This window comes from Enterobacter cloacae complex sp. HYC074_NIDB (genome assembly GCF_056673345.1).
On sequence record NZ_CP114214.1, the window covers coordinates 3,377,536 to 3,608,221 of the forward strand.

At 55.4% G+C, this 230,686-nt stretch carries 210 protein-coding genes, 8 tRNA genes, 3 rRNA genes, 1 other RNA gene and 1 other annotated feature (1 of these 223 cut by a window edge); of the genes, 96 read left to right on the forward strand and 126 right to left on the reverse strand.

Annotation, left to right across the window (positions count from 1 at the left end):
- The 7 genes from O1724_RS16365 to O1724_RS16395 form a co-directional block, all read left to right on the forward strand.
- Positions 1-111: the final stretch of a hypothetical protein gene (locus O1724_RS16365; protein ID WP_022648915.1), read on the forward strand. The gene continues 210 nt to the left of window position 1, outside the view; 111 of the gene's 321 nt are visible here — the last part of the coding sequence; its start codon lies beyond the left edge, outside the window; the stop codon is at positions 109-111.
- A gap of 102 nt (positions 112-213) precedes the next feature.
- A complete protein-coding gene (locus O1724_RS16370) occupies positions 214-573 on the forward strand; it encodes a hypothetical protein (RefSeq protein ID WP_251842243.1) in 360 nt (119 codons plus the stop codon).
- A complete protein-coding gene (locus O1724_RS16375) occupies positions 573-1,400 on the forward strand; it encodes a chromosome partitioning protein ParB (RefSeq protein ID WP_479983897.1) in 828 nt (275 codons plus the stop codon). Before O1724_RS16370 ends, O1724_RS16375 begins: the two co-directional genes overlap by 1 nt.
- Positions 1,401-1,509: 109 nt before the next feature.
- Complete coding sequence (locus O1724_RS16380) at positions 1,510-2,073, forward strand: ead/Ea22-like family protein (RefSeq protein WP_251842242.1); 564 nt, start codon at positions 1,510-1,512, stop codon at positions 2,071-2,073.
- A 1-nt stretch (position 2,074) separates the two neighbouring features.
- On the forward strand, positions 2,075-2,317 hold the full coding sequence (locus O1724_RS16385) for a hypothetical protein (RefSeq protein ID WP_251842241.1): 243 nt from the start codon (positions 2,075-2,077) through the stop codon (positions 2,315-2,317).
- The gene (locus O1724_RS16390; RefSeq protein WP_251842240.1) at positions 2,314-2,724 is read left to right on the forward strand and encodes a hypothetical protein; all 411 of its coding nucleotides are present in this window, start codon (positions 2,314-2,316) and stop codon (positions 2,722-2,724) included. Before O1724_RS16385 ends, O1724_RS16390 begins: the two co-directional genes overlap by 4 nt.
- Before the next feature lie 81 nt (positions 2,725-2,805).
- Positions 2,806-2,991: a DNA-binding protein gene (locus O1724_RS16395; protein ID WP_165298120.1), complete on the forward strand. Its 186-nt coding sequence runs from the start codon at positions 2,806-2,808 to the stop codon at positions 2,989-2,991.
- On the opposite strand, the gene O1724_RS16400 is transcribed toward O1724_RS16395, so the two are convergent.
- Positions 2,975-4,144, reverse strand: a complete 1,170-nt coding sequence (locus O1724_RS16400; protein WP_032634979.1) for a tyrosine-type recombinase/integrase — start codon at positions 4,142-4,144, stop codon at positions 2,975-2,977. The two genes, O1724_RS16395 and O1724_RS16400, sit on opposite strands and share 17 nt — an antisense overlap.
- A gap of 195 nt (positions 4,145-4,339) precedes the next feature.
- Here O1724_RS16400 and O1724_RS16405 point away from each other — a divergent pair.
- Positions 4,340-4,411: transfer RNA gene (locus O1724_RS16405), tRNA-Arg, on the forward strand.
- 13 nt (positions 4,412-4,424) lie between these two features.
- Here O1724_RS16405 and O1724_RS16410 read toward each other — a convergent pair.
- Entirely contained in the window at positions 4,425-5,804 is a 1,380-nt protein-coding gene (locus O1724_RS16410; RefSeq protein ID WP_003861362.1) for a diguanylate cyclase, read from the reverse strand.
- 268 nt (positions 5,805-6,072) lie between these two features.
- On the opposite strand from O1724_RS16410, the gene lpxP reads away from it, so the two are divergent.
- Both lpxP and ypdK read left to right on the forward strand, forming a co-directional pair.
- Positions 6,073-6,993, forward strand: a complete 921-nt coding sequence (gene lpxP / locus O1724_RS16415; RefSeq protein WP_086527955.1) for a kdo(2)-lipid IV(A) palmitoleoyltransferase — start codon at positions 6,073-6,075, stop codon at positions 6,991-6,993.
- 359 nt (positions 6,994-7,352) lie between these two features.
- Positions 7,353-7,424: a membrane protein YpdK gene (ypdK, locus tag O1724_RS16420; RefSeq protein WP_099458937.1), complete on the forward strand. Its 72-nt coding sequence runs from the start codon at positions 7,353-7,355 to the stop codon at positions 7,422-7,424.
- A gap of 58 nt (positions 7,425-7,482) precedes the next feature.
- On the opposite strand, the gene alaC is transcribed toward ypdK, so the two are convergent.
- The gene (gene alaC / locus O1724_RS16425) at positions 7,483-8,718 is read right to left on the reverse strand and encodes an alanine transaminase (protein ID WP_017383460.1); all 1,236 of its coding nucleotides are present in this window, start codon (positions 8,716-8,718) and stop codon (positions 7,483-7,485) included.
- Positions 8,719-9,104: 386 nt separating this feature from the next.
- Here alaC and O1724_RS16430 point away from each other — a divergent pair, with 386 nt between their 5' ends.
- Positions 9,105-10,802, forward strand: coding sequence for a sensor histidine kinase (locus O1724_RS16430; RefSeq protein ID WP_003861356.1), 1,698 nt, complete (start codon positions 9,105-9,107; stop codon positions 10,800-10,802).
- A 13-nt stretch (positions 10,803-10,815) separates the two neighbouring features.
- Entirely contained in the window at positions 10,816-11,547 is a 732-nt protein-coding gene (locus tag O1724_RS16435; protein WP_023325009.1) for a LytR/AlgR family response regulator transcription factor, read from the forward strand.
- 35 nt (positions 11,548-11,582) lie between these two features.
- Here O1724_RS16435 and glk read toward each other — a convergent pair whose 3' ends face one another.
- On the reverse strand, positions 11,583-12,548 hold the full coding sequence (gene glk, locus O1724_RS16440) for a glucokinase (protein ID WP_003861352.1): 966 nt from the start codon (positions 12,546-12,548) through the stop codon (positions 11,583-11,585).
- 205 nt (positions 12,549-12,753) lie between these two features.
- Here glk and O1724_RS16445 point away from each other — a divergent pair, with 205 nt between their 5' ends.
- Positions 12,754-13,989: an ion channel protein gene (locus O1724_RS16445; protein ID WP_003861350.1), complete on the forward strand. Its 1,236-nt coding sequence runs from the start codon at positions 12,754-12,756 to the stop codon at positions 13,987-13,989.
- Here the strand turns inward: O1724_RS16445 and ipdC are convergent, their stop codons facing one another.
- The gene (gene ipdC / locus O1724_RS16450; RefSeq protein WP_022651551.1) at positions 13,990-15,648 is read right to left on the reverse strand and encodes an indolepyruvate decarboxylase; all 1,659 of its coding nucleotides are present in this window, start codon (positions 15,646-15,648) and stop codon (positions 13,990-13,992) included.
- Between the two features lie 186 nt (positions 15,649-15,834).
- On the opposite strand from ipdC, the gene mgrA reads away from it, so the two are divergent.
- Positions 15,835-16,833, forward strand: coding sequence for an L-glyceraldehyde 3-phosphate reductase (gene mgrA, locus O1724_RS16455; RefSeq protein WP_126296744.1), 999 nt, complete (start codon positions 15,835-15,837; stop codon positions 16,831-16,833).
- Between the two features lie 126 nt (positions 16,834-16,959).
- On the forward strand, positions 16,960-17,307 hold the full coding sequence (gene ypeC, locus O1724_RS16460) for a DUF2502 domain-containing protein YpeC (RefSeq protein WP_003861345.1): 348 nt from the start codon (positions 16,960-16,962) through the stop codon (positions 17,305-17,307).
- Between the two features lie 33 nt (positions 17,308-17,340).
- Here the strand turns inward: ypeC and O1724_RS16465 are convergent, their stop codons facing one another.
- Positions 17,341-18,579, reverse strand: a complete 1,239-nt coding sequence (locus O1724_RS16465) for an Nramp family divalent metal transporter (protein ID WP_126296745.1) — start codon at positions 18,577-18,579, stop codon at positions 17,341-17,343.
- A 345-nt stretch (positions 18,580-18,924) separates the two neighbouring features.
- Here O1724_RS16465 and nupC point away from each other — a divergent pair, with 345 nt between their 5' ends.
- On the forward strand, positions 18,925-20,112 hold the full coding sequence (gene nupC / locus O1724_RS16470) for a nucleoside permease NupC (protein ID WP_003861341.1): 1,188 nt from the start codon (positions 18,925-18,927) through the stop codon (positions 20,110-20,112).
- Between the two features lie 45 nt (positions 20,113-20,157).
- Here the strand turns inward: nupC and O1724_RS16475 are convergent, their stop codons facing one another.
- The 3 genes from O1724_RS16475 to O1724_RS16485 form a co-directional block, all read right to left on the reverse strand.
- A complete protein-coding gene (locus O1724_RS16475) occupies positions 20,158-22,347 on the reverse strand; it encodes an EAL domain-containing protein (RefSeq protein ID WP_126296746.1) in 2,190 nt (729 codons plus the stop codon).
- A gap of 211 nt (positions 22,348-22,558) precedes the next feature.
- Positions 22,559-22,634: transfer RNA gene (locus tag O1724_RS16480), tRNA-Ala, on the reverse strand.
- A 41-nt stretch (positions 22,635-22,675) separates the two neighbouring features.
- Positions 22,676-22,751, reverse strand: a tRNA-Ala gene (locus O1724_RS16485).
- Between the two features lie 217 nt (positions 22,752-22,968).
- Between O1724_RS16485 and O1724_RS16490 the strand changes: the two genes are divergently transcribed.
- Both O1724_RS16490 and O1724_RS16495 read left to right on the forward strand, forming a co-directional pair.
- Positions 22,969-23,328: a YfeC-like transcriptional regulator gene (locus O1724_RS16490; protein ID WP_003861339.1), complete on the forward strand. Its 360-nt coding sequence runs from the start codon at positions 22,969-22,971 to the stop codon at positions 23,326-23,328.
- Position 23,329: 1 nt separating this feature from the next.
- Positions 23,330-23,716 carry a YfeC-like transcriptional regulator gene (locus O1724_RS16495; RefSeq protein WP_017383469.1) on the forward strand — a complete coding sequence of 129 codons (387 nt, stop codon included), beginning with the start codon at positions 23,330-23,332 and terminating at the stop codon, positions 23,714-23,716.
- A 52-nt stretch (positions 23,717-23,768) separates the two neighbouring features.
- Here O1724_RS16495 and gltX read toward each other — a convergent pair whose 3' ends face one another.
- Positions 23,769-25,184, reverse strand: a complete 1,416-nt coding sequence (gene gltX / locus O1724_RS16500) for a glutamate--tRNA ligase (RefSeq protein WP_126296747.1) — start codon at positions 25,182-25,184, stop codon at positions 23,769-23,771.
- Between the two features lie 258 nt (positions 25,185-25,442).
- Between gltX and O1724_RS16505 the strand changes: the two genes are divergently transcribed.
- From O1724_RS16505 to O1724_RS16525, 5 genes are all read left to right on the forward strand, one after another.
- Positions 25,443-25,518, forward strand: a tRNA-Val gene (locus tag O1724_RS16505).
- A 41-nt stretch (positions 25,519-25,559) separates the two neighbouring features.
- Positions 25,560-25,635: transfer RNA gene (locus O1724_RS16510), tRNA-Val, on the forward strand.
- Between the two features lie 29 nt (positions 25,636-25,664).
- Positions 25,665-25,740: transfer RNA gene (locus O1724_RS16515), tRNA-Val, on the forward strand.
- Positions 25,741-25,744: 4 nt separating this feature from the next.
- Positions 25,745-25,820: transfer RNA gene (locus O1724_RS16520), tRNA-Lys, on the forward strand.
- Between the two features lie 137 nt (positions 25,821-25,957).
- A complete protein-coding gene (locus O1724_RS16525; protein WP_003861333.1) occupies positions 25,958-26,299 on the forward strand; it encodes a FlxA-like family protein in 342 nt (113 codons plus the stop codon).
- Here O1724_RS16525 and O1724_RS16530 read toward each other — a convergent pair.
- The gene (locus O1724_RS16530) at positions 26,290-27,231 is read right to left on the reverse strand and encodes a LysR family transcriptional regulator (protein WP_003861331.1); all 942 of its coding nucleotides are present in this window, start codon (positions 27,229-27,231) and stop codon (positions 26,290-26,292) included. The two genes, O1724_RS16525 and O1724_RS16530, sit on opposite strands and share 10 nt — an antisense overlap.
- An 89-nt stretch (positions 27,232-27,320) precedes the next feature.
- Between O1724_RS16530 and O1724_RS16535 the strand changes: the two genes are divergently transcribed.
- Complete coding sequence (locus O1724_RS16535; RefSeq protein ID WP_003861330.1) at positions 27,321-28,316, forward strand: bile acid:sodium symporter family protein; 996 nt, start codon at positions 27,321-27,323, stop codon at positions 28,314-28,316.
- On the opposite strand, the gene O1724_RS16540 is transcribed toward O1724_RS16535, so the two are convergent.
- The 3 genes from O1724_RS16540 to zipA all read right to left on the reverse strand — a co-directional run bounded on the left by O1724_RS16540 (position 28,313) and on the right by zipA (position 31,644).
- A complete protein-coding gene (locus O1724_RS16540) occupies positions 28,313-28,528 on the reverse strand; it encodes a DUF3820 family protein (RefSeq protein ID WP_003861328.1) in 216 nt (71 codons plus the stop codon). The two genes, O1724_RS16535 and O1724_RS16540, sit on opposite strands and share 4 nt — an antisense overlap.
- Position 28,529: 1 nt before the next feature.
- Positions 28,530-30,545, reverse strand: a complete 2,016-nt coding sequence (gene ligA / locus O1724_RS16545) for an NAD-dependent DNA ligase LigA (RefSeq protein ID WP_126296748.1) — start codon at positions 30,543-30,545, stop codon at positions 28,530-28,532.
- A gap of 67 nt (positions 30,546-30,612) precedes the next feature.
- Positions 30,613-31,644 (reverse strand): cell division protein ZipA, encoded by a 1,032-nt coding sequence (zipA, locus tag O1724_RS16550; RefSeq protein WP_032609784.1) that lies wholly within the window; start codon positions 31,642-31,644, stop codon positions 30,613-30,615.
- Between the two features lie 229 nt (positions 31,645-31,873).
- Here zipA and cysZ point away from each other — a divergent pair, with 229 nt between their 5' ends.
- The 5 genes from cysZ (at position 31,874) to crr (ending at position 36,668) form a co-directional block, all read left to right on the forward strand.
- Complete coding sequence (gene cysZ, locus O1724_RS16555) at positions 31,874-32,635, forward strand: sulfate transporter CysZ (RefSeq protein ID WP_126296749.1); 762 nt, start codon at positions 31,874-31,876, stop codon at positions 32,633-32,635.
- Between the two features lie 163 nt (positions 32,636-32,798).
- The gene (cysK, locus tag O1724_RS16560; protein ID WP_006811453.1) at positions 32,799-33,770 is read left to right on the forward strand and encodes a cysteine synthase A; all 972 of its coding nucleotides are present in this window, start codon (positions 32,799-32,801) and stop codon (positions 33,768-33,770) included.
- A 317-nt stretch (positions 33,771-34,087) separates the two neighbouring features.
- The gene (gene ptsH, locus O1724_RS16565) at positions 34,088-34,345 is read left to right on the forward strand and encodes a phosphocarrier protein Hpr (RefSeq protein WP_000487600.1); all 258 of its coding nucleotides are present in this window, start codon (positions 34,088-34,090) and stop codon (positions 34,343-34,345) included.
- A 45-nt stretch (positions 34,346-34,390) separates the two neighbouring features.
- Complete coding sequence (gene ptsI / locus O1724_RS16570) at positions 34,391-36,118, forward strand: phosphoenolpyruvate-protein phosphotransferase PtsI (protein WP_023314613.1); 1,728 nt, start codon at positions 34,391-34,393, stop codon at positions 36,116-36,118.
- A 40-nt stretch (positions 36,119-36,158) separates the two neighbouring features.
- Positions 36,159-36,668, forward strand: coding sequence for a PTS glucose transporter subunit IIA (gene crr / locus O1724_RS16575; RefSeq protein WP_003861316.1), 510 nt, complete (start codon positions 36,159-36,161; stop codon positions 36,666-36,668).
- 44 nt (positions 36,669-36,712) lie between these two features.
- Here the strand turns inward: crr and pdxK are convergent, their stop codons facing one another.
- The 10 genes from pdxK to O1724_RS16625 form a co-directional block, all read right to left on the reverse strand.
- A complete protein-coding gene (gene pdxK / locus O1724_RS16580; protein WP_003861313.1) occupies positions 36,713-37,549 on the reverse strand; it encodes a pyridoxine/pyridoxal/pyridoxamine kinase in 837 nt (278 codons plus the stop codon).
- 5 nt (positions 37,550-37,554) lie between these two features.
- A complete protein-coding gene (gene cysM / locus O1724_RS16585) occupies positions 37,555-38,466 on the reverse strand; it encodes a cysteine synthase CysM (protein ID WP_003861311.1) in 912 nt (303 codons plus the stop codon).
- A 67-nt stretch (positions 38,467-38,533) separates the two neighbouring features.
- Positions 38,534-39,628 (reverse strand): sulfate/thiosulfate ABC transporter ATP-binding protein CysA, encoded by a 1,095-nt coding sequence (gene cysA / locus O1724_RS16590; protein ID WP_072139488.1) that lies wholly within the window; start codon positions 39,626-39,628, stop codon positions 38,534-38,536.
- A complete protein-coding gene (cysW, locus tag O1724_RS16595) occupies positions 39,618-40,493 on the reverse strand; it encodes a sulfate/thiosulfate ABC transporter permease CysW (RefSeq protein ID WP_003861305.1) in 876 nt (291 codons plus the stop codon). Before cysW ends, cysA begins: the two co-directional genes overlap by 11 nt.
- Positions 40,493-41,326 carry a sulfate/thiosulfate ABC transporter permease CysT gene (gene cysT, locus O1724_RS16600; protein WP_003861303.1) on the reverse strand — a complete coding sequence of 278 codons (834 nt, stop codon included), beginning with the start codon at positions 41,324-41,326 and terminating at the stop codon, positions 40,493-40,495. Before cysT ends, cysW begins: the two co-directional genes overlap by 1 nt.
- Entirely contained in the window at positions 41,326-42,339 is a 1,014-nt protein-coding gene (locus O1724_RS16605; protein ID WP_032609792.1) for a sulfate ABC transporter substrate-binding protein, read from the reverse strand. Before O1724_RS16605 ends, cysT begins: the two co-directional genes overlap by 1 nt.
- Before the next feature lie 175 nt (positions 42,340-42,514).
- Positions 42,515-43,414, reverse strand: coding sequence for a Dyp-type peroxidase (locus tag O1724_RS16610; RefSeq protein ID WP_126296750.1), 900 nt, complete (start codon positions 43,412-43,414; stop codon positions 42,515-42,517).
- A gap of 92 nt (positions 43,415-43,506) precedes the next feature.
- Positions 43,507-44,082, reverse strand: coding sequence for an RpoE-regulated lipoprotein (locus O1724_RS16615; RefSeq protein ID WP_003861296.1), 576 nt, complete (start codon positions 44,080-44,082; stop codon positions 43,507-43,509).
- 63 nt (positions 44,083-44,145) lie between these two features.
- Positions 44,146-44,595 (reverse strand): DUF2919 domain-containing protein, encoded by a 450-nt coding sequence (locus tag O1724_RS16620; RefSeq protein WP_003861294.1) that lies wholly within the window; start codon positions 44,593-44,595, stop codon positions 44,146-44,148.
- A complete protein-coding gene (locus tag O1724_RS16625; protein WP_003861292.1) occupies positions 44,582-45,007 on the reverse strand; it encodes a GNAT family acetyltransferase in 426 nt (141 codons plus the stop codon). The genes O1724_RS16620 and O1724_RS16625 overlap by 14 nt, the downstream gene beginning before the upstream one ends.
- 212 nt (positions 45,008-45,219) lie before the next feature.
- Here O1724_RS16625 and amiA point away from each other — a divergent pair, with 212 nt between their 5' ends.
- Complete coding sequence (gene amiA, locus O1724_RS16630) at positions 45,220-46,095, forward strand: N-acetylmuramoyl-L-alanine amidase AmiA (RefSeq protein WP_003861291.1); 876 nt, start codon at positions 45,220-45,222, stop codon at positions 46,093-46,095.
- Positions 46,095-46,994: an oxygen-dependent coproporphyrinogen oxidase gene (gene hemF / locus O1724_RS16635; RefSeq protein ID WP_023325023.1), complete on the forward strand. Its 900-nt coding sequence runs from the start codon at positions 46,095-46,097 to the stop codon at positions 46,992-46,994. The genes amiA and hemF overlap by 1 nt, the downstream gene beginning before the upstream one ends.
- A 110-nt stretch (positions 46,995-47,104) precedes the next feature.
- Here hemF and maeB read toward each other — a convergent pair whose 3' ends face one another.
- A complete protein-coding gene (gene maeB / locus O1724_RS16640; RefSeq protein WP_003863546.1) occupies positions 47,105-49,384 on the reverse strand; it encodes an NADP-dependent oxaloacetate-decarboxylating malate dehydrogenase in 2,280 nt (759 codons plus the stop codon).
- Between the two features lie 286 nt (positions 49,385-49,670).
- Here maeB and tal point away from each other — a divergent pair, with 286 nt between their 5' ends.
- Together tal and tkt are read left to right on the forward strand one after the other, a co-directional pair.
- Positions 49,671-50,621 carry a transaldolase gene (gene tal, locus O1724_RS16645; protein WP_048244609.1) on the forward strand — a complete coding sequence of 317 codons (951 nt, stop codon included), beginning with the start codon at positions 49,671-49,673 and terminating at the stop codon, positions 50,619-50,621.
- Positions 50,622-50,640: 19 nt separating this feature from the next.
- The gene (gene tkt, locus O1724_RS16650; protein ID WP_022651557.1) at positions 50,641-52,629 is read left to right on the forward strand and encodes a transketolase; all 1,989 of its coding nucleotides are present in this window, start codon (positions 50,641-50,643) and stop codon (positions 52,627-52,629) included.
- 59 nt (positions 52,630-52,688) lie between these two features.
- On the opposite strand, the gene O1724_RS16655 is transcribed toward tkt, so the two are convergent.
- The 3 genes from O1724_RS16655 to aegA form a co-directional block, all read right to left on the reverse strand.
- The gene (locus tag O1724_RS16655) at positions 52,689-53,732 is read right to left on the reverse strand and encodes a DUF1176 domain-containing protein (RefSeq protein WP_126296751.1); all 1,044 of its coding nucleotides are present in this window, start codon (positions 53,730-53,732) and stop codon (positions 52,689-52,691) included.
- A 106-nt stretch (positions 53,733-53,838) separates the two neighbouring features.
- A complete protein-coding gene (gene nudK, locus O1724_RS16660) occupies positions 53,839-54,432 on the reverse strand; it encodes a GDP-mannose pyrophosphatase NudK (RefSeq protein ID WP_045328422.1) in 594 nt (197 codons plus the stop codon).
- Positions 54,433-54,499: 67 nt separating this feature from the next.
- Complete coding sequence (gene aegA, locus O1724_RS16665) at positions 54,500-56,476, reverse strand: formate-dependent uric acid utilization protein AegA (RefSeq protein ID WP_126296752.1); 1,977 nt, start codon at positions 56,474-56,476, stop codon at positions 54,500-54,502.
- 152 nt (positions 56,477-56,628) lie between these two features.
- Between aegA and narQ the strand changes: the two genes are divergently transcribed.
- Both narQ and acrD read left to right on the forward strand, forming a co-directional pair.
- A complete protein-coding gene (narQ, locus tag O1724_RS16670; RefSeq protein WP_126296753.1) occupies positions 56,629-58,323 on the forward strand; it encodes a nitrate/nitrite two-component system sensor histidine kinase NarQ in 1,695 nt (564 codons plus the stop codon).
- Between the two features lie 141 nt (positions 58,324-58,464).
- Complete coding sequence (gene acrD / locus O1724_RS16675; protein WP_003863561.1) at positions 58,465-61,578, forward strand: multidrug efflux RND transporter permease AcrD; 3,114 nt, start codon at positions 58,465-58,467, stop codon at positions 61,576-61,578.
- Between the two features lie 109 nt (positions 61,579-61,687).
- Here acrD and ypfM read toward each other — a convergent pair whose 3' ends face one another.
- Positions 61,688-61,747: a protein YpfM gene (gene ypfM, locus O1724_RS16680; RefSeq protein WP_015572204.1), complete on the reverse strand. Its 60-nt coding sequence runs from the start codon at positions 61,745-61,747 to the stop codon at positions 61,688-61,690.
- Between the two features lie 387 nt (positions 61,748-62,134).
- Here ypfM and O1724_RS16685 point away from each other — a divergent pair, with 387 nt between their 5' ends.
- Genes O1724_RS16685 through O1724_RS16695 form a run of 3 tightly spaced genes read left to right on the forward strand, consistent with a single transcriptional unit; the run spans position 62,135 to position 63,844 of the window.
- The gene (locus O1724_RS16685) at positions 62,135-62,491 is read left to right on the forward strand and encodes an ArsC family reductase (protein ID WP_015572203.1); all 357 of its coding nucleotides are present in this window, start codon (positions 62,135-62,137) and stop codon (positions 62,489-62,491) included.
- 3 nt (positions 62,492-62,494) lie between these two features.
- Positions 62,495-63,622 carry a succinyl-diaminopimelate desuccinylase gene (dapE, locus tag O1724_RS16690; RefSeq protein ID WP_003863566.1) on the forward strand — a complete coding sequence of 376 codons (1,128 nt, stop codon included), beginning with the start codon at positions 62,495-62,497 and terminating at the stop codon, positions 63,620-63,622.
- A gap of 24 nt (positions 63,623-63,646) precedes the next feature.
- Positions 63,647-63,844 carry a YpfN family protein gene (locus O1724_RS16695; RefSeq protein ID WP_000383991.1) on the forward strand — a complete coding sequence of 66 codons (198 nt, stop codon included), beginning with the start codon at positions 63,647-63,649 and terminating at the stop codon, positions 63,842-63,844.
- A 98-nt stretch (positions 63,845-63,942) separates the two neighbouring features.
- Here O1724_RS16695 and ypfH read toward each other — a convergent pair whose 3' ends face one another.
- The 6 genes from ypfH to dapA all read right to left on the reverse strand — a co-directional run bounded on the left by ypfH (position 63,943) and on the right by dapA (position 70,400).
- Entirely contained in the window at positions 63,943-64,638 is a 696-nt protein-coding gene (gene ypfH, locus O1724_RS16700; protein WP_023314628.1) for an esterase, read from the reverse strand.
- 73 nt (positions 64,639-64,711) lie between these two features.
- Complete coding sequence (locus O1724_RS16705; RefSeq protein ID WP_126296754.1) at positions 64,712-66,658, reverse strand: tRNA(Met) cytidine acetyltransferase TmcA; 1,947 nt, start codon at positions 66,656-66,658, stop codon at positions 64,712-64,714.
- Positions 66,658-67,527, reverse strand: coding sequence for a KPN_02809 family neutral zinc metallopeptidase (ypfJ, locus tag O1724_RS16710; RefSeq protein WP_126296755.1), 870 nt, complete (start codon positions 67,525-67,527; stop codon positions 66,658-66,660). The genes O1724_RS16705 and ypfJ overlap by 1 nt, the downstream gene beginning before the upstream one ends.
- A 120-nt stretch (positions 67,528-67,647) precedes the next feature.
- A complete protein-coding gene (gene purC, locus O1724_RS16715; protein ID WP_001171626.1) occupies positions 67,648-68,361 on the reverse strand; it encodes a phosphoribosylaminoimidazolesuccinocarboxamide synthase in 714 nt (237 codons plus the stop codon).
- Positions 68,362-68,470: 109 nt separating this feature from the next.
- Positions 68,471-69,505: an outer membrane protein assembly factor BamC gene (bamC, locus tag O1724_RS16720; protein WP_003860539.1), complete on the reverse strand. Its 1,035-nt coding sequence runs from the start codon at positions 69,503-69,505 to the stop codon at positions 68,471-68,473.
- Between the two features lie 16 nt (positions 69,506-69,521).
- A complete protein-coding gene (gene dapA, locus O1724_RS16725) occupies positions 69,522-70,400 on the reverse strand; it encodes a 4-hydroxy-tetrahydrodipicolinate synthase (RefSeq protein ID WP_003860542.1) in 879 nt (292 codons plus the stop codon).
- A gap of 145 nt (positions 70,401-70,545) precedes the next feature.
- Here dapA and O1724_RS16730 point away from each other — a divergent pair, with 145 nt between their 5' ends.
- A complete protein-coding gene (locus tag O1724_RS16730) occupies positions 70,546-71,115 on the forward strand; it encodes a glycine cleavage system transcriptional repressor (protein WP_000213743.1) in 570 nt (189 codons plus the stop codon).
- Positions 71,115-71,585 (forward strand): thioredoxin-dependent thiol peroxidase, encoded by a 471-nt coding sequence (gene bcp, locus O1724_RS16735; RefSeq protein WP_023314630.1) that lies wholly within the window; start codon positions 71,115-71,117, stop codon positions 71,583-71,585. Before O1724_RS16730 ends, bcp begins: the two co-directional genes overlap by 1 nt.
- Positions 71,586-71,725: 140 nt before the next feature.
- Here bcp and O1724_RS16740 read toward each other — a convergent pair whose 3' ends face one another.
- On the reverse strand, positions 71,726-72,790 hold the full coding sequence (locus tag O1724_RS16740) for an AI-2E family transporter (RefSeq protein ID WP_023314631.1): 1,065 nt from the start codon (positions 72,788-72,790) through the stop codon (positions 71,726-71,728).
- Positions 72,791-73,010: 220 nt separating this feature from the next.
- Here O1724_RS16740 and bepA point away from each other — a divergent pair, with 220 nt between their 5' ends.
- Complete coding sequence (bepA, locus tag O1724_RS16745; RefSeq protein WP_126296756.1) at positions 73,011-74,474, forward strand: beta-barrel assembly-enhancing protease; 1,464 nt, start codon at positions 73,011-73,013, stop codon at positions 74,472-74,474.
- 13 nt (positions 74,475-74,487) lie between these two features.
- Positions 74,488-74,844, forward strand: a complete 357-nt coding sequence (gene arsC, locus O1724_RS16750) for an arsenate reductase (glutaredoxin) (RefSeq protein WP_003860549.1) — start codon at positions 74,488-74,490, stop codon at positions 74,842-74,844.
- On the opposite strand, the gene O1724_RS16755 is transcribed toward arsC, so the two are convergent.
- Positions 74,841-75,665 (reverse strand): hypothetical protein, encoded by an 825-nt coding sequence (locus O1724_RS16755; RefSeq protein WP_003860550.1) that lies wholly within the window; start codon positions 75,663-75,665, stop codon positions 74,841-74,843. The genes arsC and O1724_RS16755 overlap by 4 nt on opposite strands.
- Positions 75,666-75,812: 147 nt before the next feature.
- Between O1724_RS16755 and celB the strand changes: the two genes are divergently transcribed.
- The 3 genes from celB to O1724_RS16770 are packed head-to-tail and all read left to right on the forward strand — an operon-like array spanning position 75,813 to position 79,510.
- Positions 75,813-77,132, forward strand: coding sequence for a PTS cellobiose transporter subunit IIC (gene celB / locus O1724_RS16760; protein ID WP_063944234.1), 1,320 nt, complete (start codon positions 75,813-75,815; stop codon positions 77,130-77,132).
- Positions 77,133-77,135: 3 nt separating this feature from the next.
- The gene (locus tag O1724_RS16765; RefSeq protein ID WP_032609807.1) at positions 77,136-78,092 is read left to right on the forward strand and encodes a glycosylasparaginase; all 957 of its coding nucleotides are present in this window, start codon (positions 77,136-77,138) and stop codon (positions 78,090-78,092) included.
- Entirely contained in the window at positions 78,092-79,510 is a 1,419-nt protein-coding gene (locus O1724_RS16770; protein ID WP_126296779.1) for a leucyl aminopeptidase family protein, read from the forward strand. The genes O1724_RS16765 and O1724_RS16770 overlap by 1 nt, the downstream gene beginning before the upstream one ends.
- Before the next feature lie 86 nt (positions 79,511-79,596).
- Here the strand turns inward: O1724_RS16770 and O1724_RS16775 are convergent, their stop codons facing one another.
- The 4 genes from O1724_RS16775 to O1724_RS16790 all read right to left on the reverse strand — a co-directional run bounded on the left by O1724_RS16775 (position 79,597) and on the right by O1724_RS16790 (position 84,039).
- Positions 79,597-80,298, reverse strand: a complete 702-nt coding sequence (locus O1724_RS16775; protein WP_211482948.1) for a DnaA inactivator Hda — start codon at positions 80,296-80,298, stop codon at positions 79,597-79,599.
- A gap of 96 nt (positions 80,299-80,394) precedes the next feature.
- Complete coding sequence (uraA, locus tag O1724_RS16780) at positions 80,395-81,684, reverse strand: uracil permease (protein WP_003860558.1); 1,290 nt, start codon at positions 81,682-81,684, stop codon at positions 80,395-80,397.
- Between the two features lie 82 nt (positions 81,685-81,766).
- Complete coding sequence (upp, locus tag O1724_RS16785; RefSeq protein WP_003860560.1) at positions 81,767-82,393, reverse strand: uracil phosphoribosyltransferase; 627 nt, start codon at positions 82,391-82,393, stop codon at positions 81,767-81,769.
- 215 nt (positions 82,394-82,608) lie between these two features.
- The gene (locus tag O1724_RS16790; RefSeq protein ID WP_126296757.1) at positions 82,609-84,039 is read right to left on the reverse strand and encodes a 6-phospho-beta-glucosidase; all 1,431 of its coding nucleotides are present in this window, start codon (positions 84,037-84,039) and stop codon (positions 82,609-82,611) included.
- A gap of 266 nt (positions 84,040-84,305) precedes the next feature.
- Here O1724_RS16790 and purM point away from each other — a divergent pair, with 266 nt between their 5' ends.
- The 4 genes from purM (at position 84,306) to ppx (ending at position 89,812) form a co-directional block, all read left to right on the forward strand.
- Positions 84,306-85,343 carry a phosphoribosylformylglycinamidine cyclo-ligase gene (gene purM, locus O1724_RS16795; protein WP_003860563.1) on the forward strand — a complete coding sequence of 346 codons (1,038 nt, stop codon included), beginning with the start codon at positions 84,306-84,308 and terminating at the stop codon, positions 85,341-85,343.
- Positions 85,340-85,981: a phosphoribosylglycinamide formyltransferase gene (gene purN, locus O1724_RS16800; RefSeq protein WP_006811493.1), complete on the forward strand. Its 642-nt coding sequence runs from the start codon at positions 85,340-85,342 to the stop codon at positions 85,979-85,981. Before purM ends, purN begins: the two co-directional genes overlap by 4 nt.
- Positions 85,982-86,209: 228 nt before the next feature.
- Positions 86,210-88,270 (forward strand): polyphosphate kinase 1, encoded by a 2,061-nt coding sequence (gene ppk1 / locus O1724_RS16805; RefSeq protein WP_003860568.1) that lies wholly within the window; start codon positions 86,210-86,212, stop codon positions 88,268-88,270.
- A 3-nt stretch (positions 88,271-88,273) separates the two neighbouring features.
- Entirely contained in the window at positions 88,274-89,812 is a 1,539-nt protein-coding gene (ppx, locus tag O1724_RS16810; protein WP_032609813.1) for an exopolyphosphatase, read from the forward strand.
- 4 nt (positions 89,813-89,816) lie between these two features.
- On the opposite strand, the gene O1724_RS16815 is transcribed toward ppx, so the two are convergent.
- Positions 89,817-92,057: an EAL domain-containing protein gene (locus tag O1724_RS16815; protein WP_126296758.1), complete on the reverse strand. Its 2,241-nt coding sequence runs from the start codon at positions 92,055-92,057 to the stop codon at positions 89,817-89,819.
- Positions 92,058-92,425: 368 nt separating this feature from the next.
- Between O1724_RS16815 and O1724_RS16820 the strand changes: the two genes are divergently transcribed.
- Entirely contained in the window at positions 92,426-92,596 is a 171-nt protein-coding gene (locus O1724_RS16820) for a YfgG family protein (RefSeq protein ID WP_017383512.1), read from the forward strand.
- Here the strand turns inward: O1724_RS16820 and O1724_RS16825 are convergent.
- Positions 92,593-93,483 carry a LysR family transcriptional regulator gene (locus tag O1724_RS16825; RefSeq protein ID WP_032609815.1) on the reverse strand — a complete coding sequence of 297 codons (891 nt, stop codon included), beginning with the start codon at positions 93,481-93,483 and terminating at the stop codon, positions 92,593-92,595. The two genes, O1724_RS16820 and O1724_RS16825, sit on opposite strands and share 4 nt — an antisense overlap.
- Before the next feature lie 97 nt (positions 93,484-93,580).
- Between O1724_RS16825 and O1724_RS16830 the strand changes: the two genes are divergently transcribed.
- The 3 genes from O1724_RS16830 to O1724_RS16840 are packed head-to-tail and all read left to right on the forward strand — an operon-like array spanning position 93,581 to position 96,086.
- Positions 93,581-94,810 (forward strand): MFS transporter, encoded by a 1,230-nt coding sequence (locus tag O1724_RS16830; RefSeq protein ID WP_045330471.1) that lies wholly within the window; start codon positions 93,581-93,583, stop codon positions 94,808-94,810.
- Between the two features lie 51 nt (positions 94,811-94,861).
- The gene (locus O1724_RS16835; protein ID WP_003860582.1) at positions 94,862-95,329 is read left to right on the forward strand and encodes a DUF6130 family protein; all 468 of its coding nucleotides are present in this window, start codon (positions 94,862-94,864) and stop codon (positions 95,327-95,329) included.
- 10 nt (positions 95,330-95,339) lie between these two features.
- Positions 95,340-96,086, forward strand: coding sequence for an alpha/beta fold hydrolase (locus O1724_RS16840; RefSeq protein WP_058659067.1), 747 nt, complete (start codon positions 95,340-95,342; stop codon positions 96,084-96,086).
- 129 nt (positions 96,087-96,215) lie between these two features.
- Here the strand turns inward: O1724_RS16840 and O1724_RS16845 are convergent, their stop codons facing one another.
- Positions 96,216-97,052 (reverse strand): MipA/OmpV family protein, encoded by an 837-nt coding sequence (locus O1724_RS16845; RefSeq protein ID WP_126296759.1) that lies wholly within the window; start codon positions 97,050-97,052, stop codon positions 96,216-96,218.
- 203 nt (positions 97,053-97,255) lie between these two features.
- On the opposite strand from O1724_RS16845, the gene O1724_RS16850 reads away from it, so the two are divergent.
- The 3 genes from O1724_RS16850 to oqxR all read left to right on the forward strand — a co-directional run bounded on the left by O1724_RS16850 (position 97,256) and on the right by oqxR (position 99,968).
- Positions 97,256-97,933: a response regulator gene (locus tag O1724_RS16850; protein WP_022651566.1), complete on the forward strand. Its 678-nt coding sequence runs from the start codon at positions 97,256-97,258 to the stop codon at positions 97,931-97,933.
- On the forward strand, positions 97,933-99,321 hold the full coding sequence (locus O1724_RS16855) for a sensor histidine kinase (RefSeq protein ID WP_032609820.1): 1,389 nt from the start codon (positions 97,933-97,935) through the stop codon (positions 99,319-99,321). The genes O1724_RS16850 and O1724_RS16855 overlap by 1 nt, the downstream gene beginning before the upstream one ends.
- Positions 99,322-99,488: 167 nt before the next feature.
- Positions 99,489-99,968, forward strand: a complete 480-nt coding sequence (gene oqxR, locus O1724_RS16860) for an efflux pump transcriptional repressor OqxR (RefSeq protein ID WP_003860591.1) — start codon at positions 99,489-99,491, stop codon at positions 99,966-99,968.
- A 66-nt stretch (positions 99,969-100,034) separates the two neighbouring features.
- Here the strand turns inward: oqxR and oqxB are convergent, their stop codons facing one another.
- Positions 100,035-103,187: a multidrug efflux RND transporter permease subunit OqxB gene (gene oqxB / locus O1724_RS16865; RefSeq protein WP_126296760.1), complete on the reverse strand. Its 3,153-nt coding sequence runs from the start codon at positions 103,185-103,187 to the stop codon at positions 100,035-100,037.
- Positions 103,188-103,210: 23 nt separating this feature from the next.
- A complete protein-coding gene (gene oqxA / locus O1724_RS16870) occupies positions 103,211-104,386 on the reverse strand; it encodes a multidrug efflux RND transporter periplasmic adaptor subunit OqxA (RefSeq protein ID WP_003860596.1) in 1,176 nt (391 codons plus the stop codon).
- 338 nt (positions 104,387-104,724) lie between these two features.
- On the opposite strand from oqxA, the gene O1724_RS16875 reads away from it, so the two are divergent.
- The gene (locus tag O1724_RS16875; protein WP_003860597.1) at positions 104,725-105,078 is read left to right on the forward strand and encodes a helix-turn-helix domain-containing protein; all 354 of its coding nucleotides are present in this window, start codon (positions 104,725-104,727) and stop codon (positions 105,076-105,078) included.
- Positions 105,079-105,180: 102 nt separating this feature from the next.
- Here the strand turns inward: O1724_RS16875 and guaA are convergent, their stop codons facing one another.
- Both guaA and guaB read right to left on the reverse strand, forming a co-directional pair.
- Positions 105,181-106,758 (reverse strand): glutamine-hydrolyzing GMP synthase, encoded by a 1,578-nt coding sequence (guaA, locus tag O1724_RS16880; RefSeq protein WP_003860599.1) that lies wholly within the window; start codon positions 106,756-106,758, stop codon positions 105,181-105,183.
- Between the two features lie 67 nt (positions 106,759-106,825).
- Positions 106,826-108,292 carry an IMP dehydrogenase gene (gene guaB, locus O1724_RS16885; RefSeq protein ID WP_479983898.1) on the reverse strand — a complete coding sequence of 489 codons (1,467 nt, stop codon included), beginning with the start codon at positions 108,290-108,292 and terminating at the stop codon, positions 106,826-106,828.
- 159 nt (positions 108,293-108,451) lie between these two features.
- On the opposite strand from guaB, the gene xseA reads away from it, so the two are divergent.
- From xseA to O1724_RS16900, 3 genes are read left to right on the forward strand one after another with little or no spacing between them, the layout of a single operon-like run.
- Entirely contained in the window at positions 108,452-109,825 is a 1,374-nt protein-coding gene (xseA, locus tag O1724_RS16890; RefSeq protein ID WP_023314642.1) for an exodeoxyribonuclease VII large subunit, read from the forward strand.
- 58 nt (positions 109,826-109,883) lie between these two features.
- Positions 109,884-110,903, forward strand: a complete 1,020-nt coding sequence (locus tag O1724_RS16895; protein ID WP_032609828.1) for a M4 family metallopeptidase — start codon at positions 109,884-109,886, stop codon at positions 110,901-110,903.
- Positions 110,903-111,253 carry a protealysin inhibitor emfourin gene (locus O1724_RS16900; RefSeq protein ID WP_003860606.1) on the forward strand — a complete coding sequence of 117 codons (351 nt, stop codon included), beginning with the start codon at positions 110,903-110,905 and terminating at the stop codon, positions 111,251-111,253. Before O1724_RS16895 ends, O1724_RS16900 begins: the two co-directional genes overlap by 1 nt.
- Here O1724_RS16900 and O1724_RS16905 read toward each other — a convergent pair.
- The 16 genes from O1724_RS16905 to O1724_RS16980 form a co-directional block, all read right to left on the reverse strand.
- Positions 111,250-111,471, reverse strand: coding sequence for a zinc ribbon domain-containing protein (locus tag O1724_RS16905; protein WP_032609830.1), 222 nt, complete (start codon positions 111,469-111,471; stop codon positions 111,250-111,252). The two genes, O1724_RS16900 and O1724_RS16905, sit on opposite strands and share 4 nt — an antisense overlap.
- Before the next feature lie 58 nt (positions 111,472-111,529).
- On the reverse strand, positions 111,530-113,071 hold the full coding sequence (locus O1724_RS16910) for a peptide MFS transporter (RefSeq protein ID WP_126296761.1): 1,542 nt from the start codon (positions 113,069-113,071) through the stop codon (positions 111,530-111,532).
- Positions 113,072-113,371: 300 nt separating this feature from the next.
- Entirely contained in the window at positions 113,372-114,844 is a 1,473-nt protein-coding gene (gene der / locus O1724_RS16915) for a ribosome biogenesis GTPase Der (protein WP_126296762.1), read from the reverse strand.
- Between the two features lie 112 nt (positions 114,845-114,956).
- Positions 114,957-116,135, reverse strand: coding sequence for an outer membrane protein assembly factor BamB (gene bamB / locus O1724_RS16920; RefSeq protein WP_003860612.1), 1,179 nt, complete (start codon positions 116,133-116,135; stop codon positions 114,957-114,959).
- Positions 116,136-116,145: 10 nt separating this feature from the next.
- Positions 116,146-116,766 (reverse strand): YfgM family protein, encoded by a 621-nt coding sequence (locus tag O1724_RS16925; protein ID WP_003860614.1) that lies wholly within the window; start codon positions 116,764-116,766, stop codon positions 116,146-116,148.
- A 13-nt stretch (positions 116,767-116,779) separates the two neighbouring features.
- Positions 116,780-118,054, reverse strand: a complete 1,275-nt coding sequence (gene hisS / locus O1724_RS16930) for a histidine--tRNA ligase (RefSeq protein ID WP_022649001.1) — start codon at positions 118,052-118,054, stop codon at positions 116,780-116,782.
- A gap of 81 nt (positions 118,055-118,135) precedes the next feature.
- Positions 118,136-119,254 (reverse strand): flavodoxin-dependent (E)-4-hydroxy-3-methylbut-2-enyl-diphosphate synthase, encoded by a 1,119-nt coding sequence (ispG, locus tag O1724_RS16935; RefSeq protein ID WP_003860619.1) that lies wholly within the window; start codon positions 119,252-119,254, stop codon positions 118,136-118,138.
- Positions 119,255-119,280: 26 nt separating this feature from the next.
- Entirely contained in the window at positions 119,281-120,288 is a 1,008-nt protein-coding gene (gene rodZ / locus O1724_RS16940) for a cytoskeleton protein RodZ (RefSeq protein WP_126296763.1), read from the reverse strand.
- 291 nt (positions 120,289-120,579) lie between these two features.
- The gene (rlmN, locus tag O1724_RS16945) at positions 120,580-121,746 is read right to left on the reverse strand and encodes a dual-specificity RNA methyltransferase RlmN (RefSeq protein WP_003860623.1); all 1,167 of its coding nucleotides are present in this window, start codon (positions 121,744-121,746) and stop codon (positions 120,580-120,582) included.
- Positions 121,747-121,893: 147 nt separating this feature from the next.
- A complete protein-coding gene (gene ndk, locus O1724_RS16950; protein ID WP_003860625.1) occupies positions 121,894-122,325 on the reverse strand; it encodes a nucleoside-diphosphate kinase in 432 nt (143 codons plus the stop codon).
- A 124-nt stretch (positions 122,326-122,449) separates the two neighbouring features.
- Positions 122,450-123,325 carry a 4Fe-4S binding protein gene (locus O1724_RS16955; protein ID WP_045336897.1) on the reverse strand — a complete coding sequence of 292 codons (876 nt, stop codon included), beginning with the start codon at positions 123,323-123,325 and terminating at the stop codon, positions 122,450-122,452.
- Complete coding sequence (locus O1724_RS16960) at positions 123,325-124,104, reverse strand: dimethyl sulfoxide reductase anchor subunit family protein (RefSeq protein WP_045336899.1); 780 nt, start codon at positions 124,102-124,104, stop codon at positions 123,325-123,327. Before O1724_RS16960 ends, O1724_RS16955 begins: the two co-directional genes overlap by 1 nt.
- Positions 124,097-124,726, reverse strand: coding sequence for a DMSO/selenate family reductase complex B subunit (locus tag O1724_RS16965; protein ID WP_126296764.1), 630 nt, complete (start codon positions 124,724-124,726; stop codon positions 124,097-124,099). The genes O1724_RS16960 and O1724_RS16965 overlap by 8 nt, the downstream gene beginning before the upstream one ends.
- Complete coding sequence (locus O1724_RS16970; RefSeq protein WP_332999646.1) at positions 124,723-127,101, reverse strand: DMSO/selenate family reductase complex A subunit; 2,379 nt, start codon at positions 127,099-127,101, stop codon at positions 124,723-124,725. Before O1724_RS16970 ends, O1724_RS16965 begins: the two co-directional genes overlap by 4 nt.
- An 88-nt stretch (positions 127,102-127,189) precedes the next feature.
- The gene (pbpC, locus tag O1724_RS16975) at positions 127,190-129,517 is read right to left on the reverse strand and encodes a peptidoglycan glycosyltransferase PbpC (protein WP_126296766.1); all 2,328 of its coding nucleotides are present in this window, start codon (positions 129,515-129,517) and stop codon (positions 127,190-127,192) included.
- A gap of 1 nt (position 129,518) precedes the next feature.
- On the reverse strand, positions 129,519-134,471 hold the full coding sequence (locus O1724_RS16980; protein ID WP_126296767.1) for an alpha-2-macroglobulin family protein: 4,953 nt from the start codon (positions 134,469-134,471) through the stop codon (positions 129,519-129,521).
- 286 nt (positions 134,472-134,757) lie between these two features.
- On the opposite strand from O1724_RS16980, the gene O1724_RS16985 reads away from it, so the two are divergent.
- From O1724_RS16985 to O1724_RS17000, 4 genes are all read left to right on the forward strand, one after another.
- Positions 134,758-136,302, forward strand: coding sequence for a PTS transporter subunit EIIC (locus O1724_RS16985; RefSeq protein WP_003860637.1), 1,545 nt, complete (start codon positions 134,758-134,760; stop codon positions 136,300-136,302).
- Between the two features lie 12 nt (positions 136,303-136,314).
- Positions 136,315-137,682 carry a 6-phospho-alpha-glucosidase gene (locus O1724_RS16990; RefSeq protein WP_045343138.1) on the forward strand — a complete coding sequence of 456 codons (1,368 nt, stop codon included), beginning with the start codon at positions 136,315-136,317 and terminating at the stop codon, positions 137,680-137,682.
- Between the two features lie 89 nt (positions 137,683-137,771).
- Positions 137,772-138,617 (forward strand): 3-mercaptopyruvate sulfurtransferase, encoded by an 846-nt coding sequence (gene sseA / locus O1724_RS16995; protein WP_017383536.1) that lies wholly within the window; start codon positions 137,772-137,774, stop codon positions 138,615-138,617.
- Positions 138,617-139,387: a MurR/RpiR family transcriptional regulator gene (locus tag O1724_RS17000; protein WP_015572161.1), complete on the forward strand. Its 771-nt coding sequence runs from the start codon at positions 138,617-138,619 to the stop codon at positions 139,385-139,387. Before sseA ends, O1724_RS17000 begins: the two co-directional genes overlap by 1 nt.
- Positions 139,388-139,404: 17 nt before the next feature.
- On the opposite strand, the gene sseB is transcribed toward O1724_RS17000, so the two are convergent.
- The 11 genes from sseB to trmJ form a co-directional block, all read right to left on the reverse strand.
- On the reverse strand, positions 139,405-140,181 hold the full coding sequence (sseB, locus tag O1724_RS17005; RefSeq protein WP_023325069.1) for an enhanced serine sensitivity protein SseB: 777 nt from the start codon (positions 140,179-140,181) through the stop codon (positions 139,405-139,407).
- 78 nt (positions 140,182-140,259) lie between these two features.
- The gene (gene pepB, locus O1724_RS17010) at positions 140,260-141,546 is read right to left on the reverse strand and encodes an aminopeptidase PepB (protein WP_214595457.1); all 1,287 of its coding nucleotides are present in this window, start codon (positions 141,544-141,546) and stop codon (positions 140,260-140,262) included.
- A 60-nt stretch (positions 141,547-141,606) separates the two neighbouring features.
- Positions 141,607-141,807, reverse strand: a complete 201-nt coding sequence (gene iscX, locus O1724_RS17015; RefSeq protein ID WP_414540280.1) for a Fe-S cluster assembly protein IscX — start codon at positions 141,805-141,807, stop codon at positions 141,607-141,609.
- Position 141,808: 1 nt separating this feature from the next.
- Positions 141,809-142,144, reverse strand: coding sequence for an ISC system 2Fe-2S type ferredoxin (gene fdx, locus O1724_RS17020; RefSeq protein WP_003860652.1), 336 nt, complete (start codon positions 142,142-142,144; stop codon positions 141,809-141,811).
- Position 142,145: 1 nt separating this feature from the next.
- Entirely contained in the window at positions 142,146-143,996 is a 1,851-nt protein-coding gene (hscA, locus tag O1724_RS17025) for a Fe-S protein assembly chaperone HscA (protein WP_058663084.1), read from the reverse strand.
- A gap of 14 nt (positions 143,997-144,010) precedes the next feature.
- Positions 144,011-144,526 (reverse strand): co-chaperone HscB, encoded by a 516-nt coding sequence (gene hscB, locus O1724_RS17030; protein WP_003860657.1) that lies wholly within the window; start codon positions 144,524-144,526, stop codon positions 144,011-144,013.
- A gap of 76 nt (positions 144,527-144,602) precedes the next feature.
- Positions 144,603-144,926 (reverse strand): iron-sulfur cluster assembly protein IscA, encoded by a 324-nt coding sequence (iscA, locus tag O1724_RS17035; RefSeq protein WP_003860659.1) that lies wholly within the window; start codon positions 144,924-144,926, stop codon positions 144,603-144,605.
- A 13-nt stretch (positions 144,927-144,939) separates the two neighbouring features.
- The gene (iscU, locus tag O1724_RS17040; RefSeq protein WP_003860661.1) at positions 144,940-145,326 is read right to left on the reverse strand and encodes a Fe-S cluster assembly scaffold IscU; all 387 of its coding nucleotides are present in this window, start codon (positions 145,324-145,326) and stop codon (positions 144,940-144,942) included.
- Between the two features lie 24 nt (positions 145,327-145,350).
- Positions 145,351-146,565, reverse strand: coding sequence for a cysteine desulfurase (gene iscS, locus O1724_RS17045; RefSeq protein WP_003860663.1), 1,215 nt, complete (start codon positions 146,563-146,565; stop codon positions 145,351-145,353).
- Positions 146,566-146,682: 117 nt separating this feature from the next.
- Positions 146,683-147,174 carry a Fe-S cluster assembly transcriptional regulator IscR gene (gene iscR, locus O1724_RS17050; RefSeq protein ID WP_003860665.1) on the reverse strand — a complete coding sequence of 164 codons (492 nt, stop codon included), beginning with the start codon at positions 147,172-147,174 and terminating at the stop codon, positions 146,683-146,685.
- Between the two features lie 216 nt (positions 147,175-147,390).
- On the reverse strand, positions 147,391-148,116 hold the full coding sequence (gene trmJ / locus O1724_RS17055; protein WP_003860666.1) for a tRNA (cytosine(32)/uridine(32)-2'-O)-methyltransferase TrmJ: 726 nt from the start codon (positions 148,114-148,116) through the stop codon (positions 147,391-147,393).
- A 132-nt stretch (positions 148,117-148,248) separates the two neighbouring features.
- Here trmJ and suhB point away from each other — a divergent pair, with 132 nt between their 5' ends.
- Positions 148,249-149,052: an inositol-1-monophosphatase gene (gene suhB / locus O1724_RS17060; RefSeq protein ID WP_003860668.1), complete on the forward strand. Its 804-nt coding sequence runs from the start codon at positions 148,249-148,251 to the stop codon at positions 149,050-149,052.
- Positions 149,053-149,113: 61 nt separating this feature from the next.
- Here the strand turns inward: suhB and O1724_RS17065 are convergent, their stop codons facing one another.
- Both O1724_RS17065 and O1724_RS17070 read right to left on the reverse strand, forming a co-directional pair.
- Positions 149,114-150,094 (reverse strand): nickel/cobalt transporter, encoded by a 981-nt coding sequence (locus tag O1724_RS17065; protein WP_126296769.1) that lies wholly within the window; start codon positions 150,092-150,094, stop codon positions 149,114-149,116.
- Positions 150,085-150,723, reverse strand: a complete 639-nt coding sequence (locus O1724_RS17070) for a DUF1007 family protein (protein WP_003860670.1) — start codon at positions 150,721-150,723, stop codon at positions 150,085-150,087. The genes O1724_RS17065 and O1724_RS17070 overlap by 10 nt, the downstream gene beginning before the upstream one ends.
- Positions 150,724-150,848: 125 nt before the next feature.
- Here O1724_RS17070 and csiE point away from each other — a divergent pair, with 125 nt between their 5' ends.
- Entirely contained in the window at positions 150,849-152,126 is a 1,278-nt protein-coding gene (gene csiE / locus O1724_RS17075) for a stationary phase inducible protein CsiE (RefSeq protein WP_045336921.1), read from the forward strand.
- Here csiE and O1724_RS17080 read toward each other — a convergent pair whose 3' ends face one another.
- Complete coding sequence (locus O1724_RS17080; RefSeq protein ID WP_126296770.1) at positions 152,127-153,266, reverse strand: 3-phenylpropionate MFS transporter; 1,140 nt, start codon at positions 153,264-153,266, stop codon at positions 152,127-152,129.
- A 172-nt stretch (positions 153,267-153,438) separates the two neighbouring features.
- Between O1724_RS17080 and O1724_RS17085 the strand changes: the two genes are divergently transcribed.
- Positions 153,439-153,861, forward strand: coding sequence for a DoxX family protein (locus O1724_RS17085; protein WP_126296771.1), 423 nt, complete (start codon positions 153,439-153,441; stop codon positions 153,859-153,861).
- A 53-nt stretch (positions 153,862-153,914) separates the two neighbouring features.
- Here O1724_RS17085 and glyA read toward each other — a convergent pair whose 3' ends face one another.
- Positions 153,915-155,168 carry a serine hydroxymethyltransferase gene (gene glyA, locus O1724_RS17090; RefSeq protein WP_003860678.1) on the reverse strand — a complete coding sequence of 418 codons (1,254 nt, stop codon included), beginning with the start codon at positions 155,166-155,168 and terminating at the stop codon, positions 153,915-153,917.
- 304 nt (positions 155,169-155,472) lie between these two features.
- Here glyA and hmpA point away from each other — a divergent pair, with 304 nt between their 5' ends.
- Entirely contained in the window at positions 155,473-156,663 is a 1,191-nt protein-coding gene (gene hmpA, locus O1724_RS17095) for an NO-inducible flavohemoprotein (protein ID WP_023325074.1), read from the forward strand.
- 76 nt (positions 156,664-156,739) lie between these two features.
- On the opposite strand, the gene glnB is transcribed toward hmpA, so the two are convergent.
- The 5 genes from glnB to purL form a co-directional block, all read right to left on the reverse strand.
- Positions 156,740-157,078: a nitrogen regulatory protein P-II gene (gene glnB / locus O1724_RS17100; RefSeq protein ID WP_003860685.1), complete on the reverse strand. Its 339-nt coding sequence runs from the start codon at positions 157,076-157,078 to the stop codon at positions 156,740-156,742.
- Between the two features lie 80 nt (positions 157,079-157,158).
- Entirely contained in the window at positions 157,159-158,496 is a 1,338-nt protein-coding gene (gene glrR, locus O1724_RS17105; protein WP_003860687.1) for a two-component system response regulator GlrR, read from the reverse strand.
- On the reverse strand, positions 158,493-159,245 hold the full coding sequence (qseG, locus tag O1724_RS17110; protein WP_045894651.1) for a two-component system QseEF-associated lipoprotein QseG: 753 nt from the start codon (positions 159,243-159,245) through the stop codon (positions 158,493-158,495). The genes glrR and qseG overlap by 4 nt, the downstream gene beginning before the upstream one ends.
- Positions 159,242-160,675: a two component system sensor histidine kinase QseE/GlrK gene (gene qseE / locus O1724_RS17115; protein WP_003860691.1), complete on the reverse strand. Its 1,434-nt coding sequence runs from the start codon at positions 160,673-160,675 to the stop codon at positions 159,242-159,244. Before qseE ends, qseG begins: the two co-directional genes overlap by 4 nt.
- A 532-nt stretch (positions 160,676-161,207) precedes the next feature.
- Positions 161,208-165,095, reverse strand: a complete 3,888-nt coding sequence (purL, locus tag O1724_RS17120) for a phosphoribosylformylglycinamidine synthase (protein ID WP_479983899.1) — start codon at positions 165,093-165,095, stop codon at positions 161,208-161,210.
- Between the two features lie 267 nt (positions 165,096-165,362).
- Here purL and mltF point away from each other — a divergent pair, with 267 nt between their 5' ends.
- Positions 165,363-166,913 (forward strand): membrane-bound lytic murein transglycosylase MltF, encoded by a 1,551-nt coding sequence (gene mltF / locus O1724_RS17125; RefSeq protein WP_126296773.1) that lies wholly within the window; start codon positions 165,363-165,365, stop codon positions 166,911-166,913.
- Here the strand turns inward: mltF and tadA are convergent.
- The 4 genes from tadA to murQ are packed head-to-tail and all read right to left on the reverse strand — an operon-like array spanning position 166,801 to position 170,274.
- Positions 166,801-167,340 carry a tRNA adenosine(34) deaminase TadA gene (gene tadA / locus O1724_RS17130; protein WP_022651606.1) on the reverse strand — a complete coding sequence of 180 codons (540 nt, stop codon included), beginning with the start codon at positions 167,338-167,340 and terminating at the stop codon, positions 166,801-166,803. The genes mltF and tadA overlap by 113 nt on opposite strands.
- A 24-nt stretch (positions 167,341-167,364) precedes the next feature.
- Entirely contained in the window at positions 167,365-168,000 is a 636-nt protein-coding gene (gene yfhb / locus O1724_RS17135; RefSeq protein WP_003860696.1) for a phosphatidylglycerophosphatase C, read from the reverse strand.
- 3 nt (positions 168,001-168,003) lie between these two features.
- Positions 168,004-169,368, reverse strand: coding sequence for a PTS transporter subunit EIIC (locus tag O1724_RS17140; protein WP_023314660.1), 1,365 nt, complete (start codon positions 169,366-169,368; stop codon positions 168,004-168,006).
- A gap of 9 nt (positions 169,369-169,377) precedes the next feature.
- Entirely contained in the window at positions 169,378-170,274 is an 897-nt protein-coding gene (murQ, locus tag O1724_RS17145) for an N-acetylmuramic acid 6-phosphate etherase (RefSeq protein ID WP_126296774.1), read from the reverse strand.
- A gap of 118 nt (positions 170,275-170,392) precedes the next feature.
- Between murQ and O1724_RS17150 the strand changes: the two genes are divergently transcribed.
- Positions 170,393-171,241 (forward strand): MurR/RpiR family transcriptional regulator, encoded by an 849-nt coding sequence (locus tag O1724_RS17150; protein WP_126296775.1) that lies wholly within the window; start codon positions 170,393-170,395, stop codon positions 171,239-171,241.
- A 56-nt stretch (positions 171,242-171,297) separates the two neighbouring features.
- The gene (locus O1724_RS17155) at positions 171,298-171,558 is read left to right on the forward strand and encodes a YfhL family 4Fe-4S dicluster ferredoxin (RefSeq protein WP_003860704.1); all 261 of its coding nucleotides are present in this window, start codon (positions 171,298-171,300) and stop codon (positions 171,556-171,558) included.
- On the opposite strand, the gene acpS is transcribed toward O1724_RS17155, so the two are convergent.
- The 11 genes from acpS to rpoE all read right to left on the reverse strand — a co-directional run bounded on the left by acpS (position 171,555) and on the right by rpoE (position 180,937).
- Positions 171,555-171,935 carry a holo-ACP synthase gene (gene acpS, locus O1724_RS17160; protein ID WP_003860706.1) on the reverse strand — a complete coding sequence of 127 codons (381 nt, stop codon included), beginning with the start codon at positions 171,933-171,935 and terminating at the stop codon, positions 171,555-171,557. The two genes, O1724_RS17155 and acpS, sit on opposite strands and share 4 nt — an antisense overlap.
- Positions 171,935-172,666: a pyridoxine 5'-phosphate synthase gene (pdxJ, locus tag O1724_RS17165; RefSeq protein WP_003860707.1), complete on the reverse strand. Its 732-nt coding sequence runs from the start codon at positions 172,664-172,666 to the stop codon at positions 171,935-171,937. Before pdxJ ends, acpS begins: the two co-directional genes overlap by 1 nt.
- 75 nt (positions 172,667-172,741) lie before the next feature.
- Positions 172,742-173,449 carry a DNA repair protein RecO gene (gene recO / locus O1724_RS17170; protein WP_003860708.1) on the reverse strand — a complete coding sequence of 236 codons (708 nt, stop codon included), beginning with the start codon at positions 173,447-173,449 and terminating at the stop codon, positions 172,742-172,744.
- A gap of 17 nt (positions 173,450-173,466) precedes the next feature.
- Complete coding sequence (gene era, locus O1724_RS17175; protein WP_003860709.1) at positions 173,467-174,372, reverse strand: GTPase Era; 906 nt, start codon at positions 174,370-174,372, stop codon at positions 173,467-173,469.
- Complete coding sequence (gene rnc / locus O1724_RS17180) at positions 174,369-175,049, reverse strand: ribonuclease III (RefSeq protein WP_003860711.1); 681 nt, start codon at positions 175,047-175,049, stop codon at positions 174,369-174,371. The genes era and rnc overlap by 4 nt, the downstream gene beginning before the upstream one ends.
- Before the next feature lie 223 nt (positions 175,050-175,272).
- Entirely contained in the window at positions 175,273-176,247 is a 975-nt protein-coding gene (gene lepB / locus O1724_RS17185) for a signal peptidase I (RefSeq protein ID WP_126296776.1), read from the reverse strand.
- Positions 176,248-176,262: 15 nt separating this feature from the next.
- Entirely contained in the window at positions 176,263-178,068 is a 1,806-nt protein-coding gene (gene lepA, locus O1724_RS17190) for a translation elongation factor 4 (protein ID WP_003860714.1), read from the reverse strand.
- 185 nt (positions 178,069-178,253) lie between these two features.
- Complete coding sequence (gene rseC, locus O1724_RS17195) at positions 178,254-178,730, reverse strand: SoxR-reducing system protein RseC (RefSeq protein WP_006811609.1); 477 nt, start codon at positions 178,728-178,730, stop codon at positions 178,254-178,256.
- Positions 178,727-179,680 carry a sigma-E factor regulatory protein RseB gene (gene rseB / locus O1724_RS17200; protein WP_126296777.1) on the reverse strand — a complete coding sequence of 318 codons (954 nt, stop codon included), beginning with the start codon at positions 179,678-179,680 and terminating at the stop codon, positions 178,727-178,729. The genes rseC and rseB overlap by 4 nt, the downstream gene beginning before the upstream one ends.
- Positions 179,680-180,330 (reverse strand): anti-sigma-E factor RseA, encoded by a 651-nt coding sequence (rseA, locus tag O1724_RS17205; RefSeq protein WP_003860719.1) that lies wholly within the window; start codon positions 180,328-180,330, stop codon positions 179,680-179,682. The genes rseB and rseA overlap by 1 nt, the downstream gene beginning before the upstream one ends.
- A 31-nt stretch (positions 180,331-180,361) precedes the next feature.
- Positions 180,362-180,937: an RNA polymerase sigma factor RpoE gene (rpoE, locus tag O1724_RS17210; protein WP_006176728.1), complete on the reverse strand. Its 576-nt coding sequence runs from the start codon at positions 180,935-180,937 to the stop codon at positions 180,362-180,364.
- A 425-nt stretch (positions 180,938-181,362) separates the two neighbouring features.
- Between rpoE and nadB the strand changes: the two genes are divergently transcribed.
- Positions 181,363-182,982, forward strand: a complete 1,620-nt coding sequence (gene nadB / locus O1724_RS17215) for an L-aspartate oxidase (RefSeq protein WP_022651669.1) — start codon at positions 181,363-181,365, stop codon at positions 182,980-182,982.
- On the opposite strand, the gene trmN is transcribed toward nadB, so the two are convergent.
- Positions 182,967-183,704: a tRNA(1)(Val) (adenine(37)-N(6))-methyltransferase TrmN gene (trmN, locus tag O1724_RS17220; RefSeq protein WP_003860724.1), complete on the reverse strand. Its 738-nt coding sequence runs from the start codon at positions 183,702-183,704 to the stop codon at positions 182,967-182,969. The genes nadB and trmN overlap by 16 nt on opposite strands.
- A gap of 132 nt (positions 183,705-183,836) precedes the next feature.
- On the opposite strand from trmN, the gene srmB reads away from it, so the two are divergent.
- Complete coding sequence (gene srmB / locus O1724_RS17225; protein ID WP_003860725.1) at positions 183,837-185,165, forward strand: ATP-dependent RNA helicase SrmB; 1,329 nt, start codon at positions 183,837-183,839, stop codon at positions 185,163-185,165.
- A gap of 52 nt (positions 185,166-185,217) precedes the next feature.
- On the opposite strand, the gene grcA is transcribed toward srmB, so the two are convergent.
- On the reverse strand, positions 185,218-185,601 hold the full coding sequence (grcA, locus tag O1724_RS17230) for an autonomous glycyl radical cofactor GrcA (protein WP_003860727.1): 384 nt from the start codon (positions 185,599-185,601) through the stop codon (positions 185,218-185,220).
- Between the two features lie 314 nt (positions 185,602-185,915).
- Between grcA and ung the strand changes: the two genes are divergently transcribed.
- Complete coding sequence (gene ung, locus O1724_RS17235; RefSeq protein ID WP_003860729.1) at positions 185,916-186,605, forward strand: uracil-DNA glycosylase; 690 nt, start codon at positions 185,916-185,918, stop codon at positions 186,603-186,605.
- A gap of 39 nt (positions 186,606-186,644) precedes the next feature.
- On the opposite strand, the gene O1724_RS17240 is transcribed toward ung, so the two are convergent.
- Complete coding sequence (locus O1724_RS17240; protein WP_022651671.1) at positions 186,645-187,730, reverse strand: tRNA/rRNA methyltransferase; 1,086 nt, start codon at positions 187,728-187,730, stop codon at positions 186,645-186,647.
- Positions 187,731-187,934: 204 nt separating this feature from the next.
- Between O1724_RS17240 and trxC the strand changes: the two genes are divergently transcribed.
- From trxC to O1724_RS17265, 5 genes are all read left to right on the forward strand, one after another.
- Positions 187,935-188,354, forward strand: a complete 420-nt coding sequence (trxC, locus tag O1724_RS17245; protein WP_003860733.1) for a thioredoxin TrxC — start codon at positions 187,935-187,937, stop codon at positions 188,352-188,354.
- Between the two features lie 70 nt (positions 188,355-188,424).
- The gene (tapT, locus tag O1724_RS17250; RefSeq protein WP_109949122.1) at positions 188,425-189,123 is read left to right on the forward strand and encodes a tRNA-uridine aminocarboxypropyltransferase; all 699 of its coding nucleotides are present in this window, start codon (positions 188,425-188,427) and stop codon (positions 189,121-189,123) included.
- 35 nt (positions 189,124-189,158) lie between these two features.
- The gene (locus tag O1724_RS17255; protein WP_022651672.1) at positions 189,159-191,822 is read left to right on the forward strand and encodes a bifunctional acetate--CoA ligase family protein/GNAT family N-acetyltransferase; all 2,664 of its coding nucleotides are present in this window, start codon (positions 189,159-189,161) and stop codon (positions 191,820-191,822) included.
- 109 nt (positions 191,823-191,931) lie between these two features.
- On the forward strand, positions 191,932-193,287 hold the full coding sequence (pssA, locus tag O1724_RS17260; protein ID WP_063944214.1) for a CDP-diacylglycerol--serine O-phosphatidyltransferase: 1,356 nt from the start codon (positions 191,932-191,934) through the stop codon (positions 193,285-193,287).
- Positions 193,288-193,333: 46 nt separating this feature from the next.
- Positions 193,334-193,657 (forward strand): YfiM family lipoprotein, encoded by a 324-nt coding sequence (locus O1724_RS17265; protein WP_003860739.1) that lies wholly within the window; start codon positions 193,334-193,336, stop codon positions 193,655-193,657.
- Here O1724_RS17265 and O1724_RS17270 read toward each other — a convergent pair.
- The 9 genes from O1724_RS17270 to rluD form a co-directional block, all read right to left on the reverse strand.
- On the reverse strand, positions 193,654-194,961 hold the full coding sequence (locus O1724_RS17270) for an MFS family transporter (RefSeq protein ID WP_126296778.1): 1,308 nt from the start codon (positions 194,959-194,961) through the stop codon (positions 193,654-193,656). The two genes, O1724_RS17265 and O1724_RS17270, sit on opposite strands and share 4 nt — an antisense overlap.
- 151 nt (positions 194,962-195,112) lie before the next feature.
- The gene (locus tag O1724_RS17275; protein WP_006811623.1) at positions 195,113-195,565 is read right to left on the reverse strand and encodes a DUF4385 domain-containing protein; all 453 of its coding nucleotides are present in this window, start codon (positions 195,563-195,565) and stop codon (positions 195,113-195,115) included.
- Positions 195,566-195,693: 128 nt separating this feature from the next.
- Positions 195,694-195,809: ribosomal RNA gene (rrf, locus tag O1724_RS17280) — 5S ribosomal RNA — on the reverse strand.
- 188 nt (positions 195,810-195,997) lie between these two features.
- Positions 195,998-198,902 (reverse strand): 23S ribosomal RNA (locus O1724_RS17285).
- A gap of 182 nt (positions 198,903-199,084) precedes the next feature.
- A tRNA-Glu gene (locus O1724_RS17290) sits at positions 199,085-199,160 on the reverse strand.
- An 84-nt stretch (positions 199,161-199,244) separates the two neighbouring features.
- Positions 199,245-200,786: ribosomal RNA gene (locus tag O1724_RS17295) — 16S ribosomal RNA — on the reverse strand.
- The 16S, 23S and 5S rRNA genes sit together here with 1 tRNA gene alongside, the layout of an rRNA operon.
- A 429-nt stretch (positions 200,787-201,215) precedes the next feature.
- A complete protein-coding gene (gene clpB / locus O1724_RS17300; RefSeq protein ID WP_126296898.1) occupies positions 201,216-203,789 on the reverse strand; it encodes an ATP-dependent chaperone ClpB in 2,574 nt (857 codons plus the stop codon).
- Between the two features lie 129 nt (positions 203,790-203,918).
- On the reverse strand, positions 203,919-204,650 hold the full coding sequence (yfiH, locus tag O1724_RS17305) for a purine nucleoside phosphorylase YfiH (protein ID WP_003863167.1): 732 nt from the start codon (positions 204,648-204,650) through the stop codon (positions 203,919-203,921).
- A complete protein-coding gene (gene rluD / locus O1724_RS17310; protein WP_414538993.1) occupies positions 204,647-205,627 on the reverse strand; it encodes a 23S rRNA pseudouridine(1911/1915/1917) synthase RluD in 981 nt (326 codons plus the stop codon). Before rluD ends, yfiH begins: the two co-directional genes overlap by 4 nt.
- Positions 205,628-205,758: 131 nt before the next feature.
- On the opposite strand from rluD, the gene bamD reads away from it, so the two are divergent.
- The 4 genes from bamD to pheA all read left to right on the forward strand — a co-directional run bounded on the left by bamD (position 205,759) and on the right by pheA (position 208,526).
- Entirely contained in the window at positions 205,759-206,496 is a 738-nt protein-coding gene (gene bamD / locus O1724_RS17315) for an outer membrane protein assembly factor BamD (RefSeq protein WP_003863164.1), read from the forward strand.
- Between the two features lie 267 nt (positions 206,497-206,763).
- Entirely contained in the window at positions 206,764-207,105 is a 342-nt protein-coding gene (gene raiA / locus O1724_RS17320) for a ribosome-associated translation inhibitor RaiA (protein WP_003863162.1), read from the forward strand.
- A 104-nt stretch (positions 207,106-207,209) separates the two neighbouring features.
- Positions 207,210-207,335, forward strand: a sequence feature (Phe leader region).
- Positions 207,211-207,258 (forward strand): pheA operon leader peptide PheL, encoded by a 48-nt coding sequence (gene pheL / locus O1724_RS17325; protein WP_100229775.1) that lies wholly within the window; start codon positions 207,211-207,213, stop codon positions 207,256-207,258. (Overlaps the previous feature by 48 nt.)
- A 30-nt stretch (positions 207,336-207,365) precedes the next feature.
- Positions 207,366-208,526, forward strand: coding sequence for a bifunctional chorismate mutase/prephenate dehydratase (gene pheA, locus O1724_RS17330; RefSeq protein ID WP_023314685.1), 1,161 nt, complete (start codon positions 207,366-207,368; stop codon positions 208,524-208,526).
- Here pheA and O1724_RS17335 read toward each other — a convergent pair.
- The 3 genes from O1724_RS17335 to aroF are packed head-to-tail and all read right to left on the reverse strand — an operon-like array spanning position 208,523 to position 211,658.
- Complete coding sequence (locus O1724_RS17335) at positions 208,523-209,395, reverse strand: SMP-30/gluconolactonase/LRE family protein (protein ID WP_032609874.1); 873 nt, start codon at positions 209,393-209,395, stop codon at positions 208,523-208,525. The genes pheA and O1724_RS17335 overlap by 4 nt on opposite strands.
- 60 nt (positions 209,396-209,455) lie before the next feature.
- Positions 209,456-210,577, reverse strand: a complete 1,122-nt coding sequence (tyrA, locus tag O1724_RS17340; RefSeq protein WP_022649060.1) for a bifunctional chorismate mutase/prephenate dehydrogenase — start codon at positions 210,575-210,577, stop codon at positions 209,456-209,458.
- Between the two features lie 10 nt (positions 210,578-210,587).
- Positions 210,588-211,658 carry a 3-deoxy-7-phosphoheptulonate synthase AroF gene (gene aroF / locus O1724_RS17345; RefSeq protein ID WP_006811632.1) on the reverse strand — a complete coding sequence of 357 codons (1,071 nt, stop codon included), beginning with the start codon at positions 211,656-211,658 and terminating at the stop codon, positions 210,588-210,590.
- A 212-nt stretch (positions 211,659-211,870) separates the two neighbouring features.
- On the opposite strand from aroF, the gene O1724_RS17350 reads away from it, so the two are divergent.
- From O1724_RS17350 to O1724_RS17365, 4 genes are all read left to right on the forward strand, one after another.
- On the forward strand, positions 211,871-212,245 hold the full coding sequence (locus O1724_RS17350) for a DUF2799 domain-containing protein (RefSeq protein ID WP_126296899.1): 375 nt from the start codon (positions 211,871-211,873) through the stop codon (positions 212,243-212,245).
- 153 nt (positions 212,246-212,398) lie between these two features.
- Entirely contained in the window at positions 212,399-212,935 is a 537-nt protein-coding gene (gene yfiR, locus O1724_RS17355; protein WP_003863149.1) for a regulatory sequestration protein YfiR, read from the forward strand.
- Positions 212,928-214,148, forward strand: a complete 1,221-nt coding sequence (gene dgcN, locus O1724_RS17360) for a diguanylate cyclase DgcN/YfiN (protein WP_023323614.1) — start codon at positions 212,928-212,930, stop codon at positions 214,146-214,148. The genes yfiR and dgcN overlap by 8 nt, the downstream gene beginning before the upstream one ends.
- A gap of 12 nt (positions 214,149-214,160) precedes the next feature.
- Positions 214,161-214,646: an OmpA family protein gene (locus tag O1724_RS17365; protein ID WP_003863144.1), complete on the forward strand. Its 486-nt coding sequence runs from the start codon at positions 214,161-214,163 to the stop codon at positions 214,644-214,646.
- Between the two features lie 2 nt (positions 214,647-214,648).
- Here O1724_RS17365 and O1724_RS17370 read toward each other — a convergent pair whose 3' ends face one another.
- From O1724_RS17370 to ffh, 7 genes are all read right to left on the reverse strand, one after another.
- Positions 214,649-216,019 (reverse strand): PepSY-associated TM helix domain-containing protein, encoded by a 1,371-nt coding sequence (locus tag O1724_RS17370; protein WP_023314689.1) that lies wholly within the window; start codon positions 216,017-216,019, stop codon positions 214,649-214,651.
- Positions 216,020-216,057: 38 nt separating this feature from the next.
- The gene (locus O1724_RS17375) at positions 216,058-216,462 is read right to left on the reverse strand and encodes a DUF2946 domain-containing protein (RefSeq protein WP_003863141.1); all 405 of its coding nucleotides are present in this window, start codon (positions 216,460-216,462) and stop codon (positions 216,058-216,060) included.
- A 132-nt stretch (positions 216,463-216,594) separates the two neighbouring features.
- Entirely contained in the window at positions 216,595-216,942 is a 348-nt protein-coding gene (rplS, locus tag O1724_RS17380) for a 50S ribosomal protein L19 (protein WP_002914145.1), read from the reverse strand.
- Positions 216,943-216,985: 43 nt separating this feature from the next.
- Positions 216,986-217,753, reverse strand: coding sequence for a tRNA (guanosine(37)-N1)-methyltransferase TrmD (gene trmD / locus O1724_RS17385; RefSeq protein ID WP_003863138.1), 768 nt, complete (start codon positions 217,751-217,753; stop codon positions 216,986-216,988).
- Positions 217,754-217,784: 31 nt separating this feature from the next.
- The gene (gene rimM, locus O1724_RS17390; protein WP_003863136.1) at positions 217,785-218,324 is read right to left on the reverse strand and encodes a ribosome maturation factor RimM; all 540 of its coding nucleotides are present in this window, start codon (positions 218,322-218,324) and stop codon (positions 217,785-217,787) included.
- A 15-nt stretch (positions 218,325-218,339) separates the two neighbouring features.
- Positions 218,340-218,588, reverse strand: a complete 249-nt coding sequence (rpsP, locus tag O1724_RS17395; protein ID WP_003863133.1) for a 30S ribosomal protein S16 — start codon at positions 218,586-218,588, stop codon at positions 218,340-218,342.
- Between the two features lie 116 nt (positions 218,589-218,704).
- Entirely contained in the window at positions 218,705-220,066 is a 1,362-nt protein-coding gene (gene ffh / locus O1724_RS17400; protein ID WP_003863132.1) for a signal recognition particle protein, read from the reverse strand.
- Between the two features lie 166 nt (positions 220,067-220,232).
- Here ffh and O1724_RS17405 point away from each other — a divergent pair, with 166 nt between their 5' ends.
- On the forward strand, positions 220,233-221,024 hold the full coding sequence (locus O1724_RS17405; protein ID WP_003863130.1) for a cytochrome C assembly family protein: 792 nt from the start codon (positions 220,233-220,235) through the stop codon (positions 221,022-221,024).
- 19 nt (positions 221,025-221,043) lie between these two features.
- On the forward strand, positions 221,044-222,330 hold the full coding sequence (locus O1724_RS17410) for an HlyC/CorC family transporter (RefSeq protein WP_026094274.1): 1,287 nt from the start codon (positions 221,044-221,046) through the stop codon (positions 222,328-222,330).
- Between the two features lie 52 nt (positions 222,331-222,382).
- Here O1724_RS17410 and grpE read toward each other — a convergent pair whose 3' ends face one another.
- Positions 222,383-222,976 carry a nucleotide exchange factor GrpE gene (gene grpE / locus O1724_RS17415; protein WP_003863126.1) on the reverse strand — a complete coding sequence of 198 codons (594 nt, stop codon included), beginning with the start codon at positions 222,974-222,976 and terminating at the stop codon, positions 222,383-222,385.
- A 122-nt stretch (positions 222,977-223,098) separates the two neighbouring features.
- Between grpE and nadK the strand changes: the two genes are divergently transcribed.
- The 3 genes from nadK to bamE all read left to right on the forward strand — a co-directional run bounded on the left by nadK (position 223,099) and on the right by bamE (position 226,201).
- The gene (gene nadK / locus O1724_RS17420) at positions 223,099-223,977 is read left to right on the forward strand and encodes an NAD(+) kinase (protein ID WP_003863124.1); all 879 of its coding nucleotides are present in this window, start codon (positions 223,099-223,101) and stop codon (positions 223,975-223,977) included.
- Positions 223,978-224,062: 85 nt separating this feature from the next.
- The gene (gene recN, locus O1724_RS17425) at positions 224,063-225,724 is read left to right on the forward strand and encodes a DNA repair protein RecN (protein ID WP_022651676.1); all 1,662 of its coding nucleotides are present in this window, start codon (positions 224,063-224,065) and stop codon (positions 225,722-225,724) included.
- A 138-nt stretch (positions 225,725-225,862) separates the two neighbouring features.
- On the forward strand, positions 225,863-226,201 hold the full coding sequence (gene bamE, locus O1724_RS17430) for an outer membrane protein assembly factor BamE (RefSeq protein WP_003863121.1): 339 nt from the start codon (positions 225,863-225,865) through the stop codon (positions 226,199-226,201).
- Between the two features lie 62 nt (positions 226,202-226,263).
- Here bamE and O1724_RS17435 read toward each other — a convergent pair whose 3' ends face one another.
- Both O1724_RS17435 and O1724_RS17440 read right to left on the reverse strand, forming a co-directional pair.
- A complete protein-coding gene (locus tag O1724_RS17435) occupies positions 226,264-226,551 on the reverse strand; it encodes an RnfH family protein (RefSeq protein WP_003863119.1) in 288 nt (95 codons plus the stop codon).
- The gene (locus O1724_RS17440) at positions 226,541-226,978 is read right to left on the reverse strand and encodes a type II toxin-antitoxin system RatA family toxin (protein ID WP_003863117.1); all 438 of its coding nucleotides are present in this window, start codon (positions 226,976-226,978) and stop codon (positions 226,541-226,543) included. The genes O1724_RS17435 and O1724_RS17440 overlap by 11 nt, the downstream gene beginning before the upstream one ends.
- Positions 226,979-227,134: 156 nt before the next feature.
- Here O1724_RS17440 and smpB point away from each other — a divergent pair, with 156 nt between their 5' ends.
- From smpB to O1724_RS17460, 4 genes are all read left to right on the forward strand, one after another.
- On the forward strand, positions 227,135-227,617 hold the full coding sequence (gene smpB, locus O1724_RS17445) for an SsrA-binding protein SmpB (protein ID WP_126296900.1): 483 nt from the start codon (positions 227,135-227,137) through the stop codon (positions 227,615-227,617).
- Between the two features lie 89 nt (positions 227,618-227,706).
- Positions 227,707-228,070, forward strand: a transfer-messenger RNA (tmRNA) gene (ssrA, locus tag O1724_RS17450).
- A gap of 165 nt (positions 228,071-228,235) precedes the next feature.
- Positions 228,236-229,156, forward strand: a complete 921-nt coding sequence (locus O1724_RS17455) for an AbiTii domain-containing protein (protein WP_045308457.1) — start codon at positions 228,236-228,238, stop codon at positions 229,154-229,156.
- A gap of 258 nt (positions 229,157-229,414) precedes the next feature.
- Entirely contained in the window at positions 229,415-230,086 is a 672-nt protein-coding gene (locus O1724_RS17460) for an SOS response-associated peptidase (RefSeq protein ID WP_045895586.1), read from the forward strand.
- 9 nt (positions 230,087-230,095) lie between these two features.
- Here the strand turns inward: O1724_RS17460 and O1724_RS17465 are convergent, their stop codons facing one another.
- Both O1724_RS17465 and O1724_RS17470 read right to left on the reverse strand, forming a co-directional pair.
- Positions 230,096-230,413 carry a hypothetical protein gene (locus O1724_RS17465; RefSeq protein WP_045895530.1) on the reverse strand — a complete coding sequence of 106 codons (318 nt, stop codon included), beginning with the start codon at positions 230,411-230,413 and terminating at the stop codon, positions 230,096-230,098.
- Positions 230,413-230,652 (reverse strand): hypothetical protein, encoded by a 240-nt coding sequence (locus O1724_RS17470; protein ID WP_045345287.1) that lies wholly within the window; start codon positions 230,650-230,652, stop codon positions 230,413-230,415. Before O1724_RS17470 ends, O1724_RS17465 begins: the two co-directional genes overlap by 1 nt.
- Positions 230,653-230,686 lie beyond the last annotated feature (34 nt).

Here is a 230,686-nt window from a genome sequence, read left to right on the forward strand (position 1 = left end):
GATGCGATTAGTTTTGCCAGAGCGATAGAGAAAGCCTTGCTTGCACCAACCTTGGATGAAGCAAAAATTATTCTCGAACGCGTTCGTTCTGATAATCGCGAATATTTTTAATACCTAATGAGTAAATACGAATTTGGCAGCATTCAAGTGCCGGGATTCGTGCAACCAAAATTCAGCGCTGTGCAGAGCGCGTATAACACGGAGAAACTATCCATGACGAACACACAGAACGTCACCGAGTTACAACCACGCATGACCAGAGAGCAGCTTATCGACGCAGCTCGTAAGGCCGCACCTCTCCTCCCTGCCGCTTACGGCTGGATGGTTAACGAACTGGCTACACGCCTTGATGTTACCAGCGTCGCGCTCTGTGAAGCGTTGGCGCAGCGTAAGGAACTGGCCGAGCAGAACGCCACCCTGCGTGAGGATGTTGCCAGTTGGGCCAAAGAGTGCGAACGCATAGAAGAGCGCCACACCAAAACGCCTACCAACATGCACCTGCTGGAAGCTCAGCGAGAACTCCGTGAGCTGCCTCGTGTCGTCATTTCCCTGAATAACGAGGTTGTTCTCTAATGGCTAACTCATTCAAGCAAATGACCAAGGCCGGTGTAATTAAGCGCACCGATACCGGGATGTTTATCGCTCTTTCAGATATCCACGTTCGTGAAGGTTTCAACAAGCGTGAAGACGATGAACGCACCCGCCAGGCTGACAATGACCTGTTCAACTACCTGATGAACGGCGGATCAGTTCCACCGCTGGAAGTTATCGCACGTGATGAAGGTGGCGTATGGGTTGTAGAAGGTCACCGCCGTCGCCGCTGCTATGCGCGCTGCGCTGAAGCTGGCAAGCCAGTGGACCGCATTCACATCATGCCGTTCAACGGTAACGATGTTCAGCGCCTGGCGCGCATCATGACCAGTAACAACCAGCTGCCGCTCTCCGACATGGAACAGGCTGCAGTTATTCAGGAGTTGCATAACGCTTTCAACCAGACCACCAGCGAGATCGCAAAACTAGTCAACAAGTCTGTTCCTACTGTCGAAAAGCTTCTGCTTCTTAGCACAGCTAACCATGACGTTCAGAAAGAAGTTAAATCCGGGACCGTGTCCGTAGATGTGGCAGTTGATCGTGTAAAAGAGTTCGGCGAAAAGGCCGGTGAGGTTCTTCAGAAGGATAAAGCTTCAGCTGCCGCAAAGGGTAAGAAGAAAGTTACCCGCAGCGTGATAGCGCCGGAAATTAGCGTGAAGAAAGCGCGGCGTCTTGTAGAACTGATCAGCCTGGCGGGTATAAGCGACACAGGTGTTATCTCTCTTGAAGGATTGGTCCATGCAGAAGTCGTGGAAATTATCGACGAGCACAAAGCTATCGTCGCGCAGCGTCATGGAGAAAAATCATGATTACTGGAACCTCAAATTACGATGAAGTTCCGGTAGTTCCCTGCAAAATCTGTGGTGGTTACTACAAGGCTGATGAGCCTGAAATGCACGTCTGCGAGGAGGCCGCCCAATGAGCAACATCGACAAACGCGCATTACGTGAAGCGGCTGAGAAGGCTACGAAAGGTCAGTGGGCCGTTGAATTCGACGATGAGATTTACTCCACTGACGGCGTGAACAATGAGCAAATAGCCATGGTGTTCAGTGAAAATGAAGCGCGTGATGCTGCATTCATCGCCGCCGCCAACCCCGTCACCGTGCTGGCGCTGCTGGATGAGCTGGAAGCCAAAGACAAGAGCATCGACTTCCTGAAAGACCAGTTAGCTCAACTGGCAAACTTCAACCCTGACTTTGACAAGCTGGAGGCAGCAACTGACAGCCTTCGTGAGCACATGGACGAACTCACAGCAGCACGTACTCGCATCGCTGAGTTGGAAGCACTACAGCGTAAGCCGGTGATGTTTATCGATGGGGATATTTCACCTTCTGACGCTGAAAAGCTGGCGGCTGTTATTAGTGAGTTCAACGAAGAGACAGAAACCCCGGCGGCAAGAATGGCACGGATTATTCGCGAAAACCCGCATCCGACAAACATGTGCGATATGCCAGGCGCTGGCACCGCTAAGGGAGAGTGATATGGCTCGTTATATCGCAGTAATTCACGGCTGTCATGTGCATAGCAAGGGATTCACGGTTCATCAGCTTGAAGCAACATGCCGAGAATCGGCAGAGAAAGATGCAGCTTACTTATCCAGCCAGCGAAAAAAGCCATTCTGTGAATGTGCTTACGTGGTGGTTGAGGTCGCTGATAGCGAGACACTTCGCGCATCCCGCAAGCTAACCATTCGTGAACGCCTGACTGGGAGGACTAACCCATGACATTCACCAAAGAGAGACTGACGGAATTATCCAGACGTGAAAATGTCGGGGCTATTCTCGGCGAAGAAATTGCAGAGCTGGCGCGTATTGCGCTGGCATCGCTCGAAGCGGAGGCTGTGTGCGTTATCGACCAGTCCAATCTTGATTATCTCAAATCTGGCGCTGATGCAGATGTATGGCCAGCATCCAGAAAAGAGATGGGTGATGTGCTTCTGTATCGCACCGCCCCGCCAGCGCCGGTAGTTCCTGATGAGGCTATAAGCCTTGCCGTTGATGGAATAATGTCTACTTACGCAGATAATCAGGATGAATGCCGGAAACGTATTAGAAATCATATTGAAGACGCCTGCCGCGCCGCCATGCAGGGAGCAATGCAGCAGGAGGAGACGGTAAAATCAAAAAAGTAGATCGCTGCGATGTATGCACTGAAGGCGCTCGCGGCGGGTGTGGTACGTGTGTTTTTAACGGTAATTTTTGATGAGGTATTTATGACTACTACTGATTTTATGGAGGAGCAGGAAGTATTCGACCTGCTCAAAAAGAAAAAAACTGCTGTTTGGCGCTTACGCAAAGAACGTGGTTTCCCCAATCCTGTTCTCACATATCCGTCACGCTACAGCCGTAAAGCAGTTATGAAATGGATTGAAGAGGGCGGCGTCAACCGAGCTGTTTAACATGCCAGAATATTTTATCGGCATACATTTCATAAGCCTCTTTCTGCTCCACCAGCCAGTCGTGTTTGTTGTACACGGCCATCACACCACCCAGTTCATGCCCCAGCATCTTTTCGGTGACATGGGGCATAACTCCCTCCCCTGACAAATTCGTTACCAGTGAGCGCCTGAAATCGTGCGTTCTCCATTCAGGTATATCAATTTTATCCCTTAGTTTTTTCATGTAGAGATTTGCTGACGAACGATCTATTGCCTTATCCAGTTCCTGGCCAGGGAACAGGACGGTGTTACCCGAATTTAAAAGCCTCTCTACAAAAGGCTTTACCTGCTCAAAAACAGGACGACGAATAACATTCCCCATTTTTGAATGCTCAGCTGGAGTAGTCCAAATAAGATCGTCCATATTGAATTCACTGTTAGTAGCCAGGCGAAGTTCTGACAATCTGGCTCCCCACAACAACAACAGTTGGTGAAGCACCTTGTTGGAAGTAACGATCTTGTTGTTTTCCAGCGCGAGCCATATTTTTGCCAGTTCGGTATAGGTTAAAACCCTGCTACCAACATCCGGCTTCTTTCCTATCGTCTTAACGCTGAGCTTCAGAACCTCGCACGAAGGTATGAGTTGTCGGCTGATACACCAGTTCATTACTGATCGCAGCTGCAGGAGAAGTACCCTGGCCTTTTTGCCGTTTTTCTTTTCCTGCTTATCGAAAAACCTAACCCATGCTGAAACAGGGATGTTGACGACGGGGGCATCCGGGAATTCTGTGTACATAGTGTTGTACACAACTGACTTGTATAAAGTCTGTGTATTAGGCTTCAGGGTTTCAACATACTTGTTCCACCACTGATCGAGACACTCTTTCAGCGTCAGCTCGCCATCCTCTTTGGCAAAATAATTTTTAGGGTTTAGCCCCTTGAGGTACAATTCGCGCATCTCGCCGACTATTACGCGCGCTTCTTTCAGAGAGGTAGCTGGATAGCGTCCAATAGAAAGGCGAACAGGTTTACCGTTCCATCGGTACCGAAACTGAAACGTAATCGTTCCGGTAGGGGTTATACGCACGCTGAGACCGTCGCCATCTGTTACTTCTGGCGCGCCGTTGTATGGCTTGTCATTGATGCTGCGTAGTTTGGTATCACTGAGGGCCACGGCTCTGTATCCTGTACACACTGATTTTCAGCATTCTGTACTCAATCTGTACGCAATGGCAAGTGAACCAAATGATTTTCTTTGCGTACAGACATGAACGAACAGGAAATAAAAGAGACTAAAAGCTTGAAGCTGCGTGGACTATTGGGATAACATGCAACACAAGACGAACACTTAAAAATCAGTTATTTCTACGTCCTCTTAGTTAAATGGATATAACGAGCCCCTCCTAAGGGCTAGTTGCAGGTTCGATTCCTGCAGGGGACACTTCTGTCTTTCCTTACGCCCCCTTCCAAAGCTCCACGCAGTTTCGACCGCGCCGTTTCGCGCCGTATAAGGCTTCATCCGCCGCCTGAATCAATCGCTCGTAATCGGGATGCCCGTTGAACATCGCCACGCCTATCGAGAGGGAGAGCGGGATAATATCGCCGGTTGGGGAGTTAACCTTGATTTTTTCCACCCGCCTGCGGATACGCTCGGCGATTCGCAGCGCGTCCACCTCTGAGATTTCCGTTAGCACAATCAGAAATTCATCGCCGCCGTAGCGAAAAACGTAATCACAGGTTCGCACGTTGTCGTAGAACGCGCCGGAGACTTTTCGCAGGATCTCGTCCCCGGTATTGTGCCCCCAGGTATCGTTGATTTGTTTAAATTTGTCGACGTCAATCAGCAGCGTCGAGAGCTTTGTTCCCGCCCGGGTGGCGTGCAGGATTTCGCGTTTGAAGATGGTTGGCAGGAAACGGCGATTCAACAGGCGGGTCAGGACATCAACCCCCACCTCGTGTCGCGACACTTCGTCAAACAGTTCGCGCAAAAGCGTGATGATTTGCGAGAGCGTATTACGCATTCGCTGCAAGAATTTATCCCGCTGCGCTTTATCACTCAGACCCTGCCCTGAAAGACGGACCTCGTTAAAAAGGTCATCGAATTCCTGAATCAGACGAGAGATATGACCGGCCTCAGCGATCCCGCTGAAATAGTGCCGACCTTTATGGCTAAACCACAGTCCAAATTCAGACTGCCCCAGCGGCAGACTGTTGCCGATACTGGAATTAAGCGTGATCTTATACAGAAGCACCATTTCCCATGACAGCAGCGCCGCGGTCTGTCTCTCCTTCTCCTCTTCTGCGTTCTCCATTAAGGAAAAGATGCGGTAATTTTCGTCCTCTTTCGCCGCATTGTTCTCGCTAAATACATAGGCCCGCGACATCACTTCCATGGCCAGATCGATACTGTTAATCGCGTAGTGATAAATATGCAGCTTCACCTCAGGCGAATGGGCGCTGGTAGTAATGACAGGTAACAGCAGCTTTTTCAGAACACGGAAGCCCATTTCAACTAAATCAACCGAAATACCAATACGGGCATGAACATCCGCAGCGCGCTGCTGCGCCCGCATCTGCTCTTCAACCTGCTCCACACGGCATGAGAGCACATCAATAAGCCAGCGACGAAGCGCCTCCTGAAGCTGCCTCTCCACCTGTTCGGTGGTCAGGAATTCAGCTGCCGACGGATCTGCCAGCACAACACGATAGAATTCAGCGACCAGGGGCGTTGCGTTGTCCCTGGCAAGCTCAGTCGCAAGCCGATGCACATCGGGATCGGTTTCATTAATTAGCTTCACCCACTCTTCTTTCACCGTTTGCAGGTAGGTTTCCATGGTCTGCACCTTCAGGAGGCATGCGGGAACGCAGATTTAACAATAGCAAAATCAAACCACTCCGCAATTGCCGCTTTTTTAAACAAAAACGAGTGATAGCTCATAATGTATAACGGTGCTACATTATGCCGCCCACCCAAGTCAGCAATGGCCAGGCAACGTCGTAAAGAACGGTAAAGCCTGCAACCATGACCTCGTCCTACGGTCTTAATGGCACGTGGTATCGCGAAGTCTGCGCTACCTTCACAGGCTTTACATAGGTTCCACTATTTTGTCTCAATCCAAATTTCAGCGGGCGTTTCTGCACCCGCGCTACTGGTTTACGTGGTTTGGCCTTGGCGTACTTTGGCTGCTGGTTCAACTTCCTTATCCCGTGATCCGTTTCCTGGGTTCGAAGCTCGGCAGCGCATCGCGTCACTTCCTTAAGCGTCGTGAGTCCATTGCCCGAAAAAATCTCGAACTTTGCTTTCCGCATTACAATGCGCAGCAGCGCGAAACGCTGATTGCGGAAAACTTTAAATCTATCGGTATGGCGCTGCTTGAAACCGGTATGGCCTGGTTCTGGCCAGACGAGCGTGTCCGTAAATGGTTTGACGTGGAAGGTCTGGATAACCTGAAACGTGCCCAGATGCAAAACCGCGGCGTGATGGTTGTGGGTGTGCATTTTATGTCGCTTGAGCTGGGTGGCCGCGTTATGGGCCTTTGTCAGCCGATGATGGCAACCTATCGCCCGCATAACAGCGCGCTGATGGAATGGGTACAAACGCGGGGCCGCATGCGTTCAAATAAGGCGATGATCAGCCGTAACAATTTGCGCGGTATGGTTGGCGCCCTGAAAAAAGGTGAAGCAGTCTGGTTTGCCCCGGATCAGGACTACGGTCCTAAAGGCAGCAGCTTTGCCCCTTTCTTTGCGGTTAAAGATGTCGCTACGACGAACGGTACCTTTGTGATTTCACGTCTCTCAGGCGCCGCGATGTTGACGGTGACCATGGTCAGAAAAGCGGATAAGTCAGGCTATCGTCTGCATATCTCCCCAGAGATGGCGAACTATCCTGAAGATGAGAGTGAAGCCGCGACCTTTATCAATAAGGTGATTGAGTTTGAGATTATGCGTGCGCCTGAGCAGTATCTGTGGATGCACCGCCGCTTTAAAACCCGTCCCCTGGGCGAAGCCTCACTCTATATCTGACCCCTTTCGAAGGTTAGTTTCGCTAAGAAACTAACCTTTTCAAACACCTGTAATCACAGTGCGTAACGGCTTTTATCGACCGTCGCTCAACAGGCATTTATTGCGTACCGAAATCAAACTGTCGCCGTTCCACGACACTCGTAAGTGTAGGAAATTATTTAAAAAAATGCCTCTTGTCACTCCTGAAATTTAGGCGTACATTAGCGCCGTCTGGCGACAGGAAAGCACAGAATTCAGAGCTGAAGTTAGCGACGTAACGGGATAATTCCGATTTCCCCTTTCGCATGATTTCAACTCTCTATACTCAGTTGGACTCTGTTTTTTTAATGCGTACCGGAAGATACGCGGAGCGATGAAACGTGAAATATTTCTTTATGGGCATTTCGGTTATTGTTTTAGTTTGGGCCGGAACGTTTGCTCTGATGATCTAGTTAAGAAAATGCAGTCAAAAAAACAGGCGCCGTTGGCGCCTGTTTTTTTTGGGGTCTGTTACGACTCGGGTTGTTCCGCAACGCTCTTCGCTGCAAGCAGGCCATCCGCACGGAACATGCTTTTAATGCCCCGCACTGCCTGACGGATACGGTCGCTGTTTTCAATCAGCGCGAAACGCACATGCGTGTCACCGTAGTCACCAAAGCCAATGCCTGGAGAGACGCAAACCTTCGCATCCTGAAGCAGTTTTTTGGCAAATTCCAGAGAACCCATCGCCGCATACGGCTCGGGGATTTTCGCCCAGACGTACATGGAGGCTTTAGGCATTTCCACCATCCAGCCTGCTTCATGAAGCCCTTTTACCAGCACATCACGACGGCGTTTGTACTGAGCGGCAATATCGAGCACGCACTGCTGATCCCCTTCCAGCGCCGCGATGGCCGCGACCTGTAACGGCGTAAAGGTGCCATAGTCATGGTAGCTTTTAATACGCGCCAGGGCACTCACCAGCGTTTTGTTTCCCACCATAAAACCAATTCGCCAGCCCGCCATGTTGTAGCTTTTCGACAGGGTGAAAAACTCAACCGCCACATCACGGGCACCCGGTACCTGCATAATTGACGGCGCTTTCCAGCCATCATAAACGATATCGGCGTAGGCGAGATCGTGTACCACCAGCACGTCGTAACGCTTAGCCAGCGCGACCACTTTCTCGAAGAATTCGAGTTCAACGCATTGTGCCGTTGGGTTTGACGGGAAACCGAGGATCATCATTTTCGGCTTCGGATAGCTTTCACGAATCGCCCGTTCCAGCTCGTTAAAGAAGTCGACGCCTTCCACCAGCGGGACAGAACGCACCTGCGCCCCGGCAATCACCGCCCCATAGATGTGAATCGGGTAGCTCGGATTCGGCACCAGTACGGTATCGCCGTGATCCAGCGTCGCCAGCATCAGGTGGGCCAGCCCCTCTTTGGAGCCAATGGTCACAATCGCTTCACTTTCAGGATCGATATCGACCTGATAACGATCCTGATACCAGCGGGAGATCGCCCGACGTAAGCGTGGAATGCCGCGCGAGGTGGAATACCCATGGGTATCGGGACGCTGGGCAACCGTGCAGAGTTTCTCAACGATATGCGGCGGCGTTGGGCCGTCAGGGTTACCCATACTGAAATCGATAATGTCTTCGCCGCGCCGACGCGCAGCCATTTTCAGTTCAGCAGTGATATTGAAAACATAAGGGGGGAGACGATCGATACGCGTAAAACGGCGTTCAGGACTGAATTCAGCCATAGATTCCTCAGAGTCACGTTAGCGCCCGGACCGTCCGAGCGACGCTGCCACCCGTGTGGCATGCTTAGAAAATAACCTGAAGAAAAAGAGGCTGTCGAGAGGATAACGGCAAAACAATATTTTGCGCTAAAACGGGAATGCGATTGCAGTGGAAAGCGGAACTCCTATCGCGAACAGGCAGTTTTAAGCTCTACAATTTAACACAATATTTTCAGTATCGTTACCTGACGTTTCTCCCCAAACGGAAAAGCGCCGGCTTTCAGTCAAAAGCCATCAATCCCCTTTGAGAGTTATGGTTTTTCCCCATTTGATAAATCTGATGGATAGCTGGTCATCAGGCCCTATGTTTTCTATCATAGATTTTTCCCGTTTTCCCAGGCCTGACCGTGCACGAAATCTTCAATATGCTCCTCGCGGTGTTCGACCGCGCGGCATTAATGCTGATCTGTCTCTTTTTCCTTATCCGCATCCGCTTGTTCCGCGAACTGTTGCATAAATCTGCCCATTCGCCAAAAGAGCTGCTGGCCGTCACGTTTATCTTTTCGATGTTTGCCCTGTTCAGCACCTGGTCCGGGGTGCCGGTAGAAGGCTCGCTGGTGAACGTGCGCATCATCGCCGTCATGTCGGGCGGGATCCTCTTTGGTCCCTGGGTCGGGATTATCACAGGCATTATCGCTGGCACCCATCGATACCTGATTGATATTGGCGGCGTGACGGCAGTTCCCTGCTTTATCACCAGCATTATTGCCGGGCTGCTCTCGGGCTGGATTAACCGCAAAATCCCGAAAAAGCAGCACTGGCGTGCGGGGATTATCGCGGGGATGGTCTGCGAAACGCTGACCATGATCCTGGTCATCGTCTGGGCGCCAACCGTTGCGCTGGGGCTGGATATCGTCTCGAAGATCGGTATTCCGATGATCCTCGGGAGCGTCTGTATCGGTTTTATCGTGCTGCTGGTGCAAAGCGTGGAAGGCGAAAAAGAGGCCAGCGCCGCGCGTCAGGCCAAGCTGGCGCTAGATATCGCCAACAAGACGCTGCCGCTTTTCCGGCACGTTAACGCCGAATCTTTACGTCAGGTTTGCGATATCATCCGCCGTGATATTCATGCCGATGCGGTCGCTATCACCAATATTGATCACGTGCTGGCTTACGTTGGCGTCGGTGAGCACAATTATCGCGACAGCGACGACACCATCAGCCCAACCACCAGACAGGCGATTAACTACGGAAAAATCATCATTAAAAACAATGACGAAGCCCACCGGACGCCAGAGATCCACTCAATGCTGGTGATCCCGCTGTGGGAAAAAGGCGTGGTCACGGGGACGCTGAAAATTTACTACTGTCATGCGCACCAAATCACCTCCTCGCTCCAGGAGATGGCGATTGGCCTGTCGCAGATCATCTCCACTCAACTAGAGGTTTCGCGTGCAGAGCAGCTGCGCGAGATGGCAAATAAGGCAGAGCTGCGCGCCCTGCAAAGCAAGATCAATCCCCATTTTCTGTTTAACGCGCTGAACGCTATCTCCTCTTCCATCCGTCTGAATCCGGACACCGCGCGGCAGCTGATATTTAATCTGTCGCGCTATCTTCGCTACAACATTGAGCTAAAAGACGACGAGCAGATCGACATCAAAAAAGAGCTGTATCAAATCAAGGATTACATCGCGATCGAGCAGGCTCGCTTTGGCGATAAGCTGACGGTCATTTACGATATTGATGAAGAGGTCAACTGCGTGATCCCAAGCCTGCTGATCCAGCCTCTGGTGGAAAACGCCATTGTTCACGGTATTCAGCCGTGTAAAGGCAAAGGCGTGGTAACAATTAGCGTAACGGAAAGCGGTAACCGCGTGCGTATCGCCGTGCGCGATACCGGGCACGGCATCGATCCGAAAGTTATCGAACGCGTCAAATCAAACGAAATGCCAGGCAACAAGATCGGACTGCTGAATGTGCATCACCGGGTCAAACTGCTGTACGGTGACGGGCTGCATATTCACCGCCTTGAGCCGGGCACCGAAATTGCCTTTTATGTTCCGAATGAGCGAACGCCCGTGAATGCCCCCATATCCTTGTTGCCGTAGGCCGGAGTAACAGATGAAAGTCATCATCGTAGAAGATGAATTTCTGGCTCAACAGGAGTTGAGCTGGCTTATCAAAACCCACAGCCAGATGGAGATTGTTGGCTGTTTTGAGGATGGTCTGGACGTGCTGAAATTTTTACAGCATAACCGGGTCGACGCGATATTCCTCGATATTAATATTCCGTCGCTGGACGGCGTCCTGCTGGCGCAAAATATCAATCAGTTCGCCCACAAGCCGTTTATTGTGTTTGTCACCGCGTGGAAAGAGCATGCCGTGGAGGCCTTCGAGCTTGAGGCGTTTGACTATATTCTAAAGCCGTACCAGGAGTCGCGTATTATCAGCATGCTGCATAAGCTGGAAGCCGCGTGGCAGCAGCAGTCCTTACCCGCCAGTGCCAGCCCGGTAGCGCGGGAAAACGACACAATTAATCTGGTGAAGGACGAACGGATCATCGTCACGCCTGTCGACGATATTTACTATGCCGAAGCGCATGAAAAAATGACATTTGTCTATACGCGGCGTGAATCCTACGTCATGGCGATGAACATCACCGAATTCTGCAATAAACTCCCGGCCGCCCACTTCTTCCGCTGCCACCGCTCGTTCTGCGTCAACCTGAACAAGATCCGCGAAATCGAACCCTGGTTTAACAACACCTATATATTGCGGCTGAAGGATCTGGATTTTCAGGTGCCGGTAAGCCGCAGCAGAGTGAAAGAGTTCCGCCAGCTCATGCACCTGTAGCACGTTCCCTCTCCCGCAGGAGAGGGAAATGAGCGTCAGAGGATCTGACCAAGAACCTGACGCAGATGCGCGCCGGATCCCAGTAAGCCTGGGTTGTCGTGGACAATCAGGTAAACAGGAATGTCCTGGACATAGCTCCTGAAGCGGCCTTTGTCTTCGAAGCCGCCACGGAAGCCGGAGGCGGTAAAGAAATCGAGGAAGCGCGGCACGATCCCGCCCGCAATATAGACCCCGCCAAAGGTGCCAAGGTTCAGCGCCAGGTTGCCGCCAAAACGCCCCATGATGACGCAGAACAGCGACAAAGCACGGCGGCAGTCAATACAGCTGTCGGCCAGCGCGCGTTCGGTCACATCTTTCGGTTGCAGATTTTCCGGCAGACGACCGTCTGATTTGACAATCGCCCGATACAGGTTCACCAGACCCGGACCAGAAAGCACCCGCTCGGCCGACACGTGACCAATCTCGGCGCGTAGCTCCTCAAGAATAATGCCCTCTTCTTCGCTGTTCGGCGCAAAATCCACGTGACCGCCCTCGCCCGGCAGGCTGACCCAGCGTTTGTCGACGTGGACCAGGTGCGCCACCCCCAGACCGGTTCCCGCGCCGTAAACGGCAATCGGTTTGCCTTCAACCGGGGCCGTACCGCCGAACTGAATCAGATGCTCTGGTTTAAGCATTGGGATAGCCATGGAAACCGCAGTGAAGTCGTTGATAATTTCAAGGTGCGAGAAGCCGAGGTTTTTCCGCATTTCGGCAATTGAGAAGGCCCACGTGTGGTTGGTCATCGCCACCCAGTCGCCGGTAATCGGACAGGCGATGGCGATACAACCGTCTTCAACGCTCACTTTATGCTCTTCCAGATAGACGCGAACCACCGCTTCCAGGCTTGGGTAATCCAGCCCTGAATAGGTTTTCGCCTGAGAAATTTCACCGCTGTTCACATCGCACAGGGCAAGGCGCGCGTTGGTGCCGCCTACATCACCTACCAAAGCATACTTTGTCATTCTTCTACTGCTCCGCTAAAGTCAGAATAAATCTTTGGGACACTGTAAATTCAAGGCGTGATAACAACAACGACCAGAAGGTGACTGCCCATGGATTATCGATCTTCGTCACATAATAACTTTACCGTTTCAGCACCTTTTGCACTATTGCCACAATGCTGATTGTGCAAAGTAACGTTAAGCCGTTTTGTACAAGGAAATCATCATGCTCCATCCGCGAGCCAGAACCATGCTGTTATTGGCTGTCCCGGCGCTGATTATTGGCGTGGCGTCGAGCCTGGTGCTCATCGTCGTCATGAAAGTGGCGGCGGTGCTGCAAACGATTTTATGGACCGCGCTTCCGGTAAAACTCGGCATCAGCATTGACTCGCCGGGCTGGATCATGGTGATGCTGACCCTGACCGGGATTGCCGTAGGGCTGGTGATCCGCTATAGCCCGGGCCATGCCGGGCCGGACCCGGCACTGGAACCCTTGATTGGCGCGCCTGTCTCCCCCTCGGCTCTGCCGGGGCTTATCATCGCGCTGATAATCGGTCTTGCGGGCGGCGTAAGCCTCGGGCCTGAACATCCCATTATGGCGGTGAATATCGCGCTGGCGGTCTTTCTGGGGGCGCGTCTTTTCCCGCGCGTTGGCGCGCTGGACTGGACGATCCTGGCCTCCGCTGGCACCATCGGGGCGCTGTTTGGCACTCCGGTCGCGGCTGCGCTCATTTTTTCGCAAACGCTCAGCAGTGATCATGAGGTGCCGCTTTGGGATAAACTCTTCGCGCCGCTAATGGCCGCCGCTGCGGGAGCCCTCACCACCAGCCTGTTTTTCCATCCCCATTTTTCACTCTCCATTCCCCACTACGGCCAGATGCAACTCACCGATATTTTCAGCGGCGCCGTCGTCGTCGCGATCGCCATTGCGTTGGGGATGGTCGCGGTGTGGTGTCTTCCTCGCCTGCATCGCCTGATGCACAGGCTGAAGCATCCGGTGCTGATTCTGGGCATGGGGGGTTTTATTCTGGGCGTTTTAGGCGCTATCGGCGGGACGGTTACGCTGTTTAAGGGTCTGGACGAGATGCAGCAGCTGGCCTTCAGCCAGGTCTTCAGCGTCTCAGATTATCTGCTGTTCGCGCTGGTGAAACTGGCGGCGCTGGTGGTCGCGGCGGCCTGTGGTTTCCGGGGAGGTCGTATCTTCCCGGCGGTATTTGTTGGCGTCGCGCTGGGGCTGATGCTGCATGAGCACGTTGACGCTGTCCCTGCAGCGATTACCGTCTCCTGCTCCATTCTGGGGCTGGTACTGGTGGTCACGCGCGATGCGTGGCTGAGCCTGTTTATGGCGGCCGTTGTCGTGCCGGATACCACGCTTCTGCCGCTGCTCTGTATCGTGATGTTGCCCGCCTGGCTCCTGCTGGCGGGCAAACCGATGCTGATGGCATGGCGAAATGACAGGTAATCAGGCGTTATTGCGCGCCTCCAGCGCTTTGGTCAGCGCGCTCAGCAGCGGCGGAATATCGGCTTTCGGCAGCATGACCTCGATCAGCGAAAGCCGCTCATGGTGTGCCACTTTATCCAGCACCTCCGCCAGCGCTTCCGCTTCGCTGACGCGCCAGCACTCTGCCTGAGGCGCCAGGCTCAGCGCCTGCGGGATCTGCGTCCAGTTCCAGAGGGCAATATCGTTATAGCGCTGCTCCGGCCCGTGGATGGCCCTTTCCACCGTGTATCCTTCGTTGTTAAGCACCAGAATAATCGGGCGCTGCTTGTCGCGCAGCATGGATCCCAGCTCCTGAATGGTCAACTGCGCGGCGCCGTCGCCCGTCAGGACAATCACGCGTCGATTCGGACACGCCGTTTGCGCGCCAAACGCCGCCGCCAGCGTGTAGCCAATCGATCCCCACAGCGGCTGGACGATAAAGTTCACGTCCGCCGGTAAACGCAGATCGATAGCGCCGAAAGCAGACGTCCCCTGGTCAGCCAGAATAATGTCTCCGGGGCGAATAAACGTTTGCAGGGTACGCCAGAAGCTCTCCTGAGTCAGCGCCCCTTCAATAGTCGGGAACGAAAAGCCGCTGTGATCCGATGGCGCTCGCGTATCGCGAACATAGGTTTTACACAGCGCTGTCAGCGTTTCAATGGCCTCCCTCATCGGGATACCCGTAAACCAGACGTCGCCGACGCGGGACGCGTGAGGCTGAACCTCTATCGTCTGGTCTGGCGTAAGCTGGTGGGTAAATCCGGCAGTGAGCGTATCGGTAAAGCGCGTGCCAATGCACAGCACCGTATCAGCACCCTCGATGGCCTCTTTGACCGGCGCGGCGCTCGCCGATCCGCTGTAGGTGCCGTAAAAACCGCTCTGTCGTTCGTCAAAAATTCCCTTGCCCATCAGCATGGTGGCGTGTGCCATCGGCACCTCTTTCACCCACGTCTGAAGGGCCGCGCGCAGACCGTGGCGGAGTACCAGGAAGTCCGCTAACAGCGCGGTGCGTTTGCTCGTAGACAAGCGCTTTTCGGCAGCCTCACGGAACGCCTGCAAGCAGGCTGAATCGGCCGGTGCGGGGTTAACAGTGAGAGCGCTTACAGGAGGTGTAGCGGCTTTTTTCGCCACATCGGCGGGCAGCATCAGATAGCCCGGACGGCGCTCCCGCAGCATGGTGGTCAGGACTCTGTCAATTTCATAGCAGGCGTTTTGTTCCGTAAGCACCGCCTGCGCAACGGTGATGGGTTCGCTCATATGATAGAAGTGGCGGAACTCGCCGTCGCCCAACGTATGGTGCAGTAACTCTCCTCGCTGCTGCGCCGCCATACCCGGGGCACCTACAATATGGAGGACGGGAACATGTTCGGCAAAGCTGCCCGCCACACCGTTCATGGCGCTTAACTCCCCAACGCCGAATGTCGTCAGGAGTGCGGCAAAGCCCTTACAGCGGGCATAGCCGTCTGCGGCGTAAGACGCGTTCAGTTCGTTGGCACAGCCCACCCAGCAGATGTCCGGGCTGTCTATCACGTGATCGAGAAATTGCAGGTTATAGTCGCCCGGCACGCCAAACAGATGATCGGCACCACAATCTGTTAGTCGGTCCAGCAGGTAATCGGCGACGCAATAGGGGGTACGCATATTATAAGTGTCCTTCTGACGTTGACCTCACTCTGAGTATTAAATAAGCGTGAAGCGTGTCCAGAATTGACGACAATCAGGGGCTGGAAAGAATGCTTTACGAAAAAAGCTGCGCTATGCTCATTTTCTTCAGATTAGTGTAAACGTATACACGGATGTTTCTTTCCAGCGCCAGAGGTCTCACAAATGGGTTATCAGCCTGACAAAAATCGTTATCAGACAATGCAATATCGCCGCTGTGGGCAAAGCGGTCTTAAGCTTCCCGCCATCTCGTTGGGGCTGTGGCATAATTTTGGCGACGCGACGTTGCTCGAAAACAGCCGTCAACTTTTACAGCGTGCTTTCAATTTGGGTATTACGCATTTTGACCTTGCCAATAATTACGGCCCGCCTCCTGGTTCGGCCGAACGTAATTTTGGGCGCATTTTGCAGGAGGATTTCCTGCCCTGGCGCGATGAGCTGATCATCTCCACTAAAGCGGGCTACACCATGTGGGACGGGCCTTACGGTGACTGGGGCTCGCGTAAATATCTGATCGCAAGCCTGGACCAGAGCCTCAAGCGTATGGGGCTGGAGTATGTCGATATCTTCTATCACCACCGCCCGGATCCACACACGCCGCTACGTGAAACCATGAAAGCGCTTGACCATGTGGTGCGTCAGGGCAAAGCGCTGTACATCGGTCTGTCCAACTACCCGGCAGAAATGGCACGGCAGGCGATTGAAATAATGGAGGATCTGGGCACGCCATGTTTGATCCACCAGCCGAAGTACTCCATGTTTGAACGTGCGCCTGAAGAGGGGTTGCTGGACGTGTTGCAGCAAAAAGGGGTGGGATGTATCCCCTTCTCTCCCCTGGCGGGCGGACAGTTGACCGATCGCTATCTGAACGGCATCCCAGCGGATTCTCGCGCAGCAAGCGGCAGTAAGTTCCTTAATCCGGAACAGATCACCGACAAAAAGCTGGAAAAGGTACGTAAGCTGAATGCGCTGGCGGAAAAACGGGGGCAAAAGCTGTCGCAAATGGCACTGGCCTGGATCCTGCGCCACGATGCGGTGACATCCGTGCTCATCGGCGCAAGCAAGACCGGACAAATTGATGATGCAGCAGGCGTGCTTGAAAATTGTCGGTTCACGGCAGAAGAGCTCAAGACGATAGATACGCTCCTGTCCAGTTCAGATTAAAAACACTTTTAGCAAAAAGTGCTCTCGTTCATGATTTAGGAGTTGAGGCGATGAAACGAATGTTTACCAACTCGTAAAATTGCGTTAACAGGTCGCACAGCGGCCCCGATCGTGAAGGAGAAGAGTATGTTCAGGTCACTGATTCTTGCAGCGGTATTACTGGCTTCGGCCCCGCTGGTCGCCAATGCGGGCGAAATCACCCTGTTGCCATCGATTAAATTACAAATTGGCGATCGTGATGACTACGGCAGATACTGGGACGGTGGCTACTGGCGCGACCGTGACTACTGGCATCGCCATTATGAATGGCGTCAAAACCGCTGGTGGAAACACGATAACGGCTATCACCGTGGCTGGGATAAGCGTAAGGCTTACGAACGCGGCTACCGCGAAGGCTGGAAAGATCGTGACGACCGCCGTGGCGGCTGGGGTCACGGAAAAGGCAGAGGCCACGGTCACGGCCATCACCATTAACAACAAAAAGGAGCCTTCCGGCTCCTTTTTCTTTTACAGGCCTGCGGCTGTGCCTATCAGCAACCACAAGTTTAACGCCACCACCACGACCACAATGGTCCACCCGGCGCGTTTCACCCACGTCGAATTCACCAGATCGCCCATCAGTGATTTGTTGCTGGTGAAGATCAGCAGCGGCACCAGCGCCAGCGCAATCCCGAAACTCAGCAGCACCTGACTCATCACCAGAATGCGGGTCGGATCCAGCCCCATCAGGATCACAACAAAGGAAGGCAGCATCGTGACCGAGCGGCGAACCCACAGCGGAATATGGAAACGTACGAACCCCTGCATCACCACCTGCCCGGCCAGTGTCCCCACAACCGTAGATGAAAGGCCCGCAGCAACCAGGCTTAAACCAAAAATAGTGGCAGCGGCATGACTCAGCAACGGCTCCAGCGTCAGGTAAGCCTGGTCAAGATCGGCAACCCCGGTATGCCCGTTAAAGTGGAACGCGGCGGCGGCGGTGGCCATCATCGCCAGATTCACAAATCCGGCAATGGTCATCGCGATAGCCACATCCCATTTCGAGGCGGAGTAGCGCTCTTTACTCGTCCCGCCATGCAGATTCTGGGTTAATGAAGAGTGTAGATAAATGACGTGCGGCATAATGGTCGCCCCCAGCACCCCGGCAGCCAGAAAAACGGCTTCAGAAGTGGGTAACGACGGGATCACCATCCCTTTCGTCAGCTGCGCCAGATTCGGCTGGGAGAAAATCAGCTCAACAATATAGGCGGCAGCGACGAACAGCAGCAGGCCGCCGATGACTTTCTCCAGCGGTTTTTGCCCCCGCCGCTGGAGCATCAGAATCAGGAAAGTGGCGATACCGGTCAGCACGGCCCCCTGAAGCAGAGAGACGCCCAGAATAAGCTTAAAGCCGATCGCCGCCCCGATAAACTCGGCGAGATCGGTGGCCATGGCGATAATTTCCGCCTGAACCCAGTAAAACCAAACTGCCGGACGTGGATAATGATCGCGGATTTGCTCCGCCAGGTTTTTTCCGGTAGCAATACCCAGCTTCGCGGAGAGCATCTGAATCAGCATCGCCATCAGATTGGCCCAGACCACAACCCACAGCAGTTTATAGCCGAAGCTGGCCCCGGCCTGAATGTTGGTCGCAAAATTACCCGGATCGATGTAGCCAATCGCGGCAATGAATGCCGGTCCCATTAATGCGAGCCGCAGCTTGCGTGCCGCTCTGCCGCTGCTACTCTCTACGCGACTATTCGTCATTTCTGCCTCTGGAAATATAGCCTTTGCTATGTTTTATGCTATCAAAATGAGAATGATTATCAAGTTCATTTGAAATGGTTAACATGATTTCTCTGATAGCCAGGAACGATAGACAGGCAGGTGGAGCAAGGTCACAGAATGTGAAAATGCGCAGACATTTGTGAAGCGTAGCACACAAACTTAACTTTTCACTCATTTACCTAACATAACAAAAATGTATTGTTGATCACTATTTTTGAGACTCGTCACAGGATGTAACTATAGTGTGGGCTTGATCTCGTTTTCTTTGTGCTTGTTACATAGAATGTGCACGGAAATTAAACCTGCCTCATATTTGGAGCAAATATGGACCGCGTCCTTCATTTTGTCCTGGCACTTGTTGTCGTTACTGCACTTGCATTGCTGGTCAGCACAGACCGCAAAAAAATTCGTATTCGCTATGTTGTCCAGCTGCTGGTCATTGAAGTTTTACTTGCGTGGTTCTTCCTGAACTCCAACGTAGGCCTCGGCTTCGTGAAAGGCTTCTCCGAAATGTTCGAAAAACTGCTCGGATTTGCCAACGAAGGGACAAACTTCGTCTTTGGCAGCATGAACGATCAGGGTCTGGCCTTCTTCTTCCTGAAGGTACTCTGCCCTATCGTCTTCATCTCTGCCCTGATCGGTATCCTTCAGCACATCCGCGTTCTGCCGGTGGTTATCCGTGCGATCGGCTTCCTGTTATCGAAAGTTAACGGCATGGGTAAACTGGAATCCTTTAACGCAGTCAGCTCACTGATCCTCGGTCAGTCTGAGAACTTCATTGCGTATAAAGATATCCTCGGCAAGATGTCCCGTAACCGCATGTACACCATGGCGGCGACAGCAATGTCTACCGTTTCCATGTCTATCGTGGGCGCGTATATGACTATGCTGGAACCTAAATACGTGGTTGCGGCCCTGGTTCTGAATATGTTCAGCACCTTTATCGTTCTTTCGCTGATTAACCCGTACCGCGTGGATGCCAGCGAAGAGAATATTCAGATGTCTAACCTGCACGAGGGGCAGAGCTTCTTCGAAATGCTGGGTGAATACATTCTGGCGGGTTTCAAGGTTGCAATTATCGTTGCCGCGATGCTGATTGGCTTTATCGCGCTGATCGCTGCGCTGAACGCCCTGTTTGCGGCCGTACTCGGTATCTCCTTCCAGGGCATTCTGGGCTATATCTTCTACCCGGTTGCCTGGGTGATGGGTGTACCGGCTCACGAAGCGTTGCAGGTGGGCAGCATCATGGCAACGAAACTGGTATCCAACGAATTCGTGGCGATGATGGATCTCCAGAAGATTGCCAGCACACTCTCCCCACGTGCGGAAGGGATCCTGTCCGTCTTCCTGGTCTCCTTCGCGAACTTCTCTTCCATCGGTATCATCGCTGGCGCGATTAAAGGCCTGAACGAAGAGCAGGGTAACGTGGTTTCTCGCTTTGGCCTGAAGCTGGTTTACGGTTCAACGCTGGTGAGCGTCCTGTCTGCCTCTATTGCAGCACTGGTTCTGTAATTCATACCGCGTAATAAAAACCGGGAGTCCTCGCTCCCGGTTTTTTTATGCTTCCAGCGCCGTCAGAGGCTGGGGTTTACCAATCAAATAGCCCTGCAAATAATCTACGCCAAATCGCAACAACATCTCGCGTTGTTCAGCCGTTTCCACATATTCAGCCACCACACACAGCGATTTCGTTTTTGCCATGTTGCAAATGGACTGCACGATCATCGCATCCATGCTGTCGGTGCAGATATCTTTCACGAAGCAACCATCGATCTTAATGATATCGGCCTCCAGCCGCTTCAGGCGCTCAAAGTTGGCATAGCCGGTACCAAAGTCGTCTATGGCAATGCGGAAGCCGTAATCACGCAGCTGCTGAATATTTTTGATGCTGCTTCCCGAGTCTGAGAAAGCCTGTTCCTCGGTGATCTCAATGATGATATTTTGCGGCGCAATGGCGTAGCGTTCAAAAAGCGCGATGATCTCAGCCGCAATCTCATTTTGCATCAGCGTCAGCGGCATCAGATTAACGGAGAAGCGCGTTCCTGCACGTCCGGACGGATGGCTGCGCATCCACATCAGCAATTTTTCCAACACGTTCAGGTCAAACCGGTGGCTCAGGTTAAACTGAGCAATCAGCGGAATAAAGCGGTCAGGGGTGATGATCTCGCCATCGCTTTCCAGCCTGGAGAGGATTTCAAAGTACCCTTCTCCGCGCGCGTTGTGAATTGGCTGGGCGTAAAGGTGAAGGCCGCCGATATCAAGGGCGCGTTTTATGCGGGCCAGCATTAGCACCCTGTCCGTCGTCTGACCAGAGACATCATCCAGACTGTTGGTTAACGCCAGAACGTTATGCCCGCCACAGGATTGCTCGGACAGCCAGCTCAGCTGACCCAGCGTGTGGTGCAGGCTTTCCCCATCCGGCACTTCGCCCCAGGAGGCGCCAAACTCAATGTCGAGCTCAGTCTTGTTCCAGACAATCTTACGGCTGTTCAGATGATCAACCATATATTGCAGACGTTCAGCCGTGCCCGGACCCAACAAGACCACCACCAGCTCACTGCCTGGCAACTGAAAGAGCTTCTCGTCTTTTTGCAATAACGGTTGCAGCGACGCGGTGATCATCTTTTTACAGTGTACACGCATGAGGATGCCGTAATGACGGCTCAGAAATTCCAGATTATCCAGGCGCAGGCAGCAGATTTTGGCTTCGGGATGGTGCTGTAAAAACACTTCCAGCGCACGAATGTTAGGCAGACCGGTGAGCGGATCGGTAAGCGCCCTCTCCTGCCACCCCTGTTTCAGCCATTCACTTTTCTGATAGATCCGCGACATGTAAAGCAGGCAGATGGCGAAAGAGATCAGTACCGACAAGATAAAGGAGAGCGAGTGGCCCGATTCAACGCCATTAAGAAAATTATAATTGTAGGTCAACAGCATGAGCGCCGAGGCCGCCCAGAGTAAAGAGATGAGCGCATAGCTCAGACGACCAATCCCCAGGGTAAAAAGAATAAAAACGATTGGCATCAAATAACCAGCAATAAACTGTGACTCGAAAGGCGCGCACAAAATAGCGATCATCGAGACCAACAGCATCAGCCACACAACGATAAATAACACTTTTTTGTGACAAAAGAGGGGCTTCACGCTTCGCCGCCAGAATGTTCGGGCATACCGGGGATTAATTATCATTCTTAACGGGTAGTAGAACATCATGGTGAAAATCAGGGCGGCACAAATCAGGCTTTGAATATCGATAACGTTATAAATTGCAGAGCCTTCGCCGAAATAGGAGGAGATTGTCACCGGAAAATCAAATAAATATCCCGCCAGATACATCGATAATTTGATGCCTACAGGAACCACAAATCCGAGCCAGAAAATACGTATACCGATGTACTTATTCGGGATGCTGTGTCGCCAGCGTTTGCCCAGCATCAGACGGATGACGCCACAGGCAGCGAAGACGGCAAACGTCTGACAAATTAATAACACGTAAGATTGTAGTAATGCTAAATCAAAGTAATAAATGTTAGTAACACTAAATACAATCAGTAAAGGAATGATTGCCCGACGTCCAAATAACAATACGATGGCGAGCATGGCGCTTAAGGGCAACCACGCTAAATAAACATCATTTTCGTTGACGATAGCGCGCGGGGAGATATAACGGGAAAAGGGGATCGTAATCAGGCTTAACGCCAGGACAATCATAAATATTTTTACATTATTGTAAATTTTTCTATTCATTAATCCGTGTGATCTATTTAACCATCGTCTTATTGACCGGATGGATAATAGGTTTATTAATTGCACGAATCAAGTTCAGGTCTATTTATAGACTTGTTTATTGATTTGGATTGAGGTGATGTATAGAAAACGACATTGCTGGCAACAAAAAGAGTCTAAACATTTTACAAGATATAAAAAAACCCCCGTCTTGCGACGAGGGTTTAAATTTTGGTGGAGCTAAGCGGGATCGAACCGCTGACCTCTTGCATGCCATGCAAGCGCTCTCCCAGCTGAGCTATAGCCCCACATGTTACTTTACCTACCGCACTCTGTTGGGTTCAGAGTTTGGTGGAGCTAAGCGGGATCGAACCGCTGACCTCCTGCATGCCATGCAGGCGCTCTCCCAGCTGAGCTATAGCCCCGTCGTAAAGCTGTCATGTTGACGGGCGGCATAATATGAATTCCGCCGCAGAGTGTCAACGGCAAATTCAACCTCCGCCTTTCAACCGCCGAAAAATCATGCAAATGAATCACTTTGCGAGCCTGCTCGCAGCCAGGAGTTAAGCTTGTCACGTTTTCACGTAAAACGGTGCTATAAAATGAACCACTAATTAACCCCACAGATATTCAGGAAATTGTATGATCAAGGAACGAATGACGCCAGAAGAGTTAGCCCTGCTGACTGGCTATAGCCGACAGACCATCAATAAATGGGTACGCAAAGAGGGTTGGATTACATCGCCAAAGCCAGGCGTTCAGGGTGGCAAGGCGCGTCTGGTACACGTCAATGAAAAAGTGCGCGACTTTATTCGCAGCGCGCGCAGGGCAACAGAGACGCCGGAACTGCCAGATACGTACCACGAGGGCTCGCTTCATGCCCTGCTCCTGACGCTGGCGAATGAAATGACGCCGGAAGAGCAAAAGCAGATGACATCGCTGTTACTGCGGGAAGGGATTACCGGCTTGTTACAACGTTTAGGGATTCGCGACCAACGCTGATATGAAAAGATTACGCAGCAAAATGACCACGGAAGAGCTGGCGGACAGTCTGGGCGTAGCCCGACAAACCGTTAATCGCTGGATACGACAGAAGGGATGGAAAACGGAGGGTATCAACGGTGTAAAAGGCGGAAGAGCGAGGGTGATATGTATTGATGCGCACGTTAAGGAGCACATCATTAGCCTTCCTGCCATTCGTAACCGTCGGGCTGTTTACCATGTGGCGGAAAGCCCTTCCCACTACGGCGTGGCAACCTCATCCAGCCTGCTTCCACAAATTATCGACTCGCTGGAAAACATGACGACTGTCGAACAGGAACGTTTGCACAAGTTGCTCGCTCGTGAAGGGTTGCAGGGTTTTCTCACGCGTCTTGGTATTGCTGAATAACAGGCATAAAAAAACGGCAGGTTACCCTGCCGTTTTTTGTATTACACGAGCATTACTGCTGGCTTTCGCGCTCAGCAATAAAGTACAGGGCTTTGTTGATACGCGCAACGCTACGTGATTTGCCGATGGCATGTACGGTCACGTCCAGCCCCGGGGACTGGCCTGCCCCCGTCACCGCAACGCGCAGCGGCATACCGACTTTACCCATGCCAATTTCCAGCTCATCAGCGGTAGCCTGAATCGCGTGGTGAACATTTTCCGCAGTCCATTCGGTAATGGCTTCGAGTTTGTCACGCACCACTTCCAGCGGCTGACGCGCAACCGGACGCAGGTGTTTCTTGGCCGCGTCGGCGTCGAACGCGTCAAACTCTTCATAGAAGTAACGGCAGCTTTCAGCAATTTCTTTCAGCGTTTTGCAACGCTCGCCAAGCAGCTTCACCAGATCCGCCAGTTCAGGGCCCGTACGGGTATCGATGTTTGCCTGTTCAATGTGCCATTGCAGATAAGTCGCTACATATTCTGGCTGCATGGTATTGATGTAGTGATGGTTCAGCCACAGCAGTTTGTCAGTGTTGAACGCGCTGGCTGATTTGCTGACCGAGTTCAGAGAGAACAGCTCGATCATCTCTTCGCGGCTGAAGATCTCCTGGTCACCATGAGCCCAGCCCAGACGCACCAGGTAGTTCAGCAGCGCTTCCGGCAGATAGCCGTCATCACGGTACTGCATCACACTCACCGCGCCATGACGTTTGGACAGCTTTTTACCGTCGTCACCGTTGATCATTGATACGTGCGCATATACCGGTACAGGTGCGTTCAGCGCTTTCAGAATGTTGATCTGACGCGGGGTGTTATTGATATGGTCTTCACCACGGATCACATGAGTGATTTCCATATCCCAGTCGTCCACAACTACGCAGAAGTTATAGGTTGGCGATCCGTCAGTACGACGAATGATGAGGTCATCCAGCTCCTGGTTGCTGAATTCGATCGGACCACGGATCTGGTCATCAAAGATAACAGAGCCATCCTGCGGGTTAGCAAAACGCACTACGCAAGGCTCGTCAGCAGCATGCTCGCTGTGGTCATGGCGGCAACGACCGTCATAACGCGGTTTTTCGCCTTTTGCCATTTGCTCTTCGCGCAGCGCATCCAGACGCTCCCTGGAGCAGTAACACTTATAGGCCGTGCCTGCCACCAGCATCTCGTCAATTACGGCGTTATAGCGGTCAAAACGTTTGGTCTGGAAGTATGGGCCTTCGTCCCACGCCAGATTCAGCCAGTTCATCCCATCCATAATGGCTTCAATTGCTTCCGGCGTTGAGCGCTCCAGATCGGTGTCTTCAATACGCAGCACAAACTCACCGTTGTTGTGACGTGCGAAAAGCCAGGAGTAGAGAGCGGTACGTGCACCACCGACATGCAGATAGCCTGTCGGGCTCGGCGCGAAGCGAGTTTTGATTTTCATGAAATGGCCTTACGTTATAAAGATGCCGGTAATCGGCAAATTCCGGGAAGAAAACAATGGGCAATATTCTATCACTGTGGGCCGATTCCTCAATGTCGATCACTTTATCCGGTTCGAGATTGCTGTTTTTGTTTACAAATCATGCGCCACAGTCCGTTTTGCGATCGTTTTGACTAATTTTACGACGAACGAATAAAAACTTTAGAAAATGCGTTGACTCATTTTCAACTCTCCCTATAATGCGACTCCACACAGCGGGGGTGATTAGCTCAGTTGGTAGAGCATCTCCTTTACACGGAGGGGGTCGGCGGTTCGAGCCCGTCATCACCCACCATCTACTTAGGTAGACTCGCAGTGTAGATAAGAATTGAGATTGGGCGATTAGCTCAGTTGGTAGAGCATCTCCTTTACACGGAGGGGGTCGGCGGTTCGAGCCCGTCATCGCCCACCATTCTCACCTTATCGCAGCAGTTCCGAAATGGGCGATTAGCTCAGTTGGTAGAGCATCTCCTTTACACGGAGGGGGTCGGCGGTTCGAGCCCGTCATCGCCCACCATTTCGGGTCGTTAGCTCAGTTGGTAGAGCAGTTGACTTTTAATCAATTGGTCGCAGGTTCGAATCCTGCACGACCCACCAATGTAAAAAAGCGCCCTAAAGGCGCTTTTTTGCTATCTGCGATATAGCACATCCCCATTGCAGCCAGACCGCTTGTTTTACTCAAGCTCACGCCTTCTTTGCCGATACCTCTATTTTATGGCGAAAAGGATCTCAATATGACAACTCTTAAGCCCGTTTCTCTGTCGGCGATGGAAATCGGCAGCGTAGATAACAGCTCCGGCGGAAACGACATTGCTTCTCAAATCACCCGTCTGACCAAACAGATAACGAAAGTCACTCAGCAGCTCAAAGAAGTGGCCATGGGTGATGCCACAGCAGAAGAAAAGCAAAAGCAGCAAGAATTACTCGAATCTCAGCTGGCTATGTTGCAGGCACAGCTGGCGCAATTGCAGCGTCAGCAGGCCGAAGAGGCGATGCCAAAGCAGGAAAAAGGTGAGGCAGTCGCGGAAGGCATCAATAAGCCCTCCGCAGAACATCAGATTAATATCTACGTCTGATTATTGGTTTCGTTAAAAAGTGGATCGCGTGTGCGGGCCTCCATCAAACGTTCGGCCTGCATACGCACCACATCCCAGCAGGCATGCGCCGCTCCGGAAAGAGACCTGTTTTTACGGCGTACCAGCATCAGCTGGCGTTCGACACAGGGTACGAAACGCTTCACCGTTAAACGACTCCCCTGCGGCAGTGGCAGCGCCAGCGCCGGCAGAACGCTGATGCCAATCCCCGCTTCGACCATGGGGAACAGCGTGGCAGGATGCCCGATCTCCTGCACAATGGTTGCCTTAACACCCTGCGCGGTCAGTGCGGCATCTATCAGCGGGCGGCTGCCTGATGCATAATCCTGTAACACCAGGTTTGCCCCCTGCAAGGCCTGCCAGGCCACCTGCGGCAGCGATGCCAGAGGATCATCATCGCGGCAGAGCAATAAAAAGGGCTCCGAGAGTACCACTTCACATTCCAGGTCGCTTACCGCTCCGGGATCAATAACGATGCCAAAATCCACATCCCCCTGACGGATACTCTCCAGTACCCACTGCTGCGGCCTGTCATGCAAAACAAAATCAATATCCGGATAGCGGTGATTACTTTCAGCGATGCACTGGGGAATAAGATGCGCCGAAATCGTCTGGCTCGCCGCCACTCTCACGGTGCCGGAAAGCTGTTGTCCGAGCCGGCCGACATCCCTGAGCGTACTGTTCAGTTCATCCAGCAGCCTCTCCAGACGCATTGCCAGCTGCTGTCCCGCTTCGGTGAGCACCACTTCTCGCGTCGTGCGGTCGAGCAGCTTCACGCCCGTTTGCGTTTCAAGCTCCTTAACGCTATGGCTCACCGCCGACTGACTGAGGCCAATGATCTCCCCTGCCCGGCTAAAGCTGCGGGCCTGCGCGACGGTGACGAAAACGCGAAGCTGACGTAACGAATAATTCATCTGTTTAATTCATGAATGGATGCAATAAATCAATTTTATTTCTCAAAGGGAAGAAAGCACAATAGCGGCATCTGTTTTCAGGAGTGATTATGAAACTTTTTCGTATCCTTGATCCGTTTACGCTGACCCTGATTGGTGTCGTCTTGCTGGCCTCGTTCTTCCCGGCGCGGGGCAGTTTCGTTCCGGTTATTGAAGGACTGACCACGGCAGCTATTGCCCTGCTGTTCTTTATGCATGGCGCCAAACTCTCCCGGGAAGCCATTATTGCAGGCGGTAGCCACTGGCGACTGCATCTGTGGGTAATGTGCAGCACTTTTATCCTCTTCCCGGTTCTGGGCGTGCTGTTCGCCTGGTGGGCGCCGGTGAATGTCGATCCGGCGCTGTATACCGGGTTCCTTTATCTGTGCATTTTGCCGGCCACCGTGCAGTCTGCAATTGCCTTTACCTCGCTGGCGGGCGGTAACGTCGCGGCGGCGGTTTGTTCTGCTTCCGCTTCCAGCCTGCTCGGGATCTTTGTTTCACCGCTGCTGGTCGGTCTGCTAATGAACATGCACGGGGCGGAAGGCAATCTGGAGCAGGTGGGTAAAATTTGTCTGCAACTGCTGCTGCCGTTTGTGCTCGGACACTTATCCCGTCCCTGGATTGGGGAGTTTGTGGCGAAACATAAAAAATGGATCGGGAAAACGGACCAAAGCTCCATTCTGCTGGTGGTTTACACGGCCTTCAGCGAAGCCGTGGTGAACGGCATCTGGCACAGGGTGGGTGCTGGATCGCTGCTGTTTATTGTGGTGGTAAGCATCGTTCTGCTGGCCATTGTCATCGCGGTTAACGTCTTTGTGGCCCGCAAATGCGGCTTCAACAAGGCCGATGAAATCACCATTGTATTTTGCGGATCGAAAAAGAGCCTCGCCAACGGGATCCCGATGGCCAATATCCTGTTCCCGACGTCCGTCATTGGGATGATGGTGTTGCCGCTGATGATTTTCCATCAGATCCAGCTGATGGTGTGTGCGGTACTGGCGCGGCGTTACAAGGCGCAGACTGAAAAGCTGGCGCAGGAAGAGACCCACGCCGCGAAAGTTTAAGGACGTTTCAGGGGCTGAACCAGCTGGGTCAGCCCCTCTGTTTTGATCAGTAACGTGATAGCCATCAGCTCGCCCAGACGCCCGGCGGGGAACTCATCCTTACGGGCAAACCACAGCAGATACTCTTCCGGTAAATCAATCAGCCTGCGACCCTTATATTTACCGAACGGCATCTCTGTATTGGCGATCTCAACGAGCTGCTCTTTTTCCACGTCACTCTCCTAACAGGCGCATCATTTCCGCTTCGTCGATTATCTCGATGCCAAGCTCCTGCGCTTTTGCCAGCTTCGAACCGGCCGCTTCCCCGGCAATCACCAGGTCGGTTTTCTTCGATACGCTGCCCGCCACTTTTGCCCCCAGCGCCACCAGGCGCGCTTTCGCGTCATCGCGTGAAAGCTGACTCAGGCTGCCGGTCAGCACCACCGTTTTACCGGCAAACGGACTGTCGATCTCTTCGGCATTAACCACTACCGGTGCGGGCCAGTGAATGCCCTGTTCCAGTAATTTACCGATCACTTCACGGTTGCTCTCTTCGGCGAAGAAGTTGAAAACGTGGGTGGCGACCACAATGCCGACATCAGGGACTTTCTGTAGCTCGTCGATGGTGGCTTTCTCCAGCGCGTCCAGCGTGCCGAAATACGCCGCCAGCCCTGCCGCCGTCGCCTCTCCGACTTCACGAATGCCGAGCGCGTAAAGGAAACGGGCAAAGGTGGTGTTTTTGGCCGCCTCGAGCGCGTTAACAATGTTCTGGGCAGATTTCGGTCCCATACGATCAAGACCGGTCAGCTTACCTGCCGTCAGGGTAAAGAGGTCCGCAGGCGTATGGACGTACTCTTTCTCAACTAACTGGTCGATAATCTTGTCACCCATTCCGTCCACGTCCATCGCCCGGCGGGAGACGAAGTGCTTCAGGGACTCTTTACGCTGCGCGCCGCAGATTAACCCGCCCGTACAGCGCGTTACCGCTTCACCTTCCACGCGCTCAACGTCAGAACCACATACCGGACAGTAGGATGGAAACTCGATGGCACGGGTGTCGGCAGGACGTTCAGACTCCACAACGTTAACCACCTGTGGGATCACATCACCCGCGCGGCGAATCACCACTTTGTCACCAATTCGCAGCCCCAGACGCGCAATTTCATCGGCGTTATGCAGCGTGGCGTTACTTACCAGCACGCCAGCCACCTGCACAGGCTCCAGACGCGCCACAGGCGTAATGGCCCCCGTACGTCCGACCTGAAACTCCACGTCGCGAACGAAGGTCATCTGCTCTTGCGCCGGAAACTTAAAGGCCACCGCCCAGCGTGGCGCACGTGCCACAAATCCCAACTGTTCCTGCAACGCCAGCGAATTAACCTTGATCACCACGCCGTCAATATCAAACCCGAGCGTGGGACGAGCTTCTTCAACCTTGTGATAGAACGCCAGCACCGCCTCCGGAGAGTCGCAGAGCTGCACGCGGTTGCTTACCGGTAATCCCCACTCTTTGAACTGCATTAAACGACCCAGGTGGGTATCTGGCAGATCACCGCCTTCCAGGATCCCGACGCCGTAGCAGAAGAAAGTAAGCGGTCGCTTCGCGGTGATACGCGGATCGAGCTGACGCAGCGAACCTGCCGCCGCGTTACGCGGGTTAGCAAACACTTTCCCGCCGGTACGACGCGCTTCTTCGTTGATCTTCTCGAAGCCCGCCTGCGGAAGGAACACTTCCCCGCGCACTTCCAGCCGGGCGGGAATGTTATCGCCACGCAGTTTCAGCGGGATCGCACGAATAGTGCGCACATTGGTGGTGATGTCTTCCCCGGTAGTGCCGTCGCCGCGCGTTGCGGCACGCACCATCACGCCGTTCTCATAAAGAATACTGACGGCCAGACCATCCAGCTTTAGCTCGCAGCACCAGCTCAGATTGTCGACGCTCTTCAGGCGATCCTGCACGCGCTTGTTGAAAGCCAGAAAACTCTCTTCATCAAACACGTTATCCAGCGACAGCATCGGCACTTCGTGGCGCACCTGGCTGAAAGCGCCCAGCGGTTCCGCACCGACGCGCTGCGTTGGAGAATCGGGCGTAATCAGTTCGGGGTGCTGCGCTTCCAGCTCGCGCAGTTCACGCATCAGGCGGTCATACTCCGCATCCGGCACTTCCGGTGCGTCCATAACATGATAGAGATATTCATGATGGCGAAGCGTGGTTCGCAGTTCAGTAAGTTGTTGTTCGATTGAGTCCATATCGCACCATCAATGAGAAAAACCCCCGACAGGCGGGGGTTGAGGAGGAGTTAAGTTAACGCGACGATTACGCGTTCGCTTCCTTAACTTCGCGGATGCGGTCCTGATACTCGCGCAGTTTCTGCGGCGTCATCATTCGACGCTGATCGTCGAGCACCACACCGCCCACTTCGTCGGCGATGTGCTGAGCGGACTGTAGCATCAGCTTAAAGTTTTGCAGCTCGTCACCGTAGGACGGCACCTGCATAAAGATCGTAACGCCTGGTGTGACGAAATCACCGGTCATTTCCGGGTCAAACGTGCCTGGATTGACCATATTGGCCAGGCTGAACAGCGCTGGACCGCTGCCGTCAGGACTCAGGTGGCGATGGAAAATATTCATGTCGCCGAACTTGAAGCCTGCCTGTTGGATGCTGTTAAGCAGCACATCACCGTTCAGATGGGTGCCATGATGAGCAGCCACGTTCATAATGATCACCGCTTCTTTACGCTGCGGCTTTTCAACAACCGGTTCTGGCTCTGCAACCGGCTCTGGCTCAGCGCGCGGGGCGGGCTGTGGCGCAGGCGGTTCAGGCTGCGGCTGCGGTTGTTGTACCGGCTGCGGCTGCTGAACAGGCTGTGGCTGATGCACTGGCTGCGGCTGCTGAACAGGCTGTGGCTGATGCACTGGCTGTGCAGGCTGTTGGACAGGTTGCGGCTGTACAGGCTGTGGCGCAACGGGCTGCTGTTGCACAGGCTGGTGCGGCGGATGACGAACAGGTTCTTCCACTGGCGGCGGCGCTGGCTGGCGCGGCTGGGCAGAGGCATACGGTGGTTGATACTGGTGCTGCGGAGCGCGGGGGGCTTCATGCTCTCCATGCGCTGCGCCGGGCGCAGTATTGACCCGATGAACACGAACTTCACCCACGCCGTCGTCGTCAAGACCGTCGATGTCGTCTTCAACGTCATCGTCGTCACGACTGGACTTCATGCGCTTCAGTGGACGATCGCGAAACATAGAGGAACGCTCTTTACGGCTGGTCCAGAAACCATGTACCAGTAAAGCGATTATGGCGATCGCGCCAACAATGATTAATATCAGACGCAAATCCTGCATCATTATATTCTCTGTTGTTCTAACACCTTGCCACCACGGCAAACATTTACTCACTAAGAGTATTTGCCGTTTACGTCAAGTGCAAGTGTATGCAGAGCATTCACAGCATAAAGATGAACTAAATCGTGCTTTTTGCTGGTTTTTCGAACATTTCCGAACTGGTCATTGGCCCGTAACTGGATAATATAGGCGGGCAATTCCACTGGTTGTGTAAAAAGGAGTACAGCCTGGTATGGTTTCAACATCTTCTTCTGCCCCACGCAGCGGGGTCTGGTACTTTTCTCAGGGCTGGAAACTGGTCTCCCTGCCGGGCATTCGACGCTTCGTTATTTTGCCGTTACTGATCAACATTATTCTGATGGGCGGGGCCTTCTGGTGGCTGTTCACCAGACTGGAAACGTGGATCCCTTCCCTGATGAGCTATGTGCCGGACTGGTTACAGTGGCTAGACTACCTGCTCTGGCCGATTGCGGTTATCTCCGTGTTGCTGGTTTTCGGCTATTTCTTTTCGACGATAGCAAACTGGATAGCCGCGCCGTTCAACGGTCTGCTGGCCGAACAGCTTGAAGCGCGCCTGACCGGTGCGACGCCACCTGACACGGGCGTATTGGGGATCGTGAAAGATCTCCCCCGCCTCATGAAGCGTGAATGGCAGAAATTCGCCTGGTACCTGCCGCGGGCGATTGTGCTGCTTATCCTTTATTTTGTACCCGGGATTGGCCAGACGGTCGCGCCCGTGCTGTGGTTCCTGTTCAGCGCCTGGATGCTCGCTATCCAGTACTGTGATTATCCGTTCGATAACCACAAAGTGCCGTTTAAAGAGATGCGCACTGCCCTGCGCACTCAGAAGGTTGCCAATATGCAGTTTGGCGCGCTGACCAGCCTGTTCACCATGATCCCTTTCCTGAATTTGTTCATCATGCCCGTTGCCGTATGCGGCGCGACGGCGATGTGGGTGGACTGCTACCGTGCTAAGCACGCGTTATGGAAGTAATGCAAAAATGTGTAAAAGAGGGGTGGCTTATGCCGCCCCTTATTCCATACTGATCCCCATTATTTCCTTGCAGCATATAGATATGCGATTTCCTTACTTCCCCATACCTGTTCAACAGGTATGCTGGTTCGGTATCCCAATTTCATACAGTTAAGGACAGGCCATGAGTAAGATTTATGAAGACAACTCGCTGACTATCGGTCATACGCCCCTGGTTCGACTGAACCGTATCGGTAATGGACGCATTCTGGCGAAGGTCGAATCTCGTAACCCAAGCTTCAGCGTTAAATGCCGTATCGGTGCGAATATGATTTGGGATGCTGAAAAGCGTGGCGTGCTGAAACCTGGCGTTGAGCTGGTTGAACCCACTAGCGGCAATACCGGCATCGCTCTGGCCTATGTTGCGGCGGCGCGTGGCTATAAGCTGACGCTGACTATGCCTGAAACCATGAGCATTGAGCGTCGTAAGCTGCTGAAAGCGCTGGGTGCGAACCTGGTCCTGACCGAAGGCGCGAAAGGCATGAAGGGCGCGATTCAGAAGGCCGAAGAAATCGTCGCCAGCGATCCTGCAAAATATCTGCTGCTCCAGCAGTTCAGCAACCCGGCCAACCCGGAAATTCATGAGAAAACCACCGGCCCGGAAATCTGGGAAGATACCGACGGTCAGGTTGATGTGTTTATCTCCGGCGTAGGCACCGGCGGTACGCTGACCGGGGTGTCTCGCTATATTAAAGGCACGAAAGGTAAAAAAGATCTGATTACCGTTGCCGTTGAGCCAACCGACTCGCCGGTTATCGCTCAGGCGCTGGCAGGCGAAGAGATCAAACCAGGTCCGCACAAAATCCAGGGTATCGGGGCTGGCTTTATTCCAGGCAACCTCGATCTGAAGCTGATCGATAAAGTGGTCGCCATCACCAATGAAGAAGCCATCTCTACGGCGCGTCGCCTGATGGACGAGGAAGGCATTCTGGCGGGTATCTCTTCCGGTGCGGCGGTTGCGGCAGCGCTCAAACTGCTGGAAGACGAAACCTTTACCAATAAGAACATTGTGGTTATCCTACCGTCTTCGGGTGAGCGTTACTTAAGCACAGCACTGTTTGCCGATCTCTTCACAGAGAAAGAACTGCAACAGTGATGCCAGCATGTTAAAAACGCGTAAAAAAGCACCTTTTCAGGTGCTTTTTTGTGGCCTGCTTCAAAGTTTTACCCCTCCTGGCATTGCTTCACCCCGTTGGGTCTGGTATTTAAACCAGCAATTATTTTGATGCGCGAAATTAATCGGTGAACGAAATAGCGCTGCTGAATCGATTTTATGATTTGGTTCAAGTCTTGCTTTCACTGCATAATGTTTAATGACGATTGAAACGTCAGCGCTAACTATACAGGCTAAAGTTAAGTCGCCAGGCTAGACTTTAGTTCCACAACACTAAACCTATAAGTTGGGGAAATACAATGTTCCAGCAAGAAGTTACCATTACCGCTCCGAACGGTCTGCACACCCGCCCTGCTGCTCAGTTTGTTAAAGAAGCGAAAGGCTTCACTTCTGAAATCACTGTGACTTCCAACGGCAAAAGCGCTAGCGCAAAAAGCCTGTTCAAGCTGCAAACTCTGGGCCTGACTCAGGGTACCGTTGTTACCATCTCCGCTGAAGGTGAAGACGAGCAGAAAGCAGTTGAGCATCTGGTTAAGCTGATGGCTGAACTCGAGTAAGTTTACCGGGTTCTTTTCAATATCAGTCACAAGTAAGGTAGGGTTATGATTTCAGGCATTTTAGCATCCCCGGGTATCGCTTTCGGCAAAGCATTGCTGCTGAAAGAAGACGAAATCGTCATTGACCGGAAAAAAATTTCTGCCGACAAGGTTGATCAGGAAGTTGAACGTTTTCTGAGCGGTCGTGCCAAGGCATCTGCGCAACTGGAAGCGATTAAAACTAAAGCTGGCGAAACTTTCGGTGAAGAAAAAGAAGCCATCTTCGAAGGGCACATTATGCTGCTCGAAGATGAGGAGCTGGAGCAGGAAATCATAGCCCTGATTAAAGATAAAGGCATGACGGCCGACGCGGCTGCGCATGAAGTTATCGAAGGTCAGGCATCTGCCCTGGAAGAGCTGGACGATGAATACCTGAAAGAGCGTGCGGCTGACGTACGTGACATCGGTAAGCGCCTGCTGCGCAACATCCTGGGTCTGGCCATCATCGATCTGAGCGCGATTCAGGACGAAGTGATCCTGGTTGCCGCTGACCTGACCCCGTCTGAAACCGCACAGCTGAACCTGAACAAGGTGCTGGGTTTCATTACTGACGCAGGTGGACGTACCTCCCACACCTCAATCATGGCGCGTTCTCTGGAGCTGCCAGCCATCGTGGGTACCGGTAGCGTTACCTCTCAGGTTAAAAACGACGACTATCTGATTCTGGATGCCGTAAACAACGTGGTTTACGTCAACCCAACTAACGATGTGATCGAGCAACTGCGCGCCGTTCAGGAGCAGGTTGCTACCGAGAAAGCGGAACTCGCTAAACTGAAAGATCTGCCAGCCATCACGCTGGACGGCCATCAGGTTGAAGTGTGCGCTAACATCGGTACCGTACGTGACGTTGACGGCGCTGAGCGCAACGGCGCGGAAGGTGTGGGTCTGTATCGTACTGAATTCCTGTTCATGGATCGCGACGCTCTGCCAACGGAAGAAGAGCAGTTTGCAGCGTACAAAGCGGTTGCGGAAGCGTGCGGCTCGCAGGCGGTTATCGTCCGTACCATGGACATCGGTGGCGACAAAGAGCTGCCGTACATGAACTTCCCGAAAGAAGAGAACCCGTTCCTGGGCTGGCGTGCCGTGCGTATCGCCATGGATCGCAAAGAGATCCTGCGTGACCAGGTTCGCGCTATTCTGCGTGCCTCCGCTTTCGGTAAACTGCGCATCATGTTCCCGATGATCATCTCTGTTGAAGAAGTGCGTGCACTGAAGAAAGAGATCGAAATCTACAAACAGGAACTGCGCGACGAAGGTAAAGCATTTGACGAATCCATTGAGATCGGCGTGATGGTGGAAACACCGGCAGCCGCGACCATTGCGCGTCATTTAGCCAAAGAAGTTGATTTCTTTAGTATCGGTACCAATGATTTAACGCAGTACACCCTGGCAGTTGACCGTGGTAATGATATGATTTCACATCTCTACCAGCCAATGTCACCGTCCGTACTGAATTTGATCAAGCAAGTTATTGATGCTTCTCATGCAGAAGGTAAATGGACTGGCATGTGTGGTGAGCTTGCAGGCGACGAACGTGCTACACTTCTGTTGCTGGGTATGGGTCTGGACGAATTCTCTATGAGCGCCATTTCCATCCCGCGCATTAAGAAGATTATCCGTAACACGAACTTCGAAGATGCGAAGGTGTTAGCAGAGCAGGCTCTTGCTCAACCGACAACGGACGAGTTAATGACGCTGGTTAACAAGTTCATTGAAGAAAAAACAATCTGCTAATCCACGAGATGCGGCCCAATTTACTGCTTAGGAGAAGATCATGGGTTTGTTCGATAAACTGAAATCTCTGGTTTCTGATGACAAGAAAGACTCCGGAACTATTGAGATTGTTGCTCCGCTCTCCGGCGAGATCGTCAACATCGAAGACGTGCCGGATGTAGTGTTTGCTGAGAAAATCGTTGGTGATGGCATTGCTATCAAACCAACTGGCAACAAAATGGTTGCTCCAGTTGACGGCACCATCGGTAAAATTTTTGAAACCAACCATGCGTTCTCTATCGAATCCGATAGCGGTATCGAACTGTTCGTTCACTTCGGTATCGACACCGTTGAACTGAAAGGCGAAGGCTTTAAACGTATCGCGGAAGAAGGCCAGCGTGTTAAAGTTGGCGACCCGGTAATTGAATTCGATCTGCCACTGCTGGAAGAAAAAGCGAAGTCTACCCTGACTCCGGTTGTTATCTCCAACATGGACGAAATCAAAGAACTGATCAAACTGTCTGGCAGCGTTACCGTGGGTGAAACCCCGGTTATCCGCATCAAGAAGTAATTCTTGCCGCACGGTAAAATGGCGCCTTCGGGCGCCATTTTTGTTTATGCAGGCAGGATAAGCTCGTCATAGCCTTTCGACTGCGTATAGATCATCACGTCAGTCACCCTGTCGCCCGCCATGCGAATGGCGTCGGCCACGGTTTTACCCCCGACGATACCGCTCACCAGCTCCGAACAGAACAGATCCCCCGTCCCTTTCAGGTCCGTCTCAACGCGCGGGTGTGCGCTTACGGTAACGCCCTCCTCGCTTACCAGCACGACGTGGATATTTTGCGGATCGTCAGCCACTGGCGCACTAGTGATAGCCACCCATTTCAGCGAGTTGGACAGCAGCCCCTGCGCGGCGGCAATGGCGCTCTCCGGCGTACGGCACGGTTTGCCGCTCAGCACTTCCAGTTCATACACGTTGGGCGTAATGCCCTGGGCCAGCGGGAGCAGATGCTCACGGTAAGCTTCAGGAATATCCGGCTTCACGTACATCCCGCTGTCGATATCCCCGATTACCGGGTCAACCAGCACCAGCAGATCGGGATGTTGCACTTTGATCGCCTTCAGCCACTGCGCCAGCAGCACGATCTGGCTGGCACTGCCCATATACCCGGTTGTCACCGCTTTTAACTCGCGTAAAATCTCACGCTCTTCCAGCGCCTTCAGGTAGCCGCTGAACCACTCGTCCGGGATCACCCCGCCGTAGAAGGTGTCGTAGTGTGGCGTATTGCTGAACAGCACCGTCGGCACGGCGGTAACGTTCAGCCGGTGGGTGCGAATATTCGGCACCGCGATGCTGTTTCCCACGCTGCCGTACACCACCTGCGACTGTACGGCGACAATATCGGTTTGCTGCGCCCGGGTGTTATCCCGGAATAAAATCATCTCCATGACGCTTAAATCCCCGCCCCCTGCGAATAACTCTCTTCACCAAAGACGCCGGTAGACAGGTAACGGTCGCCGCGATCGCAAATAATCGCTACGACCACCGCTCCCGGCGTGGACTCAGCCACCCGGATCGCGCCCGCTACGGCACCGCCAGAGCTGACGCCGCAGAAGATGCCTTCACGTACGGCCAGCTCACGCATGGTATTTTCCGCCTCGCGCTGATGAATATCCAGCACCTGGTCCACAAGCTGCGCATTAAAGATGCCCGGCATATACTCCGCCGGCCAGCGGCGGATGCCCGGAATACTGCTCCCCTCTTCCGGTTGCAGGCCGACAATCGTCACTGGCTTATCCTGTTCACGCAGAAAGCGTGACACACCGGTGATCGTGCCCGTGGTCCCCATGCTGGAGACAAAGTGGGTGATGCGCCCGGCGGTTTGCTGCCAGATTTCCGGGCCGGTGGTGGTGTAGTGCGCGTACGGGTTGTCCGGGTTGTTGAACTGGTCGAGCAGCTTGCCTTCCCCGCGCTCCGCCATCGCTAACGCTAAATCTCGCGCCCCTTCCATCCCCTGCTCTTTGCTCACCAGAATCAGCTCGGCCCCGTAGGCACGCATGGCGGCACGGCGCTCCTGGCTCATGTTATCCGGCATCAGCAGCTTCATACGATAGCCTTTCAGGGCGGCTATCATCGCCAGTGCGATACCGGTGTTACCACTGGTGGCTTCGATCAGCACATCGCCGGGCTTTATCTCGCCGCGCTTTTCGGCCTGAACAATCATCGACAGCGCCGCCCGGTCTTTCACCGACCCCGCCGGGTTATTGCCTTCAAGTTTGACCCAGATTTCGCTGCCGTTGTCACACCCCATGCGCTGAAGTTTGACCAGAGGGGTGTTGCCGATGGTGTGTTCGAGTGTATTCACGATTTTTACTCAATAAAAAGCCCGGTAAGCATCACGCCACCGGGCGAAAAACATACTCAATAACCTATCAGGCTGACTCCGCCAGAGCAATATCCTCGCGCGTCTCGATGCGCTCGTTGCCGTGATAAATGCGTGCGTGTTGCAGCCCCACAAACAGGCGCTCCCCCCGGTGTGGAGGCACGTCGTCACGCATAACCACGGTCAGCGGCTCGGTGTACCAGCCCAGGGGCTGTACCACCAATTGGGTGTAGTGGCCTTTAGGGCTAGCTTCCAGCACCTGCACCGGAAGCGGTGAATCCAGGCTGGTACGGCGGCTGACGTCCACTTCCCACGGACGCAGGAACAGATCCACCGGCCCCTGATGCGCGGAGGTATACCCCAGCGGCCAGCGGTGCGCGCCAACGTGGAACTGACCGCCGCGAATGGTGCCCTGAAGGCGGTTTACTTCTCCCATAAACTCCAGCACAAAGCGGGTCGCCGGTTCACGCCAGAGCTGCTCTGGCTCGTCAACCTGCTCAATGTTGCCCTGACTCATTACCACCACGCGGTCGGCCACTTCCATCGCCTCTTCCTGATCGTGGGTCACGAAAACGCTAGTGAACTGGAGTTCCTCATGCAGCTGACGCAGCCAACGGCGCAGCTCTTTACGCACCTGCGCATCCAGCGCGCCAAACGGTTCGTCCAGTAGCAGGATTTGCGGTTCAACGGCTAACGCACGCGCCAGCGCCACGCGCTGCTTCTGCCCGCCGGAAAGCTGAGCCGGGAAGCGGTCCGCCAGATGTGCAAGCTGCACCATCTCCAGCAGTTTGGTCACTTTCGCTTTGATGGCGGCGGCATCTGGACGTTCACGACGCGGCAGCACGGTCAGGCCAAACGCAATGTTGTCAAATACCGTCATGTGGCGGAACAGCGCGTAATGCTGGAATACAAAGCCCACTTTACGGTCGCGGGCATGCAGGCGGCTCACGTCCGTACCGTGGAAGCGGATATGTCCGCTGGTCTGGTGCTCAAGCCCGGCGATAATACGCAGCAGCGTGGTTTTACCGGAGCCAGACGGCCCCAGCAGCGCCACCATTTGTCCGGAAGGGACATCCAGCGAGATATCATTCAGCACCTGGGTGCGACCAAAAGACTTCTTAATATTGGCAATCTCAATGCTCATGATTTCCCTCCTGATGCTGACGTTTTTCCTGATTCTCTAAACGCCACTGCACCACACTCTTCAAAAACAGGGTCAAAATGGCCATCAGCGTCAGCAACGCTGCGGCAGTAAAGGAACCGACAGTGTTGTAGTCCTGTTCCAGTAATTCAATCTGTAACGGCAGCGACAGGGTTTCGCCGCGAATCGAGCCGGATACTACCGACACCGCGCCAAACTCACCGATCGCACGGGCGTTGGTCAGCACCACGCCGTAAAGCAGTGCCCAGCGGATATTCGGCAGCGTGACGCGGCGGAACATCTGCCAGCCGGAAGCGCCGAGCAGCACCGCGGCTTCATCTTCATGGCTGCCCTGGCTGAGCATCACTGGCACCAGCTCGCGCACCACGAACGGACAGGTGACAAAGACGGTCACCAGCACCATCCCCGGCCAGGCGAACATGATTTGCAGGTCGTGTTCATCCAGCCAGCCGCCCAGCGGGCCATTGGAGCCGTAGAAGAGCAGATAAACCAGACCCGCCACCACAGGAGACACCGCAAACGGGATATCCAGCAGGGTCAGCAGCAGCTGACGCCCCGGGAAGTTAAAGCGCGTTACCAGCCAGGCCAGCAATACGCCAAACACCAGATTCACCGGGACAGTGATCAGGGCAATCATCACCGTCAGCCAGATGGCGTGGAGCATGTCCGGATCGGCCAGATTTTGCAGCGCGGGCATAATCCCTTTGCTGAAGGCCTGTACGAAGATGTACACCATCGGCACGACGAGAATGAATGCGGAGACCAGCACGCCGGTACCAATCAGAAACCATTTGCCCCAGTTGATGCGGGGCGCGTCATAGCGCTTCAATTGCGTAACTTCCGCCATCAGTGACCTACCACACGTCGACCAAAGCGACTTTGCAGAGTGTTAATCGAAAACAGTAGCAACAGCGACGCGGCAAGGATCACCGAGGCAATCGCGCTCGCGGCCGGATAATCAAACTCCTGCAAACGGACAAAAATCATCAGCGAGGTCACTTCGGTTTTCCACGCGATGTTCCCGGCGATAAAAATGACCGCGCCAAATTCACCGAGGCTGCGGGTAAAGGAGAGCGCCACCCCCGCCAGCAAGGCCGGAGAAAGTTCCGGCAGAACAACCTTACGGAAACTCTGCCAGCGCGTGGCGCCCAGGGTTTCCGCGGCCTCTTCGTATTCGGGTCCTAACTCTTCCAGCACCGGCTGCACGGTACGCACCACAAACGGGATGCTGGTAAAGGCCATCGCCACCGCGATACCGAGCCAGGTATAGGTCACTTTGATATCAAACTTCGCCAGCCACTCACCGTAAAAACCGTTCACGGAAAACAGCGACGCCAGCGTCAAACCGGCCACTGCCGTCGGCAGGGCAAAGGGCAGATCCATCAACGCGTCGAGGAGCGTGCGGCCCGGGAAGCGATAGCGGGTTAAGATCCACGCCATCAGCAGGCCAAACACGCCGTTAAAAATCGAGGCCACGAACGCAGACAGCAGCGTGACCTTATAGGCCGCCACCACCTGAGGGTTGGTGACCACTTCCCAGTACTGGGACCAGCTCATCTCAGCGAGCTGCATCACCAGAGCGCTGAGCGGTAACAATAAAATCAGACAGACGAACAGCAGGCTGGTCCCGAGGCTTAAGGTAAAACCCGGCAGCACACGTCTTGTTGATCCTGCAAACATTACTTACGCCCCGCCGCCAGCAATTTGTCTAACTCACCGCCGCTGGCAAAATGCGTTTTCATCACCTCAGGCCAGGCGCCGAAATGATCTTCCACGCGGAACAGCTCGGTCTGCGGGAATTTGTCTTTCAGCTTGCTCATCACGTCCGGGTTGTTGACACGGTAGTAGTAGTCGGTGATAACGGTCTGCGCCTGCGGGCTGTACAGATAGTTCAGGTAGGCTTTCGCCGCCTTTTCTGTGCCGTTAGCCTTAACGTTTTTATCCACCCACGCCACCGGGAACTCGGCCAGAATGTTGGTTTTCGGGATAACCACTTCGAAGCCCTGCGCTTCGTACTGTTTACGAATATTGTTCACCTCGGATTCAAAGCTGATCAGCACGTCGCCCAGCCCGCGTTCGGCGAAGGTAGTGGTTGCGCCACGACCGCCGGTATCAAACACCTCGACGTTTTTCAGGAACTGGGTCATAAACTGTTCGGTTTTCGCTTTATCGTTACCGTCAGCTTTGTCCGCCGCGCCCCACGCCGCCAGATAGGTGTAACGTGCGTTGCCGGAGGTTTTCGGATTCGGGAAGATCAGCTTTACGTCTGAACGCACCAGGTCGTTCCAGTCGTGGATGTTCTTCGGGTTGCCCTTGCGCACCAGGAAGCCCATGGTGGAGTAAAATGGCGAACTGTTGTTCGGCAGGCGGCTTTGCCAGTTCGCCGGGATCAGTTTGCCTTTGTCGTGCAGGATCTGCACGTCCGTGACCTGGTTGTAGGTCACCACGTCCGCTTTCAGCCCCTGCAAAATGGCCAGCGCCTGCTTGGATGAGCCAGCGTGCGACTGTTTGATGGTCAGCTTGTCGCCGTTGTTCTCTTTCGCCCACTGCTGTTCAAATGCGGGATTAAGGGCGGCAAACAGCTCGCGCGAAACATCATAAGAACTGTTCAGCAACTCGGTTGCCTGCGCCTGCGCCACCAGCAGTAAACCTGCCAGTGCCAGCGATCCTTTTTTCAGTACAGTAACGGCCATTGCGCACCCTTATAAATGTGATGACTATCTTATAGTCATAATATTTATAACGGAGTCTAAAGGAGTAACGGTTTTATATACCGTTTGGTGATTTAGAAGCAGAAAAGGGAATAAGGGTGCGAGAGAAATTGCCGGGTGGCGCTAACGCTTACCCGGCCTACGAATGGAGAGCGATTTACAGCGCCAGCAGGCGCTCAACGGACGGCGCAAAGTAGTAGCCGCCAGTCACCGGACGGGTGAAGCGCAGCATGGCGTCACGCTTGCCGTCGGTATCGCCAAACATGCTCAGCAGCTGCTGTTCAATGTTGTAGAGGCGCGCGCAGTAAGCGCAGAAGTACAGGCCGTGCGTACCGCTCGCGGTGCCGTACGGCAGGCTCTGGCGAACAATCTTCAGCCCCTTACCGTCTTCTTTAAGGTCAACGCGGGACAGGTGGGACGTGACCGGACGCGCATCGCCGTCAATCTCTTCATTGGCATCTTTGGTACGGCCAATCATCATCTCCTGGTCATGCACGCTCATGCGGTTAAGCTGCCTGAGGTTATGCTCCCAGCGCTGGACGAACACGTAGCTGCCGCCCGCGTCCACGCCATCCTTGATTACAGCCACCTCGCGACGCGTCTCTTCCCCGGCCGGGTTTTCGGTGCCGTCGACGAAGCCGCTCAAATCGCGCTCTTCCACCCAGCGGAAACCGTGGATCTCTTCCTGCACTTCGATGCTGTCACCAAAGGCCTCAATCGCTGCCTGAGCGATGGAGAAGTTCACGTCATGGCGCAGGGAGAGGATATGGATCAGGACGTCATACTGGGTGGCGGGCGCAAGACCTTTGCCATAAGGAATAAAATCTTTCAGCTCTTCTGCGCCTTCGCCGCCGCTCAGCTGACGCCAGACGGTATTGCCAAAGGCAACCACCGCGCCCAGATGGGCTTCGGGGAATTTGGCCTGGAAGGTGGCCAGTTTATCAACGAAAACTTTGCTGGCCGCGCGCAGGGCATCCACATCCCCTTTGACGTTGGCTTCAATCCAAATCGCCGCGCGGCAATGTTCTGGCAAAATGCCACTCTGAACCTGAGACATCGCTCCTCCTGAAAAAAAGATGCCACGACTGCGTGGCATTGATGGCGGCTATTATACCTGGATTTCAGCGAGGCGGCTTGCTCAGGCGCAAATTACTGCTTCCAGATAATTTTGCTCACTTTCCACTTTTTCAGGGTGTCGTCAGACGGCATTAACCCTTCCGGACCGTTCCAGGTGCCGCTGAATACATAGCTAATGTGCTGGCTGCCGTCGGCCTTACACTCGACCGCCACGCTCTCCTCCGACGGCACACTGGCGCAGTGGCCAAACGCTTTCTGGTAGAGCTCGCCAAACGGCGTACCTACCTTCACGCCACCTGAGGTCGGGATCTCTTCATCCATCACCGCAATGCGGTTGACCGTACCTTTATCGCCGTTGATGACCATCGCCACCTTGTCGTCTTTCAACGCTTCGAAATAGCGCACGATGTTGCCGTTCTCGGTTTTCATGCCGCTGCGCAGGCGATAATCACTGCCGATGGCATCCTGAATGGCATCCTGATCCAGTGCCGTCGAGGCGGTAATTTTGCCCACGCCCTGCTCGGTCACTTCCGTTGAGGAACCAAACCAGTTCCACGGATAGGCCGCAGACCAGTTGATGGATGAGAGCGTGGAACAGCCGGTTAACGCCAGCGGGAGAGCGCATAAAAGTAAACGCAGCGATTTCATTGAGACGTCCTTACGTAGTAAATCAACGCTTGTTGGAGTGCAGTATCGGCAAAAAGTGCCGTTTTAATCTGACTCTTGCGTAAAACAGGCGCGTAAACGGGGATTCGTGACCAGCCACAGCAGCGCGACAATATCCGCCACCACCAGCGCAATCCCGATACCTGATAGCGGCTCGCCGTACAGCCAGAGCACGGGCTGCCAGACCAGGAGCACAACCTGCGCCAGAATCAATAGCCAGCGAAGTGCGCGCCAGAAGCGCGGGAGGAACTGCCGCCGTCCGCTGCACAGGAACGCCAGCACCGCCGGTACACCGGGCAGTAACCCCAGCCAGAACGCATCGTGATCGGGATAAAAGAGATTCAGTAGCGTATCGCCCTGCCCGCGCGACGCGCCAGCCATCACGAACAGCACCCAGGTGCGGGCCTGCAACAGCAGAACGCACCAGAACAAAAAAGGCAGACGCAGACGACCGTGAACATCATAGTCGCCAGGGTGGAACTCAGTACTCTTCATCTTCGATCAGGCGCTTACCCAGCGTCAGTACATCCGCATGCTCGTAGCCCAGGCGTTCATACATGCCCAGCACCACGTCGTTATCTTCCCGCACCATGATCTGGATTTTCGGACAGCCGCGGGCGATCAGCTTCTTTTCCAGACGGTTAAGCAGCGCGTTGGCGATGCCGCGCGCGCGGTATTCCGGGTGCACGCCCAGATAGTAGGCCGAGCCGCGGTGGCCGTCGTACCCGCCCATCACTGTCCCGACTACTTCGCCGTTGACCTCAGCGACCAGAAACAGACTGACGTCGTGATTCACCTTCCGTTCGATGTCCATCTCCGGATCGTTCCATGGACGCAGCAGATCGCAGCGCTCCCAAAGGGTGATCACCTCTTCGAAATCTTCCTGGCGAAAAACGCGTATCTCCATGGTATTAACCGCCTTTTCGGGTTTAAAAACAGTGATTATGGCGTGAACAGGGCATTTAGCCAATAACCGGGGAAAAACTCGCCAAAATTTGGCATAATGTCACTTTGTCACGTATTGAAATGAAAAGTAAAACAATTCTCAATAAGGAATGTCGTCACGCAAAACGCGATACGATATAACACCAGGACCCCAATTTTTACAATTCAGGCCGCATGAGCACATTCAAACCATTAAAAGCACTCACATCGCGTCGTCAGGTTCTCAAAGCGGGGCTGGCGGCCTTAACGTTAACGGGCATCGCAAAGCAGGCTCAGGCAAAAGACGAGAGCACGCTTAAAACCAGTAACGGACACAGCAAACCGAAAACCAAAAAAGCCGGAGCAAAGCGTCTGGTCATGCTCGATCCAGGCCACGGCGGGATCGACACCGGCGCCATTGGCCGAAACGGTTCGAAAGAAAAACACGTCGTGCTGGCAATTGCAAAAAATGTGCGCGCAATTTTACGCAGCAACGGTATTGACGCCCGCCTGACGCGCACGGGCGACACGTTTATCCCACTGTACGATCGCGTGGAGATTGCCCACAAGCATGGCGCAGACCTGTTTATGTCCATTCACGCGGATGGCTTCACAAACCCTTCCGCCGCAGGCGCCTCGGTGTTCGCTCTCTCCAACCGTGGCGCCAGTAGCGCCATGGCGAAATACCTCTCCGATCGTGAAAACCGGGCGGATGAAGTGGCCGGGAAAAAAGCTACCGACAAAGACCATCTGTTACAGCAGGTTCTGTTTGATCTCGTGCAGACCGATACCATCAAAAACAGCCTGACGCTCGGCTCGCATATCCTTAAACGGATTAAGCCCGTGCACCGTCTGCACAGTAAAAGCACCGAGCAGGCCGCGTTTGTGGTGCTGAAGTCACCGTCTATTCCGTCCGTGCTGGTGGAAACCTCGTTCATTACCAACCCGGAAGAAGAGCGTTTACTCGGCACTAAGGCGTTTCGTCAGAAGATCGCGAACGCCATCGCCTCCGGGGTCATCAGTTATTTCAACTGGTTCGATAATCAAAAAGCGCACTCCAGGAAACGTTGATGAAACCGAATGCACAGCTGGTCAAAACTTTCCTGATGCAGTTACAGGACGCGATTTGCCAGAAACTTTCCGCCGCAGACGGCGGTGAATTCCAGGAAGACGCCTGGCAGCGCGAAGCGGGCGGCGGCGGGCGCAGCCGCGTGCTGCGTAACGGCGGTATTTTTGAACAGGCCGGGGTCAACTTCTCCCACGTCCACGGTGATGCAATGCCAGCGTCCGCCACGGCGCATCGGCCTGAACTGGCGGGCCGCAGCTTCGAGGCGATGGGCGTCTCGCTGGTAGTGCATCCGCATAACCCGTTTGTGCCAACCAGCCACGCCAACGTGCGCTTTTTCATCGCGGAAAAACCGGGGGCCGATCCGGTCTGGTGGTTTGGTGGCGGTTTCGACTTAACGCCTTACTATGGCTTCGAAGAGGACGCCGTGCACTGGCACACCACCGCGCGCGACCTCTGCCTGCCGTTTGGCGAAGACGTTTACCCGAAATACAAAAAGTGGTGCGATGACTATTTCTATCTGAAGCACCGCGACGAGCAGCGCGGCATCGGCGGGCTGTTCTTTGACGATCTCAACACGCCGGATTTTGATACCGCGTTCAGCTTTATGCGCGCGGTGGGTGAAGGCTTTACCGATGCCTATCTGCCGATTGTCGAACGCCGCAAAAACACCGACTACGGCGTGCGCGAGCGTGAGTTCCAGCTTTACCGCCGCGGGCGCTACGTGGAGTTTAACCTGGTATGGGATCGCGGGACGCTGTTTGGCCTGCAAACCGGTGGGCGCACGGAGTCCATTCTGATGTCGATGCCGCCGCTGGTGCGCTGGGAATACAGCTACGCGCCAAAAGAAGGCAGCCCGGAGGCTGCCTTGAGTGAGTTTATTCGGGTTCGGGACTGGGTGTAACCCTTACCCCTCACCCCGGCCCTCTCCCCAAAGGGGCGAGGGTGAAAAGACGGCTCGGAGCTGTCCCCTCTCCCCTCAGGGGAGAGGGTTAGGGTGAGGGGTGGGGTTAATTACAGCGGCTGCGTCTGTGCCTCAACCACCGCTAGCGCCACCATGTTGACGATACGACGCACGGAGGCAATCGGCGTTAACACATGCACCGGTTTTGACACCCCCATCAGCACTGGCCCTACGGTCACCCCTTCAGAACTCGACACACGCAGCAGGTTATAGCTGATACGCGCCGCTTCCACGTTCGGCATAATCAGCACGTTCGCCGAGCCTTTCAGCGGGCTGTCCGGCATGCGTTCGTTACGGATGCTCTCCACCAGCGCGGCGTCGCCGTGCATCTCGCCGTCGATCATCAGCTCCGGCGCACGCTCGCGCACCAGGTCCAGCGTCTGGCGCATTTTGCACGCCGCCGCGGATTTGGATGACCCGAAGTTAGAGTGCGACAGCAGCGCCACTTTCGGCTCGATACCAAAGCGGCGCACGGTTTCCGCCGCCATCACGGTGATTTCCGCCAGTTCCTCCGGGGAAGGATCGTCGTTGACGTAGGTATCGGCGATAAAGGTGTTACCGCTTGGCAGCAGCAGCGCGTTCATTGCGCCGGCAGTATGGACGCCCTCGCGATAGCCGAAGATCTCCTGCACCACGCTGAAATGCTCATGGTACTCGCCGATGGTGCCGCAGATCAGCGCATCCGCCTCACCGCGATGAACCATGATCGCGCCGATCACCGTGGTATTGCTGATCACCGCCCGCTGCGCCTGCTCCTGGGTGATCCCGCGACGCTTCATGATCGAATAGTATTCGTTCCAGTACTCTTTGAAGCGCGGATCGGATTCGTTATTGACGATCTCAAAGTCGACGCCCGGCTTAATTTGCAGGCCCAGCTTCTGAATACGCATCTCGATCACGCTCGGACGACCAATCAGGATCGGTTTCGCCAGCCCTAAGGTGATCAGCTCCTGCGTGGCATGCAGCACGCGCGCCTCTTCCCCTTCCGCCAGCACCACGCGCTTCGCGTCAGCGCGCGCCTGGGAGAAGATCGGCTTCATAAACAGGTTGGTTTTGTAAACGAACTCGGTGAGTTTATCGACGTAGGCATCGAAATCTTCAATCGGCCGCGTCGCCACGCCGGAGTCCATCGCCGCTTTGGCCACCGCTGGCGCGATCTTCACGATCAGACGCGGGTCAAATGGTTTAGGGATGATGTAGTCGGGGCCGAAGCTCAGATCCTGATCGCCGTAGGCGGAGGCCACCACTTCGCTCTGCTCGGCGTGCGCCAGCTCTGCGATAGCATGAACGGCAGCCAGCTTCATCTCTTCGTTGATTGCCGTAGCGCCGACGTCCAGCGCACCGCGGAAGATGAACGGGAAGCAGAGCACGTTGTTCACCTGGTTCGGGTAGTCCGAACGTCCGGTACAGATGATCGCGTCTTCACGCACCGCCTTCGCCAGCGGCGGCAGAATTTCCGGCTCCGGGTTCGCCAGGGCCAGGATCATTGGCGCGCGCGCCATCTTCTGCACCATCTCCTGGGTCAGTACTTTCGGGCCTGAACAGCCGAGGAAAATGTCGGCACCTTCAATGACGTCTTCTAGCGTGCGCTTGCCATCGTCTTCCACCGCATAGGCCGCCTTGGTTTCCGCCATGTTTGGCTCGCGGTCTTTGTAGATCACGCCCTTGGAGTCGCAGACCACAATATTGTGCTTCTGCATGCCCAGCGCCACCAGCAGGTTCATACAGGCGATGGCCGCGGCGCCTGCGCCGGAGACCACCATGCGCACGTCGGAGAGATTTTTCTCTACCACGCGCAGGCCGTTCAGAATGGCGGCGGTACTGATAATCGCCGTGCCGTGCTGGTCGTCATGGAACACGGGAATGTTCATACGCTCGCGCAGCTTCTGCTCGATATAGAAACATTCCGGCGCTTTGATGTCTTCCAGGTTGATGCCGCCGAAGGTCGGCTCCAGCGCCGCCACCACGTTGATGAATTTATCCGGATCCAGTTCGTCCACTTCGATATCGAAGACGTCGATACCGGCAAATTTCTTAAACAGAACGCCCTTCCCTTCCATCACCGGCTTACCGGCCAGCGCACCGATGTTCCCTAACCCCAGCACCGCCGTACCGTTAGAGATAACGGCCACCAGGTTGCCGCGCGCGGTGTATTTGTACGCCGCCAGCGGATCTTTTTCGATTTCAAGGCACGGGGCAGCTACGCCTGGCGAGTAGGCCAGCGCCAGATCGCGCTGGGTCGCCAGCGGTTTGGTCGGGGATACCTGGATTTTACCCGGAACAGGAAACTCGTGAAAATCGAGAGCGCTTTGTTTTAACTGATCATCCATCTTGTTATTCCTTTCACGTTTCGGTCAAAAAGGGTGATGTTGACGTTCCTATGCACACCCTGGTGTGCCGCATAGTATCGCCGCAGGCAGGCTCCTAAACTTTGAAGGCTGCCAAACTCTCACCATTGCAGAATAAAAATTGTTATCAATTTATAACAGCCATGTTACCCGTCTCAGAAAGCAATGCCTCCCCCGTCTGCTATGCTTTTTTGTTAAGTCCATCATGATTTTCTCAGAAGTGTGAACTAACGCACTCGACTAACTCTTTTATTTCCAAGGAGTAATTATGAACCAGCTAGACGGCATCAAACAATTTACCACCGTGGTTGCAGACAGCGGCGACATCGAGTCGATTCGTCACTACCAGCCGGAAGACGCGACCACCAATCCCTCTCTGCTGCTCAAGGCGGCCGGTCTTGCGCACTTTAGTCATCTGATTGATGACGCCCTTGCCTATGGCAAACAGCGCGGGAAAACGCAGGAGCAGCAGGTCGCCGAGGCCAGCGACAAGCTGGCGGTCAATATCGGTGCGGAAATTCTTAAAAGCATACCGGGACGCGTCTCCACCGAAGTGGACGCCCGCCTCTCGTTTGACCAGGAAAAGAGCATCAACAAGGCTCGCCGCCTGGTGGAACTCTACCAGGAGCAGGGGATCGATAAATCACGCATCCTGATCAAGCTTGCCTCTACCTGGGAAGGCATCCGCGCGGCGGAAGTGCTGGAGAAAGAGGGGATCCACTGCAACCTGACGCTGCTGTTTTCCTTCGCCCAGGCGCGTGCCTGCGCCGAAGCGGGCGTGTACCTGATTTCACCGTTTGTCGGACGTATCTACGACTGGTATCAGGCGAAACAGCCGATGGATCCGTATGTGGTGGACGAAGATCCCGGCGTGAAATCGGTGCGTAATATCTACGATTATTACAAGCAGCACCGCTACGAAACCATCGTGATGGGAGCCAGCTTCCGCCGCACGGAGCAGATCCTGGCGCTCGCGGGCTGCGACCGGCTGACCATCTCCCCTGACCTGCTGAAAAAGCTTCAGGAGAGTGAAGAGACGGTGATCCGCAAGCTTGTGCCGACCTCCACCGTTCTGCCAAAACCAAAACCCATGACCGAAGCGGAATTCCGCTGGGAGCACAATCAGGACCCAATGGCCGTGGAAAAACTGGCGGACGGCATCCGTCAGTTCGCCGTCGACCAGCGCAAACTCGAAGATCTTCTCGCTGCCAAACTTTAACCTTGCCACGGAGTGAACTATGTCCCGTAAAGAGCTCGCCAACGCCATTCGCGCCCTCAGCATGGATGCCGTACAAAAAGCCAATTCCGGCCACCCTGGCGCCCCCATGGGTATGGCTGATATTGCCGAAGTGCTGTGGAACGACTTCCTCAAGCACAACCCGACCGATCCGACCTGGTACGATCGCGACCGTTTTATTCTCTCCAACGGTCACGCATCGATGCTGCTCTACAGCCTGCTGCACCTCTCCGGCTACGATCTGCCGCTTGAGGAGTTAAAAAACTTCCGCCAGCTGCACTCCAAAACGCCGGGCCACCCGGAGATCGGCTATACGCCGGGCGTTGAAACCACTACCGGCCCGCTGGGCCAGGGGCTGGCGAATGCCGTCGGCCTGGCGATTGCAGAGCGTACGCTGGCCGCGCAGTTCAACCAGCCCGACCACGAGATTGTCGATCACTACACCTATGTCTTTATGGGTGATGGCTGCCTGATGGAGGGGATCTCCCACGAGGTCTGCTCGCTGGCGGGCACCCTGGGCCTGGGCAAGCTGATTGGCTTCTACGATCACAACGGTATCTCCATTGACGGGGAAACCGAGGGCTGGTTTACCGACGACACGGCAAAACGCTTTGAAGCCTATCACTGGCACGTGGTGCACGAGATCGACGGTCACGATCCTGAGGCGGTGAAAAAAGCGATTCAGGAAGCGCAGAGCGTGAAGGACAAACCGTCCCTGATCATCTGCCGCACCACCATCGGCTTCGGCTCGCCGAACAAAGCGGGCAAAGAAGAGGCGCACGGCGCGGCGCTGGGTGAAGAGGAAGTGGCGCTGACCCGCCAGAAACTGGGCTGGAAACACCCGGCCTTTGAGATCCCAAAAGAGATCTACAAGGCCTGGGATGCTCGCGAAACAGGTGAAAAAGCGCAGCAGGCCTGGAACGAGAAGTTTGCCGCTTACAAAAAAGCGTATCCGGATCTGGCGGCTGAGTTTACCCGCCGCATGAGCGGCGGCCTGCCGGAAGACTGGGAAGAGAAAACCCAGGCGCTGATTGAAAACCTGCAATCCAACCCGGCGAAAATTGCCACCCGTAAGGCATCACAAAACACCCTGAACGCAATTGGCCCAATCCTGCCCGAACTGCTGGGCGGATCGGCGGATCTGGCGCCAAGTAACCTTACCATCTGGTCCGGCTCTAAATCCCTGAAGGAGGACATTGCCGGGAACTACATCCACTACGGCGTGCGCGAGTTCGGGATGACCGCCATTGCCAACGGCATCGCCCACCATGGCGGCTTCGTGCCGTACACCGCTACCTTCCTGATGTTTGTCGAATATGCCCGTAACGCGGCGCGTATGGCGGCTCTGATGAAGGCGCGGCAAATCATGGTGTACACCCACGACTCCATCGGACTGGGTGAAGATGGGCCGACGCACCAGGCGGTAGAGCAGCTGGCGAGCCTGCGCCTGACGCCAAACTTCAGTACCTGGCGTCCGTGCGATCAGGTTGAAGCGGCAGTGGGCTGGAAGCTGGCCGTAGAGCGTCATAACGGACCCACGGCGCTGATCCTGTCGCGCCAGAACCTGGCGCAGATCGAGCGCACGCCGGAGCAGGTGAAAAATATCGCCCGCGGCGGGTACATCCTGAAAGACAGCGGCGGCAAGCCAGACGTGATCCTGATTGCCACCGGTTCAGAGGTGGAAATCACGGTAAAAGCGGCGGAGAAACTAACCGCCGAGGGTCACGCGGTGCGCGTGGTTTCCCTGCCTTCAACGGATATCTTTGATGCCCAGGATGAGGCGTACCGCGAATCGGTGCTGCCTTCAAACGTCGCGGCGCGCGTGGCGGTTGAAGCTGGCATTGCCGACTACTGGTACAAATATGTGGGTCTGAAAGGGGCGATTGTCGGCATGAAGGGTTACGGTGAATCCGCCCCGGCCGATAAGCTGTTCCCGTACTTCGGCTTTACCGTTGAGAACGTAGTGGAGAAGGCGCTGAGCGTGCTGTAGTGCGATCTGCGTTGCCGGGTGGCGGCTGCGCCTGACCCGGCCTACAAATCGGCAAAACCCTACCTTGTGATCCACAGCGTGGGCCAGGCATCTGGCCCATTCCAGTTATCACAGCTTGGCTCTTCCGCGTAGCGTACCAGACGGAAGCGCTGGCCGTTAAAACGCCAGCGGGTCTGGATCCCACAGTCGCCAATCCCGCGTCCCAGCGCCAGCGTGGTCAGCTCGCGCTTTTTTTCATCGAAGCTGGCATTCATCAGCTCCATGTCGCTACTCTGGCTGGAAGGGGTAAACGGCAGACGCAATCTCACGCTCCTGGCCGCAAACGGTTTTTTACGCGACACCAGCCACGCCAGGTCGACGGTGTTGTACGCCCCCGCCTCACAGCTGATGATCATCAGCGCTTTGTCATCGGTCAGCGCGGTCACGCGCACCTCACGCCGGTTCGGATCGAGAGAGCACTGGCTGTGGTTCATGCGCCAGTTACCGTAATCCAGCAGATCGTTCAATTCGTTATGCGTCAGCGGCGTTGGCGTGGGGTTCACCACCGCCACCTTTTTCAATGCCGGCGCAGGCGGCACGCTCAGCGGTGGACTATCCCCTTTTTTAATCCATGCCGTTTCACTTCCGACGCGTTTTTGCTGGGCATCGATAAACAGCAGCGCCGCTTTCAGCCCGGCCAAAGAGATTGTCTGCTTCCCCCCGCGCAGAGTCAGCGCCTGACCTTCCTGAATGGTCTTCAGAAACGTGGTGATGGTGCCCGTATCGTCTGTTTTAAGATGCCAGGGGGTTAACTGCCAGTGTTGCGACGTGAGTTTAAGCGGCACATTGTCGAGCAGCAGGCGCGGGGCGATGTCAGGCTCTTTCACCGGAGGCACCGAAAGCCCGCCGAGATCGATGCGCAGGCTGGCGTCCGTTTTTGCCCCCGCACTGCGGCTCAGCGTCATGACCAGACCGCGATGCTCGCCAGTGTTGCGCGCTACGCAGAAGTTCTGGTTATTGCAGGTCACCTGCCAGTCAGAAAAAGACTGCTGCGCAGGCGCAGCCCACACCCGAGGTGCGGGAAGCACGCAAATGAAGAAGAGAAGAAAAACGCAGTAGCGCATGAACGGCACAGCCCCGGAAACGAATAGGTCAATCTGGGGCGTATCTTCGTGCCCTGGGCGGGCTGGCTCAATCGGATTTATCGGATAGATTTATCTGAAATACAACTTATCGCGCTACCGCCGCCGCATTCATCAGCCCGCTGGTTTGCAGATATTGCAACAGGATCACCGCTTTACCGTCGCGGATCTCGCCGCGTTTCACCATGTCGACAGCCTGCGCGAAAGGCATTTCCAGCACTTCAATGTCTTCATCGTCCACGCCGCCGCCCCGGTGCGTGCGCTGGGCATCGGTATATTCCGCAATGAAGAAGTGGATCAGCTCGGTAACCCCGCCAGGGGACATAAACAGCTCAAAGACTTTCTGCACCGCCCCCACTTCAAAGCCCGTCTCCTCAATGGCTTCTTTGCGGATACACACTTCCGGCTCATCGTCATCCAGCAGACCTGCACAGGTTTCAATCAGACGTCCGTCCGCGTTGCCATTGACCCATGTCGCGATGCGAAACTGGCGGATCAGCACCACGCTTTGCTTTTCACGGTTATACAGCAGAATGGTTGCACCATTGCCCCGGTCGTAGACTTCGCGTTTATGGCGAATGACGTCCCCGTTCTTACGGGTAAGATCGTAAGTGATGTTACGCAGGACAAAGTAATTTTCAGAAAGGATTTTGTCTTTAATAACGCTAATGTTCAGGGACATACGGGCTCCACGGCAAAATGAGTCTGTTTATACTACGCCGTGAAGCCCGCTTTGTCGCCCGTCTGCGTTAATGCATGTTGCGCGGCGGCACGCCAAGCCAGTCCATGATCCCCTGCGCGGCATGGCGCCCTTCCGCCATCGCGGTGACCACCAGATCCGCACCGCGTACCGCATCACCGCCAGCAAAAATCTGCGGATTCGAGGTCTGGTAGCGATAACGGCTCTCCACGGAGGCCCTGATGCGCCCCCAGTCGTCGGTGTCGACGCCCTGCGCCTGAAGCCACGGCATGGCGTGCGGATTAAACCCAAACGCCATGATCACCGCATCCGCTGGCATGACAAACTCACTGCCCGCCACCGGGACAGGACGCCGCCGCCCCTGCGCATCCGGCTCGCCCAGACGGGTGCGCAGCATCCGGATACCGTTCACCTTCCCGTCGGCATCCAGCGTGAGCTCAACCGGCTGGACATTAAATTCAAACGCCGCGCCCTCTTCTTTCGCGTTTTTAACCTCTTTCTTTGAGCCCGGCATGTTGGCCTCGTCCCGCCGATAGGCGCAGGTGACTTTCGCCGCGCCATGCCGCAGCGCGGTGCGCACGCAGTCCATCGCCGTATCGCCCCCGCCGAGCACCAACACGTTTAACCCCTGCGTGTCGATAAACGGCTCGTCTGCGGCAGGGTCAAGGCCCATCACGTTCCGCGTGTTTGCCACTAAAAACGGCAGCGCGTCGTACACGCCCGGCGCGTCTTCGTGAGGGATACCCGCTTTCATGGAACGATAGGTCCCTACGCCGATGAACAGGGCATCGTAGTCGTTTTGCAGTTGGGCCATCGATACGTCTTTTCCCACCTCGCAGTTCAGCTCGAAGCGGATGCCCATCGCGCTGAATATCTCTCTGCGCCGCGCTAACAGGGATTTATCCAGCTTGAAGGCCGGAATACCAAAGGTCAGCAATCCGCCGATTTCCGGATGGCGATCGTAGACCGTCACACCGACGCCGCTGCGCACCAGTACGTCGGCGCAGGCCAGCCCTGCCGGACCGGCACCGATGATGGCGACGCGCTTACCGACCGGTTTAACGTGGCTGACGTCCGGCGTCCAGCCCATCGCCAGCGCCCGATCCGAGATATACCGTTCGATATTCCCGATGGTTACCGCCCCTGACGCATCCCGCAGGGTGCAGGCGCCTACACATAATCGATCCTGTGGACAGACGCGGCCGGTAATTTCCGGTAAACAGTTAGTCTGGTGAGAAAGCTCAGCCGCACCGATGATATCCCCCGCCCTGATCCGCTCAATCCACTGTGGAATATGGTTATGCAGCGGGCAGGTCCACTCGCAAATGCTGTGGTCGCCACATTTCAGGCACCGGGATGCTTCGCGCTGCGCCTGTTCCGGGCGAAACGGCAGGTAGATCTCGTTAAAATGACCTGCGCGCGCGTCGGGGCTGAGCTTTTCCGGCTCACCGCGCGCCGGGGTGTTTTGCATCTGTTGCCGTTTGGTTTGCGGAGGGACTGACTGAACCGCCTCGCTGTGCCACGGCAGCGCGTCCAGCCTTGCGCTGCGCTGTCGACGCTGTTTAACCAGCTTATCCAGCACGGCTGGGGTGGCGAGCGTAAGCACCTCTGCCGGGCAGTTTTCAACGCAGGCCGGGCCTTGCGGCCTTTCCAGGCAGAGGTCGCATTTGTGCGCCGAGGCCTTTACGCTGTCGTTTTCCAGCGGGGCGATCAGCATGTCCATCGTGCCAAACGGACAGGCCACCACGCAGGCTTTACAGCCAATGCATTTTTGTTGATTGACCTGTACGCTGTCGCTGTGTTGCGTGATGGCTCCGTTCGGGCAGCTTTGCGCGCAGGGCGCGTTTTCACAGTGGTGGCAGGTCACGGGGCTTTTTCGCAAGCCTGAGGTAAGGACCGTAATGCGGGGATGAAAATGGCGCTCGCTCAGCGCGTGCTGCTCCCCGTTGTGCGCCATCACACAGGCAACTTCGCAGGTGCGACAACCGATACACTGTTGAGCGTTGGCCATAATAAAACGATTCATAACAACACCTGTTTTTGGTTCAATAACCTTATTCTTTCTATTGTTATCGTATTTACCCACAGTGGCATGGCGACGCAATGTTCAAATGCCCTGGAAGGCGAACTATTTCCAGTGAACCTGTGGCAGATCAATTTAATTCAGGAAGCCGATGAGTGACCGTTAAACGCCCCGTATCGGGAAGCCTGGCCCGGGCTTTCTTTTCGATGATTGTCTTGTCCGTTCTGATCAGCGCCATTGCGCTGGTTACACTCGCCAGCAGCCAGCGCGACGCCGAGGCGATTAACATTGCCGGTTCGCTGCGTATGCAGAGCTACCGCCTGGGCTACGAGTTGCAGCGCGCCAGCCCGTCGCTGGCGGAGCACCGTGCGTTCTGGCAGAAAACGCTGAGCGCGCCTGCGTTGCAGAAGCTAAACCGCTGGTACGTGCCAGAGGACGTCAAACAGCGTTACCAGCAGTTGCACCTTGGCTGGCAGGAGATGGACACGCGAATCGCCAGCGGCGATACCGGGTGGTATCAGAGCCACATTGAGGATTTTGTGGGCCGGATAGATGCCTTTGTGCTGGCGCTACAGCACTACACCGAACATAAAATTCAGCTGGTGATTTTCATGTCGCTGACGGGCGGCCTGGGCATCCTGCTGCTGGCGGTGGTGACCCTGCGGCGCATCCGCCGTCAGGTTGTGCTGCCGCTGAATAATCTGGTGGCAGCGAGCGAACGTATCGAACAGGGGCAGTTCGACACCCCCGCACCGGATATTATGCTTCCCAACGAGCTGGGCCAGCTTTCCCGCGCCTTCAACCATATGTCGGCGGAATTACACACCCTGTACCGTTCCCTGGAGCACTCCGTTGCCGAAAAAACCCGCCACCTGAATGAAGCGCATCAGCAGCTTGAAATGCTGTTCAAATGCTCACAGGCGTTGAATACCGGGCAGATAGACAGCCACTGCTTCCGGCATATTTTGCAGATTGTGCATGACTATACGCAGATGAATTACCTGCAATTGCGCACCAGTGACGACTGGCAGCTTTACGAAGGACAGGAGTCCCCGGGCGAGAAAATGCACAATTTACCGGTATTAATGCAGGACACCCTGTACGGCGAACTGCGCTGGCAAAGCGCGACCGGGGATGTTCCGCTGCCGCTCATGGAAAGCGTGGCGACGATGCTGGGCCGGGGGCTCTATTTCAATCAGGCGCAGAAACATTATCAGCAGTTGCTGCTGATGGAAGAGCGCGCCACCATCGCGCGCGAGTTGCATGATTCGCTGGCGCAGGTGCTCTCCTATTTGCGTATTCAGCTTACGCTGCTGAAGCATGCCGTGCCGGGCGACAATGCCCCGGCGCAGGCCATCATTACGGACTTCTCTCGCGAGCTGAATAACGCCTGGCATCAGCTACGCGAGCTGCTCACCACCTTCCGCCTGACGCTCAATCACGCCAATCTTCCTGCCGCGCTACAGGAGTCTCTTGATGGATTGCAAAGCCAGACCAGCGCGAAGTTGGTGCTCGACTGCCGTCTCTCATCGCTGGCGCTGGACGCGCAAAAACAGGTGCACCTCTTACAGATTGTGCGTGAGGCAGTGCTGAATGCGATTAAACATGCCGATGCGAGCGAGATTGTGGTCAGCTGCGTCACCACCGCGGACGGCACTCACACGGTCACAATCTGCGACAACGGTATTGGTATCGGCGACGCCAGTGAACCGCCGGGGCATTACGGGCTGAATATCATGCGCGAACGCGCGGGACGGCTCGGCGGGACATTACACTTTTCTCAGCCGCCACAGGGTGGGACACAGGTCAGCGTAACGTTCCGGACGCCTGCGGCGCAGGCTGAAAAATAGCGGGAAAGAAGGCGCGCTGAAAAAAGCGCATGATAATTTACATTATCTCCTTTATTTCTCCACGTTTGACCTGGGCCTTACCGCTAAAGTTAGGCGGGCAATAAACAATAATGACGTGCAGCAAAACGAGGTCACACTTTAATGGCGAATTTTTTCATCGATCGCCCCATTTTTGCCTGGGTGCTTGCAATCCTGTTGTGTCTGACGGGTGTCCTGGCGATTACTTCCCTTCCTGTTGAGCAATACCCCGACCTCGCGCCCCCCAACGTGCGTATCACGGCGAACTATCCTGGCGCCTCGGCACAGACGCTGGAAAATACCGTCACGCAGGTTATCGAGCAGAACATGACGGGTCTTGATAACCTGATGTACATGTCCTCGCAGAGCAGTGCCACGGGCCAGGCGACGGTAACCCTAAGCTTTACGGCGGGCACGGATCCGGATGAAGCGGTGCAGCAGGTGCAAAACCAGCTGCAATCGGCCCTGCGTAAACTGCCTCAGGCGGTGCAGAACCAGGGGGTGACCGTGCGTAAAACCGGTGACACCAATATTTTGACCATCGCGTTTGTTTCAACCGATGGCTCGATGGATAAGCAGGACATCGCGGACTACGTCGCCAGTAATATTCAGGACCCGCTCAGCCGTATCAACGGCGTGGGTGATATCGACGCCTACGGCTCGCAGTACTCCATGCGTATCTGGCTGGATCCCAACAAGCTGAACAGCGTGCAGATGACCGCTAAAGATGTCACCGACGCTATCGAATCGCAGAACGCCCAGATTGCCGTGGGGCAGCTCGGCGGTACGCCGTCCGTGGACAACCAGGCGCTTAACGCCACCATCAACTCCCAGTCGCTGCTCCAGACACCTGACCAGTTCCGCAATATTACTCTGCGCGTGAATCAGGACGGTTCGGAAGTGCGTCTGGGGGATGTCGCCACCGTGGAAATGGGGGCGGAAAAATATGACTACCTGAGTCGCTTTAACGGCAATGCCGCGTCCGGACTGGGGGTAAAACTGGCCTCCGGCGCCAACGAAATGGCGACCGCGCAGCGGGTGTTAGAGCGTCTGGATGAACTGTCGCATTACTTCCCGCACGGACTGGAGTACAAAGTCGCCTACGAAACCACCTCATTCGTAAAAGCCTCCATCGAAGATGTGGTGAAAACCCTGCTCGAAGCTATCGCGCTGGTGTTCCTCGTGATGTACCTGTTCCTGCAAAACTTCCGCGCCACGCTGATCCCCACCATTGCGGTGCCGGTGGTGCTGCTGGGAACCTTTGCGGTGCTGTATGCCTTCGGTTACAGCATCAACACCCTGACCATGTTCGCCATGGTGCTGGCCATCGGCCTGCTGGTGGATGATGCCATCGTGGTGGTGGAAAACGTCGAGCGCATTATGAGCGAGGAAGGGCTTTCGCCCCGCGAGGCCACGCGCAAATCGATGGGACAAATTCAGGGCGCGCTGGTCGGTATCGCCATGGTGCTGTCGGCGGTATTTATCCCGATGGCATTTTTTGGCGGCACCACGGGCGCGATTTATCGCCAGTTCTCGATCACCATCGTCTCTGCAATGGTGCTCTCCGTACTCGTGGCAATGATCCTTACCCCTGCCCTGTGCGCGACGCTGCTCAAACCGCTGCATAAGGGCGAACACCACGGTCAAAAAGGCTTCTTCGGCTGGTTTAACCGCATGTTTAACCGCAATGCGGCGCGCTATGAAGCGGGCGTGGGTAAAGTACTGCACCGCAGCGTGCGCTGGATGGTGGTTTATGTCCTGCTGCTCGGCGGCATGGTGTTCCTGTTCCTGCGGCTGCCAACCTCGTTCCTGCCGCTGGAAGATCGCGGCATGTTTATTACCTCCGTACAGTTACCGAGCGGCTCGACCCAGCAGCAGACCCTGAAAGTGGTGCAGAAGGTTGAGAACTACTTCCATACTCAGGAGAAAGATAACGTGGTCTCCGTCTTCTCCACCGTCGGCTCTGGCCCCGGCGGTAACGGGCAGAACGTGGCGCGTATGTTTGTGCGCCTGAAAGACTGGGACCAGCGCGACAGCGATACCGGCTCCTCCTTTGCCATCATTGAGCGTGCAACCAAAGCGTTCAACAAAATCAAGGAAGCGCGCGTTTTCGCCAGCAGCCCGCCCGCCATCAGCGGCCTGGGCAGCTCAGCCGGGTTTGATATGGAGCTTCAGGATCACGCGGGTGCCGGGCATGACGCGTTGATGGCTGCTCGCGATAAACTGCTCGAGCTGGCCGGGAAAGATCCGCAGCTTACCCGCGTTCGTCATAACGGTCTGGATGACAGCCCTCAGCTACAGGTGGATATTGACCAGCGTAAAGCGCAGGCGCTGGGCGTCTCCATCGACGACATTAACGACACCCTGCAAACGGCATGGGGCTCAAGCTACGTAAATGACTTTATGGATCGCGGCCGCGTGAAGAAGGTCTACGTTCAGTCTGCCGCCAAATACCGCATGCTGCCGGACGATATCAACCGCTGGTATGTGCGCAATAACACCGGCGGCATGGTGCCGTTCTCGGCGTTTGCGACGTCACGCTGGGAGACCGGTTCGCCGCGTCTGGAGCGTTACAACGGCTATTCGGCGCTGGAGATTGTCGGTGAAGCCGCGCCGGGCGTCAGTACCGGTACCGCAATGGACATTATGGAAAAACTGGTTCAGCAGTTACCGACTGGCTTTGGCCTGGAGTGGACGGCGATGTCCTACCAGGAACGGCTTTCCGGCGCTCAGGCGCCTGCCCTGTATGCTCTTTCGCTGCTGGTGGTATTCCTTTGCCTGGCGGCGCTGTATGAAAGCTGGTCAGTGCCGTTCTCGGTGATGCTGGTGGTGCCTCTCGGGGTCATCGGCGCGCTGCTGGCAACCTGGATGCGCGGCCTGGAAAATGATGTCTATTTCCAGGTCGGACTCCTCACCGTGATCGGATTGTCGGCAAAAAACGCCATTCTGATCGTCGAATTTGCCAATGAGATGAATGCCAAAGGTCACGAACTGATGGCCGCCACGCTGCACGCCTGTCGTCAGCGCCTGCGTCCGATCCTGATGACCTCTCTGGCTTTTGTGTTTGGCGTCCTGCCGATGGCCACCAGCTCCGGCGCAGGCTCCAGCAGCCAGCACGCAGTGGGTACGGGCGTTATGGGGGGAATGATATCCGCGACGATACTGGCTATCTATTTCGTACCGCTGTTCTTTGTGCTGATACGTCGTCGTTTCCCGCTGAAGGATAAGCCGGAATAACCCGTTGAAATAAAAAAGGCGGCTTTACAGGCCGCCTTTTTATTGTGTGATTCTTTCACACTATGGTTATTTTAGTTAATTAAGTGCTCTTGCATTTCTTACCGGAAATTCATTTACGAAGCATGCCTTCGATAAAATCTTTCCAGTTCCCCAGTTCACGTTCAATCATAACAACCTCTCTTATTATTATGCGCATTCTACGAAAACGTATCATCATTGTGAAGCCACTTTAACCGATTGCTGTGATTGAGCCCCGCTGTACTGGTAGGTTTAGGATCACTATGAGCGTTGCCGGGTAAATTTTATGTGACCTACAGCAATATTTTGAAATAGTCGGAAAAATGACAGCATTTTTAATTTCCCCCTGAGTTTATTGGCAATTTAAACAGGGTGGACAACTATGCTTAAAAGATGAAAGACTATTCAGCTTACAGCTGTTCGTTGAATTATGGAGAATTGTAAATCCCGAAAAATTCCGAATGTGTTATATTCCACTTCAGGATATATCTTCGAAAATATTGAACATTTAATCCACAAAAGAACAAAAGGATTCACTATGGTTGTGATGTACGGCATTAAAAATTGCGACACGATTAAAAAAGCCCGCCGCTGGCTGGAAGCACACAACATCGACTATCGCTTCCACGATTACCGTGCCGACGGGCTTGACCCCGCGTTTCTCCATTCCGCCATCAACGAACTGGGATGGGAAGCGCTGCTGAATACCCGCGGGACCACCTGGCGAAAACTGGATGAATCTCTCCGGGCCACGATCAACGACGCCGACAGCGCAGCCAAACTGATGCTTGAAATGCCGGCAATCATCAAACGCCCATTGCTCTGCAAGCCAGGTCAGCCTATGCTGCTGGGTTTCAGTGAAACCCTTTATTCAGATTTATTCGTTGAGGTGTAGTCTATGTCATGCCCGGTCATTGAGCTGACTCAGCAGCTTATTCGCCGTCCTTCCCTTAGCCCGGACGACGCAGGTTGTCAGGCATTAATGATTGAGCGCCTGCGTGCCATCGGTTTTACCGTGGAGCACATGGATTTTGGCGATACGCAGAACTTCTGGGCATGGCGTGGTCAGGGGGAGACGCTGGCGTTTGCCGGACATACTGACGTAGTTCCCGCGGGCGACGCAGACCGCTGGATCAACCCGCCTTTTGAGCCGACCATCCGCGACGGCATGCTTTTCGGACGCGGCGCTGCGGACATGAAAGGTTCCCTGGCTGCGATGGTCGTGGCGGCAGAGCGTTTCGTCGCCCAGCATCCGAACCATAAAAACCGTCTTGCGTTTTTGATTACCTCCGACGAAGAAGCCAGCGCCCATAACGGCACCGTGAAGGTCGTTGAGGCGCTGATGGCGCGCAATGAACGTCTGGACTACTGTCTGGTGGGCGAACCGTCCAGCACCGAAGTGGTGGGCGATGTGGTGAAAAATGGCCGCCGTGGATCCCTGACCTGCAATTTGACTATTCATGGCGTGCAGGGCCACGTTGCCTATCCGCACCTGGCGGATAACCCGGTACACCGCGCCGCGCCGATGCTGAACGAACTTGTGAGCATTGAATGGGATAAAGGCAATGAATTTTTCCCGCCAACCAGCATGCAGATAGCCAACATCAAGGCTGGCACCGGCAGCAACAACGTCATTCCCGGCGATCTCTTCGTCCAGTTTAACTTCCGCTTCAGCACCGAACTGACTGACGAGATGATCAAAGCGCGAGTGATTGCGCTGCTCGAGAAATATCAGCTGCGCTATACCCTCGACTGGTGGCTGTCTGGCCAGCCGTTCCTGACGCAGCGCGGTAAACTGGTGGATGCGGTAGTGAACGCCATTGCGCACTATAATGAAATTAAGCCACAACTGCTGACAACGGGCGGCACGTCTGACGGACGCTTTATCGCCCGCATGGGCGCACAGGTTGTCGAACTGGGTCCGGTTAACGCGACGATTCACAAAATCAATGAATGCGTGAACGCTGCCGATTTACAACTGCTGGCCCGCATGTATCAACGTATTATGGAGCAACTCGTCGCCTGACGGGTGCTTAAAGAGGATTAGCGAATGGACTGGCTTTCAAAGTACTGGTGGATTCTGGTGTTGGTATTTCTGGTAGGCGTGCTGCTTAACGTGATTAAAGATCTCAAGCGCGTTGACCACAAAAAGTTCCTTGCCAACAAACCGGATCTTCCGCCGCACCGTGATTTTAACGACAAGTGGGACGATGAAGACGACTGGCCGAAGAAGGACCAGAAGAAGTAATTGTACACACCCCTCACCCCCGGCCCCTCTCCCCAGAGGGACGAGGGGGGTTTTGTTCCCTCTCCCTTTGGGGAGAGGGTTAGGGTGAGGGGAAATGTTTAAATAAACTCGACGATATCATCGTCATTCGGCTTAGCGCCGCTGAGCGCTTCATCAAAGTAGTGCTTCGGTACGGTATAACGCAGATGATCGAGCGCGAACTGCATGCTGCGATCGTCAATGGCATGCCCCAGATCGTCTACGATATCCAGCGTCACATCTCCGCCCTCGCGCATCAGCGTCTCCTGGGCGGCTACTGCATGCGAAAGCTCAATTACCCGGTCTTCACCCCCATGAATGAGATGGATCGTGGTCTGCGTGGTCGCGCTTTGCGGTAACGTCGCAAAACGCCCGTTAAAGGCAATCACGCGGGACACCAGTCCGGGCTGCGCTTTTACGCTTTCCAGCGACATGATTGAGCCCTGAGAGAAGCCAATCAGTGCCGTTGCGTCGGCGCCTACGCCGCTCTGCTGCTGCCAGTAACGCACGGTATCGATAAAGGCTGGCATAACGGCATCAATACGCGCCTGACGATTCTCCTCCGTCACGCCCTCGACGGAAAACCACTGCCGACCGTCCGGACCGCACGGCTCCACGCCGCCGATGCTGACGATCAGCGCGTGTGGGAAAACGGGTGCAAACCAGCTGCCAATCTGTCCCATATTGACGGCATTGTCGCCCACGCCATGAAACAGAAGCAGGAGCTGTTTAGCAGGCGTATCCGGGCTTTGCACAACAAAATGGTCATGTTTCATGGCGATCTCCTTAATTGATAAGCAGGATTTTACGCCTCTGCGGGGTAATGACCATGCCACTTTACTGAAGAAGTCATTGAAAAAATTGCCATTGCAAAATGTCGGCTTTCAGCTGCTGGCTACGGGAGTAATCAAGCCTTTCAAGCGCGTGTGCGGTTTCCTCGCGTTGCTTCGCCAGCAGCGCTTTGCGCCCGAAATCGTGCGTATTCCCTTCCATTTTCCCGCGCAGCGCCGGGAGTGGGATGTCCACGGCTAACACCAATCGCGTTAGCGCCGCAACCGAGGTTGAAAACGCCCGGTGAGCAAAGGCAAACCCCGCCAGCTCCAGCCAGTCATCACTATTAAGGGTAGCTTCCCATGCATCCGTCACCGGGATCTTTTCGCCATTCCAGGCCGACAGGACGCGCATATCACGACATAAACGCTGATGCGCCTGTTCGCAGAGCTGATGCCCCGCCTCGCTCAGCGGCAGCAACGCCATCGCCGTATAGCACCCGCTGCTGGCTTCCCGGTGGCTGCCCATCCGCACCAGCACAAACCCGCACTGCCGCCAGAAACGCCACAGCTCGTCGGTATAGCCAAAGCTGACCGAGAGATAATCTTCTCCGCTGGCACTGCGGATCAGCCGCTGGCCGATGCCTTCCCGCTGGCGATGGGGATGAACCGCAATGCGGCTGACGCGTCGGCCTTTCAGCGTCGCCGCGAGCGGCGAACCGCCGTGCGCCGCCAGCGACTGCGCCACCAGATTTCCACGCGGCCGACGAAACCCCGCCCATACTGCGCGGCTAAGTTCAGGGGGTAATCCCCCCTCCTCCACCAGCCAGAGCGCGCCCGCGATCTCCGCGCCCGCCTGAGCAACAGCAAAGTGCTGGCCGGGGGCGTCCATCATCCGGCGTAAATCGAGGGGGGACGTTCGGTAGTGCGCGGCACACAGCAGTTCATACACGCCTGCCCCGCGCGCCGGATCGTTCTCCCATATCCCGGGCTCCAGCGACGTTAAACGTACCTCCCCTGCCGGTTTGCGATCGATAAGCGCATCGTCGAACAGCAGCGCGTTCGCCACTATCCGCTCAAGGGGGCATCCGGCAGCCCAGCGAACTGGCGTGGATAAGGTATAGCGCCGCAGCCCGCTGAACCGGGCGCAGAACTTCAGCAGGAATCCCCTGCCCGTGCCTTCATAACCCTGCACCGTGGTGGTCAGCAACACGCGGGGAAAGCGCGACACCAGCTTCTCCAGCAGCGGGCCGGGGATAGCGGCTGCCTCATCGACAATCAGCCAGTCAGCTTCTGTGGTGGAGGCCAGCAGCGCATCCGGGGCCATAAAGTGAAAATGTTCCCCGGCGAAACGCGCGATGACATCCGTCGCCCCTTTTGCCGGTGCCGTCACTACTGCACTCCCCTGAATGCCGCTCAGCAACATGCCCGCCAGGGCGGACTTTCCGCGTCCGCGCGGCGCCGTCACGGCGGCCACGCCCGCAGGCATGGTCAGAAGAGCGTCGAGGATTTCAGCCTGCTCGCGCTGCGGTTCACCGCTGGCGGGCTGCCAGGCGGGTAAATCTGGCGCAACGGGAAGGCACAGAGGACGATGTTGATGCCAGACGATGGCATCTGAATCGGCGGCAAGCATCCGGCAAAAGTGGTGAACAAAGTGCGGGGTGGCGATCGGCTCTGCGCTGTCGCTCCAGCGCAGAGAATCCCTGTCGGGCCTGTCAGCCCAGACGGAGAACGGCGGCACCAGCAGCACCAGAAGGCTTCCGGCGCGCAGGGTCCCGCTGAGGGCGGCGAAGGCCGAGACGTCAAATCCGCGACGCGCGTCAAAAACGGCATGCAGGTATTCACGTCCCAGCAGGCCGCTGATGGCCTTAGAGGGGTTTTCCTCCAGCCACAGCCAGTCTCCTGGTAACGTATCGCGCAGATGGGTCGCCTGGCTCAACGTCCACGCTTCATCGCCGCTAAGCACCACCAGCCGGCGGTGCCCGGTACGCTGAAGCTGGTTAACCAGCTGTTCAAACCCCAACATCACATAGCTTTGCCGAAGGTATTACACTGCGACGGGTTGCCGCTGTCGAAGCCACGCTTAAACCAGCTGTAGCGCTGCTCTGAGGTGCCATGGGTAAAGCTGTCCGGCACAACGCGCCCCTGGCTCTGCTGCTGCAAGCGATCGTCACCAATCGCCTGTGCGGCATTCAGGGCCTCTTCCAGATCGCCTGTTTCCAGCACGCCCTGCTGCTGCATGCTGTGTCCCCAGACGCCAGCGAAGCAGTCGGCCTGAAGCTCCATGCGTACGGACAGACGATTCACCTCCGCCTGAGACGCATTCTGCTGCATCTGACGCACTTTAGGCTCAATGCCGAGGAGCTTCTGCACATGGTGGCCGACTTCATGCGCGATCACGTAGCCCTGGGCAAAATCGCCGTCGGCGCCCAGCTTGCTTTTCATGTTGTCATAGAAGGAGAGATCGATATAGACGGTGCTGTCCGCCGGGCAGTAGAACGGCCCCATAACGGACTGCCCGGTGCCGCAGCCGGTGCGGGTTGCGCCCCGGTACATCACCAGTTTTGGCGGCTGATAAGTCCGCCCCATTTTCTCGAACTGCTGACCCCAGGTATCTTCGGTCGTCGCGAGAATAACGGAAGTAAATTTCGCCGCTTCATCTTCATTCGGGCTGATGGAGCGCTGAGAATACTGCTGCTGTTGCCCGGTTTCACCGGTCATCAAACCGGTCAGGTCGACACCGTAGTAGCCCGCCACCAGCACGACGACCAGCAGAATAATGCCGCCCTTGCCGCTGGGTAACCGGAAACCTGGCCCGCCCATAGACGGACCACCGCCACCGCTGCTGCGTCTGTCTTCTACGTTGTCACTTTCACGACGCCCTTGCCAGCGCATAAACACCTCGAACTATTCCATTTATAATAGCTATGATCGTAGGCGGTTAATGAAAGGATTACCATAGTAAACAAGGATAAGACGCCAAAGGATGCCCACATCCTTTGGCAAATGCGCAGTTTAGTCGAGCTTAACGCCTAAACGGTGAGCAACCGCTTCGTACGCTTCGACCACGCCACCCAGACTCTGGCGGAAACGGTCTTTGTCCATTTTATCCAGCGTCTCTTTGTCCCACAGGCGGCTGCCGTCCGGAGAGAATTCGTCGCCCAGCACCACTTCGCCTTTGTACAGACCGAACTCCAGCTTGAAGTCGACCAGGATCAGGCCCGCGTCATCAAACAGCTTTTTCAGCACGTCGTTGGCTTTGTAGGTCAGTTCCTGCATGCGCGCCAGGTTCTCTTTGCTTACCCAGCCGAAGGTTTCACAGTAGGATTCGTTGACCATCGGGTCATGCATGGCGTCGTTTTTCAGGAACAGATCGAACAGCGGTGGATTCAGTTCGATACCTTCTTCGATGCCCAGACGCTTCACTAGGGAGCCTGCGGCACGGTTACGGATCACGCACTCAACCGGCACCATATCCAGTTTTTTTACCAGACATTCCGTATCGGACAACAACGCTTCCATCTGAGTCGGGATACCGGCTTCGGCCAGTTTGGTCATAATGAAGTGGTTGAACTTGTTGTTCACCATGCCCTTACGATCGAACTGCTCAATGCGTGCGCCGTCTCCTGCTGACGTATCATTGCGGAATTCGAGCACCAACAGATCCGGGTTTTCCGTGCTGTATACGGTTTTCGCTTTGCCACGATACAACTCAGCTTGCTTCTGCATCTTCATTACTCCTGGTGTGATGATTTGTATTCAAAACTGGCCATATTATGCCACGCACACGTTTGCGTAGCACGAAAATAAAAAGGGCTGGATTAACCAGCCCTCAATATTATTTGCTGAATGCGGCCTGGAAGGCAGCGACCAGCGCATCGTTCTGCGCCTGGGTCAGCGTGTGTCCTTTCGGATCGATAAATTGCAGGCTGCTGCGGTTATCGAGGTCGCCGACCTGGATTTTGTAGTCACCGGAAGGCAGCTGTGGATCGCTTGCCCCCAACTCCTGCCAGGCGCTATCAGACAGCGGCTTATAGGTCGCTGTGATGCTGCCCGTTGAACGGGTGCTGTCGGTCACCTTCATGCCCACTTTTTCAAGCGTTGCTGGCAGACGCTGCCAGGTCTGGTTAAACGGCGCACGCACCACCAGCATCGGCAGACCGGTATCGTCTGCACCGCTCTGCACGTCAAAGGTTGAGCCGTTACGGTTCTGCGCGGCGTTTGCGGCATCGGTAGCGTTCTTATCCAGACCCGCTGCAATCACGTTCAGCATTTCAGTGCTGTAGCGCTGCATGGCGGACGGATCGGCAACCGGTTTACCTGCCTGCTCAAGATTCAACAGCTTAACGGTAACCGCCTGCTGATAACCCTGCGGCTTAACGGAGACTTGATAACGACCACGGTACTGCTGGTCTTCATCGAGACGGTTCCACTCAATCCAGTCGGTGGTTAAAGCTTGGCTGGCGTCGTCGCGTTTATCAATCGTATAGTTTTTCGACTGAATGACGCTTACAACCTGCGGCCACAGCGTTGTACCGCGTGCGCTTTCCACCAGCAGAGAAGCTGTATCACCGGTGAACTGCGTGCGCGCGCCGCTCACGAGCGCCAGAGGCTGAGCTGGCGGACGAATATCGAGCGCTTTACCCACCAGGCCGCTGCCGTTGGTAACCGGAATATTATAATCACCGTTCTGGATCGGCAGGATCATGCCGGCAGGCGCGTGAAGTTCAGCAAGCGGCGGCGCATCCAGATAGGATTCATCACCGCTCACCTGGCGCTTGTAGCGCGAGTCTGAACTACAGGCAGCGAGGAGCATAACAAGCGAAACACCCGCAACCTTCGCCAGGCGCGACTTCTGTACTGAATAAGCCATCAAATCTCCCTAAACTTTACAGCAAACCGGCATGCTTCAGCGCGCCAGCGACAATTTCACGACCGTGGTCGGTAATCGGTGTCATTGGCAAACGCAGCGTGTCGGTTGCTACAAGCCCCAACTCCTTACATGCCCATTTCACTGGGATCGGATTGGGTTCGACAAATAATTTATTGTGCAACGGCATCAGACGCTGATTAATCACGCGAGCTTCATCAAAGTGACCGGCTGCGGCCAGTTTGCACATGTCAGCCATATCGCGCGCCGCCACGTTCGCCGTCACGGAAATCACGCCGTTACCACCGAGCTGCATAAAGTCCAGCGCGGTCGCATCATCACCGCTCAACAGGATAAAGTCGTCTGAAACCAGCTCTTTGATCTGATGAACGCGGCTTAAGTTCCCTGTCGCCTCTTTAATCCCGATAATATTTTTTACTTTCGAGAGACGGCCAACGGTTTCCGGCAGCATATCGCAACCGGTACGGGACGGCACATTATACAGAATTTGTGGCAAGTCAGTATGTTCAGCGATGGCTTTGAAATGCTGGAACAAACCTTCCTGAGTAGGACGGTTGTAATAAGGGGTCACCGTCAGACAGCCGACAATGCCGCTGTCGTTAAAACGTTGGGTCAGACTGATAGCTTCTGCGGTTGCGTTTGCGCCCGTCCCCGCGATGACCGGAATACGCCCGTCCGCCAGTTCCAGGGTCAGCATCACAACGTCGCCGTGCTCTTCGTGGCTCAGCGTAGCGGATTCACCGGTAGTCCCTACCGAAACGATCGCCGAGGTTCCATTGGCGACATGGTAATCAATGAGCTTCTTCATGCTTGACCGGCAGACATTACCTTTTTCATCCATCGGTGTAACAAGCGCGACAATACTTCCCGTGAACATGAGCCATCCTCTGTGCGAACAAGAGCCTCAATGTTACGTTTGGAACTGTAATAAAAGCAAGCGACCTGAGGCTCTCAGGCGGTTGTATGCATGTTTTTTTTATGCTTTCCTTAGGAAGACTTAACCACGCAAAGGAAGAACAGGTTTGACAACCTCATCACAACATTACCTGGTTATCACTGCGCTGGGTGCTGACAGGCCGGGTATCGTGAATACCATCACTCGCCACGTGAGCAGCTGCGGCTGCAACATCGAAGACAGCCGGCTGGCTATGCTTGGCGAAGAGTTCACGTTCATCATGCTGCTTTCCGGAACATGGAATGCCATTACCCTCATCGAATCTACCCTGCCGCTGAAAGGCGCAGAGCTGGATTTACTGATTGTGATGAAGCGCACCACCGCGCGCCCGCGTCCGGCTCTGCCTGCCACGGTCTGGGTACAGGTTGAAGTGCCTGATTCACCTCATCTGATTGAACGTTTTACGGCGCTGTTTGACAGCCATCAGATGAACATTGCCGAACTGGTTTCCCGCACGCAGCCGGGCGATGAAAACGCAATCCCGACGCTGTTTATTCAAATTACCGCACACAGCCCTGCCTCGCAGGATGCGTCAAATATCGAGCAAGCGTTCAAAGCCCTCTGTACAGAATTACACGCGCAAGGCAGTATAAGCGTCGTCGATTATTCGCAGCACGAACAGGATGGAGTTGAGTAATGAACCCACTGAAAGCCGGTGATATCGCACCGAAATTTAGCTTACCGGATCAAGACGGCGAGCAAGTAAATTTGACCGACTTCCAGGGACAGCGTGTTCTGGTCTATTTCTACCCGAAAGCCATGACCCCGGGCTGTACCGTACAGGCCTGCGGTCTACGCGACAACATGGATGAGTTGAAAAAGGTCGGTGTGGAAGTGCTGGGCATCAGCACCGATAAGCCAGAGAAGCTGTCACGTTTTGCGGAAAAAGAGCTGCTGAACTTCACGCTGCTTTCCGATGAAGACCACCAGGTTTGCGAGCAGTTTGGCGTCTGGGGTGAGAAGTCCTTTATGGGCAAAACGTACGACGGTATTCACCGTATCAGCTTCCTGATTGGCGCTGACGGTAAAGTTGAGCACGTGTTTGATGATTTCAAAACCAGCAACCACCACGACGTGGTGTTGAAGTGGCTGAAAGAGAACGCGTGATCATTTTAGTGCCGGGTGGCGCTGCGCTTACCCGGCCTACAAGGTATATGCAAAACGGTAGCGCATGCTACCGTTTTTAGTGTTTGCCCCCCTCTCCCCGTGGGAGAGGGTTGGGGTGAGGTCATCAGCCCGCACTAAATCTACTTATCTTCCACCGCCGGCACATCCGGCCACGCGTGGACCACGGCTTTAATCAGCGTCGCCAGCGGAATGGCGAAGAATACCCCCCAGAATCCCCACAGCCCGCCGAAAATCACCACTGACAGGATAATCACCAGCGGATGCAGGTTAACGGCTTCTGAGAACAGCACCGGTACCAGCAGATTTCCGTCCAGTCCCTGAATAATCAGGTATACGGCGAAACAGCTCCAGAACTCCGTACCCAGACCAAACTGGAACAGCGCCACCCCCACAACCGGAATGGTCACCACAAACGCGCCGATATACGGGATCAGAACCGAGAATCCGACCAGCACCGCCAGCAGCAACGAGTAGTTCAGCCCGAAGATCACGAAGCCAATCCAGGTCGCCACGCCCACCACAATCATCTCCAGCACTTTGCCGCGAATGTAGTTGGTGATCTGCTGGTTCATCTCCTGCCAGACCTGACCGGCGAGACCGCGATTGCGCGGCAGCACGCGGCGCACCGCGTTCAGCATCTGCTCTTTATCTTTGACCAGGAAAAACACCATTAGCGGCACGAGAACAAGGTAAACCGCCAGCGTCAGCAACCCCACCAGCGAGGCCAGAGAGTATTTCACCACCGAATCACCCATGGTCATGATGCGGGCGCGCATGTTTTCGGCCATCGCATCGATGATTCCGGCGTCCATCAGCGCAGGATAGCGGCGCGGCAGCGTGGCGGCAAAATCAGACAGTTTATTCAGCATGCCGGGCATATCACGGATCAGGTAGATCCCCTGTTGCCAGGCGATGGGCATCACCACGAAGGACATCAGCAGCAGAATGCCGACAAACAGCACCAGGACAATGCTGGTCGCCCAGCGGCGGGAACAGCCGATATGTTCCAGACGCGCGGTGGGCCACTCCAGCAGATACGCCAGTACAATCGCCACCAGTAGCGGTGCCAGCAGGCCACTAAAGAAGAACAGGATACCGAATCCGGCAACCAGAATGACCAGCAAAGCAATGGCTTCCGGGTCGCTAAACCGACGCCGATACCACTGCATTAACATTTCGAGCATACAACCCTTCCCTGAATCGAATGGCGGGAGTGAGACGGTGAATTGTATCTAACTGTCACAAAAAAGACTTTCCTTTTTGTTTCACTGTCAGGTTTCGCAAAACCCTGATGAATGGGATTTTCTTCATCTCTTAACACGGCTACACTCGCAGAGCAGCGGAGATGAACGTTATGCGGGTTCATCGGTCAAATTAGCACATCCAAAATACAGGACAGTGGTTATGTTCAGGCAGTTGAGAAAAACACTGGTTGCGACACTGATTGCCGCCGTGACGGTGGGTCAGGTGTTGCCCGCTTTCGCTGACTCGTCCGATTCATTGCCGGACATGGGCACCACGGCAGGAAGCACGCTCTCCATCGGGCAGGAGATGCAGATGGGTGATTATTACGTACGCCAGCTACGCGGCAGTGCTCCGCTGATTAACGACCCTTTGCTGGTGCAGTACATCAACGGTCTGGGGATGCGGCTGGTGGCGCACGCCGACTCGGTAAAAACGCCCTTCCACTTCTATTTAATCAATAACGACGAAATCAACGCCTTCGCCTTCTTTGGCGGGAACGTGGTGCTGCATTCGGCGCTGTTCCGTTATTCCGATAACGAAAGCCAGCTGGCGTCCGTCATGGCGCACGAAATTTCGCACGTCACCCAGCGCCATCTGGCGCGTGCGATGGAAGATCAGAAGCGTAACGCCCCCCTGACCTGGGTGGGCGCGCTGGGTTCCATTTTGCTGGCGATGGCCAGCCCGCAGGCCGGGATGGCGGCGCTTACCGGGACGCTGGCGGGGACGCGTCAGGGGATGATCAGCTTTACCCAGCAGAACGAGCAGGAAGCAGACCGCATCGGCATTCAGGTTTTACAGCGTTCCGGCTTTGACCCGCAGGCCATGCCGAGCTTCCTGGAAAAACTGCTCGACCAGGCACGCTACTCGTCGCGCCCGCCTGAAATTCTGTTGACCCACCCGCTGCCGGAAAGCCGACTCTCGGATGCCCGTAACCGTGCCAACCAGATGCGTCCGATCGTGGTGCAGTCTTCGCAGGATTTCTACATGGCCAAAGTGAGAACGCTTGGCATGTACAACTCCGGACGTAATCAGCTCACCAGCGATCTGCTGGACGCGCTGGCGAAAGGCAACGTGCGCGAGAAAAACGCGGCGCAGTATGGTCAGGCGCTCCAGGCGATGGAGGCCAGCAAGTACGATGAAGCGCGTAAAGCGCTACAGCCGCTGCTGGCGTCGGCGCCTGACAATCCGTGGTATCTTGACCTCGCCACCGATATCGATCTGGGGCAGAAAAAAGCGACCGATGCGATCAATCGTCTGAAAGGGGCGAAAGACATTCGCAACAATCCGGTATTGCAGCTTAACCTGGCGAACGCCTACTTACAGGGCGGCCAGCCCGGCGAGGCGGTGACCATTCTGAACCGCTACACCTTTAACAATAAAGATGACCAGAACGGCTGGGAACTGCTCGCCCAGGCCCAGGGGCAACTGGGTAACCGCGATCAGGAGCTGGCCGCGCGTGCGGAAGGCCTGGCGCTGGCGGGTCGCCTCGATCAGGCCATTTCCCTGTTGAGCAGCGCCAGCTCACAGGTGAAGCTTGGCAGCCTGCAACAGGCCCGCTACGATGCGCGAATCGACCAGCTGCGCGGCCTGCAACAACGCTTTAAGCCGTACGAGAAGATGTAATAAAGGAGAAGTCATGACAGACGCGGTAAAAATTTACCATAACCCTCGCTGCTCCAAGAGCCGCGAGACGCTGAATCTGCTGAAGTCTAACGGCATCGATCCGGAAGTGGTGTTGTATCTGGAGACGCCGCCGGATGCGCAGACGATCCGCCAGCTGCTGAAGATGCTTAACATGGGCAGCGCACGCGACCTGATGCGTCAGAAAGAAGATCTGTATAAGTCGCTTAATCTGAACGATACCAGTCTCACAGAAGATCGGCTGATTCAGGCGATGGTCGACAATCCAAAGCTGATTGAGCGCCCGATTGTGGTGGCGAACGGCAAGGCGCGTATCGGCCGTCCACCGGAAGACGTGCTCGGGATCGTCTAATCGTTACGCCGCAGCGCTTCCAGAAACGCCTGCGGCGTACGCTCTCCCAGCTTTTTCTGCGCTTTTCCCCGGTTGTAAAACTCACACAGTTGGATCAACAGCGCTCCCGCCGGTTCACTGTTCACCCGCGGAATGATCTCACGTAACGGCACGGTGGCCTGAAGGGCAAGATAATACTGTGAATGCACTTTTACGGTGACGTTATGCTCCGGCAAGTTCACTGCCAGCCCAAAAGTCTCAACAGATTGAATATCAGCCGGACAGGCAGCCAGCACCTCGTTCGTCCAGCGGGTCAGCAACTGCGGCGAGACACCGGCATAAAGCCGGGCGTAGCACCAGCCGCTAACGGGTTCACGCGCCCAGAGCAGGTGTTGCTCCCCACCGTCGTCCATATGCAGCGATAGCGGCTGATGATGCAGAAGTAGCTTCTGCGGCATGATACCGGCCTTCAGCGCCTTTTTGCCCTGCAACGACGCCCCCTTTTGTCTTACCGAAGCCGGTTTGAGGTAGCGGTTCAGGGTCGCGCGGGAAACGGCGATCCCGAGTCCGTCATTCACCAGCAGCAGCAGTTCATCCAGCGGTGCACCGGTGATATCACGCAGAGCATTTATCAGTGCTGCCTGCTCTTGTCTCAACGCTTTATGTATCACTTTTGGCGTGGTGTGGTTATCCGAAACCTGGTCGCGGTTGCGCCAGCGCCTGACGGTGGTGACCGAGATACCCAACTCAACGGCAAGCTCTCTGTCGCTTTTATCTGACTGCTGAAGATAACGACGGATACGCGGTGTGGTGGTGGCGTTGGCATGCAGTTTGATTTCCATCGCGTCTCTCTCCGCAACTAATCTTATGAGATTTATATCAGAGCAGCGAATGCTTTGTGACCGATTTCACCTTTCGCTCGCCGCGCTTCACTGATAATCCACAGACATAACATAAACAATACCTCTCAATTTTGTACGGAGTTCACAATGAACAATGTTCTGGGATTTCTTGAAGCAAAACTGATGCCGCTGGCGGCGAAAACGGCCCAGCAGCGTCATCTTGGGGCCATTCGTGGGGCCTACGTTTCATTCATGCCGTTTATCATCGTCGGCTCCATTCTGCTGGTGATCTCCTCCTTCCCGAATCAGGCCTATCAGCAGTTTATGTCTCAGGCCTTTGGTGAGAGCTGGAGTGCAATTATAGAGATCCCGTTTAACGCGGTGTTCTCAACCATGTCGCTGTTTATCAGCTTCCTGGTGGCCTACCGCCTGGCTGAGCATTATGGCGAGGACCGCATCTCCTGCGGCATTCTGGCGCTGGTCGCGTTTCTGATCCTGACGCCTTTTATCAAAGTGGCGGAAAACGGCGGCATTACCGTGATGCCGGTGGAGTGGATTGGCAGCAAAGGGCTGTTCGTGGCGATGATCGGTTCCCTGCTGTGGACGGAACTGTTCTGCTGGCTGAAGCGCAAAAAGCTGGTCATCAAAATGCCGGACGGCGTGCCTCCGGCGGTGCAGGAGTCGTTCGCGGCCCTGATCCCGGCCCTGCTGGTGATGATTCTGGTGCTGCTTATCCGCATCATCTTTGAAAACACCCACTACCACACCATCCACCAGTTTATTTATGAAGTGGTTGCCACCCCGGTGCGCCACTACGGCACCTCTTATTTCGGGGCGCTGATGACCGTATTCAGCATCACCATTCTGTGGTCAGTGGGCATTAACTCCGGTTCGATGATCAACGGCATTATTCGTCCGTTGTGGATGGAAAACCAGACCGACAACATCGCCGCGATCCAGGCGGGAACGACGCCGCCGCATATCATTACCGAACAGTTTTTTGACATGATCTGGATGGGCGGCGCGGGCGCCACGCTGTCGCTGGTGATTGCGATGCTGATTTTCGCCCGCAGCAAAAACATGCGCGAAGTGGCGCGCCTCGGTGCGGGTGCCTCGGTGTTTAACATCAACGAACCGATTCTCTTTGGCCTGCCGGTGATCATGAACCCAATCATGCTCATCCCGTTCAATCTGGTACCGCTGGTGCTGGTCACCGTGCAGTATGCGGCGATGAAAATTGGTGCGGTCGCCGTCACCACCGGGGTGTTTATCCCCTGGACGCTGCCGCCGGTTATTAGCGGCTTTATCGTCACCGGGCACCTGAGCGGCAGCGTGATGCAGCTTCTCAACCTGCTGATTGGCGCCATGCTGTACCTGCCTTTCATGCGTATCGTGGATAAACAGTACCGCGCCGCGGAGCTGACTACCGCTACGCAACCCGACACCACCCTTGCAAAACAGGAGTAAAGCATGTGGGGAATTATCGCAACCTGGCGAATGGCGCTTGAAGGGGTAACGGAATCTGCGTCTGCGCTGGCTGCGGGCAAACCGGTCGCTGCGGCGGTAGTGGATGCCGTCGCCGCCGTCGAGGACTTTCCGCTGTATAAATCCGTCGGCTACGGCGGGCTGCCGACAGAGAACGGCGAGGTGGAGCTGGACGCGGCCTATATGGACGGCGACACGCTGGCGTTCGGCGCCGTGGGCAATCTGGTGGATATCGCCAACCCGGTGCGCGTGGCGCACGCGCTCAGCCGTCAGCGCTATAACAGCCTGCTGGTCGGCCAGGGCGCGCGCGAATGGGCGCTGAGTCAGGGCTTTGCCGATAAAACCATGCTCACGGATCGCGCCATGCAACACTACCGTAAGCGCTGCCGCGAAACGCTGGATAAGGGGTTAAGCCCCTACGACGGACATGACACCGTCGGCATCATCGGCCTCGATAAACAGGGCTCGATGAGCGTCGCCACTTCCACCAGCGGCCTGTTTATGAAAAAACGCGGTCGCCTCGGTGACTCACCCATCATCGGCTCCGGCTTTTACTGCGACAGCGAAACCGGCGCGGCCACCGCCACGGGCGTCGGTGAAGATCTGATGAAGGGCTGTACCAGCTACGAAATCGTTCGCCGGATGGCGCAAGGCATGACGCCGCAGCAGGCGGCGGATTCGGTCGTGTTCGAACTGGAAGACAAACTGATGTCGCGCTTCGGTCGCGCGGGCGATCTCTCCGTGGTGTGCATGAACAGCAAAGGAGAATTTGGCGCCGCGACCAACATCAAAACCTTCTCGTTCGTGGTGGCGACGGCTCGCCAGCCCCTCACCGTTTTCCGTACTGAACGCCTGCGGGAGAAAACGCACTATCACGCGGTAGATGAGGAGTGGATGCAGGCCTATGCCGCGCGGATCTGCGCACCGATTGAGGAGTTATGATGATCACGTACCAGTTTATCAACGCGCTTTCAGACGCGAAGCCGCAGAGCCATTTGATTGCGCGCGCTGACAGTTCCCTGTTACCGGATAGCGCTCTTATCGCTGAAATGCGCCAGCAGAGCACCGTCGCGGACGCGCGCTTTGGCTGCGCGCCGTTTGCCCGCATCACTCTGTTGCCGGATGCGCTCCGGCATGACGCCCTGACCGAAGGGTTGATCACGGCCCTGCGACCGCTGCTTACCGCCCCCGCCAGCGCCGAACTCGTGCTGGACGTGACGGATATCGACGATGTGGTGCTGGCGCAGGTACTGCGTTTTCTCTTTAATCAGGCGCACATGCTCAGTGACCTGAAGCTGAAGAAGACGGACGAAGCGCTGCGCCTTACCTGCATCACTGCCCTCTGCCTGCCGGAACAGCAGGCGAAGCTGGAGACGACCTTCCGCCAGCAGCAGGCCATTGCGCTCGGCATGGTTGCGGCACGACGTCTGGCGGATATGCCATCCGACCGCTGTACGCCGCAGTTTGTGGTGGAAGAGGCGCAAAAACTGTGTGCCGCCAGCCCTGCTCTGCGCTGCGAGGTGTTGGATGAAAAGCAAATTGTTGAGCAGGGGCTGGGGCTACTGCACGCCGTTGGCAAAGGGGCGACCTGCCCGCCTCGCCTGCTGGCTATTCACTATAACGGCGTGTCTGATGGCCCGGTGCGCTGCTACGTGGGAAAAGGCATTACCTTTGACACCGGCGGCCTGTGGCTGAAGGAAGGCGCGGGCATGTACACCATGAAATATGACATGTGCGGCGCGGCTAACGTGCTCGGGCTGATGCTGACCGTTGCGGAGCAGAAATTACCCGTGCGCATCATGGGCGTGCTGGCGCTGGCGGAAAACGCCATCGGCCCCGACGCCATGCAGCCCGGCACGGTGGCAACAGCCTGCAACGGCATTACGGTGGAAATCAACAACACCGATGCCGAGGGCCGGCTGGTGCTGGCAGACGCTATCGCCTGGGCGAGTCAGCGCCATCCGCAGGCGCATTATATTATTGATATGGCGACCTTAACCGGAGCGGTGGTGAAAGCGCTGGGGTATGAGCTGAGCGGGCTGATGACCCAGGATGAGCCGTTGCGTCAGGCACTGACGCTCGCGGGCAAACGGAGCGGCGACGAGGTGTGGTCCCTGCCGCTGGATGCGAGGCTGAGAAAGCAAACCGACAGCGCGATTGCCGATCTGTGCAACACGCCGACCAACAATGCGGCGATCAGCGCCTCGGCGGCGTGGCTGCTGCACCATTTCTGCCCGCCGACTATTCCGTGGGCGCATCTGGATATCAGCGGGACGGCGCTGTGGCGAGAAAACGGACGGAGCGTGGCGTCGGGAAGACCGATTCCGCTGCTGGTGGAGCACTTGTTGGGGGATCTTTAGCCGGGTGGCGGCTGCGCCTTACCCGGCCTGCAAGGTATGACGGGTTTTCGTAGGCCCGGTAAGCGCAGCGCCACCGGGCAAAAAACTCAAAGCTTAAGAATATCTTTCACAAACGGAATGGTCAGCTTGCGCTGGGCGGTGATGGAGGCGCGATCGAGCTGATCGAGCGTATCAAAGAGCGTGCGCATCTCCCGATCCAGACGCTTGAGCAGGAAGCGCCCTACGTCTTCCGGCAGTTCAAATCCGCGCAGTCTGGCGCGCAACTGAAGTGCCTGGAGTTTGTCTTCATCCGACAGCGGTTGCAGCTTGTAGATTTGCCCCCAATCCAGACGAGACGCCAGATCCGGCAGCCCCAGATTGAGCTGGCGCGGCGGACGATCGCCGGTGATCAGCAGCCGGGTTTTGCCCGACTCCAGAATGCGGTTGTAGAGGTTAAAGATCGCCATTTCCCACGGTTCGTCCCCCGCCACGCATTCGATATTATCGATGCAGACCAGGGAGAGATGTTCCATGCCCTCCAGCACCTCAGGCACAAACCAGGTGCGTTTATCCAGCGGCACATAGCCTACCGCGTCACCGCGCGCCGAAAGCTCCGCACAGGCGGCATGCAGCAGGTGGCTGCGTCCCGCGCCTTCGCGTGACCAGATATAGATGTATCCGCTGTGTTCCTGGCGCAGCACGTTTTGCAGTGCAGCCAGTAAAGAGGGGTTATCACCCGGCCAGAAACTCGCGAAAGTTTCATCGTCAGGGAGATAAAGTGGCAGAGAGAGCTGTGCCGGTCCGTTCAGAAATACCTCAACCAGAGATCTTACATAAAATCGGAATGGAGTTTAACACGGAACCTGCAAGGAGAGAACCGGGCGATCCTTCGCCCGGCATGACGATCAATGTGGCGCTTTTTCGCTGTCGTCCGCGTCCAGCACCACCTCTTCCGGGCGGATCACCGAGATCAGCTTGAAAATCAGGCTCAGGCCGACGCCGACGATGGTCGCCAGCGCCATACCCTTCAGCTCTGCCGCGCCGATGTGCACCTTCGCGCCGCTCACGCCGATAATCAGGATAACGGAGGTCAGGATCAGGTTCTGCGCCTTGCTGTAATCCACTTTGGATTCAATCAGCACGCGAATACCGGAGGCACCGATCACCCCGTACAGCAGCAGAGAAACGCCGCCCATCACCGGCACCGGGATAATCTGGATCGCTGCCGCCAGTTTACCAACGCAGGAGAGCAGAATGGCGATGATCGCCGCGCCGCCGATAACCCAGGTGCTGTAGACGCGGGTGATCGCCATTACGCCGATATTCTCACCGTAAGTCGTGTTTGGCGTGGAGCCGAAGAAACCAGAGATGATGGTGGAGAAACCGTTGGCAAACATGGAGCGATGCAGGCCCGGGTCGCGGATCAGGTCGCGCTTCACGATGTTCGCCGTCACCACCAGGTGGCCGACGTGCTCAGCAATCACCACCAGCGCAGCAGGAAGAATGGTGAAAATGGCGAACCATTCAAAGCGCGGGGTGTAGAAGGTTGGCAGCGCGAACCAGTGCGCCTCGGCAATCGGGGTGGTATCCACAACGCCCATCACGAAGGAGAGCGCGTAACCCGCCAGCACGCCGATCAGGATCGGGATAATCGCCATAAAGCCGCGGAAGAGGACGGAACCGAATACCGTCACGCCCAGCGTCACCAGCGAAATAATAATGGTTTTAGAATCCGGTGACTGACCGTCCGCAGGCAGCAGCCCAGCCATGTTCGCCGCGACACCCGCCAGCTCCAGGCCGATGACGGCAACGATGGCCCCCATTGCCGCAGGCGGGAACATCACGTCCAGCCAGCCGGTACCGGCTTTCTTCACGATGAAGGAGACCAGGCAGAACAGCACGCCGCACATGATGAAGCCGCCCAGCGCGACCTCATAACCCAGCGGCAGCAACAGCAGTACCGGGGAGATAAACGCGAAGCTCGACCCGAGATAGGCCGGGATTTTGCCTTTACAGATGAAGAGGTAAAGCAGCGTACCGATGCCGTTAAACAGCAGCACGGTAGCCGGGTTAATGTGAAACAGGATTGGCACCAGCACGGTTGCGCCAAACATGGCGAACAGGTGCTGCAAACTAAGCGGGATTGTCTGTAAAAGCGGCGGTCTTTCACTCACCCCGATAGCACGGCGCGTCATAGTGTTTTCCTCTGAGTGTTATTGTTGGTTTTTATTCAAAAAAAAGCCGACTATCAAAGTCGGCTTCTTTATCGTTATTCGATTATTTAGTACCAAAAATCTTATCGCCGGCATCGCCGAGCCCCGGGATGATGTACCCGTGCTCGTTCAGTCCCTGGTCGACAGACGCGGTATAGAGTTCAACGTCCGGGTGCGCTTTTTCCAGCGCCGCGATACCTTCCGGCGCCGCAACCAGTACCAGCACTTTGATGCTGCTGCATCCCGCTTTTTTCAGCAGGTCGATGGTGGCGATCATCGAACCGCCGGTCGCGAGCATCGGGTCAACCACCAGCGCCATACGCTCATCAATGTTAGAGACCAGCTTCTGGAAGTACGGGACCGGCTCAAGCGTCTCTTCGTTACGGTAGATACCCACCACGCTGATACGCGCGCTTGGGACGTGCTCCAGCACGCCTTCCATCATGCCCAGACCCGCACGCAGGATTGGCACCACGGTAATTTTTTTACCTTTGATCTGCTCAACCTGTACCGGGCCGTTCCAGCCTTCGATGGTCACTTTTTCCGTTTCCAGATCAGAGGTCGCTTCGTAGGTCAGCAGGCTACCCACTTCAGAAGCCAGTTCGCGAAAACGCTTCGTGCTGATGTCATGCTCACGCATCAGGCCCAACTTGTGTTTAACGAGTGGGTGTTTCACTTCCACAATCTTCATTCTCTTTCTCCTCTGAGGTGGCATCCGCAAAAAAATCGCGGGATTATACCGCTTTTTTCGGATTGCGCCATACCCATCTTGCTTGACATACATCAATCAAAAACAAAAAAGCCGGAGGCGAGGCTCCGGCTTGGGGCGGGATTCTGCCGGGTGGCGCTAACGCTTACCCGGCCTGGACATCCCGTAGGCCCGGTAAGCGCAGCGCCACCGGGCAATTATAGCTGCTCTCCGTTGCTGGCAATCACCTGCTTATACCAGTCGAACGATTTCTTCTTGCTGCGGTTCAGCGTACCGTTACCTTCGTTATCTTTATCGACAAAGATAAAGCCGTAGCGTTTCTTCATCTCGCCGGTGCCGGCAGAGACCAGGTCGATACAGCCCCACGGCGTGTAGCCCATCAGATCCACGCCGTCTTCCACCACCGCTTTTTTCATCTCGCGGATGTGGGCGGAAAGGTAGTCAATGCGGTACTGGTCGTTCACCGTGCCGTCGCTCTCCTGCACGTCGATCGCGCCAAAACCGTTTTCCACAATAAACAGCGGCAGCTGATAGTGATCCCAGAACCAGTTCAGGGAGTAGCGCAGCCCGACAGGATCGATCTGCCAGCCCCAGTCCGATTTCTGCACGTACGGGTTAGAAACCAGGCTCTTGCTCTCGTCGTAATCCAGCGTCGGATTATCCGCCGTCGCTTTGGTAGCGAAAGACATGTAGTAGCTGAACCCGATGTAATCCACGCAGCCCTGGGTCAGCGCCACTTTATCTTCTTCGGTAATATCCAGCGCGAAGCCGCGACGTTCAAAGTAGTTGAGCAGATGCTGCGGATACTTGCCGCGCACGTGAACGTCGGTGAACCAGTAGCGGCGATGCATGGCGTTCATCGCCATCATCATGTCGTCCGGGGCACAGGTCAGCGGATAGATGGGGCACATGGCAATCATGCAGCCGATTTGCAGTGACGGGTTGATCTCGCGCCCCGCCTTCACCGCCAGAGCACTGGCCACCAGCTCATAGTGCGCCGCCTGGAACATCACCGGCTCGCGATCTTCTCCCGGCGCATATTTCAGCCCGGAGTTGGTAAACGGCGCAAAGTCTTCGTGGAAGTTGGCCTGGTTGTTGATCTCGTTAAAGGTCATCCAGTACTTCACTTTATGCTGGTAGCGCTCAAAAACGACCTTCGCGAAGCGGACAAAGAAGTCGATCAGCTTACGGTTGCGCCAGCCGCCGTATTCCGTCACCAGGTGGAAAGGCATCTCGAAGTGGGAAAGCGTGATCACCGGCTCGATGCCGTGCTTCAGGCACTCGTCGAACAGATCGTCATAGAATTGGAGTCCCGCTTCGTTCGGCTCCAGCTCGTCGCCTTTCGGGAAGATACGCGTCCAGGCGATGGAGGTGCGAAAGCATTTGAACCCCATTTCGGCAAAGAGTTTGATGTCTTCTTTATAGCGGTGATAGAAGTCGATGGCTTCGTGGTTTGGGTAATTTTTCCCCTCCATCACGCCGTTGGTGATTTCACGCGGTACCCCATGGGCACCTGCCGTCATGACATCGGCAACGCTCACGCCCTTGCCGCCCTCTTTCCAGCCGCCTTCAAGCTGGTGCGCCGCAACGGCCCCACCCCACAGAAAATCTGCTTTAAATCCTGACATTCGCTATCCCTCATTCTGCGTTATTTTCTGCAAAAACAGTTACAGAAACCGGTTTCAGTTTGATGATGTGCAAAGGGGATTGCCGTTGCAAGCAGATCGCCGAAACCGGTTTCATTTTCGTGAACAGAGTCAAGTTTGTTGCCCTGGACAGGCCGCACAGAAAAAAAGATCCCCACGCCGAGAATAGGCTCGCAAACGTTTGCCTGGACTGTTAGAATTGCGCCGATTTTTCTTACTAGCTATGCAATCGCGTGGGGATTTAAGCCGTGACCAACAAAACTTCTCTCAGCTACAAAGATGCCGGTGTTGATATTGACGCAGGTAATGCGCTGGTTGACCGAATCAAAGGTGTGGTGAAAAAAACCCGCCGCCCGGAAGTGATGGGTGGCCTGGGTGGATTCGGCGCACTGTGCGCGCTGCCGCAAAAATATCGTGAACCTGTGCTGGTCTCGGGTACGGATGGTGTCGGTACAAAACTGCGCCTGGCGATGGATCTTAAGCGTCACGATACGATTGGTATCGATCTGGTGGCGATGTGCGTCAACGACCTGGTGGTACAGGGCGCTGAGCCGCTGTTCTTCCTGGATTACTACGCGACCGGCAAGCTGGACGTGGATACCGCAGCCAGCGTCATTAACGGTATCGCCGAAGGCTGCCTGCAATCCGGCTGTGCGCTGGTCGGCGGTGAAACCGCAGAAATGCCTGGCATGTATCACGGTGAAGATTATGACGTCGCAGGCTTCTGCGTCGGCGTGGTAGAAAAATCAGAAATTATCGACGGCAGCAAAGTGGCTGACGGCGATGTGCTGGTTGCGCTGGCCTCCAGCGGTCCGCACTCCAACGGCTACTCTCTGGTGCGTAAGATCCTCGAAGTGAGCGGTTGCGACCCGCTGACCACCGAGCTGGACGGCAAACCGCTGGCCGATCACCTGCTGGCCCCGACCCGCATCTACGTGAAAAACGTGCTGGAGCTGATTGAGAACGTTGACGTGCACGCCATCGCTCACCTTACCGGCGGCGGCTTCTGGGAAAACATTCCGCGCGTGCTGCCGGATAATACCCAGGCGGTGATCGACGCCTCCTCATGGCAGTGGCCGTCCGTCTTCAACTGGCTGCAAACCGCAGGCAACGTGAGCGAGCATGAAATGTACCGCACCTTTAACTGCGGCGTGGGCATGGTTATCGCCCTGCCCGCCAGCGAAGCGGATAAAGCGATTAAGCTGCTGACAGAAAAAGGTGAAAACGCGTGGAAAATCGGTACGATTAAAGCTTCCGATTCCGAACAGCGTGTGGTCATTGAATGAAAAACATCGTGGTGCTCATTTCCGGCAACGGAAGCAATTTGCAGGCAATCATAGACGCCTGCAAACAGAAGAAAATCAATGGCACCATTCGGGCAGTATTCAGCAACAAGGCCGATGCATTCGGCCTTGAGCGCGCGCGGGAAGCGAACATTCCTGCGCACGCGCTGGAAGCCAGCCAGTTCGCCGGGCGTGAAGCCTTTGACCGTGAGCTGGTGCAGGAGATTGACGCCTACGCGCCTGACGTGGTGGTGCTGGCAGGCTACATGCGCATCCTGAGCCCGGCTTTTGTTGCACACTACGCCGGACGACTGCTCAATATCCACCCTTCCCTGCTACCAAAATACCCCGGTCTGCACACCCATCGTCAGGTGCTGGAGAACGGCGATGAGGAGCATGGTACCTCCGTGCATTTCGTCACCGACGAGCTGGACGGCGGTCCGGTCATTTTGCAGGCAAAAGTACCGGTCTTTGACGGTGACAACGAAGACGACGTGACCGAACGTGTGCAGACGCAGGAACACGCCATTTATCCGCTGGTGGTAAGCTGGTTTGTCGATGGACGTCTGGAGATGCGCAACGGCGCAGCCTGGCTGGACGGCGTGAAGTTGCCCCCGCAGGGTTATGCTGCCGAAGAGTAGTGTGTTTGAATTGCCCGGCGGCGCTTCGCTTGCACGGGCCTACGGCCCCGTAGGTCGTGGTAAGCGCAGCGCCACCCGACATCCCCTCCCCCAACCCTCTAAATTCCCCAATAAAAAAATAACTGTCATACTTTTCTGGCACTGTTGGACATATCGTGGAAATGCTCGCCATAATAAGGACGAGACGGATTTACCACGTCCTGTGATTGAACTGGAGTGTGAGCTGTAATGGGTCAGGAAAAGTTATACATCGAGAAAGAGCTAAGCTGGTTAGCATTCAACGAACGTGTACTTCAGGAAGCGGCCGATAAAACCAACCCGCTGATTGAACGTATGCGTTTTTTAGGCATCTATTCCAACAATCTGGATGAGTTCTACAAGGTTCGCTTCGCCGAACTGAAACGCCGAATCATCATCAGCGAAGAACAGGGCTTAAACTCCCACTCGCGACATCTGCTTGGAAAAATCCAGTCTCGCGTCATGAAAGCCGATCAGGAATTTGATGGCCTCTATAACGAGCTACTGCTGGAAATGGCACGCAACCAAATCTTCCTGATCAACGAACGCCAGCTCTCCGCGAATCAGCAAAACTGGCTGCGCCACTATTTTAAACATTATCTGCGCCAACATATCACCCCGATTCTGATCAACCGTGAAACCGATCTGGTGCAGTTCCTGAAAGATGACTACACCTATCTGGCGGTAGAAATCATTCGTGGTGAGACCATTAACTACGCGCTGCTGGAAATACCGTCTGATAAAGTCCCACGCTTTGTAAACCTGCCGCCGGAAACCCCGCGCCGACGTAAGCCGATGATCCTGCTGGATAACATCCTGCGCTACTGCCTGGACGATATCTTCAAAGGCTTCTTCGATTACGACGCGCTCAACGCCTACTCGATGAAGATGACCCGTGACGCCGAGTACGATCTGGTGCATGAGATGGAAGCCAGCCTGATGGAGCTGATGTCTTCCAGCCTCAAGCAGCGCCTGACGGCGGAGCCAGTGCGGTTTGTCTATCAGCGTGATATGCCGGACGCAATGGTGGAGATGCTGCGCGATAAGCTGACCATCTCCCGCTACGACTCCATTATTCCCGGCGGGCGTTACCACAACTTTAAAGATTTCATTGGCTTCCCGAACGTCGGCAAAGCCAATCTGGTGAACAAACCGCTGCCGCGCCTGCGCCATATCTGGTTCGATAAGTTCCGCAACGGGTTCGACGCCATCCGCGAACGGGATGTACTGCTCTACTATCCGTATCATACCTTTGAGCACGTGCTGGAATTGCTGCGTCAGGCCTCATTCGATCCGAACGTGCTGGCGATTAAAATCAATATTTATCGCGTGGCGAAAGATTCCCGCATCATCGATGCGATGATCCACGCGGCGCACAACGGCAAGAAAGTGACCGTGGTAGTTGAGCTCCAGGCTCGCTTCGACGAAGAGGCCAACATCCACTGGGCACGCCGACTGACGGAAGCGGGCGTGCACGTCATCTTCTCCGCGCCGGGGCTGAAAATTCACGCCAAGCTGTTCCTGATCTCCCGTAAAGAGGGTGACGAGGTGGTGCGCTACGCCCATATTGGTACCGGGAACTTTAACGAGAAAACCGCGAGAATCTACACCGACTATTCGCTGCTGACTGCCGATGCCCGCATCACCAACGAAGTGCGTCGGGTGTTCAACTTCATTGAGAACCCGTACCGCCCGGTGAGCTTCGATTATCTGCTGGTGTCACCGCAGAACTCACGGCGCCTGCTGTACGATATGATCGACAAAGAGATTGCCAATGCGCAGAACGGCTTGTCGTCCGGCATTACGCTGAAGCTCAACAATCTGGTGGACAAAGGCCTGGTGGACCGCCTGTACGCGGCCTCCAGTTCTGGCGTTCCGGTAAATCTGCTCATTCGTGGCATGTGCTCGCTCATTCCGGAACTGGAAGGCATTAGCGATAACATCCGCGTGATCAGCATTGTGGATCGCTATCTTGAACACGATCGCGTCTATATTTTCGATAACGCCGGTGATAAGCGCGTATACCTCTCGTCCGCCGACTGGATGACGCGTAACATTGATTACCGTATTGAAGTGGCGGCACCGCTGCTGGATCCTCGCCTGAAGCAGCGTATCCTGGACATTATCGAGATCCTGTTCAGCGATACGGTGAAAGCACGTTATATCGACAAAGAACTCAGTAATCGCTATGTACCGCGCGGCAATCGCCGTAAAGTGCGCTCGCAGCTGGCGATTTACGATTACATTAAATCACTTGAGCAACCCGATTAACCTATGCCAATAAACGATAATACCCCACGCCCGCAGGAGTTCGCTGCGGTCGATCTTGGCTCAAACAGTTTCCATATGGTCATCGCCCGCGAGGTGGATGGCGCGATGCAGATCATCGGTCGTCTGAAGCAGCGTGTGCATCTGGCCGATGGTCTCGACGCGCGTAACATGCTGAGCGAAGAGGCTATGGAGCGCGGGCTGAACTGCCTGTCGCTGTTCGCAGAACGTCTGCAAGGCTTTTCACCGTCCAGCGTCTGCATCGTTGGAACGCATACGCTACGCCAGGCGCTGAACGCGCCGGAATTTCTTAAGCGCGCGGAAAAGGTTATCCCCTACCCGATTGAGATCATCTCCGGTAACGAAGAAGCGCGCCTGATTTTTATGGGCGTGGAGCATACGCAGCCGGAAAAAGGCCGCAAGCTGGTGATTGATATCGGCGGTGGCTCCACGGAACTGGTGATTGGCGAAGACTTCGAGCCGCGTCTGGTGGAAAGCCGCCGTATGGGCTGCGTCAGCTTCGCGCAGATGTATTTCCCGGGCGGCGTCATCACCCGCGAAAACTTCCAGCGCGCGCGCATGGCCGCCGTACAAAAACTGGAAAATCTGGCCTGGCAATACCGTATTCAGGGCTGGAACGTGGCGCTGGGCGCATCGGGGTCGATTAAAGCGGCCCATGAAGTGCTGCTGGCGATGGGTGAAAAAGACGGGTTTATTACGCCTGAGCGCCTGGTGAGACTCACCGAAGAGGTGCTTAAGCATAAGAGCTTCGACGCCCTGAGTTTGCCGGGTCTGTCCGACGAACGTAAAGCCGTGTTCGTACCGGGGCTGGCGATCCTCTGCGGCGTGTTTGACGCGCTGGCGATCAAAGAGCTGCGTCTCTCTGACGGCGCCCTGCGTGAAGGCGTGCTGTATGAGATGGAAGGACGTTTCCGTCATCAGGATATTCGCAGCCGTACCGCGCAGAGCCTGGCCAACCAGTACAACATCGACCGTGAACAGGCGAAGCGCGTTCTCGAAACCACGGTGCAGATGTACGAGCAGTGGGAGGAGCAAAATCCTAAGCTGGCGCATCCGCAGCTGGCCGCACTGTTAAAATGGGCCGCCATGCTGCACGAGGTGGGGCTGAACATTAACCACAGCGGAATGCATCGCCATTCAGCCTATATTCTGCAAAACAGCGATCTGCCTGGCTTCAACCAGGAGCAGCAAACCATGATGGCGACGCTGGTCCGCTATCACCGCAAAGCCATCAAGCTCGACGATCTGCCGCGCTTTACGTTGTTTAAGAAAAAGCAGTTCCTGCCGCTCATTCAGCTGTTGCGCCTGGGCGTATTGCTCAATAATCAGCGACAGGCGACCACCACGCCGCCGACGCTGAAGCTAAAAACGGATGACTATCACTGGACGCTGAGCTTCCCGCACGACTGGTTCAGCCAGAACGCGCTGGTACTGCTGGATCTGGAAAAAGAGCAGCAGTACTGGGAAGCGGTCACCGGCTGGCTGTTGAAGATTGAAGAAGAGAGTTCAGAGGCGGCAGCGTAACGGCTCAGGCGCTCTCCTGAGAAGGCTCCGTGTCGAGCAACGTATCAAGCTCAGCCGGCAACCCAATCAAATAGCCCTGCACATAATCGATACCTAGCGCGTGCACCGCGCTACGTATCTCTTCTGTTTCCACATATTCCGCCACCACCAGCATTTTCTTCATCCGGGCCAGATGGCAAATAGAAGCCACAATCTGGTAATCCAGGCTGTTGCTGACAATATTGCGAATAAAACCGCCGTCGATTTTGAGGATGTCGGCGTCCACGCTTTTTAACCGCGCATAGCTGGCGTAGCCGGTGCCAAAATCATCAATGGCGATCCGGATGCCCATTTTTTGTAATTTCCTGAGGGTAGACGCCGCCAGATCCGCATGACCAAAGGCGCTGCTTTCGGTCACTTCAAAGATCAACTGCCATGCTTCAACGGCGTATTTAGCTAACAGGCGGCTCACTTCAAGCGGGAACTGCGCCCGGTAGACGGTAGAAGGTGCGAGGTTGATCGCAAAGCGCTGGCCCGGCAACCGCTGGCGGTGCTGTGCCAGGAAACTCAACGTACGCTCCAGTACCCATAAATCGACACGCGACGATAAACCAAATTCCTGTGCTATGGGCAGGAACTGTTCGGGAAAGATCAGCGCCCCATTATCATCACGCATTCGCAGCAGCACCTCGTGATAACAATCGCCGCGCAGCCCGCGAACGGGTTGAACCAGCAGGGTAAAAGCGTCCTGCTCCAGCGCGGCCTGTAAACGGCTCATCATCGCGACCTTATCTTTCAGGCTACGCTGCAAGTGAACAGCCCCGCGCTGCTGAAGATTTTCCGGGTGGTTGGTAGAAAGGGAGAGATCGGCCACGATGCCCAGCTCCCCCAGCACCAGATAGAGGTGATTGACGGGTGAGCGCACATAGCAATAGCTTATGCCGACCTGAGGCTGTACCGGCATACCATCCCAGACAAAAACGAACTGCTTGATATGCTCGTCCAGCGTCTCAATGCGCTGTTGATGCGACTCCGCATCCAGACGCACCGCCATGTCATACCCGGTGAGGTGATAGACTCGCTCGTTGGGCTGAAGAGTGCCGTTTATCCATTGCGCCAGCTGCTGTTTATACTGGATCCGCAGCATCACGCCGTAATTGCGTCCCAGTACCTCCAGCTCGGGCATGCGCAGTAAACAGAGCGCTGACCACGGATGACTGGCCAGCTCGCGCGACAGCGCCCGCAGGTTGGGCATATGCACCACCGGATCGAGAAAAGCCTGACTGCGGGAGCGAATATTGATGGCGCGCTGGCGTGTCGCCAGCATCGACATGTACGTCACAACGAAGGAAAAGACCAGATAGCTGGATGAGGTGATCGCCAGCTGAATGCCATACCCCTCATGCACCGGAATGTAGTGATAAAAAAAGTGAATCGACACCAGCAGGACCGGCGTCCAGATGAGTGACATCAGCTTGTAGTCAAAGCGCATCGCCCCCCAGAGCATCACGGGCATCAGCAGGGACAAGGTATAGTTGGTACTGAAAATGGAACTGTTTGCATTCATGGGCAGCAGCAGCATGACCAGCAACCCGCCCAGGGCTAAAAACCACACCACAAACTCAACGGCCGTCACCTTTTTGTCTATTTGCGCGCGGAGCTGGGACATCAGTCCCTTGATATAGCGCGGATGCCGTATCAGGCGGATCAGCAGGTAGCTTAGCGGCACGCCCGTCAGCCCGCTCACCAGTAGCCCCTGATAGTTAATAAGTGTCCGAATATTGAGGGGATTTAGTCCCGCGAGGCTCTGGCGGCTCTCATAAATGCCGAGATAAACCGCAAACTGAAACAGCACCAGAAAAAGCGTTGCCGGACAAAACACCTGCCAGAAAATACGCTGCCCCATCAGACGTATGTCACCGTAAGCGGTCATATTGCGCCGGGGCGCAAATACGCGATAACCGCCCCAGCTGAGCACCAGAGGAACGATAAAATGCAGAATGCCAGCCACGGTTTCAAATAACCCAACGGAGGGGTAATAACGTAAAAATAGCGATACCACCACCCCGGGGAGGGCTTCCAGGCCAAAGAACAACATCAGCGCCAGCAGAAAAGAGAGCGGGAGATAATAGAGCGCAACGATACCGTCGCCCAGCTGCGTTAAGGTATTAGCCACACTTAGTACCGGGAGTAACACGACGGGTAAAATAAGAGGAAGTGCCCACCAGCGGTCTTTATTTTGCTTCAGGATGTGGTGAATATTCATAGATGCTCGTTTACAACCCTTGCGCTCCAGAGGGTAAAGGAAGACAGGCATCCAACCTGACGTACACGTTGCCCGGAAAATTCCTGGCAAGCACAGTGGAGGAGGGATTTTAAATATCAACGACGGGATGCGGTTGACCTAAATCAAATTAATTTATCTGAATAAACCTTTCTTACGTTTTTTTTGAATATTTTTCCTGTAATTATCAATGCGATAAATAAAAGCGTTGTTTTTAATAACATAAATTAATGTAAGCATTGACGGTATTTTACATTTCGCCGAATTGACCCAGACTTGCGGCTGTGCCTTAATAGCCGTATCGCCCAAAAGGGTATACTCAGGAAAAGAAAGTGAGTCAGGCTACGCGTATGCGAAAACGACATCGATTTAACACCCGGATGACCCGCATCATACTGCTCATCAGTTTCCTGTTTTTCTTTGGCCGCTTTGTTTATTCCTCCATTGGCGCCTGGTATCACCATCAGGACAAAATTCAGTCGCAGCAATCAGGCCTCGTTGTGGATTCGCCCGAGCGCTAACGTCCATGTTCACGCTGTAACAGCCGAATAATTACCGTCATCCCTTTGCTGAGGATCTTATCCTGACGCATCACTATCGCCAGTTGCCGGCGCAGAACGGGCGTTAACGATTGAACGCGTAATCCCTCCCGGTCGTCGGCATGCTCCACCGCCATTCGCGGCACAATACTGTAGCCCAGCCCTGCACGTACCATGCGTTTGATGGCCTCAATACTGCCAAGCTGCATAACCGGTGAGACGGCTAGTCCGCGGGCTTCAAACCAGCCGTCAATCAACGTTCGCGTACCGCTGCCCGACTCAAACGCAATGAGCGGCTGAGCGTATAAAGAGTCTGGCGTAAACTGCTCCCCTTCTTCCGGCTGAACCTGCGCGCCAATCCAGACAAACTCTTCCTCCATCGCGTGCATAATCGCCAACGTACGACCGCTCGCCGGTAGCGTGACCAGCCCCATATCCAGCCGATTCTCCTCAATCGCCCTGACGATATCTGGCGTATTTCCCGTCGTCACTCCGATCCGTAACAGGGGATACTCCTCACGAAGCTGCTGCAACAGCGCTGGAAGCAGATGAATACAGGCCGTCGCGCCCGTGCCAAGCGTGATGGTGCCGCTCACTTCCTGATTGAATGCGCTAACCGAACGAATTGTCTCCTCAACCGCCAGTTCAAGACGTTCACCGTGCACCCGTAGCGCCTCACCGGCAGCAGTGGCTTTGATTCCACGCCCCGTACGTTCGATCAGCCGCGTCTGAAGAAACTGCTCCAGCTGGCGTATTTGCAGGCTGACGGCGGGCTGGGAAATACCCATTACATCTGCTGCCGCAGAAAAGCTGCCGCGTTGAACGACCAGACGAAAAGTGGCGAGGTGTCCCAGATTGAGCGTCGTCATGCAAAGTTTCTCTTATAGGGTGAATAAGGATACGGCTCTGCCAGCACAATACCGCGCCCTGTATGCTCGGGACAACTGCCTAACGGAATGAAAAATAATGGAAACACCTGCACTCCCTCGCCGTCTTGCGCTCACTGCGGGATGTAATCAACTCATTAACTGGGGGATCTCCTTTTACATGCCGGGAACCTTTGCTCATGCCATTACAGCAGACCGAAGCTGGTCGTCCCCCGAAATCTATCTCGGCCTGACGCTGGCCATGCTGGTTATGGCTATTGTCTCGCCGTTTGTCGCTCCTCTGCTGGCGCGTTTTGGTGGACAAAGGGTGGTAATGAGCGGGACCTTGCTGATCGCCGTAAGCTGTCTGTCAATGGCCTTTACGCCCACACTTTCAGGCTGGTATGGCGCCTGGTTGCTGACCGGCATCGGGATGCGCCTGTCGCTGTATGATGCGCTTTTCTCCGCTCTTGTGAACCTATACGGACCGCAGGCACGCAGGACAATCTCTCGTGTCACCCTGGCGGGCGGGCTGGCGTCCGCTGTCTTTTGGCCGCTGGGAGACGCCTTACTGAACGTGATGGGTTGGCAGGATGCGCTGAAGATCTACGCCCTGTTCGGTCTGCTCAGTGCCCTGCTTCTTCGGCGCTTCCCGCGCCAGCGCTTTACGGTCAAGCCCAAAGCATGTACGCAGGTTTCCCCTCATGACAGGCGTAACGGCTGGCTTTATGCAACCTTCATTGCTCTCATCACCTTCGTCTCTAACGGCACCTCTACCCACCTTCCCGAATTTATCGCCAGCTTCGGCCTGCCGGTCGCCGTCGGCATGCTGTGGGGAATGGGGCAGACCGGTGCACGCCTTATGGAGGTGCTGGCAGGGGCGCGCCTCACTCCGCTAAAACTGACGCTTTTCACTGCGCTCGCCATGCCGCTTTGTTTTCTCATCGGACTGAGCAGCGACATGCTGGCCTGGTGTGCCGCCGGATTTGTGTTCGGCTTTGGTGCCATTAACGGGCTGGTGACTATCGTCAAAGCGACGCTACCCCTGGAACTGTTTAGTACAGAGCGCTATGCCAGCCGCACCGGGCTGCTGCTTATTCCAGGCCAACTGATGGCAGCCGCCTCTCCGTTTGCGTATGCGTGGCTGAATAAGTCGCTGGGTATAACAGGCGGAATGTGGGTTTCCGCAGGACTGACGCTGGTCATTGCGGGGTTCGCAGTGGCGCTCGTGCGCAGCCCAGGCAAACAAACTGTATCGCACTGTATCCCGAGCGCTACGCTGACAAACCGGTACAAAACGCCCGCAGAAGCAAACATCCCCGATACATAAAAATGGTCTTCTGTATCCCTCGCCATAATAAACTGATGAGGAGAGACACAGATGATTCGTCGATATTTCCTGCTTCCTGTATTTGCGCTGACGTCCTTTGCTGGCGCACTGGCCGCACCGTTAGATGGCCTGAGCGCTGCTGATGTTAATGGCCCGGCCGCCGTAGCGCCGCAGGAAAAACCCCAGCCGCCAGCAAAACTGATCGTCGACCCACCGCTGGCGGGACCGCTGAGTAAAGGTGCAGTCTTTATTCAGTACCGCGTCGAAAACCTGCGCATTGAACCTGTATTTGGACCCGACGCGCTGAAAGTCACTCCGCGTATCGGCCATATTCACGTTGTGGTGGATGACGCGCCCTGGCACTGGGCTGATACCAGCGGCGAGCCGGTGATCCTGGTCGGGCTGCCCGCCGGGAAACACAAGGTAACCATCATCGTTGCCGACCCGACGCATAAGCCCATCGACCATAAAACCGTTGAATTCACCGTGCCGCCACACGCCGCGGTTCACCACTTTTAAGGAGCCTGTTATGAAAGCATTGTCTGTATTAACAGCGGCGCTGCTGGCGGTTTCCACCAGCGCGCTGGCAGAGACGAAAGCCAGCGTGGTGCTGGTGCACGGGGCGTTTGCCGACGGCAGCAGCTGGAATAAGGTGATTACCCGGCTGCAAAAACACCATACCGAGGTCATTGCGGTACAACTTCCGCTCACGTCTCTGAAAGATGATGTCGCCGCCACGCAGCGTGCTATCGCCCGGGCTCATGGCGAGGTTGTGCTGGTCGGGCACTCCTGGGGCGGGTCGGTAATCAGCGAAGCGGGCAATAATGCGCGGGTGAAGTCTCTGGTTTACGTTGCCGCTTTTGCGCCGGATTCCGGCCAGTCGACCGCAGATCTGGCAGACAGTTATCCTGCTCCGCCAGGGAGCGCCAGCCTCGCTAAAACGTCAGAGGGGTATTTATATCTGCCGACAAAAGCGGTCAGCGAGAATTTTGCCCCTGACGTGAAGGACGTTGAGCGCAGCGTGATTGCCGCGACGCAAAGCCCTATTAAGGCCGATGCGTTTGGGGAGAAAGTCGCGCATGCCGCCTGGCATGACAAACCGAGCTGGTATGTGATCAGCAAAAATGACCGGATGATCAATCCTGAGCTTGAGCGCGCAATGGCGAAGAAAATCAACGCCAACACCACGGAGGTAGCGGCAAGCCATGTATCGATGGTCAGCCAGCCGGACGTCGTTACCCGTACGATTGAACAGGCGTTATCGGGTCAACATTGATAAAAAAGCCCGCATGATGAACGGTCCGACTTCGGGCCACGCCATCCTGCGGGCTTTATGCACTTCTGGCTCCTGCAACGGGGTTATGTGCGGTTTTGTCACAAACGCGCCTTCCCCCTCTCTTAACCATCAGAAGCTGTACGTCACCTTCAAACTTCCCACAGGAGACGTTTTTCGCTGAACAATTGGGCTATCGCCTGCCTCTCCCGTCAGTTGCGTAACGCCAGCTGCGGCAAGCAGGCTCCAGCGGGAGGTGAGCTTATGAGTCCAGTCCAGGTTCAGCGAATACGCATATAGTCCCGATCCGGCATCGTGTCGGGCAAAACCCGATGCGGCCGACTGGGCGGCATTCACCCCGTAATAGGTTTGCACGTACTTACTGGATCCCCAGCTACCGGTCAGCGCCAGCGTTAACGCATTTTTCGGAGATGTATAGAACGGGCTGGCAATGCCGAAATGCACAGCCTCACCATTGTCTCTCTCCGAAACCGGAACCTCTGCCTGCAACTGCACGGTCAGCCAGTCAGTCACCCTGTACCCCAGCCCTGGCACAACGATAGCTGAGCCTTTAATGTCACCCATTCCCCGCACGTCGTCGCTGCCGGAGGCGATCGAATCGCTGCTTACGTCGCGATCCTTACGTCCAGCGCGATAGCTCAGCGCTGCATTGTAGTCCAGGTTACCAAAGCTGTTGCCGTAGCCGATCCCCCGCGTGGTGCTGACAAAAAAACCATTTGCCATCGCGTAATCAACCACCTGAGCCGCAGAGACCCGGCTCTTGTCCGAACCGGAATAGCGTGGCGCAACATCCACGCCGCCTCCCAGGGTTAACACGTTGCCCTGGCGCTGATCTGCCGCCAGGGCCGTGGTAGCCAGTAACGCCAGGACGGCCCCTGGCAAGATGCTTTTCATGCTGCGACCGATGCGTGAACGGGGGAAACTATGACGCAGTGTGATGTTTCTCATTAAAGAAGCCCTTTGGATTCAGATAATTGCGATACAAGCGGTGTTAAACGCCAGAGCGCTCATTCTGAATACTCACCTTAAGGTTCTTATGAGCCGTAAATGAAGAAATGCTGAAGCAAGTGAAGGTTCTGTAAACCCTGAAGAATTCCTGATACCGTTTTTTCTTCAGTTGTTCTTCATGCACTGTTGATACAGTTACCAATGTGAAAATTCTACTAATTGAAGACGACCTGGATCTCGGCAATGGCGTACGTATCGCCCTTGCAGATCAAGGATTTGATGTCATATGGGTACGCCGCAAAGAGGATGCGCTGCATCAGCTTGGGATCTGCGTGCCGGAACTTATTTTGCTAGACCTGGGGCTGCCCGATGGCGATGGCATGAGCCTGATGACGCGCCTGCGTCAACAGCTTAAGGGCGTCCCCGTCATCATCCTGACGGCGCGAGGCACGCTACAGGACCGCCTGTGCGGTCTGGATGCAGGCGCAGACGATTATCTGGTCAAACCTTTTGTTCTCGCCGAACTGCTGGCGCGCGTGAGAGCCCTTGCGCGGCGCAGTTACGGTTTTGAAAATGAGGCAATAGAAATTCGCGGTTTGTCGCTTCATATTCCGACGCGTCGCGTAACGGTGAGCGCACGCCACGTTGAGCTGACGGCAAGCGAATATGCGCTGCTTGAAACGTTAATGCTGCGCGCCGATCGCGTGCTTACGCGACGGTATCTGGAAGAAAGGTTATTTGGCACGAAAGAAAACCTCAGCAACGCACTTGATGTGCATATGGGTAACCTGCGGCGAAAAATTGGCGATGGCTTTGTGCGAACGGTGAGAGGCGTTGGGTATGTCATTGATACCGTACCCGTTCAGAAGGCGGCAGGTTGATGCGTAATTTTTGGCACCACCTCAGGCTTCCCACACTGGTCAGGCGAATGCTGGTCGCCCAGATGCTGCTGCTTACGTTGCTCTGGTGTCTCTTTTTAACCTTCATTTTGCTGGAAGACCTGCGTAGTCCTCCCATACTGACGGGCAATGAGACTTACGAAACCGTTTTTTCCCTGGTAGAGAGCATGGACGATCGCCCGCAGGCGCGTAATGCCGTGCTGGCAGCGTTCAGCAAGGCGCTGCGGGAGGGCTATGGCGGCGGTGAAGACCCGGAGCTGTCCATCAACCTCATTGTTCGCAAGAATAACGAGATTATTTTTTCTTCGGATGGTGCGCCAACGGGGGTAAAAAATAGCCGTCTGGGGGTCATGCAGCATGTCCAGAGTGAGGACCATACATGGACAAGCCGTACCCTCAAATCCGCGCACTCCGACGTGGAGGTCACCCTTTTTACCCCTGCCGGTAGCTGGAATTTCTTTATCTATCTGAACTCGCGCGGCTACTACGTCATGCCGCTGATGATATGCATCCCTTTTCTTCTGTTCCCCGCGTGGCTGTCCATCCGCATCGCGATGCGCCCCTGGAACAAGGTGGTAGATGAAATTTCATTGCGCACGCCGGACGATCTCTCGCCTTTAAAAGCCGTCCCCAGACACAGAGAGCTTCGCCAGACGGTCGACGCGATTAATGACTTTCTGGCCAGGGTGCGGGAAAGCGCCGAAAGGGAAAAAATGTTTATTGCCGATGCCGCTCACGAACTGCGTACGCCTCTGGCCGCGATGCGGATCAACGTCGAGGCATTGCAGTCCTGGGTCATCAGCGAAAGCCAGCAGGAACTGCTTGCGGGCATTGTTCGCAGCAATAGCCGTGCTGCGCGTCTCGTCAATCAGCTTCTGCTGATGATGCACAGCGAAGCACACATCAGCACGGTGATGTCGCCTGTGCCGCTGACAACGCTTATTCAGGAGCGAATGGCTGCCCTGGAACCGCTGGCGTCCGGACGCAGAATTGAGTTTGAATTCTTCGCCGACGATGAAATCCATGTCGCAGGCATTCGGGAACGTCTGGTGTCGCTGATCGACAATTTAATTGAGAATGCCGTGAAGTACAGCCCCGAGGGTGGACGCATTGAGGTACAACTGCAATCGCGTGATAAGTGCGCTCAGCTGCGCGTCTCAGACGCGGGCCCCGGTATCCCGATTGAACTGCGGGAGCGCGTGTTCGACAGATTTTTCCGCGATCCTAATCAGACCCAAAGCGGGAGTGGACTGGGGCTTGCCATCGTCAAAGCCGTTACGCAGCAACACAACGGCAGGGTCAATCTGAGTACGTCAGCCGAAGGTGGTCTTATGGTGACCGTTGATTTCCCGAATCCGGCGTTCGCATGAACGTAAACCCGGCGCTACACGTCCTGACATGTGTCAGCGCAGCGTTACTTCACGTATGCCGCAGATTGCTTCAATAAAATTACCGTATTTGTTATATTGTTACTTACTGATTATTCACCTCTGCGGTGCCAAAAAGAACAAGATTCACCGCAACCCAGGACAGAAAAATGTTAGATTACCGCTTCCCGACAGCTTTGCAGATGGTTCTCAGCGTAGCGATGGCGGAGCAATCGGGTGAACGTTCGACGAGTGCAATCCTGGCTTACGGCCTGGAAGCGAATCCGAGCTTTATCCGCAAATTAATGGTTCCTCTCGCCCGCGACGGCATTATCGTCTCCACGCTTGGCCGCAACGGCTCTATTCATCTTGGCCGCCCGGCGGAAGAGATTACCCTGCGTGATATCTACCTTTCCGTCACTGAAGATAAAAAGCTGTGGGCGTCCCGTCCTGACGTCCCGGCCCGCTGCGTGGTCAGCGCCAACGCCTGCTGGTACTTCAAATCAATCGCTGATGAAGCGGAGCAGGCTTCGTTAGCGGTTTTAGCGCGCCATACCGTCGCCAGCGCGCTGGAAGAGGTGAAAAAAGCCGATACCAGCGGGTGCGATCCGGTGCCGGAACTCTGTACGCAGCATAAAAAAGCGCCTTAATCCTGACAGACTGCGAAAAAAAAGCCGCCTTCATTGTGAAGGTGGCTTTTTGCTATCTGCTACGTCCTACGCAGGCAACACCTCTCTTTCCGCTTTGCCGCGCGTCACGAACTTACGCAGCGTCACGTAAAAGACCGGCGTCAGGAACAGACCAAACAGCGTCACGCCCAGCATCCCGGAGAAGACGGTGATCCCGGTGACGCCGCGCACTTCTGCCCCTGCCCCGTGACCAAGGATCAGTGGAATAGTCCCGGCAATAAAGGCGATAGAAGTCATTACAATCGGGCGTAAACGCAGGCGGCACGCCTCCAGCGCAGCCTCCATGATGCCTTTGCCCTGAATTTCCAGCTCGCGGGCAAACTCCACGATAAGTATCGCGTTTTTACAGGCCAGCCCCATCAGCACAACCAGCCCTACCTGCACGAAGACGTTGTTATCGCCCCCGGTCAGCCAGACGCCGAACAGCGCGGAGAGCATCGTCATCGGCACGATGAGGATCACCGCCAGCGGCAGCGTCCAGCTTTCATACAGCGCCGCCAGCACCAGGAACGCCAGCAGCACTGCGACCGGGAAGACGATCAGCGCCGTGTTGCCCTGGGTGGCCTGCTGGAAGCTCAGGTCCGTCCATTCAATATTCATCCCGTTCGGCAGGATCTGCTTAGACATAGCGTCCAGCTGCGTCATCGCCTGCGCGGAAGAGAGCACGCGCGGGTCGGCATCACCAATCAGATCCGCCGCCGGGTAGCCGTTGTAGCGGATCACCGGGTCCGGACCGTAGGTGGTCGTGATGTTCACCATACTGCCAATCGGCACCATTTCGCCCTGGCTGTTGCGGGTACGCAGATTCGCAATATCTTCCACGCTGTCGCGGAACTGCCCGTCGGCCTGCGCCATCACGCGCCAGGTACGCCCGAACTGGTTGAAATCATTGACGTACGACGAGCCCAGAAAGGTTTGCAGCGTCCCGAAGAGATCGGTCAGCGACACGCCCTGCGCTTTCGCCTTATCGCGGTCAACCTGGACGTCCAACTGCGGCACGTTAGCCTGGTAGGTTGAGATGGGGAAATGCATCCCCGGCGTCTGCATAATCGCCCCGGACATGGTGTTCACCGCGTTTTGCAGCGCGCCATAGCCCAGACCAGCGCGATCCTGTATGTACAGCGAATAGCCCGACCCCTGACCCAGCCCTAAAATCGGCGGCGGCAGAATCGAGAAGCCAAAGCCCTGCTGGATTTGCGCGATTTTCGCGTTGATCTCCGCGTTAATTTCCGCCGCGGAATGTTTACGCTGGTCGAACGGCTTCAGGCCAAAGAAGACCGTCCCGGTGTTCGGCGTATTGGTGAACTGGAGCGCATTCAGGCCAGGAAACGCGACCGCATAATCCACGCCTTCGGTATTCATCCCGATTTCGCTCATTTTGCGGATCACCGCATCGGTACGCGCCAGCGACGAGCCTTCCGGCATTTTCACGCCGCCAATCAGGTACAGCTTATCCTGCGTCGGAATAAACCCGCCGGGAACGGCTTTAAACATCACCCCCGCAGCGCAAAGCAGCAGCAAATAAACCACAAACACCGCCCCGCGTCGGCCGAGCGTTTTGCTCACCAGCCCCTGATAGCCAGTCGAGCTGCGGTGGAAAAAGCGGTTAAACGGACGGAAAATCCAGCCGAACAGACGATCGATAAGCCGGGTCGGGAAATCTTTCGGGGCGCCATGCGGCTTCAACAGCAGCGCGGCCAGCGCTGGCGAGAGCGTCAGCGAGTTGATGGCGGAGATCACCGTGGAAATGGCTATCGTTACCGCAAACTGTTTGTAAAACTGACCGGTCACGCCGGAGAGGAACGCCATCGGAACGAATACCGCACAGAGCACCAGCGCAATGGCAATAATCGGCCCGGACACCTCACGCATCGCCTGATGCGCTGCCGCAAGTGGGGCGAGCCCCTCTTCGATATTTCGTTCGACGTTTTCCACCACCACGATGGCATCGTCCACTACGATACCAATCGCCAGCACCAGCCCGAACAGACTCAGGGTATTCAGCGAAAAGCCCAGCAGGTAGAGAATACTGAAGGTACCCACTACCGATACCGGCACCGCAATCAGCGGGATAATCGACGCGCGCCATGTTTGCAGGAACAGGATCACCACCAGCACGACCAGTACCACCGCTTCCAGCAGCGTTTGCACCACCGCACGGATTGAATCACGCACGAAGACCGTCGGATCGTAAGGTGCCGCCCACTTCATGTCTGCCGGGAAGCGCGTGGACAGTTCGTCCATTTTCGCGCGCACCGCGTTAGACAGATCGATGGCGTTCGCCCCCGGCGACTGGAAGATACCAATCCCGACCGCGTCTTTATTGTTCAGCTGGGAACGCAGGGCATAGCTCCCGGAGCCCATTTCAATCCGCGCCACGTCGCGCAGGCGGACGACCGTACCATCCTGCGTTGTTTTCAGGACAATATTGCCAAACTCTTCTTCGGTATGCAGGCGGCCCTGGGCGTTAATGGAGATCAGGAAGTCGCTCTCTTTCGGCAGCGGCTCGGCACCAAGCTGACCGGCGGAGACCTGTACGTTTTGCTCCTGCATCGCCGTGACCACGTCCGAGGCGGTCAGCCCGCGCGCCGCCACTTTATTAGGGTCCAGCCAGACGCGCATCGCGTACTCACCGGAGCCGAAAATCTGGATCTGGCCGACGCCGGGCAGGCGCGCCAGCTCGTCCTTCACCTTCAGCGTGGCGTAGTTACGCATATACAGTGAATCGTACTTACCACCAGGCGAAAACAGATGCACCACCAGCGTCAGCGTTGGCGACTGTTTCTGAGTCGTGATGCCCAAACGCCGCACGTCTTCCGGCAGACGCGCCTCGGCCTGCGCGACGCGGTTTTGCACCTGAACCTGCGCCTGATCCGGATCGGTGCCCGGGCGGAAGGTGACGGTAGTCACCAGCACGCCGTCAGAGCCCGCGACGGATTTCATGTACATCATATTTTCAACGCCGTTAATCGCCTCTTCCAGCGGTGTTGCCACGGTCTCAGCAATCACTTTCGGGTTGGCGCCCGGATACTCGGCGCGCACCTGCACGCTTGGCGGCACGACGTCAGGGTATTCGCTCACCGGCAGCAGCGGGATGGCGATTAATCCTGTGATAAAAATCAGAATCGACAGTACGGCGGCAAAAATCGGCCTGTCGATGAAAAAACGGGAAAAGTCCATGGATTGGATTCTCAGGTAAGGGATCAGTTGAGGGCGGCGCTGGCGGTCATGGCAACGGTTTTTGCATTAACCGGCATACCCGGCATAAACACTTTTTGTAAACCATCGACGATGACTTTATCCCCGGGATTCAGCCCCTGCTGTACGATACGTAAACCGTCGGCCAGACGCCCGGGCGTGATGTCGCGGCGCTGCGCTTTTCCGTCTTTATCCACGATATAGACGTATTTACGATCCTGATCGGTTAGCACCGCCTTATCGTCAACAAGCGTGGCTTTAAATTCCGCACTGCCCGGCAGGCGTACGCGGGCAAACAGTCCCGGCGTGAACTGACGCTGTGAGTTATCCAGCAGCGCGCGCATGCGGATGGTCCCCGTACCCTGCGTAAGCTGGTTATCCAGGAAATCCACTTTGCCCTGATGGGGATAGCCCTCTTCGCCCGTCAGGCCAATCTCCACCGGCAGCGCCGTGTGATTGCTGGACGCCCCCTGCCCGCTGCGGGCCAGTTTCTGATAGTGAAGGTAGGTTGACTCGTCCACGTCGAAGTAGACATAAACCGTCTTCTGCGAGACCAGGGTGGTGAGCACGCTGGCGCTGTCGCCCGCCGTCACCAGGTTACCGCTGGTGATCAGCGCCCGGCTGGCGCGACCGTCGATAGGCGCGGTCACTTTGGTGAAGTCAAGGTTAAGTTGCGCAGCGTCAACCGCCGCCTGCGCGGCGCGAATGTCGGCCTGCGCCTGAACGGCAGCCGAGCGACGCTGCTCCCACTCTTCCCGTGAGACCAGATGGGTATTGATCAACTTATCGGTACGGTTGGCTTCACTTTGCGCGAGGCTGGCCTGCGTTTTGGCTCTTGCCAGGTTCGCCTGCGCCTGTTCCAGCGCGGCGCGATAGGTTCGGTCATCGATGGTGAACAGCACCTCGCCCTTCTTCACTTCCTGGCCGTCGGTGTAATTCACTTTCTCAATGTAGCCGGACACGCGCGGACGCAGCTGAACGCTTTCCACCGCTTCAATGCGACCGTTAAAGCTGTCCCACTGGCTAATGGATTTCACCACCACGTCAGCAGCGCTGACAACGGGCGCTTGCGGCGCGGCATTTTGCGCGACGCTGTCATCGCACCCGACGAGAAGCACGGAGAGTAAAACCACCCCCATCGCGCTCAGATGAAAGTTACCCCAGGTTTTTTGCAGGCTCATTATTTTTATTCCGGTTATTGTAGCCGCCGGGCAAGACGCAGCGGGAGACGCCGCGCCACTTCCTTTGTCCGGTAGCTGGCTTAAGGCCATTTGTGTCGTTCATCGCCACAAAACTGTAACAGTTGCGAATACACTATTCGCGGCGATTGTAGGAAGGCGCTTAACTAAGTGCAAGGATAATTGTTGCACTTTATGTGCTATTTGCGGCAAAGGTAAATCACGTGTTTTGAGCAGGGATTTAAATGCAACATTAAAACTTGCAATTAATGTAAAAACGGGTCACCTTTAAGTGCAACAAACAAAGATGCTTTTTAATGCGTGGCGTAGGGGGAAGCAAGATGAACACGGGTGCATTCATTCACGATTTACTCGACTGGATCGACAACAACCTCGATAGCCGTCTGGACATTGATACCGTCTCCAGGCGAGCCGGCTATTCGAAATGGCACCTCCAGCGGCTTTTCAAAGAACATACCGGCTCCCCTCTCGCCGAATATATTCGCGCGCAAAAGCTGCAAAAATCGGTTGAGCGCTTAGCCCACAGCGATGAACCGATTCTGAACGTGGCGATCGCGCTGGGCTTTGACTCTCAGCAGTCCTTCAACCGCAGCTTTAAGCGTCAGTATGGTCAGGCGCCAGGGGCATGGCGACGCAGTATCGGCTGCCGTGGATCCCGGCAGATGAGCCAGTAGCTCACGTCCCGTTCGGATATCAGCTACAAAAGAAAAACCCTCTGTAAACAGAGGGTTTTATCAGTCTTACCTGCTTATAACTTCGCAGGAAAGGTTATGGGCTTACTCCCACTCGATCGTCGCCGGTGGCTTGCCGCTGATGTCATACACCACGCGGGAAATGCCGTTCACTTCGTTGATGATGCGGTTAGACACGCGGCCTAAGAAGTCATACGGCAGGTGCGCCCAGTGCGCGGTCATGAAGTCGATGGTTTCCACCGCACGCAGGGAAACAACCCAGTCGTACTTACGTCCATCGCCCATTACGCCTACAGATCGAACCGGCAGGAACACGGTGAACGCCTGGCTTACCTTGTTGTACAGGTCAGCCTTGTGCAGCTCTTCGATGAAGATCGCGTCCGCGCGACGCAGCAGGTCGCAGTACTCTTTCTTCACTTCACCCAGCACGCGCACGCCCAGACCCGGACCCGGGAACGGGTGACGGTAGAGCATGTCGTACGGCAGACCCAGTTCCAGACCGATTTTACGCACTTCGTCTTTGAACAGCTCGCGCAGCGGTTCCACCAGACCCATCTTCATCTCTTTCGGCAGGCCGCCCACGTTGTGGTGAGATTTGATAACGTGCGCTTTACCGGTTGCGGAGGCCGCAGACTCGATCACGTCAGGGTAGATAGTGCCCTGCGCCAGCCATTTCACGTCTTCCAGCTTCAGCGCTTCTTCGTCGAACACTTCCACGAACACGCGACCGATGATCTTACGTTTCGCTTCCGGATCGTTCTCGCCTTTCAGCGCGTCCAGGAAACGCTGCTCGCCTTCCACGTGAACGATGTTCAGACCGAAGTGGTCGCCAAACATGTCCATAACCTGCTTCGCTTCGTTCAGGCGCAGCAGGCCGTTATCCACGAAGACACAGGTCAGGTTTTTGCCGATGGCGCGGTGCAGCAGCATCGCGGTCACAGAGGAGTCCACGCCACCGGAGAGGCCGAGGATCACTTTGTCATCGCCAACCTGCTGGCGGATACGCTCCACGGCGTCGTCGATGATTTTTGCCGGGGTCCACAGGGCTTCACACTGGCAAATGTCACGCACGAAGCGCTCCAGCATGCGCATACCCTGACGGGTATGGGTCACTTCGGGGTGGAACTGCACGCCGTAGAAACGTTTTTCTTCGTTCGCCATGATGGCGAACGGGCAGCTTTCGGTGCTGGCAACGGTCACGAAGTCGGATGGGATGGCGGTGACTTTGTCGCCGTGGCTCATCCACACGTCCAGCAGCGGCTTGCCGTCTGCGGTCAGGGAGTCTTCGATACCGCGCACCAGCGCGCTGTCGGTGACAACTTCAACCTGTGCGTAGCCGAACTCACGCTCGTTAGAGCCTTCTACGTGGCCGCCCAGCTGCATCGCCATGGTCTGCATACCGTAGCAAACGCCGAACACCGGTACGCCCGCTTCGAACACGTACTGCGGCGCGCGCGGGCTGTTCTCTTCGGTGGTGCTTTCCGGGCCGCCGGACAGGATGATGCCGCTTGGATTGAATTCGCGAATCTGTGCTTCCGTGACATCCCACGCCCACAGCTCACAGTAAACGCCCAGCTCACGCACGCGGCGCGCCACCAGCTGAGTGTACTGAGAACCAAAGTCCAGGATGAGAATGCGATGTTTATGAATGTTTTCCGTCATTGACGCTAATTCCGAGGCAAGTGAAACAAAACAAAGCGCCCGGCATTGAGCCGGGCGCGGAAATTTATCAGGAGCCCAGACGGTAGTTCGGGGACTCTTTGGTGATCGTCACGTCGTGAACGTGGCTCTCCTGGATACCCGCACCGCTGATGCGTACGAATTCCGCTTTGGTACGCAGCAGGTCAATGGTACCACAGCCGGTCAGACCCATACAGGAGCGCAGGCCGCCCATCTGCTGGTGAATGATCTCTTTCAGGCGGCCTTTATACGCCACGCGACCTTCGATACCTTCCGGTACCAGTTTGTCAGCAGCGTTATCGGTCTGGAAGTAACGGTCGGAGGAACCTTTGGACATCGCGCCCAGGGAGCCCATACCGCGGTAGGATTTATAAGAACGCCCCTGGTAGAGTTCGATTTCACCCGGAGATTCTTCGGTACCGGCCAGCATGGAGCCCACCATCACGGCTGCGGCACCTGCGGCGATCGCTTTGGCGATGTCACCAGAGAAGCGGATACCGCCGTCCGCGATAACCGGAATACCGGTGCCTTCCAGCGCTTCAACCGCGTCAGAAACCGCCGTGATCTGCGGCACGCCTACGCCAGTGACGATACGGGTGGTACAGATAGAGCCAGGGCCGATACCCACTTTCACCGCGCTGCAACCCGCTTCCGCCAGCGCGCGAGCGCCTGCGCCTGTTGCCACGTTACCGCCGATAATCTGGAGATCCGGGTATTTAGCACGGGTTTCACGAATACGTTGCAGAACGCCTTCGGAGTGGCCGTGGGAGGAGTCAATCAGCAGCACGTCAACGCCCGCGGCAACCAGCGCGTCAACGCGCTCTTCGTTACCTGCGCCCGCGCCAACCGCAGCGCCGACGCGCAGACGGCCATGCTCGTCTTTACAGGCGTTCGGTTTACGTTCTGCTTTCTGGAAATCTTTAACGGTGATCATGCCGCGCAGGTGGAAGTTCGCGTCCACAACCAGCGCTTTCTCAACGCGTTTTTCGTGCATTTTCGCCAGCACCACGTCGCGGGTTTCGCCTTCACGCACGGTCACCAGACGCTCTTTTGGCGTCATGTAGACGCTTACAGGCTGGTTCAGGTCAGTCACGAAACGCACGTCACGACCGGTAATGATGCCGACCAGTTCGTTGTCTTCAGTGACTACCGGGTAGCCTGCAAAGCCGTTACGCTCGGTCAGGGCTTTCACTTCGTGCAGCGTGGTGGTTGGCAGAACGGTCTGAGGATCGGACACGATACCGGATTCATGCTTCTTCACGCGGCGAACTTCTTCCGCCTGACGCTCGATAGACATGTTTTTGTGGATAAAGCCAATGCCGCCTTCCTGTGCCAGGGCGATAGCCAGACGCGCTTCAGTCACGGTGTCCATTGCTGCGGAGAGAATAGGAATGTTCAGACGAATGGTTTTCGTCAACTGCGTGCTGAGGTCGGCAGTATTCGGCAGAACGGTGGAGTGAGCGGGAACGAGGAGGACGTCGTCAAACGTCAGTGCTTCTTTAGCGATACGTAGCATGGGCAATATCTCTGACCTGGGTGGTTAAATATTGCCGTGGCATTATACAGAGCGTAACCGATTGCATCCACACTTTTTTGAAAAAAATGCTTGCGCTCACCTCTCAGCAGGTTACTATCGACTGAATAACTTGCTGATTTAGAATTTGATCCCGCTCACATGTTATCCTCTCAATCCCCCTCAATTTATACTGTCAGCCGCCTTAATCAGACGGTGCGTTTGCTGCTTGAGCAGGAAATGGGACAGGTCTGGATCAGCGGTGAAATCTCTAACTTCACGCAGCCTGCTTCCGGCCACTGGTACTTTACGCTGAAAGACGACACCGCTCAGGTGCGCTGCGCGATGTTCCGCAACAGCAACCGTCGCGTGACGTTCCGTCCTCAGCATGGCCAGCAGGTTCTGGTTCGCGCCAACATTACCCTGTATGAGCCGCGCGGCGATTATCAGATTATCGTCGAGAGCATGCAGCCCGCCGGTGAAGGCTTGCTGCAACAGAAGTACGAGCAGCTAAAAGCCATGCTTTCGGCTGAGGGATTGTTCGACCAGCAGTTTAAAAAACCCCTTCCCTCACCAGCCCACTGCGTTGGGGTTATCACGTCGAAAACCGGTGCGGCCCTGCACGATATTTTGCACGTCCTTAAGCGCCGTGACCCTTCCCTGCCCGTCATTATCTACCCGACTGCCGTTCAGGGTGACGATGCGCCGGGGCAGATCGTGCGCGCCATTGAGCTGGCGAATGCGCGTCAGGAGTGTGATGTCCTGATCGTCGGGCGCGGCGGCGGCTCGCTGGAAGACCTGTGGAGCTTTAACGACGAGCGCGTGGCGCGGGCAATCTTTGCCAGCCTTATTCCGGTGGTAAGCGCCGTCGGCCATGAAACGGATGTGACGATAGCGGATTTTGTCGCGGATTTACGCGCGCCCACGCCGTCCGCGGCGGCAGAGGTAGTCAGCCGTAACCAGCAGGAGCTGCTGCGTCAGATCCAGAACGGGCAGCAGCGCCTGGAGATGGCGATGGACTACTTCCTCGCCAACCGTACCCGCCGCTTTACCCAGCTTCACCATCGTCTGCAACAGCAGCATCCGCAATTGCGTCTCGCGCGTCAGCAAACTGTGCTGGAACGTCTGCGTCAGCGGATGAACTTCGCGCTGGATAACCAGCTTAAGCGGGCGGTATCGCGCCAGCAGCGCACGACGCAGCGTCTGAACCAGCAGAATCCGCAGCCGAAGATTTATCGCGCACAAACGCGGATCCAGCAGCTTGAGTATCGCCTCGCGGAAAATATCCGCTCACGCCTGAGCACCACGCGCGAGCGTTTTGGCAATGCGGTCACCCATCTGGAAGCCGTCAGCCCGCTCTCCACGCTGGCCCGCGGCTATAGTGTGACCACCGCGACGGACGGCAAAGTGTTGAAGCAGACGAAACAGGTCAAAGCCGGGGATGTACTCACCACCCGGCTTTCTGACGGCTGGGTCGAGAGTGAGGTGAAAGAGATCAAACCGATGAAAAAAACGCGCCAGCGTAAAAGCGGATAAATCTTCGCCGGTTACAAACTATACTGCTGCTATTGCCTTTTTTAATAAGGAGAGCAGCATGCCCCATCTTCATAGCGTCATCCCTCCGTATATTCTTCGTCGTATTATCGAAAGCGGGTCAGAGCCCCAGCAGCGCTGCGCCCGTCAGACATTAACCCATGTGCAAACCCTGATGGCGCATATGCCGGGCAAGCCCGCCGCGCCGCATGTGAATAAAGCCGGACAGCTTGAGCGTGACATCTACGATGCGAAACAGACCCAGGAGCTGCCGGGTACCCAGGTGCGCTATGAAGGCCAGCCCTCCAACGGCGATGTGGCGGTGGATGAAGCGTACGATTATCTGGGTATCACCCATGATTTCTTCTGGAAAGAATATCAGCGCGATTCACTCGATAACAAAGGACTGATCCTCACCGGCACCGTGCATTATGGTCGGGAATATCAGAACGCCTTCTGGAACGGCCAGCAGATGGTCTTTGGCGACGGTGACGGAGAAATCTTCAACCGCTTCACCATTGCCATCGACGTGGTGGCGCATGAGCTTAGCCACGGCGTGACCGAGACCGAAGCCGGGCTGATTTATTTTGAACAGTCGGGCGCGCTAAACGAGTCGCTGTCAGACGTGTTTGGCTCGCTGGTGAAGCAATACCATCTTAAGCAAACCGCCGATCGGGCAGACTGGCTGATTGGTGAGGGTCTGCTGGCGGAGGGTATCAACGGGAAAGGGCTACGTTCCATGTCTGAACCCGGTACCGCCTACGACGATCCGCTGCTCGGCAAAGACCCGCAGCCCGCGCACATGAAAGACTTCATCAAAACGCGCGAGGATAACGGCGGCGTGCATCTTAACTCCGGCATCCCCAACCGCGCGTTTTACCTGGCCGCAACGGCGATCGGTGGCTACGCCTGGGAAAAAGCGGGTTATGCCTGGTACGACACGGTTTGCGATCGCAACCTGGCGCAGGATGCGGATTTTGATGCCTTTGCAAAACTGACGATCGCGCACGGCGAGAAACGCTCCGGTAGCGACGTTGGGGCGGCTATAAAACAAGCCTGGGAACAGGTGGGAGTACTGTAATGCAGGTACCGGAACTGACGGATGACGCCGTGGTTGAGCTGGCCCGGGAAGGCGGCGTCGCCTTTATTCCTAAGCTGAGCGGTCAGCGCACAATCGCCCTCTCCACGCTCAACGAGGCGCAGCGTCAGCGCGTGGTAAATATTCTGGAACAGGCTATCCCGCGCGGACAGCCACCGGGCCAGGCGTCGTCTCCGGGCAGCGGCGATCAGCGCTATTTTCGCATTCAGATAATCTGGACCCGGCACAATCAGGCGCAGTATACCGATATTATTGTGCTGGTTCCGGAGCAGGAAGCGCCGGAATCGCTGATTGAGCTATGGCAAAAAGGAGAAGGCTGCGTGTGCGATTAAGCCCCAGCCCTGACGAACTCGACGCGTTTTTTTGAGATCAGCCCGTGGCCGTTCTGACAGAAGTAATCCACCGTGCCGCAGGCCTTGAGTACCTGAAGCGGCTGATGGCAGTCAGGGCAGCGCGCTTCGAGGGGAATATCTTTATTGCAGCTGTCGCAGTGCGCGATACCGTTTTGCGGCTCGAGCGCTGCGTGGCAATCCGGACAGGTAATCGACATGCTCTCTCCTGTTGAGTTGGGCCGGGACAGGACAACTGCCCCGGCAGACTGAATAGTATCAGGCTTCGGTAGCCGGTTTAGTTTGCGCATTTTCCAGCATGCGACGTACCGGAACAATGAGGACGATCAGCACCGCAGCACAAATCAGCAGCGCAATGGAGCAACGGGCAAAGAGGTCTGGCAGCATATCCAGCTGGTCGGCCTTCACGTGACCGCCAATCAGCCCCGCAGCCAGGTTACCCAGCGCACTGGCGCAGAACCACAGGCCCATCATCTGGCCGCGCATTCTTTCCGGCGCCAGCAGGGTCATGGTCGCCAGACCAATCGGACTCAGGCACAGTTCCCCGAGCGTCAGCATCAGGATACTACCCACCAGCCAGAACGGAGAAACCCCTGCCCCACCGTTGCTCAGTACGTTCTGCGCCGCCAGCATCATCAGGCCAAAGCCCGCCGCTGCACACAGAATACCGATCACGAACTTGGTGATGCTGCTCGGACGAATGTTTTTGCTCGCCAGCTTCGGCCATGCCCAGCTAAATACCGGGGCCAGCAGAATGATGAACAGGGCATTAATCGACTGGAACCACACCGCCGGGATCTCAAAATCACCGATCATGCGGTTAGTGTAGTCGTTGGCGAACAGGTTGAAGGAGGTTGGCTTCTGCTCGAACGCGGACCAGAAGAACGCGGCGGAGACCAGCAGAATAAAGCACACCAGCAGCCTTGCGCGCTCTTTGCGATTCAGCCCGGCGAAGATGAACAGATAGATGAAGTAGAGCGCGACGGAGGCGGCAATCACATACACCAGCACGCTGGCGACCGCGACCGGATTAATCACAATCACGCCCTGGGCAATCAACGTAACGATGATTGCAACACCCACAGCCAGCGCCAGCAGCCAGGCGCCCACGCCGTTACGTTTCACTACCGGACTGTTCCAGGTGGAGTCCAGACCGACTTCGCTGTCGTAACGCTTCATGGCCGGAACGGCAAACACGCGGAAGATAATCAGGGCGACCAGCATCCCAATACCACCGATACCAAAGCCCCAGTGCCAGCCGTGGGTTTTAATCAGCCAGCCGGAAATCAGAGGGGCAATGAACGAGCCCATGTTGATGCCCATATAGAACAGCGAGAAACCGCCGTCACGACGCGCATCGCCCTTTTTGTACAGTGTCCCCACCATGACCGAGATACAGGTCTTGAACAGGCCGGAGCCGAGCACGATAAACATCAGGCCGATGAAGAACAGGTTGTCGCCCATGATGGCCGACAGGGCAATCGACAGGTGCCCAAGCGCAATCAAAATCGAACCGTACCAGACGGCCTGCTGCTGGCCGAGCCAGTTATCCGCCAGCCAGCCGCCCGGCAGCGCGGCGAGGTACATGGTGCCGGCAAAAATACCGACAATCGCCGAGGCGTTTTCACGCGCCAGGCCCATTCCGCCGTCATACACGGTGGCGGCCATAAACAGGATCAGTAGCGGGCGAATACCGTAAAACGAGAAACGCTCCCACATCTCGGTGAAGAACAGCGAACCGAGCGGATAAGGATGGCCGAAGAAGGTTCGGCTCTCTTTTTGATTAACAGAGGATTGCATAATTCTCCCGAAAAGGTATGTGTCGTGCTTGTAAACACCAGCATGTACGCCGAACGGTTACGTATCCGATCGATTTTTTACATGCGGCGAAATGTTGGTTAACCATTTGATAACCAGGCGCTAGTTTTGTCTAGTACCGAACCCTGGACTTTAAGACGAAAATTCGACGATTGTCTACTTTCTTAGATATAAACATGGTTCAAAACGAATAGTGATTGACATCACACAGGGAAGGCGGGCCTTTGGAATGAGCGAAAAAAAACCCGCGACAGGCGCGGGTTTTAGTGAGATCGGTAAGGATTATTTGCTTTTCTTAATGTGCTTAATCAAACGCTTACGCTTACGCATCTGGTTCGGCGTCAGGGTGTTGCGTTTATTCGCAAACGGGTTTTCCCCTTCCTTGAACTGAATACGGATAGGCGTACCCATCACGTCCAGCGACTTGCGGAAGTAGTTCATCAGGTAGCGTTTGTAGGAGTCCGGCAGATCCTTCACCTGGTTACCGTGGATCACCACGATAGGCGGGTTATATCCCCCGGCGTGAGCATATTTCAGCTTCACGCGACGACCGCGCACCAGCGGCGGCTGGTGGTCTTCAGCAGCCATGTTCATGATACGGGTCAGCATCGCCGTGCTCTGACGGCGGGTAGAGCTGTCATAGGCTTCACGAACGGATTCGAACAGGTTGCCGACACCACTCCCGTGCAGGGCAGAGATGAAGTGAACGCGGGCAAAGTCGATAAAGCCCAGACGGAAGTCCAGCGTCTCTTTCACCTGCTCGCGCACTTCATTGCTCAGGCCGTCCCACTTGTTGACGACGATAACCAGTGAGCGCCCACTATTGAGGATAAAGCCGAGCAGAGAGAGATCCTGATCGGAGATACCTTCACGTGCGTCAATAACCAGCAGCACCACGTTGGCGTCTTCAATCGCCTGAAGGGTCTTGATCACCGAGAATTTTTCAACCACATCGGTGATTTTCCCGCGCTTACGCACCCCTGCGGTGTCGATAAGTACGTACTCACGTTCATCGCGCTGCATTGGAATGTAAATGCTGTCACGCGTTGTGCCTGGCATGTCGTAAACCACTACGCGCTCTTCACCGAGAATACGGTTAGTAAGCGTAGACTTACCTACATTTGGGCGGCCCACGATAGCCAGCTTGATAGGCAGATCCTGAGGGTTGAAGTCGTCTTCCGGCTCTTCCTCTCCTTCTTGTCCGGCTTCAAACTGCGCCCAGTATTCAGCGTCCTCATCCACCTCTTCCGGTGGGTTTACTTCATCAACCCACGGCAGCAGAACGGTTTCCAGCAGGCTGGTGACGCCACGGCCATGCGAGGCCGCGATAGGATAGATATCGCCCAGGCCTAAAGACCAGAAATCCGCAATGGCCTGATCGGCATCGATGCCGTCAGTTTTGTTCGCCACCAGGAAGGTTGGCTTTTCGCGTGAACGCAGATGTTTAGCGATAGCAGAATCCGCGGGCATCAGGCCAGCGCGAGCATCCACCATAAACAGAACCACATCTGCTTCTTCGATAGCCAGCAGAGATTGCTCTGCCATGCGGGTTTCTACGCCGTCTTCCGTACCGTCAATACCCCCGGTATCGATACAGATGAACTCGCGTCCTTCCACCTCTGCACGACCGTACTTACGGTCACGCGTCAGCCCCGGGAAATCCGCAACCAGCGCATCACGGGTGCGTGTTAAACGGTTAAAAAGAGTGGATTTTCCAACGTTAGGGCGCCCGACAAGCGCGACCACAGGTACCATGTTTGAAGCCTCATAAAATTCAAAATAACGTCGCTTTCGCAGCGTTTTTAAAAATGTCAAAACGGCTCCTGAGTGAACAGGAGCCGTTTAGTATACTACAACCGCCGTGTAATTAACGCGTGATCGCGTACAGCGTGCCGTCTTTTGCCTGAATCAGAAGTTTGCCGTCAGCCACAACGGGCTCCGTCAGGAAGCCTGAGCTATCCACTTTCTGCTGTGCCACGAAGCGGCCATTCTCTGGATCGATCCAGTGCATATAGCCTTCGCTGTCGCCCACCACCAGGCTGCCGTTATACAGTGCCGGTGCGGTCAGCAGACGGTGCAGCAGATCGCTTTGCGTCCACAGCGTTACGCCACCTTCGGTGCTCAGCGCCAGCAGGCGGTCGTTCTGATCCACCATATAAATACGGTTGCCGTCGACGATGAAATCGTTCACGGAACCCAGCTCACGTTTCCACATGATCTGGCCGCTACGCAGGTCCAGCGCCGTCAGGTTGCCGTTATACGCCAGCGCGTAAACCACACCGTCGACGATAACTGGCGTGGTGTCCACGTCACTCAGACGGTCGATTTCAGTTGAACCGGTCGCCTGGGAAATACGCTGCTGCCAGATCATCTGGCCCTGCTGCATCAGTACCGCACTGACACGGCCGTTGTCACCGCCCACAATGGCGGCGCCAAATGCGGTCGCCGGAGCAGATTCACCACGCAGAGACAGCGCTGGCATATCCAGGTTAACCGTCCATTTTACCAGACCATCGGCTTCGTTCAGCGCCTGCAACTGGCCGTTGCTGGTATGGATCAGCACCAGGCCGTCGCTGACAACCGGACGCGACAAGGATTCACCGGCAACGGTGGTCTGCCATGCAACCGAACCGTCGCTGGCATTCAGCGCGTAAACCTGCGCTTTTTCGCTGCCCACATACACGTGACCGCCAGTAACGGTCAGGCCGCCAGAAAGCAGTGCAGGTTTACGGGAGAACCAGCCGTCTTTTTCCGCCAGGTTAATGGACCACACTTCTTTTCCGTCATCAGCGTTCAGCGCTTTAACGGTGCCTTTGCGATCGGCCGCATAGACAACGCCGTCAGCAAATGCCGGGTGCAGGTTGGAATAAAAATCGCCAATACCATCGCCTACGGAAGTGTCCCAGGCGGTGGATGGGGTGAACTGGTTTTCAACCGTCGGCAGCGGGGACATTTTAACAACGTCTTCTTCGCCACTGAACAGTGAACAACCACTCAATAACGTAACAGAAAGCAGTCCTGGCAGAAGTAATTTACGCAATTGCATTGGGTCCCTCTCAGACGGACAAATTATTTATTTTCATCTGCATCATTTCGCTCAGCGCAGGTGAAGCTTTACTATCCACGCCAGCTTGCCACGCTTTACGCGCGCCCGCTTTATCACCCTTACTCAGCAGTGCTTCACCGCGAAGATCGGCAACAATAGCGGCAAAGCCTTCGCCTTTAATGGTATCAAGCGTTTTGAGCGCGTCGTCGGCTTTTTTCTGCTGAACCTGGATACGCGCCAGACGCAGATTGATCACCGCTTTCAGATTATCGTCACTGGCAGCAGCAAGCCCCTGAGACAGTTGCGCAGCGGCTTTGTCCAGTTCGTTTTTATCAACATACTGCTGAGCCACTTCCAGCGCAGCCAGCGCGCCGTAGGTGTTTTTGTTGTCAGCGGCAAATTTCTCCGCAGCCGTCAGCGTTTGCGGCTGATCGGCACGGATTGCGCTAACGGTATTTTCGTAGTTCAGGGACGAACCGCGAGCAGAGTCAGCCTGATGATTGTTCCAGTAACGCCAGCCTACCAGCGCACCAACACCTAAAATAACCCCTACAACCAGTGCCTTGCCGTTTTCAGCAAAGAAGCGTTTAACCGCATCAACCTGGTCGTGTTCGTTCTCGTAAATTTCCACGCAGTCCTTCTCCTTAGCCCAATAGAGTGCGCAAGTGCGCCGCAACGCCATCCTGCGTTACCGTAGTTTGCTCACCAGAGCGCAGGTCTTTAACTACCACTTCGCCGTTGGCCACTTCGGACTCACCCAGCACCAGTGCGATACTTGCGCCCCACTTATCGGCACGAGCAAACTGTTTTTTAAAGTTGCCGCCGCCGTGGTTGGTCATCAGCTTAACGTCCGGCAGCGCATCGCGCACGCGTTCGGCAAGCTGCATTGCCGCAGACTGCGTATCCGCACCTGAGGCCACCAGGTATATATCGACAACAGGATCGGCTTTAAATTCCGGATTAACTGCCTGAACCAGCAAAACAAGTCGCTCAAGGCCCATCGCGAAGCCTACTGCCGGTGCTGCGCGACCACCCAGTTGCTCGACCAGACCGTCATAACGACCGCCGGCACAGACGGTGCCCTGCGAACCGAGGCTGGTGGTGACCCACTCAAATACGGTGCGGTTGTAGTAGTCCAGACCGCGCACCAGACGTTGGTTAACGGTATAAGCAATGCCCGCCGCTTCAAGCAGCTTGCACAGGCCGGCAAAGTGTTCGCGGGAATCCTCATCCAGGTAGTCACCCAGCGCTGGCGCATCATTCAGCAGCGCCTGTACGTCAGGATTTTTGGAATCGAGTACGCGCAGCGGGTTGCTGTACATACGACGCTTACAGTCTTCGTCGAGCTTCTCTTTGTGCTGTTCCAGGAACGCCACCAGCGCATCGCGATAGTTCGCACGCGCTTCCAGAGAACCGATAGAGTTCAGCTCCAGGGATACGTGCTCAGAAATACCGAGCGCACGCCACCAGCGGGCAGTCAGCATAATCAGTTCGGCATCGATATCTGGTCCTTGCAGACCAAACACTTCCACGCCAAGCTGGTTGAACTGACGGTAGCGGCCTTTTTGCGGACGTTCGTGGCGGAACATCGGGCCGATATACCACAGGCGCTGCTCCTGATTGTACAGGAGACCATGTTCGATGCCGGCGCGTACGCAACCCGCCGTCCCTTCAGGACGCAGGGTCAGGCTGTCGCCGTTGCGGTCCTCAAAGGTATACATCTCTTTTTCAACCACGTCGGTTACTTCGCCGATCGCGCGTTTGAATAACGGGGTCTGCTCTACAATCGGCAAACGAATTTCGCTGTAACCGTAGCTGCCGAGCACCTGCTTCAGTGTGCCTTCAATGCGCTGCCAGATGGCGGTTTCGCCAGGCAGATAATCGTTCATGCCGCGGATGGCTTGAATGTTTTTTGCCACGTTTATTCTCTTTCTATATACAAAAAAGAACCCAAAGAATGGGTTCAATCATACATGGGAAGCAGCCTGCTTCCCATCACGTTATTTTTCAACCTGCTGAACGCTGATGCGCTGCGCTTCGTCCATCATCGTCGCTTTTGCACGAATGCGGGCTTCGAGCTGGTCGATCATGTCACTATTATCCAGACGATCTTTACGAACGCCATCCTCATAGAGACCACTTTTCTTGTTACCGCCGGTCACGCCCAGCGTGGACACCAGCGCTTCACCCGGACCGTTCACCACGCAGCCGATGATGGAAACGTCCATCGGGGTGATGATGTCTTCCAGGCGCTGCTCCAGAGCATTCACGGTGCCGATCACGTCAAACTCCTGACGTGAACAGGTTGGGCAGGCGATGAAGTTGATCCCACGCGCGCGGATACGCAGTGATTTCAGGATGTCGAAACCAACTTTGATCTCTTCCACCGGATCGGCGGCCAGGGAGACGCGTAACGTGTCGCCGATGCCTTCAGAGAGCAGCAGGCCGAGACCAATCGCCGATTTTACCGAACCGCTGCGCAGACCGCCCGCCTCGGTGATGCCAAGATGCAGCGGCTGATCGATCTGTTTTGCCAGCAGACGATACGATTCAACGGCCAGGAAGACGTCAGACGCTTTCACGCTCACTTTGAACTGATCGAAGTTAAGGCGATCCAGATGATCGACGTGACGCATGGCGGATTCGAGCAGCGCCTGCGGCGTCGGCTCACCGTACTTTTCCTGGAGATCTTTTTCCAGAGAGCCAGCGTTTACGCCGATACGGATTGGGATGTTTTTGTCGCGGGCGCAGTCAACCACCATGCGAATGCGCTCTTCGTTGCCGATGTTGCCTGGGTTAATACGCAGACAATCGACACCGTATTCAGCGACTTTCAGCGCGATACGGTAATCGAAGTGAATATCGGCAACCAGCGGAACACTCACCTGCTGCTTGATCAGTTTGAACGCCTCGGCGGCGTCCATGGTAGGCACAGAGACGCGAACAATGTCCGCGCCGACGCGTTCTAATGCTTTGATTTGATTGACCGTCGCTTCTACATCCGTAGTACGCGTATTGGTCATCGACTGGACGGCGATAGGCGCCCCATCGCCGATTGGCACGTTCCCAACGTAAATCCGTTTCGATTTTCTACGTTGAATAGGAGCCTGGTTATGCATGTAAAATCTCCCGCATTGCCCGTCTGTTACTGTGCTGCTGATTGTTCGGCATTAACGGTAAGACGCGCAACCTGGTTAGTTCTGATAAAGCGGCTCAGATCGACAGGTTTTCCTTGATACTGGATCTGTACCGCTGCCGGTGCGCCGATTTTAAGCTTGTAAGGTGCCTGGCCCGTTAGATTTAACGTGCCATCTTTACGTTGCAGGCCGCTGAACAGCTTTTTACCTGTCGCGTCAGTCACTTCCAGCCAGCAATCAGCCGTAAAATTCATCACCAGCGCATTCGGGTCCACGGCAGGTGCCGCCGTGCCAGCCGGGTCAGTTGGCAGTGACGCCGCGGTGTTCTCTGCCGGTGCCGTTGCCGCAGGGGCGGTATCAACATTGGCCTGAGAAGGTGATACGACCGCGTTCTGATCCTGGGCCTGGGTGGCTGGCGCGGTATTCGCCGTCGCTTCTGGCGTCGCCGCTGGCTCGGTTGCAGGCGTGTTGCTTGCTGCCGACTGAGGTTCGCTGGAGGTCGCCCCTTCGGTGCTCAACGGCACGCTTTGCGCGCCGTTATTACCAGACTGATTAAGCTCAGCGGAGGACTGATCGGCCATGGTGGTGATCTCTTCCTGCTGCGCTTTGTGGTTTTGCCACCACCATGCGCCCGTCAGGCCGACAACCACAAACAGGACCAGCCAGGTAAAGCTCATCAGCCAGCCATCGCGTTTTTTACGACGTTTACCCAGAGAGAAGCTTTGCATCGGCGCAACTTTTGCCGCACGCACAGGCGCCTGCTTCTCCATCATCGGCAGTAATTCGTCTTCAGGGATATGAACCAGTTTGGCGTAAGAACGGATATAACCGCGCAGAAACGTTGAAGCCAGATCGGCGGGTGCCTTATCTTCTTCAATATCGCGAACGGTGGAAACCTTCAGGCACAGGCGTTCTGCAACGGCTTGCTGGCTAAGTCCGAGTTGTTCACGGGCGTTGCGAAGACGAACGCCAGTGGAGAGTGCTGCATTTTGATCGTGAGTGGCTTCAGTATTCATTCGCTACAACTACTGGTACGTGAAAATAAGGGTTCAGGTGCCGGTGAGTCACAATGCCACCCGCACCGCGAAACTTTAGGTCAGTTAACCTGGAACAAACAGTATAAGACTGTCGGGCCGCAGATGACAGCGCTGGCAGGCCTTCACGCTAAACTGTTGTTACGTCGTTACATACTGCCCGAAAGTCGTATGAAACGCACCGTAATTATTAATCAGTCGTGATGATTGTGACTGAATATTCAGTAAATTAATGCTTCACGGCGCAAAAAATGCGCCGTGTCTGCATAATAATCAAACGGTTTTAACCGCGATTGACTCACCCTGCATACGCTTACGCAGCGTACGTTTGGTACGGTCAATAACGTCACCCGCCAGCTGGCCACAGGCTGCGTCGATATCGTCGCCACGCGTTTTACGTACGATGGTGGTGAAACCATACTCCATCAGCACTTTTGAGAAGCGATCGATACGGCTGTTCGAGCTACGGCCATACGGCGCGCCCGGGAACGGGTTCCATGGGATCAGGTTGATCTTGCATGGCGTATCTTTAAGCAGTTCAGCCAGCTCATGTGCATGCTCGGTACCGTCGTTAACATGATCCAGCATCACGTATTCAATGGTCACGCGGCCCTGGTTAGCGTTGGATTTCTCCAGGTAACGGCGCACGCCAGCCAGGAAGGTTTCGATATTGTACTTTTTGTTGATCGGCACAATTTCGTCACGGATGGCGTCGTTTGGCGCGTGAAGAGAGATGGCCAGCGCAACGTCAATCATATCGCCCAGTTTGTCCAGCGCAGGCACCACGCCGGAAGTAGAGAGCGTAACGCGGCGCTTGGACAGGCCAAAACCGAAATCGTCGAGCATAATTTCCATCGCCGGAACGACGTTGGTCAGGTTGAGCAGCGGTTCACCCATCCCCATCATCACCACGTTGGTGATTGGACGTGTACCGGTGACTTTCGCCGCGCCCACGATTTTCGCGGCACGCCAGACCTGGCCGATGATTTCCGACACGCGCAGGTTACGGTTAAAGCCCTGCTGCGCCGTAGAGCAGAATTTGCACTCCAGCGCACAGCCCACCTGAGAAGAGACGCACAGCGTGGCGCGATCGTCTTCCGGGATATACACGGTTTCAACGCGCTGATCGCCAACGGCAATGGCCCACTTGATGGTGCCATCTGAAGAGCGCTGCTCTTCCACCACTTCCGGTGCGCGGATTTCAGCCACTTCTTTAAGCTTATTGCGCAGCACTTTGTTGATGTCCGTCATGTCATCAAAGTTGTCGCTGCAATAGTGGTACATCCATTTCATGACCTGATCGGCACGAAACGGCTTCTCGCCCATCTCTTTAAAGAACTCGCGCATCTGCTGACGGTTCAGGTCCAGCAGGTTAATTTTTCCATTTTTATTGGGAACCGCAGGAATGGCGACTTCGGAGGTATTCACTAATTCAGACATAATTTTTTCCGGCCTCGTTGTTACACGTTGTGGCCCTTGGTGGGTTGAAAAGAAACGCCCCGGTAAGCAGTCTGCTCGTCCGGGGCGTTGCATTGTACAAAGTCTGGCGCAGGGATGCCACGTTTGCACGCGGCATTTACGAAATTATTAGCGAGTGCGCGGGCACACTTCGCCTTCAGCGAAGAAGAACGCGATTTCGCGCGCAGCAGATTCAACAGAGTCGGAACCGTGGGTGCCGTTCTCGGTGAAGCTGTCTGCGTAGTCAGCGCGCAGAGTACCTGCCAGCGCGTTGTCCGGGTTGGTTGCACCCAGCAGATCGCGGTGACGCTGTACCGCGTTTTCACCTTCCAGTACGGATACCACGATTGGGCCAGAAGTCATGAACTCGACCAGACCGTCAAAGAATGGGCGACCTTCGTGCTCAGCGTAGAAACCGCGAGCCTGCTCAACGGTCAGGTGCAGCATTTTGGTGCCAACGATCTTAAACCCTGCTGATTCAAAGCGAGCGAAGATGCTGCCAATAACGTTTTTTGCCACCGCGTTTGGTTTGATGATGGAAAAAGTACGTTCAATAGCCATTGATAACCTCTGTAAAATGTTCTGTTGTTTTTGCATACCTGAGTATGGTGTGGCGCGGATTATAAAGAGCAATAGCGCCATTGCCTATGGTTATGCATAACATTTTTTTAAAATGAGACGAAGATTAGCAACAGCCCGTATTTCGCATACCGTGTTGATGATGAAAACAGAGCGGGCACTGCTTTTCATCAGACGTAAATGACCAGAAATGACGGTGGCACGTCAGGCAAACGGCTTCATATGCCGGTATGGTCACGCTTTTCGCTGTTCCTTCTGTTAGCGTCACGTTTATCGCCGCATGCTGGCATACCGCTTCGCAGCCGCCGCACCCCGTACAGCGTCCGGTTTCTACGACCAGTTCAGCGTTCTCAAATCGAATCGCGTTTTCCGTACAACTCCGCCAGCACGCGCCGCACAGTACACAAGATTCGGCATCGAGAGTTATCTCTGCCTCGCTAAACGCAGAAAACGCCCTGCGCAGTTCACGCTGACCGGGCACGACGCTACAGACCCGGACATCCTCACGGGGAACGTGCATCAGCGCACGCCGGGCGGTATTAACCTCGTTGACGGGTATATGTTTAAACGCCCACGCCGCTTCACCGCGTCGACGAAGCGCCAGATTCAGCCGGGCAATAGCCAGCAACCAGTCAGGATTCTGCTCCGCGTCGATACTGATAAAACGAACGTGGTACTGCGCATGCCACAGCAGAAGCTCATTCACCCCTGGCGCACGGTCAGTAAACGGCCCAACAAGCGTATCGCCACTCAGAAAGCGTTTTCGCGGCGTGATGCCGGTGATGGCCCCAGCGGGGCAGACGAACAGGCAGTCACCGCATTCAATACAGCGGCTGTCATCAACCGAGACGCCTGAGTCGGTAAAAGAAAAAGCCTGCACGGGACAGACGTCCGCGCAGGCACAGCAGGAAGAGTGGCGAAAACGACGACGGACGCACGCATGCGTCACGTCCATCGCCGGGGCAAAGGTTAATCCGCCCATCAGCCAATACTGAAGAAAACAAAGCGCAGCATCAGCTCACCCACAATTAGCAAGGCGCTGCCCAACAGCATTGTGCCTCGCGCCGCTTTTAAGCCGCCCGCAGCAAAGCACAGCATACCCGCAACGGATACGCACCAGCTCAGCAGATGAACGGTTCGCAGTTGCTCCAGCATCTGTAGCGGTGCGTGAGGGAACGTCACCACGGTGTGGTCCATAGACGTAATATCTGCCAGCCAGACGGGCTGCATCACCAGACGTGCAATCACCAGCAGCGTGATAATGACAATCGCCGCACGCACGGTTGACTGGGAACGCGTCCCAACGGCCATGCAGGCTGAGCCGATAATCCCCACCGAACCGATAAACAGCACCAGAGTGTTAACATGCTGCCATGTCACCACGGATGCGTGCATGTAGATCTGCGCCATGCAGAACACATCCACCAGCCCGACAAGACCTGCCACAACCAGCAGTGGCTTCCAGCCTGGCTTTTTGACAAACATCAGCAGCGTTGCGAAGCCAAGCGCCGCAAGATAAAGACTGGCAAAGATAATCTCACGGCTCAGCCAGGAGCTGGATACGTGGCGCAGCGCGTTAAGAGCATTAAGCGGATAGCCCATGTGCAGCGCGGAGGCGAGCAGCCCCAGGCTCGCCAGCACAAACGCTCCGGCAGCCGGCAGCAGCGCGCTACGTTGCGTGCTTCCGAACGCCAGCCACAGCGTAACGCCAACCGATCCTTGCAGGAACAGCGTAAAAATCAGCAGCGGTAACTCATGCATGACATTTCCCCTCTTTCTCTGCGCCCTGATGCGCTTTGATCACCAGGTTTGGTTTGGTGATGGAGGAATCAGGCAAGCCTTTCACATCACAGACCGCACCATACTTCGCCCGCAGTTCATCAATCGGCCCGAATTTAATCGCTTCGAGTGGACAGGTTGCCACACAGACGGGCTGCTCTCCCTTCGCCTGGAGAACCACGCAGAAATCACATTTGGACATCTGCCCGGTCTGCTCGTTGAGCTGTGGCGCGCCGTAAGGGCAAGACCACGCGCAGTAGCCGCAGCCGACGCACTTATCAGTATCAACGCGCACAATGCCGTCTCCCGGACGCTTGTGCATCGCCGTGCTCGGACAGTTTTTAGTGCAGATTGGGTCTGCACAGTGGTTACAGGAAATAGAGAGCGTGTAGGCAAACACATTGTTGCTGACGCCGCCCTGCCCGGTTGGGATGAAATTCCCGCCATTGACTTCATAAACGCGACGGAAACGACGTCCGACCTCAAGGTTGTTTTTATCTTTGCACGCCACCTGGCATGCCTTGCAGCCCGAGCAGCGAGAAGAGTCGATATAAAAACCCAGCTGTTTGTCGCTCACCGGTGCGTAATGTTTAAACTGACTCATGCTTTAGCTACCTCCACCAGCATGGTTTGATGGGAATTCCCTTTCGCAAGCGCGGTAATACGGGCGGAACTGAGCACGTTCGCGCAGCCGCCTTTATCGATACCCTGCTCGTCCGGCTGCCACCAGGCGCCTGCCTGCATGGCCACCACGCCTGGAATGATGCGCGGCGTGACCTCCGCCGGGATCTCGCAAATGCCGCGCGCGTTATGAATACGCACGGTATCCCCCTGCGCAATGCCGCGCTTTTGCGCATCCTGCGGGTTGATCCACAGCTTTTGCTGCTGCGCCTCAATTAACCACGGGTTGGCGTACTGGGTGGAGTTAGCGCGGTTTTTCCCTTTCCAGGTGATCAGCTGGAGCGGGAAGGTTTTCGCCAGCTCGTCTTCCGGCCCTTCATGGGCAGGCACGTAGTGCGACAGCGCCGGAATTTCCGGGTGATGCATGTCGTACAGACGCTTCGAGAAGATCTCAATTTTTCCGGACGGCGTCGGGAACGGATGATTCTGCGGATCGCGAATGTTGTCTTCAAAGGCAACGTACGGCGCGCTTTTGAAAAGATGCTGACGCGTCTTCTGTAGCGTCGCGAAGTCCGGCAGGTTTTCATCCGGCATGGACAGCCGCGTCTGCTCCCAGATGTGCTCAATCCACGCTTTTTCGTCACGGCCCTCGCTGAACGCTGGCTCGACGCCAAGCTTAGCAGCGACCTCCCGCAGCCAGTCGTAGTCTGAACGGCGTTCGAATTCAGGTTCAATGAGCTTTTCTGACAGGATCAGATAGCTTGCCGTGCCCCAGGTTTCGCCGATATTCCAGCGTTCCATAAAGCTAGTTTCCGGCAAAAGCAGGTCGGCGTATCTGGCGCTAGGCGTCATAAACAGATCGCTTGCGACGATAAACTCGATTTTCGACTCGTCTTCCAGGACACGGGTTGCCTGATGAAGATCCGGGTTCTGGTTAGCCAGATAATTGCCCGCCAGCGAGAACAGGATGCGGATATTGCTGTCCAGCTTCTCAGCATCCTTCAGGCCATCTTCCGCGGTTACCTTAGAAGCATCATCAGCAGCCTGCACCCAGTTCATGACCGAAATTTTGGCTTTGACCGGGTTGTCCGGCATCTCTGGCCCGGCCGCAAATTTGCGGTTTGCGCAGCCTCCATAGCCTGCTGCCCAGCCGCCTTTCACCCCAACGTTACCCGTCAGCGTGGCCAGTATCGTCGAGCCGCGCGCGGTGCGCTCGCCGCAGTTGTGACGCTGCGGTCCCCAGCCCTGGATCAGCGCGGCGGGTTTGGTGGTTGCGTAGTCGCGCGCCAGCTGACGAATAGTTTGTGCAGGCACGTGAGTGATTTTCTCTGCCCACTCGGGCGTTTTCGCCACGCCATCCTTTGCACCGCTCAGGTAAGCCATCAGGGATTCATTGGCCGGAACGCCTTCTGGCATGGCGTCTTCGTCAAAGCCCAGGGTGTAGCGTTGAATAAAGTCGCGATCGTGCAGATTCTCCGTGACGATCACATACATCATCGCGTCCATCAGGGCGTTGTCCGTGGCAGGAAGCAATGGGATCCACTGATCGGCAAGGGAGGAAACCGTATCGGAATAGCGTGGGTCGACAACAATGAAGCGCGTGCCGTTTTGCTTCATCTTCTGGTAGAAGTGGTTGCTGTGCCCGAAGATGGTTTCCGTCGGGTTATGCCCCCAGAGAATGACCAGTTTGGTGTCCAGCAGCGTGTCCAGAGAGCTGCCGCTGGCGGCGGTGCCATAGGTATACGGCGTTGCCGCCGCCGTGTTACCCATACTGACCGAGTGATAGCTTTCGAGATAGCCGCCGGTTAAGTTGAGCAGACGACGAACCATTTTATCGCCGGAAAAGGTCCCGCCGGACACCGCGGTGCCCACATGAACATAGCGTGACGCAGCACCGTATTTTTGCGTAATAGTTTTTAATTGATTCGCAATAAGGGTGGTGGCTTCATCCCAGGTAATACGTTCGAATTTTCCTTCGCCACGTTTACCCACGCGTTTCATTGGATATTTAAGCCGATCGGGATGATAAACAAATTTCCGATAAGCCCGACCCCGAACGCAGGCGCGCATCACTGGCATCGGCGGATCCAGCGCGTTATCCGGTCGCGTTGAAATTCGGGTCACAACGCCATCACTGACGTGAGCACGAATATCACACTTGCCGCCGCAGTCAAACGTACTACAGGTTTGCACCACTTTTTCTTCAGGCGTAGCGTCTGAAACCGCCGCGTCCTGTGCCTGTACTTTGCCGGTTTTGACGACAAACGGCAGGGCGGCGAGCGCCGACCCTGCCTGAATAAAATGACGCCGGGATATGGCGGGAATAAGCCCTTCTCCCTGATGTTTATTTTTTTTCATTGCTCGTTCCTTCAAATAAAAACGCATTCTCGTTTTTTTTCAGGAACGAATATTGATAATTATCAAGCTAACTCTTGAGGAGTAACACTTAGCGATCTAATTTAAAATTCACCGTCGCCGTTTGTCCTGTTTCATCTAATACAATTAATTGATATTTACCAGGCAAATATAATTGCAGTGAATAATTCTTCTGATGCCCGTCCAGCGGTTCGCCATTCAAAAACCACCATCGTTGCCCCTCCCCGCCGCTGGTTGAAACGTTGAGGGTAATATTTTTCTCACCTGGAAGACGTTTAATTACCGCCCCTTCTCTGACGCCTGACAACATCAGCGGCGCCGCATTATGGTTATCCAGCGGAGGGCAAATTGCTGAACGGGCGGGGAGACGAGCAGCCCGTTTTTCGGCAGCAGGCAGCCAGGGCTCCAGCGGCAGCGGCCAGACATCCAGCACTTTTTCTGTCGCATCAGGACAATCCGCCGCAACGCGTTTGCCTTCTTTATCCAGCCAGACCGGGAAACGGATCCCGCGAATACCTTCCTGTTCCGGCAGCAGCAGCGTAGGCGGTTCACTGCCTTCCAGCAGCCAGGTTGACAGCCGACGCCGACAGTTTTCGCTCCCTTCAGGCAGGGACTGGCCCCCCGGCCAGCAAATCACGCCCCGTCCTACGCTTGCGGGACGCGGATCGCGCGGCAGGCGCGCTTCATCCACCATCGAGCGGGACTGAAGCATGTTATTGACCTGATTCAGGAGCGGTACCGCGCTGGCGAAACCAAACTGCCCGGCAACGGGCGTGCCGTCCGGGCGTCCGGTCCAGATTCCGATGACATAGCGGGCATTCAGGCCGATGGCCCAGGCATCCCGGTAGCCATAGCTGGTGCCCGTTTTCCACGCCAGCGGCGCAACCTGGGGCAGCGCACTGTCCGGCAGGGGCTGTGCTTCATTAGCGAGAATGCGACGAATAATCCACGCCGCCCCCTGCGATAACAGCGGACGTTCGATCAGCGGATCGCCCGGCTGTAAACGCAGCCGGCCCGCCTTACCCTGACGCGCAAAGGCGCTATAGGCGGCAGCGATATCAGCCAGGCGTGCGCCTGCGCCCCCCAGGATCAGAGAGAGGTTGGGCTGTGCCCCCGCAGGCAGAATGAGCGGTAATCCCGCGTTGCTCAGCATTCCGGCAAAACGTTTTGGGCCGTACGCTTCCAGAACCTGCACCGCAGGCAGGTTGAGGGAACGCACCAGGGCTTCGCTCATACTGACCGGCCCATGGAAGCCGCTGTCAAAGTTGCCGGGACGATAATCCCCCGTTTTTCTTGGAACATCCTGTAATAACGAAGCGGGATGGATCAGACCATCGTCCAGCGCCATGCCATAGATGAATGGTTTGAGAACCGATCCCGGCGATCGGATCGCATTGACCATATCTACGTGGCTGAAACGGCTGTCATCATTGATATCTACCGAGCCTACCCAGCCACGCACTTTCATGGATGTATGATCCACGACGATCATCGCCAGCGAACTGCGGGCGGGCAGGCGTGATTTCCAGTTCATTGCCAGCTCTTCAAGCTGTCGTTGCAATGCTGCATCCAGCGTGGTGACTATTTTTGTGTCACGACTTTTACTCAGCATCATGCGGGAAAAGAGCGGCGCCAGCTGCGGCATCTGCCGGGGGGCCAGCCAGACCGGCTCTTCACGGGACTCTTTCACCTGCTTCTCAGACCAGACGCCCTGAGTCAGCATGCGGTCGAGTACTTTGTTCCGCGCCGCTTCGGCACGTTCCGGCCAGCGGTCCGGGCGCAGACGGCTGGGTGCCTGCGGCAGCACTGCCAGCAGCGCCGCGTCGGAATAGCTCAGCTGAGACGGCGGTTTGCCAAGGTAAGTCCAGCTTGCCGCGCCCACGCCCTGCAACGTGCCGCCAAACGGGGCACGGTTCAGATACAGCGTCAGGATTTCACGCTTGGAGAGATGCCACTCCAGCTGCATCGCCCGCCACAGCTGACGAATTTTACCGCCAAAGGTTCGCGGATGCGGATCCAGAAGGCGTGCCACCTGCATGGTAAGCGTGCTCCCGCCAGAAACCACTCTCCCGGAGGTGAGATCCTGCCAGGCGGCACGCAGTACAGATAGCGGATTGACGCCCGGGTGATCCCAGAACCAGCGATCTTCATACTGGATCAGCGCCTCAAGATAGCGTGGGGAAACCTCTTTAATGGTAACCGGATAGCGCCAGATGCCTTCGCTGTCGGCAAAACGCCACAACGGAACACCCTGCTCATCCACCACCACTCGCGCAGGGTTGACCTCTTTCAGGGGCAACGGCCACACGCGGTCAGCGACGACAATCAGCCCCCCTGAAACGAGAAGCGCTCCCGCCAGCCACAGCCAGCGGGAGCGAATCAGGCGTGCTATCCGCATCTTACGGAACAACGATCAGCGGGCCACTGGCCGCCCCCGTTGCCCGCCACTGCGGAACGTACATGGACTCGACCATCGGAACAGGCACCTGGTAGGTTCCCGGCGTAACGGCACGGGCCAGGTAAACCAGCGTGACCGGCTGACCTTCATTGACCGGCACCGCGGCCACAAAGCGATCGTCGCGGAATTCCATGTGCTGAATATCAGACTGTTGCATCTGATTCAGCAGGTTTTGCACTTCACTGCCGCTGTCCTGCAAGCTGGCGCTGCTGCTCGCCAGATTCTGGTTTTCCAGCTCCAGACCTGCCGGGAGCAGATCCACCACCAGCGCATCCGGCACGTTCTGGCTGGCCTTCACTTCCAGCCATACCAGAACCAGTTCACCGCTCTTCAGAGAAGAGAGCGACTTGCTGCTGCCGTCTGTCGCCAGGATATGACGTTCAATCTGCAAGACATTAGAGGATGGCTGAGGCGCATACTCCGGATAGCCAGTAGTGTCCAGTCGTACCCACAGCGGCGTAGTGCCGGTATTCGTCATCTTCAACGCACCAATCTGATCGCCGTTCAGGTTTTCTACCTGCGCTTTATCACTGCTTTGGGTCTGTTCAGAGAGAGAGGTCGTTGCCTGCCACGCACCTGACAAGGTTTGCAGTGATCGTCCGGCCAGGAACAGCGCATTGCTCTCCTGGGTAGACAGCCAGCGCTGGCTGAACGCGTCTTCAGATAACGCGTTCAGCAGCCTGTTTTGCGCATCCGGCAGCAGCTTGTACTCTTCCAGCAGGGAGAGCATCAGGGCATTATCACGCAGCTGGCTGCCGTAATCCGCCATCCAGTTTCGGCTGTCGTTACGGGGTGTTTTGAGAGCCAGATCCAGCGCCTGCTGGCTGCGCGGTGCATCCCCCATCAGTTTGAGTGCCATGCCCAGCTGCATCAACGGAAGCCCGGAAGCAGCCTGAGCGTGGCGCTCCCAGATTTCACGCAGCGCACCGAGCGGCGCTTTTTGCTGACGCGCCAGCACCAGCGAAGCATACGCCTGGACAGCAAATTTGCTGGCCTGGGTGTCGTCGCTGTAGCGGATGGACATCATGCCCGGATCCTGTAAATAGCGCAGCAGTCGGCTGTTGGCGTTATTCACCGCCTCGGCAGGCACGCTGTAACCCTGCTCCCCTGCCCGCACCAGGAAGTCCGTGACATAGGCGGTCAGCCAGTACTCTTCCGGGCCGTTTTTATCCCACAAGGCAAAACCGCCATCGTCACGCTGCATTTGCAGCAGACGGGAGATCCCGATATCAATGGCCGCACGGCGTTTATCGTCGGTATCGCCTTTAATGCCCAATGCCTTCAGCTGTGCCGCGTTGGTGTAGAGGGACGGGAACAGGCCGCTGGTGGTCTGCTCAAGACATCCATACGGATAGGCCTGAAGTTCACGTATGTAGCGCGCCAGGTTCAAAGGTGGTTTACCGCTGAGCAACAGCTGCCCCTGTAGCGTGGCAGGCGAGAAACCTTCGATATGCTGTGCTGGCGCACTCCAGGATTCGCCAGGATTCAGCATCGTGCCCGTATTCACGGTTTGCGCCGGGAATGCGGGACGCACGCCAATTTTCCAGCTCTTCTGCTGCGGCGCAAACGTCTCACCTGGGAGCTGAAGGCCCGTCACCTGAGCAGTCACTTGCCCATCGCCATAGCCCTCCAGGGCACGCACCGGTATAAACAGGGTGCTACGTGCGCCAGGCGGCAGCTTAACCGGCTCTGGCTGAGCACCTTCGAGCGACAACTTACCGGCTGCGGTTAACGCAATGTTCAGCGTTTGCGGCTGGTCAGTCAGGTTAGTCAGGTCCAGCGTCAGGCGGGAGGTATCGCCACTTGCGAGGAACCGCGGCGTGTTAAGCTCGGTGATAATCGGAGCCGCCACAATGATTTTGCTTTCGCTGCTGCCGAAATCGTCTTCCGTCCAGGCCTGCGCCATCAGACGCAGTTCACCGTTGAAATCGCCAATCGGCAGCGTGATGGTACCTTCGCCGTTGGCATCAAGCGTAACCGGCTGCGCCTGCTGGGCAATAATGGTGACATGGTTCACCGGTGGCTTACCGCCGCGTTTCAGTTCATCGCCGTCTCCGCCAAAGCGCAGTGCGGCCAGACGTCCCTGACCTTCAATCACCTGGCCGTAAACATCATAGATGTCCGCGCCATAGCGCTTCTGACCGAAGAAAGCTTGCCACGGATCCGGAGTGATGTAGTCGGTAATGTTCAGCACGCCGCTATCGACAGCCGAGACCAGCACGTTCACCTTCTGTGGCACAGCCCCCTCTTTTACGCTGGCTTTCACTTTCACAGAAAGCGTCTGGTTCGGACGCATTTTTTGCGGGTTATCCAGTGCGATGTTCAGGCGACGATTTTCGTCCCCCATTGGCAGATGCAGCAGGCCAACCGCCCGTTTTGGCGTGGCGGATTTTGATTTATCGCCAGGACGAACCACCAGCGTGCTGAGATAGAGATCGTGACGTTTCCAGGCCTTGTCGACCGGGATAGCGAGATCCAGACCGTTAGCCGGTACGTCGATCTCTTTCCACCACAGCGGCCCTTCACTGGACTCGATCATCGCATAGCCCTTGCCTGCGGCCGGCGCGGCGATGTGCAGTTGGATGGTATCGCCTGGCTGATAGGATGGCTTATCCAGTTTCAGCGTCACGCGGTCAGGGCGCGCGGCCCCGGTGCCGTCGCTGTTATCCTGCCAGCTGTAGCCTGCCCAGAAGCGCACGCTGCTGACCATGTCATCAGGGGCTTTCACTTCCAGACGGTATGAGCCCCACTCCACCGGGAAGGTGACTTTACCGGTTTCATCGGCCTTGAGGTTTAGCTCCTGCTCGCCCTCAACCAGATCTTTTTGATCAAACTGAGACTGCCAGCCCTCACTCTCGGACCAGTTCCAGAAGTAGTCACGACGCTCGCGAATCAGTCGTACCTGTAATCCGGAAACGGCCTTTTTGGCTCCGCTGGCATCGGCATAGACGATGTCGAAGCTGGCGTTGCCGTTCTCGTCGACGATCGGCTGGTTGACGGTAGTATCGGTGCGGTAGTCGTAAACCGCCTTGCTGGCGAACTGAGGGCGAATACCCGGCAGCTCAGCCGCCGGCCAGATAGCCTGCTCAGCGCGTCGCGTTACCGGACGCCCACCTGATTCCAGCAGGCTGGCCTGCAAAATCAGTTGCAGCGGCGAGTGCGCCTCTTTCCACTGGCTTTCGGTGGTAACCTGTCCGCGCCCCTGTTCGTCCAGCGTAAGCTGCACTTCATCCAGGCTGCGGCTCAGGTTCTCCTCGGCAATATCACCGAACTGGAAGCCAGGCAGCGCAGGCACCGCGTCACGTAGCGGACGCAGGAAAAGCTGGCCTTGCAGAGAATTGCCGTTAGCTGGCGCGCCGTACAGGTAATAGCCCACAACGTTAAACTCCACATCCTCCTGCGGGGAAACCGGCGTTTTTTGCCCGGTCAGATTCAGCGCCATACGCTCAGGCATAAAATCTTCGACGTGGAAATCCCACATGCGCTGCTGGTTATCCCCCGTATTCGCGCGAATATGCCACATGCCGGTCTGGGCGCCGCTATCAAGCGAATAGTTGAAGCGATAAAGGCCATTCTCAGGTTGCACAACGACCGTACGCGCCACCTGTCCGTCCGGACGCAGCACGTCAAGTTTTACCGGTTGATCGGGAAGCGGTTTGCCATCGCTGTCGCGAAGCAGGCCGTTAAGGATCACCGTTTCACCCGGACGATAGAGATCGCGCGGGCCAAACATAAAGAACTGTTTGCTGTAACCCGGGTTACCGGCGATATCAAACTCCGCCAGATCCAGCGCCGGAAGTTTGAGGTCAAGAAGCGTGGTCTGGCCATCTTTACTGGCAAGGATCAGCGCGGCTTCTTTATCGGTTTCCAGTTTCGCATGACCATCGGCGTCGCTGTTCGCCTCGGCCAGAGTCTGCCCTTTATCGTTCAGAAGGGTAATGGTCACGCCTGACTGCGCCGCACCGTTTTCAAGACTCTGGGTGAAGATGTCCAGGCGGTTATGATAACGGTGAGCGGACAGCCCAATATCACTTAAGGTAAAGAGCGTCGCGGCGTTACTGTAGTTATAGTGACCAGCCTGATTCATCACGGCGATATAGACGCCAGACTGCTGGAGCGGCTTAATATCTTTAAGCGGCAGGAGCAGTTTTTCACGCGTGTTGCGCGCCGGGTTGAGGTCGAAACGGCCGGTGTAGACCAGTTCCGCCATCTTCAGCAGGTTGTCAGATTCCCAGTTGGTCAGCGAGTTACGGTACTCCCACTGGCTGACAAACGAGGCCAGCGACTCCGGCTTAACGCGGTAGAAGTTCACGTCCACATTGTTGACGTTGAGCGCCATCACCGGCAACCCTTCCACCACTTTACCCGGCAGCAGTGATCCGCGGCTGGCGAATCCGACCGTCGGTTCAACATCCCGGGTGGTGATCGCTTTTTCATAGTCAATGCCGAATGTCGCTTTGTTCAGCGCCAGCAAATCACGTTCGACGGTGACAACCAGATTACGATTCGGCTCCAGATGGCGCAGGCGCAGCTCTTTCAGATTGGGGGCCAGTTCCCAGGCGCCGTCCACTTTGCCGCTTTTTTTATCCACCACATGTACCGTTTTCGCAAAATCCTGGCTGGGATCCAGCGGTACAGAGAAGGTCAGAACCAGCGTCGCGGCGCCGTCGAGTTGCACTTCCGAGGCATCCAGCAGCGTCAACGCCTTACCCTGACTCTGCGCGGCCAGCTTAGCCAGCTTTTCAGGATCCGGTGTCGCCGGGGTTTTCTTTTCTGATGCAGTAGACGCTGCGGGGGCAGCGGCCTGAGGTTTGTCGTCGCTGTTATCACAGCCGACAAGCGTAAAGGTGGTGAGCAGCGCGAGAGAGATCGCAGCTAAGCGAAACGGTTTCATCCTGTGTCCCTGGCCTGAGGGGCCTGTTGGTCATCGTCCGGATAAGTATTATCCGCAAGTTTCGTTAATACAAAAAGTCCAATTTTATAATCTGGAAAGCACCTCGCAGAATGGCATCACGCCGCTACGCCGTGATGGAACCGCGATCACAGCGCATAACGTTACATGTTACCTTTCACGTCATTTGTTTTTAAAACAAGAAGATAGCTGGATAAGCTCGCATCAGGCCTGCTAGTTTTATGACCATGACGCACCCTGAGTGCGCGGTTCAATAAGAGAGAAAGCCATGAAACGAGCCGTGAACGCCCTACAAAATTTCGGAAAATCACTTTACGGACCTGTACTTATCTTACCCATCGTAGGCCTGTTTATCGCCTTTGGGAATGTGCTGGGTAACGGCAATCTGGCCGAGTACCTGCCGTTTCTTGGCCACCCGCTGATCCAGAGTGTCGGCCAGCTGATCGCCAAGTCTGCCGTGTCGGTGCTGGTCAACCTGGCGCTGGTGTTTGCCGTTGGTATCCCCATTGGACTGGCAACCCGAGACAAAGGCTACGCGGCGCTGATTGGGCTGGTAACTTTTATCGTGTTTATCAATGCCATGAACGTGACGTTACAGCTTCAGGGGGAACTGGCCCCTGCGGAACAGATGAAAGCCGCCGGACAAAGCATGGTGCTGGGCGTCCAGGTGCTGGAAATGGGCGTTTTCGCCGGGATCCTGACCGGGGCGCTCTCCGGTTATCTGTACAACAAATATTCCGGTGTCCAGTTTAACGGCGCGATGGCGATTTACTCCGGCCACTGCTTTGTCGCGATTGTAATGCTGCCTGTCTCTATGCTGCTCGGCGTGATCATGAGCGAACTCTGGCCGTACGCACAGCATGGAATAAGCGCCCTGGCGCTGGCGATCAAAGGGTCCGGTCCGTTTGGCGTGGCGATCTACGGTTTCCTTGAACGCATTCTGGTGCCGACGGGCCTGCATCATCTGGTCTATACGCCGTTCCTGTATACCGAACTGGGCGGTACGCAGGAGGTGTGCGGTACGGCTTACCAGGGCGCGCGCAATATCTACTTCGCCGAGATGGCCTGCCCGGACGTGAAGCAGCTCAGCAGTACCGTGGTGTGGGATGCGCGCGGCATCAGCAAAATGTTTGGCCTGCCTGCCGCGGCGCTGGCGATGTATATGACCGCCAGGCCAGAGCGTAAAGCGGCGGCGAAAGCGATTCTGATCCCGGCGGCGCTGACCTCGCTGCTGGTCGGCGTAACCGAGCCGATTGAGTTCTCCTTCCTGTTTGTCGCCCCGCTGCTGTTCGTGGTGCATGCGGTGCTGACCGGTATCGGCATGATGCTGTTCTCGCTGTTTGGCGTTCACGCCATCGGCGCCAACGGGATTATCGATTTCATCCTCTACAACCTGCCGCTCGGCACGGAGAAGTCCAACTGGCCCATGTACATCGTGGTCGGGCTGATCATGTTCACTCTTTATTTCGTGGTATTCCGCTTCCTGATCCTGCGCTTCAACATGAAAACGCCGGGGCGTGAAGATGAGGACCAGGAGACACGCCTTTACAGCAAGCAGGAGTACCAGGCGAAGGGCAATAACGACGGGCTGGGCGAATCGATCGTTGTGGGTCTGGGCGGTCGGGAAAACATAGAGGTGGTGGATAACTGCTACACCCGCTTACGCGTCACGGTGAAGGACGTCGCCATCATCGACGAACCGCGCCTGAAAGCGACCGGCGCGAAAGGGATTATCAAACAAGGTAACAACGTTCAGGTGGTCTACGGGCTGCATGTCAAAAAAATGCGAGAAGCCGTTGAGACGTTTCTCTGAAAGGAGCTAAAGATGTTTACACCCCCATTTATTCTGTCGATTGCCGGCGGCGGTAGCACTTACACGCCAGGTATTGTGAAAAGCCTCATGGTGCGTCTGCACGATTTCCCTCTGGCAGAGATCCGCCTGTATGACATTGACGAGGCGCGCCAGAACACCATCGCGCCCGTGGTGGAGAAGGTTATTCGCGACCACAGCCAGAGCATCAAATTTACGGTCACCAGCGACCCAGAAGTGGCCTTTAGCGGCGCGCATTTTGTCTTCGCCCAGATGCGCGTCGGGCAGTACAAAATGCGCGAGCAGGATGAAAAAATTCCGCTGCGCCACGGGGTGGTGGGCCAGGAAACCTGCGGCCCCGGCGGGCTGGCCTACGGCCTGCGCACGATCCTGCCGATGGTGGAGCTTATCGATCTGGTCGATCGCTACGCGCACGAGAAAGCCTGGATCGTGAACTACTCCAACCCGGCGGCGATCGTCGCGGAAGGCGTGCGCCGCCTGCGTCCGAACGCGAGGGTGCTGAACATCTGCGATATGCCGGTTGCCGCGATGCGCAATATGGGCGCCATTCTGGGCGTGGATCGTCATAAACTGGAAGTGGACTACTTCGGCCTGAACCACTTCGGCTGGTTTACCCGCGTGCTGGTGGACGGCGAAGACAAGCTCCCGGAGTTGCGTAAGCATATCGCGAAGTTTGGCCTGCTGACGGAAGATGCGGCTAAAACCGATCCGCAGCATTCCGATCCGTCGTGGGTGAAAACCTGGCGCAATATCAAGCCGATTATGGATAACTTCCCGGAGTACCTGCCGAACCCGTATCTACAGTACTACCTGATGCCGAACCAGATTGTGGAGCATCAAAACCCGGACTATACCCGCGCCAACGAAGTGATGAACGGGCGCGAGAAAAAGCTGTTCGCCGCCGCCGAAGAGTACCAGCGCAGCGGGATCTTACCGGACGCCTTCCACGTAGGTGTTCACGGCGAATTTATCGTCGATGTCGCCTGCTCGCTGGCATTCAACCTGCGCCAACGCCATCTGGTGATGGTGGAAAACCGCGGGGCGATTACCAACCTGCCGTACGATGCGGTGGTGGAAGTGCCTGCCTATATCACTTCCGAAGGGCCGGAGCCCGTCCGCGTGGGTCAGGTGCCGCTGTTCCACCAGACGCTCCTGCAACAGCAGCTGGCCTCTGAACAGCTGCTGGTTGAGGCAACCATCGAAGGCAGCTACGAGAAAGCGTTGCAGGCGTTCACTCTGAACCGCACCGTGCCAACCATGGAGCACGCGAAAGCGATTCTGGATGAGATGATCGAAGCCAACCGCGACTACTGGCCTGCGCTGCAAAAGGCCTGGCAGGACGGTGAAGCGGTGAAAAAATAGGGGCTTGCTCGCGAGTTGAACGTGGTGAGCTTGTCGGTGTCAGAAAAAACACCGACAATCCTTTTTTACGGAAAAGAATGGAGGCAACCATGTCCACCTCATATTTTGTCGCTGCCGACTGGCTGATTGAGCACGGCGACGACCCGGAAGTTCAGATTATCGACGCGCGCATGGCCCCTCCGGGCCAGGAGCATCGTGACGTTCCCGCTGAATACCGGGCAGGGCACCTGCCTGGCGCGGTATTTTTTGATATCGAAGCCCTCTCCGATCACACCTCTCCCCTGCCGCACATGCTGCCTCGCCCGGAAGCGTTTTCCGTGGCGATGCGCGAGCTGGGCATCAGCAAAGATAAACATCTTGTTGTTTACGATGAAGGTAATCTGTTTTCCGCGCCGCGAGCGTGGTGGATGCTGAAAAACTTCGGCGTGGAAAAGGTATCGATTCTGGCGGGCGGACTTGCAGGCTGGAAGCGCGACGAACTACCGCTTCAGCAGGGTGACGTCACGCTGCCGGAAGGGGAATTTGATGCCACGTTTGACGCTAACGTGGTCAAGCGCCTGACCGACGTGCTGGTCGTGAGCCACGAAAACACGGCGCAAATCGTCGATGCGCGTCCCGCTCCACGTTTCAACGCAGAAGCGGACGAGCCGCGACCGGGACTGAAACGAGGACATATCCCGGGGGCGCTGAACGTGCCGTGGGGCGATCTGGTGTTTGAAGGCGAGCTGAAAACCACCGATGAATTGCGTGCCATTTTTGAACGTCAGGGCGTGGATTTGCATCGTCCGGTTATTGCCAGCTGCGGCTCCGGCGTAACGGCCTGCGTGGTGATCCTGGCGCTGGCAACCCTTGGCGCAAATGACGTGACCCTGTACGACGGCGCCTGGAGTGAATGGGGTGCACGAGACGATCTGCCGGTTGAACCGGCGAAATAATGGATAACCGCCTGGCAACGCTGTTAACGCGCGGGTCGTCGCTGACCCGCGCGGAGTATCGCGTCCTCGCCCACCTCACTGAGCATCCATTGCTGGTGGGCAACATCACGGTGCGCGAGCTGGCGCAGGCGACATTTGTCTCTACCGCGACGATTATGCGGCTGTGCCAGAAGCTGGGGTTTAGCGGCTTTAGCGAGTTTATCTGGCACTGCAAGCAGTTGCTTTCTGACACGCCGCATATCACCGTACAGCCTGAGCAACATGCGGAAATGCCCGCGCTTTTTACCCGGTTCGTTGCCAACTATCAGCAGACCTTCCAGTGGGTCACTCAGGACAAACGCCAGCAGTTTGCCAGCCTGCTGCGCCAGAAAGAGAGCTTCTTTCTCTACGGCGCCGGGTTTTCGTACCTTTTTGCCGAGTACCTGACCAAGAAGTTGCAGGTGCTGGGAAAAACGGCGTTCATCTCCGGGCCGGGAGACAGCCGGAATATTTTTCTCAGCAACGCCGCGCGCTATCAGGTGTTTATTGCCGTTTCACGCAGCGGCGAAACGGAGCAGGTACTGGATAAAGCGCGGATCGCCAAAAACGTCGGCATGACGATCGTCGCGTTTACCCGCGCGTCGGCCAATACGCTGGCGGGTATGGCGGACGTGCATTTTGCTCTCTATGACGAAGCGGTACATTTCGCCGCCGAAGCCGCAGGTGTGACGTCGTTTGAGTCGAATCTGGTGCTGCTGATGGATTTACTGCTGCTGGAAGCAACGGGGTGAAGATCACCCCGCTGTAATCAGATAATGCGGTTGGTCTTAAGATCGCGCAGGAAGCCGCCCCAGCGACGCTCGTAGAACGGGGTGATGTGCTCGGTAATAAAGTGGCTGATCCCCTTCTCACCTTTCTTCACCTGACAGATATCAATCGGCTCATCGCCCGGCAGGGTGTCGGTCGCCACGCTTCCCGCCGCCTGGATGATCTCGTCGATATCGCCGTCGGCCTCAATCCCTATCAGCAGAACAGGCTTTTCGTCAGCGCTCTCTTTGATGGAGCAGAGAAACGCGCGTTTCACCGGCTTGATGGTTTTAAACAGCGTGGTCAGGGAGTCAATCATCTGCGCGGGCGGCTCGGCCACTTCAGACAGCAGCAGCGTTTCGCCCCCTTCCAGCACCTCCTGAGTGCTGAGCGGGTTGCCCTCGTCACCAATCAGGTGGCTGATTTCGCGCGGAGTAAACTCTTTCCCGGTCGGCAGTTTGGCGTTGAGGAACAGCGTCTGCCCCAGGGTCATTTCGAACAACGTGCGCACCGGCATCACCACGAACGCCTGTTCGTCTTCTACCGCTTCCTGCAAGGCCTCGAGCGAAGTAAAGAACGGGATCACCGACGTGCCGTCGTCTTTCTCCCAGTGCAGCAGATCCAGCGCGCTGTCTTCGACAACCTGCTCCCCTTCCGCTGCGGTGCCCGGCACCCAGACGGTGGATTCCAGCAGCGTGCGGAAAAAGGCCGGACGGTGGGCGGGCTCGGTCGCCGCCTGCTCCAACAGGGTTTCTAATTCGTTTTTGGTTTCTGACATAACAATTCCAGATGTCGAATTTCCCCCTCACCCCTGCCCTCTCCCATGGGGAGAGGGTTAGGGTGAGGGCAAAGAGCATTACTCAGCCGTCAGCAGGTTCGCTACGGTACGCACGCCCAGACCGGTCGCACCCGCAGACCACTGCTCAACCGCCGCTTTACGGTAGGTTGCGGAGCAGTCAATGTGCAGCCAGCCTTCATGGTAGTTCTCAACGAAGTGAGACAGGAAGCCTGCTGCGGTGCTTGCCCCCGCCGGGTACGCTGCGCTCGCGGTGTTGTTCAGCTCGGCGAAGTTAGACGGCAGCTGGCTGCGGTGGAACTCGGCCAGCGGCAGACGCCAGAACGGTTCGTTTTCCGCCGCCGCGCTGGCCAGCAGGCGAGCGGCCAGCTTGTCGTCGAAGCTGAACAGGGCGTGATAGTCGTTACCCAGGGCAGTTTTCGCCGCGCCAGTCAGGGTCGCCATGTCGATAATCAGCTCCGGCTTCTGCGCAGAAGCGTCGATCAGGCCATCGGCCAGCACCAGACGGCCTTCGGCGTCGGTGTTCATCACCTCAACGTTTTTACCGTTGCGGTAGCGAATGATGTCACCCAGCTTGAAGGCGTTGCCGCTCACCATGTTATCCGCGCAGCACAGGTAGAGCTTCACGCGCTTGTTCAGGCCGCGGGTGATAGCGAAGGCCAGCGCGCCGGTAATGGTCGCCGCGCCGCCCATGTCGGACTTCATGGAGTCCATGAATGCGCTCTGCTTCAGGCTGTAGCCGCCGGTGTCGAAGGTGATGCCTTTCCCGACCAGACAGGCAAAGACCGGCGTTTCTTTGTCGCCGGTTGGGTTGTAGTCCAGCGCCAGCAGGACCGGAGGACGCTCTGAGCCACGGCCCACGGTGTGGATACCCATGTAGTTCTGCTCGCGCAGGTCTTCCCCTTTAGTGATGCGGTAGGACATCTTTTCGCCCGCCACACCGCACAGCAGGTCAACGGCGCGCTGCGCCAGCTGTTCCGGCCCCAGCTCTTCCGCCGGTGCGTTAATGGTGTCGCGCACCCAGTCGATAATGTTCAGGCGGCTTTCCAGCTCTTTCTGACCGGCTTCGTCGAGGTTCGCCCACTCAATTTTACGGGTGCCTTTCGGCCCTTTGTAGCCTGCCCAGAACGCCCAGCTGCGGTCGGTGTCCCACCCTTCCCCTTCCAGCGACACATGCTTAATGCCAAGGCCGTCAATCTTACGCGCGGCGCGCTGGATCAGGCCCAAATCATCGTTGCCCGTCAGGTGCAGGGTAATGCCGTCGTTATTAATGCTGTAGGTGGCTTTCTCGCCCCAGCGCGCGTCGGCAGGCTGATTCGAGAGCGTAATCTTCATCGCTTCGGTCATTTTATTTTTCCTTATTAGCAACTAGCAAACGGGCCGCCTGAAGGCAGCCCGTTTTGTTATTTATTCTGCTTCATCTAACCAGACTAACAGAATCGCCTCCAGAATTTTTTCATTGGATGCGTTTGGATCATCGTCGAAATCCTCTAAATCGCAGATCCACTGATGCATGTCGGTGAATCGTACGGTCTTCGGATCGAGATCCGGATTCGCGTCGTAGAGCGCTTCGCCGATTTCACGGCTGTCTGTCCACTTCAGTTCCATATTAGTGCTCGCGTGCGTGGTTGATGGTGTAGCGTGGGAACTCCACGACCAGATCTTCATCGGTCACCGCAGCCTGGCAGCTTAAGCGGCTGTCTGGCTCCAGACCCCATGCTTTATCCAGCATGTCGTCTTCGTCTTCGGTGCTCTCGGCAAGAGAGTCAAAACCTTCACGCACGATGCAGTGGCAGGTTGTGCAGGCACAGGATTTTTCACAGGCGTGTTCCACTTCGATACCTGCACGCAGGGCTACATCGAGAATGGTTTCACCGGTCTTCGCTTCCAGAACAGCGCCATCCGGACAGAGGTCCGCATGAGGCAAAATTACAATCTTTGGCATATTAAACCTCGTCCACGGACTGGCCTTTCAGCGCGACGCGGACAGATTTGTCCATGCGGCGAGCAGCGAAGTCCTGGGTTTGTTTATCAACGTTTTTAATGGCTTCTTCTATCGCGTCAGCGTCATTGCCTTCGGCCACGGCGCTTAAGCGCGCGGCAGCGTCGTCAATCACCTGGCGCTCAGCGGCGCTTAACAGCGCGGCGTCGGCAGCAAGCGCGCCGTTCAGACTTTCCAGCACGCGTGCGGCTTCCACTTTTTGTTCAGCCAGCATACGCGCCTTCACATCCTGCTCGGCGTAGCTCATTGAATCCTGGATCATGGAGGCGATTTCGCCATCGGTCAGGCCGTAGGACGGCTTCACCTGGATGGATGATTCCACGCCGGTGGATTTTTCCATCGCCGTCACGCTCAGCAGGCCATCCGCATCAACCTGGAAGGTGACGCGAATATGCGCCCCGCCAGCTGGCAGCGCCGGGATGCCGCGCAGCGCAAAGCGCGCCAGGGAGCGGCAGTCCTGCACCAGTTCGCGCTCGCCCTGCATCACGTGGATGGACATCGCGGTCTGGCCGTCTTTAAAGGTGGTGAACTCCTGCGCACGCGCCACCGGAATGGTGGTGTTACGCGGGATCACTTTCTCCACCAGGCCGCCCATGGTTTCTAAACCGAGAGACAGCGGGATGACGTCCAGCAGCAGCATTTCGCTGTCCGGCTTGTTGCCGACCAGAATATCGGCCTGGATAGCGGCGCCGACGGCAACCACTTTGTCCGGGTCGATAGAGGTCAACGGCGTGCGGCCAAAGAATTCCCCCACGCGCTCGCGTACCAGCGGCACGCGGGTTGAGCCGCCAACCATGACCACTTCCAGCACCTCGTTAGCCTCAACGCCTGCATCCTTCAATGCGCGACGGCAGGCCAGCAGGGTACGCTTAACCAGAGGCGCAATCAGTTCGCTGAACCGATCGCGGGTAATCTCACCCTGCCAGCCTGCGACGTTCACGCTGACGGACTGTGCATCGCTCAGGGCGATTTTGGCGTCGATGGCCGCATCCAGCAGTTCACGCTGCACGTGCGCATCGCTGCGATCGCTGATGCCCGCCTGCTCGCGGATGTAATCTGCCAGCAGATGGTCGAAGTCATCGCCGCCGAGCGCGGAATCTCCGCCGGTCGCCAGCACTTCGAACACGCCGCGGCTCAGGCGCAGGATTGAGATATCGAACGTCCCGCCGCCGAGATCGTAAACCGCGATCACCCCTTCCTGACCGGAGTCGAGGCCGTAGGCAATCGCCGCCGCCGTCGGTTCGTTCAGCAGACGCAGCACGTGCAGGCCCGCCAGACGCGCGGCGTCTTTGGTGCCCTGACGCTGTGCATCGTCGAAATAGGCCGGAACGGTGATCACCACGCCGTCCAGATCGCCGCCGAGCGTCGCTGTGGCGCGTGCCGCCAGCGCTTTAAGGATGTCAGCAGAAACGCGAATCGGGTTCAGCAAACCGGCTGACGTCGCGATCATCGGCAGGCCGTTTTCGCTGGCCTGTAGCTGATACGGCAGATGCGGGTAACGGGTCTGGATATCAGCCAGCGAGCGGCCCATCATGCGCTTAACCGAGCTGATGGTATTGGCCGGATCGCGCGCGGCGTTAGCGCGGGCATCAACCCCGACCGCGTGACCCTGCTGTTGGTAGTGGACTACAGAAGGCAGCAGATGGCGCCCCTGCTCGTCAGCCAGCGTTTCCGCCTGGCCGCTGCGCACGGTCGCCACGAGGGAATTGGTGGTGCCCAGGTCAATACCGACCGCCAGACGACGCTGGTGCGGTGCGGCACTTAAGCCAGGCTCACTAATTTGTAATAAGGCCATAATTGCTTCCGAAATTAAAAATCGAGCAGCTTTTCTTCGAGTTGTTCAGCACTGCTTCGCAGTTTATCGAGAAAACGGAGTTTGCGCACAGTGTCTGCCGCCACGTCCCAGGTCTCGTTGTTCAGTTGCTCCACCATCTGCTGATGGCGGGTATCGAACATACCCTTTACGCGCGTGATAAAGCTTTCCAGGCGCGCTTCGTCTTTAGCCTGTTCAATTTCATCCAGCTCTTCGCGCAGCTCCAGTTGTTCCATCAGAAAGGCGGTGTCGCGCACGGTATGCTGTTCGCTCGCCAGATCGAAACCGTGAAGCGAGAGCAGATATTCTGCACGCGCCAGCGGATGACGCAGCGTTTGCCAGGCCTGGTTGATGGTGGCGGAGTGTGATACCGCAGCCAGTTGCTCTGCCTGCGTCCCGCTGGCGAATTTATCCGGATGGTACTGACGCTGGAGATCCTGAAAACGGACCGTCAGCGCCTGGAGATCGATCGGGTATTGAGCGGGTAGTCCGAAGAGAGTGAAGTAATCCATAACAATCTCAGGGGTAGCCTGTTAGAACAAACCCCACGCGTAGCAAAGCCACGGTGGGGTTTCGGATGACGCGCGGTTAAACGTGGAAGCTTTCGCCGCAACCACACTCGTCTTTGACGTTCGGGTTCGTGAATTTGAACCCTTCGTTCAGGCCTTCTTTTACGAAGTCCAGCTGAGTGCCGTTGAGGAATTGCAGGCTTTTGCCATCGACCACCACCTTCACGCCCTTGTCTTCAAACACGGTGTCATCAGACGCCGGTTCGTCAACAAACTCCAGTACGTAAGCCATACCAGAACAGCCGGAGGTACGTACGCCCAGTCGCAGGCCAAAGCCTTTACCACGGTTCGCCAGAAAAGAGCTTACTCGCGCGGCAGCGCTGTCGCTAAGGGTAATCGACATACTCAAACCTCAATTATTTTGCTTCACGTTTGCTTTTGTAATCCGCAATGGCGGCTTTGATCGCGTCTTCTGCCAGAATTGAGCAGTGAATTTTCACCGGCGGCAGTTCGAGTTCTTCAGCAATATCCGTGTTCTTGATTGCCTGTGCTTCGTCCAGAGACTTGCCCTTCACCCATTCGGTGACCAGGGAGCTGGACGCGATAGCAGAACCGCAGCCGTAGGTCTTGAAGCGCGCGTCTTCAATGATACCTTCATTGTTGACTTTGATCTGCAACTTCATCACGTCGCCACATGCTGGTGCACCGACCATGCCGCTACCAACAGATTCGTCGCTGTTGTCAAAAGAGCCAACGTTGCGCGGGTTTTCGTAATGATCGATGACTTTTTCGCTGTATGCCATGATTGAATTCTCCTTATGTACCGATTAGTGATGTGACCATTCAATGCTGTTCAGATCCACGCCCTGCTTGAACATTTCCCACAGTGGAGAAAGGTCGCGCAGACGGCCGATGGAGTTACGAACCAGCTTGATGGTGTAGTCAATCTCTTCTTCGGTAGTAAAACGACCTAAAGAGAAACGGATAGAGCTGTGTGCCAGCTCGTCAGTCATACCCAGCGCGCGCAGCACGTAGGATGGCTCCAGGCTTGCAGAGGTACAGGCAGAGCCGGAAGAAACGGCCAGGTCTTTCAGCGCCATGATCAGCGACTCGCCTTCAACATAGTTGAAGCTGACGTTGAGGATGTTCGGCGCGCCCTGCTCGAGATCGCCGTTCAGATACACTTCTTCCATATCTTTCACGCCGTCCCACAGACGGTTACGCAGCGTGCGCAGGCGTGCCATCTCGGTTTCCATCTCTTCTTTTGCAATGCGGTAGGCTTCGCCCATGCCCACGATCTGGTGAACAGGCAGCGTACCGGAACGCATGCCGCGCTCGTGACCGCCGCCGTGCATCTGTGCTTCGATGCGGATACGTGGCTTACGACGAACGTACAGCGCGCCGATACCTTTCGGACCATAGATTTTGTGACCGGAGAAGGACATCAGGTCCACTTTCAGCTGGCTCAGGTCGATAGGCAGTTTGCCCACGCTCTGGGTCGCGTCCACGTGGTAGATGATACCGCGCGCGCGGCACATTTCGCCGATGGTCGCGATGTCTTGTACCACGCCGATTTCGTTGTTGACGTGCATGATGGAGACCAGAATGGTGTCATCACGCATCGCCGCTTCGAGCTCTTTCAGATCGATAATGCCGTTGCTCTGTGGCGCCAGATAGGTGACTTCGAACCCTTCACGCTCCAGCTGACGGCAGGTGTCCAGCACGGCTTTGTGTTCGGTTTTGCTGGTGATGATGTGCTTGCCTTTTTTCTGATAAAAGTTGGCTGCACCCTTAATCGCCAGGTTGTCGGATTCGGTCGCACCGGAGGTGAAAACAATTTCACGCGGGTCGGCACCGACCAGGTCAGCAATCTGATTACGGGCGATATCAACCGCCTCTTCAGCATGCCAGCCAAAACGGTGTGAACGGGAAGCTGGGTTACCAAAGTTTCCGTCCAGGGTCAGACACTGCATCATTTTCTCGGCAACACGCGGGTCCACCGGCGTGGTTGCGGAGTAATCGAGATAAATCGGTAATTTCATTGCTCTATAAACTCCGTACATCGCTTCAATGCAAGGAATCAGGCAACCGGCTGGATGTACGACCGAGTACGCGGGGTGTGACCACCCCGGCCTGATTCTGAATACTTATCTTTTTAATTACGCGCGCAGTTTAACGTCGATGGCGTCCTGCGTGCGGGTGCTGCGCTGTGAATCCTGACTATGCTGACGCCCAGAGACATCCAGAACTTCCTGGTTATTCACCAGCTCACCGAGGGTGATGTTGTTCAGGAAGCCGGTCAGACGGTCGCTCAGATCGCGCCACAGCGCGTGGGTCAGGCATTTATCGCCGCCCTGACAGCCGCCTTTACCCTGGCAACGGGTCGCGTCAACGGATTCGTCAACCGCGCTAATCACTTCGCCAACCGCAATACTGCCCGCGTCTTTACCCAGCAGATAACCGCCGCCCGGGCCACGAACGCTGGACACCAGTCCATTTTTACGCAGTCTGGAGAACAGCTGTTCCAGGTAAGAGAGGGAGATCCCTTGTCGTTCAGAAATATCAGCCAACGGAACCGGGCCCGCTTCGGAGTTGAGCGCAACGTCCAGCATCGCGGTCACGGCATAACGCCCTTTAGATGTCAGTCTCATGTCTTACTTAACCTCAAACTCGCCCCTGCCCGGGGTTTTTTATTGTAAAATGGGGGTATTGCATAGCAGGGCCAAGTCTGACATTCCTGACTAAATTGGTCAACTATTTACTTGACTGTTTTAGTCAGGTATTTAACCTTCTGTGCCTTCATAATATAGGTGCGGCCTGATGCCCTCACCCCAGCCCTCTCCCACGGGGAGAGGGGGAAATCGACACTACGCTTTGTTCTTCTGCTCAATCGACGCCAGAATCCCGCGCAGAATGTTCAGCTCCTGGCTTTCCGGGCGGGCGCGGGTGAACATACGGCGCAGCTTGTTCATCACCTGACCCGGGTGGCCTTCACGGATAAAGCCGGTTGAGAGCAGCGTCTGCTCCAGATGACCGTAGAAGCGCTCCAGATCGTCCACCAGCGGGTAGGCCGTCTCTTCTTTAGGTTCGACCGGTTTCTCCTGCGTCGCCAGCCATGCCATGCGCACTTCGTAGGCAATGACCTGCACCGCCATCGCCAGGTTCAGCGAGCTGTATTCCGGATTGGCGGCAATCGCCACGTGGTAGTGACACTTCTGTAGTTCCTCGTTGGTCAGGCCAACGCGTTCACGACCAAACACCAGCGCAACCGGCGCCTGTTCCGCTTCTGAGATACTTTTCAGGCCGCATTCGCGCGGGTCCAGCATCGGCCAGGGCAGCGTACGGGAGCGCGCGCTGGTCCCCACCACCAGACTGCAACCGGCCAGGGCTTCGTCCAGGGTGTCCACGATCTGCGCATTCCCGATCACGTCGCTGGCGCCGGCCGCCAGAGCAATAGCCTGAGAGTCTGGTTTCACCAGCGGATTAACCAGCCACAGGTTCGTTAAGCCCATGGTTTTCATAGCGCGGGCCACAGAGCCCATGTTGCCGGTGTGCGATGTTTCGACCAGCACGATTCGAATGTTTTGCAGCATAATTTTTAGATGTCTGGATTCAGTGTCTGAAGAATATTCGGGCATATTATCATAAACGAGAGACATAATCCGATCCCGCTGCTATACTCTGCGCCGATTTTCCTGTTCTTTAACATCCAGTGAGAGAGACCGATGCATCCGATGCTGACCATCGCCGTGCGCGCAGCGCGCAAGGCGGGTAATGTAATTGCCAAACACTACGAAACCCCAGACTCCGTAGAAACCAGCCAGAAAGGCAGCAATGATTTCGTGACTAACGTCGATAAAGCCGCAGAAGCGATTATTATCGAAACGATCCGCAAATCTTACCCGCAGCACACCATCATCACCGAAGAAAGCGGTGAACATGAAGGTACCGATCAGGATGTTCAATGGGTTATCGATCCACTGGATGGCACCACCAACTTCGTTAAACGCCTGCCACACTTCTCTGTGTCTATTGCAGTACGCATCAAAGGCCGTACTGAAGTCGCTGTTGTTTACGATCCAATGCGTAACGAACTGTTCACCGCAACCCGCGGTCAGGGCGCGCAGCTGAACGGCTACCGTCTGCGTTGCAGCAATGCACGCGATCTGGACGGCACGATTCTGGCGACTGGCTTCCCGTTCAAGGCGAAGCAGCACGCAACCACCTATATGAATATCCTGGGCAAGCTGTTCACCGAATGCGCGGACTTCCGTCGCACTGGCTCTGCTGCACTGGATCTGGCCTACGTGGCGACCGGCCGCGTTGACGGTTACTTTGAGCTGTCACTGAAGCCGTGGGACTTCGCGGCGGGCGAGCTGATCGCACGTGAAGCTGGCGCGATTGTTTGCGACTTCACCGGCGGCCATAACTATATGTCTACCGGCAACATCGTTGCAGGTAACCCGCGCGTTGTTAAAGCCATGCTGGCAAACATGCGTGATGAACTGAGCGATGCGCTGAAGCGTTAATTCAGTCTGTTAAGCCCGGTGGCGCTACGCTTACCGGGCCTACAACACGCCTCAGATACGGCTAGAAAGGCCGCAACCCCCTTCCCACCGGCACCGCGCTCATCCACATCGTGACCGCAGCCACCAGCAGAATCACCCCGCCCGCCAACGCAAGCGTCGTCCAGCCAACCTGTCGCCACAATACCGGCGTTTTATTGCCGCTGAGTTTTACCGCCAGCTGACGGAAGCTGTGCACCAGCAAGGCTAACGAAGAGATCGTCAGAGACGTTCCCGCCGCCATCGCCAGCGCCGAGAGCATGCCCCAGCCAAATACGCCTGTCACTTTGCTGAACAACAGCACCATGATTGCGCCCGAGCACGGACGCATCCCCATTGAGAGCACAATCATCAGACGCGCACGCCAGTCGTCACCATTCTGTAATTGTTCCTGCGTCGGCAGATGCTGATGCCCGCACCCGCAGTTTTCATGGTGAACGTGATGCGGCGTAAAGGCTTTGAATTTTGGTTTTTGCAGCAACGCGCGCAATTTTTTCAGCGCCCGCCAGCAGAGGATCAACCCCAGCACGCCTACCAGCGCGTAACTCCCCTTCTCCAGCCAGAAGCTGCTCATATGCAGCTGGCGAGCCGGCAGCTGTAGCAGCGAGAGGACGACCACGACCAGCGCAATCGCCACACCGCCCTGAAGTAAAGAAGAAGCCAGCGTCAGGCCGATACTCGATTTCAGCTTCGACGGATGCGTAGCAAGCCAGGTCGTGATGACAATTTTGCCGTGCCCCGGTCCCAGGGCATGCAGCACGCCATAGATAAAGCTGAACGCCAGAAGAGCGCCGCCCGCTTTGGTCGGATTATCCGCCACGGCTTTCAGCAGCACGCTCATCTGCTGATTAACTTCCCGCTGCCAGAGGACGCTTTTCACCATCACCTGCGGCCATGCCTGCCACAGCCAGAGCGCGCCGCCAACCGCTAACAACAAAAAGAGCGCCAGAGGCCAGAGGTGCAGCCAGCGACGCGGCTTACTGACGGGAGAGAAGATCACTGACATTGTAACGTCACCTCCTGCGCGAACTGTTTACCCAGCTCCATGTCCTCAGGCGGGGCATCTGCTTTATCCAGCGAGATCGCAAAGTTCAGCGTCTCTTCGCTGGGTTTAGGGGTGTGCACGCCAATTTTGCAGCTTTTTTGCAGCGCGTCCGGCAGCCGTACGTCGCTGTCATTGTCATAGCGCATATCGACATAATAGGTAGGGTCAAACGTGGAAAACGTGTACTTCTGCCCGGCCAGCGGCTGAGGATGCGCCAGCGGAAGCACGAACGTCAGCACCGCCTGATGACCTTCGCGGGTCATGCCGTACTCCGTGGGACGGTTAAGAAATTTCACCTTTTGTCCGTTGTGCCAGAACTCGGTGAAGTAGTGCTGACCCAGCACGTTGGCCATCACCTCCGCCGCCAGCTTTTTCCAGATCTCATCGCCGGGCTTTGCGTTTCCGGCATCGTACAGCAGGTCGGCGGAGGTGATTTCATCCATCGTCCAGTGCATCTTCAGGCCACTGAGCTGCGTGCCGTCCGTCACCAGTTCGGTTTTCAGGCTGATAAAACTGTGAGGATGTGCGCCGGCGGCGAAAGTGAAAACCGCCAAAAATAACGCTACCGCGCTTTGTTTAACTATTTGCATCTGTTCCTCACGTCAAAAATTCTGTGATGTTCGCCAGCAATCCTGAGTGAAAGGCCTGCCGGTGCGCTTTTCAGCGCCCATCCTTTAGCTATTCTTATCAAACATTCACACTGGATACCCGACAGATGATGACGACGCTTGAAATTCCATCTGTGCTTTCCAGTTCGCAGCGCCGCTGCCAGGTGCTTTTGATGCTTTACCTGCCCGATGCTGCCATCACCGCACAGAGCATAATCGCTGCCAACGGCGTGGACGACGTCATGGCACGGCAAGATATAGCCGAGACGCGCGATGAAATCCAGCGCTATCATCGGCTTGATATCGTCACGCACCATGATGGCTGCTACCGAATTGAGGGTTCCGCCCTTAATCAACGTTTGTGCCTGCTGCACTGGCTGCGCAGGGCGCTTCGGCTGTGTCCACATTTTGTCGCCCAACAGTTTACTCCTGCCTTAAAAACCGCGCTCAAACAGCACGGCATTGCCCGCCCGCTTTATGACGATGCGAACCTTCGGGCGCTTATCAACTTTTGTGCGCGCAAGCTTCAGCGCCAGTTTGAGTCCCGCGACGTACAATTTTTACAGCTCTATCTGCAATATTGTCTGATTCAGCATCATCTGGGCAATACGCCGGAGTTTTCGCCCGTTCAGCGCAGCTGGACGCAGTCCCGAGGGGAATACTTTACGGCGCAGGAAATTGTCCGCCACTGGAAACGGCGCGTCCCGCAGGGAACGCACAGCGATGAACAGCTGTTCCTGGCGCTGCTGTTTATGATGCTTCGCACACCCGACCCGGTGATGGATAAACACCAGCAGGATCAGCGCCTGCGTCGCGCCATCGTGCGTATGATTGCCCGTTTCCGGGCACAAACCGGGATGAACTTCAGCGATGAGCAAGGTCTGACCGATCAGCTTTATATCCATCTGGCTCAGGCGCTGGACCGCTCCTTGTTTGACATCGGCATCGACAACAGTCTGCCGGAAGAGATCCACCGTTTATACCCCCGGCTGCTGCGCACCACTAAAGAGGCGCTGTTTGAGCTGGAAGCCGAATTTGGTCTGCGATTCTCCGGTGAAGAGATGGCTCTGGTGGCGGTGATTTTTGGTGCCTGGCTGATGCAGGAGACCGATCTGCATGAAAAACAGGTGGTCCTGTTAACGGGGGAAAATAAAGCCTGTGAAGAGTTAATTGAGCAGCAGCTTCGCGAGCTGACGCTGCTGCCGCTCAATATTCGTTATCTTAGCCTGGAGGCGTTTAAGAAGGAGGGCGCGCCCCGCGAGGCGGCGCTGGTTATTACGCCTTATCCAACCGCCCTGCCGCTGTTCTCGCCGCCGCTCATTCATGCCGTTGAGACCCTGAACACGCAGCAGCAGGAACACATTCGCGTAATGCTCGAATCGTAGTTACGTGCGAGCAGCGACTTTAGGGCGAATAACGATGGCCGGTAAAGCGACCAGCGCCATCACCCAGAACACACCGTGCCCCAGGTGCTGATAGAGGAAACCGGCAAATACGGTCATCACCGCAATACTGCCGCCCATCGCCACCGCTGAATAGACCGCCTGAAGACGAATAACGTCCCCACCCTCTCGCGCCGCGATGTAGCGCATCGCCGCCAGATGGCAGACGGTGAAGGTTCCACAGTGCAGAATTTGCGCCATAATCAGCCACGGCAGCTCCGTCGTCCAGCCCATGATGCCCCAGCGCGCCACGCCGCACACGGCGGAAAGCAGCAGCAGGTCACGCGCCCCGAAACGACGGAACAGTTTTTGGCTCAGCGCGAAGATAATAACCTCCGCCACCACGCCGAGCGACCACAGGTAGCCTACCGCAGAAGCCGAGTAACCCGCCCCCTGCCAGTAGATGGCGCTGAAGCCATAATAGGCCGCATGCGCCCCCTGAAGCAGACAGACGCAGGCCAGGAAACGCCAGCTTTGCGCCACCAGCGAGCGCCAGGCGGGCCAGCCGGCGCTCTCCTGATGGCGGCTTTCGCCCTGCGGCATCACCGACGGACGCAGCAACATACCGAGCAGCATTGAGGCGATGCCGAGCGTTAGCAGCGCCAGAATGGCACGATAGTCATAGAGGCTGACCAGTTTCCCGACCAGCGCAGAGCCGATCACGAAGGCAATCGATCCCCACAGGCGCACGCGGCCATAGTCCATGGTGATCTGCTTTTGCCAGGTGTTCGCCAGGGCATCCGTCAGCGGCACCAGCGGGGAGAAGAACAGATTAAAGCCAACCATTACCACCATCAGCCAGGCAAACTGGTGGCTAACCCAGAAGCAGGCGGCAAAGACCAGCGTCAGCAGGGCCAGAATTCGCACCGCTTTAATCAGTAAGGAGGGATCGCTGACGCGGGGCGCAATCAGCAGACTACCCAGGAAACGTGCCACCAGCCCCGCGCCCAGCAGGATGCCAATGGTCTCAGGCGTCAGACCAATTCCCTTGAGCCAGACGCTCCAGAAAGGCAGAAAAATACCGTAACTAAAGAAATAGGTGAAATAGCTGAGCGCCAGCCAGCGCGTGGAATGCAAGACCATGAATCCCTCCCGAAATGGAGGCGATAGTCTGGCGTTAATCCCTGACTTTAGCAAGTCGTTAGCGCGCTATAAATTAACTAAAAATTAACATCATCACCAGCCGGACAGCGTATGGCGAGAGCGGTAAAACTGTATTACGTTTATAAGACATCGCCTGAAGAGGTCGTTTGCCATGAACAGCTTACGTTATTTCGATTTCGGCTCCTCTCGTTCTCTCCTGCTTTTAATTGCCCGCATTGCTATCGTGGTCCTGTTTATTATTTTCGGTTATCCCAAGCTGACGGGGTTTAGCGGCACCGTTCAGTATATGACGTCGCTCGGCGCCCCCATGCCCATGCTGGCCGCGATTATTGCGGTGGTGATGGAAGTCCCCGCCGCGATTCTAATCGTGCTGGGCTTTTTCAGCCGCCCTCTCGCGGTGATCTTTGTCTTCTATACGCTGGGAACGGCGGTGATTGGTCACCACTACTGGGATATGACGGGCGATGCGGTCCTGCCAAATATGATTAACTTCTACAAAAATGTGAGTATCGCTGGCGCATTTATTTTGCTGGCGATTACCGGGCCGGGGGCCATCTCCCTCGATCGACGTTAGCCCATAAAAAAAGGCCGCATGAGCGGCCTTTTTCAGTTCTGCAACGCAGAGAATTATGCGTACACCGGGAAGCGTGCGCAGATGTCCAGCACTTTACCTTTAACGCGCTCGATAACCGCGTCGTCATTGATGTTGTCCAGAACGTCACACATCCAGCCCGCCAGCTCTTTTACTTCCGCTTCTTTAAAGCCACGACGAGTTACGGCCGGAGAACCGATACGGATACCGGAGGTCACGAACGGGCTCTTCGGATCGTTTGGCACGCTGTTTTTGTTCACGGTGATGTTGGCGCGGCCGAGGGCTGCGTCAGCTTCTTTACCGGTCAGGTTCTTATCAACCAGGTCCAGCAGGAACAGGTGGTTTTCAGTCCCGCCAGAGACCACTTTGTAGCCACGATTCAGGAACACTTCCACCATCGCTTTGGCGTTTTTAGCAACCTGCTGCTGATAAACCTTGAACTCTGGCTCCATCGCTTCTTTCAGCGCGACGGCTTTCGCGGCGATAACGTGCATCAGCGGGCCGCCCTGGGCGCTTGGGAATACGGCGGAGTTCAGCTTTTTGTACAGCTCTTCGTCACCGCCTTTCGCCAGGATCAGCCCACCGCGTGGACCCGCCAGGGTTTTGTGGGTGGTGGTGGTCACAACGTGCGCATGTGGAACCGGATTCGGGTAAACGCCAGCGGCAATCAGACCGGCAACGTGCGCCATGTCGACGAACAGGTACGCGCCGATGCTGTCAGCGATTTCACGCATTTTTGCCCAGTCAACGATGCCGGAGTAAGCAGAGAAGCCACCGATGATCATCTTCGGCTTGTGCTCTTTGGCCTGCTTCGCCATGTCTTCGTAGTCAATTTTACCGGACTCATCAATACCGTAAGGGATGATGTTGTACAGTTTGCCAGAGAAGTTAACCGGGGAGCCGTGAGTCAGGTGGCCGCCCTGCGCCAGGTTCATACCCAGAACGGTATCGCCCGGCTGCAACAGCGCGGTATAAACAGCGAAGTTAGCCTGAGAGCCAGAGTGCGGCTGGACGTTCGCGTAGTCAGCGCCAAAGAGTTCTTTCGCACGGTCAATAGCCAGCTGCTCAACGATATCAACGTATTCGCAACCGCCGTAGTAGCGCTTGCCCGGATAACCTTCAGCATATTTGTTGGTCAGCTGAGAACCCTGCGCCTGCATCACGCGCGGGCTGGTGTAGTTTTCGGAGGCGATCAGTTCGATGTGCTCTTCCTGACGTACTTTTTCCTGCTCCATAGCCTGCCACAGTTCGGCATCATAATCGGCAATGTTCATTTCACGCTTTAACATCCGCATCTCCTGACTCAGCTAACAAGTAAATTTTTGGCCTGAAAAGGCAGTCCTGTTGGACGACGGGCAACAGTATAACTGAATAGTTCTGCGATAACAGGTCTTGACAAACGATTTTACGCAAACGTTTACCTCCACGCCACGCAAGGGTTTGAGCAATAAAGCTCTCACCATTTTCAACGGATTTCTTTTCAGCTTTGTGATGCATATTTTTCACGATGCAAAGAACCATTTACATTGCAGGGGTATTTTTATAAGATGCATCTAAAATACATCATTAAAGTAACATCAGAAGGAAGCTGCTATGCTCGACGCCCAAACCATCGCTACCGTGAAAGCCACAATTCCCCTGCTGGTTGAAACGGGTCCTAAACTGACCGCCCATTTCTACGATCGCATGTTCGCGCATAACCCGGAGCTCAAAGAGATTTTCAACATGAGCAACCAGCGTAACGGCGATCAGCGCGAAGCGCTGTTTAACGCTATTGCCGCCTATGCCAGCAACATCGAAAACCTGCCGGCTCTGCTGCCTGCGGTGGAAAAAATCGCCCAGAAGCACACCAGCTTCCAGATCAAACCTGAGCAGTACAACATCGTCGGCAGTCACCTGCTGGCGACCCTGGACGAAATGTTCAGCCCGGGCCAGGAAGTACTGGATGCCTGGGGGAAGGCCTATGGCGTACTTGCAAACGTATTCATCAACCGTGAAGCACAGATCTACAGCGAAAACGCCAGCAAGAATGGCGGCTGGGAAGGCACGCGCGCCTTCCGCATCGTTGAGAAAACCCCGCGCAGCGCACTGATCACCAGCTTTGAGTTTGAGCCAGTTGACGGTCAGCCAGTTGCCGATTACCAGCCGGGCCAGTATCTGGGCGTCTGGCTGAAGCCTGAAGGCTTCCCGCATCAGGAGATTCGCCAGTACTCCCTGACCCGCAAGCCAGACGGCAAAGGCTATCGCATTGCGGTTAAACGTGAGGAAGGCGGTCAGGTATCCAACTGGCTGCATAACGAAGCCAGCGTGGGCGACGTGGTCCATCTGGCGGCACCGGCGGGCGATTTCTTTATGGCCGTTGAAACGAATACCCCGGTGACGCTGATCTCCGCAGGCGTGGGGCAGACGCCAATGCTGGCGATGCTGGATACGCTGGCGAAAGCAAACCACAGCGCGCAGGTTAACTGGTTCCACGCGGCGGAGAACGGTGATGTTCACGCCTTCGCGGACGAGGTGAAAGCGCTGGGAGCGGGTCTGCCACACTTTACCGCGCATACCTGGTATCGTTTACCCACGGAAGCCGACCGCGCAGCGGCTCGTTTCGACAGCGAAGGCCTGATGAATTTAGGGCAGCATGAAGGGGCGTTCAGCGCACCGGGGATGCAGTTCTACGTTTGTGGGCCGGTAGCGTTTATGCAGTATGCCGCGAAGCAGCTGGTAGACCTGGGCGTGAATAAAGACAACATTCATTACGAATGTTTCGGCCCGCATAAAGTGCTGTAATGCAAAAAGCCCCTCAACGAGGGGCTTTTTTTTCGCCGGGTGGCAGCTGCGCCTTACCCGGCCTACCAAATCTTTTTTAAATCGCCGCGTCGTCTTCTTCGCCGGTACGGATACGGATCACGCGCGCCACGTCAAAGACGAAGATTTTCCCGTCGCCAATTTTACCGGTCTGCGCCGTGCGGATGATGGTATCCACACAGGTATCGACGATATCATCGCTTACCACGATCTCGATTTTCACTTTCGGCAGAAAGTCCACCATGTACTCTGCGCCACGGTATAGCTCGGTGTGGCCCTTCTGACGACCAAAACCTTTCACTTCAGTTACGGTCATCCCGGTGATGCCTACTTCTGCCAGCGCTTCACGTACATCATCCAGTTTGAAAGGTTTAATAATCGCATCAATCTTTTTCATGGTGGGTCCTTAAACTCTTGCCAGTAAGCAGCCTCGTAATCGGTTGCTCACAGTATCATATTCAGGCGAATTTTGCGGTATTACTCTTTAAAATCGTTCGCTTCCAGCTCATGGCGTGAGAGCAATTTATAAAACTCGGTACGGTTACGCCCGGCCATGCGCGCCGCGTGGGTCACGTTGCCTTTGGTGATTTGCAGCAGCTTGCGCAGATAGTTCAGCTCGAACTGGTTTCGCGCTTCCGCAAACGTCGGTAAGGCCGTGTTTTCCCCCTCGAGCGCCTGCTCCACCAGCGCATCGCTGATCACCGGCGATGACGTCAGCGCCACGCACTGCTCAATCACGTTCACCAGCTGGCGTACGTTGCCCGGCCAGCTTGCTGTCATCAGGCGTTTCATCGCATCGGTGGAGAACGCGCGCACGAATGGTTTGTGGCGGTCAGCGGCCTGGCGCAAAAGGTGATTTGCCAGCAGCGGGATATCTTCCGCACGCTCGGCCAGCGCCGGGATTTTCAGGTTGACGACATTCAGTCGATAGTAGAGATCTTCGCGGAACTCGTTGCGCGCCATCACCTTGGGCAAATCGCGATGGGTAGCGGAAATAATGCGCACGTTGATATCGATATCGCGGTTGCTGCCAAGCGGACGCACTTTCCGCTCCTGCAACACGCGCAGCAGTTTGACCTGCAACGGCGCGGGCATATCGCCAATTTCATCAAGGAACAGCGTGCCCCCCTCTGCCGCCTGGAACAGCCCTTCACGGCTGCTCACCGCGCCGGTAAAGGCGCCGCGGGCATGGCCGAAGAGCTCAGACTCAAGCAGTTGTTCCGGCAGCGCGCCACAGTTGATGGCAATAAAGGCATTTTTACTGCGTGGGCTGGCGTTGTGGATCGCCTGGGCCAGGATCTCTTTCCCGGTCCCGCTCTGGCCGTTGATCAGCACGCTAACGTCGGATTGCGCCACCATCCGCGCCTGTTCCAGCAGGCGCAGCATCACAGGGCTACGCGTCACGATGGATTCACGCCAGCCGTCGTCGCCGGATGGCGCAGCGTGCTCAAGAGCACTGTCGATCGCTTTATAGAGGGCGTCTTTATCCACCGGTTTGGTGAGGAAGCTGAATACCCCCTGCTGCGTCGCGGCCACCGCATCAGGAATAGATCCGTGAGCGGTGAGGATAATCACCGGCATCCCGGGCTGCTGCTTCTGGATCTCCGTGAACAGTTGCAGGCCATCCATTTCATCCATGCGCAAATCGCTGATCACCAGATCGATTTTCTCGCGGCTGAGCACTTTCAGCCCCTCCTGCCCGCTTTCAGCGGTGACCACGCTGTAGCCTTCGCTGACCAGACGCATCCCCAGCAGCTTTAACAGCCCGGGATCGTCATCCACCAGTAACAGATGGGCAGGTTTACGGCTTGTCATGGCTTCACATCCTCTTGTTTCGGCGTCTCACTGTCTGGCGTCGTGGCAGAGTTGCCTTTCGACCCATCGGGCAGATAGCTGCCTGCCGGCTTACGCGTCGAGAGCTGTCTTTCGATATCGGTCAGATTTTCGAGCTTGCGGGTGGTGGTTTCCAGCTGCTCGCGCAGCGACTCCTGCTGCTGGCGAAGCGCATCAAGCTCGCTGTCGCTCGACTGCTGCAATTTGCTGTAGCGGAAACGCTCTTCGGACAGCTGTAATTGCAGGGTTTGTCCGTCCCGCCAGAGCTGATAAACCGGGCGCACCTGGGGGGGAATATTGATCACGTAAGTATCCAGCCGCGTCACGTTGGCGCGGCGTTCGACAGGCGTGATTCTGGCATCCGCCATCACGATCCCGCGTTTAAACGCGTCCTGCCAGGTATCGTCCATCAGCATCGCCGCCTGGGCACGGGCCTCGGCGGGCGCCAGTCGCTGGGCGCAGTCTATTCCGCGCAGCCAGAACAGCGGATTGGATTCAACATCACGCCCCGACAGGCTCCAGATATCATCGCAACGTGTTGAAAGGAAATCGGCCAGCTGTTGTTGCGGCCATTTATCTTCCTGTTTGTGGCTAATCGCACTTTTTGGTGCATGGGTTACACAGCCGGCCAGCAGTAAGCAGGGCAGGCTGAGGCGCACATTTTTGCTGGAAAACACCGCGCGCAGTGCGCGGTAAAAGACGTGTGACATACTCACCAGGTTGTTATTCATTTCATTGATTTTTCCGGCTCAAGAGGCAGTTCGATACGAAAACAGACATCGGCGCGTTCATCACTCACGATGTTAAGCTCACCCTGCATGCGTCGTATGCAGTCGCGGGCAATACTCAGCCCCAGACCACTTCCTTTTACCGCACCTTTTCGCTGATGACTCCCCTGGAAGAAGGGCTCAAAGATCATCGTTTTTTCATCATCCGGAATCGGGCTTCCCGTATTCGCTACGTCAATAAATACCCGCGAACCGTTGTTATTGCTTCTGATATAAATGGTACCGGATTCAGTACCATAGTGCACCGCATTGGAATAAAGATTATCCAGTACGCTCATTAAGAGCATCGGCTCTGCCAGACAGGATGGCGCATTGAGATCCACCTGGGTATGCATCATTTTAGCTCTTGCTGGCAGGCTATGGGCGGAGATCACCATGTCCACCAGCGGTTCAATCTCAACGCTTTCAAGCACCACAGCACCATCCGCCAGCTTGCGGTTATAGTCCAGCAGTTGTTCAATAAGTTTTTGTAAATTGCGGCTACTGGCATCCAGAATCGCCACGATCTCTTTTTGCTCAGGGGTTAACGGTCCCGCTACTTCGTCTGCCAGCAGCTCCGTGCCTTCACGCATACTGGCCAGCGGTGTTTTGAGTTCGTGTGAGATATGGCGCAGGAACTGATGACGCTGCGATTCCAGCCACGCCAGGCGTTCAGAAAGCCAGATGATGCGCTGACCGACCGAGCGCAGCTCGCGCGGGCCTTTAAAAACAACCGTATCCCCGAGAGATTTGCCCTCCCCCAGGCGGTTAATCATCCGCTGGATCCCCTTTACCGGGCCGATGATCATGCGGGTAAAGAGCAGTACCAGCCCAAGGCTGACGAGGAACAGCACCAGCGCCTGCCAGCCGAAGAACTGGCCGCGCTCGGCAATCTCCTGCTGGAGTTGCTGCCCACGGGAAAAGATAACCGTACGGGTGGACTGCACCATCTCCGTATTGGCGTTCGCGAAGGCTTCAAGTCGGGCGGCGGCGGCGGCATCAGGACCGCTGTTTTTGCACTGGAGCTGCGCCAGATCGTTCAGATCCTGACGCAGCGCCTGATAGAGTTTGTCATCCGGCAAGACCCCGGCATGGGCATCCAGCATTTCGCTGTAGCGTTTACGCTGGTTCTGATAGACCCTCTCCAGCGTGCGGTCGTCCAGCACGCAGTACTGGCGATAGCTACGCTCCATCTCCAGCGCGGCGTTGGTCATTGCCTCGCTACGGCGGGCATCAATAAGCGTGGTGCGGTTAGTCAGGGCCGCCTGGGCACTTAACGCATTCAGGCTTTGCCATGCCTGCCACGCCAGAACCAGCAAAGGTAGCAGGATCAGCAGGAAGGCCATCATAACGAGCTGTCGCAGGGAGCGAGGGAAAGCGGGCCAGCGTTTCAACACATTACTCTCATCATCCGGGTTTGAGGAGAGCGTAACTGAGTCTGCCCTTCAGATACAACAAAGCCGGGTAAAAACCCGGCTTTGTCATGGAATAAGGCGGTGCCTAACTCGACGTTTCGCCCTGGCCTGATAAAGCATTGCAATAATCAGTAGTTGGACGGCAGGCACCTTTTTGTGCGTCATTCGAAGTTTATGTAGCACGTCCCGAAGGGGCTGACATAAGAAGGTGAATGAGCCACTGGCTACTATTATGCAACATGCGTGCCAGATTGTAAACTTTGATACTATCCTTATGATTAATAATTGTTTTATTATTAAAATGCATTGATTGTCAGGTGAATGATTTCCAGGCTAAGTGTCGCTATTAAGCAACACCTTAATGGAAACCTGTCCTGCCATAGATAAATCAATAAGTTAAATGTCTCTTATTGGAGACACTCAACCCAGAGGATTGTCGCGATTTTGCGACAGGTACAAAAAAGCCCGGTGGCGCTCGCGCTTACCGGGCCTACAGTCAGGGCGTTGAAACTTAACCCAGTTGTTTACGCGCGTTGCGGAAAATGCGCATCCACGGGCTGTCCTCGCCCCAGTTTTCCGGGTGCCAGGAGTTGCTCACGGTGCGGAAGACACGCTCCGGGTGCGGCATCATGATGGTCACCCGACCGCTTTCGCTGGTGACCGCGGTAATGCCATTTGCCGAACCGTTCGGGTTAGCCGGATAGGTTTCGGTGACCTTGCCGAAGTTATCAACAAAGCGCAGCGCTACCAGTCCTTTGCTTTCAAGCTGAGCCAGGTGCGCCGCATCACGCATTTCAACCTGACCTTCGCCGTGCGAAACCGCGATTGGCATCTGCGAACCCACCATTCCCTGCAACAGCAGAGACGGGCTTTGGGTTACTTCTACCAGGCTGAAGCGCGCTTCGAAGCGGTCAGACTGGTTACGCACAAAGCGCGGCCAGGCTTCGCTACCCGGGATCAGCTCGCGCAGGTTAGACATCATCTGACAGCCGTTACACACGCCCAGCGCCAGCGTCTGCGGACGGTGGAAGAAGGTTTCGAATTCGTCACGCACGCGGCTGTTAAACAGAATAGACTTCGCCCAGCCTTCGCCCGCGCCCAGCACGTCACCGTAGGAGAACCCTCCGCAGGCAACCAGCGCCTGGAAATCATCCAGCCCGGTACGCCCGGCCAGCAGGTCGCTCATGTGGACGTCGATGGCATCAAAGCCCGCGCGGTGGAAGGCCGCAGCCATCTCAACGTGGGAGTTAACGCCCTGCTCGCGCAGCACGGCCACTTTCGGACGCGCACCGGTCGCAATGTACGGCGCGGCAATGTCTTCGTTTATGTCGAAGCTGAGCTTCACGTTCAGGCCAGGATCGTTGTCGTTCGCCTTCGCGTTGTGTTCCTGATCGGCGCATTCCGGGTTGTCACGCAGCCGCTGCATCTGCCAGGTGGTTTCTGCCCACCACATGCGCAGCGTGGTGCGGCTTTCGCTGAACACCGCGTGGCCGTCGGCTTCAATCACGAAACGGTCGCCCTGCACCGCTTTACCGAGATAGTGTACGCAGTCTGCCAGACCGTGCTGCGCCAGAATCGCTTCTACCGCGTCGCGATCTGCGGCGCGTACCTGAATGACCGCGCCAAGCTCTTCGTTAAACAGCGCCGCCAGGCGGTCTTCGCCAAGCGTAGCAATGTTTGCTTCAACGCCGCAGTGACCGGTGAAGGCCATCTCTGCCAGCGTCACCAGCAGGCCACCATCGGAACGGTCGTGGTAGGCCAGCAGCTTACGCTGCGCCACCAGCGCCTGAATTGCGTCGTAGAAGCCTTTCAGTTGGGCGACGTCGCGCACGTCGGCTGGCTTATCGCCGAGCTGGCGGTAAACCTGCGCCAGCGCGGTGGCGCCCAGGGCGTTATGGCCTTTGCCGAGGTCAATCAACAGCAGGGCGTTATCTTCAGTGGAAAGCTGCGGCGTAACGGTATGACGTACGTCTTCCACGCGCGCAAACGCGGTGATCACCAGCGACAGCGGAGAGGTCATCTCGCGCTGCTCGTTACCTTCCTGCCAGCGGGTTTTCATCGACATGGAGTCTTTACCCACCGGAATGGTCAGGCCGAGCGCAGGACACAGTTCCTCACCCACCGCTTTCACGGCTTCATACAGGCCGGCGTCTTCACCAGGGTGACCGGCAGCGGCCATCCAGTTCGCGGAGAGCTTGATACGTTTAATGTCGCCAATCTGCGTCGCGGCAATGTTGGTCAGCGCTTCACCAACGGCCAGTCGCGCAGAGGCGGCGAAGTCCAGCAGCGCCACCGGCGTACGTTCGCCCAGCGCCATCGCTTCGCCGTAATAGCTGTCGAGGCTCGCGGTGGTCACGGCGCAGTTAGCGACCGGGATCTGCCACGGGCCAACCATCTGATCGCGGGATACCATACCGGTCACGGTGCGGTCGCCGATGGTCACCAGGAAGGTTTTCTCTGCCACAGCAGGCAGGTGCAGCACGCGGTTCACCGCGTCTGCAACGGTAATATCCTGGCGATCCAGCGCTTTGCCCGCCGCTTTACGGGTGGTTACGTCGCGGGTCATCTTCGGCGTTTTACCGAGCAGAACGTCGAGCGGCAGATCGATTGGCTGGTTGTCGAAATGGGTGTCACTCAGAGTCAGGTGCTGCTCTTCGGTCGCTTCACCGATGACGGCATACGGCGCGCGCTCGCGGCGGCACAGCTCGTCAAACAGCGGCAGTTGGTCGGCCGCAACCGCCAGCACGTAGCGCTCCTGGGATTCGTTACACCAGATTTCCAGCGGGCTCATGCCAGGCTCATCGCTCAGGATATCGCGCAGGTTGAAACGACCACCGCGGCCGCCGTCGCTCACCAGCTCCGGCATGGCGTTGGACAGACCGCCCGCTCCCACGTCGTGGATAAAGAGAATCGGGTTAGCATCACCCAGCTGCCAGCAGCGGTCGATTACTTCCTGACAGCGACGCTCCATCTCAGGGTTGTCACGCTGCACGGAGGCGAAATCGAGATCCGCATCAGACTGGCCGGAGGCCATAGAAGAGGCCGCACCGCCGCCCAGACCGATGTTCATCGCCGGGCCGCCGAGCACGATCAGCTTCGCGCCGACGACGATCTCGCCTTTTTGCACGTGATCGGCACGGATGTTGCCGATCCCGCCCGCCAGCATGATCGGTTTGTGATAGCCGCGCAGCTCTTCGCCGTTGTGGCTGTCCACTTTCTCTTCATAGGTACGGAAGTAACCGTTCAGCGCCGGACGACCAAATTCGTTGTTAAACGCCGCGCCGCCCAGCGGGCCTTCGGTCATGATATCCAGCGCGGTCACGATGCGCTCTGGCTTGCCGAAATCTTCTTCCCACGGCTGTTCAAAGCCCGGGATACGCAGGTTGGAGACGGAGAAACCGACCAGACCCGCTTTTGGTTTTGCACCACGACCGGTCGCCCCTTCGTCACGGATTTCACCGCCGGAGCCGGTCGCCGCACCCGGCCATGGGGAGATCGCCGTCGGGTGGTTGTGGGTTTCCACTTTCATCAGGATATGCGCAGGCTCCTGATGGAAGTCATAGCGCCCTGCTTCGCGATCGGCGAAGAAGCGGCCCACCTCGGAACCTTCCATCACCGCGGCGTTGTCTTTATAGGCAGACAGCACGTGGTCAGGGGTTTGCTCCATGGTGTTTTTGATCATTTTGAACAGCGACTTCGGCTGCTGTTCGCCGTCGATAATCCAGTCGGCGTTGAAAATCTTGTGGCGGCAGTGCTCGGAGTTGGCCTGCGCGAACATATACAGTTCGATGTCGTTCGGGTTGCGATTCAGCTTAACGAATGCATCCTGAAGGTAGTCGATTTCATCCTCTGCGAGTGCCAGACCAAGACGCAGGTTTGCGTCAATCAGCGCCTGACGGCCCTGCCCCAGCAGATCCACGCTCTGTACCGGCGCAGGCTGATGGTGGGAGAACAGTTTCTGCGCATCATCCAGAGAGTCAAACACGCTCTCCATCATGCGGTCGTGCAGTTCAGCCGCAACCGCCTGCCACTGCGCGTCGCTCAGGGTAGAGGCTTCCACGTAGTACGCCACACCGCGCTCCAGACGGTTAATCTGGTTCAGGCCGCATTTGTGAGCGATGTCTGTTGCTTTGGAAGACCAGGGGGAGATGGTGCCAGGGCGTGGCGTGGCGAGGATTAATTTGCCGGTCGGCGTATGGCTGCTCAGGCTTGGGCCATATTTAAGCAGACGTTCCAGCTGTACGCGCTCCTCTGCATTCAGGGGGGCATTCAGGTCAGCAAAATGGACATACTCAGCGTAAATATTGCTTACCGGAAGGTCGGCCGCCTGAAAACGTGCCAGCAGTTTGGTAATACGGAAGGCAGACAGTGCAGGCGAACCACGCAGAATTTCCATCATAAGTCTCTCGTCTTCGAAGCGCCGGGGCGCTTACAGTGTGCGCAAGGGGGGAAAACGGGCGTCATTATAGAGAATCCTGAGCGCCGACGAAACCGTTTGCGTCGAAATAAAATCAACCTTTATGTTTAACAATAGATGTGACCTGTCTCTCTAATTGGTTGCCAACTGGCGCTACTTTGCGCAAAATGCCGCTCAATCAATGGCAAACTCTACTCTTAACATGACTACAGCACACTGAGGCAACCGGCGTCGCAGAGAATTAACTAATTGAAAAAATTAAAGATTAATTATCTGCTCATCGGCATTGTTACGTTGCTGCTGGCAGTGGCCCTCTGGCCGTCTATCCCCTGGTTCGGCAAGGCCGAAAACCGTATCGCCGCCATTCAGGAGCGGGGGGAGTTGCTCGTCAGTACCCTCTCCTCCCCGCTTATTTACGACGATATCAACGGTAAAACCATCGGTCTTGATTACGAACTGGCACAGCTGTTTGCGGACTATCTGGGCGTGAAGCTGAAAGTTACCGTGCGGCAGAACATCAACCAGCTGTTTGATGATTTGGACCATGACCGTGCCGATATTCTCGCCGCAGGTCTGGTGTACAACAGCGAACGCAGCAAAAACTATCAGCCGGGCCCGACCTACTACTCCGTGTCGCAGCAGGTGGTTTATCGTGTGGGTAGCCTGCGCCCGCGCTCACTGGCCGACATCACCGACCAGCAATTGACCATTGCGCCAGGCCATGTGGTGATTGACGATCTGCGGGCGTTGAAAGAGAAAAAATACCCTAACCTCAGCTGGACGGTCGATCCTAAACTCGGCACGACCGAATTGCTGGAGCAGGTAAAAGATAAAAAGCTGGCCTATACCATTGCTGATTCGGTGGCGATCAGTCTTTTCCAGCGCGTTCATCCTGAAATCGCCGTGGCGCTGGATGTGACCGACGAACAGCCGGTGACCTGGTTTACCCAGCTGGACGACGATCAAACCGTCTCTGCGGCCATGCTCGATTTCTTTAATTCCATCAATGAAGACGGCACCCTGGCGCGTCTGGAAGAGAAATATCTCGGTCACGGGGACGATTTTGATTACGTTGACACCCGCACCTTCCTGCGCGCGGTGGACAGCGTGCTGCCGGACCTGCAACCGCTGTTTGAGAAGTACGCCCAGGAGATTGACTGGAAGCTGCTGGCGGCAATTTCCTACCAGGAATCGCACTGGGATGCTCAGGCCACCTCCCCCACGGGCGTGCGCGGGTTGATGATGCTCACTAAAAATACCGCCCAGAGCCTCGGCATCAGCGACCGGACCGATGCGGAACAGAGCATCAGCGGCGGCGCGCAGTATTTACAGGATATGATGGCGAAAGTGCCGGAGACGGTCCCGGAAGGGGAGCGGATCTGGTTTGCGCTAGCCGCCTATAACATGGGGTATGCGCATATGCTCGACGCGCGGGCGCTGACGGCGAAAACCAAAGGTAACCCGGACAGTTGGTCAGATGTAAAACAGCGCCTGCCGCTGCTTAGCCAGAAACAGTGGTACCAGAAGCTGACGTATGGCTATGCGCGCGGCCATGAAGCGTATGCCTACGTGGAAAATATTCGTAAGTATCAGATAAGCCTGGTGGGATATCTGCTGGAGAAAGAAAAAGAGGCGGCCGAGGCGCAACAGCTGGCTGAAAGCTATCCGGTGGTCGCACCGGAAGAGCTTAATCACCCTGTGGTTTCAATTCTGCCTTTTGTTGCTTTTTCTGCTGCCGACGCATTCGAAAAAAGTCACTTAACAGACCCGAACATTCTGGTGCAAGTACCCCGCCGATAGTTTTCACCTGGTGGTTCATCCCCGGATGCCCAAGTACGTCCATCAGTGAACCAGCAGCGCCCGTCTTTTCATCCCGCGCGCCAAACACCAGCGTACCGATTCGGCTGTGCACCATCGCCCCGGAGCACATTACGCACGGCTCAAGGGTGACATACAGGGTGGTATCAAGCAGACGATAGTTTTGCAGCACCAGTCCGCCCTGACGCAGCGCCATAATTTCAGCATGCGCGGTAGGATCGTGACGGCCAATCGGACGGTTCCACCCTTCCCCAATAACCTGATTGTTATGGACCAGTACCGCGCCCACGGGCACTTCGCCCTCTTCCCAGGCGCGCTGAGCCAGCGCCAGCGCATGGCGCATCCAGTATTCATGATTGTGTTCAGGGTTGGACAAGGGCTGATACTCCAGTCGAAAAGCGGGCGGCATTATACATAGCCGGTACAGATAAGACTATTCGAGTTGCTGAAGTTCGCCCAGAGGCGTGACGCGCCAGCGGTGCTGGCAAAAATAGAGCAGCGGGTTGTCCTGCTTGCTGTCGCTGTAGCCGCTGTACAGACGCAGCGGCGTACCGATGCGTTTCTCCAGCTGCACCACTTTTTCATGTCCGAGGCAGCGCAGGGTGAGCACCCAGCCGCCGTAGCCGCGCGCGATCTGCGTGGCGATAAGATTTACGCGCGGCAGCCAGGGCGTATCAAAATAGACTTGCTCCACCAGCGTCTGCGGGGAGCCAGTAATCAGCCAGATATCGGCATCATTGGCGTCGAGATAGCTGGTCAGGCGCGCCTGTACCACGGGAAACGCGGCGACGTGCCCGCGAAACCAGTGCGCAAAATCCTGTTCGAGCTGCTTGAGGCGCGCTTCGCTATGACCAAACGTGCATCCCCAGAGCAGCAGGCTCATCGGCCAGCGCGCTGCACGGCCTTTCACCAGCAGCGCGATGCCAATAACGGGTAACAGGGGTAATACCAGCAACGCGTTAAGGGGCTGGCGCCGTAGCAGGTAGCGCATAAAGGTGCCGAACATATCCTGCTGATGCAGCGTTCCATCCAGATCAAAAAAGACAACGCGACGCTCGTGACTGGCCAAACCTTACTCCTCTGGGTCGTTGAATCCTAACAGCCAGGTAAACAGGAACCCGGCGATCACCGCTACCAGATAGCCTAACAGATAGAGCATCACTTTTCCGGTCACGATGGTTAATGCCAGCGGTAACCCGGAGATCCCGAAGGTAATGACGGTCGCCACTTTCCAGTAGCTGATTAACGCCCCGCCCACCGCCCCACCGAGACAAGCGGCCAGGAACGGCTTACCCAGCGGCAAGGTCACGCCGAAAATCAGCGGCTCGCCGATACCGAGCAACCCGACCGGCAGCGCCCCTTTAATGACCTTTTTTAAACGCGCGTTGCGGGTTTTCATCAGCACCGCGATGGCCGCGCCGACCTGCCCAACGCCAGCCATCGACAGGATCGGCAGCAGGGCGTTATAGCCGTGCGCCTGTACCAGTTCGACGTGAATCGGCACCAGCCCCTGATGCAGACCGGTCAGCACTAACGGCAGGAAGGTCCCGGACAGCACGGCCCCCACCAGCAGCCCGCCGCGATCGATCGCCAGAGACGCGCCGTGGGCGATGGCTTCAGAGATCGCGCCGCCTAACGGTTGCAGCGCCACAATCGCCACGCTCCCGGTAATCAATGTGGTCAGCAGCGGGTTGAGGATCAGTTCAATCGAGCCTGGCAGCAACGCGCGTAGCTTTTTCTCAATCCAGCACATCAGAATGACCACCAGCAGCACGGCAATCACCCCACCGCGGCCAGGCTGAAGCGCCTCGCCAAACAGTGTAATCTGCGCCAGCTGCGGGCTGGAGAGGATACCCGCCATTACGCCGCCCATCGCCAGCGAGCCGCCGAACACTTTGGCCGTGTTCACCCCCACCAGAATATTCATGATGGCAAACACCGCGCTGCCGAAAATCGCCAGAATACCCAGCAGGTTCGGATACTGGGTGGCGAAATTCCCGACAATATCCGGACGCTTGAGGATATTGATAATCCCGGTGATCAGCCCCGACGCGATAAACGCCGGGATAAGAGGAATAAAGACGTTTGCCAGCTGGCGCAGCGCATCGCTCATGGGGGCTTTGTATTTGGCTTTCGCCTGCGCTTTGGTGCGTTCCGCGTCGTCAAAGGCGGGAGCCGTTTCACCGCCCGTCATCAGGGCGCGCATGGCATCAACCACCTGCGCCGCTTTGCCCGGACCGACAATCAGCTGGTGCTGTTGCCCCTGTTTAACGTACCCGCTCACGCCGGGGAGCTGCTTCAGGCGCGTTAAATCAAGCTTTTCGTCGTTGTACACCTCGACGCGTACACGCGTCATGCAGTTTTCCAGACGCTGAATATTTTTTTCCCCACCGATCCCAAGCAGGATGTCGCTGGCGAGCGCTGCTGTTTTGTCCATAAACGCCTCTTATTGATGTTCTAATGCCGCCCGTAAAAACCCGTGATGGGCTTCAAGCCTGGCTCTGGCCGCGGCTGCATCCAGCCCGGTTAATATCATCAGAATGGCGGGTTTTACATCGTGATCGGTCTGCTGAAGCACCTTTTCCGCCTCTTCACGACTGGCGCCTGTCGCTTCCATCACCATGCGGCAGGCTCTGTCCACCAGCTTGACGTTGGTGGCCTGCATATCCACCATCAGGTTTTGGTAGACCTTGCCAAATTTCACCATCGCGCCGGTGGAGATCATATTGAGCACCAGCTTCTGTGCGGTTCCGGATTTCAGGCGCGTGGAGCCGGTGAGCGCTTCCGGCCCGACGACCGGAGAGATGGCAATGGCGGCCACCTGCGCAATCGGCGAACCCGGGTTACAGGAGATGGCCACCGTGGTACATCCCGTCTGTCTGGCGTATTCCAGCCCACCAATGACGTACGGCGTACGACCAGAAGCCGCCAGCCCGACGACCAGATCCTGCGCGGTCAGGTTCAGCGCCCTGAGATCGTCTTCCCCAAGCTGTTTATTGTCTTCTGCCCCTTCCACCGCTTTCAGCAGCGCGCCGGGGCCACCGGCAATCAGGCCAACGACCAGACCGTGCGGAACGCCAAACGTCGGGGGACATTCTGAGGCATCCAGCACACCGAGGCGCCCACTGGTACCCGCCCCCATATAAATAATGCGTCCTCCTGCTATCAGAGCGTCGGCAGCGGCGTCTACGGCTTTCGCCACCTCGGGCAATGTCTCTTTGACTGCCAGCGCGACGAGGGTATCCTGTTGATTAAAGCGGTTTACCAGCTCCAGCGTGGACAGTGCATCAAGATCCATGGTTTGCGGGTTACGCGTTTCAGAAACAAGAGAGCCTAGATTCATGTTATTTACCTCTGGAATTTTTAATTCATAATAAACGCACTATAATGGAATATAAAATTCATTCAGGCGAGCATAATTCGTATTTGCGCAGGTAATCACATTTTCGCCAGGAGACCGTATGAACTGTTTAATTCGTATTCGCCAGCGCTACGCAGGGTTTGCCCAGAGTGACAAAAAGCTGGCGGATTATTTACTTTCCCAGCCCGATCGCGCGCGACACCTCAGCTCCCAGCAGCTGGCAGGTGAAGCCGGGGTGAGCCAGTCGAGCGTGGTGAAATTTGCCCAGAAGATAGGCTATAAAGGCTTTCCGGCGCTAAAACTGGCGATCAGTGAAGCACTGGTAAGCAACCCTAATCCGCAGTCAATGCCGGTGCATAACCAGATCCGCGGCGACGATCCGATGCGTCTGGTCGGCGAAAAGCTGATCAAGGAGAACGTGGCGGCAATGCATGCCACGCTGGATGTGAACACGGAAGAGAAGCTGCTGGAAAGCGTAGCCATGCTTCGCGACGCGCGGCGTATTGTATTGACCGGGATCGGTGCCTCCGGACTGGTTGCGCGTAACTTTGGCTGGAAGCTGACAAAAATCGGCTATAACGCCATCGTTGAACAGGATATGCACGCGCTGCTGGCGACCGTGCAGGCCATGGATCCTGACGATTTACTGCTGGCCATCTCCTATTCCGGCGAGCGCCGTGAAATTAATATGGCTACCGACGAAGCCCTGCGCGTAGGAGGAAAAATTCTGGCCATTACTGGCTTCAGCCCGAATGCGCTCCAGCAGCGGGCCACCCGCTGTCTGTATACCATCGCCGAGGAACAGGCCACTCGCAGCGCGGCGATTTCGTCGACGAGTGCGCAGATGATGCTGACGGACCTGCTGTTTATGGCGCTGGTTCAGCAGGATCTGGAGCGTGCGCCAGAGCGTATTCGTCACAGCGAAGAGCTGGTAAAAAAACTGTTTTGAACAACGAATGAGCGTATAATGCCCGCCCTGTTTGTGATGTTTCTGAGAATTTCCTGATGGCGCTGTTAATCACCAAAAAATGCATCAACTGCGATATGTGCGAACCCGAATGCCCGAACGAGGCGATTTCGATGGGCGACAGCATTTATGAGATTAACAGCGACCGCTGCACCGAGTGCATTGGCCACTATGAGACGCCGACCTGCCAGAAGGTGTGCCCCATTCCCAATACGATCTTAAAAGATCCGGCACATGTCGAGAACGAAGAACAGCTGTGGGATAAGTTTGTCCTGATGCACCATGCGGACAAAATTTAACCTTCGATAATCACCGTCGCACAGGCGTAGTGGCGTTCATCTGCAAGCGTTACGTGCATGTGCGCCACGCCCAGCTTTTCCGCCAGCTTAAGCGCCTCGCCCCATAAACGCAGACGTGGCTTACCCAGCTCATCGTTAAACACTTCAAACTGGTTAAACGCCAGGCCGTTACGAATGCCCGTGCCGAACGCTTTCGCCGCCGCCTCTTTAACCGCGAAACGCTTTGCCAGAAAGCGCACCGGCTGCTGATGCGCCTCCCAGATAGCCCATTCGTTATCGCTCAGCACGCGTCTTGCGAGGCGATCGCCGCTCCGGGCGATCACCGCTTCGATGCGGGCTATTTCAACGATGTCGGTGCCTAAGCCCAGAATAGCCATTACTGACGCGCTTCCAGCATCAGGCGCTTCATCTCGGAAACCGCTTCTTTCAGGCCGCTCATCACCGCACGACCAATAATGGCGTGGCCGATGTTCAGCTCGTGCATTTCCGGCAGGGCAGCGATGGCTTTTACGTTGTGATAGGTCAGGCCGTGACCGGCGTTAACCTTCAGTCCCAGGCTCGCGGCGTAGGTTGCCGCTTTGGCGATCCGCTCCAGCTCTTTCGCCTGCGCTGCGTCGTTTTCAGCATCGGCATAGCAGCCGGTGTGAATTTCAATATACGGCGCGCCCACGTCGGCAGCGGCTTTAATCTGGGTGAAATCGGCGTCGATAAACAGTGAAACCAGGATACCGGCATCCGCCAGGCGTTTGCAGGCATCGCGCATTTTGTCGAGCTGCCCGGCCACATCCAGACCGCCTTCGGTGGTCACTTCCTGTCGTTTTTCCGGCACCAGGCAGCAGAAATGCGGCTTCGTATCGCAGGCAATCGTCAGCATCTCTTCCGTTACTGCCATCTCCAGATTCATGCGGGTATCCAGCGTCTGGCGCAGGATACGCACGTCGCGATCGGTGATGTGGCGACGGTCTTCACGCAGATGGACGGTAATGCCGTCCGCCCCAGCCTGCTCGGCGATAAACGCCGCCTGAACCGGATCCGGATACGCCGTGCCGCGCGCGTTGCGCAGGGTGGCAATGTGGTCGATGTTGACGCCTAACAGTAATTCAGCCATGACAATCCTCGGTATTTTTGTTCATTTACCTTCTCCCTCTCCCTCCGGGAGAGGGCTGGGGTGAGGGGTAAAACATTAGCGTTTCGGCATAAACTGCCTGAATAATTCGCGGCTCTTTAAAGGTTTGCCCCCAAGATACGGCTTGAGCGCAATTCGGGTAAAGCGTTTTGCCGCACGCAGGGTGTCGGCGTCCGGGAACTCGCGTTCATACAGTGCTCTGAGCTGGCGCCCGGTAAAGGTGCTGTTATCGACGACGACACTGGCAATAAAGCCCTTTTCCTCACGATAGCGATAGGTCATGGTATCTTCTACCTCGTCCCCACTCCCCGCGCAGTGCAGAAAATCAACACCGTATCCAAGGTGACCGAGCAGCGCCAGCTCGAAACGACGCAGCACAGGCTCAGGAGTGCCGGTTGCGCCAGCGAGCGACTGGATACAGTGCAGGTAATCAAAGAAAAGTTCAGAGAAGCGGGTCTCATGTTCAAGCACCCGTGAGATGAGTTCGTTGACGTACAAACCGCTGTAGAGCGTGATACCAGAAAGAGGAAGCGCGAGGGAAACGGCTTCAGCACTGCGCAGGGTTTTGACTTCCCCTCGCCCGCCAAAGCGGACCAGCAGTGGGGTGAAAGGCTGCAAGGCACCTTTGAGATTAGAACGTCTGGATCGTGCGCCTTTGGCAACAAGGCGCACGCGACCGGACTCTTCCGTGAAGACGTCCAGCATCAGGCTGGTTTCGCTCCAGGGACGACTATGCAGGACAAAGGCGCGCTGCCATCCATCCATATGCTCGTCGTCTTAGGTTACTGATCTTCGCCGTAACCGAGGCTGCGCAGCGCACGCTCATCATCGGCCCAGCCAGATTTCACTTTCACCCACAGTTCCAGGTGAACCGGTGCTTCAAACATGTCCTGCATGTCTTTACGGGCTTCGATTCCGATAGTTTTGATCTTGGCGCCTTTATTACCGATCACCATCTTCTTCTGCCCTTCACGCTCAACGAGGATCAGACCGTTAATATCGTAACCGCCGCGCTCGTTGCTCTGGAAACGCTCGATCTCCACCGTCACAGAGTACGGCAGTTCAGCGCCCAGGAAACGCATCAGCTTCTCACGGATGATTTCAGACGCCATAAAACGCTGAGAGCGATCGGTGATGTAGTCCTCAGGGAAGTGATGAGTCGCTTCCGGCAGATGCTTGCGCACGATGCCCGCGATGGTATCAACGTTCAGACCCGTCTCCGCAGACAGCGGGACGATGTCCAGGAAGTTCATCTGGCTGCCCAGCCATTGCAGGTGCGGCAGCAGATCGGCTTTTTCCTGCACATTGTCCACTTTATTGACCGCAAGGATCACCGGCGTTTTGCCGTCGCGCAGCTTGTTCAGGACCATTTCGTCGTCCGGCGTCCAGCGGGTGCCTTCCACAACGAAAATCACCAGCTCTACGTCGCCAATGGAGCTGCTCGCCGCCTTGTTCATCAGACGGTTGATGGCGCGCTTCTCTTCCATGTGCAGGCCCGGGGTATCGACGTAAATCGCCTGATACGCGCCTTCAGTATGGATACCGACGATGCGGTGACGCGTGGTCTGCGCCTTACGCGAGGTGATAGAAATCTTCTGCCCAAGCAGATTATTCAGCAGGGTGGATTTGCCAACGTTCGGACGTCCGACGATGGCAATAAATCCGCAATAGGTTTTGTCGATGCTCATTCCAGCTCCAGCATTTTTAACGCCTGTTCGGCGGCAGCCTGTTCAGCCTTACGACGGCTTGAACCCGTGCCGACCACCGGTTCACTCAGGCCACTGACCTGGCAATGGATGGTAAATTCCTGATCGTGCGCTTCGCCACGTACCTGCACCACCAGATAGGATGGCAGCGGCAGATGACGACCCTGCAAATATTCTTGCAGACGCGTTTTAGGATCTTTTTGTTTATCGCCCGGGCTGATTTCGTCCAGGCGGGTCTGATACCAGTTCAGGATCAGCTTTTCTACGGTCTGTATATCGCTGTCCAGGAACACGCCACCGATCAATGCCTCGACCGTATCGGCAAGGATGGATTCACGACGGAAACCACCACTTTTCAGCTCACCTGGCCCCAGACGCAGACATTCACCCAGCTCAAACTCGCGTGCGATTTCAGCGAGGGTATTGCCGCGCACCAGCGTGGCGCGCATGCGGCTCATATCACCTTCGTCCACACGCGGAAAACGATGATAAAGCGCATTTGCAATCACGAAACTTAAAATAGAGTCGCCTAAAAACTCGAGACGCTCATTATGTTTGCTGCTGGCACTGCGATGGGTTAATGCCTGTTGCAACAACTCCTGATGATGAAAAGTGTAGCCCAGCTTCCGTTGAAGCCGATTAATTACGATGGGGTTCATGCGATACCAATAAATGAATGCGTCAAAAATGCAGCACACGAAACCGACCTGAGAAAACCAACGCGGTTTCGTGTGCCGTGGCACCCTTGCAGGGCCAACCTTAAACTTCGGGGGAATATTCTATACACAACGACAGGGGATGTCGTTAGTTCAAAGAGATTTATCGCTGAAATAATTCACGTAGCGGCGAATAAAAGCCGCTACGTGTTATTTTTGACGAAAATTAATGAATTCCGCCAATACGATTCAGGCGAACGCCGGTCGGCCACTCGCCTTCCTGCTTCTCAAAACTCATCCAGATAGCGGTTGCTTTACCGACCAGATTCGCTTCCGGCACAAAGCCCCAGTAACGGCTGTCCGCAGAGTTATCGCGGTTGTCACCCATCATGAAGTAATGTCCCGGCGGCACAATCCAGGTCGCCAGCTGTTGGCCTGGCTGCTGGTAGTACATTGCCAGTTGATCCTCTGCGATTGGCACGGTCAGAATGCGGTGAGTGACATCGCCCAGCGTCTCTTTCCGTTCAACCAGACGAATACCGTTCTCTTTGGTTTCACCTTTTGGCACCTGGAAGAATCCGCTGGTCGCTTCACCGCCGTTACGGCGGGCAAAGGTCTGCACAAAATCACTTGGCTCAACGTTGGAGTAAGTGACTGGCAGCGCATTTTCACATGCAGTTCCAGAGCTACAGCCTGGCTGAATGGTCACCTCTTTCGCCACCGGATCGTAGGTCACTTTATCGCCCGGCAGACCTACCGCGCGTTTAATATAATCCAGCCGTGGATCTTCCGGATATTTAAACACCACGATGTCGCCACGTTTCGGATGACCCGTTTCGATCAGCGTTTTCTGGTAGATCGGATCTTTGATGCCATAGGCAAACTTCTCAACCAGAATGAAATCACCGATCAGCAGCGTTGGCATCATCGATCCTGACGGGATCTGGAACGGTTCATAGATAAAAGAACGCACCACCAGCACAATCGCCAGCACCGGGAATACCGATGCCCCTGTTTCCAGCCAACCCGGTTTTGGGCCGACTTTTTTCAGGGTTTTCGCGTCCAGCGCATCGCCCGTGGCTGCCTGCGCGGCAGCCTGACGTTCACGGCGTTTTGGGGCGAAGATAAACTTATCCAGGCACCACAACAGACCTGTCACCAGGGTAGCGATGACCAGGATCAGGGCAAACATGTTCGCCATGCCAACTCCTTAAGGTTATTTACCGTTACCGTCTTTACCAACATGAAGGATGGCAAGGAATGCTTCCTGCGGCAGCTCAACGTTACCGACCTGCTTCATACGCTTCTTACCTTCTTTCTGCTTCTGCAACAGCTTTTTCTTACGGCTGACGTCGCCGCCATAGCACTTAGCCAGAACGTTTTTACGTAGCTGCTTCACGGTTGAACGGGCAATGATGTGGTTACCAATGGCCGCCTGAATCGCAATGTCAAACTGCTGACGCGGGATGAGATCTTTCATCTTCTCAACCAGCTCACGACCACGGTACGGTGCGTTATCGTTGTGGGTGATCAGCGCCAGGGCATCAACACGCTCGCCGTTGATCAGTACATCCACGCGAACCATGTTCGAGGCCTGGAAGCGTTTGAAGTTGTAGTCCAGCGACGCATAGCCACGGGAGGTAGACTTCAGACGGTCGAAGAAGTCGAGCACTACTTCCGCCATCGGAATTTCATAGGTCAGCGCCACCTGGTTACCGTGGTAAACCATGTTGGTCTGCACGCCACGCTTCTCAATACACAGGGTGATCACGTTGCCGAGGAACTCCTGCGGCAGCAGCATGTGACACTCTGCGATAGGCTCGCGCAGTTCCTGAATATTATTCAGCGGCGGGAGCTTGGACGGGCTGTCGACGTAGATCACCTCTTTCGACGTGGTTTCTACTTCGTAGACAACCGTCGGGGCGGTGGTGATCAGATCCAGATCGTATTCACGCTCCAGACGTTCCTGAATGATCTCCATGTGCAGCAGACCGAGGAAGCCACAGCGGAAGCCGAAGCCCAGCGCCGTTGAGCTTTCTGGCTCGTAGAACAGGGAGGCATCGTTGAGGCTCAGCTTTCCGAGCGCATCGCGGAAGTTTTCGTAATCGTCAGAGCTGACCGGGAACAGACCCGCATAAACCTGCGGTTTCACCTTTTTGAAGCCTGGCAGCGCTTTATCTGCCGGGTTACGTGCACCGGTCAGGGTATCACCCACCGGCGCGCCGAGGATGTCTTTAATGGCACAGACCAGCCAGCCCACTTCGCCGCATTTCAGCTCGGTACGGTCAACCTGTTTTGGCGTGAAGATGCCCAGACGGTCAGCGTTGTAGACCTGGCCGGTGCTCATGACCTTGATTTTGTCGCCTTTACGCATGGTGCCGTTTTTAATACGCACCAGCGAAACAACGCCGAGGTAGTTATCAAACCAGGAGTCGATGATCAGCGCCTGTAGCGGCGCATCCGGGTCACCTTCCGGCGGCGGAATATCACGCACCAGACGTTCCAGTACATCCGGAACGCCGACGCCGGTTTTCGCCGAGCAGCGCACTGCATCGGTCGCATCAATACCGACGATGTCTTCAATCTCTTCCGCTACGCGCTCAGGATCGGCGGCTGGCAGGTCGATTTTATTCAGAACCGGCACCACTTCGAGATCCATTTCCATGGCGGTGTAGCAGTTTGCCAGCGTCTGGGCCTCTACGCCCTGTCCGGCATCCACCACCAGCAGCGCGCCTTCGCAGGCCGCCAGCGAGCGTGACACTTCATAAGAGAAGTCAACGTGCCCTGGGGTGTCGATAAAGTTCAGTTGATAGGTTTCACCATCGGAAGCTTTATAGTCGAGCGTCACGCTCTGCGCTTTGATGGTAATACCGCGTTCGCGTTCCAGGTCCATGGAGTCCAGAACCTGGGCTGCCATTTCACGATCAGACAGGCCACCGCAAATCTGGATAATACGGTCAGACAGCGTCGACTTACCGTGGTCAATGTGAGCAATGATCGAAAAGTTACGTATGTTCTTCATATAGTTAAATAATTATGCCTTACGAATTCCTGGAGGCCGCTGTTCTTAGCCTGACGTTTTTCAGTGCGAAAACGCAGCATTCTACACTACATCCTCGTCAGCTGGAACTGCACTTAGAGCCAGGTATAGCGCGAAGAGACGGCGTTTTCTTTATTGCGATGTAAATAATAATAAAGCCCGGCAGATCACCGGGCCTCAGAAGAGAGCGTCTCAACACGAAGTTGGTCGGGTGCCAGTGCAACGCTGAGGATAACGGGCTGCCACGCTTCCCGGGCGGCAAGCCTTGGGGAAACGCCTTTAGCAAGCCAGAACCCGCCCACGCCGCCCAACGCGGCCCCGCACATGGCGGCCAAATCTGTGCCGAACAGCATCTGGAAAACCCCGCCCATCACGAACAGACCTGCCAGCGGAGAAAGGTAAACCAGCATGGCGGAAGTGAGCAGGCTACCTTCAGCGATGCCCAGCTCCACTTTTTGCCCTGCCACCAGCGGCTGATCGCTCGGCACAGCAATAGTGTGCGACGTTTGCGGCCCCAGCTTATTCAACACGCGGCTGCCGCAACCGGCTCGCGAAGCGCAACTGCTGCATGATGCTTTAACGTCACAGCTAACAAGCGCTACGCCATCCTGCCAGGATACGACCGTGGCCCACTCTTTAATCATTGCGCAGCCCTGAATTTAATGCTGTCGGAAATACGTTTTGCCGTTGGCGGCGGTAATTCACCGACAATGGTAATTTCCGCATTATCGCGCACCGTCGTGCTGACCGTCCGGCGACCGGTACGGAGCATCTGTTCGGAACTGTTCGCCGTAGCGCGATTAATATTCACCGAGAAGCTAAACAGCCCATCGGAATAGAGTCGCGACTCAACCGGAGTTTCGATAGTAGGCAGCTGGCGACGACTGCTGGAAACTTCGCTGAACCCTTGCGGGATCCAGGATGGTACCCAGTTAAAATTGACAGAATCGCCGGCAGGCACGGAAAGCAAAGGCGGCAGGCTGGCTTTGGCCAGATTCTGCATGCTGTTGCCGACCTGATTGTTTACGTCAAAGGAGATCACACGGAACTGCTCCAGCGTTTCACCGTCGCGATCGAGCAGATCAACGCGCATCGGCAGCTTCGTCTCTGCGTCAATCCAGACGATATAGCTGTAACGCGTCCCATCCCGCGCAACAACGCGGATCACTTCGCACAGCCTGTCGGCAATACGCGTTCGCCCCACCGAGATAAAATCATAGTAGGGGGCGAGACGTTTAAAATCGGTGTAAATGAGCGACGGCAGGGAGTCAACGATGTAGTCACCATTGAGCGTAAACGGCTCAAGGCCAGGCTCGAAATAGCTGATTTCATTCCCACGCTGGACCACTTCCCGACGCGGGCCATCCATCTGTAAAAGCTGGGCGAGCGGCTGGTTATCAAGGCGGGCGTGGCGATAGCGTAACGATTCGACACCCTGCTTATTGATGCTGATAAATGCCAACTCGTAATTGAGTGACTGGCTGGCCAGATTCATTTGCTGCAACAACGCCCCGGATGAAACATCAGCCGAGGCGTTAGCAGAGAAGAACAGGCTACCCGCCATCAAAGACATGGCGAACCAAAGTTGCTTCATTACTGCGATTGCGTTCCTAAAGTTTGGTTTCCTGGCACCTGCACAGCAGCCTGCTGGGTTTGGGCCTGCTCAAACTGAAGCTGCTCGGAGTGCAGACGGCGCTGCAACTCGTAATCCTGCAACATCGCATTAATGCGACGGCGCTGCTCCTGTACCTGCTGTTGCTGTCCGCCGCTTGCGGAGGCATCTGCCGGTACGCCCAGGCTAACCGGGCTGGCTTTACCCATCATCGGCAGCGTATTAAACACTGGCGCTTCAGGTTGCTGATTGGCTTCAGACTGAGTGTTATAGTGCTGGACCCCAACGATAACTGCAAGCGATACGCACGCAGCGACCCCCATCTGGGTGAGCTGGCTGGCCCATGGACGCACCTTGTGCCAGAACGGCATTTTCTGCCACTGGTGAGGTGCAGGCTGCGCTTCAGGAATCAGCGGCGTGGTCTGATGAACAGGTTCGTTCTCAATGGCCGCCATAACGCGTGCTGAGATATCGAAATGGAGAACCTCACTGGTATCACCGCGCAGCGTGTCGCGGATAAGATGATAGCTCTCCCAGGTCTGTTGCATTTCGGGAGAATGAGACAACTCATCGAGCAGCTCATTATCCAGCGTTTCACCATCCATTAAAGCGGAAAGTTTTTCTTTCTGCATGCCTAATACCTTTTCCAGTATCCCGCTATCGTCAACGCCTGATAAGCGGTTGAACTTTATTATCAATGGCTTCTCGCGCACGGAAAATTCGTGAACGAACCGTGCCGACCGGACAATCCATGATGGCGGCTATCTCTTCATAGCTTAGGCCATCCAGCTCCCGTAACGTAATTGCCATGCGTAAATCTTCCGGGAGCGACTCGATCGTGCGAAAAACGATTTGTCTCAGTTCTTCTGACAACATTAAGTTCTCAGGGTTCGAAATTTCTTTCAGCGCGCCGCCACTTTCGAAGTTTTCTGCGTCGATAGCGTCAACATCACTTGAAGGCGGACGCCGGCCCTGAGCAACCAAATAATTCTTAGCCGTATTGACTGCAATACGATACAGCCAGGTATAAAAAGCACTATCCCCCCGGAATGAATCCAGCGCGCGATAGGCCTTAATAAAAGACTCTTGTACAACATCAGGAACATCGCCTGAGGGTACATAGCGGGAAACCAGACTCGCTACCTTATGCTGGTAGCGCACCACCAGTAGGTTAAAAGCTTTCTGATCTCCCTTCTGGACCCGTTCAACCAGGACCTGGTCCGTTAACTGCTCGCTCATCCGAGGTAATGTCTCCCCAAACCAAATTCCACGCGTTATCGAAACGCCACTCTAACAACATTGCACTTTGAGCAAGCACCGAATTAGAGTGTCTGTTCTTCAATAAGTTCCGTAACGCCTTTGTTTTTGTTCATCGCGCCGCAGACCATTCATTTTCTCTCATTATAAGTCTGTTCACGATACGCACCCGCTTTCTGACAAGAATCATTAACTTTATCGTCAGAAGAGTAACGCAACACAGGCTTTATTTCACCACAAAATCTGAAGCTAACGATCTGCTTCGCAAAATATTTCCGGCCATTTAGCGCAGATTTAACCTCCGGGATTCCGTTTAGTCATTGCAACACACCTCAAAAAAAACGTGCGATATCTCGCATCGCAATGCTATTCTCCCCACACCATGTTTAGTAAATTAAACAAACATCATGAACACGACGCCTGAACTTCATTGTGATGTACTGATCATTGGCAGCGGTGCTGCCGGCCTCTCCCTCGCACTGCGCCTGGCGGAACATCAGAACGTAATCGTGCTGAGTAAAGGGCCGATGAGCGAAGGTTCCACCTTCTATGCACAAGGCGGTATTGCCGCGGTGTTTGATGAAACGGATAGCATTGCCTCGCACGTAGAAGACACCCTGATTGCCGGTGCCGGGATCGTGGATGAGCATGCCGCAGAGTTTGTCGCCAGCAATGCCCGCCACTGCGTGCAATGGCTTATCGATCAGGGCGTGCTGTTTGATACGCAGGTTCAGCCTAATGGTGAAGAGAGCTATCACCTGACCCGTGAAGGCGGGCACAGCCACCGCCGTATTCTGCACGCTGCTGATGCAACCGGAAAAGCGGTTGAAACCACGCTGGTCAGCAAAGCCCTCAGCCATCCCAATATTCGGGTACTGGAGCGCAGCAACGCCGTCGACCTGATTATTTCCGATAAAATTGGCCTGCCCGGCACGCGCCGTGTTGTCGGCGCATGGGTGTGGAATCGGAATAAAGAGAAGGTGGAAACCTGCCAGGCAAAAGCCGTTGTGCTGGCCACCGGCGGCGCCTCCAAGGTTTACCAGTACACGACTAACCCGGATATCGCCTCCGGAGACGGTATCGCCATGGCCTGGCGCGCAGGTTGCCGCGTGGCGAATCTGGAGTTTAACCAGTTCCATCCTACCGCCCTGTTCCACCCGCAGGCGCGTAACTTCCTGTTAACTGAAGCGTTGCGTGGCGAAGGCGCGTATCTGAAGCGTCCGGACGGTTCCAGGTTTATGCCGGACTTCGACCCCCGAGGTGAACTGGCACCGCGGGATATCGTGGCCCGCGCCATTGACCACGAGATGAAGCGGCTTGGCGTGGACTGTATGTATCTGGACATTAGCCATAAACCGGCAGACTTTATTCGCCAGCACTTCCCGATGATTTATGAAAAGCTGCTGAGTCTGGGTATTGATCTAACCCGCGATCCGGTGCCGATTGTACCTGCCGCCCACTATACCTGTGGCGGGGTGATGGTTGACGATCATGGTCGTACCGACGTGGATGGTTTGTATGCGATCGGCGAGGTCAGCTATACCGGCCTGCATGGTGCGAATCGCATGGCCTCAAACTCGCTGCTGGAGTGTCTGGTGTATGGGTGGTCGGCTGCGGAAGATATTACCAAACGCATGCCCTATGCACGTCCGACAACACACTTGCCGGCATGGGATGAAAGTCGGGTAGAAAACCCGGACGAACTGGTGGTAATCCAGCATAACTGGCACGAGCTGCGGCTTTTCATGTGGGATTATGTCGGGATTGTACGTACAACGAAGCGTCTGGAACGCGCGTTACGCCGCATCATGATGTTGCAGCAGGAAATCGATGAATATTACGCCAACTTCCGCGTTTCTAATAATCTGCTGGAGCTGCGCAACCTTGTGCAGGTTGCCGAGCTGATTGTGCGCTGTGCAATGATGCGCAAAGAGAGCCGTGGCCTGCATTATACGCTGGACTATCCCGAACCGCTTGAAACGTCCGGGCCGTCGGTGTTGACGCCGCAGGTTCACATAAAAAGATAAAAGGCCTGGGTCAGAGCTGTGTAATCTTCGGAATAACGCTGGTCTGGCCCACGAATGACCATCCTGTCGATAAAGCACTCGCCCTCTTTCGGCGAGAGTGCCAGCAACACGCGGTGCGGTAAGCGTCCTTCCGTATCCGAAATATCGGTACGAAGACGCAGATTCCAGCCGATCTCATGTGCGATCTCAATGAAGGTATTACCCGTGCTTTCAGGCAAGACCACGCAGAAAAATCCCTCTTCCGAGATGAGCTCCGCCGCACTGGTCAGTAGCGCCTTGTGATCGAGCGAGCCGGTGTAACGTGCCTGCTCGCGTTCCGGCGTGCCACATTCCACGCCTGGCGTGAAATACGGCGGATTGCTGACAATCAAATCGTAACGCGCGGTCTGCTCCGGCGCCCAGGTCAGGACATCGGCGCATTCTACCCTGATGCGTTCTGCCCACGGAGAGTCGGCAGCGTTTTCACTTGCCTGCCGGGCCGCCTGAGGATCAAGCTCAACGGCATCGATCGTGACGTGTTCTTCCGTTCGCTGCGCCAGCATCAGCGCCTGAAGTCCGCTGCCCGTACCAATATCCAGAATGCGTTTTACACCTGCGACAGGAGCCCATGCCCCCAGTAAAATACCGTCTGTACCGACTTTCATCGCACAACGATCGTGCGCCACAAAAAACTGTTTAAAAGTAAAACCATCGCGGCGCAACTGCGCTTTGAGTTGAGACATGTCAGGGCAACCTTCTGAGTGAAACTGGAGTAGCATAGGGGAAAGCGAAGTGGTCGAAAAGCGATATCCATACAAACAGATGAAGATTACAGCCGTAACGTCTATAATCAGCGCCCCACACAGAGGTAGAACATGACTGTAACGACTTTTTCCGAACTTGAACTCGATGAAAGCCTGCTCAATGCCCTTGAGAGCAAAGGCTTTACACGCCCGACCGCCATTCAGGCCGCGGCCATTCCGCCTGCGCTTGAGGGCCGCGATGTGCTCGGTTCTGCGCCAACCGGCACGGGGAAGACAGCAGCCTACTTGCTGCCTGTGTTGCAGCATTTGCTCGACTTTCCGCGTAAAAAATCAGGCCCGCCGCGCATTTTGATCCTGACCCCGACCCGTGAACTGGCGATGCAGGTTGCCGAACACGCGCGTGAGCTGGCGGCGAACACCCATCTGGATATCGCGACCATCACCGGCGGCGTAGCGTATATGAACCACGCCGAAGTGTTCAGCGAAAACCAGGATATCGTTGTCGCGACGACAGGCCGTCTGCTGCAATACATAAAAGAAGAGAACTTCGACTGCCGCGCAGTGGAAACGCTGATTCTCGATGAAGCTGACCGCATGCTGGACATGGGCTTTGCCCAAGACATCGAACACATCGCGGGTGAAACGCGCTGGCGTAACCAGACAATGCTGTTCTCGGCAACCCTTGAAGGGGATGCCATTAAAGATTTCGCCGAACGTCTGCTGGAAGATCCGGTGGAAGTGTCCGCTACGCCATCGACCCGTGAGCGTAAGAAGATCCACCAGTGGTACTACCGCGCAGATAACCTTGAGCATAAGGTTGAGTTGTTGAAACACCTGCTGAAGCAGGAAGAGGCAACCCGTACCATCGTATTCGTACGCAAACGTGAGCGCGTGCATGAACTGGCAGAAATGCTGCGCAATGCCGGTATCAACAACTGCTATCTCGAAGGTGAAATGGCGCAGGTTAAGCGTACCGAAGGGATTAAGCGCCTGACCGATGGCCGCGTGAATGTGCTGGTTGCCACCGACGTTGCCGCGCGCGGGATCGACATCCCGGACGTGAGCCACGTGATCAACTTTGATATGCCGCGCAGCGGTGATACTTACCTGCACCGTATTGGTCGTACCGGCCGTGCGGGCCGCAAAGGTATTGCTATCTCTCTGGTAGAAGCGCACGACCATTTGCTGCTACAGAAAATTGGCCGCTACGTTGAGGAGCCGCTGAAAGCTCGCGTGATTGACGGACTTCGTCCGACCACACGTGCGCCGAGTGAAAAAATGACGGGTAAACCGTCCAAGAAAGCGCTCGCGAAACGTGCTGAGAGAAAAGAGAAAGAAAAAGAGAAGCCGCGCGTTAAACAGCGCCACCGCGATACCAAAAATATTGGTAAGCGCCGTAAGCCAAGCTCTGCTGCGTCAGAGACAAAAACGGAAGAGTAAAAAAAAGCCGGGACATTCCCGGCTTTTTTATTCCACCCCCAAAGCTGAAACCTTACAGGCTTTCAGTAAAGGTACGTGCGATAACGTCGCGCTGCTGTTCCGGGGTCAGAGAGTTGAAACGCACCGCATAGCCAGACACACGGATGGTCAGCTGCGGGTATTTTTCCGGGTGCTCAACGGCATCCATCAGCGTTTCGCGACGCAGGACGTTAACGTTCAGGTGCTGACCACCTTCCACGCGTACTTCTGGCTGCACTTGCATTGGAATTTCACGGTATTCAATTTCGCCCAGTTTGCTCACCGGAACGATTTCGTCTTCCGCAAAACCTGCTTTCGCTACTACACAGCGCGCTTCGTTTTTCTCGCTGTCCAGCAGCCAGAAAGAGTTCAGCAGATCGTCATTTGCAGCTTTAGTAATCTGGATACCTGTAATCATGTGTTGCCTCCCTTAGGCTACATTAACTGATGCTGGCCTTTTGCGGCCAATTGGTAAAACCATTGTTTGTTGTGTGTATATATAACATTCAGACCCGGGTGATTTATTGATTTAAATCAACAAAACCACTAACCACACAAAGAGTGTGGTCTGTATTTTTTGTTTTAGATCAATTTTAAAGGGTTACTAATTCAACTTATCCTGCCTGGTTTCAACATAAATTGAGTCACTTAGCCTGCTTTTCCGCGGGTAATTTTGCTCGTTGGGGTTTAACAGGTAAGCTAGACACAGAATGAGATTCGCAGGAGAGCGAGATGACAACACCTTTAACCTGGCATGACGTGCTGGCTGAAGAGAAGCAGCAGCCCTATTTTATAAATACCCTCAGTACCGTTGCGGCTGAACGGCAGGCCGGCCAGACAATTTATCCGCCGCAGAAAGATGTGTTTAACGCCTTCCGCTACACCGAACTGAGCGATGTAAAGGTGGTTATCCTGGGGCAGGATCCGTACCACGGCCCCGGGCAGGCTCACGGACTGGCATTTTCCGTGCGTCCGGGCGTGGCCATCCCACCTTCTCTGCTGAATATGTATAAAGAGCTGGAAGGAACGATTCCGGGTTTCACCCGCCCTAATCACGGTTATCTGGAAAGCTGGGCGCGCCAGGGCGTGCTGTTGCTGAATACCGTATTAACTGTCCGGGCGGGTCAGGCACACTCCCACGCCAGTCTGGGATGGGAAACCTTTACCGATAAGGTTATCAGCCTGATCAATGAGCATCGTGAAGGCGTCGTGTTTTTACTCTGGGGTTCGCATGCCCAAAAGAAAGGGGCGATTATCGATCGTCAGCGTCATCACGTGCTGAAGGCGCCGCACCCGTCGCCGCTGTCTGCGCATCGTGGTTTCTTTGGCAGTAATCATTTTGTTCTGACGAATGAGTGGCTGGAAAAGCGTGGCGAAAAGCCGATTGACTGGATGCCAGTGTTACCGGCAGAGAGCGAGTAGGGTTTGAATGTGCCGGGTCAGGCCCGGCACATAAAAGGCTTATGCCTTGTTCTGACGCCACCATTCCGCCAGCAGCACGCCGGTCGCAACGGATACGTTCAGGCTTTCAACGTTGCCAGTGCCGTCGATAGAGACGCTCAGGTCAGCGCTGGAGAGTGCCGCATCAGACAGACCATCGCGCTCCTGACCTAACACCAGCACCATTTTGCGCGGCAACGTCGCTTTAAACAACGGCGTAGCGGCACGGCTTGAGGTGGTGACAATGGTGTAGCCCGCTTTACGGAATTGCTCCAGGGCTTCCAGCACGCTGTCGCCGGTGATCGGCTGAACGTGCTCTGCACCACCTTCCGCAGTACGAATCGCCGCACCGGATTCCAGCAGCGCGGCATCCTGCAACAGAACGCCTTTCACGCCAAAGTGCGCGCAGCTACGCATCATAGCGCCCAGGTTATGCGGGTTACCTACATCTTCCAGCGCCAGTACGCAGTCATCGGCATCCGCCTGGCTAACCCACTGCTGCACGGTAGTGCCGTTACGTTTTTTGATCAGGAAGCAGACGCCGCCGTGGTGTTCTGTACCGGACGCTTTTGTCAGCTCGGCATCGTCAACCACGTGGTAGGCTTTGCGGTTCGCCGCCATCCAGCGCAGCGCTTCTTTAAAGCGCGGGGTCACGCTCTGGATAAACCATGCACGAACGATACACTCCGGGCGGCTCTGGAACAGGGCCTGACAGGCGTTCTCACCGTAGACACGGGTCTCTTCCGCACGCTGACGACGCAGCACTTCCGGATCGATAAAGCTTTTTCCGCTGATACCGCCGTGATCGGCTTTTTCGGTAGTCTCTTCACCGGGCGCGCGAGAAACGGTACGCCATGGCGATCCACCGTCGCGGACAAAATCATCGCGTTTGCGATCGTCACGCTTACGGTCATCACGTTTGCGGTCATCGCCGCGGTTATTTCTGTCATCGCGGGCGGGGCGACGGCCACCGTCTGCACGAGAAGACGCCGGACGCCCGCCACCTTTTCCGGTACGCGGATTTTGGGTGCGTTTATCAGAGTCATCATCACTGCGGACATACATCACTTTGACCTTGCCGCTTTTGTTTTTCATTTCGTCGTTCATGCTTTTCTCCACCAGCGCTGCGCGAAGCGCGCAGATTACCCGATGTGCAAGCTCATAGCCATAATTTCGTACAAAAGCCTGTGACTATTGTTCCCATTGAATAAAACGCGTTGTCGTTTCATACAGGCTCACTGATAATATGTAACATATCAGAAACATTATCGGCGTTCTGCCGTTGTTCCACGGCTCTATCAGAGGTTAGTTATGAATACCGTATGTGCCAACTGTCAGGCTTTAAACCGCATTCCGGACGATCGGATGGATGACGGTGCGAAATGCGGGCGTTGTGGCCACGAATTATTTGATGGCGATGTCATTAACGCGACGGGTGCTACGCTGGACAAACTCCTCAAGGACGATCTGCCTGTTGTGGTCGATTTCTGGGCACCGTGGTGCGGCCCCTGCCGTAACTTTGCGCCCATCTTCGAAGACGTGGCTGAAGAGCGCAGCGGGAAAATGCGTTTTGTCAAAGTGAATACCGAAGCGGAACGTGAACTCAGCGCCCGTTTTCGCATTCGCAGCATTCCAACCATTATGATTTTCAAAAATGGTGAAGTGATCGACATGCTCAATGGTGCAGTACCAAAAGCGCCTTTCGACAGCTGGTTAAACGAATCCCTGTAACATTCGCGGGGCATATCTTGTGCCCCGTTCTCTCCTCTGCGAAAATGGGGTTTTTCCTGCCTTTTCGCCCATGACTGATAACGCTGTACTTCAATTACGCGCCGAGCGCCTTGCGCGCGCCACCCGCCCTTTTCTGGCCCGAGGCAATCGTATTCGCCGCTGCCAGCGCTGCCTTTTACCGCTGAAAGTGTGTCTGTGCGAAACGCTTGCGCCGAGCGAGGCGAAAAGCCGCTTTTGTCTGGTCATGTTCGATACCGAACCGATGAAGCCCAGCAACACAGGGCGTTTGATCGCCGATATTCTACCCAACACCGCAGCGTTTCAGTGGTCGCGCACTGAGCCACCTCAGGCTCTGCTCGACCTGGTGGCAAGCCCGGACTATCAGCCCATGGTCGTTTTCCCGGCATCATATGCAGGCGAACAACGTCAGGTACTTACGGCGCCACCATCCGGTAAGCCGCCGCTGTTTATTATGCTCGACGGCACCTGGACCGAAGCAAGAAAGATGTTTCGCAAAAGCCCTTATCTTGATGCGCTGCCGGTGATTTCCGTCGATCTGTCGCGTGTTTCGGCCTATCGCTTGCGTGAAGCGCATGCCGAAGGTCAATATTGCACCGCTGAAGTCGCCATAGCGCTACTGGATCTGGCGGGCGATACCCAGGCGGCCGGCGCGCTGGGCAGTCACTTCTCCTGCTTCCGCGAACGTTATCTTGCGGGAAAAACCGTTCATAAGGGTAGTGTCACAGCAACTGAGGCAGAAAGCGTTTAAAATCATCAGGTCGCTTGCATTCACAGGAGGCCTGCATGAGCCAGAGAGGGTTAGAAGCGCTACTCCGTCCGAAATCCATTGCCGTTATTGGCGCCTCGATGAAACCGGACCGCGCAGGGTATCTGATGATGCGCAATCTGCTGGCTGGCGGATTTAACGGCCCGGTCATGCCCGTTACGCCCGCTTATAAGGCGGTACAGGGGGTGCTGGCGTGGCCGGACGTGCAAAGTTTACCGTTTGTTCCCGACCTCGCCGTGCTCTGTACGCATGCGAAACGAAACCTCGAATTGCTTGAGTCGCTCGGTCAGAAAGGCTGTAAAACCTGCATTATTCTTTCCTCGCCTCCTGAACAGCAGCCCGAACTGCTGGCCTGCGCCAGCCGCTACCAGATGCGCATTCTTGGTCCAAATAGCCTCGGTCTGCTTGCGCCCTGGCAAGGGCTGAATGCCAGTTTTTCCCCGGTTCCGATCCGTAAAGGCAAACTGGCCTTTATTTCACAGTCGGCAGCGGTATCCAATACCATCCTCGACTGGGCGCAGCAGCGTGAGATGGGCTTTTCCTATTTCATTGCCCTCGGCGACAGCCTGGACATTGACGTCGATGAGCTGTTGGATTTCCTGGCGCGTGACAGCAAAACCAGCGCTATCCTGCTCTACCTTGAACACCTGAGCGACGCCCGTCGTTTTGTATCGGCGTCGCGTAGCGCATCGCGAAATAAACCGATACTGGTCATCAAAAGCGGGCGCAGCCCCGCGGCTCAGCGCCTGCTACATTCCCGTTCCGGGATGGATCCCGCATGGGATGCAGCGATCCAGCGCGCCGGTTTACTGCGGGTACAGGATACGCACGAGCTTTTTTCCGCCGTCGAAACGTTAAGCCACATGCGCCCCCTGCGCGGTGAAAAGCTGATGATTGTCAGCAACGGTGCAGCTCCCGCCGCCCTGGCGCTGGACGAGCTCTGGCTACGCAACGGCAAGCTGGCCACGCTGGGTGAAGAGACGCTGCAGCGCCTGCGGGATGCGTTACCGGGAAGCGTTGTTCCCGATAATCCCCTCGATTTGCGCGATGATGCCAGCAGCGATCGTTACATTAAGGCGATCACGATTTTGCTGGATAGCCAGGACTTTGATGCGCTGATGATTATCCATTCGCCCAGCGCGGTTGCGCCAGGCAGCGAAAGTGCGCGTGCGCTGATTGAGGCGGTCCGAAACCATCCCCGCGGTAAATACGTTACCCTGCTGACCAACTGGTGCGGCGAATTCTCCTCGCAGGAGGCACGGCGTCTGTTTAGTGAAGCCGGGTTGCCAACCTACCGTACCCCAGAGGGCACCATTACCGCGTTTATGCATATGGTTGAATACCGCCGCAACCAGAAGCAGCTGCGTGAAACGCCTGCCCTGCCGGGCAATCTCACCGCAAATTCGGTGGATGTGCACAGGCTTTTGCAGCAGGCCATCGAAGAGGGCGCCACTTCTCTTGATACACATGAGGTACAACCCATTCTTGGCAGTTATGGAATGCAAACCCTGCCCACCTGGATTGCCGGCGACAGCGCTGAGGCGGTACATATTGCTGAGCAGATTGGTTATCCGGTCGCGCTGAAGCTGCGCTCTCCCGATATTCCGCACAAATCGGATGTGCAGGGCGTCATGCTGTATCTGCGCACCGCGACAGAAGTACAACAGGCCGCGGATGCCATTATCGATCGCGTAAAAATGACGTGGCCACAGGCCAGGATCCACGGCCTGCTGGTGCAGAGCATGGCCAACCGTGCGGGTGCGCAGGAGCTGCGCGTGGTTGTCGAACACGATCCGGTTTTTGGTCCGCTCATTATGCTGGGTGAAGGCGGCGTTGAGTGGCGGCCAGAAGAACAGGCGGTTGTCGCGCTTCCCCCTCTGAACATGAACCTGGCGCGTTATTTAATTATTCAGGCCATCAAAAGCAAAAAAATCCGCGGGAGAAGCGCTCTGCGGCCGCTTGATATCGCCGGATTAAGCCAGTTTCTGGTGAAGGTCTCCAACCTCATTGTTGACTGTGCGGAGATCCAGCGCCTGGATATTCACCCCCTTCTTGCCTCCGGAAATGAATTTACCGCCCTGGACGTGACGCTGGATATTGCGCCCTATATCGGTGACCCGGAAAGCCGTCTCGCCATTCGTCCTTATCCTCTTCATCTGGAAGAGTGGGTGGAGATGAAAAATGGGGAGCGGGCGCTGTTTCGCCCTATCCTGCCGGAAGACGAGCCGCTGCTGCGGGCGTTCATCTCGCAGGTGACGAAGGAAGATTTGTACTATCGCTATTTCAGCGAAATCAATGAATTTACCCATGACGATTTAGCCAATATGACCCAGATCGACTACGATCGAGAAATGGCGATTGTGGCGGTCCGCCGTTCCGGAGCGGGAGAGGAGATCCTCGGCGTGACGCGCGCTATTTCCGACCCGGATAACGTGGATGCCGAGTTTGCCGTACTGGTGCGTTCCGATCTTAAGGGTTTGGGGTTGGGCAGACGGCTGCTCGAAAAACTCATTGGTTATACGCGCGATCACGGATTGTCACGCCTGAATGGCATTACTATGCCAAACAATCGGGGTATGGTGACCCTGGCGCGGAAGCTCGGTTTTGACGTTGATATCCAGCTGGATGAAGGCATTGTCTCTCTGTCCCTCAGCCTGACTTCGACGGATAAACAAGAGTAAGCTGCTGGAAATGTTACCCACTTTTACCGGCACTGGGGTATCATTGTCCGCTTATGTTGTTTGCCTGGTACAGACAACCCTTCAATGAACAGAGAAGAAACGCACTGTGATGTTGTCAAAATTTAAGCGTAATAAACATCAACAACACCTTGCTCAACTACCGAAGATTTCTCAGTCAGTTGATGATGTAGAGTTCTTTTATGCTCCCGCTCATTTCCGGGAGACGCTTCTTGAAAAGATTGCCAGCGCTACGCGACGTATTTGCATTGTGGCGCTCTATCTTGAACAAGATGAAGGTGGGCGTGCGATCCTGAACGCGCTCTATGAAGCGAAACGTCAGCGTCCGGAACTGGATGTTCGCGTGCTGGTTGACTGGCACCGTGCTCAGCGTGGCCGTATTGGTGCGGCTGCCTCGAATACCAATGCTGACTGGTATTGCCGCACGGCCCTGGAAAATCCGGGGATTGATATACCGGTGTATGGCGTACCGGTGAATACCCGTGAAGCGCTTGGCGTTCTTCATTTTAAAGGATTTATCATTGATGACAGCGTCCTTTATAGCGGCGCCAGCCTGAATGATGTGTATCTCCATCAGCTCGATAAATACCGCTACGATCGCTACCATCTGATCCGCAATCCGCAGATGGCTGACATCATGTTCAACTGGGTTGATAAAAACCTGGTTCATGGTCGGGGTGTGCACCGTCTTGACGATCCTCATCGCCCGAAAAGCCCGGAAATCAAAAACGACGTTCGCTCCTTCCGCCAGGAACTGCGCGATGCGGTTTATCGTTTTCAGGGTGATGCCAGTAATGAAGAACTGTCCGTTACGCCTCTGGTAGGCCTGGGAAAATCCAGCCTGCTGAACAAGACCATCTTTCATTTGATGCCGTGCGCTGAGCATAAGCTCACCATCTGCACCCCGTACTTCAACCTTCCCGCCGTTCTGGTGCGTAATATCATTCAGCTGCTGCGTGATGGTAAAAAGGTGGAAATCATTGTCGGGGATAAAACGGCAAATGACTTTTTCATTCCGGAAGATCAGCCTTTCAAGATCATCGGCGCACTGCCTTATCTCTATGAGATTAACCTGCGCCGCTTCCTGAGCCGTTTACAGTACTATGTGAACACGGACCAGCTGGTTGTGCGTCTCTGGAAAGATGAAGACAACAGCTATCACCTCAAAGGGATGTGGGTGGATGACGAGTGGATGCTGCTGACCGGTAATAACCTGAACCCACGCGCCTGGCGTCTGGATCTGGAAAACGCCATCCTTATTCATGATCCTCAGCATGCGTTAGCCGCGAAACGCGATCGTGAGCTGGAGCTTATACGCACGCATACCACCGTGGTTCGTCATTATCGCGATCTGCAAAGCATCGCTGATTATCCGGTGAAAGTTCGCAAGCTGATTCGCCGTCTACGTCGGATCCGTATCGACCGCCTCATCAGCCGCATTCTGTAATACACGGGCCCTGTCATCGACGGGGCTTTTTTTATGGAGTCTGTTAATGCGTACGCCTTTCCTGATAATCCCTCTTTTCCTGACCGGTTGCAGCCATATGGCTAATGATAACTGGTCGGGTCAGGATAAAGCTCAACACTTTCTGGCGTCTGCAATGTTGTCCGCTGCGGGTAATGAGTATGCGCTGCACCAGGGGTATAGCCGGGATCGAAGTGCCACAATGGGCCTGATGTTCTCCATCAGCCTGGGGGCATCAAAAGAACTTTGGGATAGCCGCCCCTCGGGAAGCGGCTGGAGCTGGAAAGATTTTGCCTGGGACGTAGCCGGGGCAACAACCGGCTACGCCGTCTGGCAGATGGCGCATTATTAAAGGCGGATCCCTTTTCCTTTACGATGCAGCATCAGGGAGACAATAAACGCCAGCACCCCCATGATGGTGACATACCAGAAGAAGGTCGTTTCACTGCCCCATGACTTTAGGGATAGCGCGACATATTCTGCTGATCCGCCAAACAGGGCGTTAGCGACCGCATAAGAGAGGCCTACGCCCAGCGCCCTCACCTGTGCGGGAAACATTTCCGCTTTCAAAATGCCACTGATTGCCGTGTAAAAACTAATAATAATAAGTGCCACCATAATCAAAGCGAAAGCGGCATACGGAGAGGTTGTATGCTGTAGCGCCGTCAAAAGCGGAACAGTCCCCAGGGTGAGCATGCCACCAAAGATCAGCATGGAGGTGCGGCGACCTATTTTGTCCGACAACGCGCCAACAATCGGCTGGATGAGCATAAAGACCAGTAACGCCACCGTCATGACGACACTCGCAACGTTAGCATGCATGCCCGTCGTGTTGACCAGATATTTTTGCATATAGGTGGTGAAGGTATAGAAGCTTAGCGAGCCTGCGGCGGTAAAGCCTAGTACCATCAAAAATGCTTTGCGGTTACGCCACAACCCTTTCATCGAACCGGCTTCTTTCAGCGCCCTGACCTCCTGCTGGGAGGTTTCATCAAGCTGACGGCGTAACCACAGCGCCACAACCGCCAGGGCGGCCCCCAGGGCAAACGGGATGCGCCAGCCCCAGGCGCGTAAATCTTCATCGCTAAGGATTTGTTGAAGGATCACCACAACCAGTAACGCCAGTAGCTGTCCGCCAATGAGGGTTACATACTGGAATGATGCATAGAAACCTTTGCGCCCTTCAACAGCCACTTCGCTCATGTATGTCGCGCTGGTGCCGTATTCGCCACCCACTGACAGCCCCTGGAACAGACGTGCCAGCAACAGCAACGCCGGTGCCCATGTTCCGATTGTGTCATATCCGGGCAAGCAGGCAATCACCAGCGAGCCGACGCACATCATGCACACAGAGATGAGCATGGATGTCTTGCGCCCTTTCCTGTCCGCGATCCTGCCGAACAGCCATCCGCCAATGGGACGCATCAGGAACCCGGCGGCAAAAACGCCTGCGGTTTGCAGAAGCTGCGTTGTGGTGTTCCCTGATGGGAAAAAGATATGCGCAAAGTAGAGTGAACAGAATGAATAGACGTAAAAATCAAACCACTCTACAAGGTTCCCCGATGAGGCTCCAACAATTGCCCAAACCCGACGGCGAGTATCCTTGCCTGCTAAACTTGTGTTATCCGTATCTGCACTGGCTACGGTTTCTGTCATTTTAAAATCCCCTGTCTCACATTGCGGGCCATTGCCCACAAACAGTAAAACCGGATTTAAAACGAATCGTTAGGTAAATAAAATGTTTCCAATATGTTTCATTGGATTTTGTGAACTCGATCAGGTATCGAATTATTAGCGGACGTAGTAATTATCCCCACGCTTGCTGGTGAGCCTTTTTTCGCTGCAAATAATCTTCATCGGCACGAATTTTATCCCACCACGTTTTGAATACCGCAGCGGCCTCTGCTTTTACTGGATCGTGATCGAGGGGTTTGACCTGGCGCTTCTCATCATACTTTTTTCCGCCTTTATGATTGGCGTATCGCCGGGCACGGGTGTATCCCATCTGTATGAATTTACGCGCCATATCCATACCTACAAAATCGTTATTCCTGCGGTACTCTTCAAAGAGGGCGTAGATCTCTTCTGCCGAACGCGCTGCGACTTCAGCATTTTTATAACGCCAGTGTGGAAGGATTTCGCTTTTATAAGGCTCGACCATCAATACGCCCTGCTCACCCCGGCCCACCTGATACCGTTCGGGATGTTCGCGAAAATTAATATTGGCAAAATCTTGTTGATAATCAAAGGGACGAGTCAAAGCGGCACCATTGTTAAAATTGTTTTAACAATTGTAGGCCGGATAAGGGGAAGCCGCCATCCGGCATGTTTTCCGCGCCCAAAGCAAAAAACCCCGTACCTTACGGTACGGGGTTTTTCTTGTTTGATGCCTGGCAGTTCCCTACTCTCACATGGGGAGACCCCACACTACCATCGGCGCTACGGCGTTTCACTTCTGAGTTCGGCATGGGGTCAGGTGGGACCACCGCGCTACAGCCGCCAGGCAAATTCTTGTGCTCTGTCCTGTGTCTTTCGCACTGATACTGCGTTGGCTGCTCTCGTAAAGTCAGTCACATACCTCAGTATGCTCCTTCCTTTCCTTCGTTTGCCGCCTTGTCTCAGCGCAAAATCCTTCGGACTCTGAATCTAAGCTGAAAATTCTGTCTCTTCGCCAAAACATCTTCGGCGTTGTAAGGTTAAGCCTCACGGTTCATTAGTATCGGTTAGCTCAACGCATCGCTGCGCTTACACACCCGACCTATCAACGTCGTCGTCTTCAACGTTCCTTCAGGAGACTCAAGGTCTCAGGGAGAACTCATCTCGGGGCAAGTTTCGTGCTTAGATGCTTTCAGCACTTATCTCTTCCGCATTTAGCTACCGGGCAGTGCCATTGGCATGACAACCCGAACACCAGTGATGCGTCCACTCCGGTCCTCTCGTACTAGGAGCAGCCCCCCTCAATTCTCCAGCGCCCACGGCAGATAGGGACCGAACTGTCTCACGACGTTCTAAACCCAGCTCGCGTACCACTTTAAATGGCGAACAGCCATACCCTTGGGACCTACTTCAGCCCCAGGATGTGATGAGCCGACATCGAGGTGCCAAACACCGCCGTCGATATGAACTCTTGGGCGGTATCAGCCTGTTATCCCCGGAGTACCTTTTATCCGTTGAGCGATGGCCCTTCCATTCAGAACCACCGGATCACTATGACCTGCTTTCGCACCTGCTCGCGCCGTCACGCTCGCAGTCAAGCTGGCTTATGCCATTGCACTAACCTCCTGATGTCCGACCAGGATTAGCCAACCTTCGTGCTCCTCCGTTACTCTTTGGGAGGAGACCGCCCCAGTCAAACTACCCACCAGACACTGTCCGCAACCCGGATCACGGGTCTACGTTAGAACACCAGCCATTAAAGGGTGGTATTTCAAGGATGGCTCCACGCAGACTGGCGTCCACGCTTCAAAGCCTCCCACCTATCCTACACATCAAGGACCAGTGTTCAGTGTCAAGCTATAGTAAAGGTTCACGGGGTCTTTCCGTCTTGCCGCGGGTACACTGCATCTTCACAGCGAGTTCAATTTCACTGAGTCTCGGGTGGAGACAGCCTGGCCATCATTACGCCATTCGTGCAGGTCGGAACTTACCCGACAAGGAATTTCGCTACCTTAGGACCGTTATAGTTACGGCCGCCGTTTACCGGGGCTTCGATCAAGAGCTTCGCGTTGCCGCTAACCCCATCAATTAACCTTCCGGCACCGGGCAGGCGTCACACCGTATACGTCCACTTTCGTGTTTGCACAGTGCTGTGTTTTTAATAAACAGTTGCAGCCAGCTGGTATCTTCGACTGATTTCAGCTCCGTCCGCAGGGACTTCACCTACCTATCAGCGTGCCTTCTCCCGAAGTTACGGCACCATTTTGCCTAGTTCCTTCACCCGAGTTCTCTCAAGCGCCTTGGTATTCTCTACCTGACCACCTGTGTCGGTTTGGGGTACGATTTCGTGTTACCTGATGCTTAGAGGCTTTTCCTGGAAGCAGGGCATTTATCACTTCAGCACCGTAGTGCCTCGTCATCACACCTCAGCGTTAACAAGGTACCGGATTTACCTGGAACCTCCGCCTACATGCTTAAACCGGGACAACCGTCGCCCGGCTGACATAGCCTTCTCCGTCCCCCCTTCGCAGTAACACCAAGTACAGGAATATTAACCTGTTTCCCATCGACTACGCCTTTCGGCCTCGCCTTAGGGGTCGACTCACCCTGCCCCGATTAACGTTGGACAGGAACCCTTGGTCTTCCGGCGAGCGGGCTTTTCACCCGCTTTATCGTTACTTATGTCAGCATTCGCACTTCTGATACCTCCAGCATGCCTCACAGCACACCTTCAACGGCTTACAGAACGCTCCCCTACCCAACAACACATAGTGTCGCTGCCGCAGCTTCGGTGCATGGTTTAGCCCCGTTACATCTTCCGCGCAGGCCGACTCGACCAGTGAGCTATTACGCTTTCTTTAAATGATGGCTGCTTCTAAGCCAACATCCTGGCTGTCTGTGCCTTCCCACATCGTTTCCCACTTAACCATGACTTTGGGACCTTAGCTGGCGGTCTGGGTTGTTTCCCTCTTCACGACGGACGTTAGCACCCGCCGTGTGTCTCCCGTGATAACATTCTTCGGTATTCGTAGTTTGCATCGGGTTGGTAAGCCGGGATGGCCCCCTAGCCGAAACAGTGCTCTACCCCCGAAGATGAATTCACGAGGCGCTACCTAAATAGCTTTCGGGGAGAACCAGCTATCTCCCGGTTTGATTGGCCTTTCACCCCCAGCCACAGGTCATCCGCTAATTTTTCAACATTAGTCGGTTCGGTCCTCCAGTTAGTGTTACCCAACCTTCAACCTGCCCATGGCTAGATCACCGGGTTTCGGGTCTATACCCTGCAACTTAACGCCCAGTTAAGACTCGGTTTCCCTTCGGCTCCCCTATACGGTTAACCTTGCTACAGAATATAAGTCGCTGACCCATTATACAAAAGGTACGCAGTCACCCCATAAAGAGGCTCCCACTGCTTGTACGTACACGGTTTCAGGTTCTTTTTCACTCCCCTCGCCGGGGTTCTTTTCGCCTTTCCCTCACGGTACTGGTTCACTATCGGTCAGTCAGGAGTATTTAGCCTTGGAGGATGGTCCCCCCATATTCAGACAGGATACCACGTGTCCCGCCCTACTCTTCGAGTTCACAACCTGTGCATTTTCGTGTACGGGACTATCACCCTGTACCGTCGGACTTTCCAGACCGTTCCACTAACACACAAGCTGATTCAGACTCCGGGCTGCTCCCCGTTCGCTCGCCGCTACTGGGGGAATCTCGGTTGATTTCTTTTCCTCGGGGTACTTAGATGTTTCAGTTCCCCCGGTTCGCCTCGTTAACCTATGTATTCAGTTAACGATAGTGTGTCGGAACACACTGGGTTTCCCCATTCGGACATCGCCGGGTCAAGGGTTCATATCACCTCGCCGGCGCTTTTCGCAGATTAGCACGTCCTTCATCGCCTCTGACTGCCAGGGCATCCACCGTGTACGCTTAGTCGCTTAACCTCACAACCCGAAGATGTTTCACTTCTGATTGCGAAAATTTGAGAGACTCGAACACACATGAGCTGTGTGTCGTTTCAATTTTCAGCTTGATCCAGATTTTTAAAGAGCAAATATCTCAAACGTGACTCGCAAGTCAGTTTTGAGATATGACGGCAGGTGACTTTCACTCACGAACCAGCAAGTGGCGTCCCCTAGGGGATTCGAACCCCTGTTACCGCCGTGAAAGGGCGGTGTCCTGGGCCTCTAGACGAAGGGGACGTACAGTCTCAATCGCAAGACGCCTTGCTATTTACTTTTCATCAGACAATCTGTGTGAGCACTGCAAAGGCAGGTTCTTTAAGGTAAGGAGGTGATCCAACCGCAGGTTCCCCTACGGTTACCTTGTTACGACTTCACCCCAGTCATGAATCACAAAGTGGTAAGCGCCCTCCCGAAGGTTAAGCTACCTACTTCTTTTGCAACCCACTCCCATGGTGTGACGGGCGGTGTGTACAAGGCCCGGGAACGTATTCACCGTGGCATTCTGATCCACGATTACTAGCGATTCCGACTTCATGGAGTCGAGTTGCAGACTCCAATCCGGACTACGACGCACTTTATGAGGTCCGCTTGCTCTCGCGAGGTCGCTTCTCTTTGTATGCGCCATTGTAGCACGTGTGTAGCCCTACTCGTAAGGGCCATGATGACTTGACGTCATCCCCACCTTCCTCCAGTTTATCACTGGCAGTCTCCTTTGAGTTCCCGGCCGGACCGCTGGCAACAAAGGATAAGGGTTGCGCTCGTTGCGGGACTTAACCCAACATTTCACAACACGAGCTGACGACAGCCATGCAGCACCTGTCTCAGAGTTCCCGAAGGCACCAATCCATCTCTGGAAAGTTCTCTGGATGTCAAGAGTAGGTAAGGTTCTTCGCGTTGCATCGAATTAAACCACATGCTCCACCGCTTGTGCGGGCCCCCGTCAATTCATTTGAGTTTTAACCTTGCGGCCGTACTCCCCAGGCGGTCGACTTAACGCGTTAGCTCCGGAAGCCACGCCTCAAGGGCACAACCTCCAAGTCGACATCGTTTACGGCGTGGACTACCAGGGTATCTAATCCTGTTTGCTCCCCACGCTTTCGCACCTGAGCGTCAGTCTTTGTCCAGGGGGCCGCCTTCGCCACCGGTATTCCTCCAGATCTCTACGCATTTCACCGCTACACCTGGAATTCTACCCCCCTCTACAAGACTCTAGCCTGCCAGTTTCGAATGCAGTTCCCAGGTTGAGCCCGGGGATTTCACATCCGACTTGACAGACCGCCTGCGTGCCCTTTACGCCCAGTAATTCCGATTAACGCTTGCACCCTCCGTATTACCGCGGCTGCTGGCACGGAGTTAGCCGGTGCTTCTTCTGCGGGTAACGTCAATTGCTGAGGTTATTAACCTCAACACCTTCCTCCCCGCTGAAAGTACTTTACAACCCGAAGGCCTTCTTCATACACGCGGCATGGCTGCATCAGGCTTGCGCCCATTGTGCAATATTCCCCACTGCTGCCTCCCGTAGGAGTCTGGACCGTGTCTCAGTTCCAGTGTGGCTGGTCATCCTCTCAGACCAGCTAGGGATCGTCGCCTAGGTGAGCCGTTACCCCACCTACTAGCTAATCCCATCTGGGCACATCCGATGGCAAGAGGCCCGAAGGTCCCCCTCTTTGGTCTTGCGACGTTATGCGGTATTAGCTACCGTTTCCAGTAGTTATCCCCCTCCATCAGGCAGTTTCCCAGACATTACTCACCCGTCCGCCACTCGTCAGCGAAGCAGCAAGCTGCTTCCTGTTACCGTTCGACTTGCATGTGTTAGGCCTGCCGCCAGCGTTCAATCTGAGCCATGATCAAACTCTTCAATTTAAAAGTTTGATGCTCAATGAATTAAACTTCGTAATGAATTACGTGTTCACTCGTTGAGACTTGGTATTCATTTTTCGTCCGAGGACGTTAAGAATCCATGTCACTTTGAGTGCCCACACAGATTGTCTGATAAATTGTTAAAGAGCAGTGCCGCTTCGTTTTCTCTGCGGCGCGGGGTGTGCATATTACGCTTTCCCGCTTCAGAGTCAAGCGTTTGTTTTGCTTTTCTCTGCTGACCCGGCGGCTTGCGTGCCGTTGTTCCGTGTCAGTGGAGGCGCATTATAGGGAGTTATTCTGAGGCTGCAAGTGCAAAGTGAAAATTATTTACCGACTGCTCACTTTCCAGGCAAAACACATCTCAGACATTAATTCTTGCCTGGTTTTTAAACAAAAACGAGCCGCAAGCGGCCCGTTTTTGCGTTTTGTGACTTACTGCACTGCCACAATTCGGTCTTCGTTGGCTTCCAGACGGATAACTTTGCCCGGAACCAGCTCCCCAGAGAGGATTTGTTGTGCCAGCGGGTTTTCGATCTGCTGCTGGATAGCACGTTTTAACGGACGCGCACCATAAACAGGATCGTAACCATTCTCGCTCAGCAGTTTCAGCGCATCATCCGAGATGTGGATTTCATACCCACGCTCTTCCAGACGTTTGTACAGACGCTGCAACTGGATCTGCGCAATCGACGCAATGTGTTTCTCACCCAGCGGATGGAACACGACCACTTCATCAATACGGTTGATGAACTCCGGACGGAAGTTTTGGCTGACCACACCCAGCACCAGATCTTTCATATGGCTGTAATCCAGCTCACCGAAGCGTTCCTGAATCAAATCGGAACCCAGGTTCGAGGTCATGATCACCACCGTGTTACGGAAGTCGACCGTTCTTCCCTGCCCATCCGTCAGACGCCCATCATCCAGCACCTGCAACAGAATGTTAAACACGTCAGGATGTGCCTTTTCTACTTCATCCAGCAGGATGACGGAATAAGGACGACGGCGAACCGCTTCCGTCAGATAACCGCCCTCTTCATAACCGACATATCCCGGAGGCGCACCGACCAGACGCGAGACGGCGTGTTTCTCCATAAACTCGGACATATCGATACGCACCATCGCGTCATCGCTGTCGAACATAAAGTTAGCCAGCGCTTTACACAGCTCAGTTTTACCGACACCGGTTGGCCCCAGGAACAGGAACGAGCCGATTGGACGATTCGGATCGGACAGCCCCGCACGGCTACGACGAATGGCGTTAGATACCGCTTCGACCGCTTCGTTCTGTCCAATGACGCGCTGATGCAGATCCTGCTCCATACGCAGCAGTTTCTCGCGTTCGCTTTCCATCATGCGAGCCACAGGAATACCCGTCCAGCGCGCCAGCACTTCGGCAATCTCGGCATCCGTCACTTTATTACGCAACAGACGCATGGTTTTGCCTTCCGATTGCGTGGCGATCTCGAGTTGTTTTTCCAGCTCAGGGATCTTGCCGTACTGTAGTTCGGACATCCGTGCCAGATCCCCTACGCGACGCGCCTGCTCAATGGCAATTTTAGCCTGCTCCAGCTCCGCCTTGATTGTCTGGGTGCCAGAGAGGGAGGCTTTCTCAGCTTTCCACTCTTCTTCCAGCTCAGAATACTGACGCTCTTTCTCGTCCAGTTCTTCGTTGAGCATATCAAGGCGTTTCTTGCTCGCTTCATCAGACTCTTTGTTCAGCGCCTGCTGTTCCAGCTTGAGCTGGATAATACGGCGATCGAGTCGGTCAAGCTCTTCCGGTTTCGAGTCAATCTGCATACGGATGCTGGACGCCGCTTCATCGATAAGGTCAATGGCTTTATCCGGCAACTGACGGTCGGCAATGTAACGATGCGAAAGCGTCGCCGCCGCAACGATGGCCGGGTCGGTGATCTGCACGTGATGGTGCAGCTCATAACGCTCTTTCAGACCACGCAAAATGGCGATGGTATCTTCAACGCTTGGTTCAGCGACAAACACCTTCTGGAAACGACGCTCCAGCGCGGCATCTTTCTCAATGTACTGACGATACTCGTCAAGCGTAGTGGCGCCGACACAGTGAAGTTCACCGCGCGCCAGAGCAGGTTTCAGCATGTTCCCGGCATCCATTGCGCCGTCAGCTTTACCCGCCCCCACCATGGTGTGCAGTTCGTCGATAAACAGGATGACATTACCTTCCTGCTTCGCCAGATCGTTCAGCACGCCTTTCAGACGCTCTTCAAATTCACCGCGGTATTTCGCCCCGGCCACCAGCGCGCCCATATCCAGCGCCAGTACGCGACGGCCTTTCAGCCCTTCGGGCACTTCGCCATTAACGATACGCTGCGCCAGCCCTTCAACAATGGCGGTTTTACCGACGCCTGGCTCACCAATCAGCACCGGGTTGTTTTTGGTACGACGTTGCAGTACCTGGATTGTCCGGCGGATTTCTTCGTCGCGGCCGATCACCGGGTCAAGTTTGCCCTGCTCGGCACGTTCGGTCAGGTCGACCGTAAATTTCTTCAAAGCCTGACGTTGGTCTTCGGCTCCCTGGTCGTTCACGCTTTCACCTCCGCGCATGTTCTCAATCGCCTGGGTCACATTAGCGGTGGTTGCACCGGCGGATTTCAGCAGGTCGGTTAAGGTACCGCGTGATTCAAGCGCCGCCAGAACAAAGAGCTCTGACGAAATAAAGTTGTCCCCACGTTTTTGCGCCAGCTTGTCGCAAAGGTTCAGCACGCGCACCAGATCCTGCGACGGCTGCACGTCGCCGCCGGTACCTTCTACCTGCGGTAAACGGCTCAGCGCCTGATCGATGGCGGTGCGTAACTGGCCGGCATTAATGCCAGCGGACGTTAATAAAGGACGTACCGATCCCCCTTCCTGATTCAGCAAGGCGCTCATTAAATGAAGAGGTTCGATAAATTGGTTGTCGTGCCCCAGTGCAAGGGACTGGGCATCGGCGAGAGCAAGCTGGAATTTATTAGTAAGACGATCCAGACGCATAACTCCTCCCATAACAGGTCAAATTTGCTACTGGAGATTAAATGAGGTCATCCCTCAATTATTCAAGGTTAATAACCTGAATTATGTGAAAAGAAAACGGCGCGTACCGGATCGTCTTGATTCTTTAGGTTATATCAGCCAAATGAAACTTGCCATACGGCCTGTCGTCTTGTCGCGGCGATAGGAGAAAAAATCACCCTTTTCGGTGAAGGTACAGCGATCTCCGCCGAAGATTTGAGTCACACCGACGTTATTCAGGCGCTGGCGGGCAAGCTGGTAAATATCGGCCAGATATTTATCTCCGGAAGCCACGAACGCTTCGACCGCTTGCGGATCTTTTTCCATAAAGGCATCGCGCACTTCGGGCCCGACCTCAAATGCCTGCGGGCCAATCGCCGGGCCAAGCCAGGCGATGAGATTTGCAGAATCGTCCTGGAAGCAGGCGACGGTCTCTTCCAGCACGCCTTCGCACAGGCCTCGCCATCCGGCGTGAGCAGCAGCCACTTCAGTTCCTGCCTGATTGCAGAACAACACCGGCAGGCAATCAGCAGTCATCACCGCGCAAACCGTTCCCGGCGTATTGCTGTACGAAGCATCGGCGCGTTTAGACGCATAGGGCTCACCCGTCAGCTTAAGCACCGCTTTACCGTGCACCTGCTCAAGCCAGACCGGTTTTGAAGGAAGGTTTCCCGCAGCAAAGAGGCGTTTACGGTTCTCTTCAACGTGCTCCAGGTTATCGCCACAGTGCGCACCGAGGTTCAAAGACTCCCACGCGCCCTGGCTCACGCCACCGATACGGGTTGAACTACAGGCGGCCACGCCTTCAGGCAGTGGCCACTCCGGGACAATCAGTTTGGTCATAACCAGTCCACGTGATCCTTATGTTCTTCGAAATCTGCGCGCATCGCGTCGATAAGTTCCACCATATCCTGTGGGATCGGCGCATGCCATTCCATCTGAATTCCGGTGATTGGGTGGTAAAGACGCAGCATCGTCGCATGCAGCGCCTGGCGATCGAATTTACGTAGCACGGAGATGAATTCATCCGATGCGCCCTTTGGTGGACGCGGACGACCGCCGTAAACCGGGTCACCCACCAGCGGATGGGTAATATGCGCCATGTGCACGCGGATCTGGTGAGTACGCCCGGTTTCCAGGCGCAGACGCAGGCGGGTATGAATACGGAAATGTTCCATGATGCGGTAATGGGTTACCGCCGGTTTACCCATCGGGTGTACGGACATATGCGTACGCTTGGTTGGGTGACGGCTGATAGGCTCTTCCACCGTGCCGCCAGAGGTCATATGACCAATCGCCACCGCTTCATACTCACGGGTGATTTCGCGCAGTTGCAACGATTCCACCAGGCGAGTCTGGGCGGGAACCGTCTTCGCCACCACCATCAGACCCGTGGTGTCTTTATCCAGACGGTGAACAATACCGGCACGCGGTACGTCGGCAATCGGCGGATAATAATGAAGGAGTGCGTTAAGTACCGTACCGTCAGGATTGCCCGCGCCCGGGTGAACAACAAAGTCGCGCGGCTTGTTGATGACCAGAATGTCGTCATCTTCGTAGACGATATCCAGCGGGATATCCTGCGGCTCGAAGCGGATTTCCTCTTCGATTTCAGCATTGATGGCGACAGCTTCCCCACCAAACACTTTCTCTTTTGCTTTGTCCCAGATCTTGCCGTTTACCAGCACGCGCTGGTCAAGGATCCATTCTTTTATGCGTGAACGCGAATAATCAGGGAACAATTCGGCCAAAGCCTGATCTAAGCGTTGACCGAGCTGATTTTCGGAGACTGTTGCGGTGAGTTCTACTCGTTGTGCCATAAACTGCTTCTTCGTTTAACGTTGGGTTTTACGGCTTTGCCGTTTAATATAGTGTGCTATTGTAGCTGGTCTTAATCGGGAGCAGGAACTGAGTTTCTCCCGGACAAACATTTGAGGAAAGTCAAAACGTCATGACGCGCATGAAATATCTGGTGGCAGCGGCCACGTTGAGCCTGGCTTTGGTGGGCTGCTCCGGTTCGAATGAACAGGTCCCTGACAATCCGCCGAATGAAATCTATGCGACTGCACAACAAAAGTTGCAGGACGGTAACTGGAAACAGGCGATAACGCAACTGGAAGCGTTGGATAATCGCTATCCGTTTGGTCCGTATTCGCAGCAGGTACAGTTAGATCTTATCTACGCCTACTACAAAAATGCCGATCTGCCGCTGGCTCAGGCAACGATCGATCGTTTCATGCGTCTGAACCCTACCCATCCTAACATCGATTACGTGATGTACATGCGCGGCCTGACTAACATGGCGCTGGATGACAGTGCATTGCAGGGCTTCTTCGGGGTGGATCGTTCAGACCGTGACCCGCAACATGCGCGTGATGCTTTCAATGACTTCTCCAAACTGGTGCGTAGCTACCCGAACAGCCAGTACATTACCGATGCCACTAAGCGTCTGGTGTTCCTGAAAGATCGTCTGGCGAAATATGAGTACTCCGTTGCGGAATACTACACCCGCCGTGGCGCATGGGTTGCCGTGGTTAACCGTGTAGAAGGCATGCTGCGTGATTATCCGGATACCCAAGCCACGCGTGATGGCCTGAAGCTGATGGAAAATGCGTATCGCCAGATGCAGATGACGGCTCAGGCTGACAAAGTGGCGAAAATCATCGCCGCGAACAGCAGCAACACCTGATACCGCTACAACGCATAACGGCAGCCCGCGGGCTGCCGTTTTTTTATTCTTTCAGACTTACGCTGAAGCGGTTTAGCTTCAACACATCCATTCAACTATGACCGCAATTTTTGGCTTCGACAAGGTAAATCTCACCTCTTCCTGCCCTGCCTCACAAAAAAGATTCCCTGACAAAAACCGACAAAATAACGTGATCTAAATCACACATTTTGACATTGGGTCGGGTATGCTGGAATCACCAAGACGGAAAGACAAGAGGTAAAATTTATGACAATGAACATTACCAGTAAACAAATGGAAATTACTCCGGCAATCCGCCAGCACGTCGCAGACCGTCTCGCCAAACTGGATAAATGGCAAACACATTTGATTAATCCACATATCATCCTGTCCAAGGAGCCGCAGGGTTTCATCGCTGATGCAACTATCAATACTCCAAACGGCCATCTGGTCGCCAGCGCAAAACACGAGGATATGTACACCGCAATTAACGATTTGATCAACAAGCTGGAACGGCAGCTCAATAAAGTGCAACACAAAGGTGAAGCACGTCGCGCCGCAACCTCGGTGAAAGACGCCAGCTTCGCGGAAGAAGTTGAAGAAGAGTAATCCTCTAAAATTGAGTGTACCGACAACGCGCCTTCGGGCGCGTTTTTTATTGACAGGATCAAAACAGTGCAGGTACTTTAACCCTATCATTTTCAGGATGACCTTATGAAACAGACGCCGTTTTTCTTCGCATTCTTTTTTACCTTCCCCTGACCGGGAGGCGTTTCGTCGTGTGATAAAGAATGCGAAGACGAACAACAAGGCCTCCCACACCGGGAGGCCTTTTTTATTGATAACGATAAAATGAGACAGACAACACTATGACACCGGAAAACCCGCTCCTGGATTTACGCGTAAAAATCAGTGCACTCGACGAAAAATTACTGGCCCTGCTGGCCGAACGCCGCGCGCTCGCCATTGAAGTGGGCAAAGCGAAGCTCGAGTCCCATCGGCCGGTGCGCGATATCGATCGCGAACGTGATTTACTGGAACGGTTGATTCAACTCGGCAAAGCGCATCATCTGGATGCGCACTACATCACCCGCCTGTTCCAGCTCATCATTGAAGATTCCGTTCTGACGCAACAGGCCCTGCTCCAGCAGCATCTGAACAAAACCAACCCGCACTCTGCTCGTATCGCTTTCCTCGGCCCGAAAGGCTCCTATTCTCATCTGGCGGCTCGCCAGTACGCAGCCCGCCATTTCGAAGAGTTTATTGAGAGCGGTTGCGCGAAATTTGCAGACATTTTCAACCAGGTCGAAACCGGCCAGGCAGATTACGCCGTGGTGCCTATTGAGAACACCAGTTCCGGCGCCATCAACGATGTTTACGATTTGCTCCAGCACACCAGCCTGTCGTTAGTCGGCGAGTTGACCATCCCTATCGATCACTGTGTGCTGGTCTCTGGCTCAACCGATCTGAGTCAGATCGAAACGGTGTACAGTCACCCGCAGCCGTTCCAGCAGTGCAGCCAGTTCCTGAACCGTTATCCGCACTGGAAAATTGAGTACACCGAAAGCACCTCGGCGGCGATGGAAAAAGTGGCGCAGGCAAACTCTCCTGCCGTCGCGGCTCTCGGTAGCGAAGCGGGCGGCGCGCTGTATGGCTTACAGGTGCTGGAACGCAATCTGGCCAACCAGACGCAGAATATCACCCGTTTCGTGGTTCTGGCCCGCAAGGCCATCAACGTGTCGGACCAGGTCCCGGCGAAAACCACCCTGTTGATGGCGACCGGCCAGCAGGCGGGTGCGCTGGTTGAAGCGCTGCTGGTGCTGCGTAATCACAACCTGATCATGACGAAGCTGGAATCCCGCCCAATACATGGCAACCCGTGGGAAGAGATGTTCTATCTCGACGTTCAGGCCAACCTGGAGTCTGCATCCATGCAGAAAGCCCTGCGCGAACTGGGCGAGATCACACGCTCCATGAAAGTGCTGGGCTGCTATCCGAGCGAAACCGTGGTCCCGGTCGATCCGGCTTAATGTTCGATAAAGCGGCTTTTCTTCATCCCTGCCACATTTACAGGCAGGGTGAAGATGGCACCGGAAAGCGGGTATTTCTCCAGCTCCTCCGCCTCCATATTTTCCCGCGTGGTGGTGATAAACAGCGTTTTCATATCGTCGCCGCCAAAGCAGACCATTGTCGGGCAGCGTACCGGCAGCCGGTGCTCTTCCAGCTGTTCGCCTTGCGGTGAAAACCGTGCGATACGCCAGCCGTCAAACAGTGCGCTCCAGTAGCAGCCTTCCTCATCCATTGCCGCACCGTCGGGAATACCGTCTCCCTCGCTAAACCGGCGAAACTCTTCGCGCTTACCGGGTTCCCCCTGCTCATCAAGCGGCGTACGGTAGATCACACCGTTCGGCGTATCAGAAGTAAACATCCACCGTTTGTCAGGACTAAACGCTAAACCGTTATGCCCCTGGATATCGCACTGGATCACTTTCGGCGTCAGGTCGTTGTCGATACGCATCAACATGGCCCCGTTATAATCTCCCGGCCCCCAGAACGTGCCCGCATAAAACCGTCCCTGATGATCGGTACCGCCATCGTTAAAACGTGCAAGCTGCGGGTTGGATGGGTTATCGCAAACCTTACGCTGGAGCAGGCCGTGTTTATCGGTCAGCCAGATGGCGTTTCGCATCGCGACGATAAATCCGCCGCGTTCACGCAGGGCAAAACACCCAACTTCTTCATGGAATGAGAGCACCGAGTGTTCCGCGGTGGGCAGATGGTACCGATGGATCTCCCCTTCCAGGATATCCGCCCAGTAGAGCGCCTTCTCTTCTGCACTCCACGTCGGGCATTCAGGCAGATGCCCGGTATAGTTCAACAGCAGCTGCGGTTCAGCCATGACAGTTCCCCAAAATGAAAAAAGCCAGCAATGCTGGCTTTCAGTATATACATCATCAGATTACTGGCGACTGTCATTTGCCTGGCGCAACAGCGTGCGGCTTTCACTCTGGAATCGCGTGGCGTAATCACCGAACCAGTGCTCCACTTTACGGAAACTGTCGATAAACGCTTGTTTATCGCCGTGTTCCAGCAAAGTGATCGCTTCGCCAAAACGCTGATAGTAGCGCTTGATCAGCGCCAGGTTATTTTCAGACGACATGATGATGTCGGCGTAAAGCTGTGGATCCTGGGCAAACAGTCGCCCGACCATCGCCAGCTCCAGACGATAGATTGGCGAGGAAAGCGCCAGCAATTGTTCAAGCTGAACGTTCTCTTCCGCCAGGTGCAGACCATAGGCGAAGGTTGCAAAGTGGCGCAGCGCCTGAATAAACGCCATGTTCTGGTCATGCTCAACCGCACTGATACGGTGCAAACGTGCCCCCCAGACCTGAATCTGTTCCAGGAACCACTGATACGCTTCCGGCTGACGACCGTCGCAGTAAACCACTACCTGCTTCGCCAGGCTGCCGCTGTCCGGGCCAAACATCGGGTGTAACCCAAGCACGGGCCCGGTGTGCGCCGCCAGCATTGCCTGTAGAGGACCATTTTTAACGGACGCCAGATCCACCAGAATGCAATCTTCCGGCAGCGGAGGAAGTTTCGCGATAATCTGCTCCGTCACATGAATCGGTACGCTGACGATAACCATTCCGGCATCCTTCATGAGTTCCGGTGCATGCGGCCAGTCCTCTTTTTCCAGGATGCGCACCTGATAGCCAGAAAGCGTCAGCATTTTTTCAAACAGACGCCCCATCTGGCCGCCGCCACCGACAATCACCACCGGACGCAGCGACGGACAGAGGGTTTTGAAGCCCTTGTCGTTTTCGCTGGAATAGGATTCCCGCATCACACGACGCAGGACATCTTCAATTAAGTCCGGTGAAACGCCCAGCGCCTGTGCCTCTTTACGGCGGGAGGCGAGCATAGAGGCCTCACGCTCCGGAACGTAAATTGGCAGGCCGTATTTGCTTTTAACTTCGCCGACCTCAGCAACCAGTGCCATGCGGCGCGCCAGCAGGTCCAGCAACGCCTTATCCACTTCATCAATTTGATCGCGTAATGCGGTCAATTCAGCAACCATAACTATCCTCTTATGCCAGACGCGTCGCCAGCTGGCCGTTCAAATCTTTGTGGATCTCACGCAGTAGCGCATCAGTGGTTTCCCAGCTGATGCAAGCATCCGTGACGGAGACGCCGGGCTTCATCGCGCTACGCGGCTGTTCCGATGACTGATTGCCTTCATGAATATTACTTTCAATCATCAGGCCGATAATTGAACGGTTACCATCTTTAATCTGTGCAATCACAGATTCTGCAACCGCAGGCTGGCGACGGTAATCTTTATTCGAATTACCATGACTGCAATCTACCATCAGCGCCGGACGCAGTCCCGCCTGTTCCATCTCTTTTTCACACTGCGCGACATCCGCCGGGCTGTAGTTTGGCGCTTTACCGCCGCGCAGGATCACATGCCCGTCCGGGTTGCCCTGCGTTTGCAGCAGGCATACCTGGCCCGCCTGGTTGATCCCGACAAAACGATGGGGCATGGCGGCGGCGCGCATGGCGTTAATCGCCGTAGCCAGGCTGCCGTCGGTACCGTTTTTAAAACCAACCGGCATAGACAGGCCAGACGCCATCTCGCGGTGGGTTTGCGACTCGGTGGTGCGCGCCCCAATCGCAGACCAGCTAAACAGATCGCCGAGGTACTGCGGGCTGTTCGGATCCAGCGCTTCGGTTGCCAGCGGCAGCCCCATGCTGACCAGCTCCACCAGCAGGCGACGCGCAATCTTCAGGCCCGCTTCCACATCAAACGAGCCATCCATGTGCGGATCGTTAATCAACCCTTTCCAGCCAACCGTAGTACGTGGCTTTTCAAAATAGACGCGCATCACCAGATAGAGGCTATCGCTGACCTCCTCCGCTAATGCTTTAAATCGACGAGCGTACTCAATGGCGGTTTCAGGATCGTGAATGGAGCAAGGACCACATACCACCAGCAGACGCGGATCGCGGCCTGCGATAATGTCAGAAATGGTCTGGCGCGAGTGCTCAATCTGAGCTTCCTGCGCGACGCTCAGCGGGAATTCCGCCTTCAGTTGATCCGGGGTGATTAACACCTGTTCGTCAGTGATATGTACGTTGTTCAGCGCGTCTTTTTGCATGATTGCGATCCTGTCAAACTCGTTTGCGATAGTGGTTTTCCTCGAAGAGGTGACACAACGATATCACATCAAGTAAAGATTTCAATCCAAAATACGTACACATTACTTTACAGAAGTCATTTAATTGCAAAATTCATGGCCTAAAACCGTAAATTTAAAATTACACACGCACACTTGTAAGCCAGGCTATGCTCACAAAAAGGAGAATAGCCATGCGTTCAATTACTCTCATGTTGTTGTCGCTGATTTTGTCGGGTTGCCAGATCAATCCTTATACTTTTCAGCCTGGCTGGACCAGCCCGGACTGGTTCACTGCCGGTAAAGAAGACGCTATGAATGGTGTTCCGGTTAAAGATAACCAGGCGCTGGCCGATAGTTTTAATGACCCTCAGGTTGATCGAGGGGAATATCTTCGTGGTTACGCTGACGGACAGAAAAGAATATGCGAAGAGGGCTTTATTCACGCCTGGGGATTAGCGGGAAAATCATTTCCTGCCAGCTGCGATACAACTGAAAATGCAGTAAAACTGTATGAATCCTGGCAACAAGGAATGGATGAAAGTATGCGTTCCAGCAGGCTTAATTGAGCCTGCCTTAATTCCTCTGAATATAGCTCACTGTAAGATTTAGCTTAGGTCAAAACAGGGATATTTCTGACATAATGACGGCTTTGATAAACAATGGTATTCTGCCGACAATTCTTAAGGACATCTATTTCCGGGGCGGTTTGGCGGATTCTGATGAGAAATGCAATCTTGATCGCTTTGCTCCGACTCCCCCTGGCGCTAATGCTGTTCATTTTAGTGGCCCCTGCAAAGGCAGGCTCGTTCACTGAAACGGATAAATCAGTACGTTCGATTGTTTCTGGTATTGTGAGCTACACCCGATGGCCAGCACTGTCTGGCCAGCCTAAGCTCTGTATTTATGCCTCTTCCCATTACAGACAGGCGCTCAGCAGTGAAGATGAACACAACCCGTTGCCCTATAGTCCTGTCATTGTGCATAGCGATCGGGAAGCACTCACAGCAAGGTGCGATGCCCTCTATTTCGGGAGCGAGTCGCCAGCAAAACAACAGGAAATAATAAATCAATATCAGGGCCAGGCGTTGCTATTAATGTCAGAACAAAATCCTGAATGCGTTATTGGCAGCGCATTTTGTCTGATAATAGAGCACAACCAGGTCAGGTTTTCCGTAAATCTGGATGCGCTGGCGCGCAGTGGCGTAAGAGTCAATCCGGATGTATTAATGCTCGCACGGAATAAGAAGCATGAATAAGGAAGTCGTACCAACACCGCGTCCGACGTTTAAAAGAACGTTGCGGCGAATCAGCATGATAAGCGTCATTATAACGATGACGTTTATATGGTTGCTGCTGTGTTTCGCTTCCGTGGTGACATTAAAGCAATACGCGCAAAAAAACCTCGAACTTACCGGCGCCACCATGAGCCACAGCCTTGAAGCCTCTCTGGTGTTCAACGATGCCATGGCAGCAAATGAAACGCTGGCGACCCTCGGCAAGCAGGGGCAGTTTGCCGTGGCGGAAGTGCTTAATGCACATCATAAACGGTTTGCCTGGTGGTCGTGGAACCCGGCGGATAATACCGACACGCTGGGCGCGCTGGTCAACCGGTGGCTGTTCCCTGTTCCTGTCGCACAGCCCATCATACATAACGGCAATGTGATTGGCGAAATTCGTCTGACCGCACGCGACAGCCTGATTAGCCACTTTATCTGGCTCTCGTTTGCAGTCCTCACCGGGTGCATTCTTTTTGCTTCTGCCGTCGCATTGACCATCACCCGCTCGCTACATCATGGCATGGTTGTTGAAATGCAAAACATCACTGACGTTGTGCATGACGTTCGCACCAACCGCAACTTTTCTCGCCGGGTAACGGAAGGCCGCATTGAAGAGTTCCACCAGTTTGGAGAAGACTTCAACAGCCTGCTGGATGAAATGGAAGAGTGGCAGCTCAAACTACAGGCGAAAAACGCTCAACTGTTGCGTACCGCCATGCACGATCCGCTCACGGGGCTTGCAAACCGCGCCGCGTTTCGCAACAACATTGCAGCATTAATGAATGACGCTTCGGCAAAAACCAATTCCGCCCTGCTATTTCTGGACGGTGATAACTTCAAGTTTATCAATGACACCTGGGGTCATGCCGCGGGTGACTGCGTTCTGATCGAAGCCGCAAAAAGGATGGTCGAATTTGGCGAAAAACGTCATCAGTCTTACCGTCTTGGCGGCGACGAATTTGCCATGATCCTTTACGGTGTCCACACCGCGCGTGAGGTCGAATATATTTGCGCTGCGCTGTCGCAGCAATTTATCCGTCCGTTTGATCTGCATAACGGGCACACAGCATCAATGTCACTCAGCATTGGCTTTGCTCTGGCGTGGGAAAATGCCTCCGTTGAGGCCTTACTGGAGCAAGCCGATCGCAATATGTATCTGGTCAAAAACCAGCGTTCGAAAACAATATCCTGAAAGGAAGACGATATGTTAAAGCGATATTTTGCGCCGTTGTTACTGGCATCACTGGCAATGTCCGGATGCCAGTCATCCCCTGAAGGGAAATTCACGCCAGAGCAAATCGCGGCCATGAAATCCTATGGCTTTAACGAACTGAATGGCGACTGGTCTCTGGGCCTGTCAGATAAGATCCTGTTTGATAAAAATGACGCCAGGCTGCGCCCGGAAAGTGAAACGCAGATCCAGACTATGGCCTCACGCCTGGCGGCAACCGGCCTGAACCACGCCCGGATGGATGGCCATACGGATAACTATGGCGAAGAGAGCTACAACGAAGCGCTTTCGTTAAAACGTGCCAATGTTGTGGCGGATGCCTGGGCGAAGGGCGCGAACATCCCGCGCAGCAACCTCACCACGCGGGGCTTAGGCAAAAAATACCCTGTCAGCAGCAACCGCACTGCACAGGGGCGCGCTGAAAACCGCCGGGTTGCGGTAGTCATCAGCACGCCTTAAGGCTATTTAACGGATGTTCCGGCGAGCGACACGCCTGAAACCGCTCGCCAGCGCAGCCAGTCAATCACAATAAAGACCACCAGACTGACGCCCATTACCGGCAACGCCAGCCCCAGCAGGAGGCTTATCAGGAACGTCACTCCCCTTCCCCACAGCGGCAATGCCAGCCAGCTTTGACAGAGCGTCTGTACCGGGTTCGCGGCTGACGTTGCAGGGCGACGCATCCACCACATCCGGTATCCCCAGATAATCAACACGCACAGCGCAACGCCAAACGCGATGAGCAGCAGCTGATTTGCCAGACCAAACAGGATCCCCATATGGAAATCCACGCCCCAGCGGGTGAGTTTAGCCATCAGCGGGAAATCCCCGAAGCGAGTGCTGTCCAGCACCTTCAGTGAGTGGGGATCCACGGCAACGGCATCAACCTGCGTCGGCCAGCGGCGATCGATTTCCGTCACCGTCCAGGCCTGGTCGTCCCTGCTTGCCGGGCGGATCTCAACCTTTTTCGCATCAATTCCTGACTGGCGGGCGGCCTGCAATACGCTGTCAAAAAGCGACAGTTCAACAGGCATTTCAGGCATCGTCATTCCCCCGTGATGACCACGATGTTCGGCGTGTTCATCCCTCATTTCCGGCGCACCGGAAAGGGTGGTATTTACCTGCGGCGTCAGCCAGTTCATCTCTGCACGCAGCTTATCGACGTTGCCACCGGCCCATTGTGACCAGGTTAACCCGGTGACTGAGAACAGCAGCATTCCCGTCAGTAACGTCCAGCCTAAGATCACATGCAGGCGACGACGATTCTGGAAACGATTGTTAATACGGCGCTTCGGTCGGGTGTAGAACCACAGCGCGATCCCGCCCAGGGCAGCAACCCACATCCACGAGGCGGCTAACTCGCTATAGAGGCGCCCGATGTTGCCCAGCATCAGCGAGGTATGCAGATAATCGATAGTCTGACGCAGCGGTAAAATCCCGCTGGTGCCGTACACAGTCATATCCCCTCGAACCTCAAGGCTGGCGGGATCAATAAAAATAGCCCGATGCTCGGAGGGACCCAGCGCCGGGTCGGCAAACATCACGCGGGTCGTTTCACCCTCTTCCAGCCCCGGACGAACAGCATGTAAACGCAGCGCTGAACCCACGGCCTTTTCTGCCACGGCAATTTGTTCAGCAAGAGGCTGCGCCTCACCAACGGCATCCGTGTGGAGTGCATAATGGTACAGCGCATTTTCAAGCTGCGGCGTGGCGACATACAGCGTACCGGTCAGCGCTGCGAAGAAGATAAACGGACCGACAAACAGCCCGATATAGAAATGGAGGCGACGCAGCAGGTTTCCCCATGCCGCGCGCGGAGTGCAGGTAGTCATACTTTTCCTTTTTAAGGCAAAAAGTGAGTGATTTTGTTTTAAAGGGAGAAAGCAGACCGACGCGGCGGCGCGCGGGTATCGGGGTAAAGCCAGGGGAAGAAGTGCCAGTGGCTGACCGCCTGACGAGGCGGCTTCACGCGCAGCCGCTGCAACACCACGCTGAGCAGAACGATAAGCGCCAGCATCACGCCCGGCACATGCGCTAACAGCACGCAGTAGCCGCATGCTTCAGCATGGTCAACTGGCATAGAATGCGTCATATCACCATGATGCTCGTCCACCGACATCATGCTCATGTCGTGGTGCATGCCCGGCATGGCGCTCATGGGATCTTTTTGCAGCGAGACGGAGATCAGCGGCGCCACGACGATCAGCAGGATCGCAAACAGCGCGGTCAATGCCGCTGCGCGTTTCCAGCTATGCTGATGCAGTACGTTATCCACTTACCCTCCACCCAAGAGGCGAACATTGTAAATGATTTATGACGGAAGGGTTAACGCGAGAGGTGCGATGGGATAAAAAAAGGGCCAGCCTTTCGGCCAGCCCTTTCTAACAGGATGTCGCTTAAGCGAATCTTAGTTCAGACGCTCTTTAATACGAGCAGACTTACCAGTACGCTCACGCAGGTAGTACAGTTTAGCTTTACGTACAGCACCACGACGTTTAACAGCAATGCTGTCAACTACCGGAGAGTGAGTCTGGAAGACACGCTCAACGCCTTCGCCGTTGGAAATTTTACGAACAGTGAATGCAGAGTGCAGACCGCGGTTACGAATAGCGATAACCACGCCCTCGAATGCCTGCAGACGTTTTTTGGAACCTTCAACAACCCATACTTTCACTTCCACGGTGTCACCTGGACGGAAGGAAGGTACGTCCTGCTTCATCTGCTCTTGTTCAAGTTGCTTAATAATGTTGCTCATAATTTAATCTCTTATCCTGGGTAAACTGATATTCGGGAGCGTATTACGCTTTCCCATCATGTTCATGCTGCTGGTGCGCGTGTTCAGTTTTGAACTCGGCCAGCAACTTTGCTTGCTCTTCAGTCAGAGCCAGGTTTTCCAGAAGTTCAGGTCTTCTAAGCCAGGTTCGGCCCAGCGACTGCTTCAAACGCCAGCGACGTATCTCGGCATGGTTTCCAGACAGTAACACTGCCGGGACTTCCATCCCTTCTAACACTTCAGGACGAGTATAGTGTGGACAGTCCAGCAACCCATCGGCAAAGGAATCTTCCGTTGCCGAAGCTTCATGGCCCAGAACCCCCGGAATAAACCGGGCGACGGAGTCAATCAGCGTCATTGCCGGTAACTCACCACCGCTGAGAACGTAATCGCCGATAGACCATTCTTCGTCAATCTCGGTTTGAATTACGCGCTCATCTATTCCTTCGTAGCGACCACAGACCAGAATCAGTTTTTGATTCGTCGCCAGTTCGCTCACGCCCGCTTGATCAAGCTTGCGTCCCTGAGGTGACAGATAAATCACCTTCGCGCCTTCACCTGCCGCGGCTTTTGCTGTGTGAATGGCGTCCCGTAAGGGTTGCACCATCATCAACATCCCCGGTCCGCCGCCGTAAGGACGATCGTCCACGGTACGGTGCCGGTCGTGCGTGAAGTCACGAGGACTCCAGCTCTGGATGCTCAGCAGGCCATTCTTTACTGCCCGGCCAGTTACCCCGTAATCGGTAATCGCGCGGAACATTTCAGGAAACAGGCTAATTATGCCAATCCACATAGCGCCGTCTTTTACCGTTTATCCGGAGAATTTAAAAACCAGGATCCCAATCTACTTCAATGGTTTGAGTAGTGAGATCGACTTTCTTGATAACCTGTCCATCGAGGAACGGAACCAACCGCTCCTTGATGCCAAATGCATCTTTCAGGTTTGCCTTAATGACGAGAACGTCATTTGACCCGGTTTCCATCATGTCGATGACTTTCCCCAGGCTGTAGCCTTCAGTGGTCACTACCTGGCAACCCATAAGGTCTTTCCAGTAGTAGTCACCCTCTTCCAGCTGCGGCAACTGCGACGAATCCACGACAATCTCACAATTAGTCAGCGCATTCGCGGCATCACGATCGTCAATGCCTTTCAGCTTGATGATGATGTCCTGATTGTGGTGACGCCAGCTTTCCAGCTCGACCTCTTCCCACTTACCGGCTTTCTGGATAAACCAGGGCTGGTAATCAAAAATGCTATCAGCGTCTTCAGTGGAGGAAAACACTCTGAGCCAACCACGGATACCGTAGCAAGAACCCATTTTTCCCAATACGATCGGTTCAACAGGTGCTTTATTGCTCATCATGACCACCGTGACAGATTAAGCTGCTTTGTTTGCTGCTTTGATCAGCGTAGCAACGCGATCGGAAACAGTAGCGCCCTGGCCAACCCAGTGAGCGATACGATCCAGATCCAGACGGGTTTCTTCTTCTGCGCCAGCGGCCAGTGGGTTGAAGAAACCAACGCGCTCGATGAAGCGACCGTTGCGTGCATTACGGCTGTCAGTCACAACAACCTGGTAGAACGGACGCTTTTTAGCGCCGTGACGTGCTAAACGAATAGTTACCATAACATCCTCTTGTGTGAATAAAACAACCGGGCCCCATCGAGGAACGGAGCCCGGGTGTCATATTAAAAGCCCGAAAATTTTACTCATTTTCGGGCAAAAAGCAATCTCAAAAGCGATTATCGCCCAGGAAAACCGGGCGGCATCATGCCTTTCATGCCGCGCATCATCTTCGCCATGCCGCCTTTCTTCATTTTCTTCATCATGCGCTGCATGTCGTCGAACTGTTTCAGAAGGCGGTTTACGTCCTGCACCTGCATGCCGCAACCGGCAGCGATACGGCGTTTACGGGAACCTTTGATGATTTCTGGCTTCGCGCGCTCTTTCAGCGTCATCGAGTTGATGATGGCCTCCATACGCACCAGCACTTTGTCATCCATCTGGGATTTGACGTTGTCCGGGATCTGGCCCATGCCTGGCAGTTTGCCCATCAGGCTTGCCATGCCGCCCATGTTTTTCATCTGACGCAGCTGCTCAAGGAAGTCGGTCAGATCGAAACCGTCACCTTTTTTCAGCTTGCTGGCGAGTTTTTCCGCCTGGGCGCGGTCAACCTTGCTTTCAATATCTTCGATCAGCGACAGCACGTCGCCCATGCCGAGGATACGGGAGGCAATACGATCCGGATGGAACGGCTCCAGCGCTTCGGTTTTCTCGCCCACGCCGAGGAACTTAATTGGCTTACCGGTAATATGACGAATAGACAGCGCCGCACCGCCGCGGGCATCGCCGTCGACTTTGGTCAGCACCACGCCGGTTAACGGCAGGGCTTCGTTAAACGCTTTTGCGGTGTTTGCCGCATCCTGACCGGTCATGGCGTCAACAACAAACAGGGTCTCTACTGGATTGATAGAGGCATGAACCTGCTTGATTTCGTCCATCATCGCTTCGTCAACGTGCAGTCGACCGGCGGTATCCACCAGCAGCACGTCGTAGAATTTCAGCTTCGCCTCTTTCAGCGCCGCGTTAACGATGTCGACAGGCTTCTGGGCCACGTCGGACGGGAAGAAGTCCACGCCAACCTGCTCGGCCAGCGTTTCCAGCTGTTTGATCGCCGCTGGGCGATACACGTCCGCCGACACCACCAGCACCTTTTTCTTGTGCTTTTCGCGCAGGAATTTCCCCAGCTTACCGACGCTGGTGGTTTTACCCGCACCTTGCAGACCCGCCATCAGCACGACGGCTGGCGGCTGAGCCGCCAGGTTAAGCACCTGGTTCTCTTCGCCCATCGCCGAAACCAGCTCGTTACGGACGATTTTGACGAACTCCTGACCCGGAGTCAGGCTCTTGTTCACTTCATGGCCAACCGCTTTCTCTTTCACGCGGTTGATAAAGTCACGCACGACCGGCAACGCGACGTCTGCTTCCAGCAGCGCCATGCGCACTTCGCGCAGCGTTTCCTTGATGTTCTCTTCGGTGAGGCGTCCACGGCCGCTGATGTTGCGCAGCGTGCGCGACAAACGATCGGTTAAATTATCAAACATTGTCTCTCGCCTGGGGTAGAAACGTTAGGTCGCCTGGGCGACACATACACAGAATTTTGCCGGAGTATAACATGAAGGCGCCTTTGTTGTTATGCAACGGTTGGAGCAGGCGTCACGTAACGTTATACTGCTTCTCTTTCTTATTAAGACAACTGTCGACGCCTATATGCCTGTTTTCGCACTGATCGCCCTTGTTGCCTACTCTGTCAGCCTCGCGCTGATCATTCCTGGCCTGCTGCAAAAAAACAGCGGCTGGCGGCGCATGGCTATTCTTTCGGCAGTGATCGCACTGATTAGCCACGCGTTTGCGCTGGAATCACGCATTATCCCCGGCGACGGCAGCGTGCAAAATCTGAGCGTACTGAACGTCGGCTCGCTGGTCAGCCTGATGATCTGTACGGTCATGACCATTGTCGCGTCTAAAAACCGTGGCTGGCTGCTGCTGCCGATAGTCTACGCCTTTGCGCTGATCAATCTGGCGTTAGCCACGTTCATGCCCAATGAGTTTATTACTCACCTGGAAGCCACGCCGGGGATGCTGGTGCATATCGGCCTGTCGCTCTTTGCCTACGCGACGCTGATCATCGCCGCCCTTTACGCCATGCAGCTCGCCTGGATTGACTACCAGCTGAAAAATAAAAAGCTGGCGTTTAACCACGAAATGCCGCCGCTGATGGTGATTGAGCGTAAGATGTTCCACATCACCCAGGTCGGCGTGGTGCTGCTGACGCTCACGCTCTGCACCGGGCTGTTTTACATGAAGAACCTGTTCAGCGTGGAGAATATCGATAAAGCGGTGCTCTCCATCATCGCGTGGTTTGTCTATATTGTCCTGTTATGGGGCCATTATCATGAAGGCTGGCGCGGTCGTCGCGTGGTCTGGTTCAACGTAGCGGGTGCGGGCATTCTCACGCTTGCCTATTTTGGTAGCCGCTTCATACAGCAATTTGCTGGCTAAGTAACAAAAGGAGTTCCCCCTGGAACACATCTCTACCACCACGCTGATCGTCATTCTGGTCATCATGGTGGTCATCTCCGCTTATTTCTCTGGCTCTGAAACCGGCATGATGACGCTGAACCGCTACCGGTTACGTCATCGCGCCAAGCAGGGTAACCGTGCCGCGCGTCGTGTCGAAAAGCTTCTGCGTAAGCCGGACCGTCTGATTAGCCTGGTGCTTATCGGTAACAACCTGGTCAATATTCTCGCCTCTGCACTGGGCACCATCGTCGGGATGCGTCTGTACGGCAACGCAGGCGTGGCGATTGCCACAGGTGTGCTCACGTTTGTGGTACTGGTGTTTGCGGAAGTGTTGCCCAAAACCATCGCGGCGCTTTACCCGGAAAAAGTCGCCTACCCGAGCAGCTTCCTGTTAGCACCGCTGCTTATTCTGATGATGCCGCTGGTCTGGCTGCTGAATATGGTGACACGGGTGCTGATGCGCATGGTCGGTATAAAGGCAGACGTCACCATTAGTAGCGCGCTCAGCAAAGACGAACTGCGTACCATCGTGAACGAATCCCGCTCGCAGATCTCCCGCCGCAATCAGGACATGCTCCTGTCGGTGCTGGATCTGGAAAAGGTCAGCGTTGACGACATCATGGTGCCGCGCAATGAAATCGTCGGGATTGATATCAACGACGACTGGAAGGCCATTGTCCGCCAGCTGACGCACTCCCCGCACGGGCGTATCGTCCTCTATCGCGATTCTCTCGACGATGCCATCAGCATGCTGCGCGTGCGCGAGGCCTATCGTCTGATGACCGAGAAAAACGAGTTCACCAAAGAGGTAATGCTGCGCGCCGCCGACGAAATTTACTACGTGCCGGAAGGCACCCCACTCAGCACGCAGCTGGTGAAGTTCCAGCGCAACAAGAAGAAAGTCGGCCTGGTGGTGGATGAATACGGCGATATACAGGGGCTGGTGACGGTCGAAGATATTCTGGAAGAGATTGTCGGGGACTTTACCACCTCAATGTCGCCTTCCCTTGCGGAAGAAGTCACCCCGCAAAACGACGGGTCAGTGCTTATCGACGGCAGCGCCAACATTCGTGAAATCAATAAAGCGTTCAACTGGCATTTGCCGGAAGACGAAGCGCGGACGATGAACGGAATGATCCTGGAAGCGCTGGAAGAGATCCCGGCGGCAGGCACGCGCGTGCGCATTGAACAGTATGATATTGATATTCTGGACGTTCAGGACAACATGATTAAGCAGGTGAAGGTCCTGCCCGTTAAACCTTTACGCGAAAGTATCGCCGAGTAATGTTGTAGGCCGGGTAAGGCGAAGCCGCCACCCGGCACTACGGGTCGGCAGATTACGCTTTCGCTTTCGCCACGGTCACCATCGCAGCGCGAATAGTACGGCCGTTCAGGGTATACCCTTTCTGCATCACGCCCAGCACGTTACCCGCGGCAACGTCTTCGGATTCCACCATCGCAATGGCCTGGTGAACGTTTGGATCCAGCGGTACATCCGTATCGGCAATCACTTCAACACCGAACTTACGCACCACATCCAGCATGGATTTCAGCGTCAGCTCAATGCCTTCAATCATTGCCGCGTTATCCGGGTTAGCTTTATCCGCCACTTCCAGCGCGCGATCCAGGCTGTCGATCACCGGAAGCAGTTCGTTGACGAATTTCTCCAGCGCAAATTTGTGCGCCTTTTCAACGTCCAGCTCGGTACGACGGCGCAGGTTTTCCATTTCCGCTTTGATACGCAGTACGCCATCGCGTTCGCGATTCTGCGCTTCTACCAACTGAGCTTCCAGGTTGGCAATTTTTTCATCGCGCGGGTCCACCTGCTCAGCAGACGTGTCTGGCTCTACTGCCTCAACTTCATCGTGCTGTTCCGTGATAATTTCTTCAGGGGCTTGCCCCTCAGGCGTTTTCTGTTCTTTACTACTCATGAATTTCTCCGCGTTTTTCTGCATTCATCTCGCTAACTTCGCTTATTATGGGGATCAGTTTCCTGGATTCAAGGGAACAAGGCAGATTGTCATCATTCATCAGGCACAAGGACCTCCAGAAAATGAATAATCATTTCAGATGTATTGGGATCGTCGGCCATCCGCGTCACCCTACCGCATTGACGACACATGAAATGTTGTATCGCTGGCTGTGTGGTAAAGGCTATGAAGTGATGGTCGAGCAGCAGATTGCCCAGGAGTTGCAGCTTAAAAGCGTCAGAACCGGCACGCTGGCGGAAATTGGCCAGCAGGCGGATCTCGCCGTGGTGGTCGGTGGCGACGGCAATATGCTGGGCGCGGCGCGAACGCTGGCTCGCTATGATATTAAGGTTATTGGTGTTAACCGTGGCAATCTCGGTTTCCTTACCGACCTCGACCCGGACAATGCGCAGCAGCAGCTGGCGGACGTGCTGGAAGGCCACTATATCAGTGAAAAACGGTTTTTGCTGGAAGCCCAGGTGTGTCAGCAGGACTGCCAGAAGCGCATCAGCACCGCCATTAACGAGGTGGTTCTCCACCCCGGTAAAGTGGCGCACATGATCGAATTCGAAGTCTATATCGACGAAATCTTCGCTTTCTCGCAGCGGTCTGACGGGCTGATTATTTCAACCCCGACGGGGTCCACCGCCTACTCGCTTTCAGCCGGAGGTCCAATCCTTACGCCATCGCTGGATGCCATTACCCTGGTGCCGATGTTCCCGCATACGCTCTCGGCGCGTCCGCTGGTGATCAACGGCGACAGCACCATCCGCCTGCGTTTTTCTCATCGCCGCAGCGATCTGGAGATCAGCTGCGACAGTCAGATTGCGCTCCCCATTCAGGAAGGTGAAGATGTCCTCATTCGCCGCTGCGATTACCACCTGAACCTCATTCACCCAAAAGATTACAGCTATTTCAACACATTAAGCTCCAAGCTCGGCTGGTCAAAAAAATTGTTCTGATTTTGCATCCAGCACTTTACTGTATATAAAACCAGTTTATACTGTATACAAACACAGTTATGGTTTTTCATACAGGAAAACAATTATGCTGGCACAACTGACCATTAGCAACTTTGCCATTGTTCGTGAGCTTGAGATCGACTTCCATAGCGGAATGACGGCGATTACCGGTGAAACCGGTGCAGGTAAATCCATTGCCATTGATGCCCTCGGCTTGTGCCTCGGTGGTCGTGCAGAGGGGGATATGGTGCGCACAGGCGCCGCCCGTGCCGATCTCTGCGCCCGCTTCTCGTTAAAAGACACACCTGCCGCCCTGCGCTGGCTGGAAGCAAACCAGCTCGAAGACGGACGTGAGTGTTTACTTCGCCGCGTCATCAGCAACGATGGCCGCTCCCGCGGTTTTATCAATGGTACAGCGGTTCCCCTCTCCCAGCTTCGCGAGCTGGGCCAGCTGCTCATCCAGATCCATGGTCAGCATGCGCACCAGCAGTTAATCAAACCCGAACAACAGAAAGCCCTGCTTGATGGCTATGCAGGTGAGTACGCGCTTACTCAACTCATGGCGGAGCACTATCGTCAGTGGCATCAAAGCTGCCGCGAACTTGCGCAGCATCAGCAGCAAAGCCAGGAGCGTACCGCGCGCGCCGAGCTGCTGGAATATCAACTGAAAGAGCTGAACGAATTTAACCCGCAGGCGGGTGAATTTGAGCAAATCGACGAAGAGTACAAGCGTCTGGCCAACAGCGGTCAGCTGCTCTCCACCAGCCAGACTGCCCTTAACATGCTGGCGGATGGCGAAGACGTGAATTTGCAGAGCCAGCTGTACAACGTGCGTCAGCTTGTGACCGAACTGACCGGCATGGACAATAAGCTTTCTGGCGTACTGGAAATGCTGGAAGAGGCCGCGATTCAGATTTCAGAAGCCGGGGATGAGCTGCGCCACTACTGTGAACGTCTGGATCTCGATCCGAACCGTCTGTTCGAGCTTGAGCAACGCATCTCCCGTCAGATTTCACTGGCGCGTAAGCATCACGTTACCCCGGAAGAGCTGCCGAATTACTATCAGTCTCTGCTGGAGGAACAGCAGCAGTTGGACGATCAGGCCGATTCCCTTGAAACCTTGTCTCTGGCGGTTAATCTGCATCATCAGCAGGCGCTGGAAACGGCGAAACGGCTGCACGACGTGCGGCAACACTATGCGCAGGAGCTTAGCCAGCACATTACCGACAGCATGCATACGCTGGCGATGCCGCATGGGGTGTTCACCATAGATGTTCGCTTTGAAGAGAATCACCTGACGGCGGAAGGCGCAGACCGCGTAGAATTCCGCGTCACCACCAACCCGGGCCAGCCTTTGCAGGCAATTTCGAAAGTGGCTTCCGGTGGTGAACTGTCGCGTATCGCCCTGGCCATTCAGGTGATTACCGCGCGTAAAATGGAAACCCCGGCGTTGATTTTCGATGAAGTGGATGTGGGTATCAGCGGCCCGACCGCGGCCGTTGTCGGCAAACTGCTGCGTCAGTTGGGTGAATCGACGCAAGTCATGTGTGTGACTCACCTGCCGCAGGTCGCCGGATGTGGTCATCACCACTTTATCGTCAGCAAGGAAACCGATGGTGAAATGACGGAAACGCACATGAAGCCGCTGGATAAACGCTCACGCTTGCAGGAGCTGGCACGCTTGCTCGGCGGCAGTGAAGTCACCCGCAATACCCTCGCGAATGCGAAAGAACTGCTGGCGGCATAAACTTTTTCGGGATCTCAGGGTCATACAGAACAACAAAAACGCCGCCAGACCGGTTTCAAAGTGGGGCAAGGTCTATTATCATCGGCATATTACATATGAGCCGCGTACTGCTCGGGCCCGAAAAGGAATCAAATCACTATGCGCTGTAAAACGCTGACCGCTGCCGCAGCGGTTCTTCTGATGTTGACCGCAGGCTGTTCCACTCTGGAGAAAGTGGTTTACCGTCCTGACATCAACCAGGGGAACTACCTTACCCCTAACGATGTGTCCAAAATCCGCGTGGGTATGACACAACAGCAGGTCGCTTATGCCCTGGGAACCCCGATGATGTCCGATCCGTTCGGCACAAACACCTGGTTCTATGTATTCCGCCAGCAGCCTGGTCATGAAGATGTAACCCAGCAAACCCTGACGCTGACCTTCAGCAGTGCCGGCGTGCTGACCAACATCGACAACAAGCCTGCCCTGACCAAATAATCAGGCGTCAGCAACGCAAAAAGGTGCTCAATGAGCACCTTTTTTGTGTATGTTATTTTTGGCTACTTACCGGATTTCTCTGCTCGCTGACGGCGCAACTCTTTCGGGTCGGCAATCAGCGGACGATAGATTTCAACCCTGTCGCCCTCTTTCAGCACATCACCGAGCTTAACCGGACGGCTATAAATGCCGACTTTATTCTTCGCCAGGTCAATATCACGGCGAAGTTCAAGGATGCCGGAGGCCCGGATAGCCGCCTCAACGGTGGCACCCTCTTCAAGCGTCACGCGCTGCAAATACTGCTTCTCCGGCAGCGCATACACCACCTCAACAGCAATCTTATGCGACACTGTAAACCTCTTTGGCGCGCGTGGTGAACGCCTGAACCATATTCGAGGCCAGCTCTTTAAAGATTCGGCCAAACGCCAGTTCGATCAGCTTATTGGTAAATTCAAAATCCAGATGAAACTCAATGCGGCAGGCGTCAGCGCTCAGTGGCGTAAACTTCCACCCTCCCATCAGTTTTTTAAACGGACCATCCACCAGATGCATCAAAATACTCTGATTGCTCGTCAGGGTATTGCGCGTGGTGAACGTTTTGCTGATCCCCGCTTTGGAGACATCCACGGCCGCAGTCATCTGCGTCGGGCCGGATTCCAGCACCCGGCTACCGGTGCATCCTGGAATAAATTCCGGATAGGACTGAACGTCGTTCACTAACTGATACATTTGTTCCGCGCTGTAGGGAACAAGCGCAGTACGGCTAATCTGAGGCATAGCATTTTCCATGGTCACACAACAGACAAATAATAACATTTATCACCTGTTAAAAAAACGCTAAGCCTTATCTCGTGCTAATATAGCGCGTTAGACCTCACAGGACGCAATGAGGTGACTTTTTAAAATCAGATTACCGACGGCTTTACGACACTTATGACGAAGAAAAAAGCACATAAACCTGGTTCGGCGACCATTGCGCTTAACAAGCGTGCTCGCCACGAGTATTTCATCGAAGAAGAATTCGAGGCCGGCCTTGCGTTGCAGGGCTGGGAAGTAAAATCGCTGCGTGCCGGGAAAGCCAATATCGGCGACAGCTACGTGATCCTGAAAGACGGTGAGGCCTTCCTGTTCGGCGCGAACTTTACGCCGCTGACCGTCGCCTCTTCACATTACGTTTGCGATCCTACCCGCACCCGTAAGCTGCTGCTGAACAAGCGCGAACTGGAATCCCTCTACGGACGCATCAACCGTGAAGGCTTCACCGTGGTGGCACTCTCTTTGTACTGGAAAAACGCCTGGTGCAAAGTGAAAGTCGGCGTGGCGAAAGGTAAGAAACAACACGACAAGCGTACTGACCTGAAAGCACGCGAGTGGCAGCTCGATAAAGCACGTATCATGAAAAACGCAGGACGTTGATTCTGCGCGCTTATTGTACTATTCAATAAGTTAGCGTTTCGGGCTGGTGTCGAGGAAGTGAAATCTGGTATACTGAGTTCAACACTATTGGGGCTGATTCTGGATTCGACGGGATTTGCGAAACCCAAGGTGCATGCCGAGGGGCGGTTTGCCTCGTTAAAAGCCGCAAAAAAATAGTCGCAAACGACGAAAACTACGCTTTAGCAGCTTAATAACCTGCTAAGAGCCCTCTCTCCCTAGCTTCCGCTCTTAAGACGGGGATCAAAGAGAGGTCAAACCCAAAAGAGATCGCGTGGAAACCCTGCCTGGGGTTGAAGCGTTAAAACTAATCAGGCTAGTTCGTTAGTGGCGTGTCTGTCCGCAGCTGGCGTGCGAATGTAAAGACAAACTAAGCATGTAGTACCGAGGATGTAGAAATTTCGGACGCGGGTTCAACTCCCGCCAGCTCCACCAAACAAGCATGGACAGTGGCAAGACAGAGGCTTTAAAACCAATAAGTTAGCCACTTAACCCAGACAGCGACCAGACGCAGAAGGGACTAAAAAGGATACGTAAAGGAGCCGCGGCTCCTGAGCTAGCAAAAGCCCGCTGATGCGGGCTTTTTTGTGGGAGACGCATATGAGCCAGCTACAGGATATCATTACTCTTCTGAGTAACGGCGATGAAGGAACGACCAATGCATTGCTTCAAACAAAGGTATTTCTTTACTCTATAGGCAAAAAAGATCTGTCGCCTTGGATAGATCACGAAATAAATGGTTATCCCTCTATCAAAGATGCCCCAGAATACAGGGTAGTTAAGGCTAGAATTCTTGCTAACCTTAACAACGGCTTCCGACACTACAACAGCTTTCAGCTTCCGCTCGCTTACTTAAGCAAGAAGGATTATAAGGATGCTCATGAATCTGTAGTAACAATGTCAATTAGCCAAATTGAGCAGTTGGTTATTAACGCAGGTGATAACCCAAACCTACAGCAACATATTCCTTTAGATCTAGCTCGTCTAAAATACTGCAAATCCATTGACGATAGTTATGAAATAACAACATGTTACAAGGAAATAGCACTTCATAGCTTTACGGGGATTTTAACGCAAGTACGGTCACGTCTATTGAGTTTCTTATTAGAGCTATCAGACCAAACCGCTGGAATGCCAGAGGAGAAAAGCATGGCGGATAAATTAAGAAAGGTGGATACAGATTCCATTTTTCATAGCGCCATCTTCGGTGATAACACTGTAATAAATTTAGGGCATGAGAATTCTTTTACTATTAATAATCAAGTTTGCAAGGGTGACTTACCCGCTTTAAAAAGGACTCTTACGGAGAAGGGAATTAGTGAAACTGACGTTAATGATCTGGAAGCAGCAATTATTGCTGATGGTCCAATCGCGCCCCGGAGCAACTCCTATGGCAAAAATGTTAGCACTTGGTTTTCCAATGTAATAACAAAAGCGGCCAATGGTACGCTGGGCATTGGGGTGACTGTTGCTACTGAAGTGCTTACCGACAGCTTAAAAAGATATTTCGGCTTACAATAGCCGTCATGGGGTGTCGGGGGTCGGAGGTTCAAATCCTCTCGTGCCGACCAAAAACACATTTAAAACCAGCCTCTTACGGCTGGTTTTTTTATGTCTATTTTCTGTACGGGGAATCACTGGGGAAAAATCGGGGAAAAATACCGTCAAAAAATCAGGCACAACAAGCTAATTGCCACCGATCCGTTTGTAAGACTTACCAGCACGCTACTTTTTTTCACTGCCCTATACTTTCAGTCTGACATCCAACTGGAGGTTTCTATGTGTGGACGCTTTGCACAAGCCCAAACCCGTGAAGAATATCTGGCATATCTGGCCGATGAAGCCGATCGTGACATCGCGTATGACCCGGAACCTATTGGCCGATTCAACGTCGCACCCGGTACCAAGGTCCTGCTACTGAGCGAACGCGAAGAGCAATTACACCTCGATCCGGTGTTCTGGGGTTACGCACCGGGGTGGTGGGATAAACCGCCACTGATTAACGCGCGTGTCGAGACGGCTGCCACCAGCAGAATGTTTAAACCGCTTTGGCAGCATGGCCGGGCTATATGTTTTGCGGATGGGTGGTTCGAATGGAAGAAGGAAGGCGAAAAGAAACAGCCCTACTTCATTCACCGCACCGACGGCCAACCGATTTTTATGGCAGCGATTGGCAGCACACCGTTTGAGCGGGGCGATAATGCAGAAGGTTTTCTCATTGTTACATCGGCAGCGGATAAAGGTCTGGTCGACATTCACGACCGCCGGCCCCTTGTTTTGTCACCAGAAGCGGCCCGGGAGTGGATGCGCCAGGATATAGGCGGGAAAGAAGCAGAAGAGATAATTGCCGACGGTGCAGTACCCGCCGACAAGTTTATCTGGCACGCCGTTACTCGCGCTGTGGGGAATGTGAAGAATCAGGGGCCGGAACTAATCGAGCCGATTTCGTGAGCTGCGTATTCATATCGGTAGCCCATCGTCTATTGCACGGTTGATGAAGAACGTCACCCGGCCCAGCACTTCCACTTCTTCAAGCGCTGATCCCTCAATCGCTTCACCATCATCCGTAATGAGCCCCTTGCCCATGAGTTTTGCAAATTGTGTGTGGCCGTCGCACAAAATTAACAACACCTCTCCAGGTGTCTTTTTCGTGGCTGGTTCTATGACCGCAAACCCCACATCCGTTTCAAGCACCCTGCTATCAGCCCCCATATTGCACAGAATTGCTGGGGTTAGGCGGCGCTCAATGTAGTCTGTTGCTGGTGAAGGAAATCCCATCAGTGAATTCTCCCCATGTTGCGCAGGATCCAGTAACGGTTGTCGCTACCGTCATTCGTCTTGTCAGCGAAGCCTGGCTGGTTGCGCTCTATCCACGCATTTGCATCGGCCCGGGTAAAATGCCAGTTTAAGCCCCTTAACTTCTGTATGAAGCTGTCTGTTCTCAGATAGCGGTAACCCTTTGGGTTAAGCTCTATTGCCGCGATAAAGGCGGCATGTATGTCTGCTGTGCGTGGCATCATTACCCCACTTAATACTGTGTTTATATACAGT

Excerpts from the sequence above, each read along its gene's own strand:
- nadK (WP_003863124.1), top strand. The coding sequence starts at position 223,099 with ATGAATAATCATTTCAGATGTATTGGGATCGTCGGCCATCCGCGTCAC.
- xseA (WP_023314642.1), top strand. The coding sequence starts at position 108,452 with ATGTTATCCTCTCAATCCCCCTCAATTTATACTGTCAGCCGCCTTAAT.
- O1724_RS16905 (WP_032609830.1), bottom strand. The coding sequence starts at position 111,471 with ATGTCGATTACCTGTCCGGATTGCCACGCAGCGCTCGAGCCGCAAAAC.
- pheA (WP_023314685.1), top strand. The coding sequence starts at position 207,366 with ATGACACCGGAAAACCCGCTCCTGGATTTACGCGTAAAAATCAGTGCA.
- der (WP_126296762.1), bottom strand. The coding sequence starts at position 114,844 with ATGGTACCTGTGGTCGCGCTTGTCGGGCGCCCTAACGTTGGAAAATCC.
- O1724_RS16755 (WP_003860550.1), bottom strand. The coding sequence starts at position 75,665 with ATGGAAATCAAACTGCATGCCAACGCCACCACCACACCGCGTATCCGT.
- ptsI (WP_023314613.1), top strand. The coding sequence starts at position 34,391 with ATGATTTCAGGCATTTTAGCATCCCCGGGTATCGCTTTCGGCAAAGCA.
- lepB (WP_126296776.1), bottom strand. The coding sequence starts at position 176,247 with ATGGCGAACATGTTTGCCCTGATCCTGGTCATCGCTACCCTGGTGACA.
- bamE (WP_003863121.1), top strand. The coding sequence starts at position 225,863 with ATGCGCTGTAAAACGCTGACCGCTGCCGCAGCGGTTCTTCTGATGTTG.
- O1724_RS16765 (WP_032609807.1), top strand. The coding sequence starts at position 77,136 with ATGTGGGGAATTATCGCAACCTGGCGAATGGCGCTTGAAGGGGTAACG.
- sseB (WP_023325069.1), bottom strand. The coding sequence starts at position 140,181 with ATGTCAGAAACCAAAAACGAATTAGAAACCCTGTTGGAGCAGGCGGCG.
- amiA (WP_003861291.1), top strand. The coding sequence starts at position 45,220 with ATGAGCACATTCAAACCATTAAAAGCACTCACATCGCGTCGTCAGGTT.
- O1724_RS17335 (WP_032609874.1), bottom strand. The coding sequence starts at position 209,395 with ATGGCTGAACCGCAGCTGCTGTTGAACTATACCGGGCATCTGCCTGAA.
- rlmN (WP_003860623.1), bottom strand. The coding sequence starts at position 121,746 with ATGTCTGAATTAGTGAATACCTCCGAAGTCGCCATTCCTGCGGTTCCC.
- qseG (WP_045894651.1), bottom strand. The coding sequence starts at position 159,245 with ATGAATAACAACCTGGTGAGTATGTCACACGTCTTTTACCGCGCACTG.
- O1724_RS17150 (WP_126296775.1), top strand. The coding sequence starts at position 170,393 with ATGAACTGTTTAATTCGTATTCGCCAGCGCTACGCAGGGTTTGCCCAG.
- O1724_RS16740 (WP_023314631.1), bottom strand. The coding sequence starts at position 72,790 with ATGCTCGAAATGTTAATGCAGTGGTATCGGCGTCGGTTTAGCGACCCG.
- O1724_RS16955 (WP_045336897.1), bottom strand. The coding sequence starts at position 123,325 with ATGGGCGGATTAACCTTTGCCCCGGCGATGGACGTGACGCATGCGTGC.
- maeB (WP_003863546.1), bottom strand. The coding sequence starts at position 49,384 with ATGGATGATCAGTTAAAACAAAGCGCTCTCGATTTTCACGAGTTTCCT.
- tyrA (WP_022649060.1), bottom strand. The coding sequence starts at position 210,577 with ATGGTTGCTGAATTGACCGCATTACGCGATCAAATTGATGAAGTGGAT.
- O1724_RS17065 (WP_126296769.1), bottom strand. The coding sequence starts at position 150,094 with ATGTCAGTGATCTTCTCTCCCGTCAGTAAGCCGCGTCGCTGGCTGCAC.
- rodZ (WP_126296763.1), bottom strand. The coding sequence starts at position 120,288 with ATGAATACTGAAGCCACTCACGATCAAAATGCAGCACTCTCCACTGGC.
- ffh (WP_003863132.1), bottom strand. The coding sequence starts at position 220,066 with ATGTTTGATAATTTAACCGATCGTTTGTCGCGCACGCTGCGCAACATC.
- O1724_RS17440 (WP_003863117.1), bottom strand. The coding sequence starts at position 226,978 with ATGCCTCAGATTAGCCGTACTGCGCTTGTTCCCTACAGCGCGGAACAA.
- raiA (WP_003863162.1), top strand. The coding sequence starts at position 206,764 with ATGACAATGAACATTACCAGTAAACAAATGGAAATTACTCCGGCAATC.
- O1724_RS16790 (WP_126296757.1), bottom strand. The coding sequence starts at position 84,039 with ATGTCAGGATTTAAAGCAGATTTTCTGTGGGGTGGGGCCGTTGCGGCG.
- nudK (WP_045328422.1), bottom strand. The coding sequence starts at position 54,432 with ATGTCCCTGAACATTAGCGTTATTAAAGACAAAATCCTTTCTGAAAAT.
- suhB (WP_003860668.1), top strand. The coding sequence starts at position 148,249 with ATGCATCCGATGCTGACCATCGCCGTGCGCGCAGCGCGCAAGGCGGGT.
- O1724_RS16620 (WP_003861294.1), bottom strand. The coding sequence starts at position 44,595 with ATGAAGAGTACTGAGTTCCACCCTGGCGACTATGATGTTCACGGTCGT.
- pepB (WP_214595457.1), bottom strand. The coding sequence starts at position 141,546 with ATGACCGAAGCGATGAAGATTACGCTCTCGAATCAGCCTGCCGACGCG.
- purN (WP_006811493.1), top strand. The coding sequence starts at position 85,340 with ATGAAAAACATCGTGGTGCTCATTTCCGGCAACGGAAGCAATTTGCAG.
- iscS (WP_003860663.1), bottom strand. The coding sequence starts at position 146,565 with ATGAAATTACCGATTTATCTCGATTACTCCGCAACCACGCCGGTGGAC.
- iscX (WP_414540280.1), bottom strand. The coding sequence starts at position 141,807 with ATGGAACTGAAGTGGACAGACAGCCGTGAAATCGGCGAAGCGCTCTAC.
- O1724_RS16910 (WP_126296761.1), bottom strand. The coding sequence starts at position 113,071 with ATGCAATCCTCTGTTAATCAAAAAGAGAGCCGAACCTTCTTCGGCCAT.
- O1724_RS16835 (WP_003860582.1), top strand. The coding sequence starts at position 94,862 with ATGATTCGTCGATATTTCCTGCTTCCTGTATTTGCGCTGACGTCCTTT.
- trmD (WP_003863138.1), bottom strand. The coding sequence starts at position 217,753 with ATGTGGATTGGCATAATTAGCCTGTTTCCTGAAATGTTCCGCGCGATT.
- aegA (WP_126296752.1), bottom strand. The coding sequence starts at position 56,476 with ATGAATCGTTTTATTATGGCCAACGCTCAACAGTGTATCGGTTGTCGC.
- hscB (WP_003860657.1), bottom strand. The coding sequence starts at position 144,526 with ATGGATTACTTCACTCTCTTCGGACTACCCGCTCAATACCCGATCGAT.
- ypfH (WP_023314628.1), bottom strand. The coding sequence starts at position 64,638 with ATGAAACATGACCATTTTGTTGTGCAAAGCCCGGATACGCCTGCTAAA.
- sseA (WP_017383536.1), top strand. The coding sequence starts at position 137,772 with ATGTCCACCTCATATTTTGTCGCTGCCGACTGGCTGATTGAGCACGGC.
- O1724_RS16960 (WP_045336899.1), bottom strand. The coding sequence starts at position 124,104 with ATGCATGAGTTACCGCTGCTGATTTTTACGCTGTTCCTGCAAGGATCG.
- O1724_RS16840 (WP_058659067.1), top strand. The coding sequence starts at position 95,340 with ATGAAAGCATTGTCTGTATTAACAGCGGCGCTGCTGGCGGTTTCCACC.
- ndk (WP_003860625.1), bottom strand. The coding sequence starts at position 122,325 with ATGGCTATTGAACGTACTTTTTCCATCATCAAACCAAACGCGGTGGCA.
- O1724_RS16815 (WP_126296758.1), bottom strand. The coding sequence starts at position 92,057 with ATGAATATTCACCACATCCTGAAGCAAAATAAAGACCGCTGGTGGGCA.
- guaA (WP_003860599.1), bottom strand. The coding sequence starts at position 106,758 with ATGACGGAAAACATTCATAAACATCGCATTCTCATCCTGGACTTTGGT.
- O1724_RS16495 (WP_017383469.1), top strand. The coding sequence starts at position 23,330 with ATGAAAAGATTACGCAGCAAAATGACCACGGAAGAGCTGGCGGACAGT.
- cysA (WP_072139488.1), bottom strand. The coding sequence starts at position 39,628 with ATGAGCATTGAGATTGCCAATATTAAGAAGTCTTTTGGTCGCACCCAG.
- bamD (WP_003863164.1), top strand. The coding sequence starts at position 205,759 with ATGACGCGCATGAAATATCTGGTGGCAGCGGCCACGTTGAGCCTGGCT.
- O1724_RS17465 (WP_045895530.1), bottom strand. The coding sequence starts at position 230,413 with ATGGGATTTCCTTCACCAGCAACAGACTACATTGAGCGCCGCCTAACC.
- O1724_RS16655 (WP_126296751.1), bottom strand. The coding sequence starts at position 53,732 with ATGCGCTACTGCGTTTTTCTTCTCTTCTTCATTTGCGTGCTTCCCGCA.
- ppx (WP_032609813.1), top strand. The coding sequence starts at position 88,274 with ATGCCAATAAACGATAATACCCCACGCCCGCAGGAGTTCGCTGCGGTC.
- O1724_RS16830 (WP_045330471.1), top strand. The coding sequence starts at position 93,581 with ATGGAAACACCTGCACTCCCTCGCCGTCTTGCGCTCACTGCGGGATGT.
- smpB (WP_126296900.1), top strand. The coding sequence starts at position 227,135 with ATGACGAAGAAAAAAGCACATAAACCTGGTTCGGCGACCATTGCGCTT.
- O1724_RS17270 (WP_126296778.1), bottom strand. The coding sequence starts at position 194,961 with ATGACAGAAACCGTAGCCAGTGCAGATACGGATAACACAAGTTTAGCA.
- pssA (WP_063944214.1), top strand. The coding sequence starts at position 191,932 with ATGTTGTCAAAATTTAAGCGTAATAAACATCAACAACACCTTGCTCAA.
- ung (WP_003860729.1), top strand. The coding sequence starts at position 185,916 with ATGACAACACCTTTAACCTGGCATGACGTGCTGGCTGAAGAGAAGCAG.
- O1724_RS16825 (WP_032609815.1), bottom strand. The coding sequence starts at position 93,483 with ATGACGACGCTCAATCTGGGACACCTCGCCACTTTTCGTCTGGTCGTT.
- rseC (WP_006811609.1), bottom strand. The coding sequence starts at position 178,730 with ATGATTAAAGAGTGGGCCACGGTCGTATCCTGGCAGGATGGCGTAGCG.
- oqxR (WP_003860591.1), top strand. The coding sequence starts at position 99,489 with ATGTTAGATTACCGCTTCCCGACAGCTTTGCAGATGGTTCTCAGCGTA.
- arsC (WP_003860549.1), top strand. The coding sequence starts at position 74,488 with ATGACAGACGCGGTAAAAATTTACCATAACCCTCGCTGCTCCAAGAGC.
- tadA (WP_022651606.1), bottom strand. The coding sequence starts at position 167,340 with ATGCCGCCCGCTTTTCGACTGGAGTATCAGCCCTTGTCCAACCCTGAA.
- glyA (WP_003860678.1), bottom strand. The coding sequence starts at position 155,168 with ATGTTAAAGCGTGAAATGAACATTGCCGATTATGATGCCGAACTGTGG.
- bcp (WP_023314630.1), top strand. The coding sequence starts at position 71,115 with ATGAACCCACTGAAAGCCGGTGATATCGCACCGAAATTTAGCTTACCG.
- rseB (WP_126296777.1), bottom strand. The coding sequence starts at position 179,680 with ATGAAGCAACTTTGGTTCGCCATGTCTTTGATGGCGGGTAGCCTGTTC.
- O1724_RS16855 (WP_032609820.1), top strand. The coding sequence starts at position 97,933 with ATGCGTAATTTTTGGCACCACCTCAGGCTTCCCACACTGGTCAGGCGA.
- clpB (WP_126296898.1), bottom strand. The coding sequence starts at position 203,789 with ATGCGTCTGGATCGTCTTACTAATAAATTCCAGCTTGCTCTCGCCGAT.
- pdxK (WP_003861313.1), bottom strand. The coding sequence starts at position 37,549 with ATGGAGATGATTTTATTCCGGGATAACACCCGGGCGCAGCAAACCGAT.
- O1724_RS17085 (WP_126296771.1), top strand. The coding sequence starts at position 153,439 with ATGAACAGCTTACGTTATTTCGATTTCGGCTCCTCTCGTTCTCTCCTG.
- O1724_RS16490 (WP_003861339.1), top strand. The coding sequence starts at position 22,969 with ATGATCAAGGAACGAATGACGCCAGAAGAGTTAGCCCTGCTGACTGGC.
- O1724_RS17455 (WP_045308457.1), top strand. The coding sequence starts at position 228,236 with ATGAGCCAGCTACAGGATATCATTACTCTTCTGAGTAACGGCGATGAA.
- purL (WP_479983899.1), bottom strand. The coding sequence starts at position 165,095 with ATGATGGAAATTCTGCGTGGTTCGCCTGCACTGTCTGCCTTCCGTATT.
- glnB (WP_003860685.1), bottom strand. The coding sequence starts at position 157,078 with ATGAAAAAGATTGATGCGATTATTAAACCTTTCAAACTGGATGATGTA.
- O1724_RS16990 (WP_045343138.1), top strand. The coding sequence starts at position 136,315 with ATGTTTACACCCCCATTTATTCTGTCGATTGCCGGCGGCGGTAGCACT.
- ipdC (WP_022651551.1), bottom strand. The coding sequence starts at position 15,648 with ATGCGTACCCCCTATTGCGTCGCCGATTACCTGCTGGACCGACTAACA.
- murQ (WP_126296774.1), bottom strand. The coding sequence starts at position 170,274 with ATGAATCTAGGCTCTCTTGTTTCTGAAACGCGTAACCCGCAAACCATG.
- O1724_RS16475 (WP_126296746.1), bottom strand. The coding sequence starts at position 22,347 with ATGAATAGAAAAATTTACAATAATGTAAAAATATTTATGATTGTCCTG.
- iscA (WP_003860659.1), bottom strand. The coding sequence starts at position 144,926 with ATGTCGATTACCCTTAGCGACAGCGCTGCCGCGCGAGTAAGCTCTTTT.
- O1724_RS17000 (WP_015572161.1), top strand. The coding sequence starts at position 138,617 with ATGGATAACCGCCTGGCAACGCTGTTAACGCGCGGGTCGTCGCTGACC.
- rseA (WP_003860719.1), bottom strand. The coding sequence starts at position 180,330 with ATGCAGAAAGAAAAACTTTCCGCTTTAATGGATGGTGAAACGCTGGAT.
- O1724_RS16435 (WP_023325009.1), top strand. The coding sequence starts at position 10,816 with ATGAAAGTCATCATCGTAGAAGATGAATTTCTGGCTCAACAGGAGTTG.
- oqxA (WP_003860596.1), bottom strand. The coding sequence starts at position 104,386 with ATGAGCCTGCAAAAAACCTGGGGTAACTTTCATCTGAGCGCGATGGGG.
- uraA (WP_003860558.1), bottom strand. The coding sequence starts at position 81,684 with ATGACGCGCCGTGCTATCGGGGTGAGTGAAAGACCGCCGCTTTTACAG.
- ispG (WP_003860619.1), bottom strand. The coding sequence starts at position 119,254 with ATGCATAACCAGGCTCCTATTCAACGTAGAAAATCGAAACGGATTTAC.
- ptsH (WP_000487600.1), top strand. The coding sequence starts at position 34,088 with ATGTTCCAGCAAGAAGTTACCATTACCGCTCCGAACGGTCTGCACACC.
- O1724_RS17080 (WP_126296770.1), bottom strand. The coding sequence starts at position 153,266 with ATGGTCTTGCATTCCACGCGCTGGCTGGCGCTCAGCTATTTCACCTAT.
- recO (WP_003860708.1), bottom strand. The coding sequence starts at position 173,449 with ATGGATGGATGGCAGCGCGCCTTTGTCCTGCATAGTCGTCCCTGGAGC.
- glk (WP_003861352.1), bottom strand. The coding sequence starts at position 12,548 with ATGACAAAGTATGCTTTGGTAGGTGATGTAGGCGGCACCAACGCGCGC.
- acpS (WP_003860706.1), bottom strand. The coding sequence starts at position 171,935 with ATGGCTATTCTGGGCTTAGGCACCGACATCGTTGAAATAGCCCGCATC.
- oqxB (WP_126296760.1), bottom strand. The coding sequence starts at position 103,187 with ATGGACTTTTCCCGTTTTTTCATCGACAGGCCGATTTTTGCCGCCGTA.
- zipA (WP_032609784.1), bottom strand. The coding sequence starts at position 31,644 with ATGATGCAGGATTTGCGTCTGATATTAATCATTGTTGGCGCGATCGCC.
- O1724_RS16385 (WP_251842241.1), top strand. The coding sequence starts at position 2,075 with ATGGCTCGTTATATCGCAGTAATTCACGGCTGTCATGTGCATAGCAAG.
- O1724_RS16380 (WP_251842242.1), top strand. The coding sequence starts at position 1,510 with ATGAGCAACATCGACAAACGCGCATTACGTGAAGCGGCTGAGAAGGCT.
- upp (WP_003860560.1), bottom strand. The coding sequence starts at position 82,393 with ATGAAGATTGTGGAAGTGAAACACCCACTCGTTAAACACAAGTTGGGC.
- bamC (WP_003860539.1), bottom strand. The coding sequence starts at position 69,505 with ATGGCTTATTCAGTACAGAAGTCGCGCCTGGCGAAGGTTGCGGGTGTT.
- fdx (WP_003860652.1), bottom strand. The coding sequence starts at position 142,144 with ATGCCAAAGATTGTAATTTTGCCTCATGCGGACCTCTGTCCGGATGGC.
- gltX (WP_126296747.1), bottom strand. The coding sequence starts at position 25,184 with ATGAAAATCAAAACTCGCTTCGCGCCGAGCCCGACAGGCTATCTGCAT.
- crr (WP_003861316.1), top strand. The coding sequence starts at position 36,159 with ATGGGTTTGTTCGATAAACTGAAATCTCTGGTTTCTGATGACAAGAAA.
- dgcN (WP_023323614.1), top strand. The coding sequence starts at position 212,928 with ATGAATAAGGAAGTCGTACCAACACCGCGTCCGACGTTTAAAAGAACG.
- O1724_RS16395 (WP_165298120.1), top strand. The coding sequence starts at position 2,806 with ATGACTACTACTGATTTTATGGAGGAGCAGGAAGTATTCGACCTGCTC.
- cysZ (WP_126296749.1), top strand. The coding sequence starts at position 31,874 with ATGGTTTCAACATCTTCTTCTGCCCCACGCAGCGGGGTCTGGTACTTT.
- O1724_RS16625 (WP_003861292.1), bottom strand. The coding sequence starts at position 45,007 with ATGGAGATACGCGTTTTTCGCCAGGAAGATTTCGAAGAGGTGATCACC.
- O1724_RS16465 (WP_126296745.1), bottom strand. The coding sequence starts at position 18,579 with ATGACGAATAGTCGCGTAGAGAGTAGCAGCGGCAGAGCGGCACGCAAG.
- bepA (WP_126296756.1), top strand. The coding sequence starts at position 73,011 with ATGTTCAGGCAGTTGAGAAAAACACTGGTTGCGACACTGATTGCCGCC.
- O1724_RS16445 (WP_003861350.1), top strand. The coding sequence starts at position 12,754 with ATGCTCCATCCGCGAGCCAGAACCATGCTGTTATTGGCTGTCCCGGCG.
- rpsP (WP_003863133.1), bottom strand. The coding sequence starts at position 218,588 with ATGGTAACTATTCGTTTAGCACGTCACGGCGCTAAAAAGCGTCCGTTC.
- nadB (WP_022651669.1), top strand. The coding sequence starts at position 181,363 with ATGAACACGACGCCTGAACTTCATTGTGATGTACTGATCATTGGCAGC.
- cysT (WP_003861303.1), bottom strand. The coding sequence starts at position 41,326 with ATGTTTGCAGGATCAACAAGACGTGTGCTGCCGGGTTTTACCTTAAGC.
- grcA (WP_003860727.1), bottom strand. The coding sequence starts at position 185,601 with ATGATTACAGGTATCCAGATTACTAAAGCTGCAAATGACGATCTGCTG.
- O1724_RS16820 (WP_017383512.1), top strand. The coding sequence starts at position 92,426 with ATGCGAAAACGACATCGATTTAACACCCGGATGACCCGCATCATACTG.
- O1724_RS16845 (WP_126296759.1), bottom strand. The coding sequence starts at position 97,052 with ATGAGAAACATCACACTGCGTCATAGTTTCCCCCGTTCACGCATCGGT.
- O1724_RS16530 (WP_003861331.1), bottom strand. The coding sequence starts at position 27,231 with ATGAATTATTCGTTACGTCAGCTTCGCGTTTTCGTCACCGTCGCGCAG.
- O1724_RS16370 (WP_251842243.1), top strand. The coding sequence starts at position 214 with ATGACGAACACACAGAACGTCACCGAGTTACAACCACGCATGACCAGA.
- O1724_RS17255 (WP_022651672.1), top strand. The coding sequence starts at position 189,159 with ATGAGCCAGAGAGGGTTAGAAGCGCTACTCCGTCCGAAATCCATTGCC.
- csiE (WP_045336921.1), top strand. The coding sequence starts at position 150,849 with ATGATGACGACGCTTGAAATTCCATCTGTGCTTTCCAGTTCGCAGCGC.
- O1724_RS16410 (WP_003861362.1), bottom strand. The coding sequence starts at position 5,804 with ATGGAAACCTACCTGCAAACGGTGAAAGAAGAGTGGGTGAAGCTAATT.
- O1724_RS16770 (WP_126296779.1), top strand. The coding sequence starts at position 78,092 with ATGATCACGTACCAGTTTATCAACGCGCTTTCAGACGCGAAGCCGCAG.
- O1724_RS16535 (WP_003861330.1), top strand. The coding sequence starts at position 27,321 with ATGAAACTTTTTCGTATCCTTGATCCGTTTACGCTGACCCTGATTGGT.
- hscA (WP_058663084.1), bottom strand. The coding sequence starts at position 143,996 with ATGGCCTTATTACAAATTAGTGAGCCTGGCTTAAGTGCCGCACCGCAC.
- hmpA (WP_023325074.1), top strand. The coding sequence starts at position 155,473 with ATGCTCGACGCCCAAACCATCGCTACCGTGAAAGCCACAATTCCCCTG.
- acrD (WP_003863561.1), top strand. The coding sequence starts at position 58,465 with ATGGCGAATTTTTTCATCGATCGCCCCATTTTTGCCTGGGTGCTTGCA.
- ypfJ (WP_126296755.1), bottom strand. The coding sequence starts at position 67,527 with ATGCGCTGGCAAGGGCGTCGTGAAAGTGACAACGTAGAAGACAGACGC.
- guaB (WP_479983898.1), bottom strand. The coding sequence starts at position 108,292 with ATGCTACGTATCGCTAAAGAAGCACTGACGTTTGACGACGTCCTCCTC.
- pbpC (WP_126296766.1), bottom strand. The coding sequence starts at position 129,517 with ATGCGGATAGCACGCCTGATTCGCTCCCGCTGGCTGTGGCTGGCGGGA.
- O1724_RS17140 (WP_023314660.1), bottom strand. The coding sequence starts at position 169,368 with ATGGACAAAACAGCAGCGCTCGCCAGCGACATCCTGCTTGGGATCGGT.
- hemF (WP_023325023.1), top strand. The coding sequence starts at position 46,095 with ATGAAACCGAATGCACAGCTGGTCAAAACTTTCCTGATGCAGTTACAG.
- O1724_RS16895 (WP_032609828.1), top strand. The coding sequence starts at position 109,884 with ATGCCCCATCTTCATAGCGTCATCCCTCCGTATATTCTTCGTCGTATT.
- era (WP_003860709.1), bottom strand. The coding sequence starts at position 174,372 with ATGAGCATCGACAAAACCTATTGCGGATTTATTGCCATCGTCGGACGT.
- rimM (WP_003863136.1), bottom strand. The coding sequence starts at position 218,324 with ATGATGAGCAATAAAGCACCTGTTGAACCGATCGTATTGGGAAAAATG.
- dapA (WP_003860542.1), bottom strand. The coding sequence starts at position 70,400 with ATGTTCACGGGAAGTATTGTCGCGCTTGTTACACCGATGGATGAAAAA.
- alaC (WP_017383460.1), bottom strand. The coding sequence starts at position 8,718 with ATGGCTGAATTCAGTCCTGAACGCCGTTTTACGCGTATCGATCGTCTC.
- dapE (WP_003863566.1), top strand. The coding sequence starts at position 62,495 with ATGTCATGCCCGGTCATTGAGCTGACTCAGCAGCTTATTCGCCGTCCT.
- iscR (WP_003860665.1), bottom strand. The coding sequence starts at position 147,174 with ATGAGACTGACATCTAAAGGGCGTTATGCCGTGACCGCGATGCTGGAC.
- glrR (WP_003860687.1), bottom strand. The coding sequence starts at position 158,496 with ATGACAAGCCGTAAACCTGCCCATCTGTTACTGGTGGATGACGATCCC.
- O1724_RS16695 (WP_000383991.1), top strand. The coding sequence starts at position 63,647 with ATGGACTGGCTTTCAAAGTACTGGTGGATTCTGGTGTTGGTATTTCTG.
- tal (WP_048244609.1), top strand. The coding sequence starts at position 49,671 with ATGAACCAGCTAGACGGCATCAAACAATTTACCACCGTGGTTGCAGAC.
- O1724_RS17470 (WP_045345287.1), bottom strand. The coding sequence starts at position 230,652 with ATGCCACGCACAGCAGACATACATGCCGCCTTTATCGCGGCAATAGAG.
- O1724_RS16985 (WP_003860637.1), top strand. The coding sequence starts at position 134,758 with ATGAAACGAGCCGTGAACGCCCTACAAAATTTCGGAAAATCACTTTAC.
- O1724_RS16605 (WP_032609792.1), bottom strand. The coding sequence starts at position 42,339 with ATGGCCGTTACTGTACTGAAAAAAGGATCGCTGGCACTGGCAGGTTTA.
- rnc (WP_003860711.1), bottom strand. The coding sequence starts at position 175,049 with ATGAACCCCATCGTAATTAATCGGCTTCAACGGAAGCTGGGCTACACT.
- nupC (WP_003861341.1), top strand. The coding sequence starts at position 18,925 with ATGGACCGCGTCCTTCATTTTGTCCTGGCACTTGTTGTCGTTACTGCA.
- tkt (WP_022651557.1), top strand. The coding sequence starts at position 50,641 with ATGTCCCGTAAAGAGCTCGCCAACGCCATTCGCGCCCTCAGCATGGAT.
- O1724_RS16610 (WP_126296750.1), bottom strand. The coding sequence starts at position 43,414 with ATGTCTCAGGTTCAGAGTGGCATTTTGCCAGAACATTGCCGCGCGGCG.
- trxC (WP_003860733.1), top strand. The coding sequence starts at position 187,935 with ATGAATACCGTATGTGCCAACTGTCAGGCTTTAAACCGCATTCCGGAC.
- rpoE (WP_006176728.1), bottom strand. The coding sequence starts at position 180,937 with ATGAGCGAGCAGTTAACGGACCAGGTCCTGGTTGAACGGGTCCAGAAG.
- O1724_RS16965 (WP_126296764.1), bottom strand. The coding sequence starts at position 124,726 with ATGAGTCAGTTTAAACATTACGCACCGGTGAGCGACAAACAGCTGGGT.
- cysK (WP_006811453.1), top strand. The coding sequence starts at position 32,799 with ATGAGTAAGATTTATGAAGACAACTCGCTGACTATCGGTCATACGCCC.
- O1724_RS16900 (WP_003860606.1), top strand. The coding sequence starts at position 110,903 with ATGCAGGTACCGGAACTGACGGATGACGCCGTGGTTGAGCTGGCCCGG.
- O1724_RS16525 (WP_003861333.1), top strand. The coding sequence starts at position 25,958 with ATGACAACTCTTAAGCCCGTTTCTCTGTCGGCGATGGAAATCGGCAGC.
- celB (WP_063944234.1), top strand. The coding sequence starts at position 75,813 with ATGAACAATGTTCTGGGATTTCTTGAAGCAAAACTGATGCCGCTGGCG.
- yfiR (WP_003863149.1), top strand. The coding sequence starts at position 212,399 with ATGAGAAATGCAATCTTGATCGCTTTGCTCCGACTCCCCCTGGCGCTA.
- ppk1 (WP_003860568.1), top strand. The coding sequence starts at position 86,210 with ATGGGTCAGGAAAAGTTATACATCGAGAAAGAGCTAAGCTGGTTAGCA.
- recN (WP_022651676.1), top strand. The coding sequence starts at position 224,063 with ATGCTGGCACAACTGACCATTAGCAACTTTGCCATTGTTCGTGAGCTT.
- mgrA (WP_126296744.1), top strand. The coding sequence starts at position 15,835 with ATGGGTTATCAGCCTGACAAAAATCGTTATCAGACAATGCAATATCGC.
- trmN (WP_003860724.1), bottom strand. The coding sequence starts at position 183,704 with ATGTCTCAACTCAAAGCGCAGTTGCGCCGCGATGGTTTTACTTTTAAA.
- O1724_RS17240 (WP_022651671.1), bottom strand. The coding sequence starts at position 187,730 with ATGAACGACGAAATGAAAAACAAAAGCGGCAAGGTCAAAGTGATGTAT.
- O1724_RS17070 (WP_003860670.1), bottom strand. The coding sequence starts at position 150,723 with ATGCAAATAGTTAAACAAAGCGCGGTAGCGTTATTTTTGGCGGTTTTC.
- O1724_RS17405 (WP_003863130.1), top strand. The coding sequence starts at position 220,233 with ATGCCTGTTTTCGCACTGATCGCCCTTGTTGCCTACTCTGTCAGCCTC.
- ypeC (WP_003861345.1), top strand. The coding sequence starts at position 16,960 with ATGTTCAGGTCACTGATTCTTGCAGCGGTATTACTGGCTTCGGCCCCG.
- cysW (WP_003861305.1), bottom strand. The coding sequence starts at position 40,493 with ATGGCGGAAGTTACGCAATTGAAGCGCTATGACGCGCCCCGCATCAAC.
- yfiH (WP_003863167.1), bottom strand. The coding sequence starts at position 204,650 with ATGACCAAACTGATTGTCCCGGAGTGGCCACTGCCTGAAGGCGTGGCC.
- O1724_RS16685 (WP_015572203.1), top strand. The coding sequence starts at position 62,135 with ATGGTTGTGATGTACGGCATTAAAAATTGCGACACGATTAAAAAAGCC.
- tapT (WP_109949122.1), top strand. The coding sequence starts at position 188,425 with ATGACTGATAACGCTGTACTTCAATTACGCGCCGAGCGCCTTGCGCGC.
- pdxJ (WP_003860707.1), bottom strand. The coding sequence starts at position 172,666 with ATGGCTGAATTACTGTTAGGCGTCAACATCGACCACATTGCCACCCTG.
- trmJ (WP_003860666.1), bottom strand. The coding sequence starts at position 148,116 with ATGCTGCAAAACATTCGAATCGTGCTGGTCGAAACATCGCACACCGGC.
- O1724_RS16375 (WP_479983897.1), top strand. The coding sequence starts at position 573 with ATGGCTAACTCATTCAAGCAAATGACCAAGGCCGGTGTAATTAAGCGC.
- bamB (WP_003860612.1), bottom strand. The coding sequence starts at position 116,135 with ATGCAATTGCGTAAATTACTTCTGCCAGGACTGCTTTCTGTTACGTTA.
- O1724_RS17265 (WP_003860739.1), top strand. The coding sequence starts at position 193,334 with ATGCGTACGCCTTTCCTGATAATCCCTCTTTTCCTGACCGGTTGCAGC.
- srmB (WP_003860725.1), top strand. The coding sequence starts at position 183,837 with ATGACTGTAACGACTTTTTCCGAACTTGAACTCGATGAAAGCCTGCTC.
- O1724_RS17365 (WP_003863144.1), top strand. The coding sequence starts at position 214,161 with ATGTTAAAGCGATATTTTGCGCCGTTGTTACTGGCATCACTGGCAATG.
- O1724_RS16970 (WP_332999646.1), bottom strand. The coding sequence starts at position 127,101 with ATGAAAAAAAATAAACATCAGGGAGAAGGGCTTATTCCCGCCATATCC.
- O1724_RS17370 (WP_023314689.1), bottom strand. The coding sequence starts at position 216,019 with ATGACTACCTGCACTCCGCGCGCGGCATGGGGAAACCTGCTGCGTCGC.
- aroF (WP_006811632.1), bottom strand. The coding sequence starts at position 211,658 with ATGCAAAAAGACGCGCTGAACAACGTACATATCACTGACGAACAGGTG.
- O1724_RS16390 (WP_251842240.1), top strand. The coding sequence starts at position 2,314 with ATGACATTCACCAAAGAGAGACTGACGGAATTATCCAGACGTGAAAAT.
- O1724_RS17155 (WP_003860704.1), top strand. The coding sequence starts at position 171,298 with ATGGCGCTGTTAATCACCAAAAAATGCATCAACTGCGATATGTGCGAA.
- O1724_RS17350 (WP_126296899.1), top strand. The coding sequence starts at position 211,871 with ATGCGTTCAATTACTCTCATGTTGTTGTCGCTGATTTTGTCGGGTTGC.
- rplS (WP_002914145.1), bottom strand. The coding sequence starts at position 216,942 with ATGAGCAACATTATTAAGCAACTTGAACAAGAGCAGATGAAGCAGGAC.
- O1724_RS16875 (WP_003860597.1), top strand. The coding sequence starts at position 104,725 with ATGAACACGGGTGCATTCATTCACGATTTACTCGACTGGATCGACAAC.
- ligA (WP_126296748.1), bottom strand. The coding sequence starts at position 30,545 with ATGGACTCAATCGAACAACAACTTACTGAACTGCGAACCACGCTTCGC.
- purC (WP_001171626.1), bottom strand. The coding sequence starts at position 68,361 with ATGCAGAAGCAAGCTGAGTTGTATCGTGGCAAAGCGAAAACCGTATAC.
- O1724_RS17460 (WP_045895586.1), top strand. The coding sequence starts at position 229,415 with ATGTGTGGACGCTTTGCACAAGCCCAAACCCGTGAAGAATATCTGGCA.
- iscU (WP_003860661.1), bottom strand. The coding sequence starts at position 145,326 with ATGGCATACAGCGAAAAAGTCATCGATCATTACGAAAACCCGCGCAAC.
- lepA (WP_003860714.1), bottom strand. The coding sequence starts at position 178,068 with ATGAAGAACATACGTAACTTTTCGATCATTGCTCACATTGACCACGGT.
- rluD (WP_414538993.1), bottom strand. The coding sequence starts at position 205,627 with ATGGCACAACGAGTAGAACTCACCGCAACAGTCTCCGAAAATCAGCTC.
- O1724_RS16705 (WP_126296754.1), bottom strand. The coding sequence starts at position 66,658 with ATGTTGGGGTTTGAACAGCTGGTTAACCAGCTTCAGCGTACCGGGCAC.
- grpE (WP_003863126.1), bottom strand. The coding sequence starts at position 222,976 with ATGAGTAGTAAAGAACAGAAAACGCCTGAGGGGCAAGCCCCTGAAGAA.
- O1724_RS16980 (WP_126296767.1), bottom strand. The coding sequence starts at position 134,471 with ATGAAACCGTTTCGCTTAGCTGCGATCTCTCTCGCGCTGCTCACCACC.
- O1724_RS16615 (WP_003861296.1), bottom strand. The coding sequence starts at position 44,082 with ATGAAATCGCTGCGTTTACTTTTATGCGCTCTCCCGCTGGCGTTAACC.